Source organism: Plantactinospora sp. WMMC1484 (assembly GCF_049315195.1).
Classification (GTDB): domain Bacteria; phylum Actinomycetota; class Actinomycetes; order Mycobacteriales; family Micromonosporaceae; genus Plantactinospora.
The window spans coordinates 860133-1090818 of sequence record NZ_CP186055.1; the positions used below are offsets into that span (position 1 = coordinate 860133).

Genomic DNA, 230686 nt, shown 5'->3' on the forward strand with positions numbered 1-230686 from the left:
GGCCGCGCTGCTGTTCACCGCCCGATCGCTCGATTACACCGCCGAGGCGACCGACGCCACCCGAGAGCAGGTACGCCTGCTCGAACGCGGTCAGGTCACTGAGCGGTTCAGTCGAGCCATCGACCAGCTCGGGCAGGCGGGAGATGACAAGCTCTCGATTCGGCTGGGTGGCATCTACGCCTTGGAGCGACTGATGCGTGACTCCCCGCCTGACGAACCCACCGTGATCGAAGTGCTGTGCGCGTTCGTACGCACCGCCTCGCCCCGGCCCGATCGGATGCCGCTCACGGTCCCCCCATCTCCGCCCGATGTCCGTGCGGCGGTGACCGTCCTGGCCCGGCGTCCCGCACCCGACGTCGAGAATGCGCGTCTGGACCTGAGCCGCACGTTGCTCGGGCTCGACGGCGTCCACATCCCGGGTGCGGACCTGACCGGCGCGGACCTGACCGGCGCGGACCTGCGCGGCGCGTACCTCACCGACGCGAACCTGACCGACGCGAACCTGGACGGCGCGGACCTGCGCGGCGCGTACCTCACCGGCGCGGACCTGACCGACGCGTACCTGGGCGGCGCGAATCTGGGCGGCGTGTACCTGCGCGGCGCGGACCTGACCGACGCGAACCTGACCGGCGCGGAGCTGCACGGCTCGAACCTGCACAGCGCGAACCTGACCGGCGCGGTCCTGAGCGACGCGAACCTGCGCAGCGCGGACCTGCGCCACGCGGACCTGACCGACGCGGACCTGACCGGCATGGAGACAGACAACTACACACGTCTGCCAGAGGGAATCACGGTGCCGTCCCCCGAGCCGGCCCGGTAGGTGGCACTGCGTGGTCGATCGTCGGTCCTGCTCAGGTGCACGCGCCGGTGCTGGTGACCCTGGTCCGCTCCAGGCCGGTTTCGGCGGTGGACCGGGCCTCGTCGGCGGTCACCGCGAAACCGGTGTTCGGATCGTCCGCCGCCGCCGCGAAGATCACGCCGAGCACCTGCCCGTCGCGGGCCACCAGCGGGCCGCCCGAGTTTCCGCTCCGGACCAGGCCCCGGATCGTGTAGATCTCCCGGTTCACCCGGCCCGACTCGTAGATGTCCGGGCCGGCGATCTCCCCGACGTCCCGGATCCGGGCCGGCTGGGCGTTGTAGGGGCCGTCCAGCGGGAACCCGAGCACAATGGCGTCGTCCTCGATATCCGCCTCGGCGGCGGCGAACGGCATCGCCGGCGCCTCCAGGCCCGGCACGTAGAGCACCGCCAGGTCGCGCTCCGGGTCGTAGACGACGACCCGGGCGTTGCGTCGGTCGCCGTCCAGCTCCACCCAGACGGTTCGGGTGCCGGCGACCACGTGCGCGTTGGTCATCACCCGGTCCTCGGCGTAGACGAAACCGGAGCCCTCGATCCGGCGTGAGCAACTGGGCGCCCTGCCGAGCACCTTGACGACCGAGCGTCGGCCGTTCACCACGACCTGCGAACCGGCCAGCGCCGGATCGGGCGAGGCCACCTCCCGGGATCGGGTCGGGGTCAGTCCGCCGAAGACGTCCGGGAAGCCGCGAGTGTCGACCGTGTCCCGCAACGCCTTGGACAGCGCCTGTGCCTCGGGCGGCAGCACCCGGTCCACCACGGTCAGCAGCGCGCTGTTGCGGACCGCGCTGGCCAGCCAGGGCAGCGAGGAGGAGGCCAGCGGGACAGCCACCAGCCAGGCCACCAGGAGTACGGCGAGCAGCGAGACGACCGCCCCGCCGATATCGTCCGCCGTACGGCCGGCCCGGCTGGTGATGGCGTGCCGCAGGTGTGAACCGAGCCAGCCGGCGAGGGCCTGGCCGAGCAACGCCAGACCGAAGATCGAGACGAGTGCGACCACGACCCGGGTGGAGCTGCTGGAGAACTGCTCCGCGAGGAGCGGGCCGAGCTGCAACCCGATCAGGGCGCCGCCGAAGAAGCCGGTGAAGGAGAGCAGGCCGATGACGAACCCCTGCCGATAACCGCTGATCGCGAAGAGCAGCATGAGCAGGACCAGTACGACATCCACCACCGACACCCGTTAAGGGTACGGGGGAGACCTGGGAGCGCAGACCGCACGCCCGCAGGATTCCGGTCAGGATGGCGACGGCGGGCTCGCCAGCTCGTCCACCTCGGCCGGCCGCCCGGTGCCGGACGCCGGAGTCGGTGGCAACGGAGTCGGGGGCAACGGAGTCGGGGGCAACGGAGTCGGGGGCGGGCTCGTCGGCGGCAGGTCCAGCACCCGCTCCTGCGACCAGGGCCGCGACCAGCCAGCCATCTCCAGCAACGCGGCGAGCACCCCGGCGGTGAAGCCCCAGACCAGCATGCCGCGGGTTTGGAAGGCCGGGCCGATCCAGCCGCTGGGATGGCGTACCCGGACCCGGTTCGCCGGGTCGACCAGCTCGGCGACCGGCAGCCGGGCCACGTGCGCCACCTCGGCCGGCTCGCGGGGGTGCACCGGGTGCGGGCGGTGCCACCAGGCGAGCACCGGGGTGACGACGAAGTCGCTCACCGGGATCCAGAGCCGGGGGAGCTGGGCCAGCACGGTGACGCTGCCGGGGTCGAGGCCCACCTCCTCGTACGCCTCGCGCAGGGCGGTCGCCGCCGCGTCCGCGTCGCCCGGATCGCAGGCCCCGCCCGGGAAGGCGGGCTGGCCGGCGTGGGTACGCAGGGTCGCGGCCCGTTGCAGGATCAGGACGTCGAGCCCGTGCTCGGGCTGCTCGCCGAGGAGCACGAGTACCGCACTGGCCCGCCCACCGTCGGCCGGGGTGGGCACCCGGGTGAAGTCCTCGGTGCGGGCCGACCGGACCCGGGTGAGCAGCGGCTCGCACCACGCCGGAAGGCCGCGCCCGGATTCGTGCCGGGTCTCGTGCTCGGTCACGACGGCACCGCCACCCCCAGGTGCCGCCGGACCAGCGCGGTCAGCTCGGCGTCGTCGAGGGCGCCGGTTTCGTCCCGGTGCCGGATCCGCCCGTCGGCATCCACGAAGAGGGTGATCGGCAGCACGGCGCGGCCGCCCAACTCCCGCAGCAGCTTCTGGTCGCGATCGTAGAGACTCGGAAATTCCAGCCCGAAGTCCACTCCGATCGACTCGGCCGCGGGCCAGCTGTCCCGGGTGTTCACGCCGATCACCCGGAGCCGGTCGCCGGCCCGGGTGGAGAGCCGCTGGAAGGCGGGAAGCTCCCGGCGGCACGGTGCGCACCACGAGGCCCAGAGGTTGATCACCGCAGGCCCACGCAGCTCGCCGACGGCGACCTCGGGCTCCCCGGAGAAGCAGGGCAGGCTCACCGCCGGCAGCGCCGATCCCGACCCCGCCGACGTCTCCGGCACGGTCCCCGCCCCCGCCGACCGCCCCGGCACCGCTGACCTGCCCGACCCCGCTGGCGTTCCCGGCTCGCCCGGCGAGGTAGTGAGCGGGGCGGCCAGGGCGCCACAGTCGGCGAACGCCGTCGTCGTGGCCCTCCCGCCGGCCGGCGCCGCCCCGGTCGCCGGCGCCGCGTCCCGCTCCGACCCGGTGCAGGCGCTGGTGCCGGCGAGCAACGCCATCGCCAGCAACGCCCCGGGCAGCAGTGACAGCGCCCCGCGCCATGGCGGCACCCCACGCGGTGACAGCGCCCCGCGCCATGGCGGCACCCCACGCGGTGACAGCGCCCCGCGCAGCGGCAGCCGTGTCACGGAACGTCGCCGACGGCGGCGGTCGCCGGCACCAGATCGGGATCGACCCCGGCCTGCACTGCCAGCTCCCGGGCCCGCGGGCCCTTGAGGAGTTTCGCGGCGGTGGCCGGGTCGGTCGGGCCGGTCCCGTAGGCCGGGCAGAGCTTGGCCAGGGTGCAGGCGCCGCAGGCGGGCTTGCGGGCGTGGCAGACCCGGCGACCGTGGAAGATCACCCGATGCGAGAGCATCGTCCAGTCGCGCCGCTCGAAGAGTGCCCCGACGGCATGCTCGATCTTGACCGGGTCGGTCTCGGTGGTCAGCTCCCAGCGGTGTACCAGCCGGTCGAAGTGGGTGTCGACGGTTATCCCAGGCAGCCCGAAGGCGTTGCCGAGGATGACGTTCGCGGTCTTCCGGCCGATCCCGGGCAGGCTCACCAGGTCGGCCATCCGGCTCGGCACCTCGCCGCCGTACCGCTCGACGAGCTGCTGGCCCAGGTTGATCAGGGAGTTGGTCTTGTTCCGGAAGAAGCCGGTGGGCCGGATCATCTCCTCCAGCTCGGCCCGGTCCGCCCCGGCGTAGTCGGCAGCGGTCGGGTAACGGGCGAAGAGCTTCGGGGTCACCTCGTTCACCCGCTGGTCGGTGCACTGGGCCGAGAGGATCGTCGCCACGGCCAGCTGCAGCGGGCCTTGGTGGTTGAGCTCGCAGTGTGCGTCGGGGTGTGTCTCGGTCAGCACCCGGCCGATCCGCCGGGCCCGCCGCTTGCGGCCAAGATCGGATTCCACGGTACGCCGGGTCGGCCGCGCCGCCCGGACCGCCCGGGTCGCCTCACCGGGCACACCTCCGACGTCGGCGGCACCGGCCGAGTCGTCTCTCACACTCACGCCGGCCAGCCTACGTCGCCGTGCCGACACCACCGTCCGGGAGCCCGGGCGGCGCCGAACCCCGGGACCGGCGGATCTCCTGGTAAGCCACGACCGCCGGTGGGACGCGAACCTCCGGTCAGCTCGCGGCGGCCGGTGGCGAGATCTTGCCGTCTGCCGCCACCCGGGCCCCGGTCTTCGGGAAGTCGGTCTTGCAGAGGTCCCGGACGAGTCCGGCAGCCCGCCGCTGCGGGTCCATCGTCGGCTTGCCCGCCCCGTTCATGTAGGTCGAGACGAGCTGCCCGCCCGCCCACTCGCCCTCGGCGGTCAGCGACACCTTGAGCACGGCACCCCAGCCGAGCCGGCCGTTGTTGCTGAGCGTCCCGCCGCCACCGGCGAAGTTGCCGAGGCTGTACGCGATCAGCCGCCCCTTGTAGAACTCCAGCGCCCGCATCACGTGCGGCCCGTGCCCGACGACCAGGTCGGCACCGGCGTCGATCATCGAGTGCGAGAACTTGATGGGGTCGCCCCGGTTCTCGCCGAGGAACATCTCGGTGCCCGGCCGGACCCGGGTCTTGTCGGAGCCCTCACCGCCCATGTGCACCTGCACGACGACCAGGTCGGCCATGGTGGCCGCCTTCTGGATCACCTTTCTGGCGGAGCCGATGTCGACCAGGCTGTTGGACCAGACATACGACGAGAAGCCCGCCACCGCGACCTTGACGCCCTCGACGTCGACCACCGTGATCTGGTTCGGCGCGCCGGTGTGCTCCAGGTCGTGCTTCTCCAGGGCCTCCTGGGTGTTCTCGTAGCCGGCCTTGCCGAAGTCGTACCCGTGGTTGTTTGCCTGGTTGAGCAGCTCGAAACCGGCATCGGCGAGGTGCGCGGCGTACGACGGCGGCGCCCGGAACTGATGGCAGCGGGTGGAGTTGGCGCCGCACTTGGAGGTGCCGGTGTCGTCGGTCAGCGGCTCCTCGAGGTTGCCCATCACCAGGTCGGCGGCGAGCGCCTTCTTGACCGAGTCGAAGAAGCCCTTGCCGCCGCCGGACGGCAACCGCCCCGGCGCGTTGCCCATCACGATGTCGCCGGTCGCGGACATGGAGATGACCTTCGGCTCCGGCTCACCCGTGGGCGACGGAGCGGGGTCGCTGCCCCAGCTGGCGCTCGGTGCCGCCTCCGGAGCCGCGGAGTCGTCGCCCAGCATGTCGAAGGCGGCCACCCCGACCGCGCCCACACCGAGGAGCACGGCGAGCACGGCGGTCACCACGAGCGCGGTGCGGCCGGCTCCGCCGGACTTCCGGCGCGGCTTCGGCGGGGTCGGGTCGGTGGGGTACATCGCTCGGGAACAGTACCGGTATCCGGCAGGCGGGGCGACCACCGACCGGCCGATGTTCCCTCACTTCAACGTCACGCCCCGGTGTTCGTCGCGCCCCCGGTGTTCTTCGTGTCGCGCCGCGCGAACGCCGCCGTCCTGCCGTTGTCCTCGGTGGCGGTGCCCCGGTCCGGAAAGTCACCGAGAGTTTCCGGGTTTCCAGGGGACGCCTACCGGTGCGACCAGGGGACGGTGGGCCGGGCGCCGCCGTCGCGTACCGCCCGGTGGGCGGCGCGGGCCAGCGGGGCGCCCCAGCGTGACCGTGGGCCACCGTACGGGGCCGGGTGGCCGTCGGGTGGGCAGAGCAGGGTCACCGAGTCGGTGGCGGTACCGGTGGCCGGCAACCCCAGCTCGCGCAGCGCCTGCGCCTTTGCCTCGGTGACCGTGGCGACGGCGTTTACCAGGGCGGCGTCGCTCAGCCGCTCCGGCAGCAGCGCGACGATGTTGACCGTCCCGACGGGCCAGGGGTCGACGTGCCCGGCTCCGGGGGCGGGATCCGCCGCCGCCCAGATCGGGGCACCGAGCCCGATCGTGGCCCAGACCCGGACACCGGCCTCGCCGGCGGTCACCACCTCGGCGACGTCGACGCCGGTGAGCAGCCCGACCCCGGATCCGCGCAGGTCGAGCAGGTCGGCCAGCTCGCCGAGGTGGACGTCCGGGTCGTCCCGTCCGTACGACATCGGTACGGTCGCGTTGACCACCCAGTGCCGTACGCCGATCCCGCCGCCGAGCGGGCCGGAGCTGACCGCCAGCGCCGGCCGGTCGAGCCGCCAGACCAGCAGCGGGACATCCCGTCCGTCCTCGACGCGGTAGGTGAGCAGCGGATCCGTGGGCATCGGACGACCCTACGGTGCGGGCCCGCCCCACCCGCCCGTCCGGCCGGGAGCCGACGATCTCGCCCCGGCGGACGCCGGTGGACTCGCCCGGCCGGACACAGCCTGGGCCAAACCGGGCGCACCCCCGCCCCATCTGGGATTACGCTGCCCCATACCAGATCAAGATTCCAGGGGTGCTCCTCCGATTACTCTTCACATGCGCCTAGACTTGGCGACGCGCGCCGGAACACCGGCCGGAACTCGGCCGCGGACGGCTCGCGCGGGCGGAGGTGCGCGATGGACGAGGTGTTGGCTCGGAGCGGGATCTTCCAGGGCGTGGACCCCGAGGCTGCCGAGGCACTCGCGAAGGACATGGAGACGATCGAGGTTCGCAAGGGTGAAATCGTCTTCAACGAGGGCGAACCGGGCGACAGCCTCTATATCGTCCTGAGCGGCAAGATCAAGGTCGGCCGGCGGGCCGCCGACGGCCGACAGAACCTGATCGCCGTGATGGGCCCCTCCGACATGGTCGGCGAGCTCTCCCTCTTCGACCCCGGCCCGCGCACGGCCACGGCCACCGCCGTGATCGACACCCGCCTCGCCCGGCTGCGCAAGCAGGCGCTCCGCCCCTGGCTGAACAACCGCCCGGAGATCGCCGAGCAGTTGCTCCGGGTGCTCGCCCGCAGGCTGCGCCGGACGAACGACAACCTGGCCGACCTGATCTTCACCGACGTGCCCGGCCGGGTGGCGAAGAACCTGCTCCAGATGGCGGGCCGGTTCGGCACCCGGGACGGCGGCGTACTCCGGGTCACCCACGACCTGACCCAGGAGGAGATTGCCCAGCTCGTCGGCGCCTCCCGGGAGACCGTCAACAAGGCACTCGCCGACTTCGCCTCGCGCGGCTGGCTCCGCCTCGACGGCAAGAGCATCATCATTCTCGACCCGGAGCGCCTGGCCCGCCGCGCCCGCGTCTGACCGCCCACCTCCACCCCGCCCCACCCCCGGAACCTCTCCAACCCGCAAGATCTCAGATCCTGGAACCGGAACGTCGCCATAGCGGCACTCACGTTCCTAGATCTGCGATCTTGCCTGGATCTGGGGCTGCAACAAGCAGGCTTGACTGTTTGTTTTGTGGGGAGCAGGGTGGTGTGCGTGTCCACTGGGACGAGCCGTACGCCGCAGCGGGAGCGCAGCCGGGCCACCCGGGCCCGGGTGCTGGAGGCGACCGTGGAGTGCCTGGTCGAGCGGGGTTGGTCGGGCACCACGACCACGGTGGTCGCCGCGCGCGCCGGGGTGTCCCGGGGTGCCCAGCTGCACCACTACCCCACCAAGACCGCGCTGGTGGTGGCTGCGGTAGAGCACCTGGCCGAGCGGCGAGCGGCGGAGATCCGCGCCGAGGCGGCCGGCCTGCCAAGCGGTCCGGAACGGCTCGACCAGGTCATCGACATGCTGGCCAGCGCCTTCACCGGCCCGCTCTTCGTCGCCGCCCTGGAACTCTGGGTCGCCGGGCGGACCGATCCGGAGTTGCGGAAGGCGCTGGTGCCGCTGGAGGCCCTTGTCGGCCGCGAGATGCACCGGCTCACCGTCGACCTGCTCGGCGCCGACGAGCGGCGGCCGGGGGTACGCGAGGCGATCCAGGCAACCCTCGACCTGCTGCGCGGGCTCGGCGTGGCCAACCTGCTCTCCGACGACTCGACCCGCCGCGCCGCCCTGCTCGGCCTCTGGAAACGCCAGCTCGCCTCGATCGTCGCCACCCCTCGAAGAGTCCGCCACCCCTTGGCGGTCACCACCGCCGACCGCCGCTGATCCGCCCCCGACCGGCGACACCGACGACACGAACACGGACCGACGACACGAACAACGGACCGACGACACCGGCAAGGAGAGCTTCGCATGGTCGATCTCGACAACCTGCTGACCGACCTGGACGCCGAGTCGGCCGCCCTGGAGTCCATGGTCGTCGACCTGCCCGAGACGGACTGGGCCCGGCCCACCCCCGCACCGGGCTGGACCGTCGCGCACCAGATCGCGCACCTGGCCTGGACCGACCACGTCACCACGCTGGCCGCCACCGACCCCGACGGGTTCGTCGAGTGGCTCCGGCGGGCGACGGAGGATCCACACAACTTCGTCGACCAGGGTGCGAAGGAATTCCTGGCACCCGTACCGGAGCTGCTGAAACGCTGGCGGGCGAGCCGGGCGGCCCTGCCCCGGGCGCTGCGTGACCTGCCGCCCGGGGCGAAGATCCCGTGGTACGGCACGCGGATGTCGGCCACCTCCACGGCCACCGCCCGGATCATGGAGACCTGGGCGCACGGCGAGGACGTCGCGGACGCGCTCGGCATCACACGTACGCCGACCGCCCGGCTCCGGCACGTCGCCCATCTCGGCGCCCGGACGATCGGGCACGCCTTCGCCACGCACGGCCGCCCGGTCCCGGACACGCCCGTACGCGTCGAACTGACCGGTCCCGACGGCGGCCTCTGGCAGTTCGGACCGCCCGACGCGGCGGATCGGATCACCGGGTCGGCGCTGGACTTCTGCCTGCTCGTCACCCAGCGCCGTCACCACACCGACCTGGACCTGGTCTCGGTCGGGCCGGTCGCCACGGAATGGCTCGGCATCGCCCAGGCATTCGCGGGCCCGCCCGGCGCCGGCCGGCAACCCTCCGGCCGCGAGCCGGGCGAGGCGGTGCGGTGATCGGCGCCGACCCCGACGTGCTGCGGATCGGCAACGCCTCCGGGTTCTACGGCGACCGGTCCAGCGCCTGGCGGGAGATGCTCGACGGCGGCGACCTCGACGTGCTGACCGGCGACTACCTGGCCGAGCTGACGATGCTGATCCTCGGCCGCGACCGGCAGCGCGACCCGCGGCTCGGCTACGCCCGCACCTTCCTCCGCCAGCTCGAACCCTGCCTCGGCACCGCGCTGGAGCGCGGCGTCCGGATCGTGACCAACGCCGGCGGACTCAACCCGGCGGGGCTGGCGATCGCGCTGCGCGACATCACCGACCGGCTCGGGCTGCCCGCCCGGATCGGATACGTCGAAGGCGACGCCCTCGATCACCCCGGCGCCCTCACCGCCAACGCCTACCTCGGGGCGTTCGGTATCGCCGCCTGTCTGGAGGCCGGGGCGCAGATCGTGGTGACCGGCCGGGTCACCGACGCCTCGCTCACGGTCGGCCCGGGGATCGCCCACTTCGGCTGGACCCGCACCGACCTCGATTCGCTCGCCGGGGCGACCGTCGCCGGCCATCTGCTGGAGTGCGGCGCCCAGGTCACCGGCGGCAACTTCAGCTTCTTCACCGAACTGCCGGACGGCGGCCGCCACCCCGGCTTCCCCCTCGCCGAGCTACACCGGGACGGCTCGGTGGTACTCACCAAGCATCCGGGCACCGGCGGCGCGGTCACCCGGGAGACGGTCACCGCCCAACTGCTGTACGAGATCGCCGGCCCGGACTACCTCGGCCCGGACGTGGTGAGCCGGCTCGACACGGTCACCCTGGCCGACGCCGGGCCGGACCGGGTACGGGTCACCGGGGTCCGTGGCACGCCACCGCCACCCACCCTCAAGGTCGGGGTGACCCGGCTGGGCGGCTTCCGCAACTCCATGACATTTGTCCTCTGTGGACTTGCGATCGAGGCGAAGGCGGCACTGGTTCGGGCCCAGCTCACCGACGCGATCGGGGCCGAAGGGTTGGAGTTCGCCCTCGCCCGTACCGACCACGCCGACGCCGCTGACACCGAGACGGCAAGCGCGCTGCTGCACGTACACCTGACCGACGGTGACCCGAAGCGGGCCGGGCGGGCCTTCTCGGCCGCCGCCGTGGAACTGGTCCTGGCCTCCTATCCCGGCTGCACCCTGACCACCCCGCCCGGCGACGCCAGCCCCTTCGGTGTCTTTGCCGCCGAGGAGGTCGGCCAGGACGAGGTACGCCACGTCGCCGTGCTCCCCTCCGGTGAGCGGCGCGACATCGCGGCTCCGACGGTCACCGCCCGGCACGACGAGCAACCCGGCACCGACCAGCTCGAAAGCGAGCCGACCGGCAGTCAGCCGACCGGCAGCGAGCCGGGTGGGGCCGGACCGAGCCGGCGGGCAGCGCTCGGGGCGGTGGTCGGCGCCCGCTCCGGCGACAAGGGCGGCGACGCCAACCTCGGCGTCTGGGCCCGCTCGGCCGCCGGATACCGCTGGCTGCTCGGCTGGCTGACCGTCGAACGGCTGCGCATCCTGCTGCCCGAGACGGCCGGACTCGCCATGCGCCGCTACGAGCTGCCGAACCTGCGGGCGGTCAACTTCGTGATCCGCGGCCTGCTCGGCGCCGGAGCTGCCGGCTCGACCCGGTTCGACCCGCAGGCCAAGGCGCTCGGCGAACTCCTGCGGGCCCGCATCGTCGAGCTGCCGGCCGCACTGCTCGATTCACCTGCCGGCGCCGACGGTGAGAGGAACGAAGCGTGAGCGTGTTGCGGACGGCCGTCGACTCGGCGGCTGCGGCGTACCGGCAAAACCGGGCCGCGATGCTGGAGCGGCTGGCGGAGCTGGAAACCGCGCTGGACGCCGCCCGGGCCGGTGGCGGGGAGAAGTACGTGACCCGACACCACGACCGGGGCAAACTCCTGGCCCGGGAGAGGATCGAGCTGCTGCTCGACCGGGACGCACCGTTCCTGGAACTCTCCCCCGTCGCCGCCTGGGGCACCGACTTCCCGACCGGCGCCAGCGTGGTCACCGGGATCGGGGTGGTCGAGGGTGTCGAGTGCGTGGTCGTCGCCAACGACCCCACGGTACGCGGTGGCGCGATCAACCCGTACACGCTGCGGAAGACCCGGCGGGCCGGCGAGATCGCGTACGCGAACCGGCTGCCGCTGGTGAACCTGGTCGAGTCCGGCGGGGCCGACCTGCCCAGCCAGGCCGAGATCTTCATCCCCGGCGGAGAGGTGTTCCGGGACCTGACCCGGCTCTCCGCCGCCCGGATCCCCACCATCTCGGTGGTCTTCGGCACCGCCACGGCCGGTGGCGCCTACGTGCCGGGGATGTCCGACCACACCATCATGGTGCGCGACCGGGCGAAGGTCTTCCTGGCCGGGCCGCCGCTGGTCAAGATGGCTACCGGCGAGGACGCCGACGACGAGACGCTGGGCGGCGCCACCATGCACGCCAGCACCTCCGGGCTCGCCGACTTCGTCGCCGCCGACGAGCGGGACGGGCTGCGGCTGGCCCGGCAGTGCGTACGCCGGCTCAACTGGCGCAAGCACGGCCCGCCGCCCCGCCGCGCGCTGCCCGAGCCGCCGAAGTACGACCCGGAGGAGTTGCTCGGGATCGCCAGCGGTGACCTGCGGGTGCCGTTCGACCCGCGTGAGGTGCTGGCCCGGATCCTCGACGGCTCCGAGTTCGACGAGTTCAAACCGGCCTACGGGCGCAACCTGGCAACCGGTTGGGGAGAGCTGCACGGCTATCCGGTCGGCATCCTGGCGAACGTGCAGGGAGTCCTCTTCTCCGCCGAGGCGCAGAAGGCTGCCCAGTTCATCCAGCTCGCCAACGCCGCCGACACCCCGCTGCTGTTCCTGCAGAACACCACCGGCTACATGGTCGGCACCGAGTACGAGCAGGGCGGCATCATCAAGCACGGCGCGCTGATGATCAACGCGGTGTCGAACTCGACCGTGCCGCACCTGACCGTCAACCTCGGCGCGTCGTACGGGGCGGGCAACTACGGCATGTGCGGCCGGGCGTACGAGCCGCGCTTCCTCTTCACCTGGCCGAACGCCAGGTCGGCGGTGATGGGGCCGGCACAGCTCGCCGGGGTGCTCTCGATCGTGGCCCGGCAGGCCGCGCAGGCGCGGGGGCGACCGTACGACGAGGACTCCGACGCGGCGATGCGGGCCATGGTGGAGCGACAGGTCGAGGCGGAGTCGGCCGCGCTGTACCTTTCCGGCCGGCTCTACGACGACGGGATCATCGACCCCCGGGACACCCGTACGGTCCTCGGCCTCTGCCTCTCCGCGATCCACAGCGGACCGGTGGCCGGCGCCCACACCTTCGGCGTCTTCCGCCACTGAGCTGTAAGGAAGGGCCCCCGCTTATCGCATTCTGTTGTACAGGGGGCCCCTCCCATCACACCACCCGGTCCGAGCCCGACATCGACAGGAGGAGTGGCGGATGATCCGCAGACTGCTGGTGGCGAACCGGGGCGAGATCGCCCGACGGATCTTCGCCACCTGCCGGTCGCTCGGCATCGAGACGGTCGCCGTGTATTCCGACCCGGACGCCGACGCGCCGCACGTGGCCGAGGCCGACTACGCGGTACGGCTGCCCGGCGCCGCGCCGGTCGACACGTACCTGCGGGTGGATCTGCTGGTCGCGGCGGCCGAGCGGACCGGCGCCGACGCGGTACACCCCGGTTACGGTTTCCTCGCCGAGCACGCCGGCTTCGCCGCCGCGGTCGGGGACGCCGGTCTGACCTGGGTCGGCCCGCCGGCCAAGGCGATCGCGGCGATGGGCGACAAGACCGAGGCGAAGGCGCTGCTCGCCGACGCGGGCGTGCCGATGCTGCCGACGTACTCCGCCGCCGAGCAGGTGGCCGCGTTTCCGGTACTGGTCAAGGCGGCGGCCGGTGGGGGCGGGCGCGGGATGCGGATCGTCCGGGACCCCGGCGAGCTGGCCGGGGCGATCGACTCGGCCCGGCGGGAGGCCGCCGCCGCGTTCGGCGACGGCACGGTCTTCGTCGAGCCGTACGTCGAGCGGGCCCGCCACGTCGAGGTGCAGATCGTCGCCGACGCGCACGGCACGGTGCTCTCCTTGGGGGAGCGCGAGTGCTCGATCCAGCGCCGGCACCAGAAGATCGTCGAAGAGGCGCCCTCGGTGGCGGTCACGCCGCAGTTGCGTACCGCCCTGGCGGAGGCGGCGGTCGCCGCCGCCCGCGCCGTCGGCTATCTGGGGATGGGCACGGTGGAGTTCCTGCTCACCCCGGCCGGCGAGTTCCACTTCCTGGAGATGAACACCCGGCTCCAGGTCGAACACGCGGTCACCGAGTGCGTCACCGGCACCGACCTGGTCCGGCTGCAACTGCTGGTGGCCGAGGGCGGTGCGCTGCCGCCGGCCGCACCACCGGTCACCGGACACGCGATCGAGGTACGCCTCTGCGCCGAGGATCCCGCCGCCGACTGGCTACCGGCCGCCGGCACGTGGCACCGGTTCGCCGTGCCGGGGGTGACCGTCGAGTTCCGTCCCGATCCGCGGCGCGACGCCGGGCTGCGGATCGACACCGGCGTGTGGGACGGCTCCGTCGTCGGCATGCACTACGACTCGATGGTCGCCAAGCTGATCGCCTGGGCGCCGACCCGGGACGAGGCGGCCCGGGCGCTGGCCACCGCGCTGCGCCGGGCGGAGTTGCACGGCGTGACGACCAACCGGGACCTGCTGGTCCGGGTGCTGCGCTCGGCGGAGTTCCGGGCCGGCGAGATCGACACCGGCTTCCTCGGGCGGCATCCGGAGGTCTTCGCTCCGCTGATGCCTGCGGACCGGGTCGGGCTGGCCTGCCTGGCCGCCGCGCTGGCCGGGGCCGCCGCCCGCCGGGCCGGCGCGCCGGTGCTCGGCACCCTCCCCTCCGGCTGGCGCAACGTACCGAGCCGGCCGCAGGTGGTGAATTACGCCACGCCGGCCGGTCCGGTCGAGGTCGCCTACCGCCTGGACCGCTCCGGGGAGTTGCTCGACTGGCAGTTCCGGCCACTCGCTGCCGGGCCGACCATGCCGACCAGGCCGATCGAGCAGGGCGGACAGGGCGAGAAGGGCGGGCAGGGCGGGCCGGCCGAGAAGGCCGAGCAGGGCGGGCCGGGCGGGCCGGGCGGGCCGGCCGAGAAGGGCGGGCAGGGCGGGCAGTCGGGGGTGGTGGTGCTCGGCGCCGAACCGTCCCGCGCCGTCCTGGCCGTCGACGGCGTGCGGCTCGCCTTCGCCGTACACCGGGTGGGCGATATTTCCTATGTGGATGGTTCGGACGGTTCGGTCGTACTGACCGAGCTGCCCCGGTTTGCCGAGCCGACACCCGCGCTGGCCGAGGGCTCGCTGCTGGCGCCGATGCCGGGCGTGGTCGGGCGGCTGCTGGTGGCGGCCGGGCAGCGGGTCGACGCCGGTGATCCGCTGCTCGTGCTGGAGGCGATGAAGCTCGAACATCCGGTCACCGCCCCGTCCGCCGGAGTGGTGACCGAACTTCCGGTCGCCGCAGGCGCCCAGGTGGAGACCGGTGCGGTGCTCGCCGTGGTCACGCCCGAGCAGCAGTCCGGCGCCGCAGACCCCGAGGGTTAGTCACGCCCCGCCGCCCGCACGTGCGGCATCACCCAGGTCCCATCTCCGGAAGGCAGACCGAATGGACTTCGACCTCACTCCCGAGCAGCGACAGCTCCGCGAGGCCGTGCGGGCGCTCGGCCAGCGCTACGGCCACGGCTACTTCGTGGCCAGGGCAAAGGCCGGCGAGCACACCACCGAGCTGTGGGACGAGGCCGGCCGGCTCGGTTACCTCGGGGTCAACATCCCCACCGAGTACGGCGGCGGTGGCGGTGGGATCACCGAGCTGGCCATCGTCTGCGAGGAGTTGGCGGCGGCCGGCTGCCCGCTGCTGCTGCTGGTGGTCTCACCGGCGATCGCCGGCACGGTGATCGGCCGGCACGGCACCGAGGCGCAGCGGCGCGCCTTCCTGCCCGGGCTCGCCGACGGGACGCTGAAGATCGCCTTCGCGATCACCGAGCCGGAGGCGGGCTCGAACTTCCACCGGCTCGGCACCGTCGCCCGCCGTGACGGCAACGACTGGCTGCTCTCCGGTCGCAAGTGTTTCATCTCCGGAGTCGACGAGGCGGCGTACGTACTGGTCGTCGCCCGGATCGAGGACAGCGAGCAGGACAGCGAGCAGGGCGGTGAGCAGGGCAGCGAGCAAGGCGGTGAGCAGGGCAGCGAGCAGGGCGGGGCCGTTGACCCGCAGGGCGGACCGGGCGGTGGGCGGCTTCGGCCCGCGCTCTTCGTCGTGCCGACGGATGCACCGGGGCTGACCAGGTCGAAGCTGGAGATGGAGGTCGTCTCTCCGGAGAACCAGTGGCTGCTCTACTTCGACGACGTCCGGCTGCCCGCCGACGCCCTCGTCGGCGGTACGGCCGAGCCGGGCGACCGGGGTGGACTCGGGGCCGGGCTACCGGCACTCTTCGCCGGGCTCAACCCGGAGCGGATCACGGTCGCCGCGATGGGCGCCGGCACCGGCCGGTACGCCATCGAGCGCGCCTCGACCTACACGGCAGGGCGGCAGGTCTGGGGCCGACCGATCGGCGCCCACCAGGGAGTCGCGCATCCGCTGGCACACGCCGCAATCCAGGTGGAACTGGCCCGCCTCATGATCGCCAAGGCGGCCGCCCTCTACGACGCCGGCCGGGACGTGGAGGCCGGCGTCGCCGCCAACATGGCGAAGTACGCCTCGGGCGAGGCCGCCGCGCTCGCCGTCGACACCGCCATCCAGGTGCACGGCGGCAACGGGATGACCACCGACTACGGGGTGGCCACCCTGCTCGGCGCGGTACGGGCCGGCCGGATCGCACCGGTCAGCCGCGAGATGATCCTCAACTTCGTCGCGCAGCGGGTGCTCCAGCAGCCGAGGAGTTACTAGGAGCGGATCCACCGGACTGCCGGGGGCCGGTCTGCTCAGGAGGTGATGGCCGTGCGGCACTCCGCGTTGATGCGGTTCACCGGGCGGACCCGCCGGCCCATCCCCTCCAGCAGCGAGTCCTCGACGTGAAAGCCCTGGACCCGGAGCCGGTAGCGGGGCAGTTCCTCCTCGGTCGGGCAGAGCACCTGCGCCTCGACCTGCCCGGCCGGCACGTACCGGACGCCGCCGCGCTCCTGCAGAATCACCATGCTCACGTCGTCGACCGTGATCACGTGCCCACGGATCCGCTCGATGCCATCCGTCTCCGGCGCGGTGGCGGGTGCGGCGGACGGGCCGGTAGCCGGCTCCGGTTCGGCCGCCACGCCGGTGCCGTCGTCGCCCACCCGGATCGTGGTGACGGTCAGCGGCAGCACCGGTGTGGTGATCACCGGTAGCGCCGCCCAGCAGAGCATCGCCAGCACCGCCGCCTGGGCCGTCATGGCGAGCGGCCGCGCCACCGTCACCGGTACCGGCCCGGAGACGAGGAGCGCCAGCAGCGGCGGGGCCGCGATCACGAGTACGGCGAAGATCTCCCGCTGGTCCCACGCGTCGAGCAGGGTCGGCAGCATCAGCACGGCGTAGCCGGCCAGCAGCCCACCGAGGAGCAGCAGCCGGGGGATCCGCCGTTCGTCCAGCCGGGCCGGGCTGAGCTGGAACGCGGCCGCGAACGCGGGCAGCAGCAGCGGCAGGTAGAGGATCGGCCAGGTGCCGAGCGCGACGGCGAAGCTGGCGATCACGAGCCAGGGCGGGCTGATCGCCCGCCACCGGGCGAAGATCGGTGGACGTCGGCCGATCCGGTGCGTCGGAGCGTTCTCCGCGCTGACCAGCAGTACGGCGCCGACCGCGAAGATGGCGACCAGCCCGGCCGAGACCAACCGGGCGGCGGTGGTGACCAGCGCGGCGGCCAGGTTCACCGGATTGACGTTGGCGACCAGCAGCAGCGTGGTCTGCAGCTCGCCACCGGCCTCCACGCTCAGCCGGAGGACCGAGAAGATCGCCGGCACCCCGACGACCAGCGTCCAGAAGGACTGGCTGGCCCGGGATCTCCGCTCGGCCGGGTCTGTGCCGGAGGGCCAGCCGAGCGCCGCCGCTACCGGCTGGCCGTCCGAGGATTTGTCACCTGCCATGCCCGGTCCGGAACCCGTCGGCTCCCGTACGGGGAGACTCACACCGGTGCCTTCTCGTCGAAGTCCACCAGGTCCGGCACGTTCAGCGGCGGTGGCTGCTGCCGGTCGGCTCCGAGCCAGGGACCGAGATTCCGGTGGTACGCGGTCAGCCACGGGCTCGTCTTACCGCTGCGACCCTCCTGATAGCTCTTGTGCAGGAAGAAGGCGACCAGGTCGCGGAGGGCGGGATCGCTGATCGGTACCCCGATGCCGAGCTGTTCGCTGGTGCCGAAGGGCATGTCGATGATCTCGAACGCGGCCGGGTGGGCGGAGCGGAACCCGGCCAGGATCGTCTCGTCGGAGCTGACCGCGTCGTACTTGCCGTCGAGGATGCCCTGCACACAGTCGCTGACGCTCTTGACCACCAGCACCTTCACCTGGTGCCGCTCCAGCTCGGCCTCGGTGGTCGACCCGCCGCCGACGCAGACCCGGACGTCGGGACTCCGCAGATCCTCGATGGTCTGGACCCGGCTCTTCAGGGCGACCGGAATCATCACCTCCTGGGTGGTGACGAAGTACGGCCCGGCAAAGCTCACCAGCTTCTGGCGCTCCTCGGTGATCGAGAAGCTGGAGACGACCATGTCGACCTGCCCGCTCTGCAGGGCGGGAATGCGATCCTCGGTGGCGAGCTGGACGAAGTCGATCCGGTCGTCCCTGGCGTAGCCGAGCGACGACGCAATGTAGCGTGCGATGTCGATGTCGAACCCGACGTACTTGCCGTTGTCGTCCAGCACACCCATCAGCGGCTCGAAGACGGCGACCCCGATCCGCAGCTTGCTCTGGCCGTAGATGTGGGACTGCTTGAGCTTCTCCTGCACCGAGGGCGGTTCGGGCCCCCGCTGGCTGTCGCAGCCGGCGCCGGCGGCGAGCAGCAGGGTGAGCACGACCGCCATGGTCGTGCCGAGCAGTCGTACCCGGCCTCGAAGCGATGTCTCGATCATCGGCAGACCTCGGACTGGATGGGGGATAATGCTGCCGAGCGTAGTCGGAAGCGTCTACTTCGGTCGCGACCCGGCCCGGCCGGCGATCGGGTGTGGACCTCCCGGACCGGCCTCAGTCCGTGAGGGTCGGGCCGGTCAGCCGGTCGACGCCCTTTCCGGCCAGGCAGCGGAAGGTGCGACCGGGCCCGTCGTGGGCCGGTGGAAGGATCTCGAAGCGCCACGCGGAGGTGTCGATCAGCGTCGTGGTCCGGCGGAAGACCGTCGCGTTGCAGACCCGACGGACGGTGGCGTCGTTCTTCACCGCCTGGTGGTCGGCCGCGTTCACCCCCTCGGGCAGATCACCCTCTGCGTAGGACTCCCAGGTGTGCCGGCCCGTGCAGGCCACCGGATCGGCCTCTGCCTCGGTACGCCGGACCCGCACGGGGCCGAAGCACTCCAGTTCGGCGGGGCAGCGGACATCGGCGGGCAGTGGCAACTGGCAGCCCGGCAGCGCCCCTGTCGCCGTCGCCGTCGTGGGTCGGTCGACGGTCGGGCCGGCCACCGGCCCGCTCGGCGGCGTCACCGGCACTCCGCGGGTGGTGACGAACCAGAGGCCGCCGGCAACGGTGGCGATCAGGAGCAGGGCACCCAGACCACCAAAGATCCAGAAGCGGCGTTTGCGGCGCCCCGCGCGGGAAACGGTCGGCTCACCGTCGACGTACGGAGGGCCGGAGTCCGGCCGAGGTGGCGGAGGGGTGTAGGACCTCGACAGGTACACGCTCGGTGGACCACCGCCCGAGGTCGGACCACCGCCCGAGGTCGGACCACCGCCCGAGGTCGGACCACCGCCCGAGGTCGGCGCAGCGGAGACCGGGACGCCGGAGACCGGGACGGGCGAGACCGGTCCGCCAGAGACCGGTGCGCCTGGGGCCGGTCCACCGGACGTGGGAGTCCGGGGTGCGGGCGTACCGGTGTAGGCGGGCGGCGGTCCGGAGATCGCTGCGGCACCGGCCGGTGCCGCGGCGTCGCTGCCGGACGGATCGGCGAACGACGCTCCGGACCCCGACCAGGAGGCGCCGGCAACCGGAGTCCCCGAGGTCTGCCCACCCGAGACCGAGCCACCCGAGACCGAACCACCCGAGACCGAACCACCCGAGACCGAGCCACCCGAGACCGGGACGGCGGCGAACACCGTCGGTCCCGGCGGGTTCGACCCGCCGGGCGGATCCAGCGGTACGGCGGCGAGCAGGTCCCGCAACTGCTCGGCGGTGGGCCGGTCGGCGGGATCGTTGGCCATCCCGTAGCGGAGCAGATCGAGCAGCCGGGTCGGGACGCCCGGCAGCTCCGGGATCGGCTCCGTGAAGAGTTCGAGCAGGGTGAGCAGCCCCGGGTTCCGGTCGACCTGCCAGCGCGGCGGCTTGCCGTGCATCACGGCGTAGAGGGTGGCACAGAGCGCGTACACGTCGACGGCCGGCGAGGGCGGGCTGTGCCGGAACATCTCCGGTGGCGCGTACGCCGGGGTCAGCACCTCCAGGGTGATCGCGGTGTCCCGGGCCTCGGCGAGTACGGCCAGTCCGAAGTCGGCCAGTGCCGGCTCGTTGAACCGCGAGTAGAGGATGTTGGCCGGCTTGACGTCCCGGTGCAGGACCCCGAGCTGGTGCGCGTCGGCGAGCGCGTCGGCGATCTTCACCCCGACGTCCCGAGCCTCGGCTGCGCTCAACGGCGAGGTACGCATCCTTTCCGCGTACGACCCGTCGCAGAGTTCCATGATCAGATAGGGGTGTTGGTCCTCGGTGACCCCGGCGTCGAAGAGGTCGACCACATGCGGGTGGGACGACATCCGGCCGGCCGCACGGGCCTCGCGGAGAAACCGGCGCTGGTCCCGCTCGCTCTCCAGGGTGCGGTTCTCGACCTTCACCGCCACCTCGCGCCCCACGGACTGCTGGGTGGCCCGGTACACGGTGGCGTAGCCACCACGGGCGAACACCTGCAAATCCGTCAGGCCGGGCACGACGGGCAGCGGCAGTGCGCCTGGCGGGGTGTCGGTCACAGACTCGAAAATACCGGCAACGTGAGTCGTTTCAGTCCCCCGCACCGCTGGCCGTTACCGGCTGGTTGCGATTTCGACGCCGGTCATACCAAAGGGCGGCCGCAGTGGCAACCGCACCCAGGCCCTCCCAGACGGCCACTCCGAAGAAGCCTGCCGGCGCGGTCCCGGTCAGCACCAGGATGCTGAAGACGACGAAGGTGAGCAGCCGCAGCGGCACGGTGAACCCGAAGAACGGCCGCCAATCCATCCGCGCCGCCAGCAGGTAGTAGACGCCGACGTTCACGGAGGCGACCGACGAGGCGGCGACGAAGGTGCGGGTGTGGTCGCCGTCAGCCCGATCGGCCGGTTGGAGCACCTCGAAGCCGAGTAGGGCGAGCAGCCATTCCGGTCGGGCCAGGCCGACGATGCCGAGCAGGAGTGCGAGCACTCCGAAGACGGCGATCGTCCAGCCTGCGGCCGAGCGGGGAAGCATCCGCGACCTCCGTGCCGGCGCCGGTCCGCCATGGACGCCGACGAATCTAGGCTAACGGCTGCCCGGGGCGCGCGGCATCCCGAAAATCGATGGAATCGAACCCGTCGGCGGAGCCGGCTCCCTCCCGGCCGGCATGGTTGCCGACCTCGTCCCGGCCGGCGGGATTCTCGACCCCGCCCTGGCGGGCGGAATTCGCCGCCCCGCCCTGGCCGGAATAGCTCACGGGGGTCGGCGGCGCGGGGTCGGCGGCGATCCGCTGCCGGATGACCACCGGGCCGTCCGGGGTGGGACCCGCCGTCCCGCCGGCCAACCGGTCGCGCAGCGCCTCCGCCGCGGCCCGCTCGCTGGTCTGCTGCGTCGAGTACGCCAACCGGACCGCCTCCTCGGCGACCCGGGCCGCCTCCGCCGGCCGCCCCGTCCCGGCCAGCGCCTCGGCCAGCACCCGGGCGGCGATCACCCGGCTGCGGATGTCCTCCCCCGGAGCCTCGACCGCCTGCCGTGCCCAGTCCAACGCCTTCGCCGTCTGCCCGTCGGCGAGCAGCGCGGCGGCGTACCGGGCCAGGGCCTGACGCCGGGAGAAGAGCACCGAGGGGACCGCGCCGGCCGCCGCGATCGGTTCGAGCAGGCGCACCGCGGTCGACGCGTCGCCGTCGGCCAGCCGACTCGCGGCGAGCAGCATCCGGGGACCGAGCTGGGTCGGCGCGAGCGGATTGTGCGGCTCCACCACCGCCAGCACCGCCTCGGCATCCCGCTCCGCCGCGCAGACGTCGCCCCGGTCGAGCGCCACGAACCCGCGCAACGTGCCGGCCAGGCCGGTCAGCAGCGGATGCGACGTACGCCGGCCGTACGCGAGCGCGTCGGTCAGCAGGTCGGTGGCGTGCTCGGGCTCGCCCACCCCGCGCGCCACGGCACCCCGTACGACGAGGGCGAAGCCCCGGCCCCAGTCGTCCGCGGCGGCGGCGAAGTCCCGGTACGCCCGCCGCGCCTCGCGGTCCGCCTCGGCCAGCTCGCCCAGCTCCGCGGCGGCGAACGCCTCCACGGCGCGCAGCGTACCCACCGCCCATGCCTCACCGACCCGTTCACCGAAGGGCAGGAAGACCCGGGCCAGCCGGCGCGCCTCACGGAGCCGTCCGGCAAGCAACCTGGCGAAGGCCGTGGTCCCACGCAGCCAGGCCCGGCCCACCGGGTCCTCGATCTGGGCGAACAGCCGGGCCGCTCGGCCGAGCACGGCATCGGTGCCGGCGAAGTCTCCCCGGGTGGTGGTCACCCACGCCAGGTGCTGCAACGACCATGCCTGTCCCCGGCGGTCGTCGGCCTCCAGGTTGACCTGGTACGCCCCGGCGAACCGGCTGCTCGCCTGGCTCAGCCGGCCGCTGACGAAATCCGCCATCCCGAGCCGTCGCATCGCCGACGCCCGTGGCCCCGGCAGATTCGCCCGGGTGGCCACCTGCAACGCCTCCTGCCAGGAGTTCACCGCCCGCACCTGATCGCCCTGGGCCAGGTGTGCCTGGCCGACGACGAGCAGCGCACCCGCCCGCACCGCGAGATCGTCACCGGCGTTCGCCCCGATCTTTTCGGCGAAGGCGAGCGCGTCGGCGACCCGCCCCACCTGGAGCAGGGCGCGGGCGTGCACCAGGCGGTCGCCACCGGGCACCGACTCACCGGCGAGCCGGGCGGCCCGCTCGGCGTACTCGACGGCCAGTGCCGGCTCCCCGGCGGCGAGCGCCCGGCGGGCGGAGCGGCTCAGCGCCGCCATCCCGAGCGGCGCCACGTTCCGGGCCGTCGTGTCGGGGCGCAGGTTGACCGCATCGGCCAGCACACTGGCGCGTTCGGCATGGTCGGCGATGAAGGCGTCGCGCTCGGCGGCAGGCAGCCCGCTTCCCCCGGCGCCTGCCCGGACCGCCTCGCCGGACCCGGCGCCGCCGCTCGGCAGCGCTGCCCACTCGACGAGCGCCGCATGCCGGTCGGCGAGATCGGCCTTGCCGATACCGGCGTAGACGGCCTCCCGCATCAGCGGTGTGGCAAAGATGTAGCCGTTCCGGTTGCGGTGCAGCATCCGTCGCTGGAGCAGTTCCTCGACCGCCCGTTGCAGCTCGACGGCGAGGACGGCGGTGGGCCGCCCCTCGCGGCCGGCCCGCCGTTCGCGCAACGCCTCCAGTGCACCCGCCGGCACGGTGTCGCCGACCACGGCGGCGTCTCGCAGCGCAGCCCGGGCGTCGGCCGGCAGCGCGTCGATCCGGGCCGCGAGCACGGCGGCGAGGTCGCGGGAGAGCAGCCGGCTGCCCAGCGAGCCGGGAACCAGCCGCCAGGTGGCACCGGCCCCCGGCACGACGGCGGGCACACCGACGGGACCTGTCACGACCGTTGCGGAGCCGCCCGGTGCGGCGACGGTGCCAGCAGAAACCCCCGCAGCACCGGGAGGAACCCCCGCAGGGCCGGCAGGCACAGCGGCAGGGCCGGCAGAGGCACCAGCGGAGCCGGCAGAGGCGGAGGCGTGGTTCGCGATCCCGCTCGGGGCACCCGCCCCGGTGCCGCCGGCGCTCCCTCGGCCCCGCCCGGCGGCAGCCGCCCCGGCAGCGGCACCGGTCGCGGCCGTCCCGGCACCGGTCGCGGATGTCCAGGCGCCGGTCGCGCGGCGCAGCGGCGCCCTGTCCCGCACCGTGGTGAGCGCGCCACGCTCCATCAGGAGGGTGACCAGCTCGGCAAGATAGAACGGATTGCCCTGGGCGGTGGCGAGCAGCCGGTCGACGTCGGCCTGCGGCAGTCGACCTCCCCCGAGGTACGCGGTGAGCAGCCGGGCGGCGTCCGCACCCCGCAGCGGCGGCAGGGCGTGCACCTCGGCGTCCGCGACCCGGGTCAACGCACCGGCGGCGCGGACCAGTTCGGGACGGCCGAGCAGGAGTACCAGCACCGGCCCGGTCAGCCGGGACAGCGTAACCCCGAGCGCGTCCGTGGTCTCCGGAGTGGCGTCGTGCAGGTCGTCGACGATGACCGCCAGCGGCGTCTCGGCGGCGAGCGCGCTGAGCAGTTCGGCTACGGCGCCCGGGATCGCATCGGCGGCCGGGGTGGGTTCGCCGGCCGACCACTCGGCCGGTCCCGCCGGCACGGTGCCGAGCGCGGGCGGCAGCTCGGCGTAGCCCAGCAGGGCGAGGAGCAGGTCGACCGCGACCGGTGGCGGGTCCGGCCGGTGCCGGGAGAGTCGCTGCCCGAGGCGACGCAACCGCTCCTCCACCACCGAGCGGGTGACTGCGGTCGCCGGCCCGTCCGGCAGGCCGACCGCGGCCCGGACCAGGTCGGCGAGCGGAGCCAACCGGCGGCGTTCACCGAAGGCGGCGCACTTCACCGAGAGCACCCGGGCGCCGGTGTGCGTCGCATACCGGCCGGCGCCCACGTCGTAACCGGCGGCCAGCCGCTCCACCTCGGCGGCGAACCGGGACTTGCCGATCCCCGCCTCGGCGGTCATCAGGAGCACCCGGGGCTGCCCCTGGTCGACGACCTCGGCCAGCCGGCCGGCAACCCGCCCGATCTCGGTCTCCCGGCCGACGAAGGGCGCCTCGTCGCCGAGCCCGGAGCGGGTGCCGGGGGCGTCCAGCAGACCCAGCAGCTCGTACGCCTCGACCGGTTCGCGCTTGCCCTTCAGCCGCAGCGGCCGGAGCTGCCGCCAGGAGGCGACCCGCCGGGTGGCGGCCGCCGTCCGGGCGCCGGCGTAGACCGCGCCGATCGCGGCGGCGTCGGCCAGCCGGGCGGCGGTGTTCACGGTGTCGCCGATGACGGTGTACTCGATGGAAGCCTGGATGCCGGCGACCACGTCGCCGGTGTTCAGCCCGACCCGCAGACCGAGCGGCGCGCCCCCGCCCTGCTCGTCGTCGAGCACCCGGCGCACTGCGCGCTGCATCGACAGCGCCGCCCGGACCGCCCGCTCGGCGTCGTCCTCGTGCGCGACGGGTGCGCCGAAGACGGCCATGATCCCGTCGCCTGTCAGCTTGTCGACGTGGCCGCCGAAGGTCTTGACAGCGCCGGCAAGCGCGGCGAGGACCCGGTCGGTGACCGCGCTGACCCGCTCTGGGTCGAGGTCCTCTGACCAGGAGGTAAAGTCAGACAAATCACCGAAGAGCACCGTTACGACGCGGCGCTCCGCCTCTGGAAGGGTCGCGGCGGCCGGGAGCGCGGCTCCGCAGTTGTGGCAGAACCGCGCACCGGGTACGGCGACGGTTCCACACACCGGGCAGGTCACGGACTGTCCAACCCACCGGCCCCCGGGCCGGATTCCCGGTCCCCCCGATCGGGAGGTTTTCGGTCTCCCCCGTCCGGAGATCTCCGGTTCTCCCGACCGGGAGATCTCCGGTTCTCCCGACCGGGAGCTTCCTGGTTCTCCCGACCGAGGTGGGCGAGCTGCGCCCGGACGGACCATTCCGCAGCCGGCCAGAGCGACCGGTCGACATCCGCGTAGACCACCGCCACCACCTCGGCAGCGGTGCGTGCCCCGTGGGCCAACGCGGCACGCACCTGGTCGAGCCGGGCGTGGCGGTGGGCCAGGTAGAACCGGGCCGCGGCAGCGCAGTCGGCCAGCGCCGGGCCGTGCCCGGGCAGCGCCACGACGCCGTCGAACCGGCTCAGCGTCTCCAGACTGGCAAGATAGTCGCCGAGGTCGCCGTCGGGGTGGGCGACGACGGTGGTGCCCCGGCCGAGGATCGTGTCGCCGGTGCAGACGGCCCGGCCACCCTCGCCGTCGATGATGAAGCAGCGGGAGTCGGCGGTGTGCCCCGGCGTGACCAGGAGCCCGATCCGCAGGCCCGCCAACTCGACCGTCGACGGCCCGCTGCGGAACGTCAGCGCCTCGGCCCCGGTCACCTCCAGGAACCGGTCCAACCCCTCGGTGTGGTCGGGATGCCCGTGCGTGACCAGCACCCCGGCGACCTGTCCGAGCGCCGCCACGGCGGCCAAATGACCCTCGTCGAGCGGGCCCGGGTCGACCACGACCACCTCGCCCGTGCCCGGGGCTCCCAGCACCCAGGTGTTGGTGCCGTCCAGGGTCATCGGCCCCGGGTTGGGGGCACGAACCAGCGTCGCCCAGCGGGGTAGCTGGTCGGCCAACGCCGCCGCCGGCGCGGTCACGTGCCCGGTCATGGCTGCGATGGTACGACCCGCGGACGACAACGCCGTGACCTGCCGGTGTCGTCGCTCGACCGGCCCTGCCGGCTCAGGCCACCTCGACGATCACCTCGACCTCGACCGGTGCACCCAGCGGCAGCTCGGCGACCCCCACCGCACTGCGCGCGTGCCGGCCCGCCTCGCCGAAAACGGTGCCGAAGAGTTCCGAGGCGCCGTTCACCACGCCGGGCTGGCCGGTGAACCCCTCGGCGGAGGCCACGAAGCCGGTCAGCTTGACGATCTTGACGACGCTCTCCAGGCCCACCAGCGCGTCGATCGCGGCCAGGGCGTTGAGAGCGCACTGCGCGGCCAGGTCCTTCGCCTGCTCGGCCGAGACTCCCGCGCCGACCTTCCCGGTGGCCAGCAGCTTGCCGTCACGCAGCGGCAACTGGCCCGAGACGTAGACCTGCCGACCGGACTGGACCGCCGGTACGTAGGCGGCCAACGGCGGCACCACCTCGGGCAGCGCGAGGCCCAGCTCCGCGAGTTTGGCGTGCGGCCCAGCCGTCACGACTTGGCCCGCTTGAGGTACGCGACGAGCTGCTCCGGATTCGGGCCGGGGATCACCGTCACCAGCTCCCAGCCGTCCTCGCCCCAGTTGTCGAGAATCTGCTTGGTGGCGTGCACGAGCAGCGGCACCGTGGCGTACTCCCACTTCTGCATTGCTAGACGTCTCCTCGTCTCGGGCTTGTCGGCGACAGCCTACGGGCTGGGGTGGCACCGCCACGCGCACGCCTCCGGACCGGTGGCCCGAGAAGTCTCCCCGCCCGGCCGGAACCGCTCCGGCTGGCCGCGCCGGGATACCCTCGCCGGGACGGCTCGGCATGCCCTGCCGTGATGCCCTACCGGCGGCGGTACGGCGCCGCGCCCTACCGTCGCCGGTACGGCGCCACCGCCGCGCCCACGGACACGCCGGCCCACCGCCCCAGGGGGCGGTGGCCGGCACCTTGACCACCGCAGCGCGCCCCTGCGGGGATTGGGGAGACCATGAGGCAACCCTCCGACGATGCCGCGGAGGCCGCCCGACAGCCGGCCGAGCCCGCTCCGCCCGCCATCCCGGTCCAGCCGACCGCGCCGCCTGCACCAACCGAACCACCTGCACCAAGCGAGCTGCCGGCACCAACCGAACCGCCGGCAGCGTCACCGGAACCACCGACACCGGTCGAACCATCAACACCGGCCGAAGCGGCAACGCCCGCGCCGCCTCCGCCTGCCCACCACCCCCCGCCAGGCCAATCACCGGCACTGGGCTATGCGTGGGCACCCGGCCAGGTACCTGCGCCCCCCGGCCAGGTACCTGTGTCCGGCGCCGGCGTGCCGACCGGTGTCCCGGCCGGGCAGCCGCGCGGCAGATCGCGCGCCGTGCTCGTGGCGTCGATCGTGCTCGGGGTGACGCTGCTGCTCTGCCTCGTCGGGGGGATCTCGGGCTTTCTCGTACTCCGCAGTGCGGAGCGGGGCCAGGGTGCGACAGATCCGGCCAGCGCCGTACAGGACTTCCTGACCGCCGTCTACACCGAGCGGGACGCCGACCGCGCCACCCGGCTGGTCTGCTCCGCCGCCCGGGACGGCGAGCAGATCTCCGCGAAGGTCCGGGAGGTGGCGGAGGCTGCCGAACGGTACGGCACGGTGCGGTACAGGTGGGCCAACCCGACGCTCGACGAGCAGACGCCGGAACGGGTCCTCGTCTCGACCACGCTGACCATGACGACCGAGGACGAGCGGATGGTGGACCAACAGCTGACCTTCGTCGTGGTGGAGGAGACCGGGTGGTGGGTCTGCGACGTCATCTGAGCGGCCCGGCTGGTTAGGCTCGGAGGGTGCGAGCGGGCGAGGAGTCAGGCGACGGGGCGAATACCGGACGGGCGAGTGCCCGCTGGCCCACCCGGCTGCACGTGATCACCGGTAAGGGTGGGACCGGCAAGAGCACGGTCGCCGCCGCCCTGGCGCTGGCGCTGGCGGGTGGTGGTCGGCGTACCCTGCTGGTCGAGGTGGAGAGCCGGCAGGGGATCGCCCAGCTCTTCGGCACCGACCCCCTGCCGTACGAGGAACGGTCCATCGCCACGGCGCGCGGCGGCGGCGAGGTACGCGCCCTGGCCGTCGACTCCGAGGAGGCGCTCCTCGAATACCTCGATATGTTCTACAAGCTCGGCGCCGCCGGTCGGGCCCTGCGCAAGCTCGGTGCCATCGACTTTGCCACCACGATCGCACCGGGGCTACGCGACGTGCTGCTGACCGGAAAGGTCAAGGAGGCCACCACCCGTACCGTCGACCGGCGCCGGGTGTACGACGCGGTGGTGCTGGACGCCCCGCCGACCGGCCGGATCGGCCGGTTTCTGAACGTCACCGCCGAGACCGCGCGGCTGGCCAAGGTCGGCCCGATCAAGACCCAGAGCGAGGGGGTGGCGGCGCTGCTCCGCTCCCCGATGACCGCCGTACACGTGGTCACGCTGCTGGAGGAGATGCCGGTCCAGGAGACGATCGACGCGATCGCCGACCTCAACGCGCTGCGGATCCCGGTCGGCCGGCTCATCCTCAACGCCACCCGCCCACCGCTGCTGGCCGGCAGGGTCACCCAGGCCGAGCTTCGGCGCGGGCTGGCCGCCGCCGGGCTGCCGACGGACCGGACGACCGTGGCCGGGCTGCACACCGAGGCCCAGGACCAGCTCGTCCGCCGGGATCTCGAGGAGTCGCTCCGCGCCGACCTGCTCGAACTCGGGCTGCCTCTGGTCGAGTTGCCGCTGCTGACCGAAGGGGTGGACCGGGCCGGCCTGGATCTGATCGCCGACGCACTGCTGGCAGCCGACTGAGGCGTCAGGCGCTCGGAGAGGTTGGGAAGGGGCCCTTCTACAACAGAATGCGATAACAGGGGGCCCTTCCTTACGCCCCGGAGGGGCGGACGTGGGCGGCACCACGCCATGGTCGGGGCACTGTCCCGATACGCTCGGTTGGTGCGTCCCGATCATCCAGCGCCGCAGCTGGACATCGACCAGATCCTCGCCGACCCTGGCGTGCGGATCGTGGTCTGCTGCGGCTCGGGCGGGGTGGGCAAGACCACCACCGCCGCCGCGCTGGCGCTCCGGGCCGCGGAGCGGCACGGCCGGCGTACGGTGGTGCTGACCATCGACCCGGCCCGCCGGCTCGCCCAGTCGCTCGGGCTGACCGAGCTGGACAACACTCCACGGCAGGTCAAGGGAATCGACGTCGAAGCCAGCGGCGGTGAGCTGCACGCAATGATGCTGGACATGAAGCGCACCTTCGACGACGTGGTGCTGGCGCACACCGATCCGGCGAAGGCTGCGGAGATCTTCGCCAACCCGTTTTACCAGGCGATGAGCTCCACCTTCGCCGGCACGCAGGAATACATGGCGATGGAGAAGCTGGGCCAGCTGCACGCCCGGGGCGAGTGGGACCTGATCGTGGTCGACACTCCGCCGTCCCGCTCCGCGCTGGACTTCCTGGACGCGCCGGCCCGGCTCTCCCGGTTCCTGGACGGACGGATGCTGCGGCTGCTGCTGGCGCCGGCACGCAGTGGCGGACGGAGCATGTTCAGCCTGGTCACCGCCTCGTTTGGGATGTTCTCGCGGGTGGTGCAGAAGGTGCTCGGCGCGCAACTGCTCACTGACCTGTCCGGATTCGTGGCGGCGCTCGACTCGATGTTCGGGGGCTTCCGGCAGCGCGCCGAGCAGACGTACCGGGTGCTGCAGGCACGGGAGACGGCATTTGTACTGGTCGCGGTGCCGGAGCCGGACGCGGTCCGCGAGGCGGCGTACTTCGCGGGCCGGCTGAGCGAGGAGCGGATGCCGCTGGCCGGTCTGGTGCTGAACCGGGTGCACGAGCCCACGGTGGAGCGCCCCACCGCCGCCGAGAGCCTGGCGGCGGCCGAGCGGCTGGCGGAGTTGGGCGGGCACCAGGCGACCGTGGAGACGCTGCTGGCCCACGCCGCCCTGGTCCAGCAGGCGGCGCGGGAACGCCGGGTCGCCCGGGTCTTCACCGATGCCTTCCCGGCGGTGCCGACGGTGGCGGTGACGGCTCAGCCCGCCGACGTGCACGACGTCGACGGGCTGCGCACGATCGGTGCCGCGATCAGCCGGCGTTGACGAGGACCTTGTCCTTGTTCTTCAGAGCCGCCTCGAACGTCTTGCGCCAGCTCGCCACCTGCGGGTGCCGGCGCAGCAGGGCGCGGCGTTCCCGCTCGGTCATGCCGCCCCAGACGCCGAACTCGATGCGGTTGTCGAGCGCGTCGGCAAGGCACTCGTACCGCACCGGGCAGCTGCGGCAGATCCGCTTCGCCACGTTCTGTTCGGCGCCCTGTACGAACAGCGCGTCAGGATCACCGTTCTGACACGCCGCCAACGTGGGCCAATCTGTGATCATGCCCATCTGTGTCTGTCCCCCCTTGCAGTCCCGCTACCGACCAGAGCCGGTCAGCCGGCGATAACCCCCCGGGTCACCCGTGCCGCCCTCCCCCGGGCATCACGGACGACATGCGATTCTCTCGCTCGACCATCATGCTCTGTAGTCAACTGATTACGCAACGTTGTCAGCCAAATCCGTCAACCCGGACATTTTTGGGCCCTTCATCCGGCAATCCGGCCCTGACTACCCGGCGACGATCCGCGAAAACGCTGCGGAGACTTCCCGGAGGGAGGAGACTCTGCGGCGAAGGAGCTCGCAACCGCGCACCAGGGGTCGTGCGTTTAGCACAACGAGGCCGGCGCCCGCAGGAAATGGGGAAAGTACTGCGGCGCGCGACCTCTGTGTCGATTCACGTACCCTGACGAGGTGACCTGGATGCGGAAGCGTGACCACAATGTCTTCACCAACGCCGCGTCGCTGCTGATCTGTGGGCTGCTGGCCGGCGTGGTGGTAGCCGCGGCCGCGTTCCCCGCAGTGGCGATGTCCGGCCTCGCCGCCAAGGCCGGCGCGGAGACGTTCGACAAGCTGCCCACCGAGCTGACCGTCAAGAAGGCTCCCCAGATCAGCTACCTCTACGCCTCCGACGGCAAGACACCGCTCGCCACCATGTACGACGAGAACCGCCGCGACGTGCCGATCAAGGACGTCGCGCCGGTGATGGCCAAGGCGCTGGTCGCCGCCGAGGACAAGCGCTTCTACGAGCACAACGGCGTCGACGTCAACGGCGTCGCCCGGGCGTTCGTGGCCAACAACCAGGCGGGGGTCACCACCCAGGGTGCCTCGACGCTCACCATGCAGTACGTCCGGCTCACCATCGCGTACTCGGCCACCCACCCCGAGGACGTGGTGGCGGCCACTGAGGACACCAGCGCCCGGAAGCTGCGCGAAATGCGGTACGCGCTGCAACTCGACGGTGACATGACCAAGGACGAGATCCTGGAGGGCTACCTCAACATCGCCCCGTTCGGCAACGGCGCGTACGGCATCTTCGCCGCCAGCCAGGTCTACTTCGGCAAGCACCCGAAGAACCTGAAGCTCGAAGAGGCGGCGATGCTGGCCGGGATGGTCAAGGCACCCTCGGACAACGACCCGACCACCAAGGCCGGCTACCCGGCCGCGCTGGAGCGGCGCAACTGGGTCCTCGACCAGATGGTCGAGACCGGGGCGATCACCCCGGAGGAGGCCGCCAAGACCAAGGCGATCAAGCTGGTGGTCAAGGACAAGCGCACCCCCAACGGCTGCGTCGACGTCGGCAAGAACGACTGGGGCTTCTTCTGCGACTTCTTCTACCGGTGGTGGATGCAGCAGGAGACCTTCGGGCGCACCCAGTACGACCGGGAGCGGCGGCTCAAGAGCGGCGGCTACACCGTCGTGACCACGCTCGACGCCAAGACGCAGAAGGCGGCCAAGGACGCCGTCGAGCGCAACGTCAAGACGGGCAAGAAGGAAGCCATGATGGTGGCGGCGATCGAGCCGGGCACCGGGCGGGTCCGCGCGCTGGCGGTGAACCGCAACTACAAGCTCGACGACCCGGACAAGCCACAGAACAAGATCTCCACGAACCCGGCGAAAAAGAAGAAGAAGATCCGGGGTACGTACCCGAACACCACCAACCCGCTGCTGACCGGCGGCGGTGACATCACCGGCTACCAGGCGGGCTCGACCTTCAAGATCTTCACCGTGGTGGCGGCCCTGGAGAACGGCTACCCGCTGGAGACCACCATCAACGCCAAGCCGGTCGCCCAGACGAAGTACATCGTCGAGCGCGGCTCCCCGGCCGCCTGCAAGGGTACGAACAAGTACTGCCCACAGAACGCCAACCCGAGCATGGCCGGCGTGCACAACATGTGGAGCGCCTTCGGAGCGTCGGTCAACACCTACTTCGTACCGCTCCAGGAGCGGGTCGGGGCCGCCAAGGTCGTCGACGCGGCGAAGCGGATGGGCATCACCTTCCGGGCCAGCAACGACGCCAACTTCGCCGCCACCAAGCAGGCCGCGAACGGTTGGGGCGCCTTCACCCTCGGCGTCTCCCAGACGACCCCGCTGGAGCTGGCCAACGCCTACGCCACGCTCGCCGCCGACGGCAAGTTCTGCGAGCCGACCCCGGTGCAGCTCATCCGGGACCAGGAGGGCAACAAGCTCGACATCGCCAACCCGCGCTGCGAGCAGCGGATCAAGACCGAGGTGGCCCGGGCCGCCGTGGACGCCGCCCGCTGCCCGGTCGGCGACCGCTCCGCCACCTCCCGCTGCAAGGGCGCCACCGCCCGGACCGTGAAGGGCATCGTCGGCAAGCCGGTCGCCGGCAAGAGCGGCACCACCGACGGCGAGAAGACCGCGTCGCTGGTGGTGATGACCAAGCAACTCGCGGTCGCCGGCATCCTCGCCGACCCGGACTGGGCCGAGACCACGCAGAACATGGGGCACAACGAGCCGGGTGGCGTCAACCACGCTGTCTACCAGACGCTCCGGGACGCGATGAAGGGCAAGCCGGCGATCCAGTTCACTCCGCCGGGCGGAAAAATCGTCAACGGCGACCAGCGGAACATCCCGAACGTCAAGTGCCAGCCGATCCAGACCGCGATCTCCCGGATCAAGGGCGCCGGCTTCGACGCCGAGGTGGGCGGCCGGGTCGACTCCGACTGTCCGGCGGGCGCGGCCGCCGGCACCAGCCCGGACGGCCGCACCATCAAGGGTGGAGCGGTGACGATCGAGGTGAGCAACGGCAAGGGTGGCGGCGACAACGAATCGGGCGACGGCCCGGGCGGCCCCCGACCACCCCGCCGCTGAACCGGAACGCCGGCTGACCACCGCCGGCCAGAGCAGGTCACGCGAACGGGCGGGCATCCCCGGTGCAGGGGAGCCCGCCCGTTCCGCCGTTATCCGGCGCCGAGCTGCCGGCGTACCTCCGCGGCCACCCGACCGCCCTCGGCCCGGCCGGCCACCGCGGCCTGGGCCGCCTTCATCGCCGGGCCCATCTGGCCGCGCTCGGTGAAGCCGCCGGCGGTCAGCGCCCCGCCGACCAGCTCGGCCAGCTCCTCGTCGGAGAGCTGCTTCGGCAGGTAGCGCTCCAGCACGTCGCCCTCGGCCCGCTCCCGCTCAGCCTGCTCGGCCCGCCCGGCGTCACCGAAGGCGGTAGCCGCCTCCCGGCGCTTCTTCGCCTCCTTGGTGAGCACCGCCAGCACCTCGGAGTCGGAGAGCTCCCGCTTCTCCCTGCCGGCGACCTCGGCGGTGCCGATCGCGGCCAGCGCCATCCGCAGGGTCGAGGTGGTCAGCTCGTCACGGGCCTTCAGCGCCGTGCGCATGTCCGTGGTCAGGAGGTCCTTCAAGGTGCCCATGGAGGGTCAAACTACCCTGAGCGGCATGCAGAAGCGCACAGTATTCCGGCTGGCCGCCGGGACCCTCGTGGCCGGCGGCGCCACCCTGGCGTACGCCTCGCTGGTCGAGCGCAATCTCTTCACGCTGCGCCGGCACGACGTACCAGTGCTCGCCACCGACGCCGAACCGCTGCGCATCCTGCACCTGTCGGACCTGCACATGATGCCCGACCAGCGCCGCAAGCAGGCCTGGGTCGCCTCGTTGGCCGCCACCGACCCGGACCTGGTGGTGGTGACCGGGGACAACCTCGCCCACCCGGAGGCGGTGCCCGGCGCGCTGCGGGCGCTGCAACCCCTGCTCGACTTCCCCGGCGCCTTCGTGTTCGGCTCCAACGACTATCGGGGCCCGGTCTGGAAAAACCCGTTCAGCTACCTGCTGCCGGAGCGGGAGTACGTGCAGGGGGTCGACCTGCCCGCCGAGGACCTGCGCGAGGTGCTGGTCGGCGCGGGCTGGCACGACCTGAACAACGCCCGTACGTCGATCAAGGCCGGCGGGCGGCACGTCGAGCTGGTCGGCGTCGACGACCCGCACGTCGAGCGGGACGACTACGCCTCGGTCGCCGGACCGGTCCGGGCGCAGGCCGATCTCGCAATCGGGGTGACCCACTCGCCGGAGCCCCGGGTCCTGGACGAGATGGCCGCCGACGGCTTCGCCCTGCTGCTCGCCGGGCACACCCACGGCGGTCAGGTCCGGGTCCCGCTCGTCGGCGCGCTCACCACCAACTGCGGTCTGCCCCGGTCGATGGCCCGCGGCCTGCACCGCTGGCCGGACACGGACGCCTGGCTGCACGTCTCCGCAGGTCTCGGCACCCACCCGACCGCCCCGGTACGGTTCGCCTGCCGGCCGGAGGCGTCGCTGCTGACACTGATTCCGCGCTGACACTGAACCCGCGCTGACACTGAACCTGCGCAAACCGGCTCCTCCGGGCCGGCCGGTGCTGTGCGGCCCACACCGGGCGGGATACCGAATTTGCCCGCCCGGACGGGTGGGCTACTATTGCTCGGCACGCCTCGGGGTGTGGCGCAGCTTGGTAGCGCGCTTCGTTCGGGACGAAGAGGTCGTCGGTTCGAATCCGGCCACCCCGACCAGAGTAAGTGCAGTTCAGGGCCGGTATCACTGTTGGCGAGACCGGCCCTGACTCGTCTCCCGGGCCGCCTTGCGAGGAATCTGGGAGAAGATGGTGGAATTTGTCTCCCAGCGCCTTACCGGGCCTGCAACAGGCGATCCAGGACCGGCACGGGAGAGAGCCGGTGGCCAGTTCCCGGCGAGCCGCCTACGGCGGCCTCCCAAAGGCCCGTCAGGGTCCGAGTGCCGGACCTGTACGGCGGGCCGCAGCGGCGGATCAATGTCGGGCTCTCGGTCAAGGTCAAAATGCTGGACCACGATGGTGCCACGGGTGTTCGCGGGCGGGGGTCGATGTGTGCCGGCCGCGTTCGCGTTGGACAGATAGGGGCCGGGATTGCCGATCGACTTGGACGAAGTGCAGGCGTGGCGATGACCTTCAACACCCTCGCCACCAGTCCCGGGAACGCCGCCCGGCAGATCGACTGCCAGCAGTGCCGGCCGACGCCCTGGCCGCGGCGGTCCGGCTCCGTCCACATAGCCACCACCATCAGCCGGCCCGGCTCGTGGCACCAGCCGGCGCCGATCCCGACGACCTCCTTCCCGGCGTACGCGAGCACGGACGGTCCGTGCGCGCCGTCGAGTCGGGACCGCCAGGTCTGCTCGGGAAACGCCGCCTCGCGCTCGTGGGTCGAGCCGAACGCGTCGGGTCCTCACGGAGCGAGCGCAACCGGACCTCCTAGCACGACCTCCAGTCGTCGGGGGCCGACCGTCATGGTCCGAACGTCACCCACCCGCAGCCCTCCTCGCCCCCACCGCTGTGCAACGGCCCACCAGGTCATCGTCGTCACCGATCGGTCAAGGCGATTCCGTCCCGGCCGCCCGGTCTCCCCGTACGGCCGGCGGGAAGGATCCGCGCACACCAGGGTCGAGTCCGCCGTCACCGTCAGGTTCGACACCGACGCCTTCGCGGAACTGGACGGCGAGCAGGTGCTGGCCCCGGACAGCCACCGCAGGCAGGGGATCATGACCAGGGGCGCCTCCGCGCGCAACGCCGGACAGGCGTGCCGGAACTGACGGACGCGCGGGCGGCACTCTCAGGGCGCCGGCACCGGGTCGTTGTTGAGTTGGGCGGTGACGATCGCCACCAGCCGGTTGCGTGCCTCCAGGAGCTGCCGGGACAGCTCGTCGAGGGCGCGTGGGTCGACGAGCTGCCGTACGTAGGTCTTGTCGTCGAGCAGTTGCCAGCGCTGCACGGACTCGTCCGGCGCCTCGCTGATCCACATGGCGGAGACGACCGCGTGCCGCTTGGCGAGCAGCTTCGCCGCGATCTCCACCACCGGCAGGTACGCCTGCCGGTACTCCGGGGTGGCGAACTCGACCGAGCCGCGGGCGGCGCGTACCGGCTCACCGGGGCGCGCCAGCACCTCGAACGCGTTGCCACCCGCCTGGTCGGCACCGATCCAGGCCAGGATGAGTTCGAGGTCGCCGGCCGCGATCGTGAGCCGGCCGATCGCGGACACCACCTCGTCGGGCAACCTCGCCATGTCGGGTCTCCGTCCGCCGACTTCCCACCATCATGATCATAAAGACTGCGGCCGATCCTAACGGGTGCCGACACCGGCCGTCCCGACCCGACGAGGCGCGGATCACTCACACACAGCAGATTCTCAGCACCCTGAGTAATCTTGTTCGGGCCCCTCGCCCCCTCCTCCCCGGATCGGAAACGGTGTCCCACGACCACTCCCGCGTAGTTCGCGACGTGACCGCCCGGCTGCTTACGGCGTCCAGCGCCGTCGAGGCGGGCCAGGTGACGGTGGCCACGCTGGGCCGGCACACGCCGGGACGGATCGCCGTACTCCTCTGGGTACGTGATCGACTCCGCTGTGTCGCCGCCACCGGGTCCTGGCAGGTCTTCGCCTCCGTCCCGGCCGGCACCGGAACGGTCGGTCGGGCATACACCTCCGGCAAGACCGAAACGGTGCCGGAGGTGACGAACGAGCCCGACTACGTACCGTTACGGCCGGACACCCACGCCGAGATCTGCGCCCCGATCCTCGACGGGGCGGGGCAGCCGATCGGCGTCCTGGACGTGGAGTGGCCGACCGCCGAGATCGACCTGGATGCCTGGCGGCGTACCGTCGAGCGGGTCGCGGACCTGCTCGGCGCCAGGATCGGGCAGCTCGGTGGCCCTCCGGCCGAGTCACGGAGCGAGAAGCTGCTCCGGCACGCCTCCGCGTTGACCTCCGCCGCCACCGAGTCCGGGCTGATGACCGCGGCCGTGCGGGCGGCCCGGGAGGTCTCCGGGCTCAGCTCGGCGGTCTTCGTCCTCGACGGGCCCGCCCCGGGCACGGACAGCGGCTGGCAGGCGGCCGGGGCCAGGGTGGCAACGCCGGACCTGGTGCCCGACGCGCTCGAGTCGCGGGTGCACGCCGCGCTGGCCGGCGCCGGCCAGGCGGTCCTGGAGCGGCTCCGGGCGCACGCCCACCGCTACGGCGCCTCCTACACGCTCGGCGAGGGGCACCACCCGACAACGCCGGACCAGGACGTGCTGATCGCGGCCGGGGTACGCACCCTGATCTCGGTGCCGCTGGGACCGACCGAGTTCTGTGGCGTACTCCTGGTCGGCGACACCCGTACGCTGCGCCCCGACCCGACCACCGTCAACCTGATCGAGTTGCTTGCCGCCCAGTCGTGGATCTGCCTCGAACGGCTGCGCGGGCTGGCCCAGTTGCGGGAGCGGGCCAGTTCCGACCCGCTGACCGGGCTGCGCCACCAGGGGTCCTTCGGCGAGCGGATCGCCGAGTCGCACCCCGGCCGGACGGCCCTGCTCGCCATCGACGTCGACGGCTTCAAGACGGTCAACGACACCTACGGCCACCAGGCCGGTGACCGCGTACTGGTGGATCTCGCCCGGGCCCTGCAGGGTGCGCTGCGGCATGGCGACGAGCTGTACCGGACGGGTGGCGACGAGTTCGTGGCGGTGGTCGAGGTGCTCCGCCCCGAGGAGGCGGTCGGAATCGCCGAGCGCCTGGTGGAGGCGGCCCGCCGGACCGGCCGGACGGTCAGCATCGGGGTGGCGGTGCAGCAGGACGGCGAGCCCTCCGCCCTGACCCTGCACCGTGCCGACGAGGCGCTCTACGGCGTGAAGCGCGAGGGCCGCGACGGCGTACGCCTGGCCGCCGCCTGACCCACTCGCCCCGGCGAGCCGGTCAGCGGGCGGCGGTCAGCGGGCGGCGGTCAGCGGGCGGCGGTGAACTCGGCGGCCAGCAGCTCGGCGATCTGCGCGGTGTTGAGCGCGGCGCCCTTGCGCAGGTTGTCGCCCGTCACGAAGAGATCCAGCGCCCGGGGGTCGTCGACCGAGCGACGGATCCGGCCCACCCAGGACGGGTCGGTGCCGACCGCGTCGATCGGCATCGGGAACTCGCCCGCCGCCGGGTCGTCGACCAGGATCACCCCGGGCGCGTTGCGCAGCGCCTCCCGGGCACCCTCCGCGTCCACCTCGGTCCCGAAGACCGCGTGTACGGCCACCGAGTGCCCGGTGACCACCGGCACCCGTACGCAGGTGGCGGAGACCTTCAGGTCGGGCAGGCCGAGGATCTTGCGCGACTCGTTGCGCAGCTTCAACTCCTCGGACGACCAGCCGCCGTCGCGGAGTGACCCGGCCCAGGGCACCACATTGAGCGCCATCGGGGCCGGGAACGGGCCGAGATCGTCACCGACCGCCTGCCGCACGTTGCCCGGCCGCGAGCCGAGGACCCGGTCACCGGCGATCTTGGAGAGCTGGTCGTGCAGGGTGTCCACCCCGACCTGCCCGGTGCCGGAAACCGCCTGGTAGGAGGCGAGTACCAGCTCGCGCAACCCGTACTCGCGGTGCAGCGGCGCGACCGCGATGATCATCGTCAGGGTGGTGCAGTTGGCGTTCGCGATGATGCCCTTGGGGCGGTTGCGCACCTGCTCCGGGTTGATCTCCGGCACCACCAGCGGCACGTCCCGGTCGCCGCGGAAGGCGGCGGAGTTGTCGACCGCCACCGCACCCCGGGCGACCGCGACCGGCGCCCACTGCGCGGAGACCTCGTCCGGCACGTCGAACATCGCCACGTCCACGCCGTCGAACGCCTCGGCGCTCAACGCCTGCACGGTCAACTCCTCGCCCCGGCACATCCGCCGCTGCCCGGCCGAGCGGGGCGATGCGATCAGCCGGATCTCGCCCCAGACGTTCTTCCGGGAGGAGAGCAGGTCGCACATGACCGTGCCGACCGCACCGGTCGCCCCGACCACCGCCAGCGTGGGGAGCGTCGCCATCCCGGCTACCTCCCGGTCCCGGCGTAGACCACCGCTTCCTCGCTGCCGCCGAGGTCGAACGCCTCGTGCACGGCCCGGACCGCGGCGTCGAGGTCGGTGTCCCGGCAGACGACCGAGACCCGGATCTCGGAGGTAGAGATCATCTCGATGTTCACCCCGGCCTCGCCGAGCGCGGCGAAGAAGCTCGCCGCCACGCCCGGGTGCGAGCGCATGCCGGCGCCGATCAGCGACACCTTGCCGACGTGGTCGTCGTAGAGCAGGCCCTTGAACTTCACCTGCTCCTGCACCTTGCTCAGCGCCGCCATCGCGGTCGGTCCGTCGGTCTTGGGCAGGGTGAACGAGATGTCCGTCCGGCCGGTGCCCTCGGTGGAGACGTTCTGCACGATCATGTCGAGGTTGATCTCGGCCGCCGCCACGGTCTCGAAGATCCGGGCCGCCGCGCCGGGCTCGTCCGGCACGCCGACAGCTGTGATCTTCGCCTCGCTCCGGTCGTGGGCGACCCCGGTGATAAGTGCTTGCTCCACGGGTAGGTCCTCCGTCGATCCGGTCACCATGGTGCCGGTGTTGGTCGAGTATGACGAACGTACGCGGATTGGCAACCCCGCCCTTCGGGCGTACTCCACGCTCCGCAGGTGCAGGACCTTCGCGCCGCACGCGGCAAGTTCCAGCATCTCCTCGTAGGTGATGACCTTGATGTGCCGGGCGTTCGGCACGATCCGGGGGTCGGCCGTGAAGACGCCGTCGACGTCCGTGTAGATCTCGCAGACGTCCGCGCCGAGGGCTGCCGCCAGGGCCACGGCGGTGGTGTCCGAGCCACCCCGGCCCAGCGTGGTGATGTCCTTGGTGTCCTGGGAGACGCCCTGGAAGCCGGCGACGATCACCACCGCGCCCTCGTTCAGCGCCGAGCGCAGCCGGCCGGGAGTCACGTCGATGATCCGGGCTCTGCCGTGCACCGAGGTGGTCAGCACGCCCGCCTGCGATCCGGTGTAGGAGCGCGCCTCGTAGCCGAGGTTGTGGATCGCCATCGCCAGCAGCGCCATCGAGATGCGCTCGCCGGCGGTGAGCAGCATGTCGAGTTCGCGGCCGGGCGGCAGCGGGCTGACCTGGTTGGCGAGGTCGAGCAGTTCGTCGGTGGTGTCGCCCATCGCGCTGACCACGACCACCACGTCGTCGCCGGCCTTGCGTGCGGCGACGATCCGCTCCGCCACCCGCTTGATCCGCTCGGCGTCGGCGACCGACGATCCGCCGTACTTCTGCACTACCAGTGCCACGACGGTGCACTCCTTCCCTGGGCCGGGCGAGGCGCACCGGCCCTGAGCGTGCCGACGCCGCCGGGTCGAGGCCGGCGGCGCCGTGTGAGACCCCCTCAGGGTACCGGCCGGCGTCGTCGCCCCGACCAGGCGTTCCCACCATCCGACCGGTCGGCGACACGCGGGGGTAGCTGGACTGATCCCCCGTCGCCGCGGTATACCCCCAGAATGGCGAGGTGCATCCCGGCGTAGCCCCCCTGCCCGGCGCCGCCCCGGACCGGACCCTCGCGACCCGGCCCCGTGCCGGCCTCCGCACTCACCCCGGCAGTGACGGCCGCACACGCGCCCGTGCCGACGCCGGCGCCCGTACCCGCGCCGGCACCGGCAGCCGAACAGGTGCCGGCACCGGCGTCGGGAGCGGCACGTCCGGCACACCACCGCGCCGGGGCGCGCTCCGCGCGGCGCTCGGTGCGCTCCTGCTGGCCGGGCCGGTGCTGCTGGCCGGCTGCGGCACGGACGCCCCGGCGCCGGCGGCCACCACTCCGGCTCAGGCGAGCCGGCCGGCCGACGACCGGGACCGACTCGCGGCGCTCGCCGCCGCCGCGCAGGACCGGCACCTCACGGCCGTCTACACGCTCTCGGTGCAGGGCCGGCCGGACCGGTCGATCTCCGTCGTCCGGGCGACGGACCGCTCCTGGCGGGTGGACATCCCGGCCGGCGCGCTTGGCGGCACCGCCGACGTCTCGATGGCGCGCACCAGCGCCGGACTCTTCCAGTGCGCGCTCCCCTCGACCGGTCATCCGGATCCGACCGGTCATCCGGGTTCCGCCGGCTGCGTACGGGTGGCCGACCCGGGGCAGCCGCTGGCTCCGGGGATCGATCCCCGGATACAGCATCCGTTCACCGACTGGCCGGAGGTGCTCACCGACCGGCAGGCCCCACTCTCGGTCTCCGCCGCCACCCTCCCCGGTTTCCGGGGCTCATGTTTCGCGGTCGAGTCGACCTCGGCGTCCGTCGACCCGCCGCTCGACCCCGGCATCTACTGTTACGCCCCCGACGGCACCCTGACCGCAGCCCGGCTGCCCGACGGCACCCTGACCCTGGCCGGTACGCCGACCGCCGCGCCGACCACCGTCACGCTGCCCGGCCCGCTGGTCGACCGGGAACCGCTGTCGATCGCCGGACCGCCGCCCGGCAACCCGACCGGGGAGGCCCAGCAGGAGAGTGCCAACGGATGATCTTCTCTTACGTTCTGGGTGCGTCCAATCACTTCCGGTGACCCCAGATGGGAGACACAGTGCCCGATACGGCACACTCGGCACCATGGCCCAGCTCTCCCCGATTCTGGCGACGCGGTGGAGTCCGTACGCCTTCGACCCGATCGCCGATCTCACCGACGCGGACGTCGCGTCGCTGCTGGAAGCCGCCCGGTGGGCACCGTCGGCCGGCAACAGCCAACCGTGGCGCTTCCTGATGGGCCGGCGGCACGACGAGGCGTTCAAACGGATCCTGACCAACCTCTCCGCCGCCGACCAGCGGTGGGCCGGCCGGGCCTCGGCGCTGCTGCTCGGGGCGCACGCCATCGCCGGGCCGAAGGGCGGCCCGCTGCCGTACGCCGCCTACGACCTCGGTCAGGCGGTGGCTCATCTCACGGTCCAGGCCACGGCGCTGCGCCTCCACGTACGGCAGATCTCCGGCTTCGACGCCGCCGGGCTCCGTGCCGACCTGGAACTCTCCCCCGAGGTACGGCCGCACGTGGTGGTCGCGGTGGGCCGGCTCGGCGACCCGTTCGCGCTCCCCGAAGACCTGCGAGCCCGGGAGATCGGCCTGCGCCAGCGCCGCCCGCTGGCCGAGTTGATGCTGGGCTGACCGACGCGACGCCCGCAGGGACGAGCTGCCCGGTCCCGGCGCGCTTCGGTGGTCACCAGGACAGTTCCCAGATTGCGGACTGCGTTTACGGATCCCGGACCAAGCACATATGGTGACAGTTGTCATGTGGCAGGCCCTGCTTCTTCGCTGCCGCGACGAGGCCCCTCAGGCCGGCACCTCGTCGCGGAGTTGATGCACGCCGTCCTGCATCCCCGGTCGACCCTCCGTCCCGGCCGGACTTCTCGAAGATCCGACATCTCGATCTGACCCTCGGCGCTGCCCGCCGGTTCTCGGCGCTCAGGCCACATGACCACAGGAGCAACTCGTCATGGCACAACCCGCCGGCACGACCTTCAACGACACCGCCTTGAACGGCACCACCGTCGACAGCGGCACCACCGTCGACAGCGTTCCCCACATCGACGGCGTCCCCACCGGCGACGGTGATCCGATCGCACGGCAGCGGCCCAGCCGGATGCCGTTCCAGCGTTACGAGCCCTACCACCAACAGTTCGCAATCGACCTGCCCGACCGGCAGTGGCCGACCCGGCGCGTCGAGGCCGCGCCCCGGTGGTGCGCGGTCGACCTCCGCGACGGCAACCAGGCCCTGATCGACCCGATGTCGCCGGAGCGCAAGCGGCGGATGTTCCAGCTGCTGGTGCAGATGGGCTACAAGGAGATCGAGGTCGGCTTCCCGTCCGCCAGCCAGACCGACTTCGACTTCGTCCGGCAGTTGATCGAGCAGGACCTGATCCCCGAGGACGTCACCATTCAGGTGCTGACCCAGTGCCGGGAGCACCTGATCGACCGCACCTTCGAGTCGATCCGGGGTGCGAAGCGGGCGATCGTGCACTTCTACAACTCGACCTCCACGTTGCAGCGCCGGGTGGTCTTCGGCCTGGACAGGGCCGGGATCACCGACATCGCCACCTCCGGCGCCCGGCTCTGTCAGAAGTACCACGAGATCCACGCCCCGGACACCGAAATCTTCTACGAATACTCCCCGGAGTCCTACACCGGCACCGAGCTCGACTACGCCCTGGAGGTCTGCGCGGCGGTCATCGAGGTGATCGACCCGACCCCGGCCCGGCCGCTGATCATCAACCTGCCGGCGACCGTGGAGATGGCCACCCCGAACGTCTACGCCGACTCGATCGAGTGGATGCACCGCCACCTGCCACGTCGGGACAGCGTGGTCCTCTCCCTGCACCCGCACAACGACCGGGGCACCGGGGTCGCCGCCGCCGAGCTGGGGCTGCTGGCCGGGGCCGACCGGATCGAGGGCTGCCTCTTCGGCAACGGCGAGCGGACCGGCAACGTCGACCTGGTCACCCTGGGCCTGAACCTCTTCTCCCAGGGCATCGACCCGCAGATCGACTTCTCCAACATCGACGACGTCAAGCGGGCCGTCGAGTACTGCAACCAGCTACCCGTGCACGAACGGCACCCGTACGCCGGTGACCTGGTCTACACCGCGTTCTCCGGCTCGCACCAGGACGCGATCAACAAGGGCTTCGACGCGCTGCACGCCGACGCCAAGGCGGCCGGGGTGCCGGTCGACGAGTTCGCCTGGGCGGTGCCCTACCTGCCTATCGACCCGAAGGACCTGGGCCGCACCTACGAGGCGGTGATCCGGGTCAACTCGCAGTCCGGCAAGGGCGGCGTGGCGTACGTCATGAAGACCGAGCACCACCTGGACCTGCCGCGACGGCTCCAGATCGAGTTCTCCGGCGTGGTGCAGCGGGTCACCGACGACGGCGGCGGCGAGGTGGAGCCGGCCCGGATGTGGCAACTCTTCGCCGAGGAATACCTGGTCGACCGGCAGTCGGAGCCGGCGCTCCAGGTGGAGAGCTACACCATCGGCACCGTCGACGGCAAGGTCGAGATCGAGGCGGACGCCCGGTTCGGCGATGCCCGCCGGCCGCTCTCGGCGACGGGGAACGGCCCGATCGACGCGTACGTCAACGCGTTGCAGGCGCTCGACGTGCGGGTACGGGTGCTCGACTACCACGAGCACGCGATGTCCGCCGGCGGCGACGCCCAGGCCGCCGCGTACGTGGAGTGCGAGGTCGACGGTCGTACGGTCTGGGGCGTCGGCCTGGACGCCAACATCGTGACCGCGTCGGTCCGGGCGGTGACCAGCGCCGTCAACCGCGCCCTGCGCTGAGCTGAAGCGTTAGGAAGGGCCCCCGCTACAACAGAAAACGATAAGCGGGGGCCCTTCCTTACACCTCGTGCTGGTGCGTGGGTGGGGGCGGAAGGGTCGCGCAGGGCCGGGACTTCTTCGGTTTCCGGCCCGGCCGGTGCACCAGCACGGCGGCGAGTGCCGCACCGAGCACCATGAGCCCGGCGCACCAGAGCACCGCCTGCCGGTACGCCGGGGTGAGCTGCCCGGAGCGTTCGTAGCCGCCGCCGGAGAGCCCGACCACCAGCGGCAGCGCGGAGACGGCGAGCAGCCCACCGACCCGGGAGGCGGCGTTGTTGAAGCCGCTGGCCGCGCCGGCCAGCCGGTCCGGTGCGGCGGCCAGCACCGAGGCGGTCAGCGGGGCCACCACCAGGGTCATGCCGAGGCCGAAGAGGGTGATCCCGGGCAGGATGTGGATCCAGTACGAGTCGCCCCGGCTCACCCCGTGCAGCAGCAACAGCCCGGCGGCGGAGACGAGCGGGCCGATGGTGAGCTGCGGGCGCGGCCCGATCCGGGAGGCGAGTGCGCCGGAGCGGGCCGAGCCGACCAGCAGCAGGACCGTCATCGGGAGCGTGGCCAGGCCGGTCTGGAAGGCGGAGTAGCCGACGACGTTCTGCAGGTAGACGGCGAAGAAGAAGGTGAGGCCGGTCAGCGCGGCGTAGACCAGCACGGTGTAGACGTTGAGCACCCCGAAGAGCCGGGTGGCGAAGAGCGTCGGGGGTAGCATGGCCCGCTCGCCCCGGTGCCGCTCCAACAGCACGAACCCGACCGCGGCGACCACCCCGAGCACGCCGGCGCCCACCACCTGCACGGCGCCGGAGCCGAACTGCTTCGCCTCGATCAGCGCGTACGTGACGCCGGCCAGGCCGAGCGCGCCGAGCAGCGAGCCGGCCACGTCGAACCGGGCTGCCGCCGCCCCGTCGGACCGGCTCTCCGGGGTCCAGCGGAGGGCGGCCAGGATCACGATCACCGCGAGCGGCAGGTTGAGGAAGAAGATGGCCCGCCAGGAGAGCGCGTCGATCAACCAGCCGCCGAGGAAGGGGCCGAGCGCGGTCGAGACGCCGGCCAGGCCGGACCAGGCCCCGATCACCCGGCCCCGCTCGTCGGGATGGAAGCTGGCCTGGAGCAGCGCGAGCGAGCCGGGGGTCAGCAGTGCGCCGCCGAGGCCCTGGAGAAAGCGGGCGGCGATCAGCCATTCGATGCTCAGTGCGGCACCGCAGAGCACGGAGGCGGCGGTGAACGCCAGCACACCGACGAGGAAGACGCGCCGCCGGCCGAGCCGGTCGCCGAGGGCGCCGCCGAGCAGTACGAAGGCGGCCAGGGTGAGTAGGTAGCCGTTGAGGGTCCACTGTAGGCCGGCCGTGCTGGCGTGCAACTCGGCACCGAGGTGGGGCAGCGCCACGTTGACGACCGTGGCGTCCAGGAAGACCATGCCCGAGGCGACCACGGCGGCGAGCAGCGTGCCCCGGCCCGCCCTGCTGGCCATCCGCAGCGGTGCCGGCGACTCCCGCGACCCACCCGACGTCGGTGGTCCGCTCGACTTCTCCGCCCCGCGCGACTTCTCCGCCCCGCTCGACTTCGGCGATCCGCTCGACTTCTCCGACCGGTTCGACTTCGGCGACCTGCTCGATGAATCACTCACGGTGTCAATCTGCCCTGCCTGTGTCGTAAGATGCCGCGAAACGCCGGAACCGCGGCCGGTCGCCTCCCCACCGGTCCACACCACCCAGGCTGGAAGCGTGCCGTTCATCCGTACCAGATCACTAGCCCGGTCGGGAACAGCAGCCGTCCTCGCCGGTCTGCTCGCCGCCTGCACCGCCTGCGCCCCGGTCGAGAGTCCGGCGCCCGAGCGGTCGTCCGGGCCCGCCGACACCCGGGCCCAACTTGACCAGCTCACCGTGGCCAGCGCCGGTTCGATGCGGGGCTACAGCCGGGAGCGCTTCCCGCACTGGCGCAAGGCGGGCAAGAACTGCGACGTCCGGGACACCGTGCTGCAGCGGGACGGCACCGACATCAAGCTCTCCGGCTGCAACGTGGTCGGGGGGCGCTGGTCGAGCCGGTACGACAAGCGGACGCTCGCCGACCCCTCGGACGTGGACATCGACCACATGGTGCCGCTGGCCAACGCCTGGCGCTCGGGCGCCGACGAGTGGAATGACGACAAGCGCAGCGACTTCGCCAACGACCTGGACCGGCCGCAGCTGATGGCGGTTTCGGCGACGTCGAACCGGGCAAAGGGTGACCAGGATCCGTCGCAGTGGAAGCCGTCGAACCGGGACGACTGGTGCCGGTACGCGGAGGACTGGATCGCGGTCAAGCACTACTGGAAACTCTCCGTGACCTCAGCCGAGCAGGCCGCTCTCGGCGACATGTTGGGGAGCTGCTGATGGGCGAGACAGGAGCCGCGGCGCAGAGCACCGACATCATGGCCGGTCCCGGCGGGGTGATGACCGACGACGTCGGTGTGATCACCGGAGAGCTGACGCTCCGCACCGAACTGGACGGCGAGCACGCCGTCCTGCGGGTGCAGTACAAGGACGCCGCCGAGTGGTACACGGTGACCGGCGGCCGGGCGCCGCTGGCCGACCCGGCCGACGTGGCCGCGGTGCACACCATCGCGGTCGGCCTGCTCGACCGCCCCGAAGGCTAGCGGCCGACACCCTGCTGACCTGACTGCCGACCCGGTTACCGGGTCGGCTCTGCCGTGGACGATTGACAAAATCTGGTTTTACGTACAGGATTGTTTTTGCCATGAGAGATGTCATGTACCTGGAGCAGATCGAGCAGGCCGAGACCCTGCTCAAGCCGCAGCGCATCGAGGTGCTGCGGCAACTCGCCGAGCCGCACACCTGCACCGAGGTGGCCGCGCAACTCGGCCAGACCCCGCAGCGGGTCTATTACCACGTCAAGCGCCTGGTCGAGGCCGGCCTCGTCGACCAGGTCTCCGAACGCAGGGTCCGGGGCATCTCCGAGGGCATCTACCAGGCGAGTGCCCAGTCCTACTGGCTCTCCCCCCGGCTGGTCGGCCGGATCGGACTGCGCAGGGCGCAGGACGAGATGAGCCTCGGCTACCTGCTCAACCTGATGGAGGAGGTCCAGGCCGACGTCGCCGCCCTGGACCGCACCGCCCCCGAACTGCCCTCGATCGGGGTCTCCGGCGAGATCCGGGTCCCGGCCGAGCAACGCCAACAGTTCCTGACCGACCTGCAGACCGCGCTGCAGGACCTCTTCACCCGCTACGGCGGAGCCGAAGGCGACGCCTTCAAGCTCGCCGTGGCCTGCTACCCGCATGGAGGCACCACATGACCGCACCACTGACCCTCCGCGCCCGGGCCGCCGCGTCGGTCAAGGCCGTCTGGCAGGCCCTGACCGACGCCGCCGAGCTGCGCATCTGGCTCGCCGAGCACGCCGAGGTCGAGCTGCCGCACCGGTACGAGTTCTGGGGGCGGTACACCCCGGAGGGGGACGCGCCGCACCAGCGGCTGCTGCACGCCGACGACCACACCCTGCGGTTCACCTGGCTACTCGACGGCGAGGAGACCACCACCGAGATCACCCTCATCGAGGAGGGTGCCGAGTCGACCGTCATCGCGCTCTCCCAGACGCACTGGAGCTTCGAGGACGTGACCAGCGGGGCCAGCATCCGGGGCGTGCTCCAGACGTACTGGTCGCTGGCGATCGCCAACCTGGTCGACCACGTCGAGGGGCGGCCGCTCACCCCGAAGACCGACTTCACCTCGACCAAGATGGCCGAAGAGGTCGTCATCGACGCTCCGCCCGAGGCTGTCTACGAGTCGCTGACCGACTCGGCGAAGGCCTCCGAGTGGTTCGGCTACCCGATCGAGATCGAGCCCTTCGTCGGCGGCCGCTGGGCGATGGGCGGCTTCGACAACAACCCCGACCCGGCAAAGGTGCTCGACCTGACTCCCGGCCGGGCGATGACCGTCGACTGGGGTCCGATCGGCGTGGTGAGCTGGGAGCTGGAGGGGAGCGAGGGAAAGACCAAGCTCTCCTTCGTGCAGAGCGGGTTCGACCAGCCGCCGTACGCGGGCTGGACCGGCTGGCTCAGCGGCCTGGCCGAGCTGCGCCGCTATCACGAGCTGGCCGACTGGCGCCCGATCTGGCTGGCCGCCTGAGCGGTTAGGAGGGGCCCCCGCTACTACAGAAGACGATAAGCGGGGGCCCTTCCTTACACGAAGGAGCCGGGTTCGCTGGGGGCGGAGACGACGGTGGGAGCTTCGCCCTCGTCGTCCGGGTGGGTGAGGTGGGCACTCACCCGGTGCGGGCGGAGCTCGCCGCTGGCGATCGGCTCCGCCCAGTGGCAGGCAACGTGGGTGTCGCCGATCGGGCGCAGCACCGGCCGCTCGTCCGCACAGCGGGTCGGCTGCGCCCACGGGCAGCGGGTGTGGAACCGGCAGCCGGCCGGCGGGTTGGCAGGCGAGGGCAGGTCACCGGCGAGCAGGATCCGCTCCCGGCGGTCCTCCACCTCCGGGTCCGGCACCGGCACCGCCGACATCAGCGCCCGGGTGTACGGGTGCAGCGGCTCCCGGTAGAGCCGGTCGCTCGGTGCCTCCTCGACCAGCGCACCGAGATACATCACGCCGACCAGGTCGGAGATGTGCCGCACCACCGCCAGGTCGTGCGCGATCACCAGGTAGGTCAGGCCCAGCTCGTCCTGGAGCTCGTCGAGCAGGTTCACCACCTGGGCCTGGATTGACACGTCCAGGGCGGAGACGGGCTCGTCGGCCACGATCAGCTCCGGGCCCAGCACCAGCGCCCGGGCGATGCCGATGCGCTGGCGCTGCCCGCCGGAGAACTCGTGCGGATAGCGGGACAGCGCCCACTTCGGCAGGCCGACGGCGTCCAGCGTGTTGGTGATGATCTGACGACGGGCGGCGCGATCGGCACCGATCCCGTGCGCCTGTAGGCCCTCGACCAGGATCGACTCGACGTTCTGCCGGGGGTCCAAACTGGACATCGGGTCCTGGAAGATCATCTGCATCCGGCGGCGCATCGCGCGGAGCCGATTCGGCGGCAGCCCGGTCAGCTCCACACCGTCGAAGCGCACCTGCCCGCCGGTCGGCCTGGTCAACTGGAGGACCGCCCGGCCGAGCGTCGACTTGCCGCAGCCCGACTCGCCGACCAGGCCGTACGTCTTGCCGCGCGGGATGGTCAGATCGACGCCGTCCACCGCCTTGACGTGCCCCACCACCCGGTCGAAGACCACTCCCCTGGTGATCGGGAAGTGCACCCTCAGGTCCCGGACCTCGACCAGGTTCGCGGACTGCCCGGTCGTGCCGGACCTGTTGACGTCGGTCATGCCGACTCCTCCTTGCCCGGGACGGGCGGCGTCGCCCGCTCCTCCACCGGCACCGCCTCGTCACCGGGCGGCGTCGCCTGTGCCGGCATTCCCTCCGCCGGTGCCTGTGCCGGGCCTCCCTCCGTCGTGGCCTGTGCCGGCACGACGCCCTCCGCCGCCGGTTCCGGCGCGGTCGGCGAAGCGGGTGGCGCCGAGGTCGCGCCGGCTGGCGGAACCGGGTTGACGCACCGGTACGTCCGGTCGGTGTGGGTCAGCGCGAGCTGCGGCGGCTGACCGAGACACGCCTCGATCTGCCGCTCGCAACGGGGGGCGAAGGCGCAGCCGTCCGCCCAGGGCAGCACGTCCCGGACCGAACCGGGGATCGGGGATAGCCGCTCACCGCGACCGGCATCCAGCCGGGGGATCGAGCCGAGCAGCCCGACGGTGTACGGGTGCCTCGGCTCGGCGAAGAGCGGCTTGCGGCGGGCGGTCTCCACCACCCGTCCGGCGTACAGCACGTTGACGGTGTCGCACATCCCGGCGACGACGCCCAGGTCGTGCGTGATCATCACCAGGGCGGTGCCGGAGTCGTGCACCAGGTCCTTGAGCAACTCCAGGATCTGCGCCTGGATGGTCACGTCCAGCGCCGTGGTGGGCTCGTCGGCGATGAGCAGCCGGGGGCGGCAGGCCACCGCGATCGCGATCAGCGCCCGCTGCCGCATCCCGCCGGAGAGCTGGTGCGGATATTCCTTCAGCCGCCGATTCGGGTCTGGGATGCCGACCCGGTCCAGCAGCTCGGCGGCCTCCTTGCGGGCCGCGTCGCCGCCGAGCCCGCGGTGCCGGGCCAGCACCTCGGTTACCTGCCGGCCCACCGGGACGACGGGGTTCAGCGAGGAGAGCGGGTCCTGGAAGATCATGGCGATGTCCCGCCCCCGGATATCCCGCATCGTGCGCCGGTCGACCCGGAGCAGGTCGGTGCCGTCGAAGTCCGCCCGCCCCTCGACCGAGATGCCGGGCTGCCGGGGCAGCAGGCCCATCAGCGCCAGCGAGGTCACGCTCTTGCCGCAGCCGGACTCGCCGACCAGACCGACGACCTCGCCCGCGTCCACCGAGAACGAGACCCCGTCGACCGCCCGCACCGTGCGCTTCCCGCGCTGACGGAAGGTGACGGAGAGATCGTCCACATCAAGCAGTGCCATGACAGATCACTTCCGCAGCTTCGGGTCGAGTGCCTCGCGCATCGCCTCACCGAGCAGGGTGAAGCCCAGCGCGGTGATGATGATCGCCACGGCCGGATAGATCGCCAGCGCCGGCCGGATGCCCAGGTACGGCTGCGCGTCCGCGAGCATCACGCCCCACTCCGGCACCGCCGTGTCCGGGTTGCCCAGACCGAGGAAGGAGAGCGCGGCCGCCTCGATGATCGCGGTCGCCAGCGTCAGTGTCGCCTGCACGATGACCGGGGCGAGCGAGTTCGGCAGGACGTGGCTCAGGGCGATCTTCGAGCGGCGTACCCCGAGCGAGGTGGCGGCGAGTACGTAGTCGCTGTTCGCCTGGGCGATCATCGAACCGCGCAGCAGCCGGGCGAAGACCGGCACCGAGACCACACCGACCGCGATCATCACCGTGATCAGGCTCGCCCCGAGCAGCGCGGCGATGCTGACCGCGAGCAGCAGGCTGGGCAGCGCCAGCATCATGTCGACGACCCGCATCAGCGTGGTGTCGACCCAGCGCCCCCAGCGCCCGCCGAGCCCGGCGGCGGCCCCGGCGATGCCGCCGATCAGGGCGCCGACGGCCAGACCGATCAGCGTCGCCACCACGCCGACCAGCAGAGTCTGCCGGGCCCCGACGACGAGCCTGCTGAACTCGTCCCGTCCCTGGTGGTCGAAGCCGAGCCAGTGGTCGCCGGACGGGCCGGGGATGATGCCCTGGCCCGACTTGACCAGGCCCTCCCGGATCCCGATCGTGTCGGTCGGGCCGTACGGCACGAAGAACGGCCCGACGATCGCGACCAGCAGGAAGATGCCGAGCACGACGGCGCCGGCGATGGCGGCCGGGTTGCGGCGGAGCCGGCGGAACGCCTCCTGCCAGAGACTGACCCCGCGTTCCTCGTCGCGGGCCGCGGAGAGCTCGCCGAGCCGGTCGAGCTTCTCCGCCTTCTTGCGGGCCCGGTCGGTAAGAGTCATCGGAGCTCCCATCCCGTCGCGGCTGCGGGGCTCATCGGACCCTCACCCTCGGGTCGATCAGGCTGTAGGAGAGGTCGACCAGCAGGTTCACCAGTACGAAGACGACCGCGATGATCATGATGAAGCCCATCAGCACCGGATAGTCACGCTGGCTGATCGAGTCGGCGATGAAGGCCCCGATGCCGCTGAACGCGAAGACGGTCTCGGTCAGCACCGCGCCGGAGAGCAGGCCACCGGTGAGCAGGCCGATCGTGGTGGCGACCGGCAGCATCGCGTTGCGCAGCACGTGCCGCTGGCGTACGACCCGCTCGGTGAGACCCTTGGCCTCGGCGGTACGGACGAAGTCCTCGCCCAGCACCTCGAGCACGCTGGCCCGGGTGATCCGGACGATGATCGCCAGCGGGATGCTGGCGAGCGCCAGGCCGGGGAGCACGAGGTGCCAGAGGGCGTCGGCGGCGGCGTCCCACTCGCGGGTCAACAGCCCGTCGAGGACGAAGAAGTTGGTGACCCGGGTGGCGTCGATGGTCGGGTCCTGCCGGCCGCTGGCCGGGAAGAGGTGCAGGTTCTCCGCGAAGATCGCCTTGAGCACGTACGCCAGGAAGAAGACCGGGATGCAGACCCCGATCAGCGATCCGGTGACCGAGAGGTGGTCGAGGAGCCGGCCGCGGCGGCGGGCGGCGAGGTAGCCGAGCGGGATGCCGATCGCGATCGCGAGGAGCATCGCGGTGGTCGCCAGCTCGACGGTGCCCGGGAAGCGCTGCAGGAATTCGGTGGTGACCTCGCGCTTGGTGGAGATCGAGGTGCCGAGGTCGAGCCGGAACATCCGGGACATGAATCGCCCGTACTGCACCAGGACCGGCTCGTCGAGGCCGAGGTTGTCGCGGATCGCGGCACGCATCTCGGGGGTGCCACGCTCGCCCAGGATCGCGGTCTCCGGACCGCCGGGCAGCCGGTGCAACCAGATGAACAACAGGATGGAGAGCCCGAAGAGCGCGGGTATCAACTGCAACAGGCGTCTGACGATGAACCGGAACACGGCGGCCTCTGGCGGGATGCGGAGGGCGACGCGGGCGGGCGCCGGACTGACCTCCGGCCGGGGTCACCGGCCGGGATCAGGGCGCGCCCGCCCGCGTTCCCTTCTCTGTATGTCAGGACTTGAACTCGGCGGTGGCGAACCGCTCGTCGGTGAGCGGGCTCGGCTTGACGCCGGTCACGTCCTTGCCGAACACGATCCCCGGCGGCGAGTGCGACACCGGCACACCCGGCAGGAACTCCATGATCTTGGCGTTGAGCTCCTTGTAGAGCTCGTACCGTGCGGTGGCGTCGGCGGTGGTGTCGGCCTTCTCGAAGAGCGCGAAGAGCTCGGGGTTGTTGAATCCCCACTCGTCCTTCTGCCGGTCGAAGAAGGTGCCGATGAAGTTGTAGCCGTCGCCGTAGTCACCGGTCCAGCCGAGCAGGTGCAGGTCGTGCGCGGTGCCGGAGCCGGTGGCGTTCAGGTAGTCCGGCGTCCACTTCAGCGGAATGCCCTGGACCTTGATGCCCGCCGCCTGGAGGTCGGCCGAGAGGAGCTCGAAGATGTCCTTCGGGTTCGGCATGTATGGCCGGGTGACCTCGGTCGGGTAGTGGAACCGCAGGGTCAGGTCGCTCGCCCCGGCCTCGGCCAGGAGCTGCTTGGCCTTGTTCACGTCGTAGTTGTAGGTGGGAACCGACGGGTTCCAGCCCTCGACGGTGTCCGGCATGAACTGGGTGGCCACCTTGGCGCCCGGCGGGAGCTTCGAGTCGACCAGCGCCTGCCGGTTCAGGGCGTACGCGATGGCCTGCCGGACCTTCGGGTCGGCCAGCTTCGGGTTCCCCTTCTGGTTGATCGCCAGGTAGAGGACATTGAACGCCGGGCGGGTGAGCATGTTGAAGCCCTCACTCTTCAACGGCTCGACGTCGGCGGGGCCGACCAGGTCGTACCCCTGGATGTCGCCGGAGCGCAGCGCCTGCTTCCGGGCGTTCTCGTCGGAGATCGTCTTGAAGATGAGGGTCTTCAGCTTGGCCTTCTGCGGGCCGCTGTACTCCTCGTTGCGCTCCAGGGTCAGCGTCTTGTTCGCGATGTCCCAGGACTTGAACCTGAACGGTCCGGTGCCGGTCGGGTGCTCCATCGCGTACGACGGGTACTGGATGTTGTCCGCGCTACCGCCGATGGTGCTGGCCTGGTACTGCTCCAGTGCCTTCGGGCTGTGGATGGAGAACGACGGCAGCATCAGGGCGGCCGGGATCTTGCTGGAGACCCGGGTGAAGGCGAGGTCGACGGTGGTCGCGTCCTTCGCCGTGCAGGACTTGAAGAGGCTCTGCGGCAGGTCGTCCCGCTCGTTGGCGGCGAAGCCACCCATCACGTCCTGCCAGTACGGCGTGACGTCCGGGCTCTGCATGAGGCCCTTGGCGTTGTACCAGCGGTTGAAGTTGACGCAGACCGCCTCGGCGTTGAAGTCCGTACCGTCGTGGAACTTCACGCCCGAACGGAGCTTGAAGGTCCAGACGGTGCCGGTCGGGTCCGGGGTCCAGGTCTCGGCGAGGCCCGGCGTGATCTTGGTGCCGCCCTCCTCGGGGCGGACCAGGGTCTCGAAGACCTGCCGGGCGACCCGCAGCGACTCACCGTCGCTGGCGAGGCTCGGATCGAGCACCTTCGGGTCACCGGCGACGCCGAAGACCAGTGTGTCCTTCTGGCTCGTGCCCGAATCACCGCGGTCGCTTTCGGCACAGCCGGCTACCGCGAGGGCCGCGACCGCTACGGCCGCGATGGCGACCTTCGGTCCTGGTGCACGCATGGTGTGCTTCACCTCGTCCTGTGGGATACGACAAACGCGGTGACGGGGGGCCACCGATGGCGAGACACTAGCCGCCGCGCGGACCGAGCGGAAACGGCCCATGAAAGGGTTGGTACCGGATCGTGTCTTTACCGTCATGGCACTGGCGACGGAGCGTCGCGCATGGTCGACAATCAAGGCATTTGTCCGTGTCTGACTATGCGAATTTGTTACATCGCCCGCCGACTCGATCACCGCCGATGTCAGACCCGGGCGGCGGCGGCAGCGCTCCGGAACGGACCCCGGGTGGGCCGGGAACGACCCTCTCGGAAGGGGCGCGGTCAGACCGCCCGGCGACCCTCGAAGGCGCGACCGAGCGTGATCTCGTCGGCGTACTCCAGGTCGCCGCCGACCGGCAGGCCGCTGGCGAGCCGGGTCACCGAGATGCCCATCGGCTTGACCATCAGGGCCAGGTAGGTGGCGGTGGCCTCACCCTCGGTGTTCGGATCGGTGGCCAGGATCAGCTCGCGGACCGTGCCGGTGCCGAGCCGGGCCAGCAACTCCCGGATCCGCAGGTTGTCCGGGCCGACGCCCTCCAGCGGGTTGATCGCGCCACCGAGCACGTGGTAGCGGCCCCGGAACTCCCCGGTCCGCTCGATCGCCACCACGTCCTTGGGCTCCTCGACGACGCAGAGCACCTCTTCGGTCCGGCGCGGGTCACGGCAGACCCGGCACTGCTCGGACTCGGCGACGTTGTAGCAGACGGTGCAGAACCGCACCAACTCCTTGACCCGGCGCAGCGCGGTGGCCAACCGGGTCACGTCGGCCGGATCGGCCGAGAGCACGTGGAAGGCGATCCGCTGGGCACTCTTCGGACCGACTCCCGGCAGGCGCCCCAGCTCGTCGATCAGATCCTGGATGGCACCCTCGTACATCGCGGGGTGGCTCAGAAACCGGGCAGGCCGAGGCCGCCCATGCCGCCGGTGACCGGACCCATCTTCTCCTCGGTCAGCTTGCGCACCTCGTCGTGGGCGTTGTGCACGGCCGCCAGCACGAGATCCTCGAGGGTCTCCACGTCCTCCGGGTCGACCGCCTTCGGGTCGATCTTGATGGCCCTGACCTCGCCGGCGCCGGAAATGGTCACGGTCACCAGGCCGCCCCCGGCGGTACCGGTCAGCTCCGCCTCGGCCAGCTCCGCCTGCGCGGCGGCGAGCTGCTGCTGCATCTTCTGCGCCTGCTTCATCATCTGCTGCAGGTTGGGCTGTCCACCCGGGCGCACGGCGACTCCTCGGTTGCGGAAACTGGTCGCGTCCAGTCCTCGGTCGCGGAAACTGGTCGCGTCCAGCCTAGTCCGGCCGGTCGTGGGCGGCTCGACCACCCGCGACCGGCCGGCGGGTCGCTCAGTCCACCACCACGGTCTTCATGATCTTGTCGGCGATGGTCTGCCGCTTGGCGTCCCAGAGCGGGAAGAGGTAGCCGATGTAGCAGATGATCTGGTCGACGAAGTGCGCGATGTCCCGGACGAACGCCTTGCCGGCGCCGATCGGCTCGCCGCCGGCCTCGTTGACCAGCCGGATGCCCAGCGCCTTCTTGCCCCAGCTCTGGCCGGTACGCCCGGCGAGGAACCACCGGTTGTAGCCGCTGAGCGCGATCGCGAGGACCAGGAAGACGTAGTAGAGCGGACCGGGGCCGCTGACCTGGCCACTTTCCGCGTCCATACTCGCGCCGCCGGTGACGTAGGCGAGGATGACCAGCGGCAGCACGACCACGGCGTCGATGAGGTAGGCGCCCACCCGGGGGGCCCAACTGGCGTAACTCAAGGGGTGTACTCCTCACAGAACAAAGGGGTGTCGGAAAGCGGCTCGGTTCAGCTCACGCCGAGCCGGTGTAGCTGGAACAACCAACTCGCGCAGGCGAGCAGACCCGCGCCCCACCCCGTGCGCCGCCGTGCCCGGTCCGACCAACGGACCGGCGGTGGCAGCACGCCGGACATCCGCAGCACGAGCAGCGGAAGCACGGCGAGCGAGAGCACCGCCAGACCGACGATCACCGGGCTGGCCGCCACCGCGCCGGCCAGGTCGCCCCGGACCAGGGCGACCGCTGCCGTGGTCAGGCCACAGCCCGGACACGGCACCCCGGTCAGCGAGCGCAGTGGGCACGGCAGTCCCAGGCCGGTCGTCTCGGTCAGGTACGGCCAGGCCACCGCCGCGACGGCGACACCAAGACCGAACAGGCCGAGGCGCTCGGGCACGGAAAGCTCGCGCACACCACACTCACAGGGAAGTCACAGGAAACGAGGTTGGGCGACTGATGGTAGAAGATCACCGCGCGCCGCGACGTCCCGTTTTCCGGCGTACGTCGAAAGCCGACAGTTGATCTCCGATAGCCGTTCGACCAACGCGTGGCTAGGTCCCGACTACTTGAGGTCGATCTCGCCGATCCGCTCCGCGCCGAGGGTCTGCTGCAGCAGTTGCACCGCCTGTTGCTCGCTGGTCTGCCGGGCGGTCCGCTCGTCGATCACCTCGTCGAGAGGTTCGTCACCCGGATCGAAGCCCTCGTATCCGACGGCGGACGGGCGCGAGCCGTCGTATCCGACAGCGGACGGGCGCGGGCCGTCGTGGCCGACGACGGACGGGCGCGGGCCGTCGTGGCCGACGGCGGACGGGCGCGGGCCGTCGTGGCCGACGGCGGACGGGCGCGGGCCGTCGTGGCCGACGGCGGACGGGCGCGGGCCGTCGTAGTCGGGGTCGTAGGGCGGCTCGCCGGCCCAGTCCCGGTCCGCCGTCCGCTCCGGGGCGGGGACGGGTCGGGGCCGGACGCCGGCCGCCGCCGCGCGGGCCGCCGCGAGCCCGGCACTGCTCCCCGAACCGGTGCTGCCCCGGGAACCGGTGCCGCCTGCGGGACCCTCACCGCTGGCGGTCGACCAACGGGTGCCGCCGGACGCCGGTGCGGCGCGCCCGCCGCCCGTGACGCCGGACGCCGGGCCGGACCCGCCGGCCGGCACACCGGCACTGCCGGCGGAACCTCCGGCACCCGGGGCGGAACCCGGACCGGCGCCGCCGGGCGGAGTCGGCTCCGGCCAGTCGTCGTCGGCGGATGCGTCACTCGGTGCGGTGCCACCGGGTCGGGCCGGTTCCGGCCAGTCGTCGTCATCGGTGCTGGCTCGCGATCCGCCCGCACCGGCCGCTGAGCCCTCCCCACCGGCCGAGCCCGACCCACCGGCCGAGCCCGACCCACCGGCCGAGCCCGACCCACCGGCCGAGTGCTCCCGATCGGCGGTCGCCCGCCGGCCACCGCCGGCCGGGACCGCGCCGTTGCCGCGCGGCGGAGCACCGTTCGCCGCCGGCCCGCCGCCGCTCCCGTGGCGCGGCGGAACGGCCGGAGCCGGCCCGCGCTGCTCTCCGGCGACCTCGCAGCGGATCTGCCAGCGACCGCCCAACTCCTCGTAGAGGGCGTCGGTGAGCACCTCGGCCGCATTGGCGAGCATCTGGGCCAGGACCGGTGACTTGACGGTCAGCACCAGGGTGTCGCCGTCGAGGTCGCGGACGACGGCGTCGCGCATCAGAGCGGCGATCCGCTTGTTGCTGCGATTGACCATGCCGACGACATCGCCCCAGACCCGGCGGATGGCGGCGGCATCCAGCTCGCCGGTTGGCGCGGCACCGCCCGGCACCGGATCCGGGGTGGCCGGGTCGGGCATCACCGCCTCCGGGGGCATCGGACGCCGGGCCGGTGGCTCCGGGTCGGCCGGCACCTCCCCGACCGGTCCGCCCGACGTCTGGCCGGCCCCGGGTGCGGCAGTTTCGCGTACGCCCCGAGGTGGCGCGACCGGCGGTGCGCTCACGGCGGGCGGCGAACCCGGGTCGACGGCGGCGGCCGGGGTGCCGGCGGCGGCCGGTGGCCGGGCCGGGGCGACCGGTGGGGCCGGATCGCCGCCGGAGAGGGTCAGCCGGCGCTCCATGCGTTCGAGGCGCTGCAGGAGGCTGCCGGTGGAGTCCTCGGCGCCGGGCAGCAGCATCCGGGCACAGATCAGTTCGAGCAGCAACCGGGGAGCGGTGGTCCCGCGCATCTCGACCAGGCCGTTGTGCACGATGTCGGCGCAGCGGGAGAGGGTGGCCGGGCCGAGCCGTTCGGCCTGGGCGGCCATCCGCTCGATCTGGTCGGCCGGGCCGTCGATCAGACCCTTGGCGACCGCATCCGGCACCTGGCGCAGCACGATCAGGTCACGGAGGCGTTCGAGCAGGTCGGCGGCGAACCGGCGCGGATCGTGCCCGGCCTCGGCGACCCGGTCGATCGTGGCGTACGCGGCGGCGCCGTCACCGGCGGCGAGCGCGTCGCACATCTCGTCGATCAGGGCGACGTCGGTCACCCCGAGCAGGGCGACCGCTCGGGCGTAGCTGACCCCCTCCGGACCGGCACCGGCGATGAGTTGGTCGAGCACCGAGAGCGAGTCCCGGGCGCTGCCGCCGCCGGCCCGGACGACGAGCGGGAAGACCGCCGGCTCGATCTTGACGCCCTCGGCCGAGGCGAGCTGCTCCAGGTAGGGGCGGAGCACCCCCGGTGGGATCAGCCGGAACGGGTAGTGGTGGGTCCGCGACCTGATCGTGCCGAGGACCTTCTCCGGCTCGGTGGTGGCGAAGATGAACTTGACGTACTCCGGCGGCTCCTCGACCAGCTTGAGCAGGGCGTTGAAGCCCTGGGTCGAGACCATGTGCGCCTCGTCGATCACATAGATCTTGAACCGGCTGCTGGCCGGCGCGAAGAAGGCGCGTTCGCGCAGCTCGCGGGCGTCGTCCACGCCACCGTGGCTGGCCGCGTCGATCTCGATCACGTCGATCGAGCCAGCCCCGTCGGTCGCCAGGCTCGTGCAGGAGTCGCAGACCCCGCACGGCTCCGGGGTCGGCCCCTGCGCGCAGTTGAGCGAGCGGGCCAGGATCCGGGCGCTGGAGGTCTTGCCGCAGCCACGCGGGCCGGAGAAGAGGTAGGCGTGGTGCAGCCGGCCGGTCCGCAGCGCCTGAGAGAGCGGCTCGGTGACGTGTTCCTGGCCGATCACCTCGGCGAACGTGCGGGGCCGGTACTTGCGGTAGAGCGCCAGTGCCACCCGTCCCGCCTCCTCTCGACCGGGCCATTCTCCACCCGCCGCCACGCTGCCGGGTGCCAGGCTGTCACGCGCGCCCGACGATTTCCACGCCGATCATGCATCCCACACCGAATCATGCGGGGCGGTGTGCCGGGTGGCGAGGCCGGGGTGATCGTGGGAGAGTGCCGGCCCGTCGACCGGCACGCCGGACCGACCCGGCGGCCCCTGCCCTGGTCAGGAACGACAAGGCCCCCCGTGCACCCGCCAGAGCTCGCTTATCCTTGCTGCCTTCCGGCCCTGGGGAGGTTCACGAGGTAACGCCACACGGGGGGTGCCGCCAAGTGTACCCGGACGCTTGCGGGATCTTCGGGGGGACCGGCGGGGTGGGCGTACGGCCAGGAGCCTGTATCCTGTCGGACGGAGGATTCGCCTAGAGGCCTAGGGCGCACGCTTGGAAAGCGTGTTGGGTTCACACCCTCACGAGTTCGAATCTCGTATCCTCCGCTCACCCGAGCAGCACGTGCGGCGAGGCCGGTCCCATCCGGATGGGACCGGCCTCGCCGTATCTGGGCGCCTCGCCCCAATGCCTCGACCAAATTCTTCGAACCTGAACCGTGCGCCGCCCACGCACCGCGTCCGACCTTGCGCTCCGCCGGGTCCGAAGCGGAGTTGGAAGGCTCATCTACACGGTGATTCGGCAGGAGACTGATTCATTGACGGGCCTCTTTAGCTCGTGGCACGCGTTCCCGACGGGACGCGAGCAGACTGCTTGGCAGCGATCGTCAGGCTCCGCCGCAAAGCTCGCGACGGACTCCAGGACTCGATCCTGCTCAAGTCCTGGAGGGAAGATCCATGTGCGTTCGAAGCCGGGGCGGTGACGATGCACCATCCAATCGTTACGTAACGCGGACGTGGTGATCGAAACGATCTGATCAATAGCGCCAGCACCCCATCCTGATCGACGTTAATAAAATCCTCCGCCGACAACGGCACATAAAGCCGGAGAGAAATCCCCGGGTATACCCAAAAGACGCCCATAGACGTGTGTCGCACCATAGAGGTGTGTCGCACCATAGACCTTAAACCACCCCACCTGCCGGTCGGCACCCTGCTCCGGCTGGGCTCCGGCGAGTGGTCGCACTGTGCGACGCTCGGGACGTACCTGGAGATGACCTTGGCCGGGATCCACCGTAACGCCGTCCACGAGGACGAGACGGGCCTCTGGGTCTGGCAGGTCGGACACGAGCATCCGGCCTGCCAGTGGGACCACATCGATCCGCACCCACCGCGCCTACAGGTCATGGCGCGGGTCGACGCACCTCCTGTGGGCGGCAGACGGATGGCCGCCGACCTGTGACCTCGCGCTGGGCAGTGACGCAGAGGTGGCAGGCCGAGCATCCTGTTGCTCGCCAAGTGGCTGGTAGCTGTCCAGCTGCTGCGAGGAAATCTATGCGCGGCGTACTAGACATCCTCGACTGCGTCGGCTAACCTTCTTCAGGTCAAGGGTGAAGAAAAGACGCTGACGTGACCGCCCCACCCGAGGGCGAAGGGGCAGGGCCGAGAATCGTTCCGGCTCCGCTCGCTTGGCTGTAGAGATCCACCGCAGTTGAGCAGGATGCACGAGTAGTTGGTTAGGTGTTGCCCGGGCGTGATGCACGACCGGGCGCGACAGCGGGTGGGCCAATGTTGGGTTCAGGGCTCCACCCGAGGCAAGAGACGTCCGTCGCACGTGTGTGGGGCCATGAAGTCGCGTGGGGCTCCGACACCGGCGGACAGCACGGAGTAAGGCAGAGGAAGTCAGAGGAAAGGGAGGGACGGTACACCGTTGGATCGCCCGCCGCCGGCCGCACGCCTGGGCTGGGCGCGGACACCGCAGTTTCCATCGAACGAGAGGTGGTCTCCGGTCACGCTTACGCGATCCTCGCACCCGAACCCGTCTCGCACGGGTGGTGCGGATACGACAAGCCGGCACTTCTGCCGGTAGATGGTGTTTCTGATCCGTAAACCCTTGGGCCCCGGCGCTTTCCAGCGCCGGGGCCCTCGTGATGGAGGTTTCATTGGCCCCACCCGACGACATGCTCGACGACGAGGACTACCCGGCATACACGATGGGCCGCGCAGCGGAAATTGTGGGCTGCTCGCCGGATTTCCTGCGCCGGCTCGGTGATGCGAAGCTGATCGATCCGTACCGCTCCGGTGGCGGGCACCGCCGCTACTCCCGCTACCAACTCCGGTTGGCCGCGCGGGCGCGGGAGATGTGCGACCAAGGCACCGACATGGCGTCTGCCTGCCGCATCATCATCCTCGAGGACCAGCTCGCCGAGGCTCTGCGGCAGAACGAACGCTACCAGCAGGGCTGACCACAGCCGCCCGGGCGGTCCGCCCGGGGCGACACGAGCACCGTGCGGTCCCTCCCGTCAGGCAGGGACCGTCTGTCGTTCCTGGGACACTTCTTGACGCGGTACCTGATAGACGCGGTACCTGATATGGGTGGCGCCCGCGCCCTCAGCGACCGTGACCGGCCCTTCGACGCCCGACCCGGGGGCTCGGAAGGACCGAGGGCTCGGAAGGAAAGGAACTGTCGAGACCTGTGGGGTCCGGTCACCCGGCTCGCTTGTCACCTGCTGTCTTCTCGCCCGCACACGCTGATCAGTTCCTGCTGGCACCGGTCGCATCCGCCGATCCAGGCGGAGTGGCCATGGTTGGCGAGGCTGACGAGTGGGATCGGCAGTGGAACGGCTGGTGGGGCGACAATCCGCCGTACCACGCCCCGGTGTTCGTACTCACCCACCACCCGCGCGAGCCGCAGCCGATGGAGGGCGGCACCACGTTCCACTTCGTCACCGACGGAATCGAGTCGATGGTCAGGCGCAGATCGCGTACGCCTTGACGGCCCACGAGTTGCCGTAGCCGCCCTCCTCCTCGGCGCCCGTCACGGTGACCGTGGTGGACGAGGAGGCCCACATCGCGGTCATCCGTACCTCGCCCTGGCCGTTGTCGATCTCACCGCCGACGCCGTGCACCCGCTTGCCCTCCGGACACCGCGCGGTCGCGGTCTTCGGGGTGTTCGAGTCGAGTGTCCCGAAGCCGGTCACCCGGACCAGGCCGGCCGGCGGGGTCGCGCAGACCGCCTTGCCGACCATCGTCCAGTTGTCGAGGTAGTCGGAGCCACCGTCCTCCATGCCGGCTACCGTGATCCTGGTGAGGTCTGCGCTCGGCCGCAGGTCGTCGATGACCACTCGGCCCATTCCGCCGGACATGTCCGCACCGAGGCCGACCACCTTCTTGCCGGGCGGGCACTCGACGTTCATCGTCTTGCCGACGTTGGAGTTGTTGTCCGACAGCTGGGTCCGGGTCTCCAGGCCGGCCGGTTCCGGCGCGCAGAGCGCACTGGTGGTGATCGACCAGTCGCCGCCGAAACCGTTGCCGTCCTCCCGCCCGGTCACCGAGTATCCCCCGCCGCCGAACAGCGGCAGCATGGTGTCCATCGTCACCTGACTGTTGGCGACACCGTTATCGCTCACAATCCGCCCACCGCCGCCGAGCACCGTCGTGCCGGCCGGGCACACCGCGTTCGTCGTCTTCCAGTCGCTGTTGCTCGGGCCGCCCGTCACCTTCAACACCAGGCCGGGCACCGCGCTCGCCGGTGCGACCAGCGTCAACTGGGTCACCAGCAACGCGGCGGACGCCAGGCCCGCGGTGGTGGCGGCGATCCGTCGGGTACGCCCAGTACCAATCCGTCGTACGTACATCGGGCAACTCTCCTCGTTCCTCGTTCTTGTTCAGGCGCCCGGACCGTCATCCCCCGACAGTTTTCCGAAATCGCTTTCTTTCCGGGCCGACCCCGACCTGGGTTCTCCTGGCCGAGAACGACGTTACGAGAGCAGGGTCCACGCCCGACTCACCAATTCGTGCCGCCCCGGCGGGTAGCCATTCGAGGGACCGGCACCGGAAACCGGCGGATCAGTTCCAGCAGCGTTCCGGCGACGACCGCGAGCCCGACCGCGATGCCCGGCGCCGTCGTCCCGACCAGGCTCAGCTGGAAGAACTCCTGGAGGAACGGCACCACGAGCACGACGCCGAACGCCAGCCCCAGGGCCAGCACCAGCAGGATCCGCCACCAGGTGTACGGCCGGGCGATGATCGCCACCGCCCAGAGCCCGACCAGGAAGAGGGTCAGCGTCGCCGCCGAGGTCTCCGCCGCCAGGTCGCCGTCGTAGACGTTTCGGGCGACCAGGTACGACGTGATCGTGGCCCCCATCGCCACCACCCCGGCCGGCACGGCGAACCGCAGCACCCGGCCGACGAACCCGGGCCGGGCCTGCTCCGGGTTCGGCGCCAGTGCCAGGCAGAACGCCGGAATGCCGATGGTCAGCGACGAGATGATGGTCAGGTGCCGGGGCAGGAACGGGTACGGCACCTGGCTCAGCACCACGACGACGGCGAGCAGCACCGAGTAGACCGTCTTGGTCAGGAAGAGGTTCGCGACCCGCTCGATGTTGCCGATCACCCGCCGCCCCTCGGCGACCACCGCCGGCAGCGCGCCGAAGTCGTTGTCCAGCAGCACGATCTGCGCCACCGCCCGGCTGGCCGGGCTGCCCGAGCCCATCGCCACCCCGATGTCGGCGTCCTTGAGCGCGAGTACGTCGTTTACCCCGTCGCCGGTCATCGCCACCGTCTCCCCCGCGGCCTGGAGCGCGGCGACGAGATCCCGCTTCTGCTGCGGCCCGACCCGGCCGAAGACGGTGTGCCGGCGCACCACCTCGGCGAGCTCCGCCGGGTCGGTGGGTAGCGTCCGGGCGTCCACCGGACGTTCGGCACCGGGCAATCCGAGGGTACGGGCGACCGCGCCCACCGAGAGCGCGTTGTCCCCGGAGAACACCTTTACCGCCACGCCCTGTTCGGCGAAGTAGCGCAACGTCCGGGCCGCCTCCGGCCGCACCCGCTGCGCCAGCACCACCAGCGCGACGGGGTGCAAGGAAGGGCCCCCGCTTATCGCTTTCTGTTGTAGAAGGGCCCCTTCCAAACACGTCAGCAGGAGCACCCGGAGGCCGCGGGCACCGTACGCGTCCGCCTCGGCGAGCACGGGATGGCCGGCCGGCAGCAGCACGTCCGGAGCGCCGAGCCGCCATCGGGCGCTGTCCCCGGACGGGTCGGCGAGGGTGGCACCGCTCCACTTTCGAGCCGAGGAGAAGGGGATCCGCTCCTCGATCCGCCATCCCTCCGGCGCCGGGTACGCGTCGGCGACCGCGCGCAGGCTGGCGTTCGGCCGCTCGTCGGCCGCGCCGAGCAGACCGAGCAGCTCCGGCACCGGGGCGGCGGGGTCGAGGTGGCGTACCTCGCCCACCGCCATCGCGGCGTCGGTGAGCGTGCCCGTCTTGTCCAGGCAGACCACGCTGACCCGGGCGAGCCCCTCGATCGCCGGCAGCTCCTGCACCAGGCAGCGCCGCCGACCGAGCCGGATCACCCCGACCGCGAAGGCGACCGAGGTGAGCAGGACCAGTCCTTCCGGCACCATCGGAACCAGTCCGGCCACCATCCGCCGGACCGCCTCCGACAGGTCGTCGACGTTGACGAGATACTGGCTGACGATCAGGGCGAGTCCGGTCGGCACGATCAACCAGGTGACGAACCGCAGGATGGTGTTGAGCCCGCCGCGCAGTTCCGAGTTGACCAGGGTGAACCGGCTGGCCTCCTCGGCCAGCTGGGCCGCGTAGGCCGCCCTGCCGACCTTGCCGGCGCGCATCGCACCCGTACCGGCCGAGACGAAGCTGCCGGAGAGCAGTGGGTCGCCGACCTGCTTGACCACCGGGTCGGCCTCGCCGGTCAGCAGCGACTCGTCGACCTCTAGCTGTTCCGCCTCGGTGACCACCCCGTCGACAGCGATCTGGTCGCCGGGTCCCAGCTCGATCAGGTCGTCCAGCACCAGGTCGGCGGCGGCCACCTCGACGGCCAGACCGTCCCGGCGGACGACCGGGCGGGCCGCGCCGACGATCGCCAGTCGGTCCAGGGTGCGCTTGGCGCGCAGCTCCTGGACGACACCGATCAGGGTGTTGGCAATGATCACACCGCCGAAGAGGGCATCCTGGATCGGGCCGACCACCAGGATCATCCCGAACAGCACGCCCATGATGGCGTTGATCCGGGTGAAGAGGTTCGCCCGGACGATCTCCGCGACGGTCCGTCCGGACCGCACCGGTACGTCGTTGACCTGCCCCGCCGCGATTCGTTCGGCAACCTGGGCAGTACTCAGCCCGGCGTCGGTCGTCAGCATGGGCTCGAAACTACGAAGCCGGGCGGACCGCCCGATGCGCCCGATGGTCAACCGCCGACCCTGACCTTTCTCAGGGTCGGCGGTGCCGCCATTTCCGGGTCAGCGGCGGCGGCGTCCCGGATGCCGGGATCTGGCCGGCTGCGTACCGTCGGTGGGGTGCGACATTCGGTGCGGCGCAGGCGGATCCGGCGGTGACCGGTCCGGCGGTGACCGGCCCGGCCGCAACGAGAGAGCCAGCAACGAGAGAGCCAGCGACGACCGAGCCAGCGACGACCGAGCCAGCGGCGACCGAGCCGGACCGGCGCCTCCGGACCGGTGACGGATCGGTCTACGGGACGCTGATCCGAGGGCTGCTGCTCTGGGCACCGTTGGCTGCCATGGTGACTTCCGCCTGGACCGGGCACCGGGCGTACCCGGTCGGACTGTTGCTCGGCGGCCTGGCGGTCTGGGGCGGCGCGGTCGCGGTGCGGCGCCGCCTGCCGCTGGTCCCACTCTTCGCCGTGGTGCTGCTCTGCACCCTGGACGGCAACTACTGCCTCGGTCTGCCACTGGTCAGCTACCTGCTCGGTCGGCGCACCGTCCGCATCTGGCCGGCGGCGGTGAGTTTCTCCGCCCTGGCGGTGCTGGGCACCCCGCTGGTGCTGAGCGGGTCCGGCTTCGTGTCCTGGGTGACGATGGCCGGCGCGTTGGTCTACGCCGGCCTGTTTCCGTGGCTGATCGGCCGGTACCGGCGGCTCCAGCGCGCACTGGTCGCGGCCGGCTGGGAGCAGGCCGAGCAACTCGAACGGGAACAACGGATGCTGGCCCGCGAGGTACGGCTCCGCGAGCGGGCCCGGATCGCCGAGGACATGCACGACTCGCTCGGTCACGAGCTGAGCCTGCTCGCGCTCCGGGCCGGTGCACTGGAGCTGGCACCCGGCCTGGACGAGCGGACCCGGGCGGTCGCCGGTGGTCTCCGGGCCGGCGCGGCCACCGCCACCGGGCAGCTGCGGGAGATCATAGACGTACTGCGGGACGATCCGGTGACCGGTGAACTCGGCGTCGATCCGGTTTCCGGAGACCTGTGGCGCGGGCCGGGTCCGACGCACCGGCGCGGTTCCGAGAGCGTCGCCGAACTCGTGGACCGGGCCCGGGCGGCGGGGATGCCGGTCGAACTGCACCCGACGGGAGCCGGACCACACGCGACGGGAGCCGGACCACAGAAGGCGGGAGCCGGACCACAGAAGGCGGGATGCGCAGGGCAGCTTCCGCCGTTGGTGGAGCGGGTGGCCTACCGGGTGGTGCAGGAGTCGTTGACCAACGCCAACAAGCACGCGCCCGGAGCGCGGGTCATCGTCCGGCTCAGTCCTCAGCATGACGGGACGCTGCTGGTCAGCGTCTGGAATGCCCTGCCGGGTGGTGCGGACCGGACCGCGCCGGGCACCCCCGGCGGCGGGCGCGGCCTGGTCGGGCTCCATGAGGGGGTACGCCTGGCGGGTGGCACCCTGCAGACCGGCGAACGGGACGGCGGCTTCGAGGTCGTCGCCCGACTGCCCCGCCACTCCACTGACGGCAACCGACCCGGCATGGCATGGACACCGGTTCCGGTGCCCACCGCTCCCACTCCGGCACCTGCGTCCGTGTCTGCTGCCGATCGGCAGCGCCTGCTGCACCGGGAGGCCCGGCGTGGGCTGGTCGCCGCGACCTTGGTGCTGACCACGCTCGCGATGACGCTCGGCGGCGCCGCACTCGGCTACTACCTCTACGCGACCAGCAACTCGGTACTCACCCCGGGCCGGTACGCGGAGCTACGCGTCGGTCAGGACTGGGCGGACGTGCTTCCGTCGCTGCCCCGCCGGGAGATGCTGGATCCACCGGACCCGGACCCGCTGTCGGTGCCCTCCGGCGCCGAATGCCGGTACTACCGCTCGCACGGCGAGGTGCTGCAGCCCAGGCTGGACGTCTACCGGCTCTGCGCCGCCCAGGGCCGACTGGTGACAAAGGACGCGCTCCCCATCCGGTGACACGCCACTGACCCGGCACCACATCGGCCCGGATGCCGCCGTCGCCGTCGGCATGGCCGTCGCCGTCGGCATGGCCGTCGCCGTCGGCATGGCGTCGCCCGGCTACTCGTACACATGTGCTATCCACAGCTTGTGGATGCCCCTGAACACCGGTTCAACACCCCGGCTATTCGGACCAATAACGGATAAACTACGCTTGTCCGCCGGAGGGTCACAATGGAGGCACGTAGAGTCGTACGGATCATGGCGGTGCTCGTGGCGGGCGCGGTCGCGCTCTGTCATGCGTACCGGACGATCTCGGACGAGCCGGCGGCGAAACCCGCGTACGGACCGGACGTGCTCCATCTCAAGGGCGTCCGCGACATCGAGTTCGGCGACACCGAGCAGGAGCTGCTCCGCCGGGGCCGGCTCGATGCCGGGTCGGCCCCGGCCTGCGGTCCGAGCCTGACCGGGCCGTCCACGGTCAGCCCGGTCTTCGCCGACGACAGGCTGGTGCTGCTCTGGGCCAGCCCGCCCGTGCGTACCCCGGAGGGAGTCACCGCCGGCACCCCGGTCGACCAGGCCGAGGCCGCCTATCCGGCCGCCACCCGGCTGATCGCTCCGCCCGGCACCTATCGATACGACGGCCTGCTGGCACGGCAGGGCGACCGGGCGTATCTCTTCCTCCACGACGGGCGGACGGTGCGGAAGACCATCGCCGGGTACGCCGACTACGCACAGCGCCTCTTCGACGAGGGCTTCGGGACCTGCTGACCACATCGGTCTTCGGCCCTCCGGAAACGCAGCCGCGCCGTGCCGAAGCTACCGGGCGCGGTGCACGACCGGCATTCCGCTCGGCGCTCACGGATTTCTATATGGTCCGGAGGGATCAGAATGGAAGTTCCACGGATTGCGTGGCATGATGTCGGACAGGCGCGGGCCCGCCGGTTCGGTTTGTTGAATGAACATGCATGACAGGGGAAATCATCGGAGGCCGCCCGGCAGAATCGTTATCTGACCCGATCCCACGGAGGAGTCGAGGATGGCGGTTCGCGAGACCCACGGCACGGGCAACCTGGGCCGCCGACTCAGTCGCCCGATCCTTCTCATCACGTCAACGGTCCTCCTCGGCGCAACGCTACTCGTCGCGACGGTGTCCCCGGCCATCCTGAATCGGCTCTACCGCGGCGAGGACGACTATTCGAAAGCCAGCGACATCGGGCAGGCGTACGGCGCCGCCTCCGCACTGCTGGCCGCACTGGCCCTACTGGTCGTCGCCGCCTCGCTCGCGGTGCAGTACAACCACTTCAGATACGAACGGATGCAGGCCGTCTACCAGCGCACCGACGACCTCGTGAAGCTCGCCATCGAGAACCCGGAGTACTGCCAGTGCTGGGGTTCCCGGGTCTCACCGGAGCAGGTGGACGAGCGGTTGTTCTACTACTGCAGCCTCGTCATCAAGTCCTGGACCCGGGCCTGGGAGCGCGGCGGCCTGACCGAAGCCGAGGCACGCCACTTCCTGACCCAGTTCTTCGACAGCGAGGTCCCGCGCTCCTTCTGGCAACGGCACGGCGACTGGCACCTGCACCGCAAGCCGCGTACCCGGGCCGCCCGGTTCATGGCCATGGTCAACGAAGAATATCTCTGCGCCGTCAAGGCCGGTCCGCCGTCAAGGGCCTACGAGCCGCCCGCCTTCCCGGTCAACCCGCCGTGGAACGAGCTGCACAGGGCAACCCCACTCGCCGACAAGGTCGTACGCCCGCAGCGTCGGCGGGAGTCGCGCGCGGCGGAGTAGGAACGGGTCCCCGGAAAGCTATCTGACCGGGCCCGGTGAGGCGAAGCAACCGTCTTTGATCCCGGCGACGAGATCGCGCCAGCCGCCCTGACCGATCAACAGCACGTCCGCCGGGCGTTGGGAATTACGCAGCGCGACCCGGTCACCCAGAAGAGTGAACTCGACGCAATGGTGCTCGGTCACGCATCGAGAACTGCGCCGCCACGTTGGCTGGTTGAAAAGCATACGGTCGGAGGCCACCCCGGTGCCCTTTCCTCTCCTACGAAGGCTCGCCCACCAAGCGGGGCTGGCCGAAGGACGATAGCATGACATAGAGCACAATAGCCGGCATATTGCCCGAACGGTGGGCCCCGTGCATCCTGGCATCCGCCACGGTGCGCCGATTGATCCGGGCTGGTCGCCCAGGTGGCCCGGCCGGTCGGCGGGTCGGTTCGGGCCACCCGTGGCCGGCCTCAGCCGATTCGCTCGATCACCGGCCGCCGGATCAGGAACTTGCCCGGCTCCCGGACCTGCTCGAAGGCCGCGTTGTTGAGCAGTACGCAACTGCCCGACGGGCTGGTCACCCTGACCGTCACGCTCCTGTTGTTGTCCAGGTTGGTCACCCTCAGAGTGGTGCCGATCGGGAACGTGCCACTGGAGGCGGCCGGTCCGGCATTCTCGTTGAAGAGCGTGACGGTGGACCCCTTGCAGACGACCTCGCCCGCTCCGGTCGAGCCGTTCCCGGTCGAGCCGTTCCCGGTCGAGTCCTCACCTGCCGAGCCGCTGCCGCCGGAGTCGGCCGGCGGCTGGGCGGCCGGCGGCTGGGCGGCCGGCGGCTGGGCGGCCGGCGGCGGAGCGGGAGCGTCCGCGCGTACGTCGGCGGTGCAGCCGGCGGTGGCCCGGCGCTGCTGGATGAGGTCGACCACGGCCTGCCGGTTCGCGATCCGCGCCTCCGAGAGGGCGTCCGGATCGGCCCGCTGCCCCGCGATGAAGTTCAGGTTGTTGCGCAGTGCGGTGTCCAGGCCGGCGCAGCTCTCCCCCGCGTTGCCGAGCCCGGTGCCGACGGCCAGCGCCCCGCCGAGCAGGGCCGCCGCCGCCACACCGAGGAAGACCTTCCGCCCCCGGCCGGTCGTCCTGCGTCGCCTGTACATACACCGCTCCCTCGTCTCGTCCGCTGCCCGGTCGCAGCCACCGAGGGGTACGGGCCGCACCTCCGAAGTGGATCAGTACGGATTCCTAAATGTTCTTTAACTACCGACCGCGACGCCTTCAGTGCGATGCGCCTCGGCACACTTGACCACCTCACCTCCGGGCCATACCTTTCAGAGCACCGGAAAGTTTCCTAACTGTTCTGCCGACGCTCCATCCCCCTTCCAGGAGTGCATATGCGCGGATCCGTCCTCCGTCGACTCAGCACCGCCACCGCGGTCGGCGCCCTCGCCGCCGTGCTGGCCGGCATCGCCGTACCCCCGGCTTCGGCCGCCCCCGGCGTGCCGGCCAGGCACGACGGTGGCCAGCGGGGCGACTTCGTCAAGGTCGGCTACTTCACCCAGTGGGGCATCTACGGCCGGGCCTTCACGATCAAGAAGCTCCACGACTCCGGCGCCGCGGGCCGGCTCACCCACCTCAACTACGCCTTCGGCAATGTCAGCCCGGACGGCCGCTGCTATGTCGACGGCGGGCCCGGCGAGAGCGACGCCTGGGCCGACTACCAGCGGCCGGTCCCCGCCGAGGAGAGCGTGGACGGCGTCGCCGACACCTGGGGCGAGCCGCTCAACGGCAACTTCGGGCAGCTCCAGAAGCTCAAGGCGCTGCACCCCGACCTGAAGGTGCTGATCTCGCTCGGCGGCTGGAGCTGGTCGACACACTTCTCGGACGCCGCGCTGACCCCGGAGTCGCGCCGGAGGTTCGTCGCCTCCTGCATCGACCTCTACCTCAAGGGCAACCTGCCCAACCCGGACGGCAGCGCCGGCGGGCCCGGCTCGCTCGCCGGGGTCTTCGACGGCATCGACCTGGACTGGGAGTGGCCCGGCTCGGCCGGTGACGTCGACACGGTCTACCGGCCCGAGGACAAGCAGAACTTCACCGCCCTGGTCGCCGAGTTTCGCCGGCAGCTCGACGCGCTCGGCCGGCCGGCCCGCAAGCACTACGAGCTGACCGCGTTCGTGCCGGCCAACCCGGCGGCGATCGACGCCGGCTACGAGGTGCGGAAGGTCTTCAGGAATCTGGACTTCGCCACCGTGCAGGGCTACGACTTCCACGGCACCTGGGAGCCGATCGCCAACCAGCAGTCCGCGCTCCGGGTACCGGCCGGCGCCACCGAGCCGGACTTCTCGGTGGACCGCACCATCGGCGCCTGGCTCGACCGGGGTGCCGAGCGCGGCAAGCTCGTGCTGGGCATCCCGTACTACGGGCGCGGCTGGGCCGGGGTGACCGGCGGTCGCAACGGGCTGTTCGGCACCTCCACCGGCGGCGCCGCCCCGGCCACGTTCGAGGCGGGCTACGAGGACTACAAGGTGCTGAAGACCAAGGTCGGCCAGGACGGCTTCCGGGTCCACCGCGACCTCCGCGCCGGCACCGCCTGGCTCTACGACGGTACGACCTTCTGGACGTACGACGATCCGGCCGTCGTGCTCCAGAAGATGCTCTACATCCGGGCCGAGCGGCTCGGCGGCGCGATGATCTGGTCGCTGGACGGCGACGACGAGCGGGCGACCCTGACCCGGACCATCGATCTCGGCCTCTGGACACCGTAACCGCACCCGAGTTCGACGGCGCCCGGCGGATCCGTGCAGGTTGATCCGCCGGGCGCCGCGCACGTCAGATCATTTTCCAAATATCGCAAAACCCGGCCGAACCGGGGACCCCACCGCCGCATGCCCGGAGATCAATAACCATCACGTTTAGGCGGCTTTCCGAGGTATGTCGTCATGCACTGTCCCTGATCGATCGATGACAGGTTGCCGGGCCGCAGATTAGGCTCTGCTCTTCGGATTGACCGCCAGCGGCGGAACGAATCTCGAAAGCGCCACACGACGACGACCGCGAGTCGATCGACAACAGGGACCGGAAAGTGATCCAGAGCCCGGGGGACGACCCTTGGGAGTACGATGCCTTTATCAGCTATGCCCGGGCCGACGAACGCTTCAGCGGACTGATCTCCGAAATCGTGACCAAGGCCCGAGCCATCTTCAGGTCGTTGACCGGTCGTGATCTCCGGCTGTTTCTCGACCGCGACGAGATCGCTACGGCCTCGCTCTGGGAACAGCGGATCATGACCGCCCTGCGGAGTAGCGCAACACTGATCCCGGTGCAGACCCCCTCGTACTTCACCTCCCAGTGGTGCGCCCGGGAATGGGACATCTTCAAGGTGCTGGAGGTGGAACGTCGGGACCGCCACCGGCTGCTGCCGTACGAATCACTCGTCTTTCCGATACTGCTGACCGACGCGGACCTGCTGATGACCGACTCGCCCGAGGTGCACCATCGGGTCGCCGAACTACGACGGCGGCAGAGCGTCGACATCAGCCGGATACCTCCGCAGTCCGGCGAGTTCGCCGCAGTGATCACCCGGCTCCTGGTGGATCTCGCCGCGACGCTGAACAAACTCTCCGACACCGATCCGGCCCACCACCGCCCGGACGAGACGCTCCGAACGGTCCGTCGCCCGCACCGCCCGGAACGGATGGTGCCGCTGGTGGCCACGCACTCCGGCGCGGACGAGCACCGGCTGACCCGACTACTCGCCGATGCCCATTCGGCGACCATTGTCGGAATCACCAACGACTGGGTTGCGGAGTGTCTGGAAAAAGCGTTGACGCTCAAGCGGAGCCGAGCCGGCCCGGACGCGTTCTGGGACCACCTGCACATCGTCTTCCTCGCCGACGAACTGCTCCCGTTCGTGCACGACGACCTCTCGATCGACTTTCCCGATCCCAATCAGGCGCTCAAGGAGCGCAGCCGACGCAGCGGCCGAACGAAACGGCGGGTGATGTCGCTACTCCTGCGACAGGGGACCGCCGGCCGCTGGAGCCTCTACACCTATCCGCACCAGCTCCCGTTCGTCGGAAGCATCTTCTCGCTGCCCGAAGACCGGCGCGTGGTGCAACTGGCGGTCACCCGACCCTCCCGCGCGGAACAGGGCTCACTGTTCATCGACTTCCTGGATCGGGTGGATCAGTACCTGGAGTCGGCCTTCCGCGAAGTGGTGGAGGGCAGCCGGGAGGAACACGAGGTCGTCCTCGTCGGCGCTCCGGGCAGCAGACCCGGCGCGTTCGTCTGCCGGTCGGCACGCTTCCGGCGCAGCGTACTGGTCGAGGGCAGGAACAGCGACGACTGGCTCGCCGCGGTCGTCATCCTGACCTGGCGGCAGGGAGATCGCGGGCCCGAGCCGTTGCTACAGGTCAACACGCCGCACAACTCGACCCGTGAGATGGGCAAGGCGTCCCATGTGAGCGGCTACGTCAACCAGCTCGACCACTCACGGAGTCGCCCGGCGGAGAACCTGACCGGCGAGTTCGAGATATCCAGGGAGACGATCGAGTCCGCCGTCCGTCGGGAACTCGCGGACGACTTCGCGATCTCCGAACTGCCACACCGGCCACGACTGCTGGACACCATCCGGTTCTTCTACCCGGACAAGGAAAACCTGTTCTTCTATCTTCTCGCACAGGAACTCCCGGCGACCTATCGCTTTCCCGCCAGCGTCCAGATGTTCTCGTGGAGCGTGGAGAGTCTGATGACGATCCGCCGTGGTCAGGTCCTCGCCAACACGCTGCGCCTGCTGAACACGAACCTCACCACCAACCAGCGCAGCCGGGCGTGCCGGATCGCCTGCGCCAACCTGCGCGCCCACGGTGAGACCGAGCTCGCCGACTCGGTGGCGGAGGCGGTACGCCGGGAGCAGCGGCCGGAAGAGTTGACCAGGCGTTTGCAGGACGGCTTGGCCGACGCGACCGTACATCGGTACTCGGCCGGGCGGGAACTCTACGTCAACGGGCTCGCGGGCCTCCAGTACCGCGCCTTCTTCTCGCACCTGCTGCCCGGCTACGTCGAGATCGGAGTGACCGGCGCCCGGGAACTCTCCGAGGCGATCTCGGCCGATCCGTCGCGGGCCGACGCGGTACGCGAACTGGCGGCGCTGTACGACGAGAGCGAGTTCATGGTCTCCATCCCGATCGAGGTGTGACGATTGTGCGCGAGATCGAGGAGTTCTTCGGCGCACGCTACGAGTCGACACCGAGATACTGGTGGGACGTCCCGCACGCCTACTCGGTCTCGCCCGACGACCACGGCGCCTCACTCATGGCGCAACAGGTGCTGCGTCACGCGATCGCCCGGGGCCCGGGACGGGCGATCGATCTGGGCAGCGGCGAGGGAGCCGACGCGATCCGGCTCGCCCGGCTCGGCTGGGACGTCGAGGCGGTCGAACTGAGCGCAGCCGGTGCGCGAAAAATCAGACAGTTCGCGGCCGAGAACGGCGTGCAGGTCACGGTGCACCAGGCCGACATCGTCGAATTCGAGCCCGAAGGACTCTTCGACCTGGTGGTGTGCAACGGGGTCCTGCACTACGTCCCGGACAAGCTGACCGTGTGCCGGAAGATGCAGCGGATGACCCGGCCCGGCGGAGTGAACGCGGTCTCGCTGTGGAGTGACTTCAGCCCGGTTCCGGCGGTTCACCAGGTAGTGCCGACGTATCCGGACGCCGAGCAGGGTGTGGTCGTCTCCGCGTACGCGGATTGGCCGAAGTCGCTCCTGTACTTCGAGCGCAACCGTCCGGAGGTCGGGCACAGCGACGCCCCGCCACACGTGCACAGCCACATCAAGATGATCGCGCGGAAGGTCTGACGCCTTGAAGGAAACAGCGATGCGGGACATCGTCAACGAACAGGACGAGGTGGTCGGCCAGGCCGCCAAGGAGGAATTCTCGACGGGGGAGCTGATCTGCCGCGTCGCGTTCGTGATGCTGGCCAACAGGTCCGGGGAGCTCCTGCTCCACCAGCGCTCCGCGAAGAAGAAGGCGTACCCGCTCTACTGGTCCGGAGCCGCCGCCGGCCACCTGCACAGCGGAGAGACGTACGAGGAGGGGGCGCGGCGGGAGCTCCGGGAGGAGCTCGGCATCGAGGTGCCGCTCGAGTACGTCGGGAAGTTCTACTCGGCGCCGGACCGGGAGATGGTCGGCATCTTCCTCGGCTCGTACGACGGACCGGTCCAGGTCGAGACGCACGAGGTCGAGCGGGTCGAGCACTTCAGCCCGCAGCACCTGGCCGAGAAGCCGCCGGACATGCGGGTCACGAGCTTCGTCGAGCGCTCACTACCGCTCATCCTGCCCCGCCTGAGGGAAGCAGACGGGTCGCCCACCCCGCAGACCCGGAGATGAGACTGGCCAACGAGGCAGGGCGCCCGGAGGGCCGCTGTCGACTCGCCGGGGAGGTTCTTCCTGGTCAGTGACGGTCTGGCCGGCGTGCGGCGAACCTGAAGGTATTATTCGCGATCAGTAGTTGTGTTGGTAAATATTGACACGCGGGCAAGTCGTGGACACCATCACCGGTACGCATCCCCTTCGGTCTGGAGTCCAAAATGCTCAGACGTACCGTCAGACTGGTCGCCGCGTTGACCCTCGCCGCCACGACCAGCCTCGTCGCGGCGGCTACCACCGCCGCTCCGGCCCACGCGGACGGCTGCTACACCTGGAACCGCACGCTGCGGGAGGGAATGTCCGGTGAGGACGTCCGCCAGCTACAGATCCGGATCTCCGGCTACCCCGGCCAGGGCAACGTGCTCGCCATCGACGGAATCTTCGGCCCGGCGACGGCGAACGCCGTGCAGCGCTTCAAGAACGCCTACAACCTCGACAACAACAAGATCGCCGGCCCGGCGGTCTTCGACCGGCTCTACGCCCTACAGGACAACGACTGCACGCCGAAGAATTTCAGCTACGCCGAGCTCAACAACTGTAACTCCAACTGGTCCGGCGGTGCGGTCTCGGCCTCCCAGGCCCGGGCGAACGCCCTGGTGAGCATGTGGAAGCTCCAGGCCATGCGGCACGCTCTGGGTGACCAGCCGATCGTCGTGACCAGCGGCTTCCGCAGCCACGCCTGCAACAACGCGGTCGGCGGCTCGGCGACCAGCCGGCACCTCTACGGCGACGCGGTCGACCTCGGCGCCGGCCCACACTCGCTCTGCACCCTCGCCCAGCGCGCCCGTCACCACGGCTTCCGGGAGATCCTCGGCCCGGGCTACCCCGGGCACAACGACCACACCCACGTCGCACACAAGTCGAGCCAGACCTGGTCGGCCCCGAACTGCGGGATCTGACCCCGGCGCCCCAGGGTCCGGCGCCAAACGCCCGGTAGGTCGTTTCCGACCTGCCGGGCGTTTTGGCTGTTCAGTGGCGGTGGCGGCGGGATTTGAACCCGCGGAGGGCGTAAACCCTCACACGCTTTCGAGGCGTGCTCCTTAGGCCACTCGGACACACCACCGCCGAGAAGGGTACCCGACGCCGCCGGACGACGTCGCGGCGGTATCGAGCGGGCCGACCTGGCAGGATCACCTCACATGAGTACGCACATTGGCGCCAAGCCTGGCGAGATCGCCGAGCGGGTACTGATGCCGGGCGACCCGCTGCGGGCCAAGTGGATCGCGGAGACCTACCTCGAGGACGCCACGTGCTACTCGACGGTGCGCGGCATGCTCGGCTTCACCGGCCGCTGGTCCGGCACCGAGGTCTCGGTGCAGGGATCCGGGATGGGCATGCCGTCCGCCTCCATCTACGCCCACGAGCTGATCAACGAGTACGGTGTGAAGTCGCTGATCCGGGTCGGCTCGTGCGGCGCGCTCAGCGAGGACCTCCGGCTCCGCGACGTGATCGCTGCGAGCGGGTCGTCGACCGACTCGAACATGAACCGGATGCGCTTCGACGGGCTGATCGACTACGCCCCGGTCGCCGACTTCGGGCTGCTGCGTACCTCGGTCGACGTGGCGGAGCGGCGCGGCATCGCGATGCGGGTCGGCCCGATCCTCGCCGCCGACGCCTTCTACACCGATCGTCCCGACCTCTACGACACCCTCGCCGACTACGGGGTCCTGGCGGTGGAGATGGAGTCGGCGGCGCTCTACACGATCGCGGCCCGGTTCCGGGCGCGGGCGCTGACGCTGCTGACCGTGAGCGACCACATCAAGCGGGGCGAGCAGACCACCGCCCACGAGCGGGAGCAGACCTTCGGCCAGATGGTCGAGATCGCCCTCGACACGATCGTCGCCTGACCCCCGACAGTGGTTAGGAAGGGCCCCCGCTACAACAGAAAACGATAAGCGGGGGCCCTTCCTTGCACCTACGGGGTGGCGAGCGCTTCGGTGGGGGCGAGGCGGGCGGCGCGGATCGCCGGATAGAGCCCGGCGAAGGCGCCGATCAGCAGGGTCGCGCCGATCCCGCCGACCATCGCCCAGCTCGGCACCACGGTCGGCCAGTCCCGAGACAGGGCGTAGCCCGAGGTCACCGCGATGCCGATCAGCACCCCGCCGACCCCGCCGAGGGCGGAGAGCAGCAGCGACTCGGCAAGGAACTGGGTGCGTACCTGGCCCCGGGTCGCGCCGAGGGAGCGGCGCAACCCGATCTCGGCGCGCCGTTCGAGCACCGAGATCACCATCGTGTTCGCCACCCCGACCCCGCCGACCAGCAGCGCGACCGCACCGAGTCCGAGGAGCAGCCCGGTGAAGGCCTCGTCGGTGGCCTGCTGCGCCTCCAGCGCGTCGGAGGGCCGGGAGACCTTGACCTCGTTCGGCGCCTCCGGGTTGGCGGTGGCGCCGAGTACCGCCTGCACCGCCTCGACCGACTGCTCGGCCGACCGGGTGTAGACGGTGGTCGGGTGCCCGTCGAAGTCCAGGTACGTGGCCGCCGCCTCCCAACCGAGCAGCACGGAGAGGTCCAGCTCCGGGGCGAGTGGCACCGGTGCCAGGATTCCGACGACGGTGAACCACCGCCCGCCGAGATGGACCTGTACGTCCGGTCCGGCACTGCCCAGCCCGAGCCGTTCGGCGGCGGTGGCCCCGAGCACGACGGCCGGGTAGCGCGCCGTCGCCCCGTTCAGCCAGGTGCCACTGGCCACGCTCCCGCCGACCGTGTCGAGCAGGTCGAGCCGGGTCGCGCGGGCGGCGATGCCGCCACTCTCGACCTCGGGGATCCGGTCCGAGCGGTAGACCCGGGCCTCGGAGAGCAGCGCGGTGGCGGAGACCTGCTGGACCGGTCCGATCCGGCCGATCATCGACACCGACTCCTCCGGTAGTTGCGCGCTGTCGCCGAAGAGCGTGTTGCCGGGGGCGACGGTCAGCAGGTTGGTGCCGAGCGCGTCCAGCATCCGGTCCAGTTCCGCGCGGGAGGAGGACGAGATGCCCACCACCGACACCATCGCGGCGATGCCGATCGCGATGCCGAGGGCGGAGAGGAACGCCCGCAGTGGCCGGGTGCGCAGCCCGACCCCGCCGACCCGGAGGATGTCGCGGGGGCGCAGCCGGGCCGGCACCAGCCGGGGCCGCGTCCCGCCATCGGCCCCGGACGCCGGCCGGTCCGGTTCGACCGTCCCGGACGCCGGCCGGTCTTGTTCGACAGGTTCGGACATCAGGCCACCCCGCTCGACGTGATCGGGACGAATCGGCCGGATCCGCCGGAGCCCACCGGGTCGCCGGGACCGCCGGAGCCGTTCGAGACCATCCGGCCGCCGGCGCCGTCCGGGAGCACCCGGCCGTCGCGCATCTGCACCTGCCGGGGCAGGCTCGCCGCGATCTCCCGATCGTGGGTTATCACCACGACCGTCGTACCGGCGGCGTTCAGCTCGCGCAGCAGGGTGAGCACGCCCGCACCGGAGACCGAGTCGAGGTTGCCGGTCGGCTCGTCGGCGAGGAGTATCGCCGGGTTCCCGACCACGGCCCGGGCGATCGCCACCCGCTGCCGCTCGCCGCCGGAGAGCTCGTGCGGCCGGTGGTCCAGCCGGTGTCCGAGACCCACCCGGACCAGCGCGGCCTCCGCGCGCCGCCGCCGCTGCCCGAGGGGTACGCCGGCGTAGAGCAGCCCGTCCGCCACGTTGTCCAGCACCGGTACGCCCGGCGCCAGGTGGAACTGCTGGAAGACGAACCCGATCCGGGAGGAACGCAGTGCGGAGAGCTGGCGGTCGGAGAGCTTGGCCACGTCGTACCCGTCGATGTGCACCCGGCCGGTCGACGGCCGGTCGAGGGTGCCGATCAGGTGCAGCATGGTGGACTTGCCGGAGCCGGAGGGTCCGACGATCGCCACCAGCTCACCCGGGCGGATCGTCAGGGTCACCCCGTCGAGCGCCCGGACGCCGCCGGGATAGACCTTCGTGACGCCGTCGAGCACCACGACGCCGTCGCTGCCGCGCACCACGACGCCGTCGCTGCCGCGCACCACGGTCCCGTCGGCGGTGCCGACGGATGCCCCGGCGCCCGGGGTCGCCGCTGCCGTGCGGCGGCTCACTTCGGCATCCCCACGGTCGCGCCCTCGGCCAGTCCGTCGCCGGAGACCTCCACCCGACCGGCGGCGAAGAGTCCGGTCTGCACCGCCACGATCCGGGTCACGTCGCCCTCCACGAGCTCGACCCCGTAGCCGCCCTCGGCGAGGGCGAGCAGCGCGGCGACCGGGACGGTGAGGACATCTTCCCGCTGGGCGGCGGTGAAGGAGACGTCGACCGAGGCGCTGTCGAACCCGGCAAGTGCCTTCGGGTCGGCGGCCGTCACGGTCACCTCGATCTTCGTCTCCGGTTCGCCCTGGGCACCGTTGGCGCCGGTGCTGGTCTCGATCACGGTCTCGGTCGCGGCGATGGTGCCGGCCACCTCCTCGCCGTCCGGCAGCGTCACCGTCACCGTGGCGCCGCGCTCGGCCAACCGCTGGTCGTCGACGTCGAGGGAGACGGTGACGACCCGGGTGGTGGCGGTGTAGCCGAGCACCGCCCCGCCGGGCTGCACGGCGTCGCCGACCTCCGCCTCGGTGTTCTCCACCCGCACCTCGCCGCGCGCGTAGACGACCTGGCCCAGCTCGACCCGGCCGGTCTCGTCGAGACCGAGGTCCTCCTGCCACTCCCGCACCGCGTCGGCCGTCGCCGAGGTGTAGTCGTCGTCGACGGTGAAGCCGTCGTAGCCGAGGGCGCTCAGATTCTTCTCGAACTGCTCGACGTCGTCCCCGCTGTCGCCGGGACGGAGCGTCCGGTACGCCGGCAGGCTCCCGTAGAGGAGCACCACCTTGGCGTCGTCGAGCGCGTACAGCGGCTTGCCCCGGGTGATCCGGGCACCGGCGGCGGCCGTCCAGGTGACCGTGCCGCCCTTGCGGGCCGCCACGGTGCGGGTCTCGCCGTATCCGAGTTCACCGTCGGCGGTTTCCGAGTCGACGAGTGTCTGTCGGGTGACCTGGGCGTTCGCCGGTGGCAGGGTGCTGGCGGTCGCCGTACCCGGATCGTCGCCGCCGAATCCGAGCGCGGCGGCGGCTCCGGCCGCGACCGCCACGACGGCGGTCGTCACCACCGCCACCGCCTGGGTACGGCCGCCCCGTCGCCGCCGTCCCGCCCGGTTGCCGCTGGCCGGGGCCGGTCCCGTGGCAGTCGATCCCGTGGCAGTCGATCCCGTGGCAGTCGATCCCGTGTCGGCCGACGCTGCGCCCGCCGGAGCTGCGCCCGCGGGAGCTGCCGCCGCCGGAGCTGCCGCCGCCGGCTCGGCGGCGGCCGGGGCCGCCCCTTCTCCGGAAGGGCCGGCTCCGGTCACGGAGGTGCCCGCCGTCATTGGCCGCCACCCCGGATCCGGACCGGGAATTCGCCCCGGCATTTCTCCATGGCGGCCTGGAACGTCGGATCGTCCATCTTCAGCGCGCCGCCGCCCGGAAGCTGCATGGTGCCGTCCGGTCCCGGGTCCGGGAAGTCCGGCACGCCGTTCTCCCGCATGCACGTGGACATCTTGCGCAACTGCTCGACCTGCTCCGTGTTGAGCTGCAGCTGGCCGCCGTTGGGCAGCAGGTGGCGGCACGCCTCCATCGCCGCCTGCATCTTGGCCGGATCGTCACCGGGGCGGCGCTGGATCCGGATCCCGCCCTCGCCCGGCTCCGGGTCCGGCATCTCAACCCCGTTCTCCCGCATGCACTTCGCGAACTCCCGGCGGCGGTCGTCCTCACTCATGGCTGCGGCACTGGCGCTCGCCGTGGGGCCGGCTCCGCCGCCCCCCTCGGCGGTGGCCACCCCCGGCCCGTCGTCGGCGGCCCTGGCACAGCCGGCGAGCGCGAGACCGAGGAGGGGCAGGGCGAGCCAGATGCCCGACATTCGTCGGCGCATGGCACAACTCCTTCCGTGGGCCGGCGCGGTTCGCCGGCCGATACGGACGAAGTCAAGCCGGAGGCGCGTATCCGGGGCGTAACCGTCGACGTTTACGGCCCGGTTATCCGGCGCCGAGTCACCATGGGACGGTGCGCATACTGGTGGTCGAGGACGAGAAGCTGCTGGCGGACGCCATCGCCGAGTGGCTGCGCCGGGAGGCGTTCGCGGTCGACGTCGCGTACGACGGCGACGCCGCCCTCGAACGGCTCGGGGTCAACGACTACGACGTCGTGGTGCTCGACCGCGACCTGCCGGTGGTGCACGGCGACGACGTGTGCCGGGCGATCGTGGAGGGCGGTGCCGAGACCCGGGTGCTGATGCTCACCGCCGCGGCCGCCGTACGGGACCGGGTGGCCGGGTTGGCGCTCGGTGCCGACGATTACCTGATCAAGCCGTTCGCGCTTGTCGAACTCTCCGCCCGGGTGCACGCGCTGATCCGACGGGCCCGACCCGCGACCCCGCCGAAGCTGACCCGGGGTGGCCTGGTGGTCGACCCGGCCCGGCACGAGGTATACCGGGACGGCCGCTACGTCACACTCTCCCGCAAGGAGTTCGCGGTGCTGGCCGAGCTGATGCGCGCCGGCGGCGCCGTGGTCTCCGCCGAGGAGCTGCTGGAACGGGCCTGGGACGAACACATCGACCCGTTCACGAACGTGGTACGGGTGACCGTGATGAAGCTGCGCCGCAAGCTCGGCGAACCGCAGATCGTCGAGACCGTGCCGGGAGTGGGGTATCAGATCCGGTGAAACGACTGACCATCCGGGCCCGCCTGACCTTCGTCTACGGCGGCCTCTTCCTGCTCGCCGGCGTGGTTCTGCTCGCCGTCACCTACGTACTCGTCGAACAGCGGATGCCCGGCACCTTCGGGGTAACCTTGAACGCGACCCGGCTGCCGGACCCGCCCCCGGACCGGGTGATCAGCCCGAGCGACGCGGAACAGCTCCGGGTCTTCGCCCGGCGGATCCAGGACGAGGCCCGGCAGAACGCGCTGGAGACGCTGCTCACCCAGGGTGGTATCGCGCTGGCCCTGGTCTCGGCGACCGCCTTCGCCTTCGGTTGGCTGATCGCCGGCCGGGCGCTGCAACCCCTGCACCAGATCACCGGCACCGCCCGGCGGATCGCCGGCGCCGACACCGCCGGCCGCGGGCTGCACGAGCGGATCGCGCTGGACGGCCCTCGGGACGAGGTCAAAGAGCTGGCCGACACCTTCGACCTGATGCTGGAACGGCTGGACCAGTCCTTCGACGGGCAGCGGAGGTTCGTCGCCAACGCCTCGCACGAGCTGCGTACGCCGCTGGCGCTGAACCGGTCGCTGCTGGAGCTGGCGATCACCCGTCCGGGCGCACCGGTCGAGTTGACGCAGCTCGGCGAGACGCTGCTGGCCGTCAACGAGCGGCACGAACGGCTCATCGACGGGCTGTTGACCCTGGCCGACTCGGAGCAGCGGGTGGTCGACCGTACCCCGCTCGACCTTGCCGAGGTGGTCGGGCACGTGGCGGAGCAGTTGCGGACGGAGCTGCCGGTGTACCGGCAGCTGGAGCCGGCGCGCACCGCCGGTGATCCGGTGCTGCTGGAGCGGTTGACCCAGAACCTGCTGGAGAACGCGGTGCGGCACAACGTGCCGGCCGGCGGGCAGGTCTGGGTCAACACCGGCACGGTGGAGGGCTGGGCCACCCTGGTCGTGGCGAACACCGGGCCGGTGGTGCCGGGGTACGAGGTCGAGACGATGTTCCAGCCGTTCCGCCGGTTACGCCAGGAGCGGGTCGGTGGCGGACGGGGCTTCGGGCTGGGGCTGTCGATCGTGCGGGCGGTCGCCACCGCGCACGGCGGGTCGGTCCGGGCCGAGCCCCGGCACGGCGGCGGGCTGGTCGTGACGGTGCTGCTGCCGGTCGAGTCACCGATCGGCGCCGAGCCACAGCCAGCGCCACGACGGGGGCCGCAGCCGGTGCCACGATCGGAGTCGCAGCCGGCTCCACAACCCGGGTCGCAGCCGTCGGGACCGCAGCAGGCCCCATGGTCGGGGCCGCAGTCAGGATCGCCGCCGGATGCGGAGTGGCCGCCGGTCGCCGCTCAGCACGGCCCGCTCTCCGGGCTGAGCATGCCCGATCGCTCTCCGGGCTGAGCATGCCCGGTCGCTCTCCGAGCTGAGCATGCCCGGTGCAGCCCGCACCAACCTGTCCGGTGGCGGCCCTGGCCCCGGTAGCTGGCGACAACACCCGGCGCGAGAGTTTTCCACAGGCGTCCAAGGTTATCCACAAGGGTGTGCACAACCTCTAAGATCCGTCGGAGATCCGTACGTCCCCGACGGGAAGCGCCAGCGGCGCGGTCGGGCAGCGGCACGGTCAACAGTCAGCGGAAGAAGGCGCGAAGCGTGGCAGCGCACTCGGCCTCCAGTACACCGCCGTAGACCTCCGGGCGATGGTTGAGGCGCCGGTCGCGCACGACGTCCCAGAGCGAGCCCACGGCGCCGGTCTTCGGCTCCCACGCGCCGAAGACGAGCGTGGAGATCCGGGCGAGCACCAGGGCACCCGCGCACATCGTGCACGGCTCCAGCGTGACGACCAGAGTGCAGCCGGTCAGCCGCCAGGCACCGACAGCAGCGGCGGCTCGGCGCAGGGCCAACACCTCGGCATGCGCGGTGGGATCACCGGTCGACTCGCGCTCGTTGTGGGCGCTCGACAACTCCGTACCGTCGGGCCCGTAGACGACCGCGCCGACCGGGACGTCGCCGGCCAGCGCCTCGGCCGCCACCTCCGGCACGCCCATCGACGGCGCACCCGCCGACGGACCGGCCGGCGCGGCGGAGACCTCCAGTGCGCGGCGCATCCACGCCTCGTGCCGGTGCCGGCGCCCGACCAGTGGCTCGCCGGGCAGGTCGGCTCCGCCGCGGTGTCGGCCTGCCGAGCCGGTCACGCCTCGCGAAGCTCCTCGACCTCGGTGGCACAGCCGATGACCTGGCAGATCTCCGCCGTCACGTCGGCCGGCAGCATCCCCTCGTGCGCGCAGAGCGTGAGCAGGCGGTGGGCCGATATGCCGAGGTCGGCGAGGAGGTCCGCGTCACCCACCGGATCGGCGTCCGGATCAACCGTCGGCTCGTCCTCGTCCTCGTCGTCGTCGCCATCGGCCCTACCCGCCCCGCGCTCCACCGGCTCGACAACGTCGTCGATCTCCAGTGCCGGAGCCTTGATGTCGCCGACCAGCAGGGCGCCGAGCCGCGACTCCTCGGCGAACGCCGAGTCCGAACCGAAGACCCGCAGGTCCTCGCCCTCGTCCAGGCGCATGACGGCCAGATAGGCGTCGTCGGACTCGACGAAGAGCAGGGAGATCTCGGCATCCTGGTCGACGTCGCGGAGCAGGTCGGCGACCTCGTCGATGTCACCGGCGCCACTGAGATCAACTTCTGCCGCGGTCCAGCCGGACGGGCGGCGCACCACGGCCGCAGCGAAGTACGACACGGTCCCCCCAATTACCCAGCGGCGCCCAGCCGCACCACACAGCCGACTTTTCGGTCCACAGCCGGCCCTCTGTCACGCGTGACGGTATCCGGTCGTAACCTGCCGAGCCCACGCAACGCCCCGAAGGAGAGCCGGGGAATCGAAGTGGGCAGGGTCGACGCTCAGCTCGCCTGTCGTCGGCCGCTCAGCTCGCCAGCCGGCGGCGGGTCGCGATCAACTCACGCAGCCGGTCGGCGCGGGCACGTCGGGGATGTTCGCGCTCGCGCACCGATTTCGCCCCGGCGAGCTCGGCGAGGAGCTGCAACCGGCGACGGCTGCGGTCGGGGTCGAGCCGATGCTCTGTCCAGGCCATACCGCGAGAGTGCCGAGTCCCGCCCCGTTCGTCAAGGCCGGTCGCGCAGCGCAGTCGTAGGCTCACCCCTTGCCGCGATCGTGAGGGGTTTTCGCCCGGTACGGGTCCGTGGCGGCATGCGATCACCGACGGTCGGCCGGTGCCCCGCTACCACAACGGCCAGTCGCCGCTGGTGGACCAGCGCGTCGCGACGGCCGCGAAGGCGATCGCCCAGCCCACCCCGGTTGCCAGGGCAATGCCCGCGCCGGCTCCCCGGTCGCCCCGGCTGGTCAACAGCAGCGCGACGAGCCAGGCAACGGCGCCGGCCAGCAGCGTCCAGAGCGCGTAGCCGCGCAGGTCACGACCGAGTAGCCCGAAGGCCAACAGCCACGCGGCGGTGACGGCGACAGCGGCGGTGACGCCTCCGGGGCGTACCGGATGGGGCTCCCGGTAGGTCGGGTGCGTCTGCCCCGGCGGTGGGCTCGCCGGAAAGAGCCCGGAGGGGCTGTGCCCAGAATGCCGTGCCTGCCACACCTGCCCCGCACCGGGCGGAGTGAGAGTCCGGTACGGCGTGCCGGGTTGGAGCACGCCCTGCTGAGTCACGTTCTGCTCGGTCTGCTCGGTCACCCCCGGCTGGCTCATCGGCCGGATCGCGTCCGGCTGGGTCGGGGCGCCGAACCGGAGTACGCCCGGCTGGGTCGGCGGACCGGACTGGCCGGGCTGGTCCAGCCCGGGGTGGGGCAGGCCGGGGTGGGGCAGGCCGGACCGGGGCTGGAAAGCCCGCTGTTCCGCCATGACGCCCGCTCCTTCCCCGCCACCATCCGCCGTGACCGCCCGGCCGAGGCGACCGTGCCGGGTCGCCGTCACGCCGTGGCCGTACCTCGTGGCCGCGGTGGCCGTACCTCGTGGCCGTACGCGTGGTGCACCGCCTCGCAGCCTACCCGGCCGGCACCCGGCGCCCGGCGGATCCGACCGCCGGCCGCACGCCCGGCGACGCCGATGATTCCGGGCCGGCGCGCTCGGGATCGGTCTGTCACTATGACCGGATGCCATGGGGAGGATCTGCGGGCCCGGGTCGGGTCCGTCGGCGTCGGGCGTATCCGGTCGCCGTACTGCTGCTGACGGCGCTTGTCGCAGGCTGCGCCGAGACGCGGCAGCCGACGGGCACACCGGTCTTCGCGCCGCTGGACCGGTCCACGCCGAGCGCGACCGCCGACGGTACGCCCACCGCCGCGCCCACGCCGACCGCCGGTGCCACGCCGAGCCGTACGCCGTCGCGGAAGCCGACGGCCGCACCGCCGACGACCAGCGGCAACGACCGCTACGTCTTCCCCGTGCAGACGGGGAACGTCGCCTACCACCCGACCCATTCCGCGTACCCGGCCACCGACATCTTCGCCAACTGCGGCTCACCGGTGGTCGCCGTGACCGGTGGCCGGATCCTCGAGGTGAGCCGGATCGACCGCTACAGCAAGTCCGGTCCGCAGGGGCCGGAGAACGGCGGCAAGTCGGTCTCGTTGCTCGGTGACGACGGCGTGCGCTACTACGGCTCGCACCTGACGAGCGTCTCCGGCGGCATCGAGGCGGGCGTCCGGGTCCGCGCCGGCCAGCAGGTCGGCACGGTCGGCCGGACCGGCAACGCCAACAACGTCTGCCATCTGCACTTCGGCATCTCGCCGCCGTGCCAGAAGACCGCCGACTGGTGGATCCGACGCGGCGTGGTCTGGCCGGCGTCGTTCCTGGACGCCTGGCGCAAGAAGCGGAACACGTCACCGGCGGCCAAGGTCAGGAGCTGGCGGGCGGCGAACGGCTGCCCGGCGGCACCGTAGCCGCGCCGGCTGCCCGGCAGCACCGTGACCTCTCATGGTGTGCGAGAGTTCCGGGCGTGGACGTCGCGGTGATCGGGCTCGGTCTCATCGGCGGCTCGGTGCTCCGGGCACTGGCCTCGACCGGTCATGCGGTGCTCGGCTACGACGCCGATCCGGCAACCAGGGCCACCGCCCGGACCGCCGCCGCACAGGCGCCGCCGGCACAGCGCTGGCAGATCGCCCGGACGGTACGCGACGCGGTGGCCACCGCCGACCTGGTGGTGATCGCCGTCCCGCTGCCGGCGGTCGCCGGGGTCCTCGACGAACTCTCCGCCGCCGGATACACCGGACTGCTCACCGACGTCACCTCGGTGAAGGAGCCGGTACGCCTGCTGGTCCACGAGCATCTGGGCGGCAGGCGCCGGGACGACGACCGCCCGGCCGACGCACATCCAGGCGACGGCGCCGACCGGCGCGCCGGATTCGTCGGTGGGCATCCGATGGCCGGCCGGGAGACCTCCGGGTTCGGTGCCGCCGACCCGGCGCTCTTCACCGACTGCGCCTGGGTGCTCTGCCTCGAACCGGAGGAGACCTCGGTCGCCGACTGGCTGGAGCTGGCGGCGCTGGTCGCCACGCTCGGCGCCCGGGTGGTGCCGGCGGTCGCCGCCGAGCACGACCGGGCGGTGGCCGCCGTCAGCCACGTACCGCACCTGCTGGCCACCGCGATCGCGGCGGTCGCCGCCGACGACCCGCTCGCCGGCACCCTGGCCGCCGGCTCGTTCCGGGACGGCACCCGGGTCGCCGCGACCCGGCCGGACCTGGTGGCGGCGATGTGCGGCGGCAACGCGCTCGCGGTCGGCCCGGCCCTGGACGCCGTACTGGACGCGCTCGAGCAGGCCCGCGCGGCGGTCGGCTCGGCGGACCCGATCGGTGCGCTGCGGGGCTGGCTGGCGCCCGGCTCGGCGGCCCGGCGGGCCTGGCCACCCCGGGCGGGCATCCCCGTGGAGTTGCCGGCCCGGCCGGACGCGCTGCTCCGGCTGGGCCGCTCGGGTGGCTGGGTTACCCGGGTCTCCGGCGACCGGCGTACGGTCACCGGGGTCAGACCCGCTCCGCCCGATCCAGCCTGATCACCCGTCGCTCGGTGACGATGGCCGTGACCAGCTCGTGCGGCGTCACGTCGAAGGCGGGGTTGACCGCGTCGACCCCGTCGGGCCGCGTCGACGGCGAGAGCACCTCGTCGGCGCCCCGGTCCTCGATCTCGACCTCTTCGCCGCCGGCCGTGTCGGGGTCGACCGTCGACTCCGGCGCGACGACGACGAACGGGATGCCGGCCCGGCGGGCGCCGAGGGCGTGCGCGTACGTGCCGATCTTGTTGATCACGTCGCCGTTGGCGCAGATCCGGTCCGCGCCCAGCACCACCCCGTCGACCTCGCCCCGGGCCATCAGGAACGGGCCCGCCCCGTCCACCGCCACCCGGTACGGCACCCCGGCCCGGCCCAGCTCCCAGGCGGTGAGCCGGGCCCCCTGCAACAGCGGCCGGGTCTCGCTGGCAAGTACCGCGCCGAGCGCGTCCCGCCGGTGCAGCTCCAGCACCGCCCCGAGCGCGGTGCCGCCGACCACCGCCGCCAGTGCGCCGGTGTTGCAGTGGGTGAGCAGCCGTGGCCGGGCACCGCAGAGCTCGGCGAGCAGGTCCGCACCCCGGGCGGCCATCGCGGCGGAGGCGGCGATCTCCTCGTCCCGAACGGCCAGCGCCTCGGCGAGGACCGCGTCGGCCCCCTCCGGCAGCCGGGCGGCGGCCCGGCGTACGCCTCGGGCCAGGTTCACTGCCGTCGGGCGCGCGGTCTCCAGTCGGCGTACCGCCGACGCGACATCGCCAGGTTGCCGGGCGGCGAGCGCGACGCCGAGCGCACCGGCCACGCCGAGGGCGGGAGCGCCGCGTACGGCGAGCCGCCGGATCGCCGCGACCAGCTCCTCGACGGTGTCGATCCGCAGGATCGTGAGCCGGCCCGGCAGGGCGGTCTGGTCGATCAGTTCGACGGCACCGTCAACCCAGTCGATCGTGCGCACGACCGCCAGGGTACGGGACCGGTCGATCGACGAGGCGACTACCGTGGGCCCATGACCGAGCGGGATCCCGTTGCCGACCTGCGCCGGATCGCCTTCCTGCTGGAGCGGGCGAACGAGGCGACCTACCGGGTCCGGGCGTTCCGGTCGGCCGCCAGGACCCTGGCCGAGCTGCCCGCCGAGGAGCTGGCGACCCGGGCCGGGGCGGGCACCCTGACCGAACTCTCCGGTGTCGGCGACGTGACCGCGCGGACCGTCACCGAGTCGCTGCGCGGCGAGGAGCCGGTCTATCTCCGCCGGTTGCACGCCACCGAGGGGCTCGACCTGGACGAGGAGGCCACCGCGCTGCGGGCGGCGCTGCGCGGCGACTGCCACAGCCACTCCGACTGGTCCGACGGGGGCTCGCCGATCGAGGAGATGGCACTCGCCGCCGTCGAGCTGGGCCACGAATATCTGGTACTCACCGACCACTCTCCCCGGCTGACCGTCGCCCGGGGCCTCACCGCCGCCCGGCTGCGCCGGCAGCTCGACCATGTCGCCGCCGTCAACGACGCGCTGCCGGAGGGCTTCCGGATCCTCACCGGCATCGAGGTCGACATCCTCGAGGACGGCTCGCTGGACCAGGACGAGGAGCTGCTGGCCCGCCTCGACGTGGTGGTCGGCTCGGTGCACAGCAATCTGCGGGATCCGAGGGCGCGGATGACGAAGCGGATGCTGGCGGCGATCGCCAACCCGCACCTGGACATCCTCGGGCACTGCACCGGGCGGATGGTCTCGTCCCGGCCGCCCGGGGTCACCGGTCCCGGCGACCGGGGGCACCGGGCCCGCACCCGGCCGCCGAGCGACTTCGACGCCGAGGCCGTCTTCGCCGCCTGCGCCGAGCACGACAAGGCCGTCGAGATCAACTCCCGGCCGGAGCGGCAGGACCCGCCGAAGCGGCTGATCCGGCTGGCCGTGGAGGCGGGCTGCCGGTTCGCCATCGACACCGACGCGCACGCCCCCGGGCAGCTCGACTGGCAGCGGTTCGGCTGCGAGCGGGCGGCCCGGTGCGGCGTACCGGCGGAGCGGGTCGTCAACACCTGGTCGGCCGGGGAACTGGTCGACTGGACCGGCTCACACGTGGGCTGACCGGTTCGTCACACGCGCTCGGGGTTCGGCACGCACGGGCGGACGGGGTCGCCAGCTGCGCCGGGATCTGTGCCGGCGTACCTGCCACCGGTCCGGGGCGACGGCCGGCGGTGCGACGGGGCGACGCCGCCGGCCGGAAAAGAGTCCCTGCGACACCGCCACCCCGGCCAGCACGATCGCCGCGCCGACCGGCTGGTACCAGGCAAGGTGCTCACCGAGCGCGAGCACGCCGATCAGCACCGCGAAGACCGGGATGACGTAGGTGACCATCGACGCCGTGCTCGCGCCAGCCAGCCGGATGTTGCGCATGTTGATCACGAAGGCGAGACCGGTGCCGAGCGCGCCCAACGCCAGCACGCTGGCGACCACCTCGGCCGAGAGCCGGGTCGGCACCGGCGGGGCACCGGCGATCAGCGGCGCGGCGATCGCGAGCTGTGCCGTCGCCATCAGCAACTGCGCGACGGAGATCGCCAGCCCGGACTCGGCCCGGCCCGCGAGGAACCGCCTCTGGTAGGGGATCGACACCCCGTAGCAGGCCGCCGCCGCGAGGCACATCAACTGGCCGGTGAACTCCGCACCGCCGAGCCCTCGCCACACTCCGAGCACCACGAGCACCCCGGCGAAGCCGAGGCCGAGCCCGGCGGCCCGACGGGCGGTCATCCGCTCGGTGCGGAAGACCAACACCGCCAGCGGCAGCACCAGCAGCGGGGTCGTCGCGTTCCAGATGCCGGCGAGCATCGAGGAGACCCGCTGCTCGCCGTAGCCGAAGAGGGTGAACGGCAGCGCGACCCCGACCGCCGCCAGGACGGCGGTGTGCAGCCAGAGCACCGGGTCCCGGGGCAGCCGGTCGCGGAGCACCGCGAGCACCACGAGCAGGGTGAGCGCGCCCGCGCCGACCCGGCCGAGGGTGACGTGGACCGGGTGCAGCTCGCTGATGCCGACCTTGATGAAGAGGAAGCTCGATCCCCAGATGGCACCGAGCGCGACGAAGCCCGGAAGCCACGACCGGAGGGCGACGGTGTCAGGGGTGATAACGGCGCTCACCCCTGACACTCTGCGCCAGGGGTACGACATTGTCGCGCGATTTCCGGACCTCGTGTTCGGTGACACACCACTCGCATAAATGGGTCCCTCCCGTCGACCTCCAAGATCGACTTTCACCCGCGCGAACTGCTGCCCTGACCGGACCGGCGGCACGGCGCGGTGTCGGCGCGACGACCTCCGCGACCCGCGCGGCCCTACCCGGCGTATCGCGGATGAGCGCGACGGCATCGATCACGTAGGGTCGTGGGCGTGGGACGAATCAACGAGTTGGCCGACCGCTACGTCGACGAGTGGGCCCGGCTCAATCCGGCCGGCGCGACCTTCGTCGGCATCGGAGGCTACGACGACCAGCTCGGCGACCTCTCGCCGGACGGCTACGCGGCGCAGGCCGAGCTGACCCGGCGTACGCTGGCCGAACTCGACGGCACCGAGCCGGACTCCGAGGCGGAACGGACCGCCAAGGAGGCGATGCAGGAGCGGTTGGGCCTGGAGGTGGCCCGCTACGAGGCCGGCGAGACGACGAGCGAGCTCAACGTCATCGCCAGCGGGCTGCACGAGCTGCGGCAGGTCTTCGACCTGATGCCGACCGAGGGCGCCGAGGCGGTTGGTAACGTCGCCGCCCGGCTCAACCAGTTCGCGGGCGCGCTCGACGGCTACAAGACCACGCTGCGGACGGCGGCCGGGGCCGGGCACGTCAGCCCCCGGGCGCAGATTCTCGAGGTCGCCAAGCAGTGCCACATCTGGACCGACCCGGACGGCGACAACTTCTTCCACAGCCTCGCCGAGCGGCTGGAGGCCGAGCCGGCGCTCGCCGCCGACCTGCGCCGGGGCGCGGCCGCGGCCACCGCCGCCACCGCTGAGTTCGGGCACTTCCTCCGCGACGAACTCGCCCCGCTGGGCCGGGCCAGGCAGGCGGCCGGGCGGGACCGCTACGAGCTCGCCTCGCAGTACTTCCTCGGCGCCAGGGTCGACCTTGCCGAGACGTACGCCTGGGGGTTCGAGGAGCTGGCCCGGCTGGAGGCCGAGATGCGCGCGGTGGCGGCGGAGATCGCCGGTCCGGGCGCCGCCGTGGACGCGGCGGTGGCCGCCCTCGACGCCGACCCGGCCCGGCGGATCCAGGGCAAGGAGGCGTTCCGCGACTGGATGCAGGCGCTGGCCGACAAGGCGGTCGCCGAGCTGCACGGCACCCACTTCGACATCCCCGAGCAGGTACGCCGGATCGAGTGCTGCCTCGCGCCGACCAGCGACGGCGGCATCTACTACACCGGCCCGAGCGAGGACTTCTCCCGGCCGGGCCGGATGTGGTGGGCGGTGCCGCAGGGCATCACCGAGTTCTCGACCTGGCGCGAGGTGACCACCGTCTTCCACGAGGGCGTGCCCGGCCACCACCTCCAGGTGGCACAGACCCAGGTCCGCGCCGACCTGCTCAACCGCTGGCAGCGACTGCTCTGCTGGACCTCCGGGCACGGCGAGGGGTGGGCGCTCTACTCCGAGCGGCTGATGGACGAGCTGGGCTACCTGGCCGACCCCGGTGACCGGCTCGGGATGCTCGACGGGCAGGCGTTCCGGGCGGCCCGGGTGATCGTGGACATCGGCATGCACCTGGAGCTGGAGATTCCCCGCGACAACCCGTTCGGCTTCCACCCGGGTGAGCGCTGGACCCCGGAGCTGGGCTGGGAGTTCATGCGGGGGCACTGCCGGGTGCCGGACGAGAACCTGCGCTTCGAGCTGAACCGCTACCTGGGCTGGCCGGGGCAGGCACCGTCGTACAAGGTCGGTGAGCGGATCTGGCTGCAGGCCCGGGCCGACGCAAAGGCCCGCAAGGGTGCCGACTTCGACCTGAAGGAGTTTCACCGGGCGGCGCTGAACCTCGGCTCGATCGGCCTGGATCCGCTCCGCGCCGCGCTCGCCCGGATCTAGGGGGCCGGGCGGACGCCGTGCGGCACCCGGCGCATGCTCCTTGGTCGATATTTCGATACTGACGTGAATCGCGCGGAATACTCCTCTTTGCCGGTGATGGGGCCATCCAGCCGATGGAGGAGACGTGAGTCGAGAAGACGGGACCGGGAAGCGGACACGCCCGCCCGCGCCGACCGGAGCCGAGGTCGCGCTGACCCTCACCGTGAACGGCGCCGACCACGGGCTGCGGTTGGACGGCCGGGTGACCCTGCTCGACGCGCTCCGCGACGACCTCGGTCTGGTGGGCACCAAGAAGGGCTGCGACCAGGGTGCCTGCGGCGCCTGCACGGTGCTCCTCGACGACCGGCGGGTGCTCGCCTGCCTCACCCTCGCCGCCCAGTGCGACGGGCGGCAGGTGACCACCATCGAGGGCCTGGCCGTCGACGGGCACGGGCACCCGCTGCAGGAGGCGTTCCTCCGCCACGACGGCTTCCAGTGCGGCTACTGCACCCCGGGGCAGATCATGTCGGCGGTCGCGCTGCTCCGTGAGGGACGCGCCGGCTCCGACGAGGAGATCCGCGAGTTCATGAGCGGCAACATCTGCCGCTGCGGCGCGTACCCGAACATCCTCGCCGCCATCCGCGAGGCCGCCGGGGCGGGGGTTCGGTAGCCGTGCGTGCCTTCGAATACCTGCGCCCCGACGACGTGGGCGCCGCGGTGGCGCTGGTCAGCGCCGACCCCGCCGCCCAGTTCCTGGCCGGCGGCACCACCCAGGTCGACCTGATGCTCAAGGACGGCATCCTCGACCCGGAGCGGCTGGTCGACATCACCCGGCTGCCGCTGACCGGGATCACCGCCGACGACCGGACGCTGCGGGTCGGCGCGTTGACCACGATGGAGGAGATGGCCGCCGACCCGACCGTGGCCCGGCGCCTCCCGCTGGTCCGCACGGCGCTGCTCGCCGGAGCGTCGCCCCAGCTCCGCAACATGGCGACGATCGGCGGGAACCTCCTGCAACGCACCCGCTGCCGCTACTTCCGGGATCCGACCGTGCCGGACTGCAACAAGCGGACGCCGTCGTCCGGCTGCGCGGCCATCACCGGTGCGGCGGCGCGGATGCACGCCATCCTCGGTGCGGGCGAGAGCTGTATCGCACTGCACGCCTCGGATCTCTGCGTACCGCTGGTGGCGCTGGACGCGGTGGTGCACGTCCGGGGCGTCGACGGCGAGCGCGAGATCCCGCTTACCGAGTTCTATGTGCTGCCCGGCGACCGGCCGGACGTCGAGACGGTGCTGCGGCACGGCGACCTGGTGACCGCGGTGACCGTCCCGTTGCTGCCGGCGGCGGCGCGGTCGGGCTACCTCAAGGTACGCGACCGCGCCTCGTACGAGTTCGCCCTGGTCTCGGTCGCCGCCGTGCTCGTGCTCGAGCAGGGCATGATCGCCGAAGCCCGAATCGGGCTCGGCGGGGTGGGGACCGTACCGTGGCGGGCACGCGCGGCCGAGCAGGTGCTGACCGGTGCCCCGGCGGTCGCCGAGACGTTCCGGGCGGCGGCAGCCGCCGAGTTGCGGGACGTCTTCGTCGTGCCCGGCACGGCGTTCAAACCGGAACTGGCCCGGCGCACGATCGTGCGGGCGCTGGAGACCGTGGCGGAGGAGCGGCCGTGACCATGACCGAGCCGACCACCGTGGTCGGGGCCGGCATCGACCGGGTGGACGGGCCGCTGAAGGTGACGGGCGCGGCAGCGTACCCCTCCGACGTCAGCTATCCGGGGATGGCGCACGCGGCGCCGGTCCGCAGCACCATCGCCGCCGGGCGGATCCGGGCCGTCGACACCGCCGCCGCCGAGGCCATGCCCGGCGTGCTGGCGGTACTCACCCACCGCACCGCACCCCGGCTCAACCGGGGGCCGGAGAACAACCTCGGGCCGACCCCGCCCCCGCCGCTGCAGGACGACCGGATCCTGCACAACGGGCAGTACGTGGCGGTGGTGGTCGCCGAGCGGCCGTACCAGGCGGCCGCGGCGGCCCGCGCCGTCACCGTCGACTACGAACGCGCCGACCCGGTGCTGGAGATCGACGACCCGCGGGGAAACGTGCTCACGAACCCGTTCGACATGGACGCCGAGCGGGGGGATGTCGCGGCCGCGCTCGGCACCGCCGACGTCGTGCACGAGGCGACCTACCGGACCGCGGAGAACACCAACAATCCCCTGGGGCTCTTCGCCACCGTGGCGGCCTGGGAGGGCGACCGGGTCACCGTGCACGACTCGACACAGTGGCCCGCCAACGTACGCAGCACGATCGCCGAGGTGTTCGGGCTGCCGGAGCCGGCGGTGCGGGTGTACGCGAAGTACGTCGGCGGCGGCTTCGGCTCCGGTCTGCGGGTCTGGCAGCACGTGATCCTGGCCGTGCTCGCCGCCCGTACCGTGGGGCGGCCGGTGAAGCTGGTGCTCTCCCGCCCGGAGATGTTCACCGGCGTCGGGCACCGGCCCGACACGGTGCAGACGATCCGCATCGGCGCCCGGCGCAGCGGCGAACTGGTCGCGATCGAGCACGAGTCGCTGCAGACCGTGGCGATGGAGGACGAGAACCCGGAGCCGGTGGCGGCGGTCAGCGGCAACTCGTACGCCTGCCCGAACGTGGCGCACCGGGACCGGCAGCGGCGGCTCAACATCCCCTGTCCGGGCTCGATGCGGGCACCCGGGGAGGCGCAGGGCAACTTCGCGCTGGAGTCGGCGCTCGACGAACTCTCCTACCGCCTCGGCATGGATCCGCTGGAGCTGCGGCTGCGCAACTACGCCGAGACACAGCCGCAGTACGGCCTGCCCTGGTCGAGCAAGGCGCTGCGGGAGTGCTACGAGGTGGGCGCGGAACGGTTCGGCTGGTCCCGCCGCGACCCGGGGATCGGGGCGATGCGGGACGGCCGGTGGCTGGTCGGCTACGGCATGGCCGGGGTGAGTTACCTGTGGTGGCAGGTGCGCTGCGAGGCCCGCGCCGGCATCGGTCGGGACGGCACCGCCCAGGTCAGCAGCGCCGCCACCGACATCGGCACCGGTACCTACACGGTGATGCGGCAGCTCTCGGCGGAGCTGCTCGGGCTGGACCTGGCCCAGGTCCGGTTCGACCTCGGCGACTCCGAGATGCCCTGGTCACCGCAGGCCGGCGGGTCGGGGCTGACCGGCGCGCTCGGCAACGCCGTCTACGCGAGCTGCCGCGAGCTGATCGGGCGCTTCCTCGACACCGTCGCGGACGATCCCGAGTCACCGCTACGCGGCTGCACGATCGACGATGTCGCGGTCGGCGACGGACGCATCCACCAGCGGGCGGATCCCGGGCGGGGCGAGAGCTACGTCGCGATCCTGACCCGGCACGGGCTCGACGAGCTGACCGCCGAGGCGGCGAGCGCCCCGCCCGAGGCGCAGCAGGTGGGGATGGCGCCGGCCGGCGCCTTCGCCGCGAAGTTCGTCGAGGTGCACGTCGACCCCGACCTCGGGCTGCTGCGGATCCCCCGGGTGGTCGCGGTGGTCGACGGCGGCCGGATCCTCAACGAGAAGCTGGCCCGCAGCCAGATTCTCGGCGGGACGGTCGGCGGGATCGGCCAGGCGCTCTTCGAGGAGACCCTGACCGACGCCCGCACCGGCCGGATCGGCAACGCCAACCTCGGCGACTACCTGGTGCCGGTGCAGGCCGACATCGGCGAGGTGGACGTCGTCTTCGTCGGCGCACCCGACCGGCTCACCCCGATCGGCACCAAGGGGGTCGGCGAGGTCGGCCTACCCGGCATCTCCGCCGCGATCGCCAACGCCGTCCACCACGCCACCGGCCGGCGGATCCGCTCCCTGCCCATCACCATCGAGCAGCTGCTCTGAACCGTCGCTCCGGCGCTGCTCCGACTGCTTGCTCTCGGCACCGCCTCGTCCGCCCGCCGGTCGTCACCCCCTCGGCCGGGGTGGGCCGGCGGGGGCCGCCGCCCCGACCGGCTCCACGTCGGCGACCGGCTGGGTGAACTGCGCCTGGTAGAGGCGGGCGTACGCGCCCTGCGCGGCGAGCAGCTCGGCATGGCTGCCCTGCTCGACGATCCGGCCGCCCTCCATCACCAGGATCAGGTCGGCGTCCCGGATGGTGGAGAGCCGGTGCGCGATCACGAAGCTCGTCCGGTCCGCCCGCAGCGCGGCCATGGCCCGTTGCAGCAGCACCTCGGTGCGGGTGTCGACCGAACTCGTCGCCTCGTCCAGGATCAGTAGCGACGGGTCGGCCAGGAACGCCCGGGCGATGGTGATGAGCTGCTTCTCACCGGCGCTGACGTTGTTGCCCTCCTCGTCGATGACGGTGTCGTAGCCGTCCGGCAGGCTCCGGACGAACCGGTCCACGAAGGTCGCCCTCGCCGCCTCGAGGATCTGCTCCTCGCTCGCCTCCGGGTTGCCGTATGCGATGTTGTCCCGGATGGTCCCGCCGAAGAGCCAGGTGTCCTGGAGCACCATGCCGATCTCGCCGCGGAGCGTGTCCCGGCGCAGCTCGGTCAGGTCGACCCCGTCCAGGGTGATCCGCCCGGCGTCGAGCTCGTAGAAGCGCATGATCAGATTGACCAGGGTGGTCTTGCCGGCGCCGGTCGGGCCGACGATCGCCACCGTCTGCCCCGGCTCGGCGACCAGGGAGAGGTCGTCGATCAGTGGTTTCTCCGGTTCGTACCGGAAGGAGACGTGCGCGAACTCGACCCGGCCGCGCCGCTCGGTGAGCCGGGCCGGCTCGGCCGGGTCCGGGCTCTGCTCGTCGGTGTCGAGCACGTCGAAGACCCGCTCCGCCGAGGCGACCCCGGACTGCATCAGGTTCGCCATCGAGGCGACCTGGGTGAGCGGCTGGGTGAACTGCCGGGAGTACTGGATGAACGCCTGCACGTCGCCGAGGGTCATCGCCCCGGACGCCACCCGCAGCCCGCCGATCACCGCGATCAGCACGTAGCTCAGGTTTCCGATGAACATCATCGACGGCATGATGATGCCGGAGACGAACTGCGCGGCGAAGCTCGCCTTGAACAGCTCCTCGTTCTTGGCGGCGAAGGCCGCCTCGACCTCGCGCTGCCGGCCGAAGACCTTGACCAGCTCGTGCCCGGTGAAGGCCTCCTCGATCTGCCCGTTCAGCGCGCCGGTGTGCGTCCACTGCGCGATGAACTGCCGCTGCGAACGCTTCGCGATCTGCTTGGTGACCAGCACCGACGCCGGCACCGCGATCAGCGCCACCACGGCCAGCAGGGGCGAGATCCAGAACATCACCGCCAGTACGCCGACCACGGTGAGCAGGGAGGTGAGCAACTGGCTGAGGGTCTGTTGCAGGCTCTGCGCGATGTTGTCGATGTCGTTGGTGACCCGGCTGAGCAGCTCGCCCCTGGGCTGCCCGTCGAAGTACGGCAGCGGCAGCCGGTTGAGCTTCGCCTCCACGTCGGAGCGGAGCTGCCGGACCGCGCCCTGCACCGCGCCGTTGAGGATGTATCCCTGTAGCCAGCCGAGCAGGCTGGCGGCGAGGAAGAGCAGCAGCGCCAGCAACAGGATCTGGCCGAGCCGCCCGAAGTCGATGCCGGCGCCCGGGACCACGTCCATCCTGGACAGCAGCTCGGCGAAACCGTCGTTGCCGGCCGCCCGGGCGGCCTCGGCCGCCTGTTCGGTGGTGGCGCCGGCCGGTAGCTGGCGGCCGATCAGCCCGGCGAAGATGACGTCGGTGGCGTAGCCGAGGATCTTCGGCCCGGCCACCGACAGCCCGACGCTGACGACCGCCAGCAGGATCACCGCGACGAGCTGGAGCCGGTAGGGCCGGAGCCGGCCCAGCAGCCGGCGGGCCGACGGGCCGAAGTCCATCGACTTCTCGGCCGGCATCCCGGTGGACATCCAGCCCGGGCCGCGCCCGCCGGCACCGCCGGGTAGCCGGGCCGGTGTCGCCCTGGCCGTCTGCTGGCTCATGCGGCCACCTCCACGGTGAGCTGCGATTCGACGATCTCGGCGTAGGTCGGACAGCTCTCCAGGAGTTCCGCGTGCCGGCCGATGCCGACCACCGACCCGCCCTCCAGCACGACGATCTGGTCGGCGTCGAGGATCGTGGAGACCCGCTGCGCCACGATCACCACCGCGGCGTCCGCCGTGACCGGCCGCAGCGCGGCGCGGAGCCGGGCGTCGGTGCCGAGGTCGAGCGCGGAGAACGAGTCGTCGAAGAGATAGACCTCCGGCCGGCTGACCAGGGCGCGGGCGATCGCCAGTCGTTGCCGCTGCCCGCCGGAGAGATTCGTCCCGCCCTGCGCCACCGGAGCCTCCAGCCCTTCCGGCAGCGCCTCGACGAAGTCGCGGGCCTGGGCGATCTCCAGGCTGGCCCAGAGTTCCTCGTCGGTCGCGTCCGGCCTGCCGTAGCGGAGGTTGCTGGCGATCGTGCCGGAGAAGAGGTACGGCCGCTGCGGCACCAGGCCGATCCGCTCCCAGAGCAGCTCCGGGTCCAGTTCGCGGACGTCGATCCCGTCGACCAGTACCGCACCGCCGGTGACGTCGAAGAGCCGGGGGACCAGCCCGAGCAGGGTGCTCTTGCCCGCACCGGTGCTGCCGATGATCGCCGTGGTCTGGCCGGCCCGGACCGTGAAGGAGACGTCCCGGAGCACCGGAGCCGCCGCCCCCGGATACTGGAACCGCACGTCGCGCAGCTCCAGCTCGGCGCGGAGCGGCACCTCGCGGACCGGCTGCCGGGGCGGGACGACCGAGGATCCGGTGCCGAGCACCTCCATGATCCGTTCGGCGCAGACCGCCGCGCGCGGCACCATGATCAGCATGAAGGTCGCCATCATCACCGACATCAGGATGAACATCAGGTAGCTCAGGAAGGCGGTCAGCGCGCCGATCTGGATCTGCCCCGAGTCGATCCGGTGTGCGCCGAACCAGAGCACCGCCACGCTGGAGGCGTTGAGCACCAGCATCACGATCGGGAAGATCAACGCCATCAGCCGACCGACCCGGAGTGCCGTGGCGGTCAGCTCCTCGTTCGCCGTCTCGAACCGGCGGGTCTCGTACGGCTCGCGGACGAACGCCCGGACCACCCGGATGCCGGTGATCTGCTCCCGCAGCACCCGGTTGACGGTGTCGATCCGGGTCTGCATCATCCGGAACTGCGGGACCATCCGGCGGACCACCAGCCCGATCGAGAGCACCAGCACCGGTACGCAGACCAGCATCAGCCAGGAGAGCCCGACGTCCTCGCGCAGGGCCATGACGACGCCGCCGAGCAGGGTGATCGGCGCCGCGACCAGCATCGTGCAGGTCATCACGACAAGCATCTGCACCTGCTGCACGTCGTTGGTGCTGCGGGTGATCAGCGAGGGCGCGCCGAACTGGCCGACCTCGCGCCCGGAGAAGCTCATCACCCGGGAGAAGACCGCCGACCGGACGTCCCGGCCGAAGCTCATCGCGGTGCGGGCGCCGAGATAGACGGCGGCGATCGTGCAGGCCATCTGCACCCCGGTTATCAGCAGCATCCAGCCGCCGGTACCGACGATGTAACCGGTGTCGCCCCGGGCGATCCCCCGGTCGATGATGTCGGCGTTGAGGCTGGGCAGGTAGAGCGTGGCCATGGTGCCGACGAGTTGCAGCAGCACCACGGCACCGAGCGGCCGGCCGTAGGGCCGCAGATGGGTACGCAGTAGTCGGATCAGCATCGACGATCCCCCGAATCGTCCGGTCGGTCAGTATCCACCGCTCCGGGCTCCGGTACACCCGGCTCCCGTACGCCGTCCAGCAGCACGGCGGCGATCGTCTCGGGGCGCAGCGGTTCGTTGTCGGTGATCCGCGGATGCGAGCCGGCGAAGGTCAGCAGGCGCAGCAGCCGGGCCACCTCGGGAAGCGGATAGCGGAAACGGTCGCGGTCCGGCTCCAGCACCCGGACGACGGCCTGGTGAATCTCCTCGTTCGGCGGGTGCGGAGTCGCCCGCTCCGTGCTCCGGGCCGCCGGGTCTTCGGGCGGCCCGTGCATACCGACGGAGTGCAGCAGATTGAAGATGCTGGTGAGCCGGCGCTGGAGTATCGCGGCAAGCTCGGTGAGCCGCTCCGGCAGCGGGCGGTCAAGGTCGATCTCCGCCAGCTCGGCCAGCAGCGGCGCCGGGTCGAGTGCCGTCTCGACGGCCACCCTGACCAGCCCGTCCTTGTGCGGGAAGACCCGGAAGATGGTCCCCTCGGCCACCCCGGCCGCCTCGGCGATCTGCCGGGTGGTGACCTTGACCCCGTGTTCGGTGATCAACTCCAGGGTTGCGGTGATCAGGGCGGCGCGCCGCTCGTCCGGCGGCAGCGGTCGGGCCCGGCCCGAGGGGGTCTGGGAGTTCACGGCGGCAACCTTAATGAGTGAGCCACTCACTCACAACCGATTTTCCGGCGCGACCCGCCGCAGTGTGGCAGCTCACACTCGTGGCGCCCGTCGGGGCACGGTGCTGCTCACCGACCTCGACGTCCCCGCCCGGAGCCGGGTGGTGCGGGACTAGAGTTTGGGCGCGTACCGGAGGGAGTTGTCAGGTGCAACTGGCGGATCTGCGCGGCCGGCGGGTCGCGGTCTGGGGCACCGGCCGGGAGGGCGTCGCGGCGATCAACGCGATCGCCCCGGTCGGAACGGCCGACCTGGTCGCGGTGATGGACCGCGAGACGTACGCCGCCAAACCCTGGACGGGCCGGCTCGCCGAGCTGGCCCCGCTGCACACCGGCCCGGCCGCCCTGGAGGCACTGCTCCGGTCGGACGTGGTGGTCCGGTCCCCGGTGATCGGCGAGACCCACCCCTGGGTGGTACGCCTGCGCGAAAGCGGCATCCCGATCACCAGCGGTACGGCGCTCTGGATGGCCGAGCACGCGGCCACGACGATCGGAGTCACCGGCAGCAAGGGCAAGAGCACCACCACCAACCTGATCAGTCACCTGCTCACCGCCGCCGGCCACCCCAACGTGATGGGTGGCAACATCGGCGTCCCGGTGCTCGATCTGCCCCCCGCGCGGCGCTACGTCCTCGAACTCTCCATGTACCAGTGCGCCGACCTCACCGACTCGCCCGAGGTGGCGGTGCTCACCTCGCTGGCCCCGGAACACCTGGACTGGGCCGGCGGAGAGGCGGAGTACTACCGGCACAAGCTGAACCTCGTCGCGCACGGGCCCCGCGCGGTGGTGTTCAACGCGCACGACGACCGGCTCCGCGCCGAACTCGGTGCCCGGCCCGGGCTGCCGCTGCACCCGGCCGGCTCGACCACCGCATCCGGCGCCACAGGGGAGCCGGCATCCAACGCAGCCGGGGAGCCGGCGTTCCACGTGGCCGTCGCCCCGGACGGCGCCCGCTGGATACACCTCGGCGACCGGCCGCTCTTTCCGCGTACCGCGCTGCCGCTCGTCGGGCGGCACAACGAGTGGAACCTCTGCGTCGCGCTCACCGCGCTAAGGGCGGTCGGCGTCGACTGCGCCGCCGAGCGGGACCGGCTGGCCGCCGCCCTGGCCACCCTGCCGGTGCTCGAGCACCGGCTCACCCCGATCGAGGACCCCTCAGGAATCACCTTCGTGGACGACTCGCTCTCGACGATCCCGCAGTCGGCGATCCACGCCATCGAGGCGTACGCGACGCGTCCGCTGACCGTGATCGTCGGCGGTGAGGACCGGGGGGTGGACTACACACCGCTGCGCGACTTCCTCGCCGGGCAGGAGGTCGTGGCGACCCTGATCGGCATCCCGGACAGCGGGCCACGGATCCTGGACGCGGTCAAGGACCTGGACACGATCACCACGCTGACCGCCGAGGACCTGATGGGGGCGGTCCGACTCGGCCGGGAGCACACCCCGGCCGGCGGGGTGGTGCTGCTCTCACCGGCCGCGCCCAGCTACGGCCGGTTCGACAACTACGCGCACCGGTCCCGCGTCTTCCGGCAGGCGATCGAGGAGACCGCCGGCTAGCGTCGGTGCACGGACGGCGAGGGGGGCCGGTCGGTCGACCGGCCCCCCTCGGACGTCCCTACTTCAGTTTCGGTTACCGCTGTTGCCGGCGGTCACCGCCGGTCGAGGCGCTCCTCGATCCCGGCGATGGCGGCCTTCACCTCGTCGGCGGTCCGGACCCGGGTCGGCTCGGCACCCCGCGCCGACAGGCTGGCCACGCCCCGGTCGAGACCGCTGATACCGACGTTGGTCGGGTTCTGCACCGCAGCGAAGCCGCCCGGACCGCTGATCCAGGCCCCGATCGAGCCCTGCTGCCCGCCCGCGACGACGCCCGACCCACCGAAGATCAGCCCGGTGTGCAGGGATCCGCTGTGCTCGTCGAGGAAGAGCTCGGCCTCCGGCGAGATCACCGGCTGGTCGCCCCGGGTGAGCAGCAGCGGACCGTTGATCGTCGCCATCAGCGCACCGCCGGAGAGTGCGTCCGGCCAGTCCGCACCGGTCGCCACCCCGACGTAGTTGGTCCCGCCGAAGAACGCCCAGGCGGTCATCAGCGCCGTCTCGAAACGGTTCTTGCCGATCAGCGGGTACGAGCCGTACGACTCGGTCGCCTTGGCGCCCTGTCCGCCGATGCCGACGATCAGGGAGGTGCCCCACACCCGGTCGAGGTAGTTCCTGGTGTCGGTCGTCAGGGTGTTGTCGTTGGTGAGCACGACCACCGCGGACGAGCCGTAACCCGGCAGGTTGAACGAGCCGGCCGCCGCACCGGCCGCGAGGGCGTCGGGGAAGTTGACGCCGGTCGCGGCGAGCACGAAGTCCGGGGTCGGGTTGATTTCGTTCGCGGTCGCGATCGAGGTGCTGTAGCGGTTGATGCCGGCGAGCCGCTTGGTCAGGTAGCCGAGCGCCTTGATCCGGTTTTCCACCGCCGTCGAGATCGCGCCGGTGCCGCCGAGCAGGTAGACCGTCTTTCCGGCGGGCAGCACCCGCTGGAGCTCGGCCTGGACGTCCGTGCGCAGCTCGGTCGGTGGGGTCATCAGCAGCGGACCCTGCTTCGCGGCGGCCAGTGCCGCGCCGCCGAGCGCGTCGGCGAAGAGGTCCGACCGGGAGAGCACGACCGACTCCGCGAACTGACGCGGGTCGTTCTCGTCGGCCGCGGTCGCCCAGTGGGCCTTGGAGACGGCGCTCGCCGTGCCGTACCGGTTCGCACCGGAGAGCCGGGCCACCGTGTCGGTCTGCCTCGTCTGGTACGCCGGCACCCCGGTCAGGCCCGGCACGGTGGTCGGGTTCGCCGCCCCGCTGCCGTCGGCGGGCGCCGTCGCCACGCCGCTGCCCTGGGTGAACGCGATGGTCGCGCCATTCGGCGACCAGGTGGGGTTGTCGTGGGTGGCCGCGTTCGACGTCACCGGGACGACGTTGCTGCCGTCGATGTCGGCGACGTGGACCTGGCCGCCGCGGACGAAGGCGACCTTCTTGCCGTTCGGCGAGATCGACGGGTCGCTCGCATCCTGCAGGATGGTGGTCCAGGTGAGGCCGTCGAAGACCCCGACGTCCACCCGACCGGAGGGCGCGTCGGCGCTGCCGCCCTGGGTCTCGTAGACGGTGAGCGCACCGGGCCCGGAGTCCGGAGCCATGTAGTGACGCCCGTCGACGGGGCTGATGTCGATCGGCGAGAAACCGCCCGAGGCGACCTGCACCTCGAGCCGCCACGGCACGCCGGGCTCCTTGGTCGCCCAGAGCACGCCGAGGCCCTCGCTGCGGTAGACCGGGTCACGCCGCACGGCTCCGGGGTTCTCCGGAGACAACCACCAGTAGTTGCTGCCGTCGTCGTGCCGGACCGTCGCGATCTCGCCGTGCTCGGTGGCGAATATCGCCCGGCTGCCGTCCGGCGCCCAGGATGCGCCGTGCATGGTGCTGATCAGGGACGGCTGGTTGGTGCTGAGCCGGAGCGTGGAGCCGTTTTCGAAGCGGATGGTGTTGGTGCCGTTGCTGGCGCTCAGCAGGCCGCCGGTGCCAGGGTGACTGGCCTGCGACGGCGCCATGCCGACGACGGCACTGCCGACGCCGAGCGCGACCGCCGAGGCGAGCGCGAACGGCCGGTAAATGGAACGTGGAGGCAAGGGGACTCCTCGCAACAGATCACGCGTCGCACTGCCCAGATAGGGAGTTTGCCCCCCGTGGGGCGACGCCGGAGTAACCTTAAGGGCTTCTTTATTCGGCGCGCTGCCCCGTTTCGGCCCTGCGCACCAAGATGGTCCGTTAGGCCAGTCACACCGGGCCGATCCGGCGGTCTCCGTTGGCAAATCCCTACTCTGGTAGGGTCCGGGCGAGTAATCCGATTTGCCATCCACAAGGGACTGTGCAATACCGCGCCGTCCTACGGCACGTATCCGGGTGGTAATTCCCCGAGCACTCCGAACAGATTGCGTATCGACCGGATAGCGGAACGTATTTCCTGCAGATAGCGGTCCGCGCCGGGCTCGGCCGAGGCGTGTCCCGGGAAGAGAGCCGGGTCCAGCCCGACCGTCTCCACCTGGCATCCGTAGCCCAGCCCGAGCGTCCGGATCGCGTCGCAGTGCTGGAACGGCACGTAGAGCTGCGAGGTCAGCACGAGTAACCGGGCGCCGGGCGCCGGCCTCAACTCCGTCGCCCAGAAGTGGTACGTGTCGGAGGTGTGCGCCCGCCGGGTCGCCGGCTCGGTCGACGGTGCGGCCAGTACCCGCACCACCGGCCCGGCGGCCGGCCGGTACACCGCGACCGACCAGGAACGGTGGGTGATCTCCCCCGCCGAGCGGCGCTGCTGCACCGGCGCCGGGCAGCCGAACGCGGCCCGGACACCCAGCTCCATCGCGTCCACCTCGTATCCACCGTCGAGCTGGGCGGCGGGGGCGCCGCCGCCGGTCCGGCCGGCCGGGAGGTGGAGCCGGTCGATCTCGACCGGGCGGAGCGGACGGAAGCTGCCCAGTGCGGCGATCTCGCCGACCTCGACCGTGCCGGTACCGACCAGCCAGGCCGCGTACGCGGTCCGGTCCAGGCAGGACCGGGCCAGGCCGCCCAGCACCAGCAGGTGGTCGTAGCGCCGGGCGGGCACCGGACGCGGGCCGGCCAGGCCGAGCGCCTCGGCGGCCGTCCGGACCAGCTCCGCGACGGCGGGGGCGAGATCGGTCTCCGCCACCTCGTCCCGCTCGGCCGCGCCGTGCCGGCGCCGGAAGTCCCAGTGCCGGGCCGAGAAGTCGTCGAGCCAGGCCAGCAGCTCCGCCGGAGCCATCCGGTCGGGCAGCTCGGCACCGAACGCGGCCACCAGATCCCGCAGCGGCCGGGACCGCACCCAGCCGGTGAGGCCGGCCACCAGGTCGTCCCGGGACGTCCCGGCGGCACCGCTCGGCAACGGTACGGGCTGGTAACCGCTCACCCTCGTCCTTCCCGCCCCGGACAGCTCCCGGCCCCGGGACACCTCCGACACACGACTGCGGGTCCGGCACCGGTGACCGGCCCCGGACCCGCGGTCGCGACGAACTAACTCAACTGTCGGTCGGCACTGAACCGTCGCTCACAGCCTGGCACACTGCCCGGCCTTCGGCCCCCGGACCGTGTTGGTCCGGCCGTCGTTGCCCGGCGCCGGGGTGTTGGCCGCGCAGGCCAGCGGCCCGCTGATGGTGTTGCCGGCGACCAGCACCGGCTGGCTGCCGGTGTTGCCGACCAGCGAGACCGGGCCGGAGACGGTGACGCCGTCGACCCGTACCCCGCCGGTGCTGAGCGCGACCGAGACCGGTCCGCTCACCCGGCCCTCCTCGACAAGCACCTGACCGCGCGCCGCGACCACCGTGACCGGTCCGGAGACCGTGGTGCCGCTCAGGGTGAGCAGTTCCGATCCGGTGGCGGTCACCGGACCGGAGATCCGGCCGCCACTCGCCCGCAGCGACGCACCGGGCAGTACGGTGACCGGGCCGGAGACGGTCGCGTTCTCCAGGCAGGTCAGCCCGGAGAAGACGATGAGTGGCCGGGTGTACCGGCCGGAGATCGTCGTGTCGCACTGCGGCCCGGGCCGGCCGACCGCCGAACGCGGCTCCGGGTCGGCGGTGACCGGCGAGTTCTCGGCGAAGTAGTCGACAAGCATGGTCAGGTCGTTGTCCCCGGTGGTGAACGGGTCGGTGCCGCCGGCCAGGGTGGCGAAGTTGTCCCCGCCGGCCGCCAGGAACGAGTTGACCGTCACCCGGTAGCTGCCGGCCGGGTCGATCGGCACACCGTTCAGGGACATCGAGGTGATCCGGGAGCCCTGTGCCGCCTCCGGGTCGTAGGTGTAGAAGAAGCCGTCGGAGACACCCAGCCAGAGCACCGGCCGGGACGCGCCCGCCGGCTGCCACTGCTCCTCCAGCACCTGCTTGAGCTCGGCACCCGTGAACGTCTTCGTCACCACGTCGTTGGCGAACGGCTGCACCGAGAACGCCTCCGCGTAGCTGACCACCCCGTCGGGGGCGTAGACCAGGTCGGCGCGGAGACCGCCCGGGTTCATGAGCGCGATCTGCGCCCCGCCCCGGCCCGGCGCGCTGGTGCCGGCGAGCTGCACGTCGGCGATGAAGTTGCCGAGCACCGACTCCTTGCCCCGGTCCTCGTTCCCCGCCTCGTTGTACGCCCGCCGGATGTCCCCGGTGATCGAACCGAGCGGCTGCTGTCCCAGCTCCTCGGCCCGTTCCTTGGCCGCCGCCACGATCGCGGCGACCTCCGGGTCCTGCGGTGCGCCCACCACGTCGACCAGGCCGGCGTCGGCCGCCGTGACCGTGCCGCTGGTCGGGTCGAAGGTCAGGTCGACCCGGCCGAGCCGCTTGCCGTAGTCCTCGGCCTGCACCACCGGCCGCAGGCGGTCGGTGCCGGGCACCGGCACCTCGAAGGCGTACGGCTGGTGGGTGTGCCCGCTGAAGATCGCGTCGATGGTGGCGTCGGCCCGGGTGAACTTCCCGAAGACCGGATCGTTCGCCAGTTCCTCGGCCGAGTCGATGTTCTCGGTCGCGGCGCCCTCGTGGGTGAGCAGCACCACCACGTCGGCCTCGCCGTTGGCCGGATCGCCGTCCTTGAGCTGGCCGGCCACGGCGTTCGCCTCGGCCACCGGCTCCCGGAAGGTGATCCCGGCGATGCCGTCCGGGCTGACCAGCGAACCGGTCTGCTCGGTGACCACGCCGACGAAGCCGACCCGGACCCCGCCGACCGTGCTGACCGAGTACGCCGGCAGCGCCCGCTCGTCGCCCCGGTAGACGTTCGCGCCGAGCAGCGGGAAGTCGGCCCGGTCGGTGACCCGGCCGGTCAGGTCCGCGATGCCCTTGTCGAACTCGTGGTTGCCGACCGCCGAGGCGTCCAGCCCCATCTCGTTCAGCGCGTCGATCGTCGGGTTGTCCTGGTCGATCGCGGAGACGAAGGTCGAGGCGCCGATGTTGTCACCGGCGGAGACGAACGCGGTGTTCGGGTTCTCCGCCCGCAACTGGTCGACCAGGCCGGCGAGCTGGGCGGCCCCGCCGACCGGCCGGCCGTCGGGCGCGTTGCCCGGCGACTCCAGCCGGCCGTGGAAGTCGTTGATGCTCAGCAGTTGCAGCTCGACCGGGCCGGTGACACCGGTCTCCAACCCCACCAGGATCGGGTTGTGGTCGCTGGCCCGGTACGGGTCAGGGGCGAAGAACGCCGGGTGCCCGTCGTACTGGAAGGCGTACGACTCGTGCGAGTTGATCTGCCAGACGTCGACCCCGGTGACCCGCTCCGCCAGCGACGGCGAGGCGAGCGCGTGGTCCAGCGACCCGGACTCGCCACCGAAGACGTAACTGGACCTGCCGGTGTCGTTCAGGTCGGCGTACCCCGCGTCGTAGAGGACCTGCATCGGGTCCTCCCGGGTGTACGCGTTGAAGTCGCCGAGCAGCAGCACCTCGTCGCTGCCGCTGTCGGCGGCGAGCCGGTCGACGAAGGCGGTCAGCGCCCGCGCCTGCCGGATCCGGTCGCCGTTGAACGCGCCCTGCCCGTCGCCGCTGTCGGCGTTGTCGCCGGTCGCCGAGTCGGAGCTGCTCTTCGACTTGAGGTGGTTGGCGACCACGGTGAAGGTGAGCGCGCCGGAGGTGAAGGTCTGCGCGATCGGCTCGCGCGCGTTGAACCAGACGCTCTCGTCGTTCACCGACCGGGACGGGCCGGCCGGCTGCGCCTTCGCCGGTTTGAAGATGATCGCCGTGGTGATGAAGTCCTGCTGCCCCGCCGCCGGCAGCTCCGCCGGGCTGCGCACGTAGTCCCAGGTGCCGGCCCCGGCCGCCGCGTTCAGCGCGTCGACCAGCCGCTTGAGCGCCTGCTGTGGGTCGGCGGTGTTGAACCGGACCGAGTTCTCGATCTCCTGGAGCGCGACCACGTCGGCGCCGAGCGCGTTGATCGCCGAGACGATCTTCGCCTCCTGCTTGGCGAGCGCCGCCTCGTCGGCGGCACCCCGGGCGTCGCCGCCGAAGTGCACGAAGTAGTTCAGCACGTTGAAGGCGCCGACCTTCAGGTCGCCGCCGACTCCGGCCGGTGCCGGCGTACGCGGGTTGGTGATCTTGAAGCTGGTCCGCGCGGCCGGCGGGGTGTCGGCGCTGACCGGGGTGGTCGGCTGGAGCCGCCACTCGTCGAACCCGTACGAGAGCACGACCGGACCGAACGCCTCGACGCTGTCGCCGACCCGCAGCGGGCTGCCCGGCGCCAGGTACGGCGGCAGCAGGCCGGCGCTGGACAGGTTGGTGGTCCGGCCGTCGTCGACCAGCAGCCGGGCCAGCTCGTTCGCCGTGGCCGCGTCGCGGGCCGCGTCGGTGCCGGGCCGGGCGATGTCGGTCGGTATCACCGCGGCACGGTCGCCGGCGGCGAGCACGACCTCGCCGTACCGGTTGGTGTTGTAGACCTCGGAGACGGTGAACTGGCCGACCGGGGCGACCACCATCGACTCGACCGACTCCCGGGCGGGCGCGTCGAGCGGCAGCGAGAGCGCGACCGTGGCCGGCAGTGCCACGCCCTGCTCGCAGACCTGCACGTCGGCCTTTGCCCCAATGCTGACCTGGGTGAGCCCGTTGTATTCGCTCGCGGTGCCGCTGACCCTGACCCGGTCGCCGACATCGACGCTCGGGTGGTTGGCGGCATTGCTGGTCAGGTAGACGAAGATGCCGTCCGAGGCGGTGCCGGCGGCCGGTGCCCGCCCGCCGCTGCCGGCGGTCTGCACGTAGATGCCGTTGTATCCACCGGTTCGGTGGTCGGCGGTGACCACGCCTTCGACGGTGACCCGGGTGCCGGCCAGCGGGGTCGCGTCGCCGGTGCCCTGGACCTGGGCGATGGTGTGGCTGACCGGCACGTCGCAGCCGACCGGATCCGGGTCCGGATCTCCGCCGCCGCTGTTGCGGGTGCCGAAGGTGTTCGGGGCCGGGGCCCGCCACTGCCCGTCGATGCGCTGCAGCGAGTATCCGGTCGGGGTGCTGCTCGCCTCGGCCACGCCGATGTCGGTGGCGGCCATCCCACCGGCCGGCCCGCCCACCCCGGTCATCCCGCCCTCGTAGCTGAGGAACTCGGCGACCGCGCCGCCGGGCGCGACCAGCGCGATCCCGTCCGGCGAGCCGTTCTGGATCCCGTCGGTCGGATAGGTCGCAACGACCACCCCGGCCGCCGGGACCGTGCCGCTCAGCGTCCGGGTGTTGTACGGTGCCCCGCCGTTGCCGTTGTAGAGGACGAGCTGCCACCCGGTGAGGTCGGTACCGGCCGGAGCCTCGACCTCGATGGCCTCGCCGGTGTCCGTACCGGCGTTGTCGTAGTGGATCTCACTGATAAACGGTGTCGCCGCAGGTTCGGCGGCGAGGACCGGGACTCCGCTGGTCAGGCCGAGCGCACCACTGGTGAGCAGCACACCCAGCGCCCGAAGCGAACGTCCGCGTCTGTTCCGGCGCATCAGGTTGCCTCCGTTAGGGGGTAGACGGTCGGAGCATATGCGGGCCCGGTGGCGAACCGAGAGCTCCCAGGTGTACGGAACACCATGGATGTTCGGTCGTAACGGTGCGGCAGATCGGACCATTCGCGTATTCCGCCTCGACTGGCCGAACGGGGCAGGACGCCGTCCATATCGGCTCCGGCCGGACCGGGTGCGGCGTCCTGATCGAGTCTTGGTTACCGTAGTCGGTCAAGGTCTTGCCGCGCGGGCCGTCTCCGGGCCCGCCGTATCGCCCTGATCGAGGTGTCCGTGAGTCAGTACGGCAAGAGGGTGCCCGCCGACGAGCAGCCGACCGTGCAGATGCCTGCCGTTCCGACGCCCGCCGAGGAGCGCCCCACCATCCGGATCACCGCCGTCACCCTGCCGGCCGACCAGCGCCCCGACGGTGCACCGGCCGGTGGTGCCGGAGCGACAGCGGTCGGCTGGGACACCGCGTCCCGGCCCGGTTCCGCCGGTCCGGCGGGTACACCGGGCAGGTCCGCACCCCGGCGCCGGCTGCGACGCATCCTGCTCGCCGGCGGCACCGCGACCGCGGTGCTCGTCGCCGCCGGCGGCGCCACCGCCGGCTACGCGTACGCCGGTGAGGTGCCCCGGGGCACCACCGTGCTCGGCGTCGAGCTGGGCGGCAAGAGCCGGGCGGAGGCGGCGCAGACGCTCCGCGCCGACCTGACCTCCCGGCCCGAGGCGTTCACCAGTCCGGTCCCGGTACGCATCGGCGACCGGACCGGCGAGGTCTTGCCGGACGCGGTCGGGCTGGCGGTGGACGTCGAGGCAACCGTGGCCGCGGCCGCGGCGCACCGGCCCGGCCCGCTGAGCCTGCTCTTCGGCTCCCGGAGCAGCGAGCCCGTGGTGACCCTCGACGCCGAGAAACTCGACGCCGAGCTGCGGAAGATCGCCGGGGACGCCGGGCAGCGGATGACGCTGCCGGCGATCACCTTCCGCGGCACCACTCCCCGGCCGGTCTACCCCAAGCCGGGGCGGGTGCTGCGGGCCGAGGACTCGGCGGAGGCGTTGCGTACGGGCTGGCTGAGCGGCCAACCGGTGGAGATACCACTGGTGGAGACGCATCCGGAGACCACGACCGACGAGGTCGACCGGCTGGTCGACGAGCTGGCCAGGCCGGCGGTCGCCGCCCCGGTCACGGTCACCACCGAGCGGGGCGACTTCACCGTCCCGCCGGCCGCGATCGCGAAGAGTCTCGTGCTGACCGCCGACAGGAACGGCAGGATCGCCCCACGGATCGACGGGAAGAGGCTACGCGCGGCACTCGCCGGCCAGCTCGGAAAGATCGAGGTGGAGCCGAAGGACGCCGGCATGTCGATCCAGGGCAACAAGCCGCGGATCACCGCCGGGTCCGGGGGACGACAGGTGGACACCGGCGCGCTCGCCCGGGACCTGATGGCCGTCTTGCCGAAGGCCGACGGGCGTACGGTACGGGCACAGCTCACGCCCGTCGAACCGAAGCTCAGCGCGGCCGACCTGGGGAAGATGGGGATCAAGGAACGGGTCTCCACCTTCACCACCAGGTTCACCGGTGGCGCCGGCTCGCCGCGCAGCCAGAACATCATGACGATCGCCCGCAAGGTGGACGGCACGGTGGTCAGGCCCGGGGAGACGTTCTCGCTCAACGGGCACACCGGGGAGCGTGGCTACGCCCAGGGCTACCGCGACGCGCCGGTCATCCTGGACGGCAAGCTCGTGCCGGGGGTCGGCGGCGGCACCTCGCAGTTCACCACCACGCTCTTCAACGCGACCTACTACGCCGGGCTGGAGGACGTGGAGCACAAGCCGCACTCGTACTGGTTCAGCCGCTATCCACCGGTCATCGAGTCGACCATCTTCTGGCCGGACCTCGACTTCAAGTTCCGCAACGACAGCCCGTACGGCGTGCTGATCGACACGTCGTACACCTCCAGTTCGATCACGGTGTCGATCTGGGGGACCAAGGTCTACGACCGGGTGACGACGGAGTGGAGTCCGCGCCGCAACATCACCAAGCCAAAGGTGATCAAGCTTCAGCCGGGTCCGTCCTGCATCCCCACCAACGGCATCGACGGGTTCACCCAGGACGCGTTCCGGCTCTTCCACCGTGACGGGAAGGTCGTCAAGCGGGAAAAGTTCACCTGGAAGTACCTGGCCGAGCCCCGGTACAGCTGTGGCTGACCCGCTCCGCCGCCCGGTGGTATGACACAACCGGGATGACATTTGCACATTGCGATGTAGCGATGGAGGTCCCTACGCTGCCGGCATCGTGATCTGGGGCGCGCCCACAAGGCGCGCCATCGATGCTCGGAGAGGACCCCCATGGCTCGTTGGCGCTTCCTCAGCCGCCTGGCCGCCACCGCGTTGACCGCGGTGAGCGTCGGCGCCGTCACCCTCGCCGCACCGGCGAACGCCGCCCCGGAGGGCGACGTCACACCCTTCGTCGTCGGCGGCACCCGCGCCGCACAGGGCGAGTTCCCGTTCATGGTACGGCTCTCGATGGGCTGCGGCGGAGCACTCTACAGCCCTCGGCTGGTGCTCACCGCCGCGCACTGCGTCGGGCGGACGGGAAGCAACTCCAGCATCACCGCCACGCTGGGCGTGGTCGACCTCCAGTCGTCGAGCCGGATCCAGGTCCGCTCCAACTACGTCTACCGGGCGCCGGGCTACAACGGCTACGGCGACGACTGGGCGCTGATCCGGCTGGCCAGCGCGGTCTCCGGGCTCAGCACCCTGCCGATCGCCACCTCGAGCGCGTACGACAGCGGCACCTTCACCGTCGCCGGCTGGGGTGCCACCCGCGAGGGCGGGGCACAGCAGCGGTACATGATGAAGGCGAGCGTGCCGTTCGTGAGCGACTCGGTCTGCAACGGCCCCAACTCGTACGACGGTGACGTCATCCCGGCCGAGGAGATCTGTGCCGGCTACATGTCCGGTGGCGTCGACACCTGCCAGGGTGACTCCGGTGGCCCGATGTTCCGGCAGGGCGGCAGCGGCCTGGTCCAGGTCGGCATCGTGAGTTGGGGTTACGGGTGTGCGCGGGCGAACTATCCTGGCGTCTACACCCAGGTCAGCTACTTCTCCTCGGCGATTGCCTCGGCGGCGGCGAGTCTGGGCGGCTGACCCGTCCGGGAGACCTGGCCGGGTCCGTGGGGACCGGCCAAACTCCATGACAGGGCCGGAAATGCGAGTGGCGCCACCCGTGTCGGGTGGCGCCACTCCGCTGAAGATGTCCGGCGGTGTCCTACTCTCCCACACCCTCCCGAGTGCAGTACCATCAGCGCTGGAAGGCTTAGCTTCCGGGTTCGGAATGTAACCGGGCGTTTCCCTTCCGCCATAACCGCCGTAACCCTATCAACACAACAAACAACACCCCGGCCACACCCGGGAACACCGTTGTTCGTTTGCTGTGAATCACACAGTGGACGCGTAGCAGCCTTGTAGACAAGTCCTCGGCCTATTAGTACCGGTCAACTGAACCAGTTACCTGGCTTACATCTCCGGCCTATCAACCCAGTCGTCTCACTGGGAGCCTTACCCCCAAACAGGGGTGGGATACCTCATCTCGAAGCAGGCTTCCCGCTTAGATGCTTTCAGCGGTTATCCCTCCCGAACGTAGCCAACCAGCCGTGCCCCTGGCGGGACAACTGGCACACCAGAGGTTCGTCCGTCCCGGTCCTCTCGTACTAGGGACAGCCCTTCTCAAGTATCCTACGCGCACGGCGGATAGGGACCGAACTGTCTCACGACGTTCTAAACCCAGCTCGCGTACCGCTTTAATGGGCGAACAGCCCAACCCTTGGGACCTGCTACAGCCCCAGGATGCGACGAGCCGACATCGAGGTGCCAAACCATCCCGTCGATATGGACTCTTGGGGAAGATCAGCCTGTTATCCCCGGGGTACCTTTTATCCGTTGAGCGACACCGCTTCCACACGCAAGTGCCGGATCACTAGTCCCGACTTTCGTCCCTGCTCGACCCGTCAGTCTCACAGTCAAGCTCCCTTATACACTTACACTCAACACCTGATTGCCAACCAGGCTGAGGGAACCTTTGGGCGCCTCCGTTACCATTTAGGAGGCAACCGCCCCAGTTAAACTACCCACCAGACACTGTCCCTGAACCCGATAAGGGCCCCAAGTTAGATACCCGAACCAACCAGAGTGGTATTTCAACACTGCCTCCACCCATACTGGCGTACGAGCTTCACCGGCTCCCACCTATCCTACACAAGCTAATTCAAGCACCAATGTCAAGCTATAGTAAAGGTCCCGGGGTCTTTCCGTCCTGCCGCGCGTAACGAGCATCTTTACTCGTACTGCAATTTCGCCGGGCCTGTGGTTGAGACAGTGGGGAAGTCGTTACGCCATTCGTGCAGGTCGGAACTTACCCGACAAGGAATTTCGCTACCTTAGGATGGTTATAGTTACCACCGCCGTTTACTGGCGCTTAAGTTCTCAGCCTCGCCCCCCGAAGAGAGCTAACCGGTCCCCTTAACGTTCCAGCACCGGGCAGGCGTCAGTCCATATACATCGAATTACTTCTTCGCATGGACCTGTGTTTTTAGTAAACAGTCGCTTCCCCCTGCTCTCTGCGGCCATACAACGCTCCACCAGCAAGTGGCTTCACGTCTCCGGCCCCCCTTCTCCCAAAGTTACGGGGGCAATTTGCCGAGTTCCTTAACCACAGTTCACCCGATCGCCTCGGTATTCTCTACCTGACCACCTGTGTCGGTTTAGGGTACGGGCCGCTCGGAACTCGCTAGAGGCTTTTCTCGACAGCATAGGATCACTGACTTCACCTGAATCGGCTCGGCATCACGTCTCAACCACATGCACCACGGATTTGCCTATGGTGCGGTCTACACGCTTACCCCGGCACAACCACCGGCCGGGCTCAGCTACCTTCCTGCGTCACCCCATCGCTTGACTACTACCCGCCAGGACCCCACGCTCCCCTGTCTTGGTCCGAAAACCGCCACAGGATCGGATGGTTAGCACAACGAGGTTCATCACGGGCGCTCCTACACGGGTACGGGAATATCAACCCGTTATCCATCGACTACGCCTCTCGGCCTCGCCTTAGGCCCCGACTCACCCAGGGCGGATTAACCTGGCCCTGGAACCCTTGGTCATCCGGCGGAAGGGTTTCCCACCCTTCTTTCGCTACTCATGCCTGCATTCTCACTCGTGCCGCGTCCACAACTCGATCACTCGGCTGCTTCACCCCCGGCACGACGCTCCCCTACCCACCCACACACCTGGATGACATCCAAAAACATCACCAAGCCAACGTGTGAATGCCACAGCTTCGGCGGTGTACTTGAGCCCCGCTACATTGTCGGCGCGGAACCACTTGACCAGTGAGCTATTACGCACTCTTTAAAGGATGGCTGCTTCTAAGCCAACCTCCTGGTTGTCTATGCGACCCCACATCCTTTTCCACTTAGCACACGCTTAGGGGCCTTAGCTGGCGATCTGGGCTGTTTCCCTCTCGACTACGAAGCTTATCCCCCGCAGTCTCACTGCCGCGCTCTCACTTACCGGCATTCGGAGTTTGGCTGATTTCAGTAACCTTGTAGGGCCCCTAGACCATCCAGTGCTCTACCTCCGGCAAGAAACACACGACGCTGCACCTAAATGCATTTCGGGGAGAACCAGCTATCACGGAGTTTGATTGGCCTTTCACCCCTAACCACAGGTCATCCCCCAACTTTTCAACGTTGGTGGGTTCGGCCCTCCACGCGGTCTTACCCACGCTTCAGCCTGCCCATGGCTAGATCACCCCGCTTCGGGTCTAGAACACGCGACTACACGCCCTATTAAGACTCGCTTTCGCTACGGCTACCCCACACAGGTTAACCTCGCCACATGCCACTAACTCGCAGGCTCATTCTTCAAAAGGCACGCCGTCACCCCACCAGAAAACTGGCGCAAGCTCCGACGGATTGTAGGCGAACGGTTTCAGGTACTATTTCACTCCCCTCCCGGGGTACTTTTCACCATTCCCTCACGGTACTCGTCCGCTATCGGTCACCAGGAAGTATTTAGGCTTACCAGGTGGTCCTGGCAGATTCACGGCAGATTTCAGGAGTCCGCCGCTACTCGGGAACATCCACAAAGAAGACCAGGCGCTTTCACCTACCGGACTATCACCGCCTACGGTTGGCTTTTCCACACCATTCAGCTAACACCTGGCTTTGTAACTTCCCGGAGAAGTGTCAGCTTCTCCCACAGAGTCCCACAACCCCGACCACGCAACCCCTGACAGGTATCACACGCAACCGGTTTAGCCTCATCCGCTTTCGCTCGCCACTACTCACGGAATCACAATTGTTTTCTCTTCCTACGGGTACTGAGATGTTTCACTTCCCCGCGTTCCCTCCACACACCCTATGAATTCAGGTGCAGGTGACACCACATGACTGGTGCCAGGTTACCCCATTCGGACACCCTGGGATCACAGCTCGGTTGACAGCTCCCCCAGGCCTATCGCGGCCTCCCACGTCCTTCATCGGCTCCTGGTGCCAAGGCATCCACCGTCCGCCCTTGACAACTTGACCACAAAGATGCTCGCGTCCACTGTGCAATTCTCAACAAACGACCAACCCACAACCCACCACCCCACACCAGCAACCCCCACCAGGAACAACCCCAGCAAGAACCCGGTATGCGAGGCCAGGCCGCACCTGGCAGAAGAACCAACCACCAACATGGTTGTTCCCTCAGGACCCAACAGGATGCTCCACACCCACCACCAGCCGCACCAACCCGGACTTCCACACCACCCCGAAAGATGGCCGTACCACCCGGACCAGCCGCTGCCAGCCGTGAACTAGCCAGTGTCTCCGCCAACGAGCACCCCAACCCGACATCCGCGGGCCACAGGGCTCCTACCCGACCTTCGCCAGGAGGCGCTCCTTAGAAAGGAGGTGATCCAGCCGCACCTTCCGGTACGGCTACCTTGTTACGACTTCGTCCCAATCGCCAGCCCCACCTTCGACCACTCCCTCCCCCGAAGAGGTTAGGCCATGGGCTTCGGGTGTTGCCGACTTTCGTGACGTGACGGGCGGTGTGTACAAGGCCCGGGAACGTATTCACCGCAGCGTTGCTGATCTGCGATTACTAGCGACTCCGACTTCACGGGGTCGAGTTGCAGACCCCGATCCGAACTGAGACCGGCTTTTTGGGATTCGCTCCACCTCACGGTATCGCAGCCCATTGTACCGGCCATTGTAGCATGCGTGAAGCCCTGGACATAAGGGGCATGATGACTTGACGTCATCCCCACCTTCCTCCGAGTTGACCCCGGCAGTCTTCGATGAGTCCCCGGCCGAACCGCTGGCAACATCGAACAAGGGTTGCGCTCGTTGCGGGACTTAACCCAACATCTCACGACACGAGCTGACGACAGCCATGCACCACCTGTGACCGCCCCCGAAGGACCCCACATCTCTGCGAGTTTTGCGGCCATGTCAAACCCAGGTAAGGTTCTTCGCGTTGCATCGAATTAATCCGCATGCTCCGCCGCTTGTGCGGGCCCCCGTCAATTCCTTTGAGTTTTAGCCTTGCGGCCGTACTCCCCAGGCGGGGCGCTTAATGCGTTAGCTGCGGCACAGAGAACCGGAGAGGCCCCCCACACCTAGCGCCCAACGTTTACAGCGTGGACTACCAGGGTATCTAATCCTGTTCGCTCCCCACGCTTTCGCTCCTCAGCGTCAGTATCGGCCCAGAGACCCGCCTTCGCCACCGGTGTTCCTCCTGATATCTGCGCATTTCACCGCTACACCAGGAATTCCAGTCTCCCCTACCGAACTCTAGCCTGCCCGTATCGGCTGCAAGCCCACAGTTGAGCCGTGGGTTTTCACAGTCGACGCGACAAACCGCCTACGAGCTCTTTACGCCCAATAAATCCGGACAACGCTCGCGCCCTACGTCTTACCGCGGCTGCTGGCACGTAGTTGGCCGGCGCTTCTTCTGCAGGTACCGTCACTCACGCTTCGTCCCTGCTGAAAGAGGTTTACAACCCGAAGGCCGTCATCCCTCACACGGCGTCGCTGCATCAGGCTTCCGCCCATTGTGCAATATTCCCCACTGCTGCCTCCCGTAGGAGTCTGGGCCGTGTCTCAGTCCCAGTGTGGCCGGTCGCCCTCTCAGGCCGGCTACCCGTCGTCGCCTTGGTAGGCCATCACCCCACCAACAAGCTGATAGGCCGCGAGCCCATCCCAAGCCGAAAAACTTTCCACACACCACCATGCGGCAGCATGTCATATCCGGTATTAGCCCCCGTTTCCGAGGGTTATCCCAAAGCCTGAGGCAGGTTACTCACGTGTTACTCACCCGTTCGCCGCTCGAGTACCCCGAAGGGCCTTTCCGCTCGACTTGCATGTGTTAAGCACGCCGCCAGCGTTCGTCCTGAGCCAGGATCAAACTCTCCAACAAAAACCAGAGAAATCAAACCCAGCAACAAAAAACACTTGCTGCCAAACAAACAAAACCATTTGGCACTGGCATATCAAGCACCCTGTTGAGTTCTCAAAGAACAAACACACACCGAACACGATCCCACCAACAGAACCGCCCCCGGGGCCACCTATCCGCACCCAACGTCACCGCCAGGCACTTGTTGTACTTTACCCGACTGTTTCCACCCCGTCAAACCGATGTCTCCCGGTTTGTCGTGCTTCGTCCTACCGTCGGGCACCCGCACGGGCGCGGCAGCTCACCGCCGCGATCGTCCGGGGTTTGGCAGGCCGGCCACCGCGGTATCGCTCCGCGGGCTTGCCCGGTGCCCTGCCGACGGAGAAAGTTACACCGCCGGACCGGGAACGCCAAATCGGGGTCCGCCGGTTCGGCGGCTTGCCCGGAAATGTGTTTGATGTCGGTTCACTCGGCGTGGAGTCCGTCGAGTTGGGTCAGGTATTCGGTGCCCGTCCTGACGATCGCGGCGGCCAGGGCCGTGGTTTCCCGATCGGCGCCGGCGCGCTGCTCGGCACCCGCGATCCGGACGGACTGCTCCAGGTGCTCCCGGAGATGCTGGCCGAAGAGCCGCCGGAACTCGGCGTCGGAGACGGTGCCGAGGGCGTTGAGTTCGTTTGCCGTCATCATTCCCGGCATGTCGTGCCCCTCGTGGGGGTTCGTCTTCGGCGCGCCGGATCGGTCGAGCAGTCGGCGCGACCGGACGAGGTCGGCGCGGTGGGTGTCCCGGACCCGGGCGGCGAGCTGGCGCACGGCCGGCTCGGTGGTGCGCTCCGGCACCAGGTCCAAGAGCGGCAGTACCCGCTCGTGCATGGCGACGGTCAGTTGCAGCCAGGCGATGTCGGTGCCGTTGAACGGGCTCGACGATCCGGGCGTACCCGGCGGGTTGGCCGCCGGACCGGGGTCGGCCGGAGCTGCGCCGCCGGGCGTACCGCCGATGGTCGGCGGCGGGGCGGCAGAGCCGGCGCAGCCACCGACCAGCAGCGCCACGACGAGCAACGCTCCGGCCGGCACGACGGCAGCGGCCTGCCTCATCCGCGACTCCCCCTCCTGGCCTCGTCTCCGGCCTGCTCTCCGGGTGCCGGCCCGTAGGCGTGTACGCGGCGGGCCCGGCTCCGGCCGGGCCCGCCGCAGGGGCCACGTCAGCTCGGGCGACCGTCCGCGCCACACTTGATCACCGGGCGGATGCAGTCCCGGACCCGGCGCATCATCTCGGCCTCGGGCCAGGCGTTGAAGAAGTCACCATGCATGGTGAAGCCGCCGCCGGAGGCGAGGCGGAACCGGGCCGGGTTGCCGTTCACGGGATAGCGGAGCACCTGGCGCAGCTTCGGCACCGCCACGGGATGGCTCGACGGGCAAGCCTGGTTCACCGGGTACGCCATGTGGCTCTTGTGGTCCGGTGAGTCGAGGTCGCGGCCGTTCCAGCACTGCGGGAAGTCGAGGTACGACTCGATCATCGTCCCGGCCGGGCAGTTGACAAAGTCCTTGGAGGCGCCGACATGCCCGGCGTGCAGGCACGACCACCGGGAGATGGTGGTCGAGTCCGGGCCGGTGGCGCGGGCGTTGCCGGCCACGATGCGCAGGCCCAACGGGAGCGGCTGGGTGTTGGCGACGATGTCGCTGCGGACGCCCTCGCCGAGGTAGTAGAACGTGACGATGGTCGGCTCGACGGGGACGTTGTCCGCGTAGAAGGTGGGCACCCAGTAGGACGAGACGTCGACCCGCGGGTTGCAGGTGGTGTTCGAGTTCAGCAGGTCGGCCAGGTTGGTGTAGGCGTTGGTGACCGTGCTGCCGAAGAAGCTGTGCATGTGGGAGGCGCCGGGCAGGCCCGGGTAGATGATCGGGTCGTCAGGCAACCGGTGGCTGTAGGGACAGTCGGCCAGGAACTCGGCGACCCGGACGACCCGGGCCTCGGCCGGCTCCGCGCGCTCGATCACGGCGTAGCCGCCGAGCAGGGCCAGCAGGGCGCCGAACAGCGTCACGATGCGTAGCCGGCGGCGCGTGCCGGGGAAGGGTGCGGCCCTTTCCATGGCGAAACTCCTCGCTGGTGAGCGGCCAGCGAGGGTTCCGGCGCCGCCGCCGAAGACGCGGGAAATCGCTGGCCAGGCTGGTGGTGGTCTGCCCTCGTTCGAGGGCGTAGAGAGCGCTCTCTCTTCCCAACAGCTTGGGCCTGCTGTCGAAAGCTGTCAATACTTCCGCCCGATCGTGGCGCCAGGTCGGCACGGGCCGGGCGGGCGCGAGGGCTCGTCGTCGTACCCGGTACCTAGGCTGAACGCCGAGCTTGCGGGTCTGACGGGAGGGGGACCTCGTGGCGCACGAGGCAGTGGTGGTGGAAACCGACGAGCGGCCCGACCGGCCCGGCGGTGCCGGAGTCGATCCGGAGGACGGGGCGGTCGATCCGGAGGACGGGGCGGTCGACCGGGTGGATCCGGTGGTCGACGCCGCGCACGCCCAGCCCTTCGCCGACCGTCCGGCCTATGCGGCGGCGATCGCCGACATCAGGGCGGCCGCCGCCGCCTACTACGGCGGCGCGGAGCTGGTGATGGACGACGCCACCTACGACGGGTTGATGGCCCGGGTCGTCGCCACCGAGACCGCACGACCCGACTGGAAGGCCGACGACTCGCCGAGTGAGCTGGTGGCGGCCGGTGCCGGGGTGGTCGGCGACGTGGTGCACAGCGTCCCGATGCTCAGCCTCGACAACGTCTTCGGCGAGGCCGAGCTGGCCCGCTGGGCGGCCCGACTCGACAAGCTGCTCGGCCGGCCCGCCGCCGGCTACACCGTGGAGCCCAAGATTGACGGTCTGGCCATCGCCGCCCGTTACGTGGACGGTCGGCTGACCCAGGTCGCGACCCGGGGCGACGGCCTGGCCGGCGAGGACGTGACGACACAGGCACGACGGGCCGCGGGCCTGCCGGAGCGGCTCGGCGAGCCGCTCACCGTGGAGATCCGTGGCGAGGTGTTCATGACCGACACCGACTTCGCCCGGGCTCAGGAGCTGCGCACCGGGCACGGGGAGCCACCCTTCGCCCATCCGCGCAGCGCCGCCGCGGGCACGCTGCGGGCTCAGGACCGGGCGTACGACGCACCCCTCTCCTTCCTCGCCTACTCGGTGCACGGCCTCGATGACGCCGACGGGGCGACGGAGCCCCGGCCACACTCGGCCACCATGGCATACGTCGAGAGCCTCGGCGTCGCCACCACCGCCGGCTCACCGGCCGGGATGCCGCTCTGCGCCACCGTCGAGGAGTTGCTCGCCGTCGTGGAGTCCCTCTACGCCCGCCGGGGCGAGCTGGGCTTCGGCATCGACGGCGCGGTGATCAAGGCGGACCATCCGGCCGACCGCGAACTCGCCGGCTCGGGCACCCGGGCACCCCGTTGGGGCATCGCCTACAAGTTTCCCGCCGACACCCGCACCACCACCCTGCTCTCGATCGAGGTGCAGGTCGGCCGGACGGGGGTGATCACCCCGGTCGCCGTACTGGCCCCGGTGCAGGTCGGCGGGGTGACCGTCACCTCGGCCACCCTGCACAACTTCGACGACCTGGTCCGCCGCAACGTCCGGGCCGGCGACACCGTGTTCGTCCGCAGGGCCGGCGACGTGATCCCCGAGATCACCGGCGCCAAGCTCGACGAGCGGCCGGCCGAGTCGACGGCGTACGAGCCACCGAGCAGGTGCCCGCGCTGCGACGGTGAGATCGACCGGTCGCAGAAGCGCTGGCGCTGTACGCAGGGGCGCGCCTGTGGGGCCCGCGAGTCACTCGCCTACTACGCGGCCCGGGACTCGATGGACATCGAGGGGTTGGGCAGCAAGATCATCGATCTGCTCGTCGGCGCCGGCCTGGTCACCGATCCCGCCGACCTCTACGATCTCGATCCCGGCACGCTGTCCACGATGGAGCGGCTGGGCGAGACCTCCGCCCGCAAGCTCGTCGCCAACATCGACGCCTCGAGGCGCCAGCCCCTCTCCCGGGTGCTCACCGGCCTCGGGGTACGGATGACCGGCCGGTCGATGTCCCGCCGGCTCGCCCGGCACTTCGGCGCCATGGAGTCGCTGCTGAATGCCTCCGTCGCCGACCTGCAGGAGGTCGAGGGCGTCGGCCCGGAGCGCGCCGTCACCATCGCGGCGGAGTTGGTCGAGCTGGCCCCGGTGGTCGAGAAGCTCGCCGCCCGAGGAGTCAACATGACCGAGCCCGGCGTCACCGTTCCGGTCCCGACTGGCGACGGCAACGGCGATTCCGGTGTCCCGCCGGCTGGCGCCCTGCCGCTGCGCAAGCCGGACGGGGCCCCGATGACGGTGGTCGTGACCGGCTCGGTGCCCGGGCTGACCCGCAACGAGGGCAACGAGGCGGTCGAGCGGCTCGGCGGCAAGTCGTCCGGGTCGGTTTCCAGGCGGACCGACCTGGTGGTGGTCGGCGACGGCGCGGGTGGCAAGGCCGAGAAGGCCACCGATCTGGGCCTCCGGGTGATGCCGGCGGAGCGGTTCGCCGAACTGCTCGCCGCGCACACCGCCGGGGACGCGGCGAAGATCGCCGAGATCCTGGCCGTGCCGGAGCCCTGAGACGCCGTCCGCCGGAGCCTTGAGGCGCCGGTGGCGGAGCGCCGGGGTGCTGGTTGCGGAACGGTCAGGTGCTGGTCGCGGAGCACCGAGGCACCGGTCGCGGTCTGCCCGGTCAGCTACGGCCGCCGATGACCACGGTGGTCCTCGGAAACTCGTCCTCGGTGACCACCGCCGGGGCGAGGCCGGCCCGTGCCAGCGCGGCGACCGCGACCTCGGCCTGCTCCGGGCTGGTTTCCAGCAGCAGGTGGCCGCCGGGAGCGAGCCAACCCGGCGCTGCGGCGGCCACCCGGCGCAGCACGTCGAGACCGTCGGGGCCACCATCCAGGGCCACCAGCGGCTCGTGCAGCCGGGCCTCGGGCGGCAGCAGGGCGATCGCCTCGCTGGGCACGTAGGGCACGTTCGCCACCAGCACGTCGACCTGGCCGCGCAGCCGGAGCGGGAGAGGGTCGTACAGGTCTCCGGCGTACACCCGTCCACCGAGTGCGGCGAGGTTGCGCTGCGCGCAGCGCACGGCGGCCGGCTCGACGTCCGCCGCGTACAGCGTGACGTCCCCGACCAGAGCGGCGAGCGCCAGCCCGATCGCACCGCAGCCACAGGCCAGGTCGAGCACCGTGCACCCCGGGCGGGCCAGTGTGGCCGCCCGGCGGACCAGCAGCTCCGTGCGGCGACGCGGTACGAAGACCCCGGGGTCCACGGCAACCCGCAGCCCGCAGAAGTCGACCCAGCCGACAATGTGCTCCAGCGGCACACCGGCGACCCGCCGCTCCAGTAGGGCCAGCAGTTCGGCCGGGGACCGCGCGGCGCCGGTCAGGAGTTCCGCCTCCTCCTCGGCGAAGACACAACCGGCAGCTCGGAGTCGACGGACCAGGGCCTCCCCGCCGAGCCGGAGCGAGGACGAGGACGAGGACGAGGACGAGGAGTCGGTCACGCCGGAGGACATCGAGGCGGGGTCCGAGGTGGATGCGGGAACGGAGATCGGTGCCACCTCCCCAGCTCGCGACGGCCAGGGCGCCAACGTACCCCCACCAGCGGGTTGCCGGGACGGCGGGAGCGGCACGGGGGCGGAAGACGGCGAATATCGCATGACCTGGACGATTTCGCACCTGCCCGGGTCCAGGTTCCGGCAGGCTCGTTCCGGGCGGGGGTGGCGGCAGTGCGAGTGGGGCTCGATGTCACGGTGCCGGCCCGGGGCGTGGCCATCCGGGTCGGCGTCGTTCTGCTGGCGTCCGCGCCGGCCGTCGCGATCCGACTCTCGGGCGGCCACCTGCCGGCACTGGCCGGGATGGCGGTCTTCGGGGTGGCGGTGCTCTCGGCGGTGGCCCTGCTGATGTGGGCCTCCGAGGTGGCCCGGGTCGACCTGCCCGGTAGCCTGTCGCTGGCCCTGCTCGCCCTGGTCGCGGTGCTGCCCGAGTACGCCATCGACATCTACTTCGCCTTCTCCGCCGGCTCCGATCCGGCGTTCGCGGCATACGCCCTGGCCAACATGACCGGCGCCAACCGGCTGCTGATCGGGGTCGCCTGGCCGCTGCTGGTCTTCGCCGCCATCTGGGCCGTACGCCGGCGCGGGCAGTCCGGCGACCGCAGCGGCGTCAGCATCTCGGCACACCGCCGGACGGAGACGGCCTATCTGCTCCTCGCCACCGCCTACGCCCTGGTCATCCCGGCAACCGGCCGGCTGGCCTGGTACGACACCATCGTGCTCGGCGCGCTGTTCGGGCTCTACCTGTCCCGGATCGGCCGGACGGAGCACGCCGAGGAGTCACTGGTCGGAGTGGCCGCCACCCTCGCCAGGCAACCGACCACCCGCCGCCGGCTGACCGTCGCCGCGCTCTTCGGTACGGCGGCGGTGGTGATCCTGAGTGCCGCCGAGCCGTTCGGCAGGTCTCTCGTCGAGGCTGGTGCGGCGCTCGGCATCGACGAGTTCCTGCTCGTACAGTGGCTCGCCCCGGTCGCCTCGGAGGCGCCCGAGGTGATCGTGGCGGTGGCCTTCGCGCTGCGCGGTCGGGCCGACGACGGGTTGGGTGCCCTGCTGGCGGCGAAGCTCAACCAGTGGACCCTGCTGATCGCCTGCCTGCCGGTCGCCTTCTATCTCGGCGGTGGCGAGCTCCCCGGACTGGCCCTGGACGAGCGGCAGACCGAGGAGCTGTACCTGACCGCCGCGCAGACCCTGCTCGGCGTCGCCGTCCTGGCCGACCTGCGGATCTCCCGGGCCGAGGCGGCGCTGCTCTTCCTGCTCTTCGCTGTCCAGTTCGCCGTCCCCACCCAGGCGGTCCGGTACGGCGTCGCGGTCGCGTACGCCATCCTGGCCGGACTGCTGCTGGCCCGGCACCGCCGGGAACTGCCCGCGCTGGCCCGAGCCACCTGGCCGACCGGCCGCGCCCGACCCAGGTCCTGACCCGGCCGGCGGCCCTGGGCCCTGCGCGCCGGGACTCTGCCCGGACCGGCAGCGACCCAACCCGGTAGGGCCCGCCACGGCTCCCGGCGAGCGTCCCGGAGGGCTACAGGTAGCCCTTGGCCTCCCGCTTGGCGACCATCGGCTCGGCTCCCTTGCCCGTCTTCTTCAGCGCCTCGCGCAACTGCTGCTCGTTCATCTTGGAGTTGCCCTCGATGCCCGCCTCGTGCGCGCGCTGGCGCAGCTCGTGAAGTTCGTCCCGATCACCCATGTCGAGCCTCCCGGTTCCGCAGACGAAGGGGTGCCGGCGTCCGGCCCCGTCCCACGCGACCTGGCTTCCCGGGCCCTGCCCGCCGAAACTCGGCCACCGAGGGTGGCTACGCCCGCACGAGGACGAAGCCGCTGCGGGGCCTGGTCGGCACGCGTCGCAGCGGGATGTCGAGGTCCTGCTCGGGCACCTCGTAGTCGAGCTCGGCCAGCCGGCCGGCGAGCGCGTTCAGCAGCGCCACCGTGGTGGTCTCGCCCGGGCAGCGGTGCCCGGTGCGTGGGTCACCCCCGCCCTGCGGCACCAACTCGAACGCACCGATCTCGCGGCCCACGAAGCGTTCAGGGTCGAAGACGTACGGGTCCGGCCACAGCTGCGGGTCGTGGTTCTGGCCGTACAGGTCGAGCAGCACGAGGGAGCCGGCCGGAATGGAGACGTCCCGCCAGGTGAGGTCCCTGATCGCGTGGCCGGCGACGAACGGCGCGAACGGATAGAAGCGGCGGACCTCGTGGCCGAACGCCGTCACGTAGTCGGCGCTGCCTGAGCGTAGCCGGGGCCGCAGTTCCGGCCAGCGGTGCAGGGCATGCGCCGCGAAGGTGACGTACCAGCAGACCGCCACGACCGGTCGGACGAGATTGAGGAGCTCCACGGCCGCCGTCCGGGAGTCGAGCGGCTGGCCGTCGGCGTCCCGGTAGCGCGCGATCACGTCGACCGCCGAGCCGGCGTCGGCGGCCTGCCGACCCTCCCGGACCCGGTCGACCAGTTCGGCGAGCCACCGTTCCCGCCGGCTGCGCGCCTGCCGGGCGCGCCAGTGCCGGGGCCCGAACGTGCCGAAACCGTCCACCATCGCCACCGCGTCGGCGGCCAGCCCGGCGACCTCCGACTCGGCGAGCGGCACTCCCACCCACTGGCAGACGGCCCGGGCGAGCACCCGGCTGACCTCGTCGAAGAGTACGACGGCCTGCCATGCGGGCCAGCGGGCGACGGTCTCGTCCCAGGACGCCGTGGCGTACCGGGCGAGGTTGGCGATCTCGTCGGTGCTCAGCAGCGAGGTGAAGATCGCCTTGCGGTGCCGGTGGTCGGCGCCGTCGAGGGTGTGCACCGCGCCCCGACCGAAGAGCGTGACCTGTACCGGACCGGGGATCGCCCCGTGCCGGCGGATGTGCTGCTCGTCGTAGAAAAACCGCGCGGCGTCCGGGCCGCAGAGCCCGACCGCCCGCTGCCCCAGCAGCCGGGTCTGCACCGCGTGCCCCTCGGCGCGGCGGCGGCGGTTCGGTAGCCAGCCGTAGCCCTCGGCCGCCAGCAGCAGTGTGTTGTCGACGAGTGGGGTGGAGTGCGACGGCATTCGCCCTTCATGCCCCGGCGGCCCCGAGCTAAACCGGATCGGGCCACGCGCGCCGACCTGGGGATCCGACGGGTCCAGGTCGGTACATTCCCAGGATCATCTTCCGCATCGCCGAGACCTCCGGCTGGGCGGCGGCGCAGACCTTCGGTGACTACGCCGACGGCAGGTTCGTGATGCCGCCCGTCTGATCGGGGGCGCAGCCGAGGCGTCGGACCGCCTGGTACCGGCGGTCAGAGCTGCCGTTCGCGGCCCTGGTAGACGTCGGGGATCCCGTCGGCGTCCGCGTCACGCTCCTCGATCTCGTGCAGGCTCTGGTAATGCCGGTTGCGGATCCGCAGTACGACCGTGGCGAGCAGCGCCGACAGCAGGGATCCGACCAGTACGCCGATCTTGGTGTGTTCGGTGCTTTCCGTGCCGGTGCCGAACGCCAGCTCGCCGATCAACAGCGAGACGGTGAAGCCGAGCCCGGCGAGCAGGGCGAGGCCGAAGATGTCCCACCAGCCCAGTCCCTCGCCGAGCTGGGCTCGCGTAAAGCGCTGGACCAGCCAGGAGGCACCCAGCACACCGGCCGTTTTGCCGGCGACGAGGCCGACCGCGATGCCCAGCGCCACCGAGTCGCTCAGGCTGCTGGTGAAACCGCTCAGGCCGCCGACCGACACGCCGGCGGCGAAGAAGGCGAAGACCGGCACCGCGAACCCCGCCGACAGCGGTCGGAACCGGTGCTCGAAGTGCTCGGCCAGCCCGATGCCCGGTCCCTCGGCCCGGCGGATCACCGGCACCGTGAAGGCGAGCAACACCCCGGCAACCGTGGCGTGCACCCCGGAGGCGTGCACCAGCCCCCAGGTCACCGCCGCCAGCGGCAGCAGCAGCCACCAGGACCGGACCCGCCGCTGGACCAGCAGCGCGAAGAGCGCCAGCGGCAGCAGCGCCAGCAGCAGCGGGGCCAGGTGCAGGGAACTGGTGTAGAAGAGCGCGATGATCAAGATTGCGAGCAGGTCGTCGACGACCGCCAGGGTCAGCAGGAAGGTCCGCAGCGCCGCCGGCAGATGCGTACTGATGACGCCGAGCACGGCCAGTGCGAAGGCGATGTCGGTGGCGGTCGGGATCGCCCAGCCGACCAACGCCTCTCCGCCGGCACGGGCGTTGACGGCGACATAGATCAGGGCCGGCAGGGTCATCCCGCCCAGGGCGGCGGCGACCGGCAGCACCGCCCGGCTCGGGCTACGCAGGTCACCGGCGACGAACTCCCGCTTCAGCTCCAGCCCGGCGACGAAGAAGAAGATCGCGAGCAGGCCGTCCGCCGCCCACTGGTTCAGGGTCAGGTCCAGATGCAGGCCCGCCGGCCCGACCCGCGCGTCGCCCAGCTGGCGATAGAGATCGCGCCACGGGCTGTTCGCCCAGACGAGAGCGAGCACGGCCGCGGCGAGCAGTAGCGCGCCGCCGACCGTTTCGACGCGGAGGATGTCACCGATCCGGCGGACCTCCGGCCAACTGCCTCGACCGAAGATCCGGCCGGACGGCTTGCCAGGGGTCGATGTCACACAGGCCTCCCGGAGGGTCGACAGCGGGGGTCGCCGACCATACGTTCCGGCGCGCGCACCTACCGTAGCCGATCAACGTGTCGGCCCGGCTGTTCCATCGTGTCGGTCCGGACGGTCCGGACGGCGGGCGCCCGCGCGAAGCGATCGGGGTCCGCACCCCGCGCGAAGCGATCGGGGTCCGCGCGGTCCGGCGCGGAATCGTGTTGCGACGAGCAATCAGGTCCCGTACGTTGCCGGTACCGCCGAACGAGCCGGAAGGAGGTCAGAACCGTGTCCGACGTTCTGCGCCCCCTCCGCGCCCCGGCGTTCGCGCGGATCTGATCCGGGGCGCTCGCCTCCGGAGGGATCACCTCATGGCCGATCTGGTCATCCGCCCGCTCGTCGCGGGCGAGGAAAGTTTGTTCGAGTCCATGCCCGATCCGCTGCCCGAACTGCGCCAGGTCGGCTACGCCGAGGGCGTGGCCGGCGGTGGCTACCGACCCGAGCGCACCTGGGTGGCGCTGCGCGCCGGCCGGGTCGTCGCCCGGGCGGCCTGGCTCCGGCCGCCCGGTGCCACCGGCGACCCGTGGCTGGAGCGGTTCGACACCACCGACCCCGAGGTCGGTGCCGAACTGCTGCGCGCCGCTCACGAAGCGCTCGGCGGTCCCCTGACCTACTACGCCGCCGTGCCGGCGTACTGGCGGCGCCGGCCGGAGGTGCAGGCCGTCGTCGAGGCGCCGATGGCGGCGGCCCGGCTCGCCGGGCTGGTCGAGCGAGAGGAACGCCTGCGCTGCACCTGGACAGGTACGCCGTTGCCGGCGGCCTCCGGCCGGTACGCGTTGCGGCCCGCCGTCGACAAGACCGAGATCAACGCCCTGGTGGCCCGGATCGCCGAGCCGGAGGTGCTGACCGGCCGGGAGGTGGCCCGGTCGGCCGGCGTCGACCTGGGCACCGACCCGCTGGCCTGGCTGGACGGTCCGGCCGAGGCCTGGCGGATCGCGCTGGCCGACGGGCGCCCGGTCGGGCTGGCCGGGACGGCCGGAAATGCCTGCTATCCACTCCTCGCCTATCTCGGCCTGCTCGACGAGGCGGTCCGGGCCGACCTGCTGGCCGACGCGGTCGGCGTACTGGCCGGCGGGGGCGCCCGGGAGGTGGTCGCCGACGTGGACGCGCACCGGGTACGGACGGTCGCCGAACTGGAACGGACCGGTTTCCGGCGGCTACGGTCCCGGGTGGTCTTCGCCCCGCCCGAGGATCTGTCACGCTGACCGGCCCGAGGATCTGTCACGCTGACCGGCCCGAGGATCTGTCACGCTGACCGGCCCAGGCATCTGTCACGCTGACCGGCCGGATCGCCGAGTGGGTGCGGCACGACGGCCGATGGCGGCGACCACGCCCCTGGGACGGGTGCCGCCATCCACCGTTGCACCGTCGTCAGCCGCGCACCCCGCTGGGCGAGGTCGGCGCCGTGGCGCGGACGCGTCGCCGCCGCGCCATGCCGACGAGGGCGTCGACGACGAGGAACGCCGCCAGGCTGATACCGAGCAGCGGCAGCGCCCAGCCGACCGCGACCGCCAGCACGACGGCGACGACCACGGCACCGGGGTGCGCCCGCCGCCACGCTCCTCGCTCGGGAGGTGCGCCGACCGGGGCGGCACGGTCGGCCCGGGTGGGGCGCCGCTGCCACCACATCCGGTACGCCCAGACGATCGCGCAGAGCAGGCCGACCGCGAGCGCAGTGAGCAGCAGCTGGTTGACCAGCCCGAAGAGGAAGCCCATGTGGAAGGCGACGCCGAGCTTGGACAGCTGGGCCAGCAGCGGCCAGTCGGCGAAGTCGCTGCGGGCCACGATCGCGCCGCTGCTCGGGTCGACGGCGACCCGGTCGAAGCCGATCGGCCAGGTGGGGTCGTCCTGGGCCACCGTCCACCCCGTACCGGGCTCGGTCGGCGGGCTGGCCTCGACCCGGCCGCCGAGCCCGGCCTGGCGGGCGGCGGCGACGACCGCGTCGATGTCGGCGGAATCTGCCACCGCGCCGGTGCCGGTCGGCGTGCCGTGGTGGCCGGTGTCGGGCCCGGCACCGGCGGCCGCGCCGGGCAGCGTGGTCTCCAGTGTCGGGCTGTGTGCGTTGAACGCGTTCTGCACCACGTCGAAGCTGGCTCCGGCGTAGCGGGACCAGGTGAGGCCGGTGGCCGAGAGGGCCAGCAGCCCGACCGCGAGCCACACTCCGGTGGCCGCATGCCAGCCCCGGGTACGCCGTACACCCCGGCCGGCGGCCAGGTCGGGCAGGACGATGCGGCGCAGGCGCTGCCGGCGGCCGTTCCACTGCCGGTGCAGCCAGAGTGTGAGTCCGCCGAGCACGAGCACCCACAGCCAGGAGGCCGCCAGCTCGGAGTAGTGCCGGCCGACCACGCCGAGGTGCAGGTTGCGGTGCAGGTCGTCGATCCAGGTCATCAACGGGGTCTCGCCGAACCACGTGGTCAGGGTGCCCTTGACCTCGTTGGTGTACGGGTCGACGTAGACCGTGTGCTGCTTCTCGCCCAGCTCCGGCAGCGAGAAGACCACCCTGGTGGTCTCCGAGTCCGCGACCGGTGGGATGACCGAGGCGAGGTCACCGTCCGGATGCGCGACGCGGGCGGCGGCGACCTGCTCGGCGAGGGGCCGTGGCTCCCCGGTGACCTGTGCGACGCGGAGTTCGTCGGCGTAGACGAGCCGGTCCAGTTGCGGGGTGAAGACGAACGCCAGACCGCTGAGCGCGGCCACGATCAGGAACGGCGCGACCAGGACGCCGGCGTAGAAGTGCATCCGTAGCACCAACGGGATGATCGACGAACGATCCCGTTCCCCGCGGCGGCGCGGTGGCGCGGAGGTCGTGGCCGGCGCCGGCGGCCGGGGATCCGATGGTGGTCTGACTGTGGTGGACAAGGAAACCTCCGCTGCGTCCCGGACGAATTCGCTGGCAGATGCCCGACCGTCGGCGGTCTGGCATCGAAAATCACCTATTTAGTCGCTCGGATGGGCGCGGTAGTTCCCACCACTTTGACGACGCATGATCCATCGAGATTCTTGGATTAACTGGGAACTGACGCCACGGACGCACCGACTACTGGGTTATCCGCTGTCCAGTGCCGGGAGCCGGTCGCGCTCCCGGGAGAGGAGGACCCCGCCATGAAGAAGCCGCTCAAGGTCGTCGTACGCCGGAAGAAGACCCGCAGCCGGCTGCTGAACAACCACGGCTGACAGGTCGCGATCACGTGGGACGGTCGCCGTCGGGATCTTTTCCGGCGGCGACCGGCCGGATCCGGGTCGCGGTCCGTGCGTGCCGCGCCCCTGCGGAGGGCCGCTGCCGGCCCTGCCGCGATGTCGAAGGGAGAATGGCGTGACGCAGGTGGAGTTCCGACGGGCACAGACGTTGATGATTTACTGGCACGACGGCGAGTTGACGGCCGAGAACTACCTCGAGAGCCGTTCCACCGACACCGAGGCCGAGAACGCGGTGGCCGTCGACGCACGGGCGGTGGAGTTGCTGGAGCACTTCACGGACTGGTCGACGGTTGAGAAGGCGGCGGCCGGGCTCGGCGACTTCGACACCGCCTCGGTCCGGGAGGCGGTGGAGGCGCTGGCCGACGCGGGCCTGCTGGTCGACCGCACCGGGGCGGAACGCGAGGAGCGGTTTCTCGGGGCCTGGCGGGCCTGGGGGGAGGAGGCGCGCTTCTTCCACTTCGGCACCCGCAACACCATCTACACCGGGGACAGCCTGGAGCAGCGCCGGTCGGATGCCCGGTGGGTACGGGAGACCGGCGGGAACCCGCCAGCCATCTTCAAGTCCTACCCGGAGGCGCCACGGGTCTACCTACCGCGGGCGTTCCTGCCGCTGGCCGAGGCGTTCGGACAGGTGCTGACGCGGCGACGGACGCACCGGGTCTTCACCGGCGATCCGGCCGGCCTGGCGCAGCTCTCGACGGTGCTGTTCTACACCTTCGGGCCGATGCAGCTCTACGACGCGGGCGACCTCGGCACCCTGATGCTGCGGACCAGCCCGTGCGGCGGCGCCCGGCACGAGCTGGAGGGCTACGTCGCCGTCCTCGACGTGCAGGACGTGCCACCGGGGCTGTACCACTACAACGCCGAGGCACATGCGCTGGAACTGGTGGATCCGGGCTTCGACCGGGCCCGGCTGCACCGACTGACCTACGAGTCGGAGATGTGTACGCCGTCCGCGTTCGTCTGCTTCGTGACCGCCGTCTTCGAGCGGACGATGTACAAGTACCGGCACTCACGGGCGCTGCGGGTGACGCTGCTCTCGGCGGGGCACCTGGGGCAGACGTTCGTGCTGACGTCGACCGCGGTGGGGCTCGGCGCCTGGCAGAGCGCCGCGTTCCGCGACGAGGAACTCGACGAGGCCCTCGGCGTCGACGGTTTCGCGGAGGGTTGTCTCTACATGTTCGGCGCCGGCGCACCCGTGCACGACGAGAGCGGGATGCCGGCGGGGATCAGTCGGGCCCGGCTCACCGATCCGGGCCAGCTCGTCGCGCCGCATCCGGCGGACCTACGCGCCCACTCACAGCCGTCTGCGCCACCCGGGACGCCGCCGCCGTTGTAGATCATCCGTTCCGACGATCCCACTCGCCGCCTCGTAGCTTAGGCTAACCTAAGAACGGAGGTGCGACGTGGGATTCGCGACCAAGCTGCGAGAGCTGACCCGGGCCGATCATGCGGCGGCCCAGGGCACGGGATACTTCGACGCACTGCTTGCCGGCCGCCTCGACCGCACCGGGTACGCGGCCCTCGCCGAGCAGCTCTACTTCGTGTACGAGACGCTGGAAGCGGCCGCCGAGGCGATGCGCGCCGATCCGTTGGCCGGCCCGTTCGTCTTCGACGAGCTGCACCGGATGCCGGCCCTCGCGACCGACCTGGCGCACCTGTTCGGCCCGGACTGGCGGGCCCGGCTCAGTCCCGGTGAAGCCACCGTCGAATACCGGGAACGGCTCCGGGAGGTGGCCTTCACCTGGCCGGCGGGGTTCGTCGCGCACCACTACACCCGATACCTGGGCGACCTGTCCGGCGGCCAGATCATGCGCCGGGTACTGCACCGCTCGTACGGCCTCGGCGAGGTCGGCACCAGCTTCTACGCCTTTCCCGGCGTGGACGCCCGGTCGTTCAAGCAGCGCTACCGGCAACTGCTCGACGAGGCACCCTGGGACGCCCTCGACCAGGACCGGTTCCTGGACGAGGTCTCCCGGGCCTACCGGTTGAACACGGCGCTGGTGGAAGAGCTGGGTCGCCGCGTCCTGCCGCAGCGGGAAGCCGCCTGATGACGCCCTTCACGCCCGACGTCGTCGCCGCGATCATGCAGCACATGAACGGCGACCACGCCGCAGACGCCGGGTGATCTGCCAGGGGCTGGGCGGCCTGCCGGAGGCATCGGCGGCGACGATGTCGGGGATGGACGCCAACGGGATGGACTTCGTGGCCACCGTGGACGGCCTGCCGGTGCCGGTCCGGATACCGTTCTCCAGCATGCTCGCCGAGCGCCGCCAGGTTCGCGCCGAGGCGGCCCGGATGCACCGCGAGTCCTGTGCCAAGCTCGGCCTCGCTCCCCGCCCAGACGCGTCCTGAGGCCGCAGCGGCACAGCTCACAGCAGGCCGGCGTTTCCGGCCTGGTGGCCAACGCGATCAGCCAGGACGGCGGTGCCCTCATCCCGCTGGCCGCGCTGCGGCGCCGGGCCGCCGTCACGGCAACCGTGATCACCACGATTCCGGCGATCCTGGTCGGACTGGCACTGCTCGCACTTCCCGGCTGACGGAGGAGCTGCGGCGCGACACCGGGCAGGCATGAAACCAGCCGGCAGGGGAAGGCGCAGGCATCGACCAACGGCCGGAAGAGGTGGTGTACGTGACCGCGGGTGTGAAGCAGGATGTCCTGGATCTTCTCGTGGAGCAGCACAACCAGATCAAGACGCTGTTCGGTCAGCTCGGCCACGCCAAGGGGGCGCGGAAGCGGGAGCTGTTCCAGGATCTGGTCCGGTTGCTGGCAGTGCACGAGAGCGCGGAGGAGATCGTCGTGCATCCCACCGCCCGGCGCAGGATCGACCGGGGTGACGAGGTCACCGGCCAGCTCCGGCACGAGGAGGACGAGGCCAAGCACGAGCTCGCCGCCCTCTACGACCTCGGCGTGGAGCATCCGGACTTCGAACGACGCCTGGCCACCCTCTCCGAGGCCGTCGTCGCGCACGCGACACGGGAGGAGACGGAGGAGTTCCCGTCGCTGCGTCGCGACCTCTCACCGGCCCAGTTGGGGCGGATGGCGGGCGCCGTACGCGCGGCCGAGGCGACGGCACCGACCAGGCCGCACCCGCATACCGGGGAGTCGGCCCCGGCCAACCTGATGGCCGGCCCGCCGCTGGCCGTCTTCGATCGGATCCGCGACGCGGTACGGGATTGGCGTGAGTCGCACCGCGACCAGGAGTGACCCACTCCGCCACGGCTGACCGGCAGGCGCGCCTGCCGACGGGCGGCCCGGCCACGGACCACCAAGGGGTCCGGCCGGGCCATTCGGGCGCGGTCCGGAAGATCTCCGGAAGTTTCGGTGACACCCGTCCGGATCTCAATCCTCCGGCCAGGGCCTCGTCAGGTCAACCCCGAAGAACCAGCGTTCAGCTAGGACTACTGGCCAGGCTCGATGCTGTCCCTGGCCAAGCCTGTGACCGGGGCGAGGTTTCCACAATGTTTCCGAAAGTTGTTGACAAGTTGGCGGCAATGGACCAATACTGGCGCCATTGACGGAGCTCAATCACCGTCGTGCCACCCACCGCGACCCACTCCTCCGGTCGTAGCACAGGGACGACCGGCCCACCACCACCGCGTGGTGCGACGCCGACGTCCGGTGGCCTCCCCTGGCCACCGGCGACTCTCCGGATCGTGCCGCGCAGCTGGCGCCCCCGCCAGCCGTCAAGAGGAGGAAACACGTACATGAACGACGCCCCCGTCCAGGTGAGAAGCCGCAGACGCGGCCTACTCAGGATGCTCATCGGCGGCGCCTGCGCCGTAGCGCTGGCCACGACCGGGACCACGGCGATCCTGTCCGGCCCCGCGTACGCGGAGGCCGACCGGACCCTCACCTCGAACGCCACCGGCACGCACAACGGGTTCTTCTTCTCGTTCTGGAAGGACAGCGGCAACGCCAGCATGACGCTGCGCGAGAACGGCCGCTACTCCAGCAGCTGGAGCAACAGCACCAACAACTGGGTAGGCGGCAAGGGCTGGTCCAGTGGTAGCCGACGGACGGTCAGCTACTCGGGCACCTACAACCCGGGCAACAACAACACCTACCTCGCCCTGTACGGATGGACGCGGAACCCGCTCATCGAGTACTACGTCGTCGAGAACTTCGGCAGCTACAACCCGAGCAGCGGCGCCACCCGGATGGGCACGGTCACCACCGACGGCGGCACCTATGACATCCTCCGCAGCCAGCGGGTGAACCAGCCGTCGATCGACGGCACCGCCACGTTCTACCAGTTCTGGAGCGTCCGCCAGCAGAAGCGGAGCGGTGGCACGATCACCTTCGGCAACCACATGGACGCCTGGGCCCGCGCCGGACTGAACCTCGGTAGCAGCTGGGCCTACCAGGTCATGGCCACCGAGGGCTACCAGAGCAGCGGAAGCTCCGACATCACGGTCCGGGAAGGCGGCGGCTCCAACCCCCCGCCCAACCCGACCAACCCGCCGCCCGGTGGTGGCAACTGCTCGGTCAGCGTGAGCCGTGCCGAGGAGTGGAGTGACCGGTTCAACACGACCTTCTCGGTCAGCGGCACCAGCAACTGGGTCGTCACCATCCGCACGAACGGCGGCCAGAGCCTGCAGAACAGCTGGAACGCCTCGATCAGCGGCAGCAGCGGCACCCTGACGGCGCGCCCGAACGGCAATGGCAACAACTTCGGCATCACGCTCTACAAGAACGGCAACAACACGACACCGACCGCGAGTTGCTCGACGGGCTGACCTTATGCCGGCGGGTGTGGTGACGACCTGGGTCGCACACCCCACCCGCCGGATCGGATTCTCCGGGCCATCCGGCGGACCCTCCCACGAACTCCGGGTCCGCCGGATGGCCTTTGCGGTGCGGCGGGGCCGCAGCCCCGACAACAAGATTCACATCTTTAAATACATCTAGTAGCATCGTCGCGGGAGCCAGTTACCCGGTGCAGTGCGCGTGCCTGTCGCCTGCGACTCCGGGGTCCTTCAAAGTCGATCGGCGCATGTCTCCTTGCGGGTCCGGGCATCCCGTCGAGCGACAGGCGCCGGCGGAAACGCTGGAGCATTGATGAAAGTCTCACGAAGAGTCCACCGCCTGATACTCGGTGCGGTTGCCCTCCTCGCCGCCGGGTTCACGATGGTCGTCGTCAACCACGCCGGCCCGGCCTCGGCACACGGGTCCGTCACCAACCCGCCGTCGCGGAACTACGGTTGCTGGGAGCGCTGGGGTGACGACCACCTCAACCCCAACATGGCGCAGACCGACCCGATGTGCGCCCAGGCCTGGCAGGCCAACCCGAACACGATGTGGAACTGGAACGGCCTGTTCCGGGAGAACGTCGGCGGCAACCACCAGGCCGCCATCCCGGACGGGCAGCTCTGCAGCGGTGGCCGCACCCAGGGCGGCCTCTACGCGTCGCTCGACGCGGTCGGCGCCTGGGTCGCCAAGCCGATGCCGAACAACTTCACGCTGACGCTCACCGACGGTGCCCGGCACGGCGCCGACTACATGCTGATCTACATCACCAAGCAGGGCTTCGACCCGACCCGGCAGCCGCTCACCTGGGGCAGCCTCGACCTGGTGCTGCGCACCGGCAGCTACCCGACCACCGGCCTCTACGAGGCTCAGGTCAACGCCGGCAACCGCACCGGCCGGCACGTCATCTACACGATCTGGCAGGCGAGCCACCTCGACCAGCCGTACTACATCTGCAGTGACGTGACCTTCGGCGGCGGCAACAACCCGCCGCCGACCAACCCGCCGCCCACGAACCCGCCGCCCACGAACCCGCCGCCGACCACCCCGCCGCCCTCCGGCAACGGTGGCTGCACCGCGACGTACGCGAAGACGAACGAGTGGTCGGGTGGCTTCGGCGCCCAGGTCACGGTCCGGGCCGGCAACTCCGCCATCTCCGGCTGGACGGTGAGCTGGACCTGGCCCAACGGCCAGAGCATCACCAACTCGTGGAACGCGTCGATAACCTCGAGCGGCTCATCGGTGACCGCCACGAATGCCGGTCACAACGGCACCCTCGGCGCCAATGCTTCCACCAGTTTCGGATTCAACGGTGCCTGGAACGGCACGAACACCGCGCCGACCCTGAGCTGTACGGCCAGGTAGCAGCGCCCGCATCGGGGGTGGCACCGACGGTGCCACCCCCGTTTCGCGTACCCGGCCGATGCGGCGACGCGTGGTCCTGCTCCGACCTCCTGGGCGACCGCCGGACCCACCCGACTGTTTCCATCGAAACCAAGTTTGCTGGTTGTGCAGGATCAGCTTCGCCCACTAGCCTGTTTCCATCGTAGCCACTTTGAGTGGTAACACTGGGAGGCATGGATGGGGCAGAGACGGGCCGTGGGCGCGCTGGCCGGACTGGCCGGCGGGACGTTCCTCTACACCACCGCCGAGGCGCTGCCGATCGGGCTGCTGCTCCCGATGGCCACGGACCTGGCCGTCTCACCGTCGCAGGTGGGCATGCTCGTCACCGCGTACGGCGCGGTGGTGATGGTCGCCTCGGTCCCACTGGCGGCGCTGGCCAGGAGAATTCCCCGTAGGCGACTGCTCTCGGCGCTGCTCGCCGGATTCGTCGCCAGCACCGCGATCACGGTGTTCGCAAGCAGCTTCGCGCTGCTGCTGGCGGCCAGGATGGCGACCGCGGCGACCCATGCGCTCTTCTGGGCGATCGTGGTGCCGGCCGCGGCCGAACTCTTCCGGCCCGGACTGCGCGGCCGGGTGGTCGCGATCGTGTTCGCCGGCGGCAACGTCGCGCTGGTCCTCGGGGTGCCCGCCGGCACCTGGCTCGGCGAGCGTGCCGGCTGGCGGATGTCGTTCCTGGCGGTGGCCGGAATCGGCGCGATGGTGCTGGTCGCGGTGGCGACGCTCCTGCCCTCGACCCGACCCGGCCAGGGGCATGCCGCCCGGGGCGCGACACCCGACGCCCGCCGCTTCTGGCTACTCGTCGCCGTGGCCGTCCTGGCGACCGCCGGCGCCATCGCCGCGTACACCTATGTCGCCCTCTTCGTCACCGAGATCAGCGGGTTCCCCGCCGCGTCGGTCGGGGTCATCCTGCTGGCGCGCGGCGTCGCCAGCGTGCTCGGGATTCTCGCCGTCGGAGCGCTGGTGGACCGCAGCCCGTGGCTCGCCCTGGTCGGCACCGTCGCGCTCCAGTCGGTGGCGCTGCTCGGGCTCTACACGGTCGGGCACCGCCCCACGGCCGCCGTCGTCCTGCTCGCCCTGGCCGGGATGGCGTTCGCCGCGTTCACCGCAGCGCTCGGCGGGGTCGTGCTCCAGGTGGCGCCCGGGCGCTCCGACCTGGCCGCCGCCACGGTCTCCGCCGCCGTCAACGTCGGCATCACCGGCGGCGCCCTGATCGGCAGCCTCGCGCTGCCCAGGCACGGCGTGCAGAGCACGGTACTGATCGGGGCGCTGCTCGGCATCGCCGCGCTGGCGCTGACGCTGTGCGAGCGGCGCATCCGGCCCGCCCGATGTGCACCGCACCGACAGGACACCGTCGGCCAACCCGGTGTCGCGTCGCTGTCCGGACCCGAGCCGCTGCCGCAGAGGTGAAGACCCGCGCCGGCTGCCCTCTTGACCCGCGGTTTACCGACCGCCGCGCCGGAGCGCCAGGATCGGGGCGGCAAGATAGGCGCATGGAACGTGACGCCACGCGCCTGGACTGTGCCTTCTGCGCGATCGTCGCAGGGCGGCAACCGGCGATCATGGTGTACGAGGACGAACAGGTCGTCGCGTTCCCGCCGATCCGGCCGGCCGCAGTCGGACACACCCTCGTCGTGCCGCGGCAACACCTCCGCGACTTCTGGGACGGCGATCCGGCCGACGTGGCACCGGTGGCGACGGCGGCCGCGATCGTCGGCGCGGCGATCAGGCGGGCGCTGCGGCCGCAAGGAATGAATTTGATCAGCTCGGCGGGCGAGGTCGCGACGCAGTCAGTGTTCCACCTGCACGTCCACGTCGTGCCGCGCTGGAAGGACGACCACATGGGACAGATCTGGCCGGCCAGGCCACCCCAGAAATCGCCGACGCGGGAACGTGTCGCCGAGCTGATCCGGACCGAACTGGCCGGGCTCAGGCCGTGAGCGCCCCGATCGCGACGAAACCGAGCGCGACCGTGACGATCATGCCGTAGAAGGCCACCAGGGTGACCGATCGTGCCGCACCGGCCCAGGTGATCTGCGCCCGGTACCGCGACGGACTCATCTCCATCGACTCCACCGTGTCGTCGGCGAGTCGCACAGCATCGTAGAGCCGCCGGAAGAGCCGCTCCTGACGTAGGTAGTAGCCGTCGACACACCACAACAGGAAGATCGGCAGCAGCGAGGCCGCCATCACTGGCCAACTGTGCCGCTCAGCCGACAGGCTAAGCAGGGCGGTCGCCAAGGTGGCCGTCCAGCCCTTCAACCGCAACGATATGTTTCCCATCCGGGCGATCACGGCCTGGAGAAACTCGAGGTGCTTCAGCCGAGGGGAATCGTAGATGGAGCTCACGAGATCGATCCTTTCGAGTTGCACCGTGCGCCGGCCGGAAGGTTGTCGCGGAATGAGCCGACCCGAATACTGTGTGGATGGAAGCTCGGCCACGGTTCGGTGATGAGCTCCGACGGCTCCGGCACGAGGCGGGCCTGTCGCTCAACGACCTCGCGCACCGCGTCCACTACAGCAAAAGCCATCTCAGCAAGGTCGAGAACGGCGACAAGGCGCCGTCCGAACAGCTCGCGCGGCAGTGCGACGTCATCCTGTGCGCACGCGGCGACCTGCGACGGCTCGCTCAGCCGGTGCCGCCGACCGAGGAGACGCGCTCCACCGTGGGCCATCCAACCGCAGATCATCATCGGCACGGCCACGCGGGTGAGGACTGGACGCTCACGGTTACCGACGGGGGTGCCGGACGACTTGCGGTCGTGCCGGTCGAAGACCCGAGCGCCGCGCAGGTCGGCCGCTGGACGCTGCCGGCCGCGAGCGGACACCACCTTCCCGACGGCACGCTCGATGAGATCGCCGCCCTCTTCAGCGACCTGCGTGGGCTCGGCCAGCGGCAGCCACCCGCGATCGTCCTGCCGACGGTGCTCGCCCAGGCGCACACGTTGCGGGCCCTTGCGAGGACGGTGACCGCCACGGAACGACCGTCGGTCCTGATGCTCGCCGCCCGGTTCGCCGAGTACGCGGGCTGGTGCCTGCAGGAGGCGGGTGACGACGCCGCCGCACTGCTCTGGACCGGCCGGGCGGCGCACCTCGCCGCGGCCGGCGGTGACGCGCAGTTTGCCGCCTACACGGACGTACGCCGTGCACTCGTCTCGCTGTACCGGCACGACGCGGTGCGGACGGTCGAGCTGGCCCGACGCGCCGAGTCCGTCGCCGACGACCACCGCGTGCGCGGGCTGGCCGCGCAGCGGGAGGCGCAGGGGCACGCGCTCGGCGGCGACGAGGACGCCTGCCGGCGCGCCCTCGACCGAGCGGCGCGGCATCTGGCGCTCGCGCCCCCGGCCACACCAGTGGTCGGCACGTCGACGCTGAGCGATCCGGCCGGGATGGTGCGCGGCTGGTGCTTGTACGACCTCGGCCGGCCGGTCGAGGCAGCGCGGATTCTCGAGCACCAACTCACCCGAGTGGCGCCGGCCGCGATCCGCACCCGGGTCCGGTTCGGTGCCCGGTTGGCGCTCGCGTATGCCGAGGCAGCCGAGCTCGAACAGACCTGCGAGCTGACGAACGCCCTGCTCGGCCCCGCCGCTCACGTCGACTCTGCCACCGTGCGGTCCGATTTCGCGCGGCTGGGCTACCTGCTCAACCGGTGGCGTCGTGAGCCCGCGGTCCGTGAATTGCTGCCGAAATTGCGCGCCGTCCTGCACGTATCCAGCATCTCCTGACGGCGACTACAGACGAAGACGTTTCCCGTTGTCCTCGCAAAGGGAGACGGACAACGCCTGTCAACCACTATTCAGCCTGCCCGACGCTGGGCGTACCGCATCACGTCTAGCCCGTCGAGGGGGTGTTGAAAATGGAGTCTCATGGTTCCGTGGTGGCTCTCGTCGTGGCGCTGCTGGCTTCGCTGGCTGGCTGACCCGCCGTCGGATGGCCGGGCCTGGCCTGGCCATCCGACCATGTCAATCCGTACGCGTATCCCTGCCGGAGATTGCGAAACCGCAGATGCAGCTCACCGAAGCGATCCACTTGGAGCAGGTTTGCCTCGTCGGGCTCCACGTCCACCATTCGGGGCGGAACTCCGTCGACCCGCCACACGGTCGGTGGATTCGTGGAGGGGCCGAATCTGACGTTGAGGTCGAAGGACCGGATCGGCACCAGCGGCTGCATGACGTAGTGCGGCGCCATCGGCTGGCCCGGCGGCAGTGTGAGCCGGATCGCGTACTCGTGCGTCGCGCCTGCCTCGAAGCAACGCGGCAATTGGATGAAGTATACGAAGTGCTCCGGGTGCGGCTGCGACCGCGCCCGGACCTTGCCACCGTAGAGCAGCTCCAAGTTGAGGTCGTGGTCATGGGCCCCCGGCGCTCCGCGCGGCAGGGTGAAGCGACAGAAGATCTCGTCGACACTGTCGCCCGTCATCACGATGCTGCGGTATTCGGTGATCTCGGGGGTTGGGCCGTCGAGTCGCAGCAGGGCACGAATCGCGGTGACCTGCCAGCGCTCGACGAGCTGCCCATCCGGTCCACCCGGTGGGCTGACGGCCGCCTTCTGCGCCAAAACCTGGAAGGCGTGGTCGACCCGCCGACGGGCGGTCCGCTCGTGGCAGTGCAACTGCCCGGCGAGCCAGCGCTCACGGGCCGCCAGGTCGCGCTGGTCGGCCTCGGGCAGCAGGGCGAGCGCGGCCGCGGCCGACACCCAGGCGTCGTGCGTCTCGCTGTCGAGCAGTGCCTGGAGAGTCTCGGCCATCTTCAACCGGGCCGCCGGTCCGCTGTCACCGTCGAGCACGCCGCACAGGTCGCGAACCTGCGGCCCGAGCCGGGCCGGAAACGACGGATGCCGGGTCGCACGCCCCTTCCGGAGGGAACGCAACTCAGCCAGCAGTGCCGGTGGGTCGACGTGCACGGCTTCTCCCGTCGGTTCAGCCTGCGAAGCCGGTCCCCTGGCCACGGCGTGGCCAGAAGATTGGCCAGTCATTGTCCACAAACCGTTGCACCATGTGATCCGATGCGCCGTGATACGGGGGAGCACAGTGTCGCACGAATCATCCACCTGGGGGGATCCGTAAGCATGACCTACGCTTGTCCTGCCGTCCACGACCGCTGATTGATCGTCACCAGGGCCGTCCACCACGCTCGTTCCGGTGTCCTGTCGTCCAGCTCAGATCTGCCGGATAACCGCTTGTTTCGCGGGGGTTCCCACTGGGACGCTTTCCGCCGGAAGCGAATCCCGCTTCGTGGGGCGAAACTCTCCGACTTACTGGTGGCACCGAGGTCGCACCGACCCGATCCATCGCTCGCCGGTACGAGCTCTTTTTATTGGTAATCGCAGTTGGGGGGCATCCACATGATCGACATAGTCGTCAACTATCGCACTGCCGACGAGCCACTCGCGGCACTACTGATCGACCAGGCGCTCACGAAGCGGATCGGCGAACGAGTGTTCCGGGACTACCGGACGATCGGCCCCGGGCAGCGGTATCCGGGCACGATCTGGACGGCAATCCAGGAGTGTCGGATCCTGGTGGCCGTGATCGGCAACCGCTGGCTCGATGTCGATCCGCACGGCGAGCGCCGGATCGACGATCCCTCCGACTACGTACGTCGGGAGATCGCCGAGGCCCTCCGTAGGCGGGTACGGGTGGTGCCCATCCTGGTCGGCGACGCCACGTTGCCGGTCGCGGAGGATCTGCCAGAAGACCTGCGGGACCTGCCGCTGCACCAGTACCGGACTCTCCGGATCCGGGGTATCGAGCAGGAGGTCGAACGGGTGGCCGACGAGCTCGTGGCCCTTCTCGACGGACCGCCGGACACCGAGCCCACGCCCCCGGCGGCTGGTCGGCCGGGAGCCGCCCCGGCCCAGTCCACGGTCACCAACAACTTCCACGACCGGGTCGATGCCTCGCACGGGGTATTCGGCGTGGTCGTGAACCGTGGTGAGTAGGCACCGATGCCGGCCGATCCCCGGTCCGACGTGACCGCTCCGACCGACGGACCCGCGTCGCCGGTGGCACCGCCGTTCGCCGGCAGAACACCGGAGCCACCGGACCCGGCCGCACCCCCGGTACGGTCGCCGGCACCCGACTTGTCGCCACCGGAGCCCGGGACGCCGGAGTCCGTCACGGCGGAGCCCACGACACCGGAGTCCGTCACGGCGGACTCCGTCACGGCGGACGAGTCCCCGAGCACGCCCGAGCGCGACGAGCGGGACCTGGATCTCGGTGGCCTCGCCGACCACGGTGCGGCGACGCCGGATGACGGGAGGGACAGGGCCGACCGCAAGCACGTCGACGACGTGACGAAACGGGTAGCCGCCGTCACCAACATCTTTTACGGCGGTGTCGACGCCAACCGTGCGGTCTTCGGTGTCCAGGACGGCATCGAACGCCGGGCGGGCGGCCACCGGAAGGTAACCGGCCGGCTGGCAGCGGAGGAAATCGACGCCGTCGTACACCGCTACGCGGAACCGCCGTGTTTCGACGAGGCGTTGAAGAAGCTCCAGCACAACCACGTCGTCGTCATCGAGGGCCAGCCGGGCGCCGGGCGCCGGGCGGGCGGTATCAACCTGCTCCGCCGGGTCACCGGAGGAGCACTAATCGTGCTGTCACCGACACTGTCGCTACGCGAACTGGCGGAGCGCACCTACAGCGCCGGCTACGGCTACCTGGTGCTCGACCACGTACAGGAACGGCAGCGGGCCGACCTCGAGTTCACCTGGTCCAGCGTGAAGGAACGCATCCACGAGTCGGGGGCCCATCTCGTCATCACCACCTCGACCGTGGGTGTCATCGCCACCGGATCCGTGCCGCACATCGCGTGGGAGCAGCCGGACTCCGAGTTGGTACTGCGGGCGCAGCTGAGCGACTGCGACGACACCGATGCGGTGGTCCACGACGTCATGGCCACGCTCGGCGACGACCGCTCGCTGAACAACCTGGTGGCCATGGCGCGGATGATCCGCGACGAGCACCTCTCCAGTGCCGAGGCGCTGAAAAAGCTCGACGAAAGCGTCGGCCGACGCGTCCTGGAGTGGTTCGCCGGCCGGCCCGGACACCGGGACATCATCGCCACTGCAGCCCTGTGCTTCCTGGAGGGCACGGACGTGCGGACGTACGAGACGCTGCTCGAACGGCTGCACGAGGTGGTCGCCGACCGAGTCACCGACGGTCGAGCCAAGGCGGAGATCCGCAAGGAGGACGCCGACATCTTCGGTGAGCGGGAGTCCCGGCTGCACGGCACCGGCCTGCTGGAGGTGCGCACCGTGCCGTGGCTGGGCGCGACGATCCAGATCATCGCGTTCAAGGACGAGGGCTACCGTCGGCACGTACTCGCCGAACTCTGGCGTACCCAGACGATCCATTTCTGGGACGCGATTCGCGAGTGGCTCACGGAGGCAATCGGGCAGGACGAGGAGAGCCACACGGCGGTCGCGAGCGGGCTGGCCTGGCTCGCCTGCTCCAGCGTCAACGAGGTGCTGCGCTGTTATGTCGAACCGTGGGGCGCAGGCAGCGAGGAATGGCCCGGTCAGGTCACGGCCACCTACGTCCTGTGGTACATGTGCCATCGCGAAGGGCTGCAATCGATCGCCCTGCACACGGCGGTGGCCTGGTCGCGCAGCCAGGACGCTCATCGTAAGTGGACCGCCGTGGTCGCGTTCGGTGGCGAACTCGGGGTGTTCTTCCCGTCCGAGGCCGTGAACCGGCTGTGGCAACTCATGTCGCAGAACACCAACCTGTGGCCCGCCGGATGCGCGGCGATAGCCTCGCTGTTCGCCACGTTGAGCGATGACGACGACGGTGACCCGGCCACGGTGCTCAACCTGCTTGACAAGAAGATGACCGATTTCGGCACCGGCGCCGGACCGAAGGACCGCAGGGGGCCCGTACCGACGGCCCAACTCATGCGGCTGCGGAATCTCACCATGGCGGCCGCGCTCGCGGTCGTCGCCGCCCGGAGTATCCGCAGCGACCGCCCGGCGGTTATGGAGTACCTGGACACGAACCCGGAGCGTCTGAGGGTGATCGCCCGCATCTGGGCCGGCGTGATCCGCTTCCGCCCGCTTCGCTGGGAGGCCCTCTACGCGCTGCGACAAGGACTACACGCGCTCCGTGACATCAGTTCGGAGCCCACGGTGCGGGCCCGCGACTTCGGCACCGCACTGGCCGAATCCCTGCCGCCCGTGGAGCGACACATGTTCCACAACGCATTCATGCAGGTCGACGAGCAGGCACGCAAGGGCCGTAAGGAGCCGCTCGCCGAGGTGCTGGTCGCCTGCCTCGATGCCATCGCCCGAAAGATCCATTTTGGAGGCACGTTGTGAACGCTCCCTACCCCATCCTGGAGTGCCGGCCGCTGAACCCGGCCGAAAAAGCGCGCTGGTTCGGTCGGCGCAGCCGCCGGGCCGAGGAGCTTCCCCGCCCGTCCGCACACCAGTCGCTGGTGTACCGGGTGGCCGGTGAGCTGATCGTCGACGACGACCGGATGTCCCCGGCTGACGAGCGAATCGTCAACGCCACAAACGTGAGTGTCGTGGACATGCGTCGGGACGCGCTGGTGGTGGTGAGCCTCGCCATCCCCTCGGCAGACGCCTCCTGCTTCGAGGTGTTGGTGACCTTCCGGTGCACGGTAAACGATCCGGTGGCCGTGGTCAGCGGCGGCGTGAATGCGTACGAGGTACTGCAGGGGCACCTCAAGGCGCACAGCCGGATCTTCGAACTCGGTCTCGACTACAAGCTCACCGAGGTCAACGAGGTCCGCCGAATGGTGAGTGCGCAGGTCAGGGCTTATCTGACCCACGTGCCGGCGCGGGTGTCGGGCATGCAGGTCCGGTTCGCCAGCGTCGAGGTGAGCAGTCCCAAGGCGCTCGTCGACTTCGAGGACGGCGTACGCAAATCGGCGTTCGCGCACAAGCTCGACTGGCAGGAGCTGGAGTACCTGCACCGCAAGGAGATGAGCACGGCGGCGCACAGCCAGTCACTGGAGAGTGGCCGGCGTGACCACGAGTTGGACCTCGACGGCCGGTCACACACGCACGACCTGCGCAAGACGTCCGCGACCTCCGCGCAGGAGCTGGAGCTCGACGACTGGAAGCACGCACAAGGGCTCCGGAAGGCGTCGGCGGACGCGGAGCATGAGCTGGACCTGCTCCAGCGCCGCGGCGAGGTGGCCCGACACGAGTTCGGCAAGAACGTCGAGATGATCAATGGGGACCCGAAGCGGGCGCTGCTGGCCGCGTACGCCGCCGGGCAGCTCGACGCGCAGGGCCTCTCCGCCGGCCTGAAGGCGATCGACGACAGCGCGCGGGAGCAGGCGGTCCAGGACGCGCTGCAGAATCGCGAGACGCAGCTCGCACTGCGGGCGGCGAGCCGGGAGGAGCGCAAGGTCGAGCGGGACTGGCAGCGGGAGGAGGACGAACGCCGGGCGGAGCGGGAGCAGCGGCGTGAGACGCAGGACCGGGTCGACCGGCTCAGACGCGAGAAGGAGGCCCGCGAGGACCGGCTACATAACGAGCGAGTCCAACGCGAGCAGGCGCAGCGGCTCGACTCCATGCGCTTCGAGATGCTCAAGACGATGACCGCGCAGGGGCAGTTCAACACCGTCGACCTCGGCGGCAGTTCTCTCTTCGCCGAGGTGATGCATATGCCGCAGCCGGAGGTCGATCGCCAGCGTGCGGCCGCAGTGGCCGGGCCCACCGCTCAGGAGGAGATCGAAAGCGGCGAGGACCGGAGCGGCGGGGTGCGCGAAGAAGATGAGTGAGACCATCCTGATCCGGCCCGGGATGTCGGACGAGGACACCGTCGAGCTGACGCGGGAGCCGTACCGGCCGGCCAGACCGGCGCGGCGCGGCGTCGGTTACCTCCTGCGTCAGATCGCGGGCGTCGATGAGCCGATCCTGGACTGGGTGCCCGAGGAACGGCACCGATACAACCGGCTGGGCGCGATTCTGCTCAACACCGGCCTGATGGCGTCGCTGTCGATGCTGGCGCTGCTCGGCTCGCACAGCGTGCCCCTTGCGGCATTGGTCCCGGCCGCACTGCTGTGGGGATACGTGATCCTGACGTTTGACCGGTGGCTCGTCACGGACACGCACGGCACGGGTGGGATGCGGACCGGCAAATTCCTCATCCGTTTGGCGATCTCGATCCTGATGGGTCTGGTCGTCGCCGAGCCGCTGTTGCTGTGGATCTTCAAGTCGGATGTGCACACCCAGATTGGCAAGGAGCGCACCACTCTCGTCGGCACGTACGAGAGCACACTGAAGCGGTGCAACACGCTCTCCGGCGAGCCACCCGCCGACCAGACCGGTTGCACCACAGAGTTCCTCCTCAACGTGCCCGGATCACCTCGGCCCTTGCTGGAGAGCAAGGCCGCGAAGGAGAGCGAGCGAATCAAGATCCAAAAGGCGGTCGCGGTCATCGACGCGGAGATCAAACGACGTGAGGATCTCGCCCGCCGGGAATGCAACGGCACGCCGGGAGTCGGTCTGACCGGCCGGGTGGGCGAAGGGCCCAACTGCCGGCAGTTGCGGGGCGAGACGGCGACGTACGTCGCCTCGAGCGGGCGGCCACAGCGCCAGGCGGAGCTGGACGCGGCCAACGCCGAAATCGCCCGGATCGATGCGGAGCTGAGCACGGCGAGCCAGCGGTACGCCGAGGACGTCAGCGCGGCGATCAGCGCGAAGGTCGAGGCAAAGGAGTCCACACTGAAAAATCCGGGTCTGCTCGACCAGGTCAGGGCGCTCGACCACCTCGGCAGGGAGAACGTCTTCGTCCTGATCCAGTCTTGGCTGCTCCGGCTCCTGCTGGTCGTCGTGGACGCCCTACCCGTGATCACGAAAAGGCTGAGCCGGGCCACCACCTACGACGGCCTGTTGTCCCGCCAGCTGATCGTCGACGACAAGCTGCACGAGAGATCGCTGAAAAGCCGCGTTGAGCGCGAACTCGGCGACCTCGACGTGCAGATCCAGGAAAACGAACACAGCGTACGACTGCGGAAGGAGCGCATCGAGGAGCGGGGACGCGATGCCGAGGCCGACCGGCAGGCGGGGCTCGACGCGCAGATCGAGGAACTCGCTCGCCGGCTACGTGGCGACCCGTGACCGCAAGCAGTGTTAGGAAGGGCCCCCGCTACCACAAAAGGCGATATGCGGGGGCCCTTCCTTGCAAATCACTCGTACGGCTGCCTCGGCGGCGGGATCCGCTGCCACGACTCGATCCGGATGTAGGGGATGTCCACATCGCTCACCGGATCGCTGCCCCGTTGGGGGGTGTACCGGCCGACCACCTCGACCCAGGTGTCCGGCGGCAGCCCGGTCGGTACGTCACCGGCCATGCCCACCTTGATCGGGCGCCCGTCGGCGGCGCAGCAGGAGAGCACCATGCGGGCGAGGATCGGTGCTCCGTCGGATCCGGGCGCGGTGAAGGCGACGAGCCGCACCCGCCGGTCACCGAGGGTGTAACCGTCGTCGATGATGGCCCGCCCGGCGTAGTCCAGCATGCTGAGCCGCACCGGGTCTCCCGGCGGCAGCGGCGGATAGTGGTCGGTCTCCTCACCGGTCAATGCGGTGCCGGCCTGGTTGACCGCGTACGAGCCCAGCGCCGGCGGAGCGATCAGCAGCAGCCCGACCGCCGGCAGGATGAGCAGCCACCCGACCCGCGCCCCGTGCTGCCCGTGCCCGTCGTCGTCCGGCTCCGGCTGGTCGTGGTGATGGTGGTCGTGGTGGTGGTCGGGCTGCCGCAGCTCGTACCAGAGCGTCATCACCGCCGCGGCGACCAGCAGGACGGCAGCCGCGATCAGGAACGGACGCAACCCCTCCCGGACGTACCGGAGGTAGACATCGGTGACGCTGGCCTTGAGTACCGAGCCGCCGAGCAGCAGCAGGACCACCGCCTGCGCCTGCCGGTTCATCTCGGAACCCCGGCGGGCCGACCGGTCATGGCACGTCCCGCCCCCGGTGGCCGGCAGCCCGTCACAGCAGCACCATCCCCACCGCGGTCGCCGAGAGTACGGCGACGACGAACGTGGCCGGAGCGAACCGCACCGCGAACCGGCGGCCGAAAACTCCGGTCTGCATGGAGACCAGCTTCAGATCGACCATCGGACCGACCACCAGAAACGCCAGTCGGGCGGAGAGCGAGAACTGTGACAGCGACGCGGCCACGAACGCGTCCGCCTCCGAGCAGATCGACAACAGCACCGCCAGCAGGGAGAGCGCCAGGACCGAGAGCACCGGGTTGTCGGCCAACGTCTGTAGCCACCGCTCCGGCACCAGCACGTTGATGCAGGCTGCAGCCATGGCGCCCAGCACCAGGAAGCCACCGGCGTGCACCACGTCGTGCCGTACCGCCGACCAGAAGGCCCGCCCCCTGCTGAGGTCGTCCAGCTCGGGCCGGCGGGGCAGCCTGATCCAGTCGGCGCGGCCGAGCCGCAGCCAGAGCCACCCCATGACCACCGCCACGACGAGGCTGGCCACCGCGCGGCCGACCACCATCTCGGGGTTGTTCGGAAAGGCGACCGCGGTCGCGGCGAGCACGACCGGGTTGATCGCCGGCGCGGCGAGCAGGAACGCCAGCGCGGCGGCCGGCGTCACCCCGCGCCGGATCAGCGAGCCGGCGATCGGCACCGCCCCGCACTCGCACCCCGGCAGCACCACGCCGGCGGCGCCCGCCACCGGCACCGCGAGCGCCGGATGCCGGGGAAGCGCCCGCGCCCAGAACGACCGCGGTACGAAGACGGCGATCACGGCGGAGAGCAGCACGCCGAAGACCAGGAACGGCACGGACTGGACCATCACCGAGACGAAGACCGTCGTCCAGGTCTGCATCCGTGGCGTCGAGATGATCGACCCGATCGGCCCCTGGAAGACGATCAGCAACAGGAAGAGCAGGACGAGCGCCTCGACCGAGCCGACGCGCCACCCCCGGGCCCCGGTGTGGTCCTCCTCGGGGGACGGTGCGGCGCCGACCGCCGGCTCGGCGACCTGCGAATCGGCCGGAGGAGATTCCGATGTGACCTCCTCGCCCGCGGGCCCTCGATCGGTCACCCTGTCTGACACGGTCAGGTGTCCTCTCCACAGGCCGGACTGGCCACCCATCCTAGGCGGAGAAACCTCCCGGAGGCGGAGCCGGCCGCAATGAACAGGCACCACTCGCCGCGACCCCTCCGCACGCGAGGAATACCCGATGTCGGTAAAGCCCAGCGTCCTGTTCGGGCTGCGTCCACACCACCGGCCGGTCCCAGATGGCCGCCGGCTGGCTGCGCCACCGGGTCGCGGTCAGCCCTTGTCGTGCAGGCTGAGGCGGTAGGCGCGCAGGCCGTCCCCGTCCCGCGTGCGCCGGTGCGGCCCGGCCTCCCAGCCCAGACGTTCGTAGAAGCTGGCTGCCCCGGCGGGCCCGGTCGGGGTGACCAGTTCGGCCGTCCCGGCTCCGGCAAGGCGGGCGTCCTCGACGAATCGGGCCACCAACGCCTCGCCGACCCCGCACCCGCGCCACTCCGGGTGAACGGCCAACGCGATCATCACGGCCACCCGGGCGGCAGGATTCGACGGCCGCGCCGACGCGCCCGCCGGGCGCCGACGACGCAACTGGCGTAGCCACGGCCAGGCCCGCGAGCGCATCAGCCGCGTGGCCACCCGAGGCCGGCGCATCAGTGCCCCAACCCCGGCGAGCGCGAGAGCGGCGACGGCCCGCCGGTTGGTCAGCAGGGCCGCCATGTGCGCGGCCTGGTCGGTGGTGCCCAACAGAAATCCGACGATGCCGTCCGCCGACGCGGTCGTGTCGACAACGACGTAACCGACCCCATAGCGGGAGTCGAGGAACGTCCGCTGCCAGCGGCGGACGAATCGCGCGCCGAGCAACGGGAACAGTCCGATCGGCAGGAGATCGACGTGGCTGCGGGCCATGACTCGAAGGTCGTCGTGCGTGGCCGGCCGTACGACGAGTTGGGCGAGGCGCGCGGAGGCTTCGGCGCCCCGGTTCTCCGGCAACGGCGTCGAGTTCCGGATGTCTGGCCTACTCGCCCTCCGGCGGTCGGGACGCATCATCTCGACGAGCCCGGGGCGAGCCGGCCCGGTTCCTGCCGGCACAGCCTCGGATCAGCCGAGAGCGGGCGCGATGCGGGAACCACACCCACGACCTTAGGCGAGTGTCCGCAGGCACGGCGGGCGTTCGCGCGACGAGCACCCGGCCAGCCGTCAGTGACACCACGTCACATCGTTGTGGTGACGCGGTGCCACTGACCGGCGGCCGCGACCGCTGCTGTCATTGGGGAATGTCAAGGCCGGTCATCGGAGTCCACCGACTCGACGTCACCTACGGCGACCTCCACCTGATCGACCTTGAGCCATCCGACCACGGTGCGACCTGCGCCCGCTGACCGGCGTCGTGCTGGGTCAGACAGCAGCATGGTGCCGCATCGGATGAGACCGCTGGAACGGGTGAGAGGAGACTGAACATGTATCGACGGCGTGGCGCCGCCCTGGTGGCGGTGCTCGGCCTGCTCGGCGCGCTGGTTGCGGTGATGCCGGCCGCGGCCGGTAATTCCACGGCCCGGGTGACCTGGGCCGCGTGTCCCGAGGACGTCGTGGTGACGCCGCCGCTGCAGGTGCAGTGCGCACGCGTGCCGGTTCCGCTGGACTACCGCGACCCCGACGGTGCCCAGATCGAGATCATGGTGTCGCGGATCGCCAGCACGAAGCCGGAGAAGCGGCGCGGCGTGTTGATCTTCAACCCGGGCGGGCCGGGCGGCACCGGGCTGGACCAACCGGCGTTCATGATCAACAAAGGGCTGCCCGCCAGTGTCATGGATGCCTATGACCTGATCGGCATGGACACCCGGGGCGTCGGACACTCGTCCCCGGTGAGCTGCGGCTTCACCACCACGGACGCCTACTGGGCCAACGTCCCGCCGTACGCGGTCGACGACGCCGCCGTGCTCAGGCAGGCCGAGATCGTGGAAGAGGTCGCCGCGCGCTGCGCCGAGAACGACAAGGACGGGCGGCTGCGACACCTGTCGACGGCGAATATGGCCCGCGACCTGGACCGGATCCGGGCCGCGCTCGGCGAGGAGAAGGCCAGCTTCTACGGGGCGTCCTACGGCTCGGCACTCGGCGCGGCGTACGCCTCCATGTTCCCGGAGACCACCGAACGAATCGTGCTCGACAGCAACCTCGACGACACCCACCTCGACCGTGACGGTCTGCGCCGGTTCGCGCTCGGCTTCGAGCAGACCTTCCCCGACTTCGCGGCGTGGGCGGCCGCACGGCACGACGCGTACGGCCTGGGCCGGACTCCGGAGCAGGTGCGCAGGACCTACTTCGCCATCGCCGAGCGGCTCGACAGGACGCCCGCGCCCGACGGGACCGACGGCGCCGTTTTCCGGTTCGGCACCTTCTTCGGGCTCTACGGCCAGACGCAGTACGGGAACACGGCGCGGCTCTGGCAGTCGTACCTGGATCCCGGCAGGGCGCCACAGGCCACGGCGGCGGCAACTCCGCACCCGGCCGACAACGCCCTGACGGTGTTTCTCGCCGTCACCTGCAACGACGTCGACTGGCCCGAGGACCTGGCGACCTACCGGCACGCCGTCGCCGTGGACCGCAAGCGGTACCCGATGTTCGGCGCCGCGACCGCCAACGTCATTCCCTGCGCCTACTGGAGGTACGAGCCCGCCGAGCCGCCGGTCGGGATCGTCGACGACGGACCGGCCAACGTGCTGATCCTGCAGAACCGGCACGACCCGGTCACCCCGTTGGCGAATGCGAATCTGCTGCACGAGAAGTTTGAAAAGCGCTCCCGGCTGGTGACCGTCAACGGGAGCGGGCACGGCGTCTACGTCCTGGGCGGCAACGCCTGCGCACTGAACATCGCCACGTCCTACCTGGTCGACGGCAGGATGCCAGCCGGAGACACGAGCTGCCGCCAGAGCTGACCGTGCCGAGGGCGCGGAGCAGTTGTTCCGCGCCCTCGGCGCCGCGCTGCCGAGCCGAACCGCGCACACCCGGCCCGGCTCGACGTCACGTACGGCGTCAGTAGTCACCGTTCGTGTTGCACTTGGCCCGCTGCACCAGGCAGTTCTTCACCCGCTCCCCCAGTGCCCGGTTGTCCCAGGCGAAGAACGCATCGCCGTGCATGGACGAGGCCATCCCGGACGCCAGCCGGAAGCCGGCCGTGGACCCGCTGGTCGGGTAGGCGATCAGGAACGACAGGTTGGGGATGGCCACCGGGTGTTCGCCCCGGCAGGTGCCGTCGTAGCTGTACGCGACGTGCGCCTTGTGCGTCGGGCTGTCCAGGTGCTCGCCGTCCCAGCAGTCCTGGAACACCAGGTGGAACATGAGGGTCGCGGTGGGCGCGCAGACCGGCCAGTTGCCGTCCGCGCTGCGCCCGGTCTCGCCGCCGGGCCCGGCGCAGTAGAACGCGTTCACCGATCCGGCCGGGGTGGGTGACTGTAGCCGGGCGTCGCCGGCGATCATCCGAAAGCCCTGCGGGAACGGTACGGTCGGCGCCGGGTCGGTGAGCCGGGAGCCGTAGTAGACCACCACGTCCTTCGGCTCGATCGCACGGTCGTTCTCGTAGAGCGTGGGGATCCAGTACGCGGAGAGGTCGGGTGCCGGCCGGCAGCTGGTCCCGGCGTTGGCCAGCAGCGTGCCGGTGGTGGTGTGCGCGTCGGTGCTGCGGTTGCCGAGGAAGCTGTGCATGTGCGACGCGCCCGGCAGGCCCGGGAAGATGATCGGGTCGTCCGGACGGGAGTGGCTGTAGGCGCAGGTGGCGTTGAACTCCGGCACCCGTACGGCGTTGGCCGGCACGGGCCGCGGGGCCAGGGCGCGGAACTCGGCCAGTTGTGCGTTCCACGCGGCCTGGTCGACGGGCACCCATCCCACCTCGGTGGCGGGCGGCGCGCCGTCGCCGAACGAGAACCAGTTGATGTTGACGAAGTCGCCACCGGTGGTGTTGCGCAGCACCGCGAACACCGTCTGCCTGCCGGTCGGATGGGTCGTGGCGGTGGTGGTCAGCGTGGTCCAGGACTGCCAGCCGCCGGTCGCCGCGATGGTGAACTGGGCGAGCAGCGGTCCTGCCGTCGAGCCGGTGCGCAGTTCCACGCGGCCGGTACCGACCGCGGAGGCGACCCGCGCCGATACGGTCAGGGCGCCAACTCCGCCCAGGTCGACGCCGTCGTACCGCATCCAGTCGCCCTCGGCGAGGTAGGACACGTTCTGCCCGCCGCCGGCGTCGGCGGTGGGCTCGAGACGGGCGCCGGACTGCGCGGCGTAGGACTCCGCCTGGACGGTGACAGTGGCGGCCTCGGCGGAGCCTGCGGTCAGGACGACGCCGGTGGCGGCGGCGGTGAGTACGGCGGCTAGCAGGAGTCGGATGCGGGGGGACGGATACACGGAATCCTCCGGCGGTGGGGGACGGGGGCTCCCGGAGTATCGACGCCCAGGAAGCGCTTTCTCAAGATCTGCGCCTGTTGGCACTCGCCATGTGCGGAAACGTGCGCAGATTCCGGAGAAGCGCTTCCCCATCGTCCACTCCAGCCCCTCCCGGTCGGCCCCGCCTCCGGGCCCGCCGGACCCGCACCCCACCCCGGCGCGATGGCCCGGCCGACCACCGTCGCCCCGTGCCCCATCGGCGGGGCCGGGGCCCGCACCGTAACGCAACCGGTCTCGGTCCCATCGGCGCTAAGTCCTTAACATGCGGTTCACCTGCGCGAGCCGGTGCCACCCGGTGGCGGTGTGCCTCAGGAAGCGCTCCCCAAGTACGCGACCAGGCATTGACAGCCATGGGTCAGCGGGTCAGAGTGGGCGTGCCGAAAGAGCGCTCTCTCACACCCCGTAACGGCACTGACACATTCCCGTCCCCGCTTCTCGATCCCCGCAAGGAGGAGGCGTCCGATGACATCCTCTGTGTTCCGACGAGGCCGGCTACGCATGGCCGTCCTCGGCGCCGGGCTGGCCGGCCTGCTCGGCGCGTACCTCGTCGTCACCACCACGACCGCCAGCGCTGCCGAGGTGGTGGTCTCGCAGGGCCGGCCGGCCACCGCCTCGTCCACCGAGGTGCCCGGCGCCTACCTGCCGGCCGAGGCGGTGGACGGCAACACCGGCACGCGCTGGGCCAGCGCGTACTCCGCCTCCCAGTGGTTCCAGGTCGATCTGGGCACGGCCACCGCGGTGAGCCGGATCGCGATCAACTGGGAGGCCGCGTACGCCCGCGCCTTCACCATCCAGTTCTCCTCCAACGGCAGCAGCTACACCCAGGCGTACGCGACCACGACCGGCACCGGTGGCCAGCAGAGCATCCCGGTCACCGGCACCGCCCGGTACGTCCGGATCAACCTGACCCAGCGGGCGCTGGAGATCTACGGCTACTCGTTCTGGGAGTTCCAGGTCTTCTCCGGCGGCGGCACGCCGCCCACCGAGCCGCCGCCGACGGACCCGCCGCCCACCGGAGGCACCCGGCTGCTCTCCTACAACAAGCCGGCCCAGGCCTCGTCCTGGCAGAACGACGTCAACTGCAACCCGTGCAGTCCGGACAAGGCGTTCGACCACGACCCGGCGAGCCGCTGGGCGACCAGCTCGACCACCGGCTGGGTGGATCCGGGCTGGATCTCGGTGGACCTGGGCGCCACGGCGCAGATCAGTCAGGTGGTGCTGCAGTGGGACCCGGCGTACGCGACCGCATACCAGATCCAGGTCTCCGGCAACGGCAGCAGCTGGACCTCGATCTTCTCCACCACCAGCGGTAACGGGCTCAAGGACGTCATCAACGCCACCGGCACCGGACGCTACGTCCGGATGTACGGCACCGCCCGCGGCGGCCCGTACGGCTATTCGCTGTGGGAGTTCAGCATCTACGGCACCGGCGGCACCCCGGTGGCCCCGCCGGCCGAACCCGCCGACCCGACCTTCCCGGCCACCCGGCTGGTCTTCGAGGACAACTTCAACGGCCCGGCGGGGAGCAAGCCGGACGCCACGAAGTGGACGATGGACCCGGGCGTACCGCAGAACGGCGAGATCCAGTACTACACGCCGAACAGCGAGAACGCGTCGATGAACGGCCAGGGCAGCCTGGTCATCGAGGCCCGGCGGCAGGACTACCAGGGGCGGCAGTACACCTCGCACCGGATGAACACCAGTAACAAGTTCCACGTGCAGTACGGCCGGATCGAGGCCCGGGTGAAGGTGCCGAAGGGCAACGGCCTGTGGCCGGCGTTCTGGATGATGGGCGAGGACTTCCTCACCGGGCGGCCGTGGCCGTACAACGGCGAGATCGACATCATGGAGGTGCTCGGCCGCAACACCAGCGAGGCGTATTCCACCTTGCACGCACCGGCCTACAACGGCGCCGGCGGGTACGGTCAGAAGTACGCCACCGTGGACCTGTCGCAGGACTTCCACGTCTGGGCCGCCGAGTGGGACAGCAAGGGCATCCGGTTCTTCCTGGACGGCCGGCAGGTCTTCAACGCCAGCAAGGAGACCGCGGAGAACACGCGCGGCCCGTGGATCTTCGACCACAAGTTCTACCTGATCCTCAACCTGGCGGTCGGCGGCGACTTCCCTGGTCCCATCGACGCCACCACGCCGTTCCCGTCGCAGATGCTGGTCGACTACGTCCGCGTCTACCAGTGACCTGATCGCAGGCTCGGTAGCAGTGCCGGGGCGGGGTTCGAATCCCGCCCCGGCCTTGTCCCGCGCCCGGAGGACATCCCGGCCGGCGCCACAGTTCCGGCCGCCGGTCCCGGTCACGCCCAGGCCGGACCACCCGTCCACGCCAGCTTGGCGTCGGCGAGGAAGCGCTCTCTCGGCCACTCGACCCCGTGCTATATAACAGACGCCATGACGACGCGGCCCGCGCGCGGCGGGCGGAACCCGACGATGGACCAGGTCGCCGAGGCGGCCGGGGTCTCGCGGGCGACCGTGTCCCGCGTGATCAATGGCGCGCCGACGGTGGACGCGAAGATCCGCGAAATGGTGCAGCGTGCGATCGCCGCGACCGGGTACGTACCGAACCTGGCAGCCCGTACCCTCGTCACCCGCCGCACCAACTCGGTGGCCCTGGTCATCTCCGAGCCCGACCGCCCGGACGACTCGTCGTTTCTCAACCGCGTCTTCACCGATCCCTACTTCGGCCGGATCACCGCCGGGGCGACCGGCGCGCTGCGGCGGCACGACATCCATCTGGTGATCATTCCGACCGACTCGAGCGACCACCACCACGTGATCCGCTACCTGCGCCAGGGTCACGTGGACGGCGTCCTGCTGATCAGCAGCCACGAGCGGGACCCCCTGCCCCGGCAGGTGCACGACCTGGGCATTCCGGCGGTGCTGTCGGCACGTCCGGCGCAGCCCATCCCGATCAGCCACGCCGACGTGGACCAGCGGCTGGGCGCTCGGCTGGCCGCCGAGCACCTGCTCGGCCGGGGCTGTCGGCGCCTCGCCACGATCAGCGGCCCACTGGACATCCCGGCCGGGCTGGACCGGCTCGACGGCTTCCGGTCGTACCTGGCCAACCGCGGCTTCGCCGACGTGCCCTCGGTGGAGGGCGACTTCACCCGGGCCGGCGGCGAGGAATGCGCCCACCGGCTGCTCGCCCGGCACCCCGACGTGGACGGCCTCTTCGTGGCCAGCGACCTGATGTCCGAGGGCGCGCTGCGTGCGGTGCAGGACCTGGGCCGCCGGGTACCGGACGAGGTTGCCGTAATCGGTTTCGACGACAGCAGCGCCGCGCTGGACTGCCGGCCGCTGCTGACCACCGTCCGGCAGCCGCTCGAGGAGATGGCCGCCGAGATGGCCGAGCTGCTGATGGCCGACATCGCGTCGCCCGGCCGCCTGCCCCGTTCGGTGATCTTCCAGCCGACCCTGGTGGTACGCGACTCCGCCTGAGACGGCCGGGCAACCGCGGCCTGGGTCGACCGGTTCGCAGATGTCTGGACAGACTCGCACCGCGGCAGGTCAACGGCGGTCGGCTGGCACACCGCCCTCACTCCACGCCAGCTCGAACACTCCACCCCCTTTCCTGGTCGGCCGGGCCCGCGCAATACCGGGCCGCGGCGGTGGCCAGTACTCGGGCCGCACACCGGATGTCGGCGAGGGACGCCCACTCGTCGGTGCTGTGCGCCCCGCCGCCGCCTGGGCCGTAGACCAGGCAGGGTCGGCCGGTTGCGGCCAGCACCCCGGCTTCGGTCCAGCCCGCGATGGCGACCGGCGGCATGGCCAGCCCTTCCGCCATGCCGGCCACGACGAGCGCGTCAAGCAGTGGCCCGTTCGCCTGTGCCGCAAAGGACTCGCGCACCGTCCAGTCGTCGCCCGGCAGCGCCCGAGCCAGCCGGGCCGCGTCCTCACCGGGCGGGACCACCAGGCGAAGCCTGACCATATCGTTGTCGAGCCGGCTGACGCGTAGCCGACGACGGTGGCCGGGACTCAGGGCGGCGAACCGGTGCCGTGCCACGCCGGGGTGCAGGAAAGCGGTGACGCTGCCCGCGTGGGCGGTACCCAGCCGGAGCGCGGTGTCCTCAGCGACCACGGCCGCGTCCCACGCCACCCCCGGCAGCAGTGCCCGGATGCCGCGGCTGGCGTGCTCCTCGTCCGGTACGAGCAGCGCCTTGACCGTGCCCGCAGCCACTCCCCGCGCTAGCACGGCCATGATGGCAGCCACCCCACCCTTCATATCGGTGGCGCCCGGCCCTCGAACCTGTCCGTCCGGAAAGGATGGCGGGTACCAGCGGTAGGTGTCCAGGTGGCCGACCAGCAGCAGCACCGGCGAGCGCCCGGAACCGGTCTGCGCCACAACTCCCGGCCGGTCCGGCAGCCCGACCGGGGTCACCAGTTCAGCAGTCACCCCATGCGCCGTCCACCACTGCGCGCAGAACTGTGCGACGGCGAGTTCGCCGGGGCCGCCCGGGAACGTCGTCGGATTGGCGGAGTTGATCGATATCAGCGTGCGTGCCAGCTCGTCCACCTCGGTGGCCCAGTCGTCCGTCATCGGCTAGCACCGCCCGAGCGTGGCCAGGTTCGATGGCGGGTCCGGGGAACCGAGCGACGGACGCCAGTCGCGTACCGTCAGGCCCGCGCACCGGGCCAGCGTCTCGAATTCCGGCTTGTCGTAGCAGCGGATTTCCTCGCGGACTGGCCGATCGGGGCGATCTAGTCGCCAGCGCTCGTCGGTCAACCGACGGTTCCTCTCGTCGAACCCGATCCGCTGGCCGTGACCGATCCGATGCCCCGGCCCGATCTTTTCTTTGGGACCGGTGCGGTCACCCGGGCCGGGCTGTTCGCGGACCTGACCGGAGCGGAGCCTCCACCACGCCGGATCGAACACGTCGACCAGGAGTAGCCCGTCGTCGGCGAGCCACTGTGCGATCCGGCTCAGCAGCAGTAGCTGCAGCTCGTCCGGGCCGAGGCCGAAGCCGGACCAGTAGGTGACGACGTTGAAGAGGCGCTCCGGTGCGAAGTCGTGGAAGTCGGCGGCCAGCACCACCAGCCGGCCGGGGCGCGCCGTGCGGCAGTGCCCGCGGGCCAACGCCAGCCGTGCCGGGCTCAGCTCCAGTGCCAGCACATCGTGGCCCAGATCAGCGGTCGCCGCCGCCGTCCCACCGCTGCCGGCGCCCAGCTCAAGTACGTTGCCGCCCCCGAGCCCGTGGACGTGCCAGGCACGCAACCGGTCCCGATCGCTGATCCGGCTAGTCAGTAGCCAGGGCGCTGTCCGATCGTAATAGTCCCGGGACAATCTCCACCCCATCACCGGCTCGGGCCCGAACCTCGCGAAGCAGCGCGTCGCCTAGCCGGTCACTTGGCTCCAGCACCGAGCACTCCGACCACTCGTTCCAGGCGTGTAGGAAGACCACGTTGAGTTCGGGATGCCAGCGCTGGTTGAAGGCCAGCGCCTCGTCGAGGAACTCGCCGAACAGCTCGGGGCTGGTACCGACCACAATCGGCGCCTGCGGGTACCGGTCCCCGGTGCGCAACTGGCCGAGGAACTCGCCACGCACCGACGCGTCCCAGCCGGCACAGACCACCGGGAGGAAGGGGCGGCGCAGCCTGGCCTGCAGCCAATGCCACTCCTGCACCCGGCGCCTGATCAGAGCCGTGTAGACCTGTACCGGCGGCCCGGCCCAGGTGGGCAGCAGACCGTAGCCGGTCACCGCGTCGATCGGCAGCGCGTTCGCCAGCGCAAGGCTGACGCTGTCGACCTGACCGATCAGCCCGAGCAGGTACGGTTCCCGGCCGACCCGCCGCTGGATGGCCACCCGGGCATAACGCAGCATGATGCCGAAGGTCGCGGTGCCGTATGTGGCCGCGAAGTCGGTCAGGTTCAGCAGAGCGCAGACCGGGCGGCCGTCGATGCTGAGGCTGGTCGGACCGGAGAGATACCGGTCCGACCACTGTTCCAGCAACGTGCTGTACTGCCGCCAGGTCAGCTCGGTGGTCCGAGCCATGTCCTCAGCCTTGGATGCGGCCGAGGATATGACGAGCCTGGGTGAGGCTGATCTGGTCGGCGGCCTGGGCGTCCGGTGGGATCTGCGCCGCCACCTCGACCACCTGCTCAACCAGGCCGATCGGGACGGTGGCGAAGCCGGCCTGCCGCAGTTCCTGGCTGAGTTCGGCCACGCTCACGTCGACGCTGCCCCGGCCGCGTACGACTGCGTGGACCTTGTTGACCAGATCGGCCAGCTGCGGGATCGTCAGCCGGTCCCCACGCCCTAACAGCTGCTGAAGTAGCGCCGCGAGCGACTCGTCGTCGCCCCACTTGCCGCGGTCGTCATCGTCGTCGTAGGCCATTACCGCTCCTCAGTTTGTTGTCCCCCTGTTCGGGGTGGTCAGGTGATCTCGGCGAGCAACTCCTCCAACTGCCGAGGGGTGAGCTGGGCGGCGTGCCCCGGCTGATCCACCACAGGGTCGCCGACCAGTGCGGCGACGGCGGAGAGCAGCACTGCGACCTGCGCCACCGACATTCCGCCGAGCCGGCACCGGCGCAGCACGGCGACGACGTCCGCCAGGCGGGGTGGCTGTGGCTCCAGCCGGCACAGCTCATCGATGACCAGACGCAGGGTCGCCAAAGTGAGTGGAGCCTCGGTACTCACCGTGCGCCCCCCCGACGAGGGGTGCCGGTGTCAGCGCTGGGCTGCCGGCGGCGGACCGGCGGGGTCGCCGGCATGTCCAGCCAGGAGTCGTCCCACTCGGGGATCAGTCGCGCGAAGTCGCCGACGGTCAGCTCGTCGATGCGCCGGTCCTCGATCGCCGCGTCGGTCGGGCCGGCCTCGCGCGGCGGGGGGAGCGCGTCCCCGGCGACCACGGGGAACCGGTCGTGCGGCAGCCGCACGCACCAGGTCCCCCCGACCATGAATCCGGTCGCCGCCGCGACACCGCGGGCCACCTCCATCGGCCGATCCATGACGAAACCCTGGGCGCCCCAGTAAAGGAAGTAGGTGAAGCCGATGATGCCGGCTGCCCGCGCCTGGCCGATCTGCCGGGCGGCCACCGCCGGGTCGGTGTCGTCGTACCGCCCGCCGACGGGCTCGGCAGGCGGCTGGTGGCCGTCGAAGTAGGGTCGGAAGCCGTCGAGCAGCGCCCACTCGTTCAGGCCCGGCCGGTAGGGGTCGGCGTGCCATCCGGGGTAGACGTAGGCGATGAACTGCGGCCCGGTCACCCGGTCACCGCCACCGGCTCGGCGTGGTAGTACTCGCCGGGGACGAAGCGCAGTCCGGCGTTGACGCTGCGGCGCGCGGGGGCGTCGGGCAGCAGCCGCACCGGAAGGCAGCGGAAATCGAAACTGACCCGAGCCCGGCCCGTGGTGTTGACCAGGTTGCCGTGCCGTCGGGAGATCGCCGGAAAGGCCACCATCTGCCCGGGCTTTGCGACGAACGGATGAAGCTGGTGGGCGTCGTCCTCCACCCAGACACTGTTGGTGCCGAAGGCATCCGTCAGTGGTAGCCAGAAGGTGAGCTCGCCGGCCGGATGGTGGTATTGCGCGTCGGTGTGGAACTCGCCCACCGCCACGTTTCCCGGCTGGTGTACCCGGAACGTGGGTACCGCCTGGTAGTAGACCGGCTCGCCGAGGCGCGGGGCTACCTGCTCCCGGATGAACCGGTCGTAGAGCGGGCGCCACTGTTCGAAGGCGGCGTAGAAGGCCAGGTGCCAGTGGCTCGCCTGATCGGTCTCCCGCGTCCAGCGCGGGTCGTCGGAGCGCAGCGAACTCAACTCGTCGACCTCGAGTGCCTGGGCGACCAGTCCCGGAAAGGGATAGGTCGGTAGTGGATAGTCGTAGACGCACCACAACTTCTTGGTTGGCATGAACTGCCTCCCCAACCGCGGGGTTCCGTTTCCAGACTGCCTGGAGACTATCCGCTCCGCGGAACGGTCAATGTGGATTGTCGGATTACCGATCAGATCCAGGAGCTGATTTCGGTAGGAGCCGGGCGGCCGATTCGGGTCGGCACGGACGCAACGTCCGGTCCGGACGATCCGGGTAATAGGAACTTCCGACTCGTCCGTGGATCCTTTCGCATGTTCATGCTGTTTTGTGTGCACCGGCCTGCCGTCGTCGAGTGGCGAGATCGTGTCGGTGAAACGCGACACGGCATACCGCAGCCCCTTACGGTTCGGTGGGCCAGTTGAGCAGGCGGGCGCCGAGTACGGCGGCTTGCAGGGTGAAGCGTTGGGTGGGGTCGTCGGGGTCGTACCCGGTGAGGTGACGGACCCGGTCGAGCCGGTAGGCGACGGTCCGGGCGCCGATGTGCAGTTGTCGGGCGGTCGCGGTGGTGTTGCCGTGGCAGGCGAAGAAGGCGGTGAGGGTGTCGAGAATCGGGATGGCGCCGCCCCGGGCGTCGGTCAGGGGCGCGAGAACGGTGTGGACGAGGTCGGTGATCGCGGCGCGGTCGCGGAGGAGGACGGGGAAGACGAGCAGATCCGCAGCGCGTAGTACGGGTGTGGTGAGGCCGAGTCGATCGGCGAGTTGCAGGGTGTCGCGGGCTTCCTCGTAGGACTGTTGGATGCCGCTTGGTCCTGGGTGGGGGCGGCCGACGCCGATCTGCCAGCGGTTGTCGGTGCCGAGGGCGGTGAGTAGGTGGTGGGCGACTTCACCGGTGGTGCCACGAAGTGCGGCTGGGGCGATACAGACCAGCAGGCCGTCGTGGTTGGTGATCAGTATGTTCCGGCTGCCGAACCGGGACGTGAGTCCTGCCTCGACGCGTTCGAGCACAGGGTCGGTGAACGCGGTGGCCGCGCGGGCGACGATGACCTGGTGCCGGCCGGCGAGTTGGACCGCGAAGCGGTGGGCGCGCTCGGCGAGCCGACCGGGGTGGCCGTGACCGTAGAGCAGGTCGTCGATGAACTCGCGGCGGGCGGTGTGGTCGCGCCGGGCGGCGTGCAGGTGTGAGCGTTCGTGTCCTTCCGCAGCGGCGTCGAGGAGGCGTCGAGCCGCGTGCCAGACGGCGGTGGCGGCGGCGCGGGCGGCGCTGGGGGTGGGTGCGTCGGCGATGCCGGGCAGGGTGGGCAGCAGCGTCTCGGCGGCGTGCAGGTAGGCGGCGGTGAGCGTGCGCAGGGTGATGTTGTGGTCGGCGGCCTGCTCTCCGTGGCGCCGGCACGCGTCGAGGTCGGCGCGTGGTGGGCGCCGCCCGGTCGCTGCGGCGGTGGCGAGGGCGTCGAGGTAGCCGTGGAGCAGCTCGGCTGGCACGCCGAAGGTGCCGACCTCGGCCATCAGACGGGACGGCTCGTCACTCACGGCGGGCTCCACGGCGAGAACTGTATGGTCACGGTCGGTTCTGCCTCGTCCGGTGCCGACGACGCCCACCGGCACCGGACGAGACGTCAGACGGCGAGATCGCGTCGCTCGAACGCGGCGGCGGCCACCCCGACAAGGACGGCGATGACGGCGGCCAGGACGAGGAGGTAGCCGACGTGGAAGCCCGTGTGGAGCGGGTCGGCGCCGAGGTAGTAGTGGAACGGTGAGAGCCAGCGCAGTGGTCGAACGGTGTCGAACTGGTTACCGAGGGCGTGCAGCAGATACGTGGCAACGGCGACGCTGCCGGTGGCGGCCAGCACGACGGAACGTCGTCCGACGAACGCGCTGACGGTGAGGGCGAGGGTGCCGAAGCAGAGTCCGACCAGCAGCAGGCCGAGGGAGGCGGCGCTGATCCTGCTGGCGCCGACATTCATCTGCAGCGCGGCGGCGAGGGCGAGGACGAGCAGCCAGGCGACCGCGCCGACGGCGACCACGGCGACGGTGAGGGCGGCGAAGCGTTGCAGGACGAACCGGCGGCGGCTGATCGGGTTGGCCAGCAACAGGTCGAGCACGCCGGCGTCCTCCGGCCCGGCGATCGCGCGGGTGCCGAAAACGGTCGCAGCCATAATCATCAGTAGTGGTACGAACACGGTGTAGATGACGGCCTGCAGGTAACCTGCGCCACTGGACAGGTCCTGGAATCCCAGCGCGGTCTGCATCCCCTGCGGGATGCGTTCGGCGGCGGACTCGGCGGCCTCCGGATCGCCTTTGAACCCAGACCAGGAGGAGACGTAGATGACGACGAAAGCACCTGTGCCGATCATCCAGCCGGCGACGGCTCTCCGGTAGTCGCGCAGGGATTTGCGGATCAGGCTGGGGATCACGACGTCGTCTCCTCGGGCTGGTGGTAGTAGCTGAGGAAGGTTTCCTCCAGGTCGGGTTCGCTGCTGATGAGGTCGACGACGGTATGCCGGCCGAGAGCCTTGATCAGCGGGTCGAGTTGCCCGTCCACGGTGCAGCGCAGCACCGGTCCTTCCACGGAGACGTCGGTCACACCCGGTAGGCCGGTGAAGTCGGCCGCCGCCGGCGGCGCGGCGAAGTGCACCTCGACCTGGCGGACGGCTCGTCTGCCCAGCGACTCGACCCGCTCGACGGCGACCAGCCGACCGGCGCGGACGATGCCGACCCGGTCTGCCGCCGTCTGCACCTCGGCGAGTACGTGTGAGGACATGAACACCGTCTGCCCGGACGCGCGGGCCTCGCGGACCATCTCCAGGAACTCCTGCTGCATCAGCGGGTCCAGGCCGGTGGTCGGCTCGTCGAGGATCAGCAGCTCCGGCTCGTGCATGAACGCCTGCACCAGACCGACCTTCTGCTTGTTGCCCTTCGACAGGCTGCGGATCCTGCGCGACAGGTCCAGTTCCAACCGCTCCGCCAACTCGGCGATGCGTCGGGCGGACACGCCTCCACGGGCGTCGCCGAAGAAGCGCAGCAGCTCAGCCACCCGTTCCCGACCCTCGAACGACAGCTCGCCCGGGAGGTAACCGATCCGGCGGCGGGTGTCGACGCCGTGCCGGGGAACGGCGCCGAGCACGATGGCGGTGCCCCGGGTGGGACGGATGAAGTCCAGCAGCAAGCGGATCGTGGTCGTCTTTCCAGCTCCGTTCGGACCGAGATATCCGAACACCTCACCCGGTTCGACCCGCAGATCGAGATCTTCCAACCCGCGGCGACCGCCGTAGAACTTTGTCAGGCCCCGGGCCTCGATCACCGAGTCCACGACACCTCTCCTGACCCGGTGCCTAGTAGCGACGTGTCGGCTCTGGCCGGCGCGCGACGGATTTCAACCATGCCGGCAGCATTGTCCCGGCCCCGGTGGTTTTCCAGGCCGATGGCGGGACAGATCTCGACGGTGTTCGCTGCCGAACCTCGGCAACGAACACCGTCGGGGATTCGCCCTGGTGCAGCCCCTGTGGTGACGGGAGACCCGCAGCACGCTATCCGCGCCGCAACCCGCTGTGCGCGTACTCCGCGTGTCGAGTGGTACTCCGCGTGTCGAGCCCACGACCGTCAAGTGGTCTGCCTCACACAGGGTCAGGACGCTCGGCCACGAGGTGTCTTGAGGTCGAAGCCCCTGGAAGCGGAGGAATCACTATGACTGGGAACACCAAGGTGGTCGTGGCCGGCGGTGGGTACGCCGGAGTCATGGCTGCCAATCGCCTGACCCAACGCGATGACGTGGTCGTGACATTGGTCAACCCGCGTCGGACATTCGTCGAGCGGATCCGTCTGCACCAGGTGGTCGGCGGGTCCGACGACGCGGTCGTCGACTACCGGGAGGTCCTTGCCGATGGCGTCCGGCTGGTGGTCGACACGGTCACCCGGATCGATGCAACCGAGCGCAGCGTGACGCTGGCGGCCGGCGGCACGGTCGGCTACGACTACCTGATCTATGCGGTGGGCAGCGGCAGCGCCGACCCGGGTGTGCCCGGAGCGGCCGAGTTCGCCTACCCGATCGCCAGCCTGGAGGAGGCGCAGCGGCTGCGGCCGGTCATCGAGGCCGCTGCCGCAACGGCCCCGGTGACGGTTGTCGGTGCCGGCCCGACCGGCATCGAGACCGCCGCCGAGTTGGCGGAGGCGGGCCGTACCGTGACCCTGGTCTGCGGCGGCGTGCTCGGCCCGTATCTGCATATGCGCGGTCGGCGCTCGGTTGCCAGGCGGCTGGCCAGGCTCGGGGTGACCGTGCTCGACGGCCCCGACACGACGGTGACAGCGGTGACTCGCGATGCCGTACGGCTCGGCGGCGGCCGCGAGGTGCCGAGTGAGGTGACCATCTGGACGGCCGGGTTCGGCGTGCCGGACCTTGCCGGACGTAGTGGGCTGAGCACCGACGCGCTGGGCCGTCTGCTCACCGACGAGACGTTGACGAGCGTGGACGATGAGCGGATCGTGGCGGCCGGAGATTCGGCGGCGCCGTCGGATCTGCCGTTCCGGATGAGCTGCCAGGCCGCGACGAGGATCGGCGCGCACGCTGCCGACACGGTGCTGGCCCGGATCGCGGGTGACCGGCCGGCCCCCATCAACCTGGGGTTTTTCGGCCAGTGCATCAGTCTGGGCCGGCGCGCCGGCATCTTCCAGTTCGCCTCCAGGCACGACACCGCGAACGGGTTCTACATCGGTGGCGGCCTGGGCGCGAAGCTCAAGGAGTTCGTCTGCCAGCACACCGTCAAGCATCTGGCGAACGAGGCACGCAAGCCCGGCTCGCTCACCTGGGTCACGGACGACAAGCGCCAGGAGTTGCTGGCGGCCAGGCGTGGCGGAGCGTCGGCCACGAGGCAGGAAAAGACGGCATGAACCTCGCTCTCTGGATCGCTGCCGGGCTGCTGGCGGCAGTCTCCGTGACCGGCGGCATCACCAAGATGTTCGTCCCCAGGGAGAAACTGGCGGCGCTCAATGGCGGGGAATGGACCGGGCACGCCGGCGTCGGCTTTATCAAGACCATCGGGGTCCTCGAATTCCTGGCCGCGGTTGGCCTGATCCTGCCGGCCGTGCTCGACATCGCACCGTTCATGGTGCCGGTGACGGCCGTATGCTGGGTACTGCTCATGGTCGGCGCTGCGATTATCCACGTCAGGCTCGGTCAGTTCAGGTTGGTGATGGTGAACCTGGGCTATGTCGCTCTTGCCGCCTTCATCGCATGGGGCCGCTTCCACCTTGAGCCCTTTACCGGCTGACGAAGATGCGCCGCTGGCGGGCGGTGTGGGTGTCGGCGCGGGTGGTCCGAAGCCCGAGCCGTCCGCCGGAGCGGCTTCGGGCAGACCGACCGGCTGCTCGCCGTCCTGCTGTTGATACCCGACCAAAGGCGTTCGGCGACCAGTGCCGGCGGCGAGCAAGAAGGGGTTGAGACATGAGCGACACCACCGACCCGGCGACCGAGACGTTCGTCGCCCATCGCAACCTGCTGTTCACCGTCGCATACGAGATGCTCGGATCGGCGGCCGACGCCGAAGACGTCCTCCAGGAAACCTGGCTACGGTGGATCAAGGTCGACCTGGAGCACGTGCGCGACCAGCGTGCCTACCTGGTCAGGATCACGACCCGGCAGTCACTCAACCGGCTGCGCAGCTTGAAGCGCCGCAAGGAGGCCTACCTCGGCCCCTGGCTGCCCGAGCCGCTACTCACCGCACCGGACGTGGCCGAGGACATCGAGCTCGCCGAGAGCATGTCGATGGCACTCATGCTCGTCCTGGAGACACTGTCGCCGACCGAGCGTGCCGTCTTCGTGCTGCGCGAAGCCTTCGATGTCAGCTACGGCGAAATCGCCGCCGCCGTCGGCAAGAGCCCTGCGGCCGTCCACCAGATCGCGCACCGTGCCCGACAACACGTCGATGCCCGCCGCCCCCGCCAGGTGGTGTCCCCGAGCGAGACCCGGGCGGCTCTGGAGGCGTTCAGGCTCGCGGTCGAGACGAGGGACCTGCAGGGTCTCCTCAACGTGCTCGCCCCCGACGTTGTCCTGGTGGGCGACGGCGGCGGCGTCAAGCAGGCTGCGCTGCGGCCGGTCACCGGCGCCGAGAGGGTGGCCCGGATGTTCTTCGGGGGTCTGAGCAAGGTCGAAGGCACGCTCACCGCTGAACTGAGCATGGTCAACGGCAACCCGGCGCTCCTCGTACGCCTGGACGGCCAGATCGACGGCATCATGGCGATCTGCGTCGAGGATGCCCGCATCACCGGCCTCTACTACGTCCGCAACCCGGAGAAACTGACCCGCGTCGAGACCGAAACCCCGCTAACGCTGCGGTGAACCGGTGGGACGGCGACCCGGGAATCGCGACCGCCGTCGGTTTGCGCGTGGCTACAGCAGGCCGAGATTCTCGTCCGGGACGTTCCCCCACGCGCGTCGTTCTGCGGCGAAGGGATCCTCCACCAGTTGCGGACGATGGTCGAGGAGCATCGTCCGCCGCTTCGTCCCGTACGGCGCCCAACGCCCGGTCCGGCTGGTCGAGGGGTTGCCGGTATGGGCGAAGGCCAGCCAGGCGTCCTGGATGCTGGTCGACAGGGCGTCGATCGCTGGACCGGTGCCGTTGAAACGCTCGTCGTGGGTGCCGAAGACGAGTCCCAGGTCGAGCGCGTGGCAGCAACCGAGAAGGCCGTCCAGGATGGGGGCCGGATAGGTGCCGAGGAAGTGGTGGGCGGGAACACGGTGGTGCCCTTTGGCCTCCACGATCCGAACTGTCGGCATTCGAACCGCCCGGTCGCCCTCGATCGCCATGTGCAGGTCAAAGGGGCTGGTCCAGCCTCTCCCTCGGGCGGCCATCAATGGACGGTACGTGTTGATCAGCCGCTGGACGTGTCCGGTGGGGATGAGGATTCCGAGCCGTTGAATGAGTTGCTCCTCGGTCATCGGCGGCAGCGGGCCGTGTCCCAGGGCCAGTCGGTGCTCGTCGAGCTGCGACCCGGCGAGCAGCGAGACATCGGACGAGGCGCCGTTGCGAATCGCGTCGATCGGCCGTTCGAGCAGGTTGACCCCGTCGATGACCGGGAGATAGTGCATCGCGCCGAGGTGTGGGTCGACCTCCGCCATGTGCGGCACGATGGCGGAGGACGCCTCGACCATCCGTTGCGGGGTGAGCGCCCTGATCGCCTCCACGTCACTCGGTCTGATGTGGAGGGAGTTGAGGTAGATCTCCGCTATGAGTTCTGCCCGCTCCACGGTCTGCGCCGTGTGTCCGGCGCCGCTCTGCAGGATCACTCGACGGAACAGACCTCTGGCGGGCGGGGAGGCCATCAGGAACGCGCAGTCCACCGCGCCCGCGGACTGCCCGAAGACCGTGATGTTGTCCGGGTCGCCGCCGAACGACCGGGCGTTCTCGTGAATCCATTGGAGCGCGGCGATCAGGTCGAGCCGGCCCTCGTTGCCGGTCGACGGGATCCGGCCGCCGGTCACCTCGTTGAGGTTGAGATAGCCGAGCGCGCCGAGCCGGACGTTGACCGTCACGACGACCACGTCCCCGCGGCGGGCCAGCGAGCTGCCGTCATAGTTGGGCTGGCCGCCGGAACCGAACTCGTACCCGCCGCCGTGGATCCAGAACATGATGGGCCGGCGGGCGTTGTCCAGACCTGGTGTCCAGACGTTGAGGAACAGGCAGTCTTCACTGCGTTCGCCGGGCACTGTCAGGTATGCCTCGGAAAATTCACTGGGCGGCTGCCCATGTTGCGGTGCGACCGCGCCGAAGGACGTGGCCGACCGTACGCCGTGCCACCGCTTCTTCGGCTGCGGTGGCAGCCACCGCCGGTCCCCGACCGGAGGTTCGGCGTAGGGCACACCGCGGAAGACGAAGAGACCCGCTTCTTTCGTCCCTGCCAACCTGCCGCAGCTGGTGCGGATGACCGGATCGGTTCGGGAACTCGGATGCGGGGTCGCCGCGGCCGGTCGGCCCGAGGCCGTCGCCAGCGGGAGGGCAAGACCAGCCCCGAGAAGAGTTCTCCGGGCGATGCCAACCTGCTTCCCTGCGACGGCGCCAGGGAGTGAGGTGCCGGTCCTTGCAGCCGTACGGCGAAACGTAGCCATGCCGACCACCCTCGCCCCTGCTCACTCGTCTTTCCAGATCGATGTTCTGACAGGGGCCGGGTTCTTCCTTGCCGAACCTCAGCAACGGAAGCGATCCGGGCCCGCCAGGCGTACCGACGACGCACCGTTTCACCGCCGGGTGGTCGCACCATTGACAGCCTGGGCGGCCCCCACCGAGCGAATCGGCTGGAGGCCACCCAGAAAGGGATGGTCAGGTTGCGCCGGCCATCTGGTGGATGGTCGCCGTGAGCTGGTCGACGGTGCGAGGGCTGCCCCACGCGGGCGCCAGCTCGGAGTGCTCTGCCGAGATCGCGTACATCTGGTTGTCCCCGGCGCCCTGCAGCCACAGGCCGTCGTTGTACGCGGCATACAACCGTGCCTCTGCGGGGACCACGTCCGGCCGGACGACCGTCGTCTGCTCGTTGGGACGCCAGCCGGTGATGTCCTCAAGGACCGCCACGACCTCGGCCTGTGGGTTCAACGCGTCCAACTCCTGCGGCGTAGCCTTGCTGCTGATGGCCATCGAGATGTAGACGCGACCGTCGGTGATCATCGTGGCGTCGCCGTCGAGCACCTTCTCGACGGCGATGATGAAGATGCCGTACGCGCCGACGGCCCGCTTCGTCACCTCCGGGTCCGCGCTCGAGAACCGGATGCCGTCGGTCACCCTCACGAGGGTGCCTCTGACGACGAGGTCTGCTCTGCCGACCGCGTCGTCCGGCGAGGTGAGCGGCTCGTAGTCCATGTCCATGCCCGCCCCCGCGAGTTGGGTGAGCCGCTGGACCGACCGGTCCGCCGTGCTCGACGGGTCGCCGGCCGCGCCGCTGGAGCAGGCGGCGGCGAGCGCGACGGCCGCGGCGGCAATGAACGACCTGAGGATTCTCATCGGTGTCGACTCCTTTCCGGCCCGCTCAGTAGCGGCCGTTGATGTGGCCGATGTCGTGGGAGTGGTAGGTGCGCCACTTCATGTCGCGGCTCGGCACCTCGCCACTGATCATGGCGCAGTCGTGTGCGCTGGGAGAGTGGTGTCCCAGACCGACCGTGTGACCGATCTCGTGCACGGCGGTCTTCCGGCGGTCGTACCAGTCGTCGGTGCCCTTGTCGAGCTCGGCGAAGTCCATGTCGACGACGGCGCTGTTACAGACGTTGCTGGACGTCCAGTCCGCACACCTGGTTTGTCCGCGAGTGCCGGCGGGCAGGTTCCACACATACCACTGGATGTCGCTGCCGGACACGCATGCGCCGGGGCTGGGGCCGTTTCTTTCCAGGAGGGTGGTCATGTCGGTCGGTTGGCCCAGCCGGTCCATCGCCCAGTAGACGACATCTCGGTACGGGGTCGTCCAGCCGGACCCCGCGAAGCAGAAGGCGTGGCCGCTGCTGTCCGCGTACCAGGTCTCCGGGAACGGGGTCGCCTGCGCGCTGCCGGGCGCGACCACCAGCGCGCCGGTCACCACGAGGGTGGCCGTCGCTAGTGCGTTGTCCATGAACGTTTGCCGGGTCTGAGTGGGTCAGGCGGCCTTGAGCCGGGGCCGTCCCCAGCGGTGTTGTCGTTCGCTGCGGACGCGGGCTCGTTCGCGGCGTTGGGCGGCGAGGACGTCGGGGTGGCGGGCGTTGGCGTTGCGCCAGCGCAGGTATTGCTGCAGCTTGCGGGTCAGGACGGTGTGGTTGGGGTGGTTCGAGTTCGCCATGGTGAACGTGCGCAGCGGTCCGAACTGCGCCTCGATCGGGTTGGCCCAGGACGCGCTGGTCGGCGTGAGACACAGCTCGACCTTGTTCCGGGCCGCCCAGGCCCGGATCGTCGGGGTCTTGTTCGCCGACAGGTTGTCCAGGATGACGTAGATCGGTGCGCCGTCCGGCCGCGTCCTGCGGATCGATTTCAGCGCGGACAGGGTGTGATCGGCGCCTTTGCGTCGCCGGTTCACACCCCAGAGCTGGTCGTCGCCGAGGCTGTAACAGCCGTGGAAGTAGCGGATGCCGTGCGTGCGGTGGTAGGTCGCCGGCAGCCGGTCCGGATGCGACCGCCGTGCCCAGCCGCGGCCGTGGTGCGGGCGGATCGACAGCGGCCCGAACTGGTCGAAGGCGAAACACCGGTTCGGGAACCTGGTGGTCACTTCCTCGATCCGGTCGAGTTTGGCATCGAAGTCCGGGTCCTTGGATTCCTTCCAGGTGCGGGTCCGCTGCCAGCTGACCTCGTTACGGCGCAGGATCTGCCGCAGCCGTTCCCTGCCTACGTTCACGGTCCGGGCAGCGTCGGTGGCGAGGTAGTCGGCGAGTTTGCGCAGGCTCCAGCAGGTGAAGGGCCGCCCGAGCGTGCTCGGGCGGGCCTTGGCCGTCGCGACGATGAACGCGATGTCGTCGTCACTGATCAGGCGGGGACGGCCTCCCGCCCACTGAGGGTCCAGTGCGCGAAGACCGATCTCGTTGAACGCGTGGATCACGTCACGGACGGTGTCCTCGTGCCCGGCGATCAGGTTCGCGATCGCCGGCACCGGTGTCCCGGACGCCGACGCCATGATGATCAGCGCCCGGCGCACCCGGACCGAATCATGCTTACCCCGGCGGACCAGTTGTTGCAGCTTGCGGCCCTCTTCCTGCGTCAGCCGCCGTGCCCTGACCGGCTCAGCCAAGCCGTCACCTCACTCTCAACAGCCAATATCACCGCCGTTGAGAGTGAGGCTTCGAAGACGACTACCGACGGACATGTCCCGGTGTGTCGCCGATCCGGTGAACGTTCATGGACAACGCACTAGCAGTCGTCCAGCCTTGCCGATCGTCCTTCTGATGGCTGTCTTCGCCATGTGTCACCTTCCATCACGGGCCGAAGAGATCTCGAGGCGCGAGCACGCTATCGACCCGTACTCCGAAGGCGCTCCGAACCCGCTCCGAATCTGGCGCCAGACACCCACGTCGCCGGGCTCGGGCAGGGACTCGTCGAAGAACGGCGCCGAGCCACCCTCCGTTAGTTCAGAGTTCACCCGCCCGCTGTGTGTCGACCACACCGTCCGGGCTGGACTGTCTGCAGATCCTGGCTCGATCGGGCCGGAGCCTGTGGAGGAGACCCGATTGCTTTACCACGTCCTGGGGCCGGTCGCGGTCCACCGTTCCGGTGATTCCCTGGCCCTCGGCGGACCGAAGCCGCGGGCACTGCTCGCCGTGCTGCTGCTGAACGCGGGCCGGGTGGTGTCGGAGGAACGACTCATTGCGATGGTGTGGGGTGACGAGTTACCGCCAAGCGCACGGGGACAACTGCAGACCCACGTGTCCGCGCTGCGCAAGGCCCTCGGCGCCACGGTCATCCTCCGGCGCCCGCCGGGCTACCTGATCGACGTGAGACCGGGTGAGCTCGATCTCGACGAACTGGACGACGCTCTGGCACAGGCCAGGGTGGACATGGCAATGCGGCAGCCCGCCGCGGCCGCGACCCGGTTGCGGGCCGCGCTGGCGTTGTGGACAGGGCCGCCGCTCGGCGGCGTAACCGAGCCCCTGCTCGCCGCGGAGGGCCCGGGCCTGCGGGAGCGGCGGCTGGCCCTGCTGGAGGCGCTGTTCCAGGCGGAACTGGACGCCGGCTCGCACGAGCACGTCATTGGGGAGTTGCTGCAGGCGGCGCAGGAAAACCCGTACCGGGAGCAGTTGCACGCCCAGTCGATGCTGGCGCTGCATCGATGCGGTCGCACCGCCGAGGCGCTGGAGGCTTTCGCGAAGGTCCGGGGCCGGCTCGTTGCTGGGCTGGGCGTCGAACCCGGGCGCCTGCTTCAGCAGGCCCAGCGGCGAATCCTGCAGGACGAACCGGTGAAGGCAGAAACCGTGCCGGCCATCCCGCGACAGCTTCCCGCAGACGTGCCGTCCTTTGTCGGCCGCGCGGCGGAACTGGCGCAACTGGACGCTCTGCTCGGCAACACCGACGTGCCCGAGGCACGGATCGTCGCCCTCATCGGCACCGCCGGGGTGGGCAAGACCTCGCTGGCCGTGCGGTGGGCGCACCGGGTGAGAACGCAGTTCCCGGACGGGCAGCTCTACGCCAACCTGCGCGGTTTCGATCCGGCCGCCCCGGTCGTCGACCCCGCCGAGGTCGTACGCGGATTCCTGGACGCTCTGATGGTGCCCGCCGAACGGATCCCGACCGGCCTGGACGCCCAAGCCGGACTTTACCGCAGCGTACTGGCCGACCGGCAGGTCCTGATCGTGCTGGACAACGCCCGCGACACCGAGCAGGTCCGCCCGCTGCTTCCCGGCGCGTCAGGCTGCCGGGTGCTGGTCACCAGTCGCGCCGATCTCACCGGTCTGATCGCCACCGAGTGCGCTCGGCCCGTCCCGCTCGGCCTGCTCAGCGATGGCGAGGCCTGGGAGATGCTGGCCCGTCGCCTCGGCGCGGAGCGCCTGGCGCGGGAACCGGACGCGGTACGCGAGATCATCACGGCGTCCGTGCGGCTACCGCTCGCGCTGGCCATCGTCGCCGCCCGCGCCGCGACGCACCCGGCCTTCCCGCTCGGTGCCATCGCAGAGGAACTCCGTGAGCACGACGGCGAGTTGGACGTCTTTGACGGGGGCGCCCCAGCCAGCGACGCGCGCGCATCCTTCGCATCGTCGTACCGGACCATCAGCCGGGAAGCGGCGCGGGTGTTTCGGCTGCTGGGGCTGCACCCGGGGCCAGACATCTCCGCGGCGGCCACGGCCAGCCTCGTGGGGATCCCGCCGCGTGCGGCCCGCCGCGCGCTCGCCGAGCTCACCCGCGCCCACCTCCTCGTCGAACACCGCCCGGGCCGGTACACGTGCCACGACCTGCTGCGCGGGTACGCGGCCGAACTGACCGGACGCCACGACGGCGACGCCGAACGGCGGGCGGCGCTGCACCGCATGCTCGATCACTACCTGCACACCGCCTGGTCGGCGGACCGGCTGCTCATCCCTCAGCGCGACCCGATCGACCTGACGCCGGTGCAGTCGGGCGTCACCACCGAAGACCTGGCGGAGCAGCAGCAGGCGCTGGCCTGGCTCCAGGCCGAGCACCCGATTCTCGTTGCGCTGATCCATCGGATGCCGGCCGGGTTCGACACCCACGGTTGGCGCCTCGCCTGGACGCTCGCCACCTTCCTCGACCGGCAAGGGCACTGGCATGAGTACGTCGCGACACACCGCGTCGCGCTGGATGCCGCCCGTCGGCGGCAGGACACCGTCGGTCAGGCTCATACCCACCGCAACCTCGCTCGCGCCTACGCCCGGCTGGGCCGGTACGACGACGCGCAGGACCACCTGCACCGAGCTCTGGATCGCTACCGCGCATGCGGCGACCGCGTCGGCGAGGGACACGCGCACGGCAACCTGTCCTGGCTGTTGGAACAGCGGGGCCGATACGCCGAGGCGCTCACCCACGCGTGTCTGGCGCTCGGCCTCTACGGGCTCACCGGCGACAGGGCCATGCAGGCCAACGCACTCAACACGGTCGGCTGGCAGCACGCGCTCCTCGGTGACTACGACGAGGCCCTGAAGCACTGTGAGCAGGCCCTGACGCTGCTGCAGGCACTGCACGACCGGTTCGGCGAAGCCGTCACGTGGGACAGTATCGGATACGTCCACCAACGTCGTGGCAACTTCTCGCTGGCCACTGAGGCCTACGAGAACTCGATCGAGATGTTCCGAGAGGGCGCGGACCGTCTCAACGAGGCCAGAACCCTCACCCGGCTCGGCGATACCCATCTCGAGGGTGGGCAGCCGGACGCCGCCCGCCGGGCCTGGCGGCGAGCCCTCGCGATCCTCGACGAAATTGGTCACGGCACCGCCGATGACCTCCGCGCGAAACTCGAACCGGTGGAGCCGCGTACCGGGCCGTGACGGTCCCCACCGATTCCGTAGATCGCCTGGCCCAGACTTCTTGTCTGTAAGGGACGGATCGACAAAACTGAGGACTGAGAGCGCTCTCACGGTCTCCTGGCGCCGGACGGGCCGGCCGACGGCCCCGCTCCGGCGGGTGCCGAAGACCGCCGCGAACGCCAGGCGGGAGAGCACCGGATGTGGCCGCCGGTCTCGAACTCCAGTTACTCGGCGGCCCGAGCACTGAGATCGGTCAACCACCGCATCGGAAACGCACGCGCGCCGACCACCCGTCCCCAGCGAACCGCTGACACGCACCAGGAGTCCCCATGACCCCCTCCGCTGTTCCCCGCCTGTCGCCGCCGTCGGGCACAGGACCGGTCAGAGCCAGAGCCAGAGCCAGGACCGCGATCCTCGCCGTACTCGTCCTGCTGCTCGGGTCGTACGCCGCCCTGACGGTCGACGAGGCCCGAGCCGCGGGCGCACTGCTGTCCCAGGGCAGGCCGGTCACCGCGTCGTCGACCGAGAGCGCCGGCACGCCGGCGAGCGCGGCCGTGGACGGTGATATCGGCACCCGCTGGTCCTCCGCCTTCCGCGACGCGGAGTGGATCTACGTCGATCTGGGTGCGAGCGCCGCCATCGACCAGGTGATCCTGAACTGGGAGGCGGCCTACGCGACCGGATTCCAGATCCAGACATCGGCCAATGCGACGAGCTGGAGCACGATCTACAGCACGACCACCGGCACCGGCGGGGTGCAGACGCTCGCCGTGAACGGCACCGGCCGGTACGTGCGGATGAACGGCACGGCGCGGGCCACGGGCTACGGCTACTCGCTCTGGGAGTTCCAGGTCTTCGGCACGACGGGGACCACCCCACCGCCGACCGGCGCGCCGATCTCCGAGTTCAAGCCCGTCACGGCCTCCAGCTGGGAAGGCGGCAACGCTCCGGCCGCCGCGCTCGACGGACGCACCACCACGCGCTGGTCGAGCCAGTTCAGCGACCCGCAGTGGATCCAGGTCGACCTCGGCGGCACCGCCACGGTCACCCGCGTCGTGCTCAACTGGGAATCGGCGTACGCGACGGCGTACCGCATCGAGACATCGTCCAACGGCACCGCCTGGACCACCATCTACTCGACGTCGGCCGGCACCGGCGGCGTGCAGACGCTCGCCGTCAGCGGTACCGGGCGGTTCGTCCGGCTGACCGGCACCGCGCGGGCGACCGGCTACGGCTACTCGCTCTGGGAGTTCCAGGTCTTCGGCACGGTCGACACCGGCGCCACCACGCCGCCCCTGCTCTCCGGACCGACCAGACCGCCGGCGACCACCGGTCAGTTCGCCCTCGCCGCACCGGCCGACGGCGCGATGGTGACCACCACCCGGCGCCCGGCCCTGTCCTGGGCCGCGGTCGGCGGCGCGGCGCGGTACCAGGTCTGGATCAACATCAGCCGCACCGACTACGACTTCGCCCAGCCGGGAAACCTCATCGACCTTTACACCAAGGTCGCCGAGCCGACCGGCACCAGCTACACACCCAGCTGGGATCTCCCCGACCGCTGGACCTACAAATGGTATGTCGTCGCGGTCGGCGGATCGGGCACGATCAGCACCTCGAACATCCGCCGGTTCAGCGTCTACCTGCCCGACATCGAGACCGTCGCCGATGGCGTCGGCATCGTCAACGGCGCCCGCGACCTCAACCGGAACGGCTCGGTCGAGCCGTACGAGGACTGGCGGCAGCCCGTCGAGGCCCGGGTCAACGACCTCCTCTCCCGGATGACGGCCGAGGAGAAGGCGTACCAGATGTTCTACAACGCCCAGGCGTTCCCGCGCTCGGGCTGGCACTTCGGCCCGGCCCAGGCGCAGGACCTGCACAACATGCTGCTCGCGTCCTCCGGCACCCGGCTGGGCATCCCGTTCGTCTCCGCCGGGGACACCATCCACGGATACGAGACGACCTGGCCGACGCAGAGCGCACTTGCCGCCGCCAGGGACTACCCACTGGACTACCGGCTCGGCGACCTCCAGCGGCGCGAGCAGCTGGAGGTGGGCACCCGGGGCGTGCTCGGCCCGCTGGCGGAGGTCGGCACGAAGGTGATCTACCCGCGCATCCAGGAGGGCAACGGCGAGAACGCGGACGTCGCCGCCGCCCAGGTGCGGGCGCTGGTCGCCGGCCTGCAGGGCGGCCCCGAGCTCAACCCGCGGTCGGTGCTGGCGACGGTCAAGCACTGGCCCGGCGAGGGCGCGGGCGGCGAGGCGCTCATCGTCTTCGACGAGGTCACCATCAAGTACCACATGATCCCGTTCCGGGCGGCGATGGAAGCCGGCGCGGTCAACATCATGCCCGGATACGCTGGAAGCTCCTACCTCGATCCCGGCGGTCCCGGCGCCGGTGACAGCGCGAAGATCCTCGCCTACCTGCGCCAGAACCTGGGATTCACCGGCCTGATCACCACTGACTGGCTGCCGTCGGGCTCCTGGGTCGGCGCGGCCAGAGCCGGCTCCGACGTGATGGGTGGCGCCGACCCGGGTGCGGCGGGCTTCTCCATCGCGACCTTCACCGCCAACGTGCCCGCCGCGCGCATCGATGACGCGGTGCGCCGGATCCTGCGGCTGAAGTTCCAGCTCGGTATCTTCGAGACGCCGTACGGCGACCCGGTCAACGGTCCCTACCGGTTCCATCAGCCGGGGTACACACAGTTGATCAACCAGGCGGCGCGCAAGTCGATGACGCTGCTGAAGAACAGCGGCGTGCTGCCGATCCGGCTCAACCCGGGCGACAACATCGTGGTCGCCGGCCCCCGCGCCACGGACGGCGGCTCCTGCTGCGTCTGGACCAGCTACTTCCACGAGCAGTACGGATCGAAGACCATCCTCGACGCGATCCGGGCCCGTGCCGCGACGGCCGGAGTCAACGTGCACCAGGGCACCGGTCCGAACCCGAAACTCGCGGTCGTGGCCGTGGGCGAGGGCTCGTACACCCACGGCACGCAGTGGGTGAAGGAACAGCCGTACCTGCCGCCGGACCAGCTTGCCCTGATCCAGAACTTCCAGCGGCAGGGCGTCCCGGTCGTCGTCGCCCTGGTGCTGCCCAGGCCGTACGTGATCACCGAGTGGCACGATCTGGCCAGTGCGATCGTGGTTACCTATCGCGGCGGCGAGGAGATGGGTCCGGCGCTGGCGAGCCTGCTCTTCGGCGACTACGCGCCGAGTGGCAAGCTGCCCTGGCAACTGCCGCGCAGCCTCGACCAGGTGCTGCGGCCGGGCGGCACCGACATTCCGGCCGACACGATGGAGCACTGGGACCTGCCGTACGACCTCGGCGCCACGACGGCGGAGCGGACCGAGATCCGTAACCGCATCAACGCCGGACAGGCGGTGCCGACGAACTACGGCAACCCGCTCTACCCGTACGGCGCGGGCCGGACCGGATTCTGACGGCGACGATGTCCGTGAGCACCTCCCGCCGGGGTCTGACCCGGTTCCTGACCGACTTCGGTCCTGAACGGGGTCTGTCAGCCTCGGTCGGGAGGTGCTCGTGCCCCATCGGACCCGGCGTGGTGAGGTCATAGGGAGCCGGGCGAGGACGGTCAGCCGTCAGTCGGATACTTCCGGCGGCGCGTGCCGAGTAGCCGGCGTCGAGTTGGGTGGTGGCGCGGTCATCCGTACTGGCGGCCGCTGCTCCGGGGACCGGGCGCGATCGGTGAGGATGCCGCTCATCTGGAGCCTGCCGCCGATCCGACGGGCTACCACCGCCACCGCGGATTGTCTCCGGTCCGCCGTCACGGTCCACGAACCAGCACGGTCGTCCCAGACCCAGTGCGGCTTGCCGCGGCGGACCTCGTCGATGCCCAGCACCGCGACCGGCTCCGGCTCGGCCGACAGCACCATGCTGCCCGCCCGCCAACAGCGTCGGCACTGGCCCGACGGCCCACGATCTCGCCCGGCAGGTGAACATGTGGTCCCGCGCACGAGCCACTGATCCCATTGGTGTGTGAGGTCACGCCACCATACCCGCTACTTCGGCTATAAGGGTGCGGCCAAAGTCACCGCTGTTGAACAAGCGGGATACCTCGGTCGGGCCCCGATGCGTCAGACCTTAATGCCGAACAGATTTTCGGCATTTCGGAACGCAATCTTTTCCTTGTCCTCACGCGGAAGATCGACTGCTCGGAACCAGTCGGTCCCTTCTTTGATGCTTGCGAAGGGATAGTCGGTTGCGAACATCACTCGATCTACGCTGATGTATTTCAGCAAGAGATGGAGCAGATTATCCTGGAAGAACGCGCTGGTTGTGAACCAGAAGTTGTCCTGGAAGTATTGCCCGAAGGGCTTCTCGAGCGAGTCTTCGGTCGGCTCGCCCATGTCTCCGACGATCCGCTCGTAGTAGAAGGGAAGACCTTCGCCCATGTGGCCGATGATGACTTTCAGTTTGGGGAATCTGTCGAAAACCCCGTACGCGATCATCCGAATGCATTGGGTTAGCACCTCCTGGTGCCAGCCATATCCGGACCCGCTGAAAATGTAGTCTTGGTACTCTTCCGTGTATTTAGACCGTGTGGTGCTGTAGTAGATTTGGAAGATCTCGTCAGCCGGATAGCCGGGATGCAGGTAGATCGGCACATCTAGAGCTTCGGCGCGTGCCAGCACAGGCTCGAAATCGGGATGATCGAGATACTTCTTCGCGATGTGTCCGTTGGTCAGTGCACCCAAGAAGCCGTCTTGCTTAACCGAGCGTTCCAGTTCGTCTGCCGCCGCCTCCGGGCTCTGCAAGGGCAGGGTGGCGAAAGCATGGAAGCGGCCCGGGTAACTGGCGATTGGCCCGTCTACGAGTTGTCGGTTAAGACGATAGGCAAGGTCGATTCCCCTTTGCCCAGGGACGTTTTGTACGGACGGAGTATGAGCAGAGAGGATTTGAACATTGAGACCCCCCTCGTCCATGTCGCCGATGCGGCGTTCGCCCAGATCCGAAAGACCAATCTCCTCAAGGAACGCTATGTGATCCTCATTGATGGAGTTCAGCTTCAACAACGTGGGAGTCGAAAAGGTTTCCTCCGTGCCGACGAACTTCAGGTCTTGGTCACGAAGCGAGATGTCCTTCTTACTGAGCGAGGTTTCCGAGTCCTTCTTGTCGTCGGTGCATGACGCGAGTGCCGTCGCGGACAATCCAACGCCAGCGCCGATTGCAGCCGCGCGAGTGATAAAGCTGCGGCGCCCAATCAACGGTTTCGCTGTGCCTTCTTCGAACGGTCTCATGCCATGTACTCCTTTTGCTGTTTTGTGTAATGCGGGTCGGTGAGTTCGTGGAACAGGCCGAGGAGTTCGTCGTCAAGGGTCATGACAGCTCCGTGCGGAGTTTGACGGTGCGCGGCCGTGGCGCGACATGGCCGGACCGTTGCTGGCCAGAGGTCACGTGGTGGCGAGTGCTTTCAGGACATGTCCCTAATAGTTGGGGGATGCCCTTTCACTGTGAACGGGAACGCACGGGTCGCCATCCGCCGGCGGGAGGCAGTCGGTACTCCTCCGCGAGGATCTGGGGCCGAACCGAACCTGATATTGTTGTGCCTCGAGCGCTCTCAGGGGACGTCTTATAACGTAGTTGTGTGTTATGTGGTTTTGGACGTATCCCCAGGTTGGTGGTGGTTTCGCCCACAGGCGACGACAGCAGCGAACGCTGTCACCAGCGTCATGGCGCCGGTTGCGACTTCCACCGTGGACTGTCAGGTATCTTCATAGCCTGAACGCTAGGACCTATTCCGTCGTGTCTCGTCATACCGCGGTCGTCAATCTCGGGAGGGAGGCGGTACCGCGGTACTACTTCACCTTCACCGCGCGCACGTCCAGCAATCGTCGTCTCAGATTCGCTCGGTATGAAACCGGGTGTTTCACGAGTGGTGATCCATATGGCGGGCGGAGATGACAGAAGTGCCTTCTGAACTGGGACGATGGGGCTTGTCGAAGGCTTCACATCACCGGAACGGAAGGCACTTTCCGCGCGCAGACTACCTGGTCGCGTCCGGAGTTGACGGTCAGCACCGACGGCACGGGCGTGGTCGCCCACGCCGGTACCCGACTGCTGGCCGACCTGGCCGATGCCACCGGACTGACCCGCTCGGTCAGCGACGCTCTGGCCGGGTTACGGCGTCGGGAGACGGGTCATGACCGGGTCATGACCCGGGCCGCGTGCCGTGGACCTGGCGGTGATGCTCGCCGACGGCGGCGAGCGATCAGCGACCTCGCGATACTCCGCGACCAGCGGCTACCACCCGTTGTTCGGATTCCTCGACAACACCGGAGAAGCCCTCGCCGGCCTGCTGCGGGCGGGTGACGCCGCGAACACCGCCGCGGATCACATCACCGTGCTGGACGCCTGCCCGGCGCAGATCCCCGAGCCGCAGCGGTACGGCACCCCGATCCTCATCCGGGCCGACACCGCTGGCTGCACCAAGGAATTCCTGGCCCACATCCGCGGCCTGCGTGAGCACGGCACGACACCCGGTTCTCCATCGGCGCGGCGATCACCGCGCCGCTACGCGAACGGCTGGCGTGGCTGGTCGACCAGCCACAGATGTGGATCCCCGCCCTGGACACCAACGCCGGCCTGCGGGAACACGCCGAGATCTGCGAGATCACGCATCTGGTCGACCTCACCTCGTATCCGCCCGGCACCCGCATGATCGTCCGGCGGGAACGACCTCACCCCGGCGCACAACTGTCCCTGTTCGACGAGGCCACCGGCTGGCGGCACCAGGTCTCCGTCACCGACACCTCACCCGGCCACACCCCGATCCAGCACCTCGAGATCCGCCACCGCGCCCACGCCCGCGTCGAAAGACCGCATCAGGTGCGGCAAGAACACCGGCTTCGGCAGATTCCCGGCCCGGATCTTCGCCGTCAACGCCGCCTGGCGGCGACAACAGGGACTGTAGAACGAACGTTCGACAGGAACCCGCGTTGCGCAGCCACGGCTGAACTCATTCGGAGGGCAGCACGGGACCGCCGCGCGGCCATCAAGCGCACCGCCCGCAAGGCCGCCAGGACCGCGAAGAAATCAGAAGCCCCAGCCAACCGTATCGAGCGGGAGGACGACAGAATCCCAGGTCAGAAGCATGATGAGCTCTAGGTGACCACGGAGAGTAGTGACACTGCCGTAATACAGCCATGACAACGAGTGTCCACGCGCTACTGACGATTGAGGCTCCTGGTCTGCGTTTCCGCAGGTCAGAAGCCCCTTGATCTTGCGCGCCCGAAGGGATTCGAACCCCTAACCTTCTGATCCGTAGTCCGATCCATCGGTGAATCGACAAGTTGTACAGCCCAGTCCAACCGCGTCCCACCCAGTCCGACCGGGTCCCCGCAGGTACGGGATTCAAGCGACACTTACCGATGTCATGAATGGCGTCTAAATCCATACCAGTTCCAATGAATCCGTGCCAGTACCCCGACGTCCGAGCACCCACCGAGCACCCACGGGCCCTCACAACCTCCGCCGGACCACATCGCCCGATGGTCTTGCCTCGATGTGGTGGTGTATTGCGGCGAGCCGCGGCAGACGGGAAGGCCAATCGATCTCCGCCCGAGGTAGCGCTTCGGCGCCGATGGGCACGCTGAGACCGCGAACTCCGAGGAGCGCCGGCAAGATCGAGTGGGAAGTCGATAGCCACACGGGGTGTCTCACGCGATCTTGACCGTGAGGCGAATAGCCTGAGTCATCGATGCCGCACGGAAGGCCGCTGGCGTGACAGAACGGGCGTTGATTACCAAGGCCGCATTGCGCAAGTTACCGGCCAAGGCAGACGACGGAACTCCGTACTGCATGGATTGCCGCAGGTTCGGTGAGCTCCATCGGATGGTCGCCAGCGGCGTCACGAAGCATCTCCAGTGCGAAGCGTGGTCCGTGCCGACATATACGGAGTCGGACCGGCTGACTCACGAAGACATGATGGCCGGCGAACCGTGTCCCGGTTGCGGCGAGGAACTCATCTCGCTCGGTGAGTCGCCCTCGTGGACCGGCAAGGGCACGATGTATCTGAGCGTCGAGGAGCAGGCCGCCCGTACGGCTGCGGAGCAGGCTTTCAAGCAGCGGCACCCCTACTGCCACGCCGGGCGATGGAGTATGGCGGGCAGCGCGGTCAACCATTGCGGACGATGCTGTCCACCGCCTCCGATGAGCCCCGACCAGATCCGCCGAATCTCGGAGATCCTTCAGGGCAGTGCGGAGGAACGGGTACGAAAGGCGCGGCGCGAAGGCACAACGTACGAGCACCACGAGTCGGAGCGGCGGCTGCCTGGCCGAGCCCGGCCCGTCGCTGTGGTGCTACGCGAATACAACGAACGCCGCGCCGAGGCCCTGGCAGCCGTGAAGAGAGAAGATCGTACGTTGATTCGGTCGTCGTTTCCGGATGCGGAGCTGATGTTCCGGTGGCGGATGCAGCTCGGCTGCGGCGACATCATCGAGATCCTGACACTCGGCGACGAGCGGCCACCGACGGACATGACATGGTCGTGGGGCGGTAGCCCGCTGCATAAAGGGGCTTACACCTGCACCACTCACCGGACCCCCGAGACGCCCTACCGGGCGGTGAGCCACTATCTGACCCGGTCCACGCTGGATCTCGAAGGCGACAAGGGCCTGCGGCGCGAACCCGAGACGGTCGGCTACTGGACCGTGAAGCTGGAATGCGGACACCTCGACCACCAGATCACGCCGCTGAATTGGAAGCCAGCGGACGGCCATCGGCAGACGGAACCGAACGATCCCGACGCTGTCGCGCAGCGCAAGGCTCGGATGGAGCAGATTAAAGAGCATCTCGGCGTAGCCGACTACGCGCAGGCCATCCGCCGGATCGAGCAGGGTCACCTCGAGCCGGACCCGATGACGACATGCTGGACCTGCCAATACGAGCAACCCATCGTCGCCTTCCAGCGAGTGGGTTGGCTGGTGCCACCGACTCCCGTTAAGGGCAGATCAGGAGCGGACACAGCGGTCGCTCCCCGGCCGACCCGTGTACAGCTGGAGAAGCGCGTAGCCGACCTCGAAGCGGAGATCGCCCGCATGAAGCAGCAGTAGTCCAAGCCCTGCGGCCCTCTGATCCCGCCCGAAATCACCCTCCTGCCGCTGATTATCCGGATTGACCGCGACGACCGGCGCCCTCACAACGTGATCATCGTCGTGTGTGATCCCTGAGCTACGCCCGGAACGTCATCTCGTTCGCGACCATCTGCGGAACCACCTGTTGGTACAGCTGCCGGGTCAACCCCGCGACCCTTTCGGGGGCTTCGATCTTGTTCCGGAACGCCTGCGCCACCTCGGCGATCTCCCGTTGGATGTCCATCGGGGGCAGGGCGATGGGCAGGTTTCTGAGGCTGCCTTGGGTCAGGCTGGGCTGGACTCCCTGTTTGACCTGCTGACCAAGGAATTCCAGGACCGTCGGGTGCATCAGGTAGCAGTGTAGATAGAACGGTAGGAGCACCCCTCTCGCGGGCTTCGTGACCTGGATCCGGATCGTGGATCCGCCCATGAGCATTCCGGCTTCCCGTTCCCCGATGATGACGTGATTGACCCTCCCACTGAGCCGGGCCAGCAGAACGTCGCCGACGGCGAGTTCGGCCTCCGCACCGCCTCCGAGCTGATCCTGGTTCTCGGAGCGTCGGACACCCTGCCGTCGCCGATGTCGACGGTGTTGATGACCGCGATGCCTTCGGCATCGCGGTCGCCGGCATTGAGGTCGGAGCCGCTGGGGCCGCCGTGGATGAGGCAGAGGTCGCCGAGGCGACGGTGCGTCCAGCTGTCGGGGGTGGGACTGATCAGGGGTTCCATGGCTGCAACCGATCGAGTAGGTGATCCAGGTGGAGGTCCGCGGCAGTGGGTGCCGACCGCTGGAAGCCATCACGATCTACCGGGGAATCCGGGAGGCGGACCTCGAAGCCGCACCTCGGTCGCGTCCGTAGTCCACTCTGACGGTTTCGTTGCATTACGGGCGCGGGCAGCGCAAAATCGAGTGGGACCATCTGGGGGACTTCTGTCACTATGGCCGCATGCGGGTCATGATGGACACCAATCTTTGGTCTTCGGTCGGAGACGAAGGAGTAGCTAGATCGTTCGATAAGATGGTGACTGCACGGGGCCTCGAGGTTGTTGTTCCTCCAAGTACGCTGCTAGAAGTCATTCGGCTGCCAGTGCCGCATGTTCGGCAGCGAATCATCGAGGCAATGGCAATGGGTCCGCGTCGACGGCTTGCCACGGAGGCGCAGTCCGAATCGGCAGAGGTGATCAATGAAGTTCGTCGGGTCCGACCGGGGTGGATTCGCTCAATGCCGGATACCGGCAGAGTGGCATCCCTGAATACATTTTGGACCAAACAGATCTGGCGGCGGGCACTGCAGGACTCGCAGCCGTTGCACGAGTCCCAGATGCGCCAGCGTCCACGGAGCGAGTACCTTGTGCGGCGCCAGCGGGATCAGCGAGCCGAGATGCTCAAGTCCAAATTCGGAGTTCGGCCGCTTACCGCGATCCTCGCCACGCCCATTCCGGAGGCGCCAGACTGGTATCTTGACGGGTGGTCCGGCGAGCCGGTTGAGATGTGGCGGCTCGAGTGTCGCGACCTGTACTGGCGCGAGCTCGCGACGCTCGGTGGCCGGGCCTTCCTGACGGGGGAGGACGCGACTTTTGCCGACTGGATCGGCGCCTACGTCGACCTGTCGAAGTTGCGTTCCGACCGTGCCGATTTCACCAGATTTTGGGTCAGTGACGTTGTCATAGAAGAAATGAAGCGAAACTGGATCAGGTGGGCGATCCGGCTTGCTCAGGCCGCCCTTAAGATCACCGCCGGCAATCCTGCTGACGAGCAGCACAGCTCATATCTTGTTGAATGTGATCTTTTCCTTTCTGCCGATGCGAGATACGTGTCGACCTTGGAACTACTACGTGCGGACGCGCCGTTCTCGGTTGCTGAGTCCCGGCTGGTCAGCGGCGACCGCAGCATTGCTGTCCTTGACCGGGTCGCCGCCGTGCTGTGAACGCTGTTTCCGGGAAGACTTGTGGTACGAACCTGGGCCGCGTTCGCGCAGGACGGCGTCGACCGGCGGCTGGTCGGCTGGCCGAGGTGTTTCACTTCCATGGATGCGGAACGGGTTGTCCGCGGGCGACGCTGGCCTCGTAAGACTGCCGAAGGTGCGTGGTGAGGTCGCCGGCACGGGTAGCCTGCGGTGGTGAGCACACCGTCCGGCGACTACACGGCGACGCTTCCACGAAAACGCATGGGCGCCGCAGTTCTGTTCACCGACGCTGCCAGGCGGGCTCTGCTGGTCGAGCCCGCCTACAAGGACTACTGGGAAATCGTCGGCGGGTGCGTCGACGCCGACGAGTCACCCCGGCAGGCGGCGGTCCGTGAGGTCAAGGAGGAGTTGGGCAAGTCGATCGTCCCCGGCCGGCTGCTGGTGACCGACTGGGTGCCGCCGCGGCCGGGACGCACCGAGGGTGTCATGTTCGTCTACGACGGTGGCACCCTCGACGAGCTGGGCACGGCTGACATCCAGCTGCCGCCGGACGAGCTGCGCAGCTGGGCCTGGTGCGACCAGGATCAGATCCGGGAACGGATGTCGGAGCTGCTGGCCCGCCGGGTGATCGCCGCGCTGCGCGCCAAGGCCGAGGGCGTGATGTTCGACTTGGAGAACGGCTTTCACACGCACTGACATGCGCCGGCGGCGCGCACCTTCGTCAGGAGGGTGCGCGCCGTCTTGCTGTTCAGGCTGCCTTGTCGTAGCGGTCGGCGGCTGCGGTGCCGGGTCGGATCGGTACCACCTCGGCGACCGGTTCGGTCAGGAGGGTGACGCCGCCGGAGCGGTAGAGGCTGTCGTGGATGCCGTCGGCGTACAGCAGCCCGGTCAGGTCGGCGCGGGCCTTGGCGATCGGGTGGGCCCGCTGGAACCCGGCCGCCCCGATCAGCGGTGCCAGGTCGGCGACCGCGCGGACGGCGGTGTCGACGCCGGCGGCCTTGCCGACCCTGGCGGCGAAGTCGGCGTGCGGATGGGAGTCGGCGGCCAGGCGGCTGGTCGTGAGCGCCGCCAGCAGGGCGGCGGTGATCTCGGCGTGGGTGCGGCCGATGACCACCAGGGCGTTGTCGCGTACCCGGGGCAGCACGCCGACCCTGGTCTTGGCGGCCAGTGCGCCGGTGACCAGGGTGTGTGCCCCGGCAGCGGTGCCCAGCGCCGTCGCGGTCACCAGGGGCCGGAACCGGGCGAAGTGGCGCCGGAACACCCGGAGGCCGTCCCCGGTCCGGCCGACCAGGTCGGTCGCCGGGTCGACGGGCAGCTCGTGCAGGCGTAGCACGCCCCAGGACCAGCCGCCCAGCCCGAACGGCTCGATCACCTCCCGCTCCAGCCGTTGGGAGCCGGCGTCGACGACCGTGGCGCTGATCCGGCCGTCGGGGTCGCGGAAGAACACCACGAACCCGGCCGACTCCATCAGCCGCGACACCCAGCACTTCTCGCCGGTCAGCCGCCAGGTCCCGTCACGGCGCACGATGGCTCTGGTGGTGATCTCCTGGATGCGGGAGCCGCCGTGCCGTTCGGTCGCGGCGATCCCGACCAGTCCCCCGGCGGCCAGCAGCGCGCCCCAGCGCGTGGCGGCCTGCGGGGTGCCCTCAGCCAGGATCATCGCGCCGTGTCCGTCTCCGGTGGCGTCGCGCAGGTCCAGGTCGTGGAACCCGGCGGTGAACTGCGCGAGGGCCTGCCAGATCAGCCCGGCCCGCCCGGCCGGAGCGCGGTGGCCACGACCGGCGAGCTCACGACGCAGATCGAGCAGCCACCGCGACCAGGCGGGCGTGTCCTGCGGCGCCGGTCCGCGCCCGCACAGGCTGCCGAAGTCGCCGGCAAGACGGTGCAGCTCCTGCCAGCCGCTGTCATCGATCTCGGGCACGCTGGTGCGCAGCGGGTCGAGCCAGGTCATCGCACTGGTCACAGGGTCACCTCCCCGTGCTGGGTGGCGGGCACGCCGTAGACGATGGCGCGGGACCGCACGTCCTTGGTGACAACCGATCCGGCGCCGACCAGGGCGTGCTCACCGACGTTGACACCGGCGAGGATGACCGCGCCGGAGCCGACCTTGCAGCCGTAGGCAAAACTCGGCGGCAGCAGCGGCGGCTCGTTGTCGGGGTCCCGCCAGATCAGCTCCTTGTCGTTGATGGTCCGCACCCCCGCGCCGATGAAGGCCCGGTCCTTGATGACGGTGTCGGCGGTCAGGTGCGAGCCGGGCGAGCAGCGCACGCCGTCGCCGATGGCACAGCCGCGCTCGACGGTCAGGTTCGCCGCGAGCTGGCTGGCCGAGCCGACCTTGACGTCGGTGCGCAGCAGGGTGTTGTGGCCGATGGTGGTGTCGTCGCCGACGCTAGCTCCGGCGTAGACGGTCGCGCCGGCGCCCAGCACCACCCCGGACCCGATCGTGGTGGGCGCGCCCGCGCCCTGATAGACACGGCGCACGGCGTAGCCGTACTCCGGCTCACCCACCGTCGCCCGGTGCCCGATGCGGGTATCGCGGCCGATGCTGGTGCCGCCGTGCACCACCGTGAACGCGCCGACCGCGACCCGGTCGCCGAGCACGATCGGACGGATCGTACCGAGCATGTCGGCGGGCAGGAACACTGCCGACGGGTGGATCTGGCAGCCGTCGCCGAGCTCCGGCAGCCCGGCCCGGATCAGGTCGGTGACCGTGATCGGCACGTCCGGTGTGCTCAGGTGCATCATCGCGGGTCTCCTTGTCTTGCCCTGGTGGATACATCCAGCACACCCGCCCGCCCGACCGGATCGAAGACGTCGCCGGGCAGGGTGCAACCTGCTTGCACAACCCGCAAACATCGGTCACGCTCGAACTCCCGCCATCGTGGATGGAGGTGCCGGATGAGCACCCGGACCGCGTGGACCACGATGCCGGCCGTCGCGCAGGCGGCCAGCAACGGCGACTACGGCGCCGGGGTCGCCCGCGGGCGACTTTCCAAGCGCTGCTGGCCGCCGAACGCGACACCCCGCAGGAGGTTCGCTTCCGCCCGTGGGCGCAACAGCTCACCACCGACCTACTGGCCCGCAGCCACAGCCTCCCGGGCGTACGCGAGTTCGCCAGCCGCGTAGGCGTGGCCTGACCCGTCCCGGCGCGTGCCCACCGATCCGCTAATGCGACAGAGCCGCTTGCCTACCCCGTTGCCTCCTCCAGTCCGAATCCCGGGCCAAGACCGAATCCCGGACAACGAACTGAACTGAAGCTCTTACGCGCGCCGGACGGCTCGTAGTCGACGGAAATCGTGAACCAATCCGGAAACCGATTTTTACCCAATCTCCCTGGGTGAGGGTGTGGCCACCACCAACAAAGGGAGAAAACGATGAAAAGCCAGGGTGCGATTGTGAAGCGGTGCGGCTGCCTGGACCCAGCGACCAGGCGGACGCTGGGCAAGAGCTGCCCAAAGCTGCCGGAGCCTGACCACGGAAGCTGGTACTTCCATTGCTCCACGCGGAATCTGCTCGGACAGAACGAACGGGTACGTCGCGGTGGGTACGCGTCGGAGGCGGCCGCGCGGAAGGCCCGCGACGAACTCCTGATCCTGTCTCGTGAGCAGCAGGCCGGCCGGTCGTGGACGGTCACCCGGTGGTTGCGGTACTGGCTGTCGACCAGGACCAGGATTCGGCCGACGACCAAAATGCACTACACGCGCGATGTCGAGGGATTCCTCGTCCCCCACGTCGGACACCTGATCCTCGGCGACCTGACCTCCCGGCAGCTCAACGCGGCGTTCACGCAGATCGCCGCCACCCGCAACCGGTCCGGCCAGCCCCAGACGCCGTGCACGCTGCGGCACCTCCACACCACCCTTCGGGCCGCGCTCAACGCCGCCATCCGCGAGGGCCTGATCGTCGAAAACCCCGCCCGGCGGGTAGAACTGCCCGCCCAGGAGCGTCCCCTGGCACGGCTGTGGACCGAGAACAGGGTCGCTGAATGGGAAGCCACCGGCGAGCGGCCGTCCGTCGCGGTCTGGACACCGGTCCAGCTCGCCGCGTTCCTCGACTACGTCCGCGACGACAACCTGTTCGCCCTGTGGTGGCTGATCGCCCTACGCGGCCTGCGCCGGGGCGAAGCCGCCGGCCTGCGCTGGACCGAGATCGACCTCCACGCCCGCCAACTATCGATCGTGCGGCAACGCACCACCGCCGGCTACGACGTCCACGAAGGCCCACCCAAGTCCGCGACCAGCCGCCGCACCATAGCCCTGGACCGGCACACCGTACGGATCCTGGGTCAGCATGCCGAACGGCAACGCCGACACCGCGCCGCACGCACCGGCGCCGGGAAGGTTTGCCACGACAGTGGCTACGTCTTCACCAGCCCCTACGGTTTACCCGTCCATCCCGGCTACCTCACCCAGCGCCTCCGGCTCCTGGTCGACCGGGCCGGGCTACCGCCGATTCGGCTGCACGACCTCCGGCACGGCGCCGCGACCCTCGCCCACACCGCCGGCGCCGATCTCAAAACCATCCAGCATCAGCTCGGCCACGCCACCATCCGCATCACTGCCGACACCTACACCACCAGCCTGCCCGCCACCCAGCACAAGGCCGCCGAAGCCACCGCCCGCCTCGTCCTCAACGCCGGCAAACCCGGCGCCGAAATGCGGCGGCCCGCTGGGCGCGGAGACAGCGCAACACGGCGCCCGACGACCGCCGAGAAGACGAAGCCAGCCAGCGACACCCGCGCAGCGCAGAGGCGGTCCAAGATGAACGACCAGGTCGCGCCAAAGGGCAGAATTCGGCGGACACGCGAAAGCGGGTGACGATCTCGCCACGGACTGCCCGGGGGGACGAGGAAGATCTCTCGGCCTTTCCGGGCAGCCCTACCGACTTCGGACGCCGCAGCCGCAACTGCCCACCCACCGGGGGTGTGCGGTGACCGTGATCGTCAGGTCATGCCTGGGAGGCACCTTCCAGTGACATTCGGATCTTCACGTGGGACAACAGCAGTTCTGCGCTCGCCCGCACCGCCTCCTTGGCCATCCGCTTGAACACGTAGATGTAGGTCTCCGCAGTGGTGACCGGGCTGGCGTGGCCCATGTCGTGCTGGATCAGCTTCAAGTCCACCCCGGCCGCAGACGCCAGCCCCGCGGCCGCGTGCCGCAAGTCGTGCAACCGCACCGGCGGCAGCCCCAACTGCTTGACGAGCTTCGCGAACCGGCGGGTCAACCAGTCCGGCCGCACCGGACGCCCGTTCGCGTGGACGAAGACCCGCCCCTTCGGATCAACCCCGCCGCGCCGGCGTCGCTGCTCATGCCACAGCTCCCACAACAGCTTCACCGTGGCGTCGTCGAGCGCCAGTGTCCGCACTCCCGCCGCTGACTTGGGCGGCCCGAGGTGCTCCCGCCCACCGATGACGATGACCTGTTCCCTGATCGTCAACTCTCCCACAGCCAGGTCGATGTCCTCCCAGCGCAGGCCCGCCATCTCGCCCCGACGAGGGCCGCGCAGCGCCACCAGCCACCACAGCACGAACAACCGGTCGTCGCGCACCGCCTCAAGGAACCGCGCCAGGTTGTCCAGGTCCCACACCGCGACCCGTGGGCGCACGCCGGTCTCACGCCACACCGCCTCGTGCTCGTCATCCCAGACCACCGCATGCGGACGCGCCCCGTTCGGTAGCCGCAGATTCCGGGCAGGGTTGTGGCCGACGATGCCCTGCCGTCTCGCCTCCGACAACGCGCTGCGCAGCACGGCCCGGATCCGGCTCACGCTGCCCGGCGAGATCAGCCGGCCGCCGCGCACGACCTGGCGGCAAATCGCGTCCATGGCCCGCTGAACAATCTTCGTGCGCAGCTTGCTCAACCGAAAGCGGCCCAGGTGCGGGATCAGGTACTTCTCCACAGTGCTGCGGTAGTTGAGCACCGTCGTGGGCCGCAACCGGCCCTCCAGCTCCGACAGCCAGAAATGCAGCCAGCGTCGCACCGTCCAGGTCCGCGCTAACGCCTCCGGCCCCGGCAACTGGGACAGTTCCCAGCAGGCCCGTTCCGCCTCAGCCAGAGTGGCGAACCCGCCCCGACGGACCCGATCACGACCGCCGTCCACGCCGGGTACCTGCAGCGAGAAGTACCAGCGCCCGTGGCTGAGGTCCGCCAGCCGCTCGCAGCGTGCGCCGAACTGCTTGCCCGTCTCCTCGTCACGGCAGCCACACCGCCGATACACCCGGCCCAGCCCATCCGAGGTGCGCATCAGCACCCACCCCGGAAGCCGGATCCAACAGCAAGCAGTGCCCGCAGCACGGCCGGACAGACAAGAGCCGCCGGGACACGAGAACCGGACTTCACTACACCAAACGTCACAGTCTTCCTCAAACAGATTGAGTCCGACCACAGACCAAAGTTAGGAGTCCGAGCCCTTCGAGCACGCCTACCTGACGAACCCGCCGCGCCGCCAGACAGATCAGCAGCTCAGCGATGCCGCGCCAGTCCAAGAACGTGTGCCACAGGCGTGACTCACACGTGACTCACACGACGACAGGGAAGATAGCCGATCGGCTATCTTCCCTGGTCAGATAAGCGCGCCCGAAGGGATTCGAACCCCTAACCTTCTGATCCGTAGAGCGAGAGTTCTACCTGACGGCGGTCGAGATTTACATTTACAACCGTCACTCTAACTTCGTCGCCGACGACAGGAGCACTGCCCTTTAATTGATCGTCCGAAACACCATCGACGACTGGAACCAAGCCTGTAACCTGTCCTTCCAATGCGACGAAGGTCCCAATCGGCGTTATGCGCGTTACCCTACCATTGCAAGTAGCGCCACTATTCTGCAGCGCGAACTCTCGAAGTGGGTCGGGTTCGAGATCACGGATCGACAGCACAGCGTGGCCCTGAATGTCATCCATCCCAAGGACCATGACCAGAACCTTCTGCCCGACCCGGACAACCTGCGAAGGATGTTCGAAGGGCCGCCAGGAGAGGTTCGCGTTGTTGACTACTCCATGCTGGTCACCCAGGTCGACCAGGGCGCCGGCGTTGGTGACCTCGACGACCAATCCCTGTCGAATGTCGCCTCTTCTCAGAGTTCTCATCCCATCCCCTCACCTACGGTGCATCGTGCCCCCACTACACCCCGTTCAATCCTGCCAACTATACCCCTCGTAATAGTTCCACCATTTCACCTCGTCGATCATCGAATTGAAGCGCGGGATGTCCTCTTGCGGAATGACCCACTCATACTCTTTCGCGCCTCTGGAATTCGCGTGTGGCCGACGGTATCGCGAGGCAGGGAACTCGCGTTCGAACTCCGGCTTCATGACGTACTCGTAATAGCCGGGTTCATACCCTTGACCTGCGTACTGCTCAGCCACCTGAGCACTTTCACCAAGATAGGCTGTACCGGTGTGCCTTCCATGCGCGCCGTGCGCCTCGGCACTCAATCCGCTTGCAGCGTCAGCCTTCTCGCCCAGATGCGGCGATCGGAAGAGTGAGATTCCACAATTGTGAACCAGAATTGACGTCTCGCCGGCGAGCGCGTAGTACGTGTGAATATCTTCGACCGTAAGGTTGTACACGCGCACTTTTTCTGTCCAGCGCTTGATGGCGGTGACTTGGACCCAGGTTCCGGCTGCGGTCTGGACGAGTTGGCCAATCTGCAACTCGGTCGCCGGCAGCCACGCCTTCAGCTCCGGCAGCCAGAACGGGTGCCCGGCGGTCGCTACCACCGCGTCAGTGGCCCCGTCGGCCGCACCGTTGACATCAACGGAGATCTCGACCAGGTTCTTCACACCCTGACCGACAATCGTGGCCACAACTGTCTTGACCGCCGTCTCCCCAGTCTCCGGGTCGGTTGCGATGACTTGATCGCCAACCTTTACCTCATCGATCGGCTTTGAGGTCCCATCGGCCATACGCACTCGACTGCCGCCGGTGAAGCTATTGCTCTCGCACGAGCCGCCACTCTTGCCGCCTTTTCGGCGTCCGCCGCTTCTTCCGCCTATTCCTCGACCGGAGCCTGTGCCGAATTCTTCCGCGTTTGCGATACCATGCAGCTTGATAATTTGCCATTCATAATCGCCGCAGTCCATTGCGCCGCAAGCAATCATAAGGACGCTCGTGGCATCCCATGAACATTCGAAGTTGCAATGGTCGCCGCCATACATCCGGTAGTACGTGCCCTTAGCCTCCCGGTATGCCTCTTCGAGGCCCGGAGGCGCCCCCGGCGGAATCCGCAGTCCGTCGAACGGCACGGGCGCCTTTGTTTCAGCTCTGTCCTGGCGCCAGGTGGCCTCGCGAAGCCGCCGCTTCTGCTCGTTGATCCGCTGCCGGCGCTTCCGATCCCGCTCCGCGGCGATCTTCGCACCGTTCCGGTAGTGCTTCTTGTAAGGGCTGTTCGAGTATGACGCCGCCTCCAGCGAGCCAATCCGGCCGGCGTAGACGTCGTCGGGCAGCAAGCCTGTCGGGTCGGAACGGGTGACCGGGTCGTTGTTGGCGTAGGTGTAGCCGTTCCACTGCTGCGGGTCCGTCAGATCCTGCACGGGGTCGACGCTGATGAACCGGCCGATAGTCGGGTCGTACTCCCGGGCGCCGAGGTGGGTGAGGCCGGTGCTGGAGTCCTGGGTGCCGCCGACGAAGCCCTTCTCCGTCGGCCAGCTTCCGGCCGGCGGCTGTACGCCACGCGGCCCGCCGAACGGCGTCGACCTGCGGTGGATGATGCTCCCGTCGTCGTCGACGACCGCCTGCCCCGTGCCGTGCTGGTCCGCGGCGAGGTACGACAGCCCGTCGACCTTGCGCACGATCGCACCGCCGCCCGGCACCGGGTAGTACCGGGTGCCGTCGACCGCCCTGGTCGCGTGGTCGAGCCGCAACTCCATCCCGGGCAGGTAGAGCGTTGTGGCGTCCGGCTCCTTGCGCAGTATCCGACCACCGTCCACGTCATAGACGAAGCTGGTGGTCCGGCCGGCCTCGGTGACCGACTCGACCCGCCCCTCCGGGTTCCAGACAAGCTCCTGGTCTTCGCCGACGGCGGTACGCCGGGTCGTGTTGCCCGCGTCGTCGTACTCGTAGGTGTGCAGCCGATCTCCGGCCGAGGTCCGCTCGGTTACCCGGGTCAGCGTGTGCGGCTGCGGCTGGCCCGGTTCCGGGTACTCATAGTCGCGCTCGACCAGAGACGAGCCGCCCGCCGCATGCTGGGTTTCCGTCTTCCGGTTACCGGCCACGTCATAGGTGTAGGAGTGGTGGTACGGCGCGACCCCACCGACCCCACTGGTCGCCGGTCCCCCGGCGCACGGATCGGTCGCGGTGCTCGCCGTGGCCCACGCCCGGACGAGTTGGCGCAGGTAGTCGTAGTTGAAGCACTGGATGTCGCGGATCCCGCTGGGCGTGTCCGCAATCGACGTGACGTTGCCCGCCGGGTCGTAGCCGTAGCGGGCATCGATGTCGACGACCGGTGCGCTGCTCCGGTCCAGCCGGTGCCGGTTGAGCCGCTTCGAGCCCTGCTCGTACTCGTACGTCGACCACACCAGGCCGGATCCGAGCGCGATCTGCGACTGGAGTACCTCGCCGGTCGACGTGTAGTCGACGGCGGTCAGGTACGGCACGACACCCTCGGTGCCGATGAGCCGCCGTATGCTGTCGTACTCGTTCACGACGACCTCGAACGGTAGGCCGCCGCCGTCGGTCATGCCGACCGACTGGACCGTGCCGTCCCAATTGTATTCCGTGCCGAAGCCGTAGAGCCCGGCCAGTTCCGCGCCGGCTGCCGCAGGCACCTCGTACCAGGTCTGGTGCGGCCGGTAGAACTCGTCGTAGTCCGTGTAGTAGGTGGTGTACTCGGCATCATCGGCGAACCGGGTCGTGCTGGAAAGTTGCCCCAGCGTCGGGTCGTCGTATCGCCACTGGCTGAGCAGCTCACCGGTCTCGGCCGCACCGTGGTAGGTGGCGGTCTTGCGGCCGATCTCGTCAAAGGTGTGGCTGATCGTCTTGCCAGCGCCGTTGGTGCTGCTGACCAGCCGGTCGAGGTCGTCGTAACGGTACGTCGACGTGCCCGCGTCCGGGTCGATCGTCTCGATTTTCCGGCCCCGCTGGTCGTAGGAGTGGCTCCAGATGTTGCCCGCGGGGTCCTTCATCGTCGCGAGGTGGCCGGCCGACGTGTAGGTGTACTCGGTTTTGTCGGCGTCGCCGGACGGTCCGCTGCCCTTGTACTGCCGAATCTCCACGACCTTGCCGAGGGCGTTGGTGACCGTGGTGCGTGGCGTTCCGCCCTCCGGCGGGTCGACGGAAACCCAGTCTCCTCCGTAGGTCGTCGTCGTGCGCCATTTCTCCACCCCAGCGACGGCGAAGATCTCGTGCCTGACCCGGTCCGCGCCGTCGTAGACGAAGAGCGTCTGTCCGTCCACGTCACCGTTGTTGACTGGAAGTATCTCGGCGCGTGGGGTACCGACCGCCGGGTACGGGTCGTAGGTCTTGTCGACCTGACCGGTAGGGGTGTAGAAGGTGTCGGCGACCAGGCGGAGGGTGCCCGGTCCCTCGGTCTGAGACTGTCTGGCCCGCAGGAACCCGTCGTACAACTGGTAGCTGACCCGGTAGGTGGCGTCGACGCGCCGCTCCTCCGACTTGACCGCGACCGCCTTGTCGGTCTCGATCAGGTAGGTGTACTTGAAGTTGGGCGCCAGTCCCGGCACCGTGCTGGTGTTCGGAAGCCACACCTTCGCCAGCCGGCCGAGCGGGTCGTACTCCGAAAGCGTCTTGTAGTCGTTCGGATCCTGCACGCTGATCTGGGTGCCCCAGGCCGGGTGGTAGTCGGTGACGGTCTCATGTTCCAGCGGATTGACCTGGACAACCTTCGTCGTCAGGCCGTGCGTCTCGGTATAGGTGGTGCGGGTTACCTCGCCGAGCGCGTTGGTCGCGATCAGTGGCCGACCATAGCTGTCGAACGTCCCTTCGGCGATCCGCACGTAGGTCGGGGTGGTGCCGTCGTGGCTGGCGAGCCGTTCGGACCGGGTGGGATTGCCCGTCGTTGGCGGGACGCCGTAGGCCTTGCCGTCGTACCAGGTCCGGACGTCGTTGAGGACCTGCGTCCGGCGGTCCGGTGTGGCCGAGCACAGTACCGACACCGTCTCGGTCCGGGCGATGAGCGAATAGAGGTGGGCCGTTGGATTGTCCACGTAGGTCGATCGGGTGCAGTCCTCGTCGCCGGTCTTGCTGACGTCGCCTTCGTTCTCGGTGCGGATGACCCGACCGTACGTCTCGTCGAAGACTGTCGAACTCCTGGTCTCCCGCCACTGGTTTGATCCGAACGCGGTGAGGCTCCGGGTGGCGGTGGTGTTGACGAAATGCGCCCGCTTGGTCATCCCGCTGTGCGACTCGGTCGCGGTGTTGTGCCGCCACGGCGTGCTGAGTGTCTTGGTGACCTCGGTCGAGCCGTCGAACGACTTGCTCTCGTACTCGAATCCGGAGAACTCGTCGTAGTCGACGTGGCTGGTTCCGGTCGAGTCGGTGACCGTTACTTCCCGGGTGCCGCCGGTCGGCTTTTTGTCGCCGTGCATGCCCCGCAGGTAGTAGTACTCGTTCCTGGTGGTCATGGTCTGGCCGCTGCCGCTGGTCACCTCGACCCGGCCGTAACCACGCCACTCGCTCCAGGTCAGGTCCTTGGCCTTGGTGAGTCCGTCCGGCTCGCTGTGCCGCCAGGCCGCGTCGCCGTGGTACTTGTAGCGGGTCACCATGTCCGGGGCACCGCCGGTGCGGTCGGTGCCGATCACCTCGGCGACGACGTACTTGTGGAACCAGTCGGTGATGTCGTTCTCGGTCCCGGTCGGATCCCACTTCACCGGATAGCAGCGTCGGGTGCTGTTCCCCGGAGTCGGCAGGTTGCCCTCGTTGCAGTCCTCGTCCGCGTAGGTGATGTCGATCTGACCACCGGTGTCGGTGTAGACGGTGGCCAGCCGGAACCGGACCAGCGGCGCGACCTGGTCCCCGGTCTTGTCGATACGGTTCGGCTTCTGCAGACCGGCGAATTCGATGTACGGCATGTCGATGCTGCCGTTGACCAAGCCGGTATGGGTCAGCTTGTAGAGCCAGAGGGTCCGGCTACCGTCGCCGTTGTCGGTGAACAGATGCTCGAGCTTCCACCGGTCCACCGGGGTCCAGCCGCTGGCTCCCCGGATCTCCGTGGTGACGGCGGTGAGCCGCTTCCGGGTCCAGAACGTCGGGCTGACCTGGTCCAGCTTGCACTTGGTGTCCTTGGCGCAGTTGCGGTCCCACGGCACGTCGTGCCAGCGGGCGGCGGTGGCGTCGGTCAGGTCCTCCGGGTCGCAGTTGGCGGGAGCGGAAAGACATCGCTCCGCAATATCGAACCGGACCCGCGCCGGGGCGTTGGTGCTGTAGACCGCGCCGTCCCGCTGGCCGTAGTCGATCCGCTTGAGCCAGCCGCCCCGGTGGTACTCGTCGCCGTTGACGTCGGTACGCCCGCCACGGGCGTAGTAGTTGCTCTCCCGCCCGTAGAAGTACGAGACGACCTGCCCGTTGCGGTCCTTGACGTAGTCGAGGTTCCACCGCCATGCCTGGTCGCAGTACGACTCGGCGAAGGTGGACTTCTTGCAGGGCTCGTCGACGCCGTTCACGGTGTCGTCGCCGTAGACCGGCACGGTCCAGGTGGAGAGGGTCTCCTCCTTGTTTGCGGACCAGCCGGGCAATCGGTTCAGCCCGAAGTAGTACTCGATGCCGTCGACCGTGGTGATCCGCCAGTACTCGCCGTCGTTGTCACCGTTTGTCGCGCCGGTCAGCTTCTCGATCTTGGAGCCGTCGTCACTGGCCGGCCGCCAGGTGTCGCCGACCCTGACCAACTCGGTGGAGGAACCGTTGAGCAGCATGGTGGCGTTGTCGAATGCCCAGCACTGGTCGGCCGACCGGTCGTGGCCGTCGTCCTTGCACGACTTGTACCGCCGCTCGATGTGGCCCGGCTCGTAGCTGAACCCCTCACCGATCCAGGAACCCTGGTTGTTGGTGGTGGCGGTCCGCCCGTCCACCGCCTGCGAGGAGTACGACAACCCGACGTTCGGCCCGCCCTCGCCGGGGACCGGCGGCATCCGCAATGGGTATGACCAGGTGAATCCGCCACTCGACGCTGAGACCGACCACTTGGCCGACGGGGAGAGCTGGGTAGCCGCGTAAGAGCCCTGCGAAGACGAGTCCTCAGCGACCATCGCGTAGAGACCACTGCCGCCGGTCGGAGTGGTCGCCTCGGCGGTGAGAGTGCGGTCCTCGCCGTTGTTGCGAGTGGGCACCGACTCTGCCGCGCACTCCGCCCGGTCCGGCGTGCTCAGCGCACACTCGGGGAGCCGCGCCAGACGCAGCCGCGCCCCGAAGTCACCGCCGTAGAGGTTGGCGATCCCTTCGTACCCCACGGTCAGCCCGACCTTTGCGGCGGACCGTTGCCCATCCGTGCGGCCCAGCCGGAACACCGGGCCGTCGACCCGGGCCCGCTGAGACACTGCGCGGTCCAGCACCTCGACCCGGACCCGGCCCGGAGTCGAGACATCGCCAGCGGCGGCGCGCTCCCCGGCAGCCGGCGTGGCGGCCGGGGCGACCGAGACGGTGAGCCCACCGGCCTTCACACCGGCGGCCAATGCGGCCCGGCCGGCAGGTCCGGTGGTGACGGGAATCTCCGCCGAGCCCGGCGCCGGCCAGGAGACCGGTACGGAGTCCTGGACCGCCGCCTCGAACGCCTCGTTCGGCTTCCGGTCCTTGACTGCCAGCGCCGGACGTTCCGGGACCTTCCGGGTCGGGTCGACGACCTCCGGCCTCTCCTGGCCGGCCGGTGCGGCCGAGGCCGGTGAGCTGGCCAACTCGGCCAGGGCGACGCACATCATCCCGGCCATTACCCAACAGAGCGGCCGGACCACCCGGCGCTGGAACGCGCCGGACGCGACCAAGACTCGGGAGAACATCGATTCCTCCAGGACGGGTAGTCAGGGGCATCGTCGGCCAGGTGGGACGGCCGGCGGGCCCGGACAGGGACCCGCCGACCGTCCCGGTCGTCAGTAGGTCGGTTGTTCCCGGAGCGGGTTGGTTATCCGCTGGACCAGAGTCCGGTCGGCGACACCGCTGTAGATTCGGACGTCGTCGATGGCGCCGGACATGTGCTCGCCGTGCGCGTTGTCGACAAAGGCCCGTCCGAGCTGCAAGCCTCCGGTCGTCTGGAACGGCGAGACCAGATCGATCGACTCGACCACCTCACCGTTGAGGTAGAACAGCATTTCCCGGGTATAGCCGTTGTAGACCACCGCGACGTGGTCGCCCCGGCCGTTCGTCTTCGGCGCCTGCTCCGAGTCCCGAACTATCGGTTCGGCGTCCGCCACGTCACTGTCGCGTACCGCGAGTTGCCATCGGCCTTCAGCGCTGCACCGCACGCTGACGGCGGTGTTATGCGCCCCCTTGAGCGACAGCACGGTCATCGGAGTGCCGAAACAACTGCTCCCCAGCCGGACCCGGGCGGCGATCGTGAAGCTGCCTGCCGTGTCGGCGTTGGCCGTCGTGCTGGCGTACGAGGCGGGCTCGCCGCTAAGCGACAGGTGGCCGCCGCCGAGAAGCGCCGACACCTGGTGGCGGAAGATGGACGCCCCGGCGCCGAGGGTCTGGCCGGCGCCACCGTCGTACTCCGGACTCGTCGTTCCAGTCACGGTGTTGAGCTGCCAGTATGCCGTCCGGCGCGGAGCAGTCTTCTTCAGCCCGTCGACCTCGCCGGCCTGGACCAGCCGGTCGAAAACGGAGACGTCCGCCAGGTCGCCGCCCCAGTGATCGGTGTAGCCGTGCTTGGTCAGCCGGCGGCCCAACTGGACGGCACCCCGAGACTTGCTCTGGGAGCGCCGCTGCGCGGTCACCGGCGCCGCGTCGCCGACCTGAAGCGACATCACCCGCTGTACGCCGTCGTAGCTCGCGGCCAGGAACGTCCACCCGGTGGTTGCCCCGGGCACGGAGACCTTCCACTCGCCCAACGAGACGACGTCGTTGACCGGCATCCGAAAGACCCATGCGCCGCCCTCGACGCCGAGACTGAAGCCCGGTTCGCCGGAGCCGTCCTGGCTGACCGCCACCTGCCTCCGGATGACGTCGGTCGCCTTCACCCAGGCAGTGACCGCGAAACTGTTCGCGGTATCGGTCAACACGTTCTCCTCGGTGGCGAGGTAGCCGTTCGCGATGCCGTTGAGCCGGGCCGCCGTGTCGGCGGGCCCGCCGGGACCCGGCACGCCGAACGTCACCCCGGTGCCGACCGAGGCGTTGAATCCGCCGTACGCGTCACCCGCGTCGCGCGCCCCCGCCACCTCGGTCAGCGCCCACTGCGCCGCCGGCGGGCGTTTGCCGACTCGGAAGGTGCAGGTGGCGATGCTGCTGGACCGATCACCCCGGTCGAAGGCCTGGACGGTGACGAACCGCGGTCCTTCCCGGTCCGGCAGCCACTGCACCGTCACCGGTCCGCCTGCCACGGACGGCACCACCCTGTTCTCAGGCAACGGGTTGGTGTTGAACCCGTACTCGTACGCGACGACGTCCGTGGCGGCCGAGTCGAAGGTGAAGCTGCTGTGAACGCCGATCGAGCCGCGCCACTCGTCGTCGGACAGGCACAGGTGCGCGTCGGGCGTACCATTGTCGGCCGCGTCGAGCGGCAGGAACTGCGGCGAGTCGACGTCCGGCGCGCTGGGGCTGGTCTTGTCGAAGATGAACTCGCAGCGGCTGCGACCCGTCGAACTCCACCCACCCCAGGTGGTGTTGTCGCTCGCTCGGACATCCCAGGAGATCACCACGTCCTGCGGAATGTCGGCCGGAACCACGTATTCGAACCTCGAGCCACTGGACTTCAGACCAGTGACGTAGGTACGAGTCTGAGCGGTGCCGCCCTGCGGTGTCCAGGTCACCCGGAACTCGCCCTTGACCTGCTCCGCATGCGCCGAGGAGTGGTCCGGATCGCGCAGCACCGCAGTAAGCTTCGGCGGGGTGTCGACGTACGGGCGGCTGGCCCCAGAGAGGCAGTCGCCGCCCGGGGACTGCGTCAGGTCGGCCAGGTTCGGCATCGACGGGGCCCGGTTGTACCGGACCGAGAGCACCGCGTTGTCGCAGAACCGCTTGCTGTGTTGCGAGTTGGTCTCGTTGGTGGCCTTCAGGCCAAGCGTGATCGATGCCGTGCCCCGCGCGGCGGCGAGATCTACCGCCTCCTTGACGTTCCAGCCGGCGTTCTGGTTGGTGGACGTACACGTCGACTGGGTGCCGGTCGGTGACCTGGTGTCCAGCAGGTTGGCGCCGGAGTCCCAGTTTGCTCCGCCCGGCTGGTTGCCCCAGTTGGTCGAGGAGCTGATCCCTCTCGGCATCAGGTAAATCGACGCTGCACGGGCGGTGGAGTTCCAGGCGTGCTGCATGGTGACCCGGAACTCTGCACTGAGGATCGTTTTGCCAGAGTACGGGGTGGCCAGGGTGTAGAGCAGTCGCTTTACTTTGGAGTTGTTGCAGGAGTTCGGGCAGAGCCCGATCCGCTCGTGCCGCTTGCCGTCGAACTTCCAGTACTCCTCGCTTGGGTAGCCGCTGTCCACCATCGCCCACGAGCTGTTGGTGGTCGCCTGCCAGACCGGGTCGAGGTAGACGGGCCAGTTCGTGGCCGGGTCGGCCAGCATTGCCGCGTCCGGAGTCAGCGTGAGCACGTCGTCGGAGAGGGTCAGGTCGACCGGCGCCACAGTGGCACCCTCCGGCGGGCCCCAGGTCGACTCGTAGTCGGACGGGTCGCCGGTCCGGGCCGCTCCGACGGTCTCCGGCTCGCCGCTGTCCCACATGATCGGGGCGTTCGCTTCGAAGACCGGGTTTCCGGTCGCCGGGTCGAGCGCTGCGAGTCCGCCCTCCTCCGTCTCCTGTACGGTGAAGCCCACTGCCGAGACCCCGAGTTCCAGGTTCTGCAACTCGGGCAGGTTCGCCGCTTCCGGGGTCTTCAGGACGACGACGTGCGCGAAGCCCTCGATCGTCGCGTTGACCACCAGGTCGACGTCCGGGAAGACCTCCGGGTAGACGGCCTGGTCACCGTTGAGCGTCGGAGCCGGCAGCGGATACGGCCACTGCAGGGCCATCGACCTGTTCTCCCGGGTCACCACCGCCAACGGCGCGGCACCCCCGCCGGAGAACTGCACGTCGATCAGCGCGGCGGTCGGCATGATGCCGTCGGGCCACTGGACCAGCGTCGCGTCGGCCGGGACCCAGGTGTCACCCTGGATGACTCGGACCGGCTGGGCATGGTCGTTGGCCACCAGGCTGCCGTCCGGCTGGGCGAAGACATCGCGGTACTCGCTGCGGTAGGCGAGCACCTCCACCGGCTGGTTGAGGGCCGCCGCCGCCACGATCGCCTCGGCCTCAGTGTCCCGGACCAACTCCTCCTCGACCGCCACCGGCGCAGCCTGCGGCGCCGTATCCGGCTCCGGCGCGAGCACCGCCGGAGAGAGCAGACCGGCCAGGCCTGCCAGCAGGCCGAGCAGAAAGGACCGGCTCCGCCGTCGCGTCCGACCAGCCACTGTGACGCCCTCCCCCATGAAGCTCTGCACGTCCATACGTCCCGTCACCCGATCGCCGCGCCGAAGGCGACCTCTTCGGCGGGCAGACCGCCCTCGCCGGGCCGCCACAGCCGGACTGGTGTGCTGAGGCCAGCGACCAGGTCCGACCAGGCCAGCGCGGCGACCGAGCCATCGCCGTACGGGCTGGCCAGGTAAAGGTGCTGCGACGAGCCGCCGAGGGAGAGACCCAGCAGTTCCCGACCGGTCGGGCTGCCCGGCAGCGTGCCGCCGCGCTGTAGGAGCAGCGAGCCGGTGTTCGGGTTCGCCGCGCCGCCGAAGATCTGCACGAGGCCGGCGTCCGGTGTGCCGGCGACATCCTGCCCGGGGGCCCCGACGGCAGCGACCAGCGTCTGGGCGGTGGCCACCTCGTTCGGCGCGGTGTTCACCAGGTGGACCCGCTCGCCGAAGTAGTCGCCCTCCTCTGCCTGGCCGGCCAACCCGTCGAAGCCCTCCATGACTCCGCTGACCCCCGAGGCAGCGGTGGCGGTCAGGTGGTAGCGGTGTACCTTGCCGGCATCCGCTGACGTCCCGACATCGGCACCCGGCTCGCCGACCAGCAGGAACGAATCCGGCTGCCCGACCGGCGCGCCTGCGGGCCGGTAGCTGGCCACCGCCACCGACTTGCCGTAGTTCGCGTTCGCGAAGCCTGCTCCACCAGTCTTGTCCGCGAGCCACTTCGGCCGGCCGGAAACCAGCTCGTGCAAGTAGACCGTGATCGCCCCGGCGAACTGCGCGCCGTTCGGCGTCGTCTCGCCCGGCCGGCCCGCCGCTATGTGATGCGCCGAGCCGGTGACCGAGTAGCCGAACCGGTCGTCGGTCTCGTTGCTATCGGTGGATCCGGTCACCGCCTGATCGAGCACCACGTTGACCGCGCCGCGCAGATAGTGGACCAGGCCGGCGTCGACCGCCGTGCCGAGGTCCTCCCCCGGTGCGCCGATCAGCAGGTACGGCTCACCCGAGGCGGTCCGGCCGCCGGCAACTGAGTAGCCGAACCAGTCCTCCGCCTCCAAGGCGTCCGGGGTGCTGCCGATGTCCTGGTGATAGGTCAGCGACGCGGGCCCCATGGTCAGTCCGGCCGGCGAGCCCAGCAGCACGTACACCACACCCACGTCGGCGAGGTTGTTCAGGTCCTCGTACGGCACCCCGACAGCCAGGTCGGTGCAGCCGTCGTTGTTGGCGTCGTAGCTGGAGATCGAGGTGCCGAAGCCGTCTCCGGCCTCGGCCCCGCCGGAGACCCCCGAGTTGTTCTCGTGCAGCGTCTGCACAGTACTGCTGCCGCCGTAGCTGATGTGGATCTGCCCGGCCTTTGCGAAGCCGTTCACTGTGGCCTCCGGGTCGGCGATGGCGATGTCGGCCACTTCGTCACCGTTGAAGTCGCTCTCAGCGCCACCGGTACAGCCGGCGGCCGGCGGTGCGGTGACGTAGACCGTCATCTCGCAGAACGACGACCAGACGTCGCTGCCGGCCACGCCGTCCGCCGCCTTCACCCGCCACCGGTACGTACCACCCTCGACGAACGCACCGGCCGGCACGGTGACTGAGGCGGTGGCACCGGAGGCGATCCCGGTGAAGGTGGTTGTGCCGATCGGGGTGCTGGCGTTCATCGCCCACCACTCGAAGGTGACCGACATCGTCGTACCGTCGCCATCCGAGACGGTGGCCCGCAATTGCGGGGTGAGTATGTTGACAAGCGGCCGGCCCGCCCCGGTCACGCAGGCCGACGCCGGCACCGTCGTCCGAGCCGTGACCGTCGGCCACGAGTTGTACGTCACCGACGCCTTCGGGTCCTCCGCGACGACACCACCTTCCCGGGACCGGAACTGTTTGAAGCCGGCCGGCACCGTCTCGTCGGTGGCCCGGATACCCATCCCGGCCCGGGTGCTGCCGGCGGTAGCGGCCCGCTGGAAGAAGCTCTTCCCGTCGATCGTCGCCCAGGCGTCGGCGCAGTTGGTCGACCCGTGCGTCGCCAGGGAAGTCGCCTCCTGCTGGTGCCAGGTGGGCTGGCTGGTGAACCGGGTGCTGTAGGTCGACGGATCGGTCGACCAGATCTCCCACGAGGTGGGGGTGCAGGTGTGCGACCAGAAGTTCCACAACGAGACCGTGGCAGCGGTGATCTGCTTGCCGGCCAGCACCGTCGTGTCCCAGGTGATGAACGAGCGGGCCAGCGTCGGCGGGGTGGTGGCCAGCAAGCCGATCTGGAGATCCGGCTCCTGGTTCTGGTCGGTGTTCACCGTCTCCCGCACGTAGGTGTCGAAGGTCGTGCCGAGCGGGTTCACCGTCGGGTCGATGGTGACCGGGAACGCCGTCGACGGGTTGCGCAGCCAGGCCGGGTCAGGGGTCAGAGTCAGTTCGACCCGGTCGCCCCGCTCCGTCACGTCGGTCCGGACCGACCGACGTGCTGCCGGAGCACCGGTGACGTCCTTCTTCGCGTCCCACATCAACGGGGCCGGAATCCGTGCGGTGGCGGCACCCGCCCGATCGGTCAGCGTGATGGCACCGTCCGGCTCGCGGCGGGATGCCGCGACTCCGGGACCGGTCAGCGGAAACCGGACCTGCGTGACCCGCTCGATCGCGGCTCGCGTCTTGACCAGGAGGAACTGTTCGAAGCCGAGCCGGGTCGCCTCGACGACGAGGTCGACGCCGGGCAGCGCGTCGACGTAGGTGGCGCGGTGACCGTCCAGCGTCGGAGTCGGTAGCGCGCCCGACCAGAGCATCGCGACGCGGTTGTCTCGCCCGCCGATCGCGGCCAACTCGTGCTCACCGGCGCCCCGCGCCCCGGCGATCCGAAGTCCGTTCGGATGGCCGGCCGGCTGCACCGTGCCGTCGGCGCCCGACCGCAGGCTGAGGTCGACCGGTACCCAGTCGGCACCCCGCCGGAACCGCTGCACCCCGCTGGCGATCTCGGCCCGGAACTGACCGTCGGGCAGCGCCCACACCTGCGTGGTTTCCGAGGTCAGGCTCTTGACCTCCACCGGCGCGCCGGACTCACGGGCGGCTCGCAGGGAGCGGGCCTCGTCGGACTGATGGGGGACTCCCCCGGAGACACCGTCCGGGCCGGCCGCCTCGTAGCGGGTCGGCTCTCCCGGTATGCCGATCAGGGCAGCCGCCGTGGCCAGAGCCAGGCAGGACCGTACAACCGCAGCCAGCGAGCCCGCCACGTCCACTCCCCGTGTCAATCTGTGATGTGCACGGAACTCTATGGATTCGTCACTGAGCACACAAGCGAAATTACAAACCGTGAGGACGGATCAGCCAAAGTGGACAAGACAACCGTCATGATCACTTCTGGGTAATCGGGAATCCGCCGCGAGCCGGAGCTCTGGGTGCAGACACATCACCAGCCACCCCAGGAGCACTTCGTTGGCACACGCGGTCCGAGCGCGGCGGTGACGGCCTCGACTTCCGGCCGGCGGCGGTCATCAAGTTCGCTGGCGACGACGTGCTACTCCTCCCCACATGCGTCCGTCTTTGGGTACCCCGCATCGAACAGGGCCACCGGTGGCCGACGGCTACCGGCGACCCTCTGGGCCCGCTCGGCGTCGAAACGCGCGGTGACGTCAACGAGTCACGCCTGGGACGCGCCCTCCAGCGACATACGGACCTTTGCGTGGGACAGCAGCAACGCCGCGGTGGCCCGCACCGCCTCCTTCGCCATCTTCTTGAATATGTGGATGTAGGTCTCCGCCGTGGTCACCGGGCTGGCGTGCCCCATGTCGTGCTGGATCATCTTCAGATCTACCCCAGCGGCCGAGGCCAGTCCGGCAGCGGCGTGCCGCAGGTCGTGCAACCGCACCGGCGGCAGCCCCAGTTGCTTGACCAGCTTCGCGAAGCGGCGGGTCAGCCAGTCGGGGCTGACCGGGCGGCCATTCGCGTGCACGAAGACCCGTCCCTTCGGTGTCACCCCGCCGTTACGGCGCCGCTGCTCGTGCCACAACTCCCACAGCAGCTTCACGGTCGCCTCGTCGAGAGCCAGGCTTCGCACCCCGGCTACCGACTTGGGTGGACCGATGTGCTCTCTCCCGCCGATGACGATGACCTGTTCCCTGATCGTCAGCTCCCCGGCGGCCAGGTCGATGTCCGCCCAGCGCAGGCCCGCCATCTCGCCCCGACGCGGGCCGCGCAGCGCCACCAGCCACCACAGCACGAACATCGGATCGTCGCGTACCGCCTCCAGGAACTGCGCCAGGTTGTTCAGGTCCCACACGGCCACTCGCGGACGCAGGCCGGTCTCACGCCAGACCGCCTCGTGCTCGTCATCCCAGACCACCGCATGCGGACACGCCCCGTTCGGCAGCCGCAGGTTCCGGGCAGCGTTGTAACCGACAATGTCCTGCCGTTTCGCCTCCGACAACGCGCTGCGCAGGACGGGTCGGATCCGGCTTACGCTGCCCGGCGAGATCAGCCGGCCGCCACGTACAACCTGGCGAGAGATCGCGTCCATCGCCCGCTGAACGGTCTTTGTGCGCAGCTTGCTCAGCCGAAAGTAGCCCAGGTGCGGGATCAGGTACTTCTCCACGTGGACTTGACCCGATTCGACGGACAGGGTCGATAAGTTGATCTCACGCTAGCTTGCCGAGTGGTCTGCTGGTATAGGCGGTGGCCTCGTAGGCGGCGGGGCTGAGGTAGCCGAGGGTGGAGTGCCGGCGGCGGGTGTTGTACCAGCCCTCGATCCAGTCGAAGATCGCCGTGCGGGCGGCGGCCCGGGTGGGCCAGGCCCGCCGGTCGAGTAGCTCGGTTTTGATGGTGGCGAAGAACGATTCGGCGACGGCGTTGTCCCAGCACTGCCCCTTGCGTCCGGCTGAGAGTTGGACGTTGTGCCGCTTCGCGAGGTGGGCGTACTGGCCGCTCGTATATTGACAGCCGCGGTCGCTGTGGAAGATCACCGGCCCGGTCGGTCGTCGTGACGTGATGGCGTTGGACAGGGCTTGGGCGGGCAGGTCGGTGCGGAGGTGGTCGGCGGTGGCCCAGCCGATGACCCGGCGGGTAGCCAGGTCGATGACGGTGGCCAGGTACAGCCAGCCCTCCCAGGTGTTGATGTACGTGATGTCGCCGCACCATCGGGTGTCGACGTCGGCGGGGCTGGTGGTGAAGTCCCGGCCGACCAGGTCCGGGCGCGGGGTTGCCGCCGGGTCGGGCACGGTGGTGGTGCGCCACCGCTTCGGTGTCCGACCGCACAGACCCGCCGTGCGCATCAGCCGGGCGATCCGTTTGCGGGAGTGCCGCCGGCCCTGGGCGCGGAGTTCGGCGTGTATCCGTGGGGAGCCGTAGGTGCCGGCCGAAGCGTCATACACCTGCGCGACCCGTTCGGCCAGCTCGGTGTCGACCCGCTGGCGGGGCGACGGGCCGGCGGCGCGGTGCTGGTAGTAGGCGGACCGGGAGACCTTCAACAGCTCACAGGCACGCTTCACGTTGCCCTGCTGCGCCTTCTCCGCCTCGATGAACGGGTACACGTTCACCGGGTCTCCTTCGCGAAGAAAGCCGTGGCCCGTTTGAGGATGTCCACATCTTCACGCAGCCGACGGTTCTCCTGCCGCAACCGCGCCAACTCCTCGCGCTCCGCGCTGGTCAGCCCGTCGGTACGGGCGCCGGCGTCGAGGTCGGCCTGTTTGACCCAGTCCCGGACCGCCGTCTCGGTCAGGTCGAAGTCCTTCGCGACCTGACCGACCGTACGGTCACCCCGCCGACACACCTCCACGATCTCCGCCTTGAACTCCGGCGTGAACGCCCTGCGCGGCCGGCGTGGCTTCTTACCCATGCCTTCCATGATGAACATCCTCCCGAGGGCCCACAGCCCCCTGATCTCGGATGTCCGTCAAACCGGGTCAGGCCCAACGATGCTGCGGTAGTTGAGCACCGTCGTGGGCCGCAACCGGCCGTCAAGCTCAGACAACCAGAAGCGCAGCCAGCGTCGCACCGTCCACGTCCGCCCCACCGCCTCCGGCCCCGGCAACTGCGCCAGCTCCCAGCAGGCCCGCTCCGCCTCAGCCAGGGTGGCGAACCCACCCCTACGCGCCCGTTCACGACCGCCGTCGGGCCCGGGTACCTGTAAAGCGAAGTACCAGCGGCCGTGGCTGAAGTCCGCCAGCCGAGCGCAGCCGGCCCCGAACTGCTTACCGGTCACTTCGTCACGGCAACCGCACCGTCGGTATACCCGACCCGGCCCCTCGGAGACGCGCATCACCGACACCACCCGAAGGCGCCGCCGCACCCACGGGGGAGGTGGCCCCAATCTCTTGGGCAGATCCGGTCTTCAACGGTCCGGCCCCAGGGACGGACATTACACTCGTAGCCTTTGATTTCACCGTTTCGCTGCAAAATCTATCCCAACAGTTAGATATGCATCTAACTAAGGACCAAAAGGCTAGAGATCGAACTCTCTTCGCATGCGCCTTCTCGTTCCGCTGCTCGCTGGCGCGATCGACCAGCTCAGCGGGGCTACACAGAGCCTTGTACGTGAGTCACAGGCGTGACTCACACGTGACTCACATCGCGCCAGGGAAGATAGCTGGTAGGCTATCTTCCCTGTTCAAGAAGGCGCGCCCGAAGGGATTCGAACCCCTAACCTTCTGATCCGTAGTCAGATGCTCTATCCGTTGAGCTACGGGCGCAGTTGCCGGGCCAGTCTACACACCAACCTCAGCGCGGAGACTCCGGGATTCGAACCCGGGAGGGGCTTTAAGACCCCAACCGCATTAGCAGTGCGGCGCCATAGACCAGACTAGGCGAAGTCTCCTGGTGGTCTCACCCGACCACGTTGGTCGAGGATACAGGGCGCCGGCCCGGCGGGGCAAAACGACTTTCCGGGCGGCCCGTGGCCGCTGGCGGGGGACCGCCACACCGGTCGACGCCGGCCACCACCCCGCCGTCTCCTGTCCGGTGCCGATGCGCCACCGAGACTAGGCTCACATGATATGGAGGAGCAGTCGCCCAGCGAGCCGCCACGCCGCCGCCCGGAGCCGAAGTCGAAGCCGTCGCGCCGATCCGGCCCGGCCAAGGCGGCCTTCGCCTCCGCTCCCGAGTCAGAGCTGGAAACGCCCGACCAGCCTCCCGTGCCGCCGCGTCCCCGAGGTCGGAAGGTACCTCCGACGGTGCTCTTCCAGCCGCCTGCCGAGCCCGAGTCGTTGCCGCCGCTCTCCCCCGCGACGCGACGGAAGCCACCGTCCCGACCTGTCGAGCAGCCGGACGCCGTCACGCAACCGGCGCAGGCGGCGCAGCCCGACGATCCGCCGATCGTAGCGGCACCGCCGCGGTCTGAGGCCGATTCCGGGCCGGAGGATGCGGCGCCGGCAACGGGTTCGGCCGAGGCGAGCGACGGGGTGGACAGCGACGGGCCAACCGCCGAGACAGCCGCCTCGGGCGATCATGGCGGGACGGCGACAACCGAGACCACGCTGCCGAAGACCACCCGAAAGTCGACCGGCGTCGTCAAGGCCACCGCCAAGGCGGCCAAGAAGACCAGCCCGGCGGAGGGGACCACCGCCAAGAAGACCAGCACCGCCAAGAAAACCACCGCCCAGAAGGCGCCCGCCAAGAAGACCGCGGCCAAGAAGACGACCACCGCCCAGCAGACCGCAGCTCAGAAGGCCGCGGCCAAGAAGGCGGTAGCCAAGAAGGCCACGACCAGGGAAGCCACCGGGCCGGCAGCGACCAGATCGTCCGATGTCGCCGCCCAGACCGCCTCGCCGGAACCGGCCGGTACGGCCAACGGGACCGCTACGGCGGTGGAACGGGCAGCGTCGGGGCGTACCGCCGGGTGGGAATCGCAACCGTCGACGGCCTGGCACATCATCGACCACCCCGGTTACGCGCCCGAACTGCTCGCCCTGGCAGCGGTACGCGGTCTGGGCCCTGCGGCCGCGGCATGGGTGGGTCAGGTCCGGGCCGCGTACCCCGGCGCCACCTCCGACGGTCTGGCCCGCCTGGCCACGCGGCGCTTCGTCCGGTTCGCCGCCGCCGGCGGTGCCCTGTCGACCGCGACGGGGCTGCTCGCTCCGCTCGTCGAGCTGGCCGCTGTCACCTGGACGCAGGCCGGCCTGGTGCTGCGACTGGCGGCAGCGCACGATCATGATCCGAGCCACCCGGACCGGGCCGCCGAGCTGCTGGTGCTGACCCGCCTCCACCCGGACCTGCGTCGCGCCCGCGCCGCGCTTTCGGCCGCCGAGGCGGCCGTCGCCGGGCACGACGGCGAACCGGCGCCCGGCTCGCCGGACAGCGGGCCGGGTGGCCGCCTCGCAGGGCAGCACGGCAATGGCCTAGCCGGTATCCGCGACACAGAGGCGTCTCGGCCCGCCGAGGACGGCCAGAACGCAAAGGCGGACCACAATACGAAGAACGGCCGCAACACGGAGAACCGCACGGAGAACCGCCGCAACACGGAGACGGGCGGGCTGGCGGAGGCGGGCCGGCGACTCGGCGCGCCGATCGTCGCCCGGGCGGTCAACCGTTTCGCGGTGCGACTCGCCGCACGGCGGTTCCCCGGAGCGGTGCCGCTGGCGGTCGCCGTACTGAGCGCCATCGGCACCGAAGCGCTCGCCGGTCGGGCCACCGCCTACTACCGTGCGGCATCGCGGCAGCTACCGCCCACCGCGATCACGGCCAGGGTCGGCTACAACCAGTCGAACCAGTCCCGAGGGAGCAGCGCGTAGCCGACGAAGGCGACCACGTCGAGCAGGGTGTGCGCCACCACCAGCGGCAACACCCGCCTGGAGCGCAGGAAGAAGAGCCCGAACACCACTCCCATGACCGCGTTCCCGACGAACGCGCCGAAGCCCTGGTAAAGGTGGTACGAGCCGCGCAGCAGCGCACTGGTCGCGATCACCGCGCCGACCCGCCACCCCAGCTCCCGCAGCCGGGTCATCAGATAGCCCACCACGACGACCTCTTCGAGGATCGCGTTCTGCGCGGCCGCGAGGATGAGTACCGGCACCGCCCACCACAGGTCCGGCAGTCCCGCCGGCACCACCGTGGCGTTGACGCCGAGGTGTGCGGCGATCCAGAAGAGGCCGAGGCCGGGTAGTCCGATCGCGGCGGCCAGCGCGGCGCCCCAGGCCAGGTCCTGGCCGGGCCGCCGTCCGTCGAGGCCGAGCGCATCCCGGGCACCGCCACGTCCCGGCTCCGGCAGCGCGTCCCGGGTGAGCAGCCCGTCCCGGTCCAGGGGGCGGCGGTCGCGGTTCAGCAGGTGTACGGCGAGCAGGACCGGGACGAGGGCGAAGCCGATCCCGAGGAGCTGGTAGGTGAGATCGAGCCAGGGTCGGGGTGACTGGGAGGCGTTGAGCGTCGCCGTCTGCTGGCTCAGCGGCCGGTCGGCGGTGAGCCGGGCGATGATCGTCACCGCCGAATAGACCGCGGACTGTCCGAGGGACAACCCGAGGACGAGGAGCACCTCGATGCCGAGCACGCGGCGGGAGAGTGGGCGGGCGAGATCAACCGTCACCCGACAACTGTGCCCGATCCGGCGGCCGGCCGGGAGCGTCCGGGGCCGTACGCCTTCGAAAGGGCAGCCCTGAGAAGAGGGAGTCGAACCCACCCGAGCCGGGCCACCGGATACGGATCCGTGCGCCGTCAATCGCACAGCCTGTGCGACGGAAACTGACTCACGGTATTCATTCTTATCCGCGCAGTGGCCTCGACCGGGAAGGTGTCATGGACAATCTCGCGCAGCTGTTGAAGGAGAGCTGGACCCTCGTCGAAGACCGGCGAGACGTGGTCGCGGGATATTTCTACGCCCGGATGTTCCTGTCCGATCCCGCCCTGCGCACGCTCTTTCCGATCCAGATGGACGCCCAGCGGGACCGCCTGCTGGAGGCCATCGTGACCGCTGTCCACACCATCGACGATCCGGAGAACTTCGACGAGTATCTCCGTTCACTCGGCCGCGACCACCGTAAATATCATGTCGAGCCGGTTCACTACGACACCATGGGGACCGCGCTGCTGGCCGCCCTGCGGGAGGTTGCCGGCGAGCAGTGGAGCGTCGAACACGACCAGGCGTGGCGCGACGCGTACCAGATGATCGCCGAGCGCATGCAGGCGGGCGCGGCCGACGACCCCAACCCGCCGTTCTGGCACGCGGAGGTCGTCGGCCACGAGCGCCGGGGCACCGACGTCGCCGTACTGACCTGCCGTCCCCTCCAGCACCACCTGCCGTACCGGGCCGGTCAGTACGTCAGTGTCGAGGTACCTCGCTACCGGCCGCGGCTCTGGCGGACGTACTCGATCGCCAACGCCCCGCGCGAGGACAACACCCTGGAGTTCCACGTCCGGGCGGTCGGCGCGGGCTGGGTCTCCAGTGCCCTGGTCCGCCGGGTCAAGGTCGGCGACCTGCTCCGGGTGGCCGCTCCGATGGGGACGATGACACTGGACCGGGCATCCACCCGGGACGTGCTCTGCGTGGCGGGCGGCGTCGGGCTCGCTCCCATCAAGGCGCTCGCCGAGGAGCTGGCCGGCTACAACCGTACCCGGTGGATGCACGTCTTCGTCGGCGCGGAGCGCCGCGACGACCTGTACGGGCTGGCCGAACTCTGCAAGCTCGCCGCCGAACATCCCTGGCTGTCGATAGTCCCCGCCTGTAGCGCGGATCCGGACTATCCCGGGGAGCGCGGCGAGATCACCGACGTCTTCGCCCGGTACGGCCCGTGGAGCACCCACGACTGTTACATCTCCGGATCGGCGGCGCTGGTCCGGTCCGCCCTGCGCACGCTCGCGGCCGACGACGTGCCCCCGCAGAACATCCGGTACGACGCCTTCGGCGATCTCTAGACCCTCCCGCCCCGCCAGCAACTCTCCCTCCCCCACCCGAGGACCCTTCCTCTCCCCCAGGCCGGGTCTCCGTGCCCTCGCCGTGCAGGGCACGGAGACCCGGCCCCCGTTCCAGAGAACCGACCAGGGCGAGAGTGCCCTCCAGGAGCGAGAGTGCCCTCCAGGAGGTGGCGCCAGGGTTACGGGGACGGCGGTGAAGGTTCAGTAGCGCCAGGCGTTGCCCGTGTCCCGGTACTCCTCGATCGGCACCAGCGGGACGTCCGGGTCCATCCGGTCGACGTAGAGCCGGCCCTCCAGGTGGTCGACCTCGTGGGCGACGAGCCGGGCCATGGCGAGCTCGAACGAGGTGATCACCCGCCCGCCGTCCCAGCGGGCGTGCTCGATGTCGAGCCGCAGCGGCCGGGCAACCAGGCCGCGCAGGTCGAACAGCGAGAGGCAGCCCTCGTACTGCTCGTCGGTCTCGATGGAGGCGTCGACCACCCGGGGGTTGAGGAGTACGACCGGCTCGGCGTCACGGTCCGGCGGGCGTACCACGGCGGCGGCCCAGGGCAGCCCGATCTGTGGGGCAGCGAGGCCGACGCCCTTGCTGAACGGGTGCAGTTCGTCGAGGCGTTCCAGCGCGGCCCGGAGCCGGGCCACCACGTCCCGGGCGTTGGCGTCGTCCCGGGGCAGGTCGAAGTGCCGGGCGGGCTGGCGGAGCAGATCCGCGCCGAGCTGCACGATGCCGGCGGCGCGCATCCGGTCGCTGGCCCGGCCCTCGGCCTGTGCCGGCGCGGCGGCGGAGACCGCCGGTTGGGCACGGTAGCGCCACTCCAGGCGGTACCGGGCGTTCAACGGCGGATCGTCGGTCGACCATTCGAAGAGCGTCCGGCCGTCCTCGTCGCGCCGGACCAGTGGCGTACGCAGCGGCCCCTCCTCGGCCGACAGCGAGGTCTCGACGCCCCAGACCTGCGGGTCGAGGTCGAGCGGCAGGTCGAGCCGGAGCGCGAGCCGGCGGGTGGGGAGCCGGACGGCCCGCTGGAACCACTGCCCCCACTTGTCCTGGTTGACCCGGTAGGAGTATTCGGTGGTGACCCGCTCTCCCGGATACAGCGGGAACCGCCCGTCGCTGTTCTCGAAGAGCAGCCAGACCTCCTTGAACGCGTCCCGGTCGTGCTTCTTGCGCCACTCCATCGGTTCTCGGCTGCCCTGGTCGTCGCAGAATGCCTGAAGGTCCAGTTCGGCGAAGGTCAGCGGATTTTCCCGGTGGTGCCGGTTGGACCGGGCCGGGTCGTTGGGATAGCGGTCGACAGCGATCCGGACCAGGTAGCGGGTCACCGGTTCGGTGCCGGCGTTGTAGAGGGCCCGGCGGATCACGCAGCGGTACGCACCGTCCTCGTACGCCAGCGTGGCGGTCTCCTGCTCGACGATCAGGCCCGTGCCGGGCGGCATCCACTGCTCGGGTACGGGTGGATCGCGGTGCGCGACCGCGCTCGACCGGGCCTGCCGGAGTTCGTCGTACTCCTGGAAACGCTGCCAGATCGCTCCTGCGGCGCCGAGCACGGCCTCCGCACGGCGGGCGAAGTCCTCCGTCGGCCGGTGCCGGCGACCCTCGACATGGCTGACGTACGACGGGTCGAAGCCCATCCGGGCCGCGAGCTGTTTCTTGGTCATGCCCCGCTCGACCCGCCGGCGGGAAAGTTCGGCCGCGAACGAGTCGGCAGCCCGCTCGATAGGCGTGGTCATCAGGTTCCTCTGGCCGGGAATCTCAGTCTCCCGGCCGAGTCGGCCAGTCTGGCAGAACTGGCGCGTTAACGACAATGGCTTGACACTCCGGCACCAATCGCAGACAATCCCGCCCTTCATCTCTGCGCCCGGGTCGCTGCCACGAGGCGACGACGACGAACTCCATCCTGCCGGTCGCGGCGCCCCTCGTGCGGTCCGCGACACCGCTTCCCGGGTGTTTCGAGAGAAACATCCGGGGAACGTCCCGCATGGGTACCCAACTCTGGTTAGCCTTGCCTTAGTAAGCTATGGTGACGGTCGGTCGTCGGACGTGGGGAGTGATCCTGTGACAACGAGGCAGACCAGTCCGGTTGCGCCGGCCGCGCCGGCCGCCTCCCCGTACGCCGCAATGCGGCAGATCGGCGACGCAGAGTGACTGTACTGATCGGCGACCGGGCCGCCGCGCCGCTGGCTCCGGTGACCGCCACGCTGCGGGCCGCCTTCGGCACCGACGTGCTGCCGGGCCTGGCGACCGGCCTGCTGGTCTCCGACGAGACCGGCTGGGCCCCGGCCACCGAGCTCGTGGACGGCACCCGGTGGCCCGAACTTCTGGCGGTGACCCGGCAGCGCTGGGGTGCCACTCCACACGCCGCCGCCGCACTGGCCTGGAAGTCCTACACCTACTGGCTGCTGCTGCCGGTGGTGCTCGGCTGGGCGTCCGCGCGCCGGGTGCCGCTGCTGCGTCCGGCCGACGTTCTGGTCCGGTTCGAGGAGGGTCGGCCGCTGCTCACGCTCGGCATGCGCCGCTCGACAGCGATCGCGGTACTCCCCTCGGACCCGCTGGCCCTCTCCGGCCTGCCCGAGGTCAGGGTGGTGCTGGGCGAGGCCGAACTCCTCACGGCCCTGCGCACGTCCCTGCTCGACTCGCACCTGACCCCGATGCTCGACGCGCTGCACTGCCACGTCCGGGTCGGCGCGCGTACGCTGCTCGGCTCGGTCGCCTCGGGCGTGGCGCAGGGCGTCCTGCGGGCCGCCGACGCGCTGCCCGGCGGCTCCGCCGAGACCATCGGTGCCCTGCTCGACGCGTTGGGCGTGGCAGACCTGGTGGAACTGGTGCCCGGCCCGAGCGGCGAGCTGACCGTGCAGCGCAGGACGTGCTGCCTGGCCTTCACCCTCCCGCAGCCGAAGGTCTGCGCCGGCTGCTGCATCCGCACTCCCTGACGCCGGTCCGCCGGCCTGCCGGCGGACCGGCCCGAGCAGCGGCGGACCGGCCCGAGCGGCCGAGGCAACCGGCCCGAGCAGCGGCGGACCGGCCGGGGAGATCGACGCTGGACCGTTATCACCGTGACACGACCGCCGAACGTGGTCGAGCTATCTTCGGGTGGTCTGGAACGAACGCCCCCGAACTGGTCACAACCGACGCCCCAACTCGTGAGTTCGGCTCGCAGGAGTGCCCCAATTTCCCTACGGTCGTCGTAGATGGTTCACTCTGTCGGTCCAGTGCAGGTCGAGTCAGAGCGTGAGGATCTACGCATGGCAGAAATAACTGGAGATCAGCGCATTCAGGAAGAGGTGCTCGAGGGCCTGGCCACGGCGGTCAACCACCGGCGCTGGTTTGTCGAGCTGGCCCTGCCCTACCTCGGCGACAACCCGATCGAGATCGGCAGCGGTCTGGGCGACTACGCCATCGAGTGGGCACCCTTCCTCGAGCGGTTCACCGCGACCGAGGCGGACCCGGACCGGCTGGTGGCGCTGAAGGAGCGACTCGCCGGCGACCCCAGCATCGAGGTGCGGCAGATGCTGCTGCCCTGCACCGAGCAGGCCGACTACAGCGCCGCCGTCTCCTACAACGTGCTGGAGCACATCGAGGACCATGTCGGCGCGCTGCGGAGCATGCGCAACCTGGTCCGGCCGGGTGGGGCGATCGTGCTGATCGTGCCGGCCTTCGAGTTCGCGATGAGCCCGGCCGACATCGCCACCGGACACGTCCGCCGCTACACCAAGAAGACCATGCGGGCCGCGCTCGAAGAGGCCGGCCTGGAGATCGAGACGCTGCACTACGCGAACGCACTGGGCCTGCTGGGCTACTACATGGCGACCAGCGTCTTCCGGCTGATGCCCAAGGAAGGGCCCATGGTCAAGGTGTACGACACCCTCGTACTGCCGGTGACCAAGGCCGCCGAACGAGTTGTCCGCCCGCCGTTCGGCCAGTCCGTCTTCGCGGTCGCCCGGGTACCCGCCTGAGATCAGCGGGGCAGGGGCCGGCACCGGCACACCCCGATGCCAGCCCACCACCGACCCTCAGCCCTTGACCTGGTATGTCGGCCGGATCACGGCCCGAGCCAGGGTGTGGAACGCCAGGTTGAACCCGACGTACGCCGGACTCGCCTCGGGCGTGAGGTCGAGCTTCTCCACGTCCAGGGCGTGCACCGCGAAGACGTACCGGTGCGGACGGTCTCCGGCCGGCGGCGCGGCACCACCGTACGCCTGTTCGCCGTAGTCGTTGCGCACGCTGAACGCTCCCTCGGTCCCGGCCGACGACGCACCGCCGGCGCCCTGCGGCAGCTCGGTCACGTCCGCAGGCACGTTGACCAGCACCCAGTGCCAGAATCCGCTGCCGGTGGGCGCGTCCGGGTCGTAGCAGGTGACAACGAAGCTTCTGGTCTCGGCCGGGAAGCCCGTCCAGGCGAGCTGCGGCGAGCGGTTGGCACCGCCGACGCTCGGGTGGGCGAACTCGGCGGGCATCGGCTCGCCGTTCTGCACGTCGTTACTCGTCAATGTGAATGCCGGGACGGTCGGCAGCAGTTCGTACGGGTCCGGTGCGACCGGTCGGTCGAGAGTCATCGCGAAGTCCTTTCCACACAGCGGGTGCCCGCGCCGGATAGCCGGCGCCGTGCCCCTTTCTACCCGTTCGACGGATAGCCACCCCCGCGGACCTCGCCGGCTCCCCACCCGGCCGGGCATCTCTGGATCTCGACCACGAGCGGGCGCCGTGGCTCCTCGACCCGAGCCAGATAGCCGAGCGCCGCCGCCAGCGCCTCGCAGTGCAGGACTCCGCAGGTGCGGCAGATCCCCTCGACGTCGGTGCGGTGATCCGCGACTATCCGCCGGGCCACGAGGATCAGCCGGTTGCGCACCTGTACCGGGGTGAGCCGCAGCTCCATTGGCGCCCTCGATTCACTCCGTACACCCCGCCGGGCGTCCTGTCGCCCGGGGCGGCCCCGCTCCGCCGATGCAAGGATGGCTTTGCCTACTGACAATCATCATATGATTACTAGCCGTAGGGATTAGGGGTGTGTGACGACCTCTGTTCGCGCTGGTCGGCGGAGGGCGTGGGATTCGAACCCACGAAGAGGATCACTCCCCTTACCGGTTTTCAAGACCAGCGCCATCGGCCACTAGGCGAGCCCTCCCGGCCCGTGGTCCCCGATGTGGCAGGCCACGGCCGTGCCTAGTCTGCCACGAGCTCCCGGCCCCGCGCGCGTCCCGGCGAGCCGTCGCGCGGGTTGCCGCTCGGGGCGTACCGGGGATCGGGTAAGACTGGACGGATGAAGGCGATCACGATTCCCGAGCCGGGTGGGCCCGACGCGTTGGTCTGGTCCGACGTCCCCGATCCGACCCCTGGCGCGGACGAGGTGACGCTCGACGTGCACGCCGGTGCGGTCAACCGGGCCGACCTGCTGCAACGGCAGGGCCACTATCCGCCGCCGCCGGGCGCGCCGCCGTACCCCGGGCTGGAGTGCGCGGGAGTGGTCAGCGCGGTCGGCGCCGACGTGACCGGCTGGAGCGTCGGCCAGCCGGCCTGCGCACTGCTCAGCGGCGGCGGCTACGCCGAGCGGGTGGTGGTGCCGGCCGGGCAGCTCCTGCCGGTGCCGGAGGGCGTCGATCTGGTCGACGCGGCGGCGCTGCCCGAGGTCGCCTGCACGGTCTGGTCCAACGTGGTCCAACTGGCCCGGCTCGGGATCGGCGAGACCCTGCTGGTGCACGGCGGCGGCAGCGGCATCGGAACCTTCGCGATCCAGCTCGGCTCGGCGCTCGGCGCCACGGTGCTGGCCACCGCCCGGGCCACCAAGCACGACCGGCTCCGCGAGCTCGGCGCCGCCGGTCTGATCGACTACGTGGAGGAGGACTTCGTCGAGGCGACGAAGCGGCTCACCGACGGCCGGGGCGCCGACGTGATCCTGGACATCATGGGCGCGTCCTACCTGGGCCGGAACGTCAAGGCGCTGGCCACCGGCGGGCGGATCGTGGTGATCGGGCTCCAGGGCGGCCGCAGGGGGGAGCTGGACCTGGCCGCGCTGCTGGCCAAGCGGGGTTCGGTCGCCGCGACCGCGCTGCGTTCCCGGCCCACGGCCGAGAAGGCCGCGATCGTCCGGGGCGTACGCGAGGAGGTCTGGCCGCTGATCGAGTCGGGCGCGATCCGGCCGGTCGTGTTCCGGCGGCTGCCGATGTCGGAGGCGGCCGAGGCGCATCGGATCGTGGAGTCCAGCGACCACGTCGGCAAGCTGCTGCTCACCGTCGACCGCTGACCGCCCCGGCCCCGGCGGCCCCGGGGGCGGACGCGGACGCGGAGCCGGAGCCGGGCAGCATCCGGCGCGGTCCCGGCCCCTGCGCGGCCAGCTCGTCGTCCGGGTTGTAGAGCCCGCAGCTACGCAGCGACAGGCAGCCGCAGCCGATGCAGCCCGCCAGGTTGTCGCGGAGCCGGGTCAGCAGATCGATCTTCTCGTCCAGCCGGCGCCGCCAGCCGGCGGAGAGTCGCGCCCAGTCGGCCTTGGTCGGGGTACGCCCCTCCGGCAGCTCGGCCAGCGCCTCCCGGATGTCGGCCAGCGAGACCCCGAGCTGTTGGGCGATCCGGATGAACGAGACCCGGCGCAGCTCGGCCCGGTCGTAACGTCGCTGATTGCCACCGGTACGGCCGGCCCGGATCAACCCCAGCCGCTCGTAGTAGCGCAGCGCCGATGTCGCCACCCCGGAGCGGGCGGCGAGCTCGCCGATGGTCAGTGTTTCCTGCCGCACGTCGCCCCCCACCGTCGCCCAGCACAGCGGATCGACGGCCGTTTCCGGCGATCCGGGCCGGAGACTTGAGTTGAAGCACACTTCAACTTGCAGGGTAGTGGCATGACGACGACAGTCACCACACCGTCCCGGGTCCGCCGCACGCCGTCGCACGGCCGGCGTCCCGGACTGCCGACCGAGCTCGGCGCACTGCTGAGCCGGCTGACCGGCGACGAGAAACACGCGCCCAGCGCACACTCGACCCTCGACGTGCTCTGGGTGCTCTACGACCGGGTCCTCCGGACCTCCCCGGCCACGGCCGACGAGCCCGACCGGGACCGCTTCCTGCTCTCCAAGGGCCACGGGCCGGCCGCCTACTACGCGGTGCTGGCCGCCAAGGGTTTCATCCCGGAGCACTGGCTCGACGACCTGGCCGGCCCGGAGAGCCGGCTCGGCCACCACCCCGACCGGGTGCTGGTGCCCGGTGTCGAGATCGGCAGCGGTTCACTCGGCCACGGCCTCGGGCTCGGTGTCGGCACCGCGCTCGGCCTGCGCGCCCAGGGTCTGGACCGCCCCCGGGTGTACGTCCTGCTCGGCGACGCCGAACTGGACGAGGGCGCCAACCACGAGGCGATGGCGTACGCCGGCGCGACCGGCCTGTGCACCCTCACCGCGATCGTGCTCGACAACCGCTCCGCCACGCACGGCTGGCCGGGCGGAATCGCCAGCCGGTTCACCGTGCACGGCTGGTCCGCGGCCACCGTTGACGGTCGGGACCACGACGCGATCGAGACCGCCCTCACCGACCACCGACCGGGCCGGCCGCACGTGGTCGTCGCGGTCGTCGACACCGAGGAGTGACCCGTGGCCGGGATGCGCGAGACCTTCATCGACACCACCACCACACTGCTGGAGGACGATCCGCGCACCGCGGTCGTGCTGGCCGACATCTCGGCCGCCAGTTTCGCGCCGGCCGCCCGGCGGCACCCGGACCGGGTGCTCAACGTCGGCATCCGGGAACAGCTCATGGTCGGGGTCGCCGGTGGGCTCGCCCTGACCGGACTCCGCCCCATCGTGCACTCGTACGCCACGTTCGCGGTGGACCGGGCGTACGAGCAGCTCAAGCTGGACATCGACCACCAGGGGGTGGGCGCCGTCGTGGTCAGCGTCGGCGCCTCGTACGACGGGTCGAGCATGGGCCGCACGCACATGTCCCCGGGCGACGTGGCACTGCTGGACACCCTTACCGGCTGGACGGTGCACGTGCCCGGGCACCCGGCCGAGGTGCCTGACCTGCTCCGCGCCGCCGCCAACCATGACGAGCGGGTCTATCTGCGGCTCTCCACCCAGGTCAACGAGGTCCCGCTGCCCGGGGCCGGACGACTGGCGGTGCTGCGCCGGGGCACTCCGGCCGCCCCCGTGGTGGTGGCGGTGGGCCCGGTGCTGCGCCCGGTGCTGGCGGCCGTCGCCGGGCTGGACGTGACGGTCGCCTACACCCACACGCCGCGCCCCTTCGACGTCGACGGACTGCGGGAGCTGGTCGGCCCGGCCGCCGCTACCGGCACCGCCCCGACGGTGGTACTGGTCGAGCCCTACCTCGCCGGCACCTCCGGCCCGCTGGTCGCGCAGGCGCTGGGCGGGCTGCCCCACCGGTCGCTCGCGCTCGGGGTGGGCCGCGCCGACCTGCGGCGGTACGGGAGCCCCGCCGACCATGCCCGCTGGCACGGCCTCGATCCCGCAGGGTTGCGCCGCTCGATCACCGCCTTCCTGGGCTGACCCCGACGGCCGGAGACCGACAGCGCGTCTTGTGGTCGGCGGCGGCCTGCTCTACTCTCCGCCCTTGCGACGACGGGTGGCGACGGATGTCCTCAGGAGACCGAGGGCGGCCGGCACGGGCTCCAGGGGGCGGGCAGAGCAGTGCTCAAGGGCAGTACGACGAGCAGGCGCGGTCCGGCGCGCCGGGTGGTCCGTCCTAGCGGACACGACACCGCCGTCCGCCGGTGACGAGCATCACCTCGCCGGTCGAGGAGCAGCCGGTGACGAGCATCACCTCGCCGGTCGAGGAGCAACCTGCGGAGGCACGGTCGCGGCGGCTGCCGGGGTTCGCCTCGTGGCCGGCCGCCCGGCGTAACCACTGGCTGCTCGTCGGCGTCGCGGTCTGCTTCGCCGGCTACGTGCTGGTCGCGGTCGGGCTGCGATACCCGTACACGACGGACGAGGCGATCTACTTCAGCCAGGTCAACCCGCAGGCCCCCGACTATGCCTGGGTGGCCTGGCGGGCGTGGGGGGTGCCGCTGGTCGTCGCACCGGTCGCGCTGCTCGACCTCTCGCTCACCGGCGTGCGGTTCTATCTCGTGGTCGTGGCGAGCCTCGGCATCTTCCTGGCTTTCCAGCCCTGGCTGACGGTCTCCCGGCACCCCGTGGCGCCGGTCGCCGCCGCGCTCTTCGGCGGCACCTCGGCGGCCGCCTACAACGGTTCGCTGGCCCTGCCGAACCTCTACTCCGCGCTCGCGGCGGTCGCGGCGACCGGTTACTTCATGAACTGCCGGCGCGGTGGCGACAACTACCGCCGTTCCCTGCTGGGTCTCGCCGTCGCGGTCGCCTTCGCGGCCCTGGTGCGACCCAGCGACAGCGTGTGGCTCGTGCTACCACTCTTCCTGGTCTGGCTCGGCCTCTCCGCCTGGCGGCGCCGGGAGGTCTTCGCGGCGCTCGCGGTGGGCCAGATCGTGGGCTGGGCGCCGTGGCTCGTCGAGTCCTTCCTCCGGTTCGGCGACCCGTTCAACCGCCTGCACCTCTCGTCCGCCTCGCTCGGCGGCACCCACCTCTATCCCGATGTCGCCATGCTCCGCCTCTACCTGCGGCTGTGGAACACCGGCAGCCCGCAGGCGGTCAGCCTGAACGTGCCGCCGGAGTTCCGGGGCGGGGCGGCCACCCTGACGAACGTGCAACTGGCCCCGAGCGGCGTTCTCGCGGTGATCTGGTGGATCGCACTGGCCTGCGCGCTCGTGGCGGCGGTCGCCGGTGTCGCGCTGACCCGCCGGACCGGGCGGAAGGGGCTCGCGGTGGTGCTGGTGCCGCTGGCCGTCGGCGTCAGCGTCGCCTTCCCGTACCTCTTCATGATGCGGTACGGCCAGCTCCGCTTCCTGCTGCCGGCGATCGGGCTGCTCGCCGTCCCCGTCGCCGCGGGCGTGCTTCAGATCGCGAGGCTGCGCCGGGCGCCGCTGGGGATGCTCGGTCCCGCCGTGGCCGCGATCCTGGCGCTGGCGCTGATCGGTGTGCAGGTGGCCGCGACCGGGCCGTACCGCGAGACGGTGGAACGCGCGGACACCGCGGCGACGGTACTTCTCCGGGCGCTGCGGCAGGCCGGCGTCTCGCAACCGTGTGCGCTCTTCGGCGAAGCCCCGTTCAACGTGACGTACCAGATGAAGTGCGAGACAGCCGAGCGGATCCGCCAACCCGGTAGCGAGGAACCGGCGGCGGTGACGTCGGCTCGCAGCCGGGGACTGTCGGTCGTGGTGGTGCTGCGCAGGCCCGCACCGGCCGGGACCTTCCTGGACGGGTGGCGGCTGGCCGGTGACGGCGGGCGGTCGGGGCGCTGGTCCGTCTACCTGGCGCCGGCCTGACGTCCCGTGGGACGGTCGGATCAGCGCCCGTCCGAGAGGCCCCGGCGGCGGCTGCGTTCCCGGCCGAGGATGAAGAGCGCCTCCACGCCGTCCTTCCAGGTGATCTTCTTGCCTTCTTCCCTGCCCCGGGCCCGATAGCTGATCGGCACCTCGTAAGGGCGGATCCGGCGGCGCAGCAGCTTGCCGGTCACCTCCGCCTCCATCCCGAATCCCCGCGAGCGGATGTCGAGCGAGCGGTAGAGCGCGACCGGCATCAGCTTGAAGCAGGTCTCCAGGTCACCGATGTAGGAGTTGAAGAGCACGTTGGCGGCCGTGGTCACGGCCTTGTTGCCCATCACGTACCAGAAGCTGTAGGCGCTGTGGCTGCCGAACGTCCGATTTCCGTAAACCACCGTCGCCCGACCGTCCAGCACCGGCGCCAACAGCTTCGGGATGTCCTGCGGGTCGTACTCCAGGTCGGCGTCGAGGATCACCATGTATTCACCCTCGGCCGCGTCCACGGCGGTCTTGATGGCCGCGCCCTTGCCGGCGTTGCGGGGATGGGTGATCACTCGAAGGCGCGTGTCGTCGGCCCGCCCGAGAATCTCTCCGGTAGCATCACGGCTGCCGTCGTTGACCACGACGAGCTCGATCTCGCACGGGTAGTCGACCGCGAGTGCCTGCTTGAGGGCGTCCGCAATGCGTTCTTCCTCGTTGTAGACCGGCATTAGGATCGAGAGCTTCACAGGGTTCTCCACGGAGCCGACGACGGATCGGCCATAGCCTAGCCTGGCTGGGCCCATCCAGAGAGCCTGGCATGGGCTCGCCCGCCCACCTCTCAACCACCGCCCGCATCGGCCCGGTCGGCGCCATCGGCGGGGTACGCACCATCGGTGGCCGGCAACCAGACGGTGAACCGGGCGCCACCCTCCCGGGCATGTCCGGCGACCATCATACCGCCGAGCCGGCGGACCAACCCGGCGGCGAGTGCCAGACCCAGGCCGCTGCCCACCTTGCGTACTCCCTGATAGCGCTGGCGCAGCGCGCCACGCTCGAAGACCACGGTCAGGTCGTCGTCGGTCAGCCCCGGCCCGCCGTCCCGGACCTCGAGCACCCCGCCGGGCAGCTCACCCAGGCCGGTCCGGCGTACCGCCAGTACGATCGGCGCCCCCGGCGGCACGACCCGCAACGCGTTCTCCAGCAGGCCGTCGACGACCTGCCGGATCCGCCCCGGGTCGGTGTGGACCGGCACCGGTGCCTCCGGAATCTCGGTGCGGGGCACGACGCCGGCGGCGGCGCAGCGTGCGCTCCAGGTCTGGGCGGCGTCCGAGACGAGCTGGGTGAGGTCGACCGGCACCGGTTCCAGGACGAAGTCGGCCGCCTCCAGCCGGGCCAGCGACAGCAGGTCTGTCACGAGCCGGTCGAGGTGGTCCGCCTCCGTCAGCATGACCTGCCCGGCCCGCTGCCCTCCCGCCGGGCCCACCACCCCGTCGGCCAGCGCCTCCGCGTAGCCCCGGATGGCCGTCAGCGGGGTGCGCAGTTCGTGCGAGACGGAGAGCAGGAACTCCCGCTGCCGCCCCTCGCTCAGCGCCAGCGCGGCGGCGAGGTCGTTGAGTGCCTGAGCCAGGTCGGCCGCCTCCTCCGGTGGCTCCACCGGCACCCGGACCGCCCGGTCCCCCGCCCGGAGCCGGGCCGCCGCCGTCGCCGCGTTGCGGATCGGCCGGGAGAGCCGGCGGGCGAGCAGTGCCCCGGCAACCGACCCGGCGACGAGCCCGGCGAGCAGCGGAAGCCAGAGCCGGCCGACGACCTCCTGCCATATCCCCGTGGTGGCCGGCCGGGTCAGCACCACGCCGTTGCCGTCGGGCAGCCAGCGGGCCTCGATCATCGCCGGCTCACCGGCGACCGCCCGCCGGCCGGAGAAGTTTCGTCCGGCGGCGACCCGGTCGACCACCTCGGGCGGCAGCCCCGGCCGGTCGGCGCGCCCGGCCCGGACCAGGTACGCGTCGATGCCCTGGTTGCGCAGTTGCCGGATGATCCGCTCCTCGTCGACGGTCCTTCCCCGG

At 70.3% G+C, this 230686-nt stretch carries 177 protein-coding genes, 6 tRNA genes, 3 rRNA genes, 1 other RNA gene and 9 pseudogenes (2 of these 196 only partly in view); 88 read left to right on the top strand and 108 right to left on the bottom strand.

Annotated elements, in window-relative coordinates; all coding sequences use genetic code 11:
- Nucleotides 1-820 carry the 3' portion of a pentapeptide repeat-containing protein gene (locus tag ACN28C_RS03790; RefSeq protein WP_422772214.1) on the top strand. Its footprint begins 2 nt before the window's first position, so 820 of the gene's 822 nt are visible here — the last part of the coding sequence; only part of the start codon is in view: it crosses the left edge, with 1 base visible at nucleotide 1; its stop codon occupies nucleotides 818-820.
- Between the two features lie 31 nt (nucleotides 821-851).
- On the opposite strand, the gene ACN28C_RS03795 is transcribed toward ACN28C_RS03790, so the two are convergent.
- The 6 genes from ACN28C_RS03795 to ACN28C_RS03820 all read right to left on the bottom strand — a co-directional run bounded on the left by ACN28C_RS03795 (nucleotide 852) and on the right by ACN28C_RS03820 (nucleotide 6714).
- Nucleotides 852-2030, bottom strand: a complete 1179-nt coding sequence (locus ACN28C_RS03795; RefSeq protein WP_422772215.1) for a MarP family serine protease — start codon at nucleotides 2028-2030, stop codon at nucleotides 852-854.
- Nucleotides 2031-2087: 57 nt separating this feature from the next.
- Nucleotides 2088-2873, bottom strand: a complete 786-nt coding sequence (locus tag ACN28C_RS03800) for an NUDIX hydrolase (RefSeq protein ID WP_422772216.1) — start codon at nucleotides 2871-2873, stop codon at nucleotides 2088-2090.
- Nucleotides 2870-3538: a TlpA family protein disulfide reductase gene (locus ACN28C_RS03805; protein ID WP_422774508.1), complete on the bottom strand. Its 669-nt coding sequence runs from the start codon at nucleotides 3536-3538 to the stop codon at nucleotides 2870-2872. The genes ACN28C_RS03800 and ACN28C_RS03805 overlap by 4 nt, the downstream gene beginning before the upstream one ends.
- Before the next feature lie 125 nt (nucleotides 3539-3663).
- Complete coding sequence (gene nth, locus ACN28C_RS03810; protein ID WP_422774509.1) at nucleotides 3664-4482, bottom strand: endonuclease III; 819 nt, start codon at nucleotides 4480-4482, stop codon at nucleotides 3664-3666.
- Nucleotides 4483-4645: 163 nt separating this feature from the next.
- Nucleotides 4646-5842 (bottom strand): CapA family protein, encoded by a 1197-nt coding sequence (locus ACN28C_RS03815; RefSeq protein ID WP_422772217.1) that lies wholly within the window; start codon nucleotides 5840-5842, stop codon nucleotides 4646-4648.
- A gap of 206 nt (nucleotides 5843-6048) precedes the next feature.
- Nucleotides 6049-6714, bottom strand: coding sequence for an adenosylcobinamide amidohydrolase (locus ACN28C_RS03820; protein WP_422772218.1), 666 nt, complete (start codon nucleotides 6712-6714; stop codon nucleotides 6049-6051).
- Between the two features lie 276 nt (nucleotides 6715-6990).
- Here ACN28C_RS03820 and ACN28C_RS03825 point away from each other — a divergent pair, with 276 nt between their 5' ends.
- The 7 genes from ACN28C_RS03825 (at nucleotide 6991) to ACN28C_RS03855 (ending at nucleotide 16329) form a co-directional block, all read left to right on the top strand.
- Nucleotides 6991-7668 carry a Crp/Fnr family transcriptional regulator gene (locus tag ACN28C_RS03825; RefSeq protein ID WP_192766500.1) on the top strand — a complete coding sequence of 226 codons (678 nt, stop codon included), beginning with the start codon at nucleotides 6991-6993 and terminating at the stop codon, nucleotides 7666-7668.
- A 177-nt stretch (nucleotides 7669-7845) separates the two neighbouring features.
- A complete protein-coding gene (locus ACN28C_RS03830; RefSeq protein WP_422772219.1) occupies nucleotides 7846-8499 on the top strand; it encodes a TetR/AcrR family transcriptional regulator in 654 nt (217 codons plus the stop codon).
- Between the two features lie 87 nt (nucleotides 8500-8586).
- Nucleotides 8587-9393: a TIGR03084 family metal-binding protein gene (locus tag ACN28C_RS03835; protein WP_422772220.1), complete on the top strand. Its 807-nt coding sequence runs from the start codon at nucleotides 8587-8589 to the stop codon at nucleotides 9391-9393.
- Nucleotides 9394-9470: 77 nt separating this feature from the next.
- Nucleotides 9471-11147, top strand: coding sequence for an acyclic terpene utilization AtuA family protein (locus ACN28C_RS03840; protein WP_422774510.1), 1677 nt, complete (start codon nucleotides 9471-9473; stop codon nucleotides 11145-11147).
- A 59-nt stretch (nucleotides 11148-11206) separates the two neighbouring features.
- Entirely contained in the window at nucleotides 11207-12745 is a 1539-nt protein-coding gene (locus tag ACN28C_RS03845) for an acyl-CoA carboxylase subunit beta (protein WP_422774511.1), read from the top strand.
- Nucleotides 12746-12845: 100 nt separating this feature from the next.
- Nucleotides 12846-14987 (top strand): acetyl/propionyl/methylcrotonyl-CoA carboxylase subunit alpha, encoded by a 2142-nt coding sequence (locus ACN28C_RS03850; protein WP_422772221.1) that lies wholly within the window; start codon nucleotides 12846-12848, stop codon nucleotides 14985-14987.
- Nucleotides 14988-15048: 61 nt separating this feature from the next.
- Nucleotides 15049-16329, top strand: a complete 1281-nt coding sequence (locus ACN28C_RS03855) for an acyl-CoA dehydrogenase family protein (protein ID WP_422772222.1) — start codon at nucleotides 15049-15051, stop codon at nucleotides 16327-16329.
- 35 nt (nucleotides 16330-16364) lie between these two features.
- On the opposite strand, the gene ACN28C_RS03860 is transcribed toward ACN28C_RS03855, so the two are convergent.
- From ACN28C_RS03860 to ACN28C_RS03900, 9 genes and pseudogenes are all read right to left on the bottom strand, one after another.
- Nucleotides 16365-17495: a hypothetical protein gene (locus tag ACN28C_RS03860; RefSeq protein WP_422772223.1), complete on the bottom strand. Its 1131-nt coding sequence runs from the start codon at nucleotides 17493-17495 to the stop codon at nucleotides 16365-16367.
- A gap of 38 nt (nucleotides 17496-17533) precedes the next feature.
- Nucleotides 17534-18475 carry a transporter substrate-binding domain-containing protein gene (locus tag ACN28C_RS03865; RefSeq protein WP_422772224.1) on the bottom strand — a complete coding sequence of 314 codons (942 nt, stop codon included), beginning with the start codon at nucleotides 18473-18475 and terminating at the stop codon, nucleotides 17534-17536.
- 1108 nt (nucleotides 18476-19583) lie between these two features.
- Nucleotides 19584-20504: pseudogene (locus tag ACN28C_RS03870) on the bottom strand (serine/threonine-protein kinase); the annotation flags it as partial.
- Nucleotides 20505-20535: 31 nt separating this feature from the next.
- Nucleotides 20536-20976, bottom strand: coding sequence for a hypothetical protein (locus ACN28C_RS03875; protein WP_422772225.1), 441 nt, complete (start codon nucleotides 20974-20976; stop codon nucleotides 20536-20538).
- Nucleotides 20977-21280: 304 nt separating this feature from the next.
- Nucleotides 21281-23284, bottom strand: a pseudogene (locus ACN28C_RS03880) (adenylate/guanylate cyclase domain-containing protein); the annotation flags it as partial.
- A 354-nt stretch (nucleotides 23285-23638) separates the two neighbouring features.
- Nucleotides 23639-25210, bottom strand: a pseudogene (locus ACN28C_RS03885) (adenylate/guanylate cyclase domain-containing protein); the annotation flags it as partial.
- A 134-nt stretch (nucleotides 25211-25344) separates the two neighbouring features.
- Nucleotides 25345-26103: pseudogene (locus ACN28C_RS03890) on the bottom strand (MBL fold metallo-hydrolase); the annotation flags it as partial.
- A 73-nt stretch (nucleotides 26104-26176) separates the two neighbouring features.
- On the bottom strand, nucleotides 26177-26638 hold the full coding sequence (locus tag ACN28C_RS03895) for a RidA family protein (RefSeq protein WP_421496550.1): 462 nt from the start codon (nucleotides 26636-26638) through the stop codon (nucleotides 26177-26179).
- Nucleotides 26635-26790, bottom strand: a complete 156-nt coding sequence (locus ACN28C_RS03900; RefSeq protein WP_421496549.1) for a hypothetical protein — start codon at nucleotides 26788-26790, stop codon at nucleotides 26635-26637. Before ACN28C_RS03900 ends, ACN28C_RS03895 begins: the two co-directional genes overlap by 4 nt.
- 699 nt (nucleotides 26791-27489) lie before the next feature.
- On the opposite strand from ACN28C_RS03900, the gene ACN28C_RS03905 reads away from it, so the two are divergent.
- From ACN28C_RS03905 to ACN28C_RS03915, 3 genes are all read left to right on the top strand, one after another.
- Nucleotides 27490-27918 (top strand): hypothetical protein, encoded by a 429-nt coding sequence (locus tag ACN28C_RS03905; protein ID WP_422772226.1) that lies wholly within the window; start codon nucleotides 27490-27492, stop codon nucleotides 27916-27918.
- A 26-nt stretch (nucleotides 27919-27944) separates the two neighbouring features.
- Nucleotides 27945-28934: an ArsA-related P-loop ATPase gene (locus ACN28C_RS03910; RefSeq protein ID WP_422772227.1), complete on the top strand. Its 990-nt coding sequence runs from the start codon at nucleotides 27945-27947 to the stop codon at nucleotides 28932-28934.
- A gap of 108 nt (nucleotides 28935-29042) precedes the next feature.
- Nucleotides 29043-30224, top strand: coding sequence for an ArsA family ATPase (locus tag ACN28C_RS03915; protein WP_422772228.1), 1182 nt, complete (start codon nucleotides 29043-29045; stop codon nucleotides 30222-30224).
- On the opposite strand, the gene ACN28C_RS03920 is transcribed toward ACN28C_RS03915, so the two are convergent.
- Nucleotides 30211-30507: a WhiB family transcriptional regulator gene (locus ACN28C_RS03920; protein ID WP_421496545.1), complete on the bottom strand. Its 297-nt coding sequence runs from the start codon at nucleotides 30505-30507 to the stop codon at nucleotides 30211-30213. The genes ACN28C_RS03915 and ACN28C_RS03920 overlap by 14 nt on opposite strands.
- A 411-nt stretch (nucleotides 30508-30918) precedes the next feature.
- Between ACN28C_RS03920 and ACN28C_RS03925 the strand changes: the two genes are divergently transcribed.
- Nucleotides 30919-33330 carry a transglycosylase domain-containing protein gene (locus ACN28C_RS03925; protein ID WP_422772229.1) on the top strand — a complete coding sequence of 804 codons (2412 nt, stop codon included), beginning with the start codon at nucleotides 30919-30921 and terminating at the stop codon, nucleotides 33328-33330.
- 89 nt (nucleotides 33331-33419) lie between these two features.
- Here ACN28C_RS03925 and ACN28C_RS03930 read toward each other — a convergent pair whose 3' ends face one another.
- The gene (locus tag ACN28C_RS03930) at nucleotides 33420-33878 is read right to left on the bottom strand and encodes a GatB/YqeY domain-containing protein (RefSeq protein WP_422772230.1); all 459 of its coding nucleotides are present in this window, start codon (nucleotides 33876-33878) and stop codon (nucleotides 33420-33422) included.
- Between the two features lie 25 nt (nucleotides 33879-33903).
- On the opposite strand from ACN28C_RS03930, the gene ACN28C_RS03935 reads away from it, so the two are divergent.
- Both ACN28C_RS03935 and ACN28C_RS03940 read left to right on the top strand, forming a co-directional pair.
- Complete coding sequence (locus tag ACN28C_RS03935) at nucleotides 33904-34797, top strand: metallophosphoesterase (RefSeq protein WP_422772231.1); 894 nt, start codon at nucleotides 33904-33906, stop codon at nucleotides 34795-34797.
- 132 nt (nucleotides 34798-34929) lie between these two features.
- Nucleotides 34930-35006 (top strand) — tRNA-Pro (locus ACN28C_RS03940).
- Between the two features lie 114 nt (nucleotides 35007-35120).
- On the opposite strand, the pseudogene ACN28C_RS03945 reads toward ACN28C_RS03940, so the two are convergent.
- Nucleotides 35121-35642: pseudogene (locus tag ACN28C_RS03945) on the bottom strand (GNAT family N-acetyltransferase); the annotation flags it as partial.
- Between the two features lie 435 nt (nucleotides 35643-36077).
- The gene (locus tag ACN28C_RS03950; protein WP_422772232.1) at nucleotides 36078-36527 is read right to left on the bottom strand and encodes a hypothetical protein; all 450 of its coding nucleotides are present in this window, start codon (nucleotides 36525-36527) and stop codon (nucleotides 36078-36080) included.
- A 131-nt stretch (nucleotides 36528-36658) separates the two neighbouring features.
- On the opposite strand from ACN28C_RS03950, the gene ACN28C_RS03955 reads away from it, so the two are divergent.
- The gene (locus tag ACN28C_RS03955; RefSeq protein ID WP_422774512.1) at nucleotides 36659-38170 is read left to right on the top strand and encodes a diguanylate cyclase; all 1512 of its coding nucleotides are present in this window, start codon (nucleotides 36659-36661) and stop codon (nucleotides 38168-38170) included.
- A 50-nt stretch (nucleotides 38171-38220) separates the two neighbouring features.
- Here the strand turns inward: ACN28C_RS03955 and ACN28C_RS03960 are convergent, their stop codons facing one another.
- Together ACN28C_RS03960 and ACN28C_RS03965 are read right to left on the bottom strand one after the other, a co-directional pair.
- A complete protein-coding gene (locus ACN28C_RS03960; RefSeq protein ID WP_422772233.1) occupies nucleotides 38221-39285 on the bottom strand; it encodes an aspartate-semialdehyde dehydrogenase in 1065 nt (354 codons plus the stop codon).
- Nucleotides 39286-39290: 5 nt separating this feature from the next.
- The gene (locus ACN28C_RS03965) at nucleotides 39291-40556 is read right to left on the bottom strand and encodes an aspartate kinase (RefSeq protein WP_422772234.1); all 1266 of its coding nucleotides are present in this window, start codon (nucleotides 40554-40556) and stop codon (nucleotides 39291-39293) included.
- A 215-nt stretch (nucleotides 40557-40771) separates the two neighbouring features.
- Between ACN28C_RS03965 and ACN28C_RS03970 the strand changes: the two genes are divergently transcribed.
- The 3 genes from ACN28C_RS03970 (at nucleotide 40772) to leuA (ending at nucleotide 44571) form a co-directional block, all read left to right on the top strand.
- Nucleotides 40772-41773 carry a hypothetical protein gene (locus ACN28C_RS03970; RefSeq protein ID WP_422772235.1) on the top strand — a complete coding sequence of 334 codons (1002 nt, stop codon included), beginning with the start codon at nucleotides 40772-40774 and terminating at the stop codon, nucleotides 41771-41773.
- A gap of 85 nt (nucleotides 41774-41858) precedes the next feature.
- Nucleotides 41859-42404, top strand: coding sequence for a nitroreductase family protein (locus ACN28C_RS03975; protein ID WP_422772236.1), 546 nt, complete (start codon nucleotides 41859-41861; stop codon nucleotides 42402-42404).
- A gap of 475 nt (nucleotides 42405-42879) precedes the next feature.
- Nucleotides 42880-44571, top strand: coding sequence for a 2-isopropylmalate synthase (leuA, locus tag ACN28C_RS03980; RefSeq protein WP_422774513.1), 1692 nt, complete (start codon nucleotides 42880-42882; stop codon nucleotides 44569-44571).
- A gap of 58 nt (nucleotides 44572-44629) precedes the next feature.
- Here the strand turns inward: leuA and ACN28C_RS03985 are convergent, their stop codons facing one another.
- A complete protein-coding gene (locus tag ACN28C_RS03985) occupies nucleotides 44630-46075 on the bottom strand; it encodes an MFS transporter (protein WP_422772237.1) in 1446 nt (481 codons plus the stop codon).
- 253 nt (nucleotides 46076-46328) lie between these two features.
- Between ACN28C_RS03985 and ACN28C_RS03990 the strand changes: the two genes are divergently transcribed.
- From ACN28C_RS03990 to ACN28C_RS04005, 4 genes are all read left to right on the top strand, one after another.
- On the top strand, nucleotides 46329-46976 hold the full coding sequence (locus tag ACN28C_RS03990; RefSeq protein WP_422774514.1) for an HNH endonuclease family protein: 648 nt from the start codon (nucleotides 46329-46331) through the stop codon (nucleotides 46974-46976).
- Complete coding sequence (locus tag ACN28C_RS03995; RefSeq protein WP_422774515.1) at nucleotides 46871-47239, top strand: hypothetical protein; 369 nt, start codon at nucleotides 46871-46873, stop codon at nucleotides 47237-47239. The genes ACN28C_RS03990 and ACN28C_RS03995 overlap by 106 nt, the downstream gene beginning before the upstream one ends.
- Nucleotides 47240-47340: 101 nt before the next feature.
- The gene (locus ACN28C_RS04000) at nucleotides 47341-47895 is read left to right on the top strand and encodes a helix-turn-helix domain-containing protein (RefSeq protein WP_422772238.1); all 555 of its coding nucleotides are present in this window, start codon (nucleotides 47341-47343) and stop codon (nucleotides 47893-47895) included.
- Entirely contained in the window at nucleotides 47892-48725 is an 834-nt protein-coding gene (locus ACN28C_RS04005; protein WP_422772239.1) for an SRPBCC domain-containing protein, read from the top strand. Before ACN28C_RS04000 ends, ACN28C_RS04005 begins: the two co-directional genes overlap by 4 nt.
- A 53-nt stretch (nucleotides 48726-48778) precedes the next feature.
- Here ACN28C_RS04005 and ACN28C_RS04010 read toward each other — a convergent pair whose 3' ends face one another.
- From ACN28C_RS04010 to ffs, 11 genes are all read right to left on the bottom strand, one after another.
- On the bottom strand, nucleotides 48779-49909 hold the full coding sequence (locus ACN28C_RS04010; RefSeq protein ID WP_422772240.1) for an ABC transporter ATP-binding protein: 1131 nt from the start codon (nucleotides 49907-49909) through the stop codon (nucleotides 48779-48781).
- Nucleotides 49906-51087, bottom strand: a complete 1182-nt coding sequence (locus ACN28C_RS04015; protein WP_422772241.1) for an oligopeptide/dipeptide ABC transporter ATP-binding protein — start codon at nucleotides 51085-51087, stop codon at nucleotides 49906-49908. The genes ACN28C_RS04010 and ACN28C_RS04015 overlap by 4 nt, the downstream gene beginning before the upstream one ends.
- Before the next feature lie 6 nt (nucleotides 51088-51093).
- Nucleotides 51094-52071, bottom strand: coding sequence for an ABC transporter permease (locus ACN28C_RS04020; protein WP_422772242.1), 978 nt, complete (start codon nucleotides 52069-52071; stop codon nucleotides 51094-51096).
- Nucleotides 52072-52102: 31 nt separating this feature from the next.
- Nucleotides 52103-53107: an ABC transporter permease gene (locus tag ACN28C_RS04025; protein ID WP_422772243.1), complete on the bottom strand. Its 1005-nt coding sequence runs from the start codon at nucleotides 53105-53107 to the stop codon at nucleotides 52103-52105.
- A gap of 112 nt (nucleotides 53108-53219) precedes the next feature.
- Nucleotides 53220-54884, bottom strand: a complete 1665-nt coding sequence (locus ACN28C_RS04030) for an ABC transporter substrate-binding protein (protein WP_422772244.1) — start codon at nucleotides 54882-54884, stop codon at nucleotides 53220-53222.
- A 320-nt stretch (nucleotides 54885-55204) separates the two neighbouring features.
- Nucleotides 55205-55798: a recombination mediator RecR gene (gene recR / locus ACN28C_RS04035; protein ID WP_422772245.1), complete on the bottom strand. Its 594-nt coding sequence runs from the start codon at nucleotides 55796-55798 to the stop codon at nucleotides 55205-55207.
- Between the two features lie 11 nt (nucleotides 55799-55809).
- Complete coding sequence (locus ACN28C_RS04040; protein WP_422774516.1) at nucleotides 55810-56118, bottom strand: YbaB/EbfC family nucleoid-associated protein; 309 nt, start codon at nucleotides 56116-56118, stop codon at nucleotides 55810-55812.
- A gap of 145 nt (nucleotides 56119-56263) precedes the next feature.
- The gene (locus ACN28C_RS04045) at nucleotides 56264-56683 is read right to left on the bottom strand and encodes an RDD family protein (RefSeq protein WP_422772246.1); all 420 of its coding nucleotides are present in this window, start codon (nucleotides 56681-56683) and stop codon (nucleotides 56264-56266) included.
- A 47-nt stretch (nucleotides 56684-56730) separates the two neighbouring features.
- Entirely contained in the window at nucleotides 56731-57129 is a 399-nt protein-coding gene (locus ACN28C_RS04050; protein ID WP_422772247.1) for a DUF2752 domain-containing protein, read from the bottom strand.
- A gap of 150 nt (nucleotides 57130-57279) precedes the next feature.
- The gene (locus ACN28C_RS04055) at nucleotides 57280-59964 is read right to left on the bottom strand and encodes a DNA polymerase III subunit gamma and tau (protein ID WP_422772248.1); all 2685 of its coding nucleotides are present in this window, start codon (nucleotides 59962-59964) and stop codon (nucleotides 57280-57282) included.
- A 223-nt stretch (nucleotides 59965-60187) separates the two neighbouring features.
- Nucleotides 60188-60277: signal recognition particle sRNA small type (ffs, locus tag ACN28C_RS04060), an RNA gene on the bottom strand.
- Nucleotides 60278-60362: 85 nt separating this feature from the next.
- Between ffs and ACN28C_RS04065 the strand changes: the two genes are divergently transcribed.
- From ACN28C_RS04065 to ACN28C_RS04080, 4 genes are all read left to right on the top strand, one after another.
- Nucleotides 60363-60447: transfer RNA gene (locus tag ACN28C_RS04065), tRNA-Ser, on the top strand.
- A gap of 556 nt (nucleotides 60448-61003) precedes the next feature.
- Nucleotides 61004-61300: a hypothetical protein gene (locus ACN28C_RS04070; protein WP_422772249.1), complete on the top strand. Its 297-nt coding sequence runs from the start codon at nucleotides 61004-61006 to the stop codon at nucleotides 61298-61300.
- A 718-nt stretch (nucleotides 61301-62018) separates the two neighbouring features.
- The gene (locus ACN28C_RS04075) at nucleotides 62019-62303 is read left to right on the top strand and encodes a MerR family transcriptional regulator (RefSeq protein WP_422774517.1); all 285 of its coding nucleotides are present in this window, start codon (nucleotides 62019-62021) and stop codon (nucleotides 62301-62303) included.
- A gap of 338 nt (nucleotides 62304-62641) precedes the next feature.
- The gene (locus tag ACN28C_RS04080; protein ID WP_422772250.1) at nucleotides 62642-62833 is read left to right on the top strand and encodes a hypothetical protein; all 192 of its coding nucleotides are present in this window, start codon (nucleotides 62642-62644) and stop codon (nucleotides 62831-62833) included.
- Here ACN28C_RS04080 and ACN28C_RS04085 read toward each other — a convergent pair.
- Together ACN28C_RS04085 and ACN28C_RS04090 are read right to left on the bottom strand one after the other, a co-directional pair.
- Nucleotides 62808-63695: a hypothetical protein gene (locus ACN28C_RS04085; RefSeq protein WP_422772251.1), complete on the bottom strand. Its 888-nt coding sequence runs from the start codon at nucleotides 63693-63695 to the stop codon at nucleotides 62808-62810. The genes ACN28C_RS04080 and ACN28C_RS04085 overlap by 26 nt on opposite strands.
- A gap of 149 nt (nucleotides 63696-63844) precedes the next feature.
- Nucleotides 63845-66217: a cation-translocating P-type ATPase gene (locus ACN28C_RS04090; RefSeq protein WP_422772252.1), complete on the bottom strand. Its 2373-nt coding sequence runs from the start codon at nucleotides 66215-66217 to the stop codon at nucleotides 63845-63847.
- 377 nt (nucleotides 66218-66594) lie between these two features.
- Here ACN28C_RS04090 and ACN28C_RS04095 point away from each other — a divergent pair, with 377 nt between their 5' ends.
- From ACN28C_RS04095 to ACN28C_RS04105, 3 genes are all read left to right on the top strand, one after another.
- Nucleotides 66595-68220, top strand: coding sequence for a sensor histidine kinase (locus tag ACN28C_RS04095; protein WP_422772253.1), 1626 nt, complete (start codon nucleotides 66595-66597; stop codon nucleotides 68218-68220).
- A gap of 216 nt (nucleotides 68221-68436) precedes the next feature.
- Complete coding sequence (locus ACN28C_RS04100; protein WP_422772254.1) at nucleotides 68437-68973, top strand: hypothetical protein; 537 nt, start codon at nucleotides 68437-68439, stop codon at nucleotides 68971-68973.
- 268 nt (nucleotides 68974-69241) lie between these two features.
- Nucleotides 69242-69994, top strand: coding sequence for a DUF6082 family protein (locus tag ACN28C_RS04105; protein WP_422772255.1), 753 nt, complete (start codon nucleotides 69242-69244; stop codon nucleotides 69992-69994).
- Between the two features lie 18 nt (nucleotides 69995-70012).
- On the opposite strand, the gene ACN28C_RS04110 is transcribed toward ACN28C_RS04105, so the two are convergent.
- Both ACN28C_RS04110 and ACN28C_RS04115 read right to left on the bottom strand, forming a co-directional pair.
- Nucleotides 70013-70360: a DUF397 domain-containing protein gene (locus ACN28C_RS04110; RefSeq protein ID WP_422772256.1), complete on the bottom strand. Its 348-nt coding sequence runs from the start codon at nucleotides 70358-70360 to the stop codon at nucleotides 70013-70015.
- A gap of 86 nt (nucleotides 70361-70446) precedes the next feature.
- On the bottom strand, nucleotides 70447-71124 hold the full coding sequence (locus tag ACN28C_RS04115) for a hypothetical protein (protein WP_422772257.1): 678 nt from the start codon (nucleotides 71122-71124) through the stop codon (nucleotides 70447-70449).
- Between the two features lie 234 nt (nucleotides 71125-71358).
- Between ACN28C_RS04115 and ACN28C_RS04120 the strand changes: the two genes are divergently transcribed.
- The 5 genes from ACN28C_RS04120 (at nucleotide 71359) to ACN28C_RS04140 (ending at nucleotide 77290) form a co-directional block, all read left to right on the top strand.
- On the top strand, nucleotides 71359-72729 hold the full coding sequence (locus ACN28C_RS04120; protein WP_422772258.1) for a glycoside hydrolase family 18 protein: 1371 nt from the start codon (nucleotides 71359-71361) through the stop codon (nucleotides 72727-72729).
- A gap of 317 nt (nucleotides 72730-73046) precedes the next feature.
- Nucleotides 73047-75161, top strand: coding sequence for a toll/interleukin-1 receptor domain-containing protein (locus tag ACN28C_RS04125; protein ID WP_422772259.1), 2115 nt, complete (start codon nucleotides 73047-73049; stop codon nucleotides 75159-75161).
- Nucleotides 75158-75820 (top strand): class I SAM-dependent methyltransferase, encoded by a 663-nt coding sequence (locus ACN28C_RS04130; RefSeq protein ID WP_422772260.1) that lies wholly within the window; start codon nucleotides 75158-75160, stop codon nucleotides 75818-75820. The genes ACN28C_RS04125 and ACN28C_RS04130 overlap by 4 nt, the downstream gene beginning before the upstream one ends.
- A 19-nt stretch (nucleotides 75821-75839) precedes the next feature.
- Nucleotides 75840-76352: an NUDIX hydrolase gene (locus ACN28C_RS04135; RefSeq protein ID WP_422772261.1), complete on the top strand. Its 513-nt coding sequence runs from the start codon at nucleotides 75840-75842 to the stop codon at nucleotides 76350-76352.
- Between the two features lie 200 nt (nucleotides 76353-76552).
- Nucleotides 76553-77290 carry a D-Ala-D-Ala carboxypeptidase family metallohydrolase gene (locus tag ACN28C_RS04140; RefSeq protein ID WP_422772262.1) on the top strand — a complete coding sequence of 246 codons (738 nt, stop codon included), beginning with the start codon at nucleotides 76553-76555 and terminating at the stop codon, nucleotides 77288-77290.
- A 74-nt stretch (nucleotides 77291-77364) separates the two neighbouring features.
- On the opposite strand, the gene ACN28C_RS04145 is transcribed toward ACN28C_RS04140, so the two are convergent.
- A tRNA-Ser gene (locus ACN28C_RS04145) sits at nucleotides 77365-77454 on the bottom strand.
- Nucleotides 77455-77530: 76 nt separating this feature from the next.
- Between ACN28C_RS04145 and deoD the strand changes: the two genes are divergently transcribed.
- A complete protein-coding gene (deoD, locus tag ACN28C_RS04150; protein ID WP_422772263.1) occupies nucleotides 77531-78238 on the top strand; it encodes a purine-nucleoside phosphorylase in 708 nt (235 codons plus the stop codon).
- Nucleotides 78239-78306: 68 nt separating this feature from the next.
- On the opposite strand, the gene ACN28C_RS04155 is transcribed toward deoD, so the two are convergent.
- The 4 genes from ACN28C_RS04155 to ACN28C_RS04170 all read right to left on the bottom strand — a co-directional run bounded on the left by ACN28C_RS04155 (nucleotide 78307) and on the right by ACN28C_RS04170 (nucleotide 82299).
- Nucleotides 78307-79590: an ABC transporter permease gene (locus tag ACN28C_RS04155; protein ID WP_422772264.1), complete on the bottom strand. Its 1284-nt coding sequence runs from the start codon at nucleotides 79588-79590 to the stop codon at nucleotides 78307-78309.
- Entirely contained in the window at nucleotides 79590-80369 is a 780-nt protein-coding gene (locus tag ACN28C_RS04160; protein WP_422774518.1) for an ABC transporter ATP-binding protein, read from the bottom strand. The genes ACN28C_RS04155 and ACN28C_RS04160 overlap by 1 nt, the downstream gene beginning before the upstream one ends.
- A gap of 89 nt (nucleotides 80370-80458) precedes the next feature.
- Entirely contained in the window at nucleotides 80459-81508 is a 1050-nt protein-coding gene (locus ACN28C_RS04165; RefSeq protein WP_422772265.1) for a peptidoglycan-binding protein, read from the bottom strand.
- 245 nt (nucleotides 81509-81753) lie between these two features.
- On the bottom strand, nucleotides 81754-82299 hold the full coding sequence (locus ACN28C_RS04170) for a hypothetical protein (RefSeq protein ID WP_422772266.1): 546 nt from the start codon (nucleotides 82297-82299) through the stop codon (nucleotides 81754-81756).
- 131 nt (nucleotides 82300-82430) lie between these two features.
- On the opposite strand from ACN28C_RS04170, the gene ACN28C_RS04175 reads away from it, so the two are divergent.
- Nucleotides 82431-83087 (top strand): response regulator transcription factor, encoded by a 657-nt coding sequence (locus tag ACN28C_RS04175; protein ID WP_422772267.1) that lies wholly within the window; start codon nucleotides 82431-82433, stop codon nucleotides 83085-83087.
- Nucleotides 83084-84226: pseudogene (locus tag ACN28C_RS04180) on the top strand (sensor histidine kinase); the annotation flags it as partial. The gene ACN28C_RS04175 and the pseudogene ACN28C_RS04180, both read left to right, overlap by 4 nt.
- A 464-nt stretch (nucleotides 84227-84690) precedes the next feature.
- On the opposite strand, the gene ACN28C_RS04185 reads toward ACN28C_RS04180, so the two are convergent.
- From ACN28C_RS04185 to ACN28C_RS04200, 4 genes are all read right to left on the bottom strand, one after another.
- Nucleotides 84691-85254, bottom strand: coding sequence for a nucleoside deaminase (locus ACN28C_RS04185; protein ID WP_422772268.1), 564 nt, complete (start codon nucleotides 85252-85254; stop codon nucleotides 84691-84693).
- Nucleotides 85251-85796, bottom strand: a complete 546-nt coding sequence (locus tag ACN28C_RS04190; protein ID WP_422772269.1) for a tRNA adenosine deaminase-associated protein — start codon at nucleotides 85794-85796, stop codon at nucleotides 85251-85253. The genes ACN28C_RS04185 and ACN28C_RS04190 overlap by 4 nt, the downstream gene beginning before the upstream one ends.
- Nucleotides 85797-85980: 184 nt before the next feature.
- Entirely contained in the window at nucleotides 85981-86148 is a 168-nt protein-coding gene (locus tag ACN28C_RS04195) for a hypothetical protein (RefSeq protein ID WP_422772270.1), read from the bottom strand.
- Nucleotides 86149-86295: 147 nt separating this feature from the next.
- On the bottom strand, nucleotides 86296-86661 hold the full coding sequence (locus tag ACN28C_RS04200) for a hypothetical protein (RefSeq protein WP_422774519.1): 366 nt from the start codon (nucleotides 86659-86661) through the stop codon (nucleotides 86296-86298).
- Nucleotides 86662-87173: 512 nt separating this feature from the next.
- On the opposite strand from ACN28C_RS04200, the gene ACN28C_RS04205 reads away from it, so the two are divergent.
- The gene (locus ACN28C_RS04205) at nucleotides 87174-87956 is read left to right on the top strand and encodes a M23 family metallopeptidase (protein ID WP_422772271.1); all 783 of its coding nucleotides are present in this window, start codon (nucleotides 87174-87176) and stop codon (nucleotides 87954-87956) included.
- Nucleotides 87957-88012: 56 nt separating this feature from the next.
- Complete coding sequence (locus tag ACN28C_RS04210) at nucleotides 88013-89062, top strand: prephenate dehydrogenase (RefSeq protein ID WP_422772272.1); 1050 nt, start codon at nucleotides 88013-88015, stop codon at nucleotides 89060-89062.
- Here the strand turns inward: ACN28C_RS04210 and mtnA are convergent.
- Nucleotides 89034-90002, bottom strand: coding sequence for an S-methyl-5-thioribose-1-phosphate isomerase (gene mtnA, locus ACN28C_RS04215; protein WP_422772273.1), 969 nt, complete (start codon nucleotides 90000-90002; stop codon nucleotides 89034-89036). The two genes, ACN28C_RS04210 and mtnA, sit on opposite strands and share 29 nt — an antisense overlap.
- Before the next feature lie 51 nt (nucleotides 90003-90053).
- Between mtnA and ACN28C_RS04220 the strand changes: the two genes are divergently transcribed.
- Entirely contained in the window at nucleotides 90054-91127 is a 1074-nt protein-coding gene (locus ACN28C_RS04220) for a PHP domain-containing protein (protein WP_422772274.1), read from the top strand.
- On the opposite strand, the gene ACN28C_RS04225 is transcribed toward ACN28C_RS04220, so the two are convergent.
- Nucleotides 91113-92171 (bottom strand): DMT family transporter, encoded by a 1059-nt coding sequence (locus tag ACN28C_RS04225; protein WP_422772275.1) that lies wholly within the window; start codon nucleotides 92169-92171, stop codon nucleotides 91113-91115. The genes ACN28C_RS04220 and ACN28C_RS04225 overlap by 15 nt on opposite strands.
- 249 nt (nucleotides 92172-92420) lie before the next feature.
- On the opposite strand from ACN28C_RS04225, the gene ACN28C_RS04230 reads away from it, so the two are divergent.
- The 4 genes from ACN28C_RS04230 to ACN28C_RS04245 all read left to right on the top strand — a co-directional run bounded on the left by ACN28C_RS04230 (nucleotide 92421) and on the right by ACN28C_RS04245 (nucleotide 97942).
- Nucleotides 92421-94091, top strand: a complete 1671-nt coding sequence (locus ACN28C_RS04230; RefSeq protein WP_422772276.1) for a DUF885 domain-containing protein — start codon at nucleotides 92421-92423, stop codon at nucleotides 94089-94091.
- 190 nt (nucleotides 94092-94281) lie between these two features.
- Complete coding sequence (locus ACN28C_RS04235) at nucleotides 94282-94740, top strand: (2Fe-2S)-binding protein (protein WP_422774520.1); 459 nt, start codon at nucleotides 94282-94284, stop codon at nucleotides 94738-94740.
- Between the two features lie 2 nt (nucleotides 94741-94742).
- A complete protein-coding gene (locus ACN28C_RS04240; protein WP_422772277.1) occupies nucleotides 94743-95738 on the top strand; it encodes an FAD binding domain-containing protein in 996 nt (331 codons plus the stop codon).
- A 2-nt stretch (nucleotides 95739-95740) separates the two neighbouring features.
- On the top strand, nucleotides 95741-97942 hold the full coding sequence (locus ACN28C_RS04245; protein ID WP_422774521.1) for a xanthine dehydrogenase family protein molybdopterin-binding subunit: 2202 nt from the start codon (nucleotides 95741-95743) through the stop codon (nucleotides 97940-97942).
- Between the two features lie 63 nt (nucleotides 97943-98005).
- Here the strand turns inward: ACN28C_RS04245 and ACN28C_RS04250 are convergent, their stop codons facing one another.
- From ACN28C_RS04250 to ACN28C_RS04260, 3 genes are read right to left on the bottom strand one after another with little or no spacing between them, the layout of a single operon-like run.
- Nucleotides 98006-100024, bottom strand: a complete 2019-nt coding sequence (locus ACN28C_RS04250) for an ABC transporter ATP-binding protein (RefSeq protein ID WP_422772278.1) — start codon at nucleotides 100022-100024, stop codon at nucleotides 98006-98008.
- Entirely contained in the window at nucleotides 100021-101754 is a 1734-nt protein-coding gene (locus ACN28C_RS04255; RefSeq protein WP_422772279.1) for an ABC transporter ATP-binding protein, read from the bottom strand. Before ACN28C_RS04255 ends, ACN28C_RS04250 begins: the two co-directional genes overlap by 4 nt.
- On the bottom strand, nucleotides 101748-102416 hold the full coding sequence (locus tag ACN28C_RS04260; RefSeq protein ID WP_422772280.1) for a TetR/AcrR family transcriptional regulator: 669 nt from the start codon (nucleotides 102414-102416) through the stop codon (nucleotides 101748-101750). The genes ACN28C_RS04255 and ACN28C_RS04260 overlap by 7 nt, the downstream gene beginning before the upstream one ends.
- Before the next feature lie 185 nt (nucleotides 102417-102601).
- Here ACN28C_RS04260 and murD point away from each other — a divergent pair, with 185 nt between their 5' ends.
- Nucleotides 102602-104011, top strand: a complete 1410-nt coding sequence (gene murD, locus ACN28C_RS04265) for a UDP-N-acetylmuramoyl-L-alanine--D-glutamate ligase (RefSeq protein ID WP_422772281.1) — start codon at nucleotides 102602-102604, stop codon at nucleotides 104009-104011.
- 92 nt (nucleotides 104012-104103) lie between these two features.
- On the opposite strand, the gene ACN28C_RS04270 is transcribed toward murD, so the two are convergent.
- The 3 genes from ACN28C_RS04270 to ACN28C_RS04280 all read right to left on the bottom strand — a co-directional run bounded on the left by ACN28C_RS04270 (nucleotide 104104) and on the right by ACN28C_RS04280 (nucleotide 111911).
- Nucleotides 104104-106104, bottom strand: a complete 2001-nt coding sequence (locus ACN28C_RS04270; RefSeq protein ID WP_422772282.1) for a cell wall-binding repeat-containing protein — start codon at nucleotides 106102-106104, stop codon at nucleotides 104104-104106.
- A 257-nt stretch (nucleotides 106105-106361) separates the two neighbouring features.
- On the bottom strand, nucleotides 106362-107396 hold the full coding sequence (locus ACN28C_RS04275; protein WP_422772283.1) for a hypothetical protein: 1035 nt from the start codon (nucleotides 107394-107396) through the stop codon (nucleotides 106362-106364).
- Nucleotides 107397-107534: 138 nt separating this feature from the next.
- Nucleotides 107535-111911 carry an ExeM/NucH family extracellular endonuclease gene (locus ACN28C_RS04280; RefSeq protein WP_422772284.1) on the bottom strand — a complete coding sequence of 1459 codons (4377 nt, stop codon included), beginning with the start codon at nucleotides 111909-111911 and terminating at the stop codon, nucleotides 107535-107537.
- 282 nt (nucleotides 111912-112193) lie between these two features.
- Between ACN28C_RS04280 and ACN28C_RS04285 the strand changes: the two genes are divergently transcribed.
- Nucleotides 112194-114113 carry a VanW family protein gene (locus tag ACN28C_RS04285; protein WP_422772285.1) on the top strand — a complete coding sequence of 640 codons (1920 nt, stop codon included), beginning with the start codon at nucleotides 112194-112196 and terminating at the stop codon, nucleotides 114111-114113.
- A 141-nt stretch (nucleotides 114114-114254) separates the two neighbouring features.
- On the top strand, nucleotides 114255-115055 hold the full coding sequence (locus ACN28C_RS04290; RefSeq protein ID WP_422772286.1) for a S1 family peptidase: 801 nt from the start codon (nucleotides 114255-114257) through the stop codon (nucleotides 115053-115055).
- A 108-nt stretch (nucleotides 115056-115163) separates the two neighbouring features.
- Here the strand turns inward: ACN28C_RS04290 and rrf are convergent.
- From rrf to ACN28C_RS04315, 5 genes are all read right to left on the bottom strand, one after another.
- Nucleotides 115164-115280 (bottom strand): 5S ribosomal RNA (gene rrf, locus ACN28C_RS04295).
- A 92-nt stretch (nucleotides 115281-115372) separates the two neighbouring features.
- Nucleotides 115373-118495 (bottom strand): 23S ribosomal RNA (locus ACN28C_RS04300).
- A gap of 362 nt (nucleotides 118496-118857) precedes the next feature.
- Nucleotides 118858-120374 (bottom strand): 16S ribosomal RNA (locus ACN28C_RS04305).
- Together the 16S, 23S and 5S rRNA genes form the textbook arrangement of a ribosomal RNA operon.
- A 444-nt stretch (nucleotides 120375-120818) precedes the next feature.
- On the bottom strand, nucleotides 120819-121445 hold the full coding sequence (locus tag ACN28C_RS04310; protein ID WP_422772287.1) for a DUF305 domain-containing protein: 627 nt from the start codon (nucleotides 121443-121445) through the stop codon (nucleotides 120819-120821).
- A gap of 107 nt (nucleotides 121446-121552) precedes the next feature.
- Entirely contained in the window at nucleotides 121553-122440 is an 888-nt protein-coding gene (locus ACN28C_RS04315; protein WP_422772288.1) for a DUF1996 domain-containing protein, read from the bottom strand.
- A gap of 278 nt (nucleotides 122441-122718) precedes the next feature.
- On the opposite strand from ACN28C_RS04315, the gene ligA reads away from it, so the two are divergent.
- Nucleotides 122719-124971 carry an NAD-dependent DNA ligase LigA gene (ligA, locus tag ACN28C_RS04320; RefSeq protein WP_422772289.1) on the top strand — a complete coding sequence of 751 codons (2253 nt, stop codon included), beginning with the start codon at nucleotides 122719-122721 and terminating at the stop codon, nucleotides 124969-124971.
- 112 nt (nucleotides 124972-125083) lie between these two features.
- On the opposite strand, the gene ACN28C_RS04325 is transcribed toward ligA, so the two are convergent.
- Nucleotides 125084-125911 carry a putative protein N(5)-glutamine methyltransferase gene (locus tag ACN28C_RS04325; RefSeq protein ID WP_422772290.1) on the bottom strand — a complete coding sequence of 276 codons (828 nt, stop codon included), beginning with the start codon at nucleotides 125909-125911 and terminating at the stop codon, nucleotides 125084-125086.
- Nucleotides 125912-126124: 213 nt separating this feature from the next.
- On the opposite strand from ACN28C_RS04325, the gene ACN28C_RS04330 reads away from it, so the two are divergent.
- Entirely contained in the window at nucleotides 126125-127366 is a 1242-nt protein-coding gene (locus tag ACN28C_RS04330) for a sodium:proton exchanger (RefSeq protein WP_422772291.1), read from the top strand.
- Between the two features lie 103 nt (nucleotides 127367-127469).
- Here the strand turns inward: ACN28C_RS04330 and ACN28C_RS04335 are convergent, their stop codons facing one another.
- The 3 genes from ACN28C_RS04335 to nhaA form a co-directional block, all read right to left on the bottom strand.
- Nucleotides 127470-127634: a hypothetical protein gene (locus ACN28C_RS04335; protein ID WP_422772292.1), complete on the bottom strand. Its 165-nt coding sequence runs from the start codon at nucleotides 127632-127634 to the stop codon at nucleotides 127470-127472.
- A gap of 106 nt (nucleotides 127635-127740) precedes the next feature.
- Entirely contained in the window at nucleotides 127741-128973 is a 1233-nt protein-coding gene (locus ACN28C_RS04340; RefSeq protein ID WP_422772293.1) for a cytochrome P450, read from the bottom strand.
- Nucleotides 128974-129203: 230 nt separating this feature from the next.
- Nucleotides 129204-130514, bottom strand: coding sequence for a Na+/H+ antiporter NhaA (nhaA, locus tag ACN28C_RS04345; protein ID WP_422772294.1), 1311 nt, complete (start codon nucleotides 130512-130514; stop codon nucleotides 129204-129206).
- Between the two features lie 353 nt (nucleotides 130515-130867).
- Here nhaA and ACN28C_RS04350 point away from each other — a divergent pair, with 353 nt between their 5' ends.
- Nucleotides 130868-131761, top strand: coding sequence for an acetyltransferase (locus tag ACN28C_RS04350; RefSeq protein WP_422772295.1), 894 nt, complete (start codon nucleotides 130868-130870; stop codon nucleotides 131759-131761).
- A 166-nt stretch (nucleotides 131762-131927) separates the two neighbouring features.
- Here ACN28C_RS04350 and ACN28C_RS04355 read toward each other — a convergent pair whose 3' ends face one another.
- Nucleotides 131928-133295 carry a PepSY-associated TM helix domain-containing protein gene (locus tag ACN28C_RS04355; protein ID WP_422772296.1) on the bottom strand — a complete coding sequence of 456 codons (1368 nt, stop codon included), beginning with the start codon at nucleotides 133293-133295 and terminating at the stop codon, nucleotides 131928-131930.
- A 574-nt stretch (nucleotides 133296-133869) separates the two neighbouring features.
- Between ACN28C_RS04355 and ACN28C_RS04360 the strand changes: the two genes are divergently transcribed.
- The 9 genes from ACN28C_RS04360 (at nucleotide 133870) to ACN28C_RS04400 (ending at nucleotide 141845) form a co-directional block, all read left to right on the top strand.
- On the top strand, nucleotides 133870-135093 hold the full coding sequence (locus tag ACN28C_RS04360) for a SagB/ThcOx family dehydrogenase (RefSeq protein ID WP_422772297.1): 1224 nt from the start codon (nucleotides 133870-133872) through the stop codon (nucleotides 135091-135093).
- A gap of 67 nt (nucleotides 135094-135160) precedes the next feature.
- Nucleotides 135161-135805, top strand: a complete 645-nt coding sequence (locus tag ACN28C_RS04365) for a heme oxygenase (biliverdin-producing) (protein ID WP_422772298.1) — start codon at nucleotides 135161-135163, stop codon at nucleotides 135803-135805.
- A gap of 130 nt (nucleotides 135806-135935) precedes the next feature.
- Nucleotides 135936-136109: a hypothetical protein gene (locus ACN28C_RS04370; protein ID WP_422772299.1), complete on the top strand. Its 174-nt coding sequence runs from the start codon at nucleotides 135936-135938 to the stop codon at nucleotides 136107-136109.
- 41 nt (nucleotides 136110-136150) lie between these two features.
- On the top strand, nucleotides 136151-136294 hold the full coding sequence (locus ACN28C_RS04375) for a putative manganese transporter (RefSeq protein WP_422774522.1): 144 nt from the start codon (nucleotides 136151-136153) through the stop codon (nucleotides 136292-136294).
- Nucleotides 136295-136386: 92 nt separating this feature from the next.
- Nucleotides 136387-136962, top strand: a complete 576-nt coding sequence (locus ACN28C_RS04380) for a hemerythrin domain-containing protein (RefSeq protein WP_422772300.1) — start codon at nucleotides 136387-136389, stop codon at nucleotides 136960-136962.
- Nucleotides 136963-137462: 500 nt separating this feature from the next.
- Nucleotides 137463-138494, top strand: a complete 1032-nt coding sequence (locus ACN28C_RS04385) for a glycoside hydrolase family 11 protein (protein WP_422772301.1) — start codon at nucleotides 137463-137465, stop codon at nucleotides 138492-138494.
- Nucleotides 138495-138816: 322 nt separating this feature from the next.
- The gene (locus tag ACN28C_RS04390) at nucleotides 138817-139869 is read left to right on the top strand and encodes a lytic polysaccharide monooxygenase auxiliary activity family 9 protein (protein WP_422772302.1); all 1053 of its coding nucleotides are present in this window, start codon (nucleotides 138817-138819) and stop codon (nucleotides 139867-139869) included.
- Nucleotides 139870-140085: 216 nt separating this feature from the next.
- Complete coding sequence (locus ACN28C_RS04395) at nucleotides 140086-141315, top strand: MFS transporter (protein WP_422772303.1); 1230 nt, start codon at nucleotides 140086-140088, stop codon at nucleotides 141313-141315.
- 83 nt (nucleotides 141316-141398) lie between these two features.
- A complete protein-coding gene (locus tag ACN28C_RS04400) occupies nucleotides 141399-141845 on the top strand; it encodes an HIT family protein (RefSeq protein ID WP_422772304.1) in 447 nt (148 codons plus the stop codon).
- Here ACN28C_RS04400 and ACN28C_RS04405 read toward each other — a convergent pair.
- Nucleotides 141835-142254 carry a hypothetical protein gene (locus ACN28C_RS04405; RefSeq protein ID WP_422772305.1) on the bottom strand — a complete coding sequence of 140 codons (420 nt, stop codon included), beginning with the start codon at nucleotides 142252-142254 and terminating at the stop codon, nucleotides 141835-141837. The two genes, ACN28C_RS04400 and ACN28C_RS04405, sit on opposite strands and share 11 nt — an antisense overlap.
- A gap of 77 nt (nucleotides 142255-142331) precedes the next feature.
- Here ACN28C_RS04405 and ACN28C_RS04410 point away from each other — a divergent pair.
- Both ACN28C_RS04410 and ACN28C_RS04415 read left to right on the top strand, forming a co-directional pair.
- Nucleotides 142332-142469, top strand: a pseudogene (locus ACN28C_RS04410) (helix-turn-helix domain-containing protein); the annotation flags it as partial.
- Nucleotides 142470-142667: 198 nt separating this feature from the next.
- Nucleotides 142668-143630 (top strand): hypothetical protein, encoded by a 963-nt coding sequence (locus ACN28C_RS04415; protein ID WP_422774952.1) that lies wholly within the window; start codon nucleotides 142668-142670, stop codon nucleotides 143628-143630.
- Nucleotides 143631-143769: 139 nt separating this feature from the next.
- Here ACN28C_RS04415 and ACN28C_RS04420 read toward each other — a convergent pair whose 3' ends face one another.
- Nucleotides 143770-144807 (bottom strand): hypothetical protein, encoded by a 1038-nt coding sequence (locus tag ACN28C_RS04420; protein ID WP_422772306.1) that lies wholly within the window; start codon nucleotides 144805-144807, stop codon nucleotides 143770-143772.
- 441 nt (nucleotides 144808-145248) lie between these two features.
- Here ACN28C_RS04420 and ACN28C_RS04425 point away from each other — a divergent pair, with 441 nt between their 5' ends.
- The 4 genes from ACN28C_RS04425 to ACN28C_RS04440 all read left to right on the top strand — a co-directional run bounded on the left by ACN28C_RS04425 (nucleotide 145249) and on the right by ACN28C_RS04440 (nucleotide 150999).
- A complete protein-coding gene (locus ACN28C_RS04425; protein WP_422772307.1) occupies nucleotides 145249-145845 on the top strand; it encodes a toll/interleukin-1 receptor domain-containing protein in 597 nt (198 codons plus the stop codon).
- 141 nt (nucleotides 145846-145986) lie between these two features.
- Complete coding sequence (locus ACN28C_RS04430; RefSeq protein WP_422772308.1) at nucleotides 145987-148221, top strand: hypothetical protein; 2235 nt, start codon at nucleotides 145987-145989, stop codon at nucleotides 148219-148221.
- Nucleotides 148218-149657, top strand: a complete 1440-nt coding sequence (locus tag ACN28C_RS04435; protein ID WP_422772309.1) for a hypothetical protein — start codon at nucleotides 148218-148220, stop codon at nucleotides 149655-149657. Before ACN28C_RS04430 ends, ACN28C_RS04435 begins: the two co-directional genes overlap by 4 nt.
- 22 nt (nucleotides 149658-149679) lie before the next feature.
- Entirely contained in the window at nucleotides 149680-150999 is a 1320-nt protein-coding gene (locus ACN28C_RS04440) for a DUF4407 domain-containing protein (protein ID WP_422772310.1), read from the top strand.
- 68 nt (nucleotides 151000-151067) lie between these two features.
- On the opposite strand, the gene ACN28C_RS04445 is transcribed toward ACN28C_RS04440, so the two are convergent.
- Both ACN28C_RS04445 and ACN28C_RS04450 read right to left on the bottom strand, forming a co-directional pair.
- Complete coding sequence (locus ACN28C_RS04445; protein WP_422772311.1) at nucleotides 151068-151808, bottom strand: TIGR03943 family putative permease subunit; 741 nt, start codon at nucleotides 151806-151808, stop codon at nucleotides 151068-151070.
- Nucleotides 151809-151869: 61 nt separating this feature from the next.
- Nucleotides 151870-152955 carry a permease gene (locus ACN28C_RS04450; protein ID WP_422772312.1) on the bottom strand — a complete coding sequence of 362 codons (1086 nt, stop codon included), beginning with the start codon at nucleotides 152953-152955 and terminating at the stop codon, nucleotides 151870-151872.
- 127 nt (nucleotides 152956-153082) lie between these two features.
- On the opposite strand from ACN28C_RS04450, the pseudogene ACN28C_RS04455 reads away from it, so the two are divergent.
- A pseudogene (locus ACN28C_RS04455) lies at nucleotides 153083-153164 on the top strand (heat-shock protein HtpX); the annotation flags it as partial.
- A gap of 10 nt (nucleotides 153165-153174) precedes the next feature.
- On the opposite strand, the gene ACN28C_RS04460 reads toward ACN28C_RS04455, so the two are convergent.
- Nucleotides 153175-153801, bottom strand: a complete 627-nt coding sequence (locus ACN28C_RS04460) for a GNAT family N-acetyltransferase (protein ID WP_422772313.1) — start codon at nucleotides 153799-153801, stop codon at nucleotides 153175-153177.
- A 551-nt stretch (nucleotides 153802-154352) separates the two neighbouring features.
- On the opposite strand from ACN28C_RS04460, the gene ACN28C_RS04465 reads away from it, so the two are divergent.
- On the top strand, nucleotides 154353-155828 hold the full coding sequence (locus tag ACN28C_RS04465) for an alpha/beta hydrolase (RefSeq protein ID WP_422772314.1): 1476 nt from the start codon (nucleotides 154353-154355) through the stop codon (nucleotides 155826-155828).
- A gap of 97 nt (nucleotides 155829-155925) precedes the next feature.
- Here ACN28C_RS04465 and ACN28C_RS04470 read toward each other — a convergent pair whose 3' ends face one another.
- Nucleotides 155926-157287: a DUF1996 domain-containing protein gene (locus ACN28C_RS04470; RefSeq protein WP_422772315.1), complete on the bottom strand. Its 1362-nt coding sequence runs from the start codon at nucleotides 157285-157287 to the stop codon at nucleotides 155926-155928.
- Nucleotides 157288-157788: 501 nt separating this feature from the next.
- On the opposite strand from ACN28C_RS04470, the gene ACN28C_RS04475 reads away from it, so the two are divergent.
- Both ACN28C_RS04475 and ACN28C_RS04480 read left to right on the top strand, forming a co-directional pair.
- Entirely contained in the window at nucleotides 157789-159522 is a 1734-nt protein-coding gene (locus tag ACN28C_RS04475) for a discoidin domain-containing protein (protein WP_422772316.1), read from the top strand.
- A 207-nt stretch (nucleotides 159523-159729) separates the two neighbouring features.
- Nucleotides 159730-160776 carry a LacI family DNA-binding transcriptional regulator gene (locus ACN28C_RS04480; protein ID WP_422772317.1) on the top strand — a complete coding sequence of 349 codons (1047 nt, stop codon included), beginning with the start codon at nucleotides 159730-159732 and terminating at the stop codon, nucleotides 160774-160776.
- Between the two features lie 97 nt (nucleotides 160777-160873).
- Here ACN28C_RS04480 and ACN28C_RS04485 read toward each other — a convergent pair whose 3' ends face one another.
- The 10 genes from ACN28C_RS04485 to ACN28C_RS04530 all read right to left on the bottom strand — a co-directional run bounded on the left by ACN28C_RS04485 (nucleotide 160874) and on the right by ACN28C_RS04530 (nucleotide 168392).
- The gene (locus ACN28C_RS04485) at nucleotides 160874-161875 is read right to left on the bottom strand and encodes a M20/M25/M40 family metallo-hydrolase (protein WP_422772318.1); all 1002 of its coding nucleotides are present in this window, start codon (nucleotides 161873-161875) and stop codon (nucleotides 160874-160876) included.
- Nucleotides 161876-161878: 3 nt separating this feature from the next.
- Nucleotides 161879-162550, bottom strand: a complete 672-nt coding sequence (locus tag ACN28C_RS04490; RefSeq protein ID WP_422772319.1) for a class I SAM-dependent methyltransferase — start codon at nucleotides 162548-162550, stop codon at nucleotides 161879-161881.
- 22 nt (nucleotides 162551-162572) lie between these two features.
- Nucleotides 162573-163328 (bottom strand): glycoside hydrolase family 99-like domain-containing protein, encoded by a 756-nt coding sequence (locus ACN28C_RS04495; RefSeq protein WP_422772320.1) that lies wholly within the window; start codon nucleotides 163326-163328, stop codon nucleotides 162573-162575.
- Nucleotides 163329-163332: 4 nt separating this feature from the next.
- Entirely contained in the window at nucleotides 163333-163671 is a 339-nt protein-coding gene (locus ACN28C_RS04500; RefSeq protein ID WP_422772321.1) for a hypothetical protein, read from the bottom strand.
- A gap of 38 nt (nucleotides 163672-163709) precedes the next feature.
- A complete protein-coding gene (locus tag ACN28C_RS04505) occupies nucleotides 163710-163949 on the bottom strand; it encodes a hypothetical protein (RefSeq protein ID WP_422772322.1) in 240 nt (79 codons plus the stop codon).
- Nucleotides 163950-163969: 20 nt separating this feature from the next.
- The gene (locus ACN28C_RS04510; protein WP_422772323.1) at nucleotides 163970-164539 is read right to left on the bottom strand and encodes a glycoside hydrolase family 99-like domain-containing protein; all 570 of its coding nucleotides are present in this window, start codon (nucleotides 164537-164539) and stop codon (nucleotides 163970-163972) included.
- Entirely contained in the window at nucleotides 164536-165183 is a 648-nt protein-coding gene (locus ACN28C_RS04515) for a hypothetical protein (RefSeq protein WP_422772324.1), read from the bottom strand. The genes ACN28C_RS04510 and ACN28C_RS04515 overlap by 4 nt, the downstream gene beginning before the upstream one ends.
- A gap of 301 nt (nucleotides 165184-165484) precedes the next feature.
- Nucleotides 165485-166612 (bottom strand): PucR family transcriptional regulator, encoded by a 1128-nt coding sequence (locus ACN28C_RS04520; protein WP_422772325.1) that lies wholly within the window; start codon nucleotides 166610-166612, stop codon nucleotides 165485-165487.
- A gap of 86 nt (nucleotides 166613-166698) precedes the next feature.
- Complete coding sequence (locus ACN28C_RS04525; RefSeq protein ID WP_422772326.1) at nucleotides 166699-167496, bottom strand: ABC transporter permease subunit; 798 nt, start codon at nucleotides 167494-167496, stop codon at nucleotides 166699-166701.
- Nucleotides 167493-168392 (bottom strand): ABC transporter ATP-binding protein, encoded by a 900-nt coding sequence (locus tag ACN28C_RS04530; protein WP_422772327.1) that lies wholly within the window; start codon nucleotides 168390-168392, stop codon nucleotides 167493-167495. The genes ACN28C_RS04525 and ACN28C_RS04530 overlap by 4 nt, the downstream gene beginning before the upstream one ends.
- Nucleotides 168393-168766: 374 nt before the next feature.
- On the opposite strand from ACN28C_RS04530, the gene ACN28C_RS04535 reads away from it, so the two are divergent.
- The 3 genes from ACN28C_RS04535 (at nucleotide 168767) to ACN28C_RS04545 (ending at nucleotide 171413) form a co-directional block, all read left to right on the top strand.
- A complete protein-coding gene (locus tag ACN28C_RS04535) occupies nucleotides 168767-169966 on the top strand; it encodes an NAD(P)/FAD-dependent oxidoreductase (RefSeq protein ID WP_422772328.1) in 1200 nt (399 codons plus the stop codon).
- On the top strand, nucleotides 169963-170346 hold the full coding sequence (locus tag ACN28C_RS04540) for a DoxX family protein (protein ID WP_422772329.1): 384 nt from the start codon (nucleotides 169963-169965) through the stop codon (nucleotides 170344-170346). The genes ACN28C_RS04535 and ACN28C_RS04540 overlap by 4 nt, the downstream gene beginning before the upstream one ends.
- 173 nt (nucleotides 170347-170519) lie before the next feature.
- Entirely contained in the window at nucleotides 170520-171413 is an 894-nt protein-coding gene (locus tag ACN28C_RS04545; RefSeq protein ID WP_422772330.1) for an RNA polymerase sigma-70 factor, read from the top strand.
- Nucleotides 171414-171464: 51 nt separating this feature from the next.
- Here ACN28C_RS04545 and ACN28C_RS04550 read toward each other — a convergent pair whose 3' ends face one another.
- From ACN28C_RS04550 to ACN28C_RS04565, 4 genes are all read right to left on the bottom strand, one after another.
- Nucleotides 171465-173180, bottom strand: coding sequence for a carboxylesterase/lipase family protein (locus tag ACN28C_RS04550; protein ID WP_422772331.1), 1716 nt, complete (start codon nucleotides 173178-173180; stop codon nucleotides 171465-171467).
- A gap of 211 nt (nucleotides 173181-173391) precedes the next feature.
- On the bottom strand, nucleotides 173392-174066 hold the full coding sequence (locus ACN28C_RS04555; protein WP_422772332.1) for a hypothetical protein: 675 nt from the start codon (nucleotides 174064-174066) through the stop codon (nucleotides 173392-173394).
- Between the two features lie 25 nt (nucleotides 174067-174091).
- Nucleotides 174092-174664, bottom strand: coding sequence for a hypothetical protein (locus ACN28C_RS04560; RefSeq protein WP_422772333.1), 573 nt, complete (start codon nucleotides 174662-174664; stop codon nucleotides 174092-174094).
- A 24-nt stretch (nucleotides 174665-174688) separates the two neighbouring features.
- Nucleotides 174689-175807, bottom strand: coding sequence for an IS630 family transposase (locus tag ACN28C_RS04565; protein ID WP_422771730.1), 1119 nt, complete (start codon nucleotides 175805-175807; stop codon nucleotides 174689-174691).
- 436 nt (nucleotides 175808-176243) lie between these two features.
- On the opposite strand from ACN28C_RS04565, the gene ACN28C_RS04570 reads away from it, so the two are divergent.
- The gene (locus ACN28C_RS04570; RefSeq protein ID WP_422772334.1) at nucleotides 176244-179009 is read left to right on the top strand and encodes a BTAD domain-containing putative transcriptional regulator; all 2766 of its coding nucleotides are present in this window, start codon (nucleotides 176244-176246) and stop codon (nucleotides 179007-179009) included.
- 308 nt (nucleotides 179010-179317) lie between these two features.
- Complete coding sequence (locus tag ACN28C_RS04575) at nucleotides 179318-182428, top strand: discoidin domain-containing protein (RefSeq protein WP_422772335.1); 3111 nt, start codon at nucleotides 179318-179320, stop codon at nucleotides 182426-182428.
- A gap of 159 nt (nucleotides 182429-182587) precedes the next feature.
- Here the strand turns inward: ACN28C_RS04575 and ACN28C_RS04580 are convergent, their stop codons facing one another.
- Nucleotides 182588-182881: a hypothetical protein gene (locus ACN28C_RS04580; protein ID WP_422772336.1), complete on the bottom strand. Its 294-nt coding sequence runs from the start codon at nucleotides 182879-182881 to the stop codon at nucleotides 182588-182590.
- Between the two features lie 201 nt (nucleotides 182882-183082).
- Nucleotides 183083-184246, bottom strand: coding sequence for an amidohydrolase family protein (locus ACN28C_RS04585; protein ID WP_422772337.1), 1164 nt, complete (start codon nucleotides 184244-184246; stop codon nucleotides 183083-183085).
- A 712-nt stretch (nucleotides 184247-184958) separates the two neighbouring features.
- Here ACN28C_RS04585 and ACN28C_RS04590 point away from each other — a divergent pair.
- Nucleotides 184959-185898, top strand: a pseudogene (locus ACN28C_RS04590) (transposase); the annotation flags it as partial.
- An 830-nt stretch (nucleotides 185899-186728) separates the two neighbouring features.
- Nucleotides 186729-188060 carry a hypothetical protein gene (locus tag ACN28C_RS04595; protein WP_422772338.1) on the top strand — a complete coding sequence of 444 codons (1332 nt, stop codon included), beginning with the start codon at nucleotides 186729-186731 and terminating at the stop codon, nucleotides 188058-188060.
- 118 nt (nucleotides 188061-188178) lie between these two features.
- On the opposite strand, the gene ACN28C_RS04600 is transcribed toward ACN28C_RS04595, so the two are convergent.
- Entirely contained in the window at nucleotides 188179-188880 is a 702-nt protein-coding gene (locus ACN28C_RS04600) for a restriction endonuclease subunit S (protein ID WP_422772339.1), read from the bottom strand.
- A gap of 148 nt (nucleotides 188881-189028) precedes the next feature.
- On the opposite strand from ACN28C_RS04600, the gene ACN28C_RS04605 reads away from it, so the two are divergent.
- Together ACN28C_RS04605 and ACN28C_RS04610 are read left to right on the top strand one after the other, a co-directional pair.
- Nucleotides 189029-190009, top strand: a complete 981-nt coding sequence (locus ACN28C_RS04605; RefSeq protein ID WP_278065309.1) for a hypothetical protein — start codon at nucleotides 189029-189031, stop codon at nucleotides 190007-190009.
- A 192-nt stretch (nucleotides 190010-190201) separates the two neighbouring features.
- The gene (locus ACN28C_RS04610; protein ID WP_347404831.1) at nucleotides 190202-190684 is read left to right on the top strand and encodes an NUDIX hydrolase; all 483 of its coding nucleotides are present in this window, start codon (nucleotides 190202-190204) and stop codon (nucleotides 190682-190684) included.
- A gap of 52 nt (nucleotides 190685-190736) precedes the next feature.
- Here the strand turns inward: ACN28C_RS04610 and ACN28C_RS04615 are convergent, their stop codons facing one another.
- Entirely contained in the window at nucleotides 190737-191951 is a 1215-nt protein-coding gene (locus ACN28C_RS04615) for an acyl-CoA dehydrogenase family protein (RefSeq protein WP_422772340.1), read from the bottom strand.
- Entirely contained in the window at nucleotides 191948-192733 is a 786-nt protein-coding gene (locus ACN28C_RS04620) for a DapH/DapD/GlmU-related protein (RefSeq protein WP_422772341.1), read from the bottom strand. Before ACN28C_RS04620 ends, ACN28C_RS04615 begins: the two co-directional genes overlap by 4 nt.
- Before the next feature lie 153 nt (nucleotides 192734-192886).
- Here ACN28C_RS04620 and ACN28C_RS04625 point away from each other — a divergent pair, with 153 nt between their 5' ends.
- Both ACN28C_RS04625 and ACN28C_RS04630 read left to right on the top strand, forming a co-directional pair.
- Complete coding sequence (locus ACN28C_RS04625; RefSeq protein WP_422772342.1) at nucleotides 192887-193114, top strand: hypothetical protein; 228 nt, start codon at nucleotides 192887-192889, stop codon at nucleotides 193112-193114.
- 248 nt (nucleotides 193115-193362) lie between these two features.
- Entirely contained in the window at nucleotides 193363-194805 is a 1443-nt protein-coding gene (locus tag ACN28C_RS04630; protein ID WP_422772343.1) for a tyrosine-type recombinase/integrase, read from the top strand.
- A 130-nt stretch (nucleotides 194806-194935) separates the two neighbouring features.
- Here the strand turns inward: ACN28C_RS04630 and ACN28C_RS04635 are convergent, their stop codons facing one another.
- The 11 genes from ACN28C_RS04635 to ACN28C_RS04685 form a co-directional block, all read right to left on the bottom strand.
- Nucleotides 194936-196231 carry a tyrosine-type recombinase/integrase gene (locus tag ACN28C_RS04635; protein ID WP_422772344.1) on the bottom strand — a complete coding sequence of 432 codons (1296 nt, stop codon included), beginning with the start codon at nucleotides 196229-196231 and terminating at the stop codon, nucleotides 194936-194938.
- Between the two features lie 350 nt (nucleotides 196232-196581).
- The gene (locus ACN28C_RS04640) at nucleotides 196582-197073 is read right to left on the bottom strand and encodes a S1 RNA-binding domain-containing protein (protein ID WP_422772345.1); all 492 of its coding nucleotides are present in this window, start codon (nucleotides 197071-197073) and stop codon (nucleotides 196582-196584) included.
- Nucleotides 197074-197118: 45 nt separating this feature from the next.
- Nucleotides 197119-203928 carry a polymorphic toxin-type HINT domain-containing protein gene (locus ACN28C_RS04645; protein WP_422772346.1) on the bottom strand — a complete coding sequence of 2270 codons (6810 nt, stop codon included), beginning with the start codon at nucleotides 203926-203928 and terminating at the stop codon, nucleotides 197119-197121.
- Nucleotides 203929-204018: 90 nt separating this feature from the next.
- Nucleotides 204019-207477 carry a LamG-like jellyroll fold domain-containing protein gene (locus tag ACN28C_RS04650; RefSeq protein WP_422774523.1) on the bottom strand — a complete coding sequence of 1153 codons (3459 nt, stop codon included), beginning with the start codon at nucleotides 207475-207477 and terminating at the stop codon, nucleotides 204019-204021.
- A 92-nt stretch (nucleotides 207478-207569) separates the two neighbouring features.
- The gene (locus ACN28C_RS04655) at nucleotides 207570-210722 is read right to left on the bottom strand and encodes a DNRLRE domain-containing protein (protein WP_422772347.1); all 3153 of its coding nucleotides are present in this window, start codon (nucleotides 210720-210722) and stop codon (nucleotides 207570-207572) included.
- A gap of 407 nt (nucleotides 210723-211129) precedes the next feature.
- Nucleotides 211130-212080, bottom strand: coding sequence for a site-specific integrase (locus ACN28C_RS04660; RefSeq protein WP_422772348.1), 951 nt, complete (start codon nucleotides 212078-212080; stop codon nucleotides 211130-211132).
- A 43-nt stretch (nucleotides 212081-212123) separates the two neighbouring features.
- Nucleotides 212124-213020, bottom strand: a complete 897-nt coding sequence (locus tag ACN28C_RS04665) for an IS3 family transposase (protein WP_422768992.1) — start codon at nucleotides 213018-213020, stop codon at nucleotides 212124-212126.
- Complete coding sequence (locus ACN28C_RS04670) at nucleotides 213017-213319, bottom strand: transposase (protein ID WP_422768991.1); 303 nt, start codon at nucleotides 213317-213319, stop codon at nucleotides 213017-213019. The genes ACN28C_RS04665 and ACN28C_RS04670 overlap by 4 nt, the downstream gene beginning before the upstream one ends.
- A gap of 57 nt (nucleotides 213320-213376) precedes the next feature.
- The gene (locus ACN28C_RS04675) at nucleotides 213377-213685 is read right to left on the bottom strand and encodes a hypothetical protein (RefSeq protein ID WP_422772349.1); all 309 of its coding nucleotides are present in this window, start codon (nucleotides 213683-213685) and stop codon (nucleotides 213377-213379) included.
- 414 nt (nucleotides 213686-214099) lie between these two features.
- Nucleotides 214100-214172, bottom strand: a tRNA-Arg gene (locus tag ACN28C_RS04680).
- Between the two features lie 34 nt (nucleotides 214173-214206).
- Nucleotides 214207-214297: transfer RNA gene (locus ACN28C_RS04685), tRNA-Ser, on the bottom strand.
- A 583-nt stretch (nucleotides 214298-214880) separates the two neighbouring features.
- Between ACN28C_RS04685 and ACN28C_RS04690 the strand changes: the two genes are divergently transcribed.
- Nucleotides 214881-216209, top strand: coding sequence for a hypothetical protein (locus tag ACN28C_RS04690; protein ID WP_422772350.1), 1329 nt, complete (start codon nucleotides 214881-214883; stop codon nucleotides 216207-216209).
- Here ACN28C_RS04690 and ACN28C_RS04695 read toward each other — a convergent pair.
- Nucleotides 216170-216997, bottom strand: a complete 828-nt coding sequence (locus tag ACN28C_RS04695) for a CPBP family intramembrane glutamic endopeptidase (protein WP_422772351.1) — start codon at nucleotides 216995-216997, stop codon at nucleotides 216170-216172. The genes ACN28C_RS04690 and ACN28C_RS04695 overlap by 40 nt on opposite strands.
- A 209-nt stretch (nucleotides 216998-217206) precedes the next feature.
- Here ACN28C_RS04695 and ACN28C_RS04700 point away from each other — a divergent pair, with 209 nt between their 5' ends.
- Nucleotides 217207-218322 carry a globin domain-containing protein gene (locus ACN28C_RS04700; RefSeq protein ID WP_422772352.1) on the top strand — a complete coding sequence of 372 codons (1116 nt, stop codon included), beginning with the start codon at nucleotides 217207-217209 and terminating at the stop codon, nucleotides 218320-218322.
- Between the two features lie 201 nt (nucleotides 218323-218523).
- Here ACN28C_RS04700 and ACN28C_RS04705 read toward each other — a convergent pair whose 3' ends face one another.
- A complete protein-coding gene (locus tag ACN28C_RS04705; RefSeq protein ID WP_422772353.1) occupies nucleotides 218524-220047 on the bottom strand; it encodes a peptide deformylase in 1524 nt (507 codons plus the stop codon).
- A 420-nt stretch (nucleotides 220048-220467) separates the two neighbouring features.
- Between ACN28C_RS04705 and ACN28C_RS04710 the strand changes: the two genes are divergently transcribed.
- Nucleotides 220468-221247: an IucA/IucC family C-terminal-domain containing protein gene (locus ACN28C_RS04710; protein ID WP_422774524.1), complete on the top strand. Its 780-nt coding sequence runs from the start codon at nucleotides 220468-220470 to the stop codon at nucleotides 221245-221247.
- Between the two features lie 312 nt (nucleotides 221248-221559).
- Nucleotides 221560-222270, top strand: coding sequence for a class I SAM-dependent methyltransferase (locus ACN28C_RS04715; protein ID WP_422772354.1), 711 nt, complete (start codon nucleotides 221560-221562; stop codon nucleotides 222268-222270).
- A gap of 57 nt (nucleotides 222271-222327) precedes the next feature.
- Here ACN28C_RS04715 and ACN28C_RS04720 read toward each other — a convergent pair whose 3' ends face one another.
- The 3 genes from ACN28C_RS04720 to ACN28C_RS04730 all read right to left on the bottom strand — a co-directional run bounded on the left by ACN28C_RS04720 (nucleotide 222328) and on the right by ACN28C_RS04730 (nucleotide 223439).
- On the bottom strand, nucleotides 222328-222870 hold the full coding sequence (locus tag ACN28C_RS04720) for a YbhB/YbcL family Raf kinase inhibitor-like protein (protein ID WP_422772355.1): 543 nt from the start codon (nucleotides 222868-222870) through the stop codon (nucleotides 222328-222330).
- Nucleotides 222871-222929: 59 nt separating this feature from the next.
- A complete protein-coding gene (locus ACN28C_RS04725; protein WP_422772356.1) occupies nucleotides 222930-223190 on the bottom strand; it encodes a hypothetical protein in 261 nt (86 codons plus the stop codon).
- A 160-nt stretch (nucleotides 223191-223350) separates the two neighbouring features.
- Nucleotides 223351-223439: transfer RNA gene (locus ACN28C_RS04730), tRNA-Ser, on the bottom strand.
- Between the two features lie 135 nt (nucleotides 223440-223574).
- On the opposite strand from ACN28C_RS04730, the gene ACN28C_RS04735 reads away from it, so the two are divergent.
- Entirely contained in the window at nucleotides 223575-224555 is a 981-nt protein-coding gene (locus tag ACN28C_RS04735) for an NAD(P)H-quinone oxidoreductase (RefSeq protein WP_422772357.1), read from the top strand.
- Here ACN28C_RS04735 and soxR read toward each other — a convergent pair.
- On the bottom strand, nucleotides 224539-225042 hold the full coding sequence (gene soxR / locus ACN28C_RS04740) for a redox-sensitive transcriptional activator SoxR (RefSeq protein WP_422772358.1): 504 nt from the start codon (nucleotides 225040-225042) through the stop codon (nucleotides 224539-224541). The two genes, ACN28C_RS04735 and soxR, sit on opposite strands and share 17 nt — an antisense overlap.
- A gap of 102 nt (nucleotides 225043-225144) precedes the next feature.
- Here soxR and ACN28C_RS04745 point away from each other — a divergent pair, with 102 nt between their 5' ends.
- The 3 genes from ACN28C_RS04745 to ACN28C_RS04755 all read left to right on the top strand — a co-directional run bounded on the left by ACN28C_RS04745 (nucleotide 225145) and on the right by ACN28C_RS04755 (nucleotide 228644).
- A complete protein-coding gene (locus tag ACN28C_RS04745) occupies nucleotides 225145-225882 on the top strand; it encodes a transketolase (protein WP_422772359.1) in 738 nt (245 codons plus the stop codon).
- Nucleotides 225883-225894: 12 nt separating this feature from the next.
- Nucleotides 225895-226797, top strand: a complete 903-nt coding sequence (locus ACN28C_RS04750; RefSeq protein ID WP_422774525.1) for a transketolase family protein — start codon at nucleotides 225895-225897, stop codon at nucleotides 226795-226797.
- A gap of 224 nt (nucleotides 226798-227021) precedes the next feature.
- Nucleotides 227022-228644, top strand: a complete 1623-nt coding sequence (locus ACN28C_RS04755; protein WP_422772360.1) for a hypothetical protein — start codon at nucleotides 227022-227024, stop codon at nucleotides 228642-228644.
- Nucleotides 228645-228664: 20 nt separating this feature from the next.
- Here ACN28C_RS04755 and ACN28C_RS04760 read toward each other — a convergent pair whose 3' ends face one another.
- Together ACN28C_RS04760 and ACN28C_RS04765 are read right to left on the bottom strand one after the other, a co-directional pair.
- Complete coding sequence (locus ACN28C_RS04760; protein ID WP_422772361.1) at nucleotides 228665-229369, bottom strand: glycosyltransferase family 2 protein; 705 nt, start codon at nucleotides 229367-229369, stop codon at nucleotides 228665-228667.
- A gap of 92 nt (nucleotides 229370-229461) precedes the next feature.
- Nucleotides 229462-230686, bottom strand: partial view of a histidine kinase dimerization/phospho-acceptor domain-containing protein gene (locus ACN28C_RS04765; RefSeq protein WP_422772362.1) — the 3' portion only. Its footprint extends 194 nt past the window's final position; only the last 1225 of its 1419 coding nucleotides appear in the window; the start codon falls outside the window, past its right edge — the gene reads right to left on this strand; the stop codon is at nucleotides 229462-229464.

What these genes read in the sequence shown, in the direction of transcription:
- ACN28C_RS03805 (WP_422774508.1), bottom strand. Translation starts at nt 3,538, where the DNA reads ATGGCGTTGCTCGCCGGCACCAGCGCCTGCACCGGGTCGGAGCGGGAC.
- ACN28C_RS03815 (WP_422772217.1), bottom strand. Translation starts at nt 5,842, where the DNA reads ATGTACCCCACCGACCCGACCCCGCCGAAGCCGCGCCGGAAGTCCGGC.
- ACN28C_RS03820 (WP_422772218.1), bottom strand. Translation starts at nt 6,714, where the DNA reads ATGCCCACGGATCCGCTGCTCACCTACCGCGTCGAGGACGGACGGGAT.
- ACN28C_RS03825 (WP_192766500.1), top strand. Translation starts at nt 6,991, where the DNA reads ATGGACGAGGTGTTGGCTCGGAGCGGGATCTTCCAGGGCGTGGACCCC.
- ACN28C_RS03835 (WP_422772220.1), top strand. Translation starts at nt 8,587, where the DNA reads ATGGTCGATCTCGACAACCTGCTGACCGACCTGGACGCCGAGTCGGCC.
- ACN28C_RS03840 (WP_422774510.1), top strand. Translation starts at nt 9,471, where the DNA reads ATGCTCGACGGCGGCGACCTCGACGTGCTGACCGGCGACTACCTGGCC.
- ACN28C_RS03845 (WP_422774511.1), top strand. Translation starts at nt 11,207, where the DNA reads ATGCTGGAGCGGCTGGCGGAGCTGGAAACCGCGCTGGACGCCGCCCGG.
- ACN28C_RS03850 (WP_422772221.1), top strand. Translation starts at nt 12,846, where the DNA reads ATGATCCGCAGACTGCTGGTGGCGAACCGGGGCGAGATCGCCCGACGG.
- ACN28C_RS03855 (WP_422772222.1), top strand. Translation starts at nt 15,049, where the DNA reads ATGGACTTCGACCTCACTCCCGAGCAGCGACAGCTCCGCGAGGCCGTG.
- ACN28C_RS03860 (WP_422772223.1), bottom strand. Translation starts at nt 17,495, where the DNA reads ATGGCAGGTGACAAATCCTCGGACGGCCAGCCGGTAGCGGCGGCGCTC.
- ACN28C_RS03865 (WP_422772224.1), bottom strand. Translation starts at nt 18,475, where the DNA reads ATGATCGAGACATCGCTTCGAGGCCGGGTACGACTGCTCGGCACGACC.
- ACN28C_RS03875 (WP_422772225.1), bottom strand. Translation starts at nt 20,976, where the DNA reads ATGCTTCCCCGCTCGGCCGCAGGCTGGACGATCGCCGTCTTCGGAGTG.
- ACN28C_RS03900 (WP_421496549.1), bottom strand. Translation starts at nt 26,790, where the DNA reads ATGCAGAAGTGGGAGTACGCCACGGTGCCGCTGCTCGTGCACGCCACC.
- ACN28C_RS03915 (WP_422772228.1), top strand. Translation starts at nt 29,043, where the DNA reads ATGGTCGGGGCACTGTCCCGATACGCTCGGTTGGTGCGTCCCGATCAT.
- ACN28C_RS03920 (WP_421496545.1), bottom strand. Translation starts at nt 30,507, where the DNA reads ATGGGCATGATCACAGATTGGCCCACGTTGGCGGCGTGTCAGAACGGT.
- ACN28C_RS03925 (WP_422772229.1), top strand. Translation starts at nt 30,919, where the DNA reads ATGCGGAAGCGTGACCACAATGTCTTCACCAACGCCGCGTCGCTGCTG.
- ACN28C_RS03930 (WP_422772230.1), bottom strand. Translation starts at nt 33,878, where the DNA reads ATGGGCACCTTGAAGGACCTCCTGACCACGGACATGCGCACGGCGCTG.
- ACN28C_RS03935 (WP_422772231.1), top strand. Translation starts at nt 33,904, where the DNA reads ATGCAGAAGCGCACAGTATTCCGGCTGGCCGCCGGGACCCTCGTGGCC.
- ACN28C_RS03950 (WP_422772232.1), bottom strand. Translation starts at nt 36,527, where the DNA reads ATGGCGAGGTTGCCCGACGAGGTGGTGTCCGCGATCGGCCGGCTCACG.
- ACN28C_RS03960 (WP_422772233.1), bottom strand. Translation starts at nt 39,285, where the DNA reads ATGGCGACGCTCCCCACGCTGGCGGTGGTCGGGGCGACCGGTGCGGTC.
- ACN28C_RS03975 (WP_422772236.1), top strand. Translation starts at nt 41,859, where the DNA reads ATGGCCCAGCTCTCCCCGATTCTGGCGACGCGGTGGAGTCCGTACGCC.
- leuA (WP_422774513.1), top strand. Translation starts at nt 42,880, where the DNA reads ATGCCGTTCCAGCGTTACGAGCCCTACCACCAACAGTTCGCAATCGAC.
- ACN28C_RS03985 (WP_422772237.1), bottom strand. Translation starts at nt 46,075, where the DNA reads ATGGCCAGCAGGGCGGGCCGGGGCACGCTGCTCGCCGCCGTGGTCGCC.
- ACN28C_RS04000 (WP_422772238.1), top strand. Translation starts at nt 47,341, where the DNA reads ATGAGAGATGTCATGTACCTGGAGCAGATCGAGCAGGCCGAGACCCTG.
- ACN28C_RS04005 (WP_422772239.1), top strand. Translation starts at nt 47,892, where the DNA reads ATGACCGCACCACTGACCCTCCGCGCCCGGGCCGCCGCGTCGGTCAAG.
- ACN28C_RS04010 (WP_422772240.1), bottom strand. Translation starts at nt 49,909, where the DNA reads ATGACCGACGTCAACAGGTCCGGCACGACCGGGCAGTCCGCGAACCTG.
- ACN28C_RS04015 (WP_422772241.1), bottom strand. Translation starts at nt 51,087, where the DNA reads ATGGCACTGCTTGATGTGGACGATCTCTCCGTCACCTTCCGTCAGCGC.
- ACN28C_RS04020 (WP_422772242.1), bottom strand. Translation starts at nt 52,071, where the DNA reads ATGACTCTTACCGACCGGGCCCGCAAGAAGGCGGAGAAGCTCGACCGG.
- ACN28C_RS04030 (WP_422772244.1), bottom strand. Translation starts at nt 54,884, where the DNA reads ATGCGTGCACCAGGACCGAAGGTCGCCATCGCGGCCGTAGCGGTCGCG.
- recR (WP_422772245.1), bottom strand. Translation starts at nt 55,798, where the DNA reads ATGTACGAGGGTGCCATCCAGGATCTGATCGACGAGCTGGGGCGCCTG.
- ACN28C_RS04075 (WP_422774517.1), top strand. Translation starts at nt 62,019, where the DNA reads ATGCTCGACGACGAGGACTACCCGGCATACACGATGGGCCGCGCAGCG.
- ACN28C_RS04080 (WP_422772250.1), top strand. Translation starts at nt 62,642, where the DNA reads ATGGTTGGCGAGGCTGACGAGTGGGATCGGCAGTGGAACGGCTGGTGG.
- ACN28C_RS04085 (WP_422772251.1), bottom strand. Translation starts at nt 63,695, where the DNA reads ATGTACGTACGACGGATTGGTACTGGGCGTACCCGACGGATCGCCGCC.
- ACN28C_RS04090 (WP_422772252.1), bottom strand. Translation starts at nt 66,217, where the DNA reads ATGCTGACGACCGACGCCGGGCTGAGTACTGCCCAGGTTGCCGAACGA.
- ACN28C_RS04095 (WP_422772253.1), top strand. Translation starts at nt 66,595, where the DNA reads ATGGTGACTTCCGCCTGGACCGGGCACCGGGCGTACCCGGTCGGACTG.
- ACN28C_RS04100 (WP_422772254.1), top strand. Translation starts at nt 68,437, where the DNA reads ATGGAGGCACGTAGAGTCGTACGGATCATGGCGGTGCTCGTGGCGGGC.
- ACN28C_RS04105 (WP_422772255.1), top strand. Translation starts at nt 69,242, where the DNA reads ATGGCGGTTCGCGAGACCCACGGCACGGGCAACCTGGGCCGCCGACTC.
- ACN28C_RS04110 (WP_422772256.1), bottom strand. Translation starts at nt 70,360, where the DNA reads ATGCCAGGATGCACGGGGCCCACCGTTCGGGCAATATGCCGGCTATTG.
- ACN28C_RS04115 (WP_422772257.1), bottom strand. Translation starts at nt 71,124, where the DNA reads ATGTACAGGCGACGCAGGACGACCGGCCGGGGGCGGAAGGTCTTCCTC.
- ACN28C_RS04120 (WP_422772258.1), top strand. Translation starts at nt 71,359, where the DNA reads ATGCGCGGATCCGTCCTCCGTCGACTCAGCACCGCCACCGCGGTCGGC.
- ACN28C_RS04135 (WP_422772261.1), top strand. Translation starts at nt 75,840, where the DNA reads ATGCGGGACATCGTCAACGAACAGGACGAGGTGGTCGGCCAGGCCGCC.
- ACN28C_RS04140 (WP_422772262.1), top strand. Translation starts at nt 76,553, where the DNA reads ATGCTCAGACGTACCGTCAGACTGGTCGCCGCGTTGACCCTCGCCGCC.
- deoD (WP_422772263.1), top strand. Translation starts at nt 77,531, where the DNA reads ATGAGTACGCACATTGGCGCCAAGCCTGGCGAGATCGCCGAGCGGGTA.
- ACN28C_RS04155 (WP_422772264.1), bottom strand. Translation starts at nt 79,590, where the DNA reads ATGTCCGAACCTGTCGAACAAGACCGGCCGGCGTCCGGGACGGTCGAA.
- ACN28C_RS04170 (WP_422772266.1), bottom strand. Translation starts at nt 82,299, where the DNA reads ATGCGCCGACGAATGTCGGGCATCTGGCTCGCCCTGCCCCTCCTCGGT.
- ACN28C_RS04195 (WP_422772270.1), bottom strand. Translation starts at nt 86,148, where the DNA reads ATGGCCTGGACAGAGCATCGGCTCGACCCCGACCGCAGCCGTCGCCGG.
- ACN28C_RS04205 (WP_422772271.1), top strand. Translation starts at nt 87,174, where the DNA reads ATGCCATGGGGAGGATCTGCGGGCCCGGGTCGGGTCCGTCGGCGTCGG.
- ACN28C_RS04220 (WP_422772274.1), top strand. Translation starts at nt 90,054, where the DNA reads ATGACCGAGCGGGATCCCGTTGCCGACCTGCGCCGGATCGCCTTCCTG.
- ACN28C_RS04245 (WP_422774521.1), top strand. Translation starts at nt 95,741, where the DNA reads ATGACCGAGCCGACCACCGTGGTCGGGGCCGGCATCGACCGGGTGGAC.
- ACN28C_RS04250 (WP_422772278.1), bottom strand. Translation starts at nt 100,024, where the DNA reads ATGAGCCAGCAGACGGCCAGGGCGACACCGGCCCGGCTACCCGGCGGT.
- ACN28C_RS04255 (WP_422772279.1), bottom strand. Translation starts at nt 101,754, where the DNA reads ATGCTGATCCGACTACTGCGTACCCATCTGCGGCCCTACGGCCGGCCG.
- ACN28C_RS04280 (WP_422772284.1), bottom strand. Translation starts at nt 111,911, where the DNA reads ATGCGCCGGAACAGACGCGGACGTTCGCTTCGGGCGCTGGGTGTGCTG.
- ACN28C_RS04290 (WP_422772286.1), top strand. Translation starts at nt 114,255, where the DNA reads ATGGCTCGTTGGCGCTTCCTCAGCCGCCTGGCCGCCACCGCGTTGACC.
- ACN28C_RS04310 (WP_422772287.1), bottom strand. Translation starts at nt 121,445, where the DNA reads ATGAGGCAGGCCGCTGCCGTCGTGCCGGCCGGAGCGTTGCTCGTCGTG.
- ACN28C_RS04315 (WP_422772288.1), bottom strand. Translation starts at nt 122,440, where the DNA reads ATGGAAAGGGCCGCACCCTTCCCCGGCACGCGCCGCCGGCTACGCATC.
- ACN28C_RS04325 (WP_422772290.1), bottom strand. Translation starts at nt 125,911, where the DNA reads ATGTCCTCCGGCGTGACCGACTCCTCGTCCTCGTCCTCGTCCTCGTCC.
- ACN28C_RS04335 (WP_422772292.1), bottom strand. Translation starts at nt 127,634, where the DNA reads ATGGGTGATCGGGACGAACTTCACGAGCTGCGCCAGCGCGCGCACGAG.
- ACN28C_RS04340 (WP_422772293.1), bottom strand. Translation starts at nt 128,973, where the DNA reads ATGCCGTCGCACTCCACCCCACTCGTCGACAACACACTGCTGCTGGCG.
- ACN28C_RS04350 (WP_422772295.1), top strand. Translation starts at nt 130,868, where the DNA reads ATGGCCGATCTGGTCATCCGCCCGCTCGTCGCGGGCGAGGAAAGTTTG.
- ACN28C_RS04355 (WP_422772296.1), bottom strand. Translation starts at nt 133,295, where the DNA reads ATGCACTTCTACGCCGGCGTCCTGGTCGCGCCGTTCCTGATCGTGGCC.
- ACN28C_RS04370 (WP_422772299.1), top strand. Translation starts at nt 135,936, where the DNA reads ATGGACGCCAACGGGATGGACTTCGTGGCCACCGTGGACGGCCTGCCG.
- ACN28C_RS04385 (WP_422772301.1), top strand. Translation starts at nt 137,463, where the DNA reads ATGAACGACGCCCCCGTCCAGGTGAGAAGCCGCAGACGCGGCCTACTC.
- ACN28C_RS04390 (WP_422772302.1), top strand. Translation starts at nt 138,817, where the DNA reads ATGAAAGTCTCACGAAGAGTCCACCGCCTGATACTCGGTGCGGTTGCC.
- ACN28C_RS04395 (WP_422772303.1), top strand. Translation starts at nt 140,086, where the DNA reads ATGGGGCAGAGACGGGCCGTGGGCGCGCTGGCCGGACTGGCCGGCGGG.
- ACN28C_RS04400 (WP_422772304.1), top strand. Translation starts at nt 141,399, where the DNA reads ATGGAACGTGACGCCACGCGCCTGGACTGTGCCTTCTGCGCGATCGTC.
- ACN28C_RS04425 (WP_422772307.1), top strand. Translation starts at nt 145,249, where the DNA reads ATGATCGACATAGTCGTCAACTATCGCACTGCCGACGAGCCACTCGCG.
- ACN28C_RS04440 (WP_422772310.1), top strand. Translation starts at nt 149,680, where the DNA reads ATGTCGGACGAGGACACCGTCGAGCTGACGCGGGAGCCGTACCGGCCG.
- ACN28C_RS04445 (WP_422772311.1), bottom strand. Translation starts at nt 151,808, where the DNA reads ATGAACCGGCAGGCGCAGGCGGTGGTCCTGCTGCTGCTCGGCGGCTCG.
- ACN28C_RS04460 (WP_422772313.1), bottom strand. Translation starts at nt 153,801, where the DNA reads ATGGCCCGCAGCCACGTCGATCTCCTGCCGATCGGACTGTTCCCGTTG.
- ACN28C_RS04465 (WP_422772314.1), top strand. Translation starts at nt 154,353, where the DNA reads ATGTATCGACGGCGTGGCGCCGCCCTGGTGGCGGTGCTCGGCCTGCTC.
- ACN28C_RS04475 (WP_422772316.1), top strand. Translation starts at nt 157,789, where the DNA reads ATGACATCCTCTGTGTTCCGACGAGGCCGGCTACGCATGGCCGTCCTC.
- ACN28C_RS04480 (WP_422772317.1), top strand. Translation starts at nt 159,730, where the DNA reads ATGACGACGCGGCCCGCGCGCGGCGGGCGGAACCCGACGATGGACCAG.
- ACN28C_RS04485 (WP_422772318.1), bottom strand. Translation starts at nt 161,875, where the DNA reads ATGACGGACGACTGGGCCACCGAGGTGGACGAGCTGGCACGCACGCTG.
- ACN28C_RS04495 (WP_422772320.1), bottom strand. Translation starts at nt 163,328, where the DNA reads ATGGCTCGGACCACCGAGCTGACCTGGCGGCAGTACAGCACGTTGCTG.
- ACN28C_RS04500 (WP_422772321.1), bottom strand. Translation starts at nt 163,671, where the DNA reads ATGGCCTACGACGACGATGACGACCGCGGCAAGTGGGGCGACGACGAG.
- ACN28C_RS04515 (WP_422772324.1), bottom strand. Translation starts at nt 165,183, where the DNA reads ATGCCAACCAAGAAGTTGTGGTGCGTCTACGACTATCCACTACCGACC.
- ACN28C_RS04535 (WP_422772328.1), top strand. Translation starts at nt 168,767, where the DNA reads ATGACTGGGAACACCAAGGTGGTCGTGGCCGGCGGTGGGTACGCCGGA.
- ACN28C_RS04540 (WP_422772329.1), top strand. Translation starts at nt 169,963, where the DNA reads ATGAACCTCGCTCTCTGGATCGCTGCCGGGCTGCTGGCGGCAGTCTCC.
- ACN28C_RS04545 (WP_422772330.1), top strand. Translation starts at nt 170,520, where the DNA reads ATGAGCGACACCACCGACCCGGCGACCGAGACGTTCGTCGCCCATCGC.
- ACN28C_RS04550 (WP_422772331.1), bottom strand. Translation starts at nt 173,180, where the DNA reads ATGGCTACGTTTCGCCGTACGGCTGCAAGGACCGGCACCTCACTCCCT.
- ACN28C_RS04555 (WP_422772332.1), bottom strand. Translation starts at nt 174,066, where the DNA reads ATGAGAATCCTCAGGTCGTTCATTGCCGCCGCGGCCGTCGCGCTCGCC.
- ACN28C_RS04560 (WP_422772333.1), bottom strand. Translation starts at nt 174,664, where the DNA reads ATGGACAACGCACTAGCGACGGCCACCCTCGTGGTGACCGGCGCGCTG.
- ACN28C_RS04575 (WP_422772335.1), top strand. Translation starts at nt 179,318, where the DNA reads ATGACCCCCTCCGCTGTTCCCCGCCTGTCGCCGCCGTCGGGCACAGGA.
- ACN28C_RS04580 (WP_422772336.1), bottom strand. Translation starts at nt 182,881, where the DNA reads ATGGTGCTGTCGGCCGAGCCGGAGCCGGTCGCGGTGCTGGGCATCGAC.
- ACN28C_RS04585 (WP_422772337.1), bottom strand. Translation starts at nt 184,246, where the DNA reads ATGAGACCGTTCGAAGAAGGCACAGCGAAACCGTTGATTGGGCGCCGC.
- ACN28C_RS04600 (WP_422772339.1), bottom strand. Translation starts at nt 188,880, where the DNA reads ATGGCTTCCAGCGGTCGGCACCCACTGCCGCGGACCTCCACCTGGATC.
- ACN28C_RS04605 (WP_278065309.1), top strand. Translation starts at nt 189,029, where the DNA reads ATGCGGGTCATGATGGACACCAATCTTTGGTCTTCGGTCGGAGACGAA.
- ACN28C_RS04620 (WP_422772341.1), bottom strand. Translation starts at nt 192,733, where the DNA reads ATGATGCACCTGAGCACACCGGACGTGCCGATCACGGTCACCGACCTG.
- ACN28C_RS04625 (WP_422772342.1), top strand. Translation starts at nt 192,887, where the DNA reads ATGAGCACCCGGACCGCGTGGACCACGATGCCGGCCGTCGCGCAGGCG.
- ACN28C_RS04630 (WP_422772343.1), top strand. Translation starts at nt 193,363, where the DNA reads ATGAAAAGCCAGGGTGCGATTGTGAAGCGGTGCGGCTGCCTGGACCCA.
- ACN28C_RS04635 (WP_422772344.1), bottom strand. Translation starts at nt 196,231, where the DNA reads ATGCGCACCTCGGATGGGCTGGGCCGGGTGTATCGGCGGTGTGGCTGC.
- ACN28C_RS04640 (WP_422772345.1), bottom strand. Translation starts at nt 197,073, where the DNA reads ATGAGAACTCTGAGAAGAGGCGACATTCGACAGGGATTGGTCGTCGAG.
- ACN28C_RS04645 (WP_422772346.1), bottom strand. Translation starts at nt 203,928, where the DNA reads ATGTTCTCCCGAGTCTTGGTCGCGTCCGGCGCGTTCCAGCGCCGGGTG.
- ACN28C_RS04670 (WP_422768991.1), bottom strand. Translation starts at nt 213,319, where the DNA reads ATGGGTAAGAAGCCACGCCGGCCGCGCAGGGCGTTCACGCCGGAGTTC.
- ACN28C_RS04700 (WP_422772352.1), top strand. Translation starts at nt 217,207, where the DNA reads ATGGACAATCTCGCGCAGCTGTTGAAGGAGAGCTGGACCCTCGTCGAA.
- ACN28C_RS04705 (WP_422772353.1), bottom strand. Translation starts at nt 220,047, where the DNA reads ATGACCACGCCTATCGAGCGGGCTGCCGACTCGTTCGCGGCCGAACTT.
- ACN28C_RS04715 (WP_422772354.1), top strand. Translation starts at nt 221,560, where the DNA reads ATGGCAGAAATAACTGGAGATCAGCGCATTCAGGAAGAGGTGCTCGAG.
- ACN28C_RS04720 (WP_422772355.1), bottom strand. Translation starts at nt 222,870, where the DNA reads ATGACTCTCGACCGACCGGTCGCACCGGACCCGTACGAACTGCTGCCG.
- ACN28C_RS04725 (WP_422772356.1), bottom strand. Translation starts at nt 223,190, where the DNA reads ATGGAGCTGCGGCTCACCCCGGTACAGGTGCGCAACCGGCTGATCCTC.
- ACN28C_RS04735 (WP_422772357.1), top strand. Translation starts at nt 223,575, where the DNA reads ATGAAGGCGATCACGATTCCCGAGCCGGGTGGGCCCGACGCGTTGGTC.
- ACN28C_RS04745 (WP_422772359.1), top strand. Translation starts at nt 225,145, where the DNA reads ATGACGACGACAGTCACCACACCGTCCCGGGTCCGCCGCACGCCGTCG.
- ACN28C_RS04750 (WP_422774525.1), top strand. Translation starts at nt 225,895, where the DNA reads ATGCGCGAGACCTTCATCGACACCACCACCACACTGCTGGAGGACGAT.